The following is a 230686-nucleotide window of genomic DNA, read 5'->3' on the forward strand; positions in this document are numbered from 1 at the left end:
AAGGAAGAACAGTAGTGGGGAATATAGCTATAGAAGATCCAACCACCATACCTAAAATAAAATGATACATTTTCGAATAGTATCGTCCAAACAAATAGTTTGCAGCTTTTGCGAATAATAACACACATGCAAGTACTCCAATTGCTAAAGGAATAATAACACCAAAGTTAAAACTTGAAATTCCAGCAGCCATCTTGTCGTATAAGCCAAAATAGATTAAAAAATTACTAGGACTCATACCAGGCACGATAACGCCTAATCCAATTAAAGCTCCAGAAAATACCCATGCAAAAAAGCTTGGCGTAACTGCGGTTAAACTCGCACTACCCATTAGCATGATTAAGAAAATCCCCACTGCCGATAGGGTTAGTATTAACCAATCACCCTTATCTCGTCCTTCTTTACCAGCTGCATTAAATAGCGAAGGAAATGTACCGGCTACAAACCCTATAAAGAGACACGTAAATTGTGCTGCATACTTGCCAAAAGCTTGCTCTACAAATACAGAAAAGAGCACGACGCCTACAACCCCGCCAATACCTATTGGAATAAAATAAAGAACATTTTCTTTAAAATGACGCTTTAAATTTCCTAAAAATTTTAACATGGGATCATAAATATTGAAAATAACCGCTAATACACCTCCAGATAGTCCAGGTAGTATTGCTCCAATCCCAACTGCTAGTCCCTTCAACAGCCTTACCAACCACTTTTGTGGTGTATCTTTTTCTAGTACAACATTACTTTCTTTCATACTCCCTCACCTTTACAGCATATTTTACAAAGTCTTCTTATCTATTATATAGAAATATTTTTTTATAGAAAGGTAAGTTTTTCTTACTTTCCAATTTTTAAAACGTTTTTTTATATTCTTTGCATATTTATATGTAAGAACTGGCTATTTGAAAGGATAATGATAATGATTTCATTCTATTATTTTATGCTCGGCGCTTCTATCGCTTCTTTTTATTTTTTAGTTGCTTTCCGGCTCCCTCTTGGTCAGCCAATTGGTTTTTCTCGTTCTAAATGTGATAGTTGTCAAAAAACATTAGATGCTACTGAACTCATCCCTATTTTTTCTTTCTTATTTAATCATGGTCGCTGTCGTTACTGTCAGGTTAATCTTTCCTTAGCCTACCCTCTATTTGAACTGTGTGGTGCAACAATCACTTTATTTCTTTTCCACTCTTATTCAGGAAAGTCACTTCTTATAAATGGCCTCCTTTATTCTATTCTTTTTCTAATGGCAGCAATTGATTACCACCATTTGTTTATCCCGGATTCTCTGCAAATCGCTCTTTTTTTACTTCTTTTTGCCGACCCTTATAACCACCGATCTCTTTTAGGGGCTGTATTATTCTTGATCGTATCAATATTTAGTTCCTATCTCGTTAAGGATGGTTTAGGTGGAGGGGATGTGAAACTGCTTGTCATTTCGGGGTTTTATTTTGGTTACCTTACTACTACTAAACTTTTGCTTTTAGCAGCCAGTTTGGCACTTAGTTATTTCCTTGTTAAAAAGCAAGAAAAACTTATCCCTTTTGCACCCTATTTAACATTTGCTTTCTTTATTACAAAAGAATTTTTTGTTTCCCGGTAAACCTATTTTCCTTATAAATTTACACAAAAAAAGAGTGCGCCCGAATCCGTAGATTTGAGCGTACTCTTTTAGTAAAAATTATTCAGGTTTAGTTTCAGCTTGCTGTGGTGCTGTTGTGGAAATGCTATAAGCACTTGCTGTTCCCGCATTGACTGCTTTTGGAGTCATTTTACGGTAACGTGTCATACCAGTACCGGCAGGAATAATCTTACCGATAATAACATTTTCTTTCAGACCAAGCAGGTTATCCACTTTACCACGTAAGGCAGCATCTGTTAGGACACGTGTTGTTTCTTGGAAGGATGCAGCTGACAAGAAGCTGTTTGTTTCCAATGAAGCTTTCGTGATTCCTAAAAGAACTGGACGTGCAGTTGCTGGAACTTCACCAGCTTTAATGCTCGCTTCGTTACGGTCCGTAAAGTCTGCAATATCCATCAAGGTTCCTGGTAGAATTTCAGTTGAACCAGGATCCATAATACGAACTTTACGTAGCATTTGACGAACCATTACTTCGATATGTTTGTCTCCAATTTCTACCCCTTGCATACGGTAAGTTTTTTGAACTTCACGTAGTAAGTAAGTTTCAACAGATAAAACATCACGAACACGTAGTAAACTTTTCGGTTCAATAGAACCTTCCGTTAATGGAGCTCCACGGTGAATGAAGTTTCCTTCAGCAACCTTCATACGTGCTGTATAAGGAACTGTATAGGTACGTGTATCGGTAATTCCTTTGACGGTTACTTCTTTAGTCCGTTCTGCTGCATTTTCGTCAACAGAAACAACTTCACCTGTAACTTCGGTAATAACCGCCTGTCCTTTCGGATTACGCGCTTCAAAGATTTCTTGAATACGAGGTAACCCTTGTGTAATATCATCACCAGCAACCCCACCCGTATGGAATGTACGCATGGTCAATTGTGTACCTGGTTCACCGATGGATTGTGCTGCAATTGTACCAACCGCTTCGCCCACTTCAACTTCGTTACCGGTTGCGAGGTTCATACCATAACAATGCTTACATACACCATGACGGGTGTTGCAAGTGAATACCGAACGAATAGTAACTTGTTCAATACCAGCATCAATGATACGACGCGATAAATCTTCAGTAATAAGTTGATTATGTGGCACCAATACTTCGCCTGTTTCAGGATGAACGATTGATTTTTGAGCATAACGACCGATGAGACGTTCTTCTAGCGGTTCGATTACTTCGTTCCCTTCTAGAATCGCTGTAATATCCAATCCACCATCTGTTTGACAGTCATCTTCTCGGACAATAACATCTTGCGCAACATCAACTAAACGACGTGTCAAGTAACCAGAGTCAGCGGTTTTCAGAGCTGTATCCGTCATTCCTTTACGAGCCCCATGTGTTGACGCAAACATTTCTAAAACACTTAGTCCTTCACGGAAGTTTGAAATAACTGGCAATTCCATGATTTTACCAGATGGTGAAGCCATCAATCCACGCATACCCGCTAATTGGGTAAAGTTTGAGATGTTACCACGCGCACCCGAATCGGACATCATGAAAATTGGGTTTTCTTGCTTCAACGATTCCAATAAGAACCCTTGAATGGTATCTTTAGCAGCATTCCATGTATTAATGACACTATTATAACGCTCGTCATCAGAGATTAATCCACGACGGAATTGTTTGGTAATAGCATCTACTTGCGCATGTGCTTTGTCGATAATTTCAGGCTTGTTCTCCAATACTAAAATATCAGCAATCCCTACTGTAATACCAGAGCGTGTTGAGATTCGGTAACCTAAATCTTTCATTTTATCCAACATTTTTGAAGTTTCGGTTACTTCATATTTCTTAAAGACAGCCGCAATAATATTTCCTAGATTTTTCTTCTTGAATGGTCCAATAATATCTTGGCGTTCAATAAACGCTTTGATATCTGTTCCAGGATCTACAAAATATTTATCAGGTGTAGCGTCTTCTAAGTTGGTTTGGGTCGGTTCATTCAAGTATGGGAACTCATCCGGCATAATTTCATTGAACATCACTTTACCAACGGTTGTAATAAGTAACTTCCCTTTTTGGTCTTCAGTCCACGGTTTAGCAGGTAGAGAGTTGATGTTCATCGCGATACGTGTATGTAAATGAACATAACCATTTTGGTAAGCAATTTCAACTTCGTTCGCGTTGGAGAAGCTCATCCCTTCACCAATTTTACCTTTTTCTTCCATCGTTAAGTAGTAGTTACCTAAAACCATATCTTGAGACGGTGTTACAACTGGTTTACCATCTTTAGGGTTTAAGATATTTTGGGCAGCAAGCATTAACAAACGTGCTTCTGCTTGTGCTTCTTCACTTAGAGGAACGTGAACCGCCATTTGGTCACCGTCAAAGTCAGCGTTATAGGCCTCACATACTAATGGGTGAAGACGGATTGCTTTTCCTTCAACTAGAATCGGCTCAAAAGCTTGGATTCCCAATCTGTGTAAAGTAGGGGCACGGTTCAATAGAACAGGATGCTCGCGAATAACTTCTTCTAGTACATCCCAAACATCATCATCCATACGTTCAATTTTACGCTTGGCGCTCTTAATATTTCCAGCTAAATCACGTTGGACTAATTCTTTCATTAAGAAAGGCTTGAATAGTTCTAAAGCCATTTCTTTAGGAAGTCCACATTGATACATTTTTAGTGCTGGTCCTACGACAATAACGGAACGTCCTGAATAGTCAACACGTTTCCCTAACAGGTTTTGACGGAAACGCCCTTGTTTCCCTTTCAACATATGTGAAAGAGATTTAAGTGGACGGTTCCCAGGACCCGTTACAGGACGGCCACGACGACCATTATCAATCAAAGCGTCAACGGCTTCTTGTAGCATCCGTTTTTCGTTTTGAACAATAATATTCGGTGCATTTAAATCTAACAAACGTTTCAAACGGTTATTACGGTTAATAACACGACGATACAAGTCATTTAAATCACTTGTAGCAAAACGGCCACCATCCAATTGAACCATCGGACGGATATCCGGTGGAATAACTGGAACAACTTCCATAACCATCCATTCTGGTTTATTACCAGAAGTACGGAAAGCATCCAAGATATCTAAACGACGAATTGCACGCGTACGTTTTTGGCCGGTTGCTGTTTTTAACTGTTCTTTTAGTTCTTCACATTCTGCATCTAGATCAACACGTTGTAGCAGTTGCTTGATACCTTCTGCTCCCATTTCTGCTTGGAATCTATTTCCAAATTCAGCACGTTTTTCACGATATTCACGTTCTGTTAATAGTTGTTTAGCTTCTAAAGTTGCATCACCTGGATCGATGACTACATAACTTGCAAAGTAAATAATTTCTTCCAACGCACGCGGACTCATATCTAATACAAGACCCATACGACTTGGAATACCTTTGAAATACCAGACATGTGTAACAGGTGCTGCTAGCTCAATATGAGCCATTCGTTCGCGACGCACTTTTGAACGAGTTACTTCAACACCACAGCGGTCACAAACAATCCCTTTATAACGAATACCATTGTATTTACCACAAGAACATTTCCAATCTTTTTGAGGGCCAAAAATACGCTCGCAAAAGAGACCGTCCTTTTCAGGTTTTAAAGTTCTATAATTAATTGTCTCTGGTTTTTTGACTTCTCCGTAAGACCAGCTGCGGATTTTATCAGGTGAAGCCAGAGAAATTTGCATTTGTTCAAAATTATTAACATCTATCAAGGGGCTTCCCTCCCTTTTCTGTTGAGCTGCCCTATCTGCTCATCACAATTCTCACATGCACCGGAGTGCTAAGAAGGATAGTCCTTCTTAGTCTTCCGCTTCATCTTTTCTAACTTCTGTTTGTTTACTTAAACGTTCAAAGTTTACAACTTCATCTTCATCGTCCATATCACGTAGTTCAATCTCTTGTCTGTCTTCATCTAGAACTTTCATATCTAAACCAAGTGCTTGTAATTCTTTGACAAGAACACGGAATGACTCCGGAACGCCTGGTTTTGGTATTGGTTCACCTTTAACGATAGCTTCATAAGTCTTCACACGACCAACAACATCATCTGATTTGTAAGTCAAGATCTCTTGAAGGGTATATGCTGCTCCGTAAGCTTCCAATGCCCAAACTTCCATTTCCCCAAAACGTTGTCCACCAAATTGTGCTTTACCACCTAATGGTTGTTGTGTAACGAGTGAGTATGGTCCAGTTGAACGTGCATGTAATTTATCATCAACCATATGAGATAATTTCAAATAGTACATAATTCCAACAGAGACACGGTTATCAAATGGCTCACCTGTACGACCGTCATAAAGAATGGTTTTAGCATCTTTGGCCATACCGGCTTCTTCTACTGTACCCCAGACATCTTCTTCACTTGCCCCATCGAATACTGGCGAAGCAATATAAATACCTAGTTCACGTGCAGCCATTCCCATATGCAACTCTAACACTTGTCCAATATTCATACGTGAAGGAACACCAAGTGGGTTTAATAGAATATCAACCGGCGTACCATCTGGCATATAAGGCATGTCTTCTTCCGGCATAATGCGCGAAACAACCCCTTTATTACCATGACGTCCCGCCATCTTGTCACCTTCGTTGATCTTACGTTTTTGAACAATATAAACGCGAACCAATAGGTTAACTCCTGGTTTCAATTCGTCGCCTGCTTCACGAGTAAATACTTTAACATCGTGAACAATTCCGCCACCACCGTGAGGAACACGCAAGGATGTATCACGCACTTCACGTGCTTTTTCACCAAAGATTGCATGTAGCAAACGTTCTTCAGCCGATAATTCGGTTACTCCTTTAGGTGTTACTTTACCTACTAGAATATCGCCATCTCTTACTTCAGCACCGATACGAATAATCCCGCTCTCGTCCAAATCTTTCAGTGTATCTTCCCCAACGTTGGGAATTTCACGAGTGATTTCTTCAGGACCTAGTTTTGTATCACGTGCTTCAGATTCATATTCTTCAATATGGATAGATGTATAAACGTCATCTTTTACAAGACGTTCGTTCATAATAACCGCATCCTCGTAGTTATAACCATCCCATGTCATAAAGGCAACCAAAATATTTTGCCCAACTGCCATTTCACCATTCTCCATAGATGGGCCATCTGCTAAGATATCACCCTTTTCTACTTGTTCGCCTACGCGGACAATTGGACGTTGGTTGTAACATGATCCAGCGTTAGAACGTTGGAATTTCGTAACAGGATATTTATCTAATGCGCCATCTTCGCGACGAACACGAATTTGAGCTGCATCTAGATATTCAACAACTCCATCGTTTTCACATAGAAGGGCTGCACCAGAGTCATGAGCTGCAACATATTCCATACCAGTTCCAACAAGAGGTGCTTTTGGATTAATCAACGGTACTGCTTGACGCTGCATGTTCGCACCCATCAAGGCACGGTTTGAGTCATCGTTTTCCAAGAATGGAATACATGCTGTTGCGACTGCAACTACTTGTTTAGGGGAAACGTCCATGTAGTCAACACGTTCAATTGGCACTTCTAGGTTATCATCTACATAACGTGCCATAACAATGTCATTCACAAAAGTTCCATCTTCATTTAGAAGGGAGTTTGCTTGTGCTACTACATAGTTGTCTTCTTCGTCAGCTGTTAAGTAATCAATTTTGTCGGTTACCTTGTGGGTATCCCAGTCAACACGGCGATAAGGAGTCGTAATAAATCCATACTCATTAATTTTCGCGTAAGATGACAAACTATTAATAAGTCCAATGTTAGGACCTTCTGGAGTTTCAATCGGACACATACGGCCGTAGTGAGAATAGTGAACGTCACGAACCTCGTATCCTGCACGGTCCCGTGTTAAACCACCGGGTCCAAGCGCAGATAGACGGCGTTTGTGCGTTAACTCACTCAACGGGTTTTGTTGGTCCATGAATTGGGATAGTTGAGAAGAACCAAAGAATTCTTTAATGGATGCAACAACTGGACGAATATTAATCAATTGTTGTGGGGTTACGGTTGAAACGTCTTGAATAGACATTCTCTCACGAACCACACGTTCCATACGTGAAAGACCAATACGGAATTGATTTTGTAACAACTCACCTACAGAACGAATACGACGATTACCCAAGTGGTCAATATCATCAGTATGGCCAATTCCTTCATATAAATTAAAGAAGTAGTTAATGGATGCAAGGATATCTGCCGTTGTTAAGTTTCTAATTTCTGGGTCAACTTCACCGTTACCAATTAAGTTAATTTCTTTTTCAGGATCAACTTGTGAATAGACTTTAACAACTTGGATTCGAACCGGTTCCGCTACAACACCATCTTCAGAAGGTTGTAAGATCACTTCGTTCAAACCGTTATCAAAATAAGGCGTTAAACGGTCCAAGACTTCACGGTTTACTTCCGTTCCTTTTTCGGCCAAAATTTCGCCTGTTTCAGGATCTACTAGCGTTTCAGCTAATATTTGGTTAAATAGTCTCGTCTTAATATTAAGTTTTTTATTTAATTTATAGCGTCCTACTGGAGCTAAGTCATATCTTCTTGGATCGAAGAAACGTGCATAAAGTAAATTACGAGAACTCTCAGCTGTTTTTGGTTCACCTGGACGGAGTCGCTCATAAATATCTTTTAGCCCTTCTTCTTCACGTGAGTCAGAAGACACCTTGTGGACATCTTTTTCAATCGTTAGTTTCAAGCTGTCATTATCGCCAAAAATTTCCAATATTTGATCATCAGAACCAAATCCGAGCGCACGAACTAAAACAGATAACGGAATCTTTCTTGTTCGGTCGATTCGAACATATGAAATATCTTTTGCATCTGTTTCAAATTCCATCCAAGCACCACGGTTTGGAATCATTGTGTTTCCAAATGTTTCTTTACCATTTTTATCAATCTTATTATGGTAGTAAACACCTGGAGAACGTACTAATTGCGAAACAATAACACGTTCAGCACCGTTAATAATGAATGTTCCCATATCTGTCATCAGTGGGAAATCACCAAAGAATACTTCTTGGTCTTTGATTTCTCCTGTTTCTTTATTGATCAGACGCAGTTTGACATAAATTGGCGCAGAATAGTTCGCATCGTGTGAACGTGCTTCTACTACCGTGTACTTTGGAGTCTGAAACTCATAATCCAAAAATTCTAAGCCTAAGTTTCCTGTGTGATCTTCAATTGGCGAGATATCAGCAAACATTTCTTTTAGTCCTTTTTCTAAGAACCACTGATAGGAAGCCGTTTGAAGTTCAATCAGGTTTGGAAGCTCTAATACCTCACTGATTCGTGAATAACTTCTTCGGGTACGGTGTTTCCCGTATTTGACATTATGTCCTAACAACTTCTTCACCCCTCATAAATTTGACTCGAGTAATATGCAATGTTACATTCTTGTTACAAATGTTACATCTACCTAAAAACTGACTGTAAGACCCTGTTTTTTGGCAAAAAAAAACCAAAAGAGCGATGAAATTTCCTGGGAAATAGTTCTCTGTCTTTTGTTTTTGCCTAAAAGGTGATTGGACAATATTTCAACCACATTTTTTATTCATTTCTTACGTATCTACAGTATTAATCATTATATAATCAAAACCAACAAAAGTCAAGGTTTAATTTTTAACACTTTGGATGATCCAGTAGCCTTTATCACGTGCAATCACTTCTGCATTTCCAAAAACTTCCAACATCTTTTTTTGTGCGCTAGGAGCGCCTTGTTTTCTTTGAATAACAACAGTTAGGGTCCCTTGTTTTTCTAAATAATCATAGCTTTCACTTAGCATTTGATGAACAACTTGCTTACCCGCACGAATAGGTGGGTTGGTTACAACAGCCGAGAAATATTTATCTGGCGATACATTTTCATAAATAGAAGAAGCGTATATGTCGACGTTCTCAATACCATTATCTTGGGCATTTCGCCTTGAGAGCTCTAGGGCACGTTCATTAACGTCTACCATATTAACCACAACTTCTGGGTATTCTGATGCTAAAGATAAACCGATCGGTCCATAACCGCAACCTAAATCTAAAACAGGTCCCGTTAATCCTTGTGGATATTCAAAGCTATCAATTAATAAGCGTGAACCAAAATCAACGGTATTCTTAGAAAAAACACCCGTATCTGTTGTAAAACGAAATTCTTTTCCTTTTAATTGGAAGGGCCAGGTTACCTCTGCACTTTTACTAGTCGGCTTTTTTGTATAATAATGATCGGACAATCGGATCACTCCTTCATAAAAAGAAAGAGCCGGAACAGATTTCTGTCCCAGCATCTTCAATCATTTAATTTAGATTATTTAAGTTCTACTGAAGCGCCAACTTCTTCAAGTTTAGCTTTAAGCTCTTCTGCGTCTTCTTTTGACATTCCTTCTTTGATAATTCCAGGAGCGCCATCAACGAGTCCTTTAGCTTCTTTCAAACCAAGACCTGTTGCTTCACGTACTGCTTTGATAACTTTGATTTTTGCGTCGCCTGCAGAAACAAGTTCTACGTCGAATTCGCTTTGCTCTTCAACTTCTGCTGCGCCAGCGCCAGCTGCTGCAACAGGTGCTGCTGCTGTAACTCCAAATTCTTCTTCGATTGCTTTTACTAGGTCGTTTAATTCAAGAACTGTTGCTTCTTTTACGTCAGCAATAATTTGCTCAATATTCAATGCCATTTTAATTTCCTCCGTTTTTATGTATGTTTTTTTATTCATGTTTATATCATTAACTGGCGATTAAGCAGCATCTTTTTCGGATACAGCTTTGACAGCCAATGCAAGATTGCGTACAGGTGCTTGCAATACTGATAATAGCATTGATAGCATTCCTTCGCGGTTTGGAAGTTTAGCAAGAGCTTCGATTTCTTCTACAGAAGATACGTTCCCTTCAACTATTCCGCCTTTGATTTCAAGATTAGGTGCTGTTTTAGCAAATTCAGCAATAATTTTTGCTGGTGCTACAACATCATCTTTACTAAATGCAACGGCTGTTGGGCCTTTGAAAACATCATCCATACCTTCTAATCCTGCAGCAGTCACCGCACGAGAAATAATAGAGTTTTTCAAAACGTGCATTTCACAACCAGCATCACGTAATTGTTTTCTAAGTTCAGTTACTTCACCAACGGTAAGTCCTAAATAGTCAACTACAACTACAGATGAAGATTCTTTTACTTTTTCAGTTGCAAGTGTTACAAGTTCTTGTTTTTTAGCAATAGCAGTTTCACTCATCTTATCGTTCACCTCCTAAGTTTTTGAATAGAGTTTTTATAAAATAAAAAAACTCTATGCCACCTAGACATAGAGGATCCGTTCAATCTTAACTGGATTCTTCCTCGGTAGGATGATTAAGGCTCACGCCCCCTACTGTCTTCGGTAAGACATATATTAACCTTGATGATTATAACAATCATAATCATCAAGGTCAAGATGATTTATAAAATTATCTTTCTAAACTACTTGTATCAACTTTAACACCAGGTCCGAATGTAGAAGTTACACTCAAGTTTTTAATGTATTGACCTTTTGCAGTAGCTGGTTTAGCACGTTGAACAACGTCATGAATTGTTTTGAAGTTTTCAAACAATTTTTCGCTGTCAAAAGATACTTTACCGATTGGAACATGGATATTACCTTGTTTGTCAGCGCGGTAAGTTACTTTACCAGCCTTGATTTCTTCAACAGCTTTTGCGACATCCATTGTAACTGTTCCTGTTTTAGGGTTAGGCATTAAACCTTTAGGTCCCAATACGCGACCTAAACGTCCCACTTGTCCCATCATATCTGGTGTTGCAACGATAACGTCAAAGTCGAACCATCCGCCTTGGATTTTGTCCGCTAATTCGTTTTCGCCTACGTAATCTGCACCAGCTGCTTCAGCTTCTTTAGCTTTGTCACCTTTAGCAAATACTAAGACGCGTTGTGTTTTACCAGTACCGTGTGGCAATACAACTGCACCACGGATTTGTTGATCGTTTTTACGAGTGTCGATTCCTAAACGGTATGCTACTTCAATCGTTGCATCAAATTTAGCGAAATCAATTTCTTTTACTAATGCAAGTGCATCTTTAGCAGAATAGTGTGTTCCTTTTTCTACTTTTTCAGAAGCAGCAAGGAATTGTTTACTTTTTTTAGCCATGATATTTCCTCCTTGATGTGGTTTTAACGGTTCTACCTCCCACTGGTAACCTCTGCCTTCATGTTGGCATGTGGTTCCATGAGAAGCTGCTGTCTAGATTAGTCTTTTACAGTAATACCCATTGAGCGAGCAGTACCTTCGACCATACGCATAGCAGCTTCTACGTCTGCTGCATTCAAATCTGTCATTTTAAGTTCAGCTATTTCTTTAACTTGTTCTCTTGTTACAGAACCAACTTTTTTAGTATGTGGTTCGCCAGAACCTTTTTCCAATTCAGCAGCTTTCTTCAATAGAACAGGTGCTGGTGGTGTTTTTGTGATGAATGTAAATGAACGGTCTTCATATACTGTAATCACAACTGGAATAATCATACCTGCTTGATCTTGTGTACGAGCGTTAAATTCTTTTGTAAATCCCATAATGTTCACGCCAGCTTGTCCTAATGCAGGACCTACCGGTGGAGCTGGAGATGCTTTCCCTGCAGGAATTTGTAACTTAACGAGTTTCATAACTTTTTTAGCCACGATACATACCTCCTTGATTGTTCGTGATGTGGTTTAATGGGGTTTTAGATTTCCCCTCCCACACATTTCCATGCGTATTATAAACGCACTAGTGAATGTTAACAAGTTTTTAGATTTTTGTCAACTCTTTTTTTATTTATTGCACTTTGTCTACTTGATCATAATCTAGTTCTGCAATTGTTTCACGGCCGAACATCTCGATGAGCACTTTCAACTTCCCTTTTTCAGAGTCAACTTCTTCTACGAAACCAGAAAGACCATTAAATGCTCCTTCAACAATTGTAACATTTTCGCCTTTTTCAAATTCCATTTCGCGAATACGCGTACTTAATCCCATTCGTTTTAGAATCCAATCGATTTCTTCGTTTAATAAAGGCGCCGGTTTACTTCCTGCTCCGTGAGAGCCAACGAAACCTGTAACACCTGGTGTATTACGCACCACAAACCAAGACTCGTCAGACATAATCATTTCAACTAAGACATAGCCAGGGAACGTTTTTTTAACTTTTGTCTTTTCTTTCCCATCTTTAAGTTCTACTTCTTCCTCTTCTGGAACAACAACGCGGTAAATATAGTCCTCCATTTTCATACTTTGCGCACGTGATTCTAAGTTCATCTTTACTTTATTTTCATAACCTGAGTAGGTATGTAAAACATACCAGCTTTTTTCTTGTTCTACTGTTTCCACTTCATTCACTTCTTTCTTTTTTACTTTTTTAGTATTTTTTTGTATGATAGTTTGTCAAATTAAGTGCAACACCTCTTCCATAAAGACCTCGTGAGGCGTTCGGTAGCCAAGACATTTTCTTGGTCTATTATTAATCAGGTACAAAGCTTTTTGAAGTTCTTCCTGTTCCACATGATCAAAGTTGGTTCTCTTCGGAAAGAACTCCCTCAGGAGTCCATTACTGTTTTCATTGCTTCCTCGTTGCCAAGAAGAATAAGGATCTGCGAAATAAACAGGGATGCTTAAGTCTTCTTCAATGACAGGATAACAGCTGAATTCCTTTCCTCTGTCTGTCGTAAAACTTTGGAAGGCAGTTTCAGGAAAAAGCGTAGTCAGTTTTCGTATAGCCCCTTCCATTGAGGAAGCGGAACGGTTGGGTATTTTGATGGCGAGGTACCAGCGGCTTTTCCTCTCTAGGAAAGTAGCAACGCAACCTTTTGCCTGTCCGCGTCCTGATACGACGGTGTCCAGCTCCCAGTGACCGAAGGTCGTTCGCTTCTTGACGTCTTTTGGTCGTTTTGAAATAGAGGTTCCGATATTGAATCTTCCTCTGGTTTCTTTTGGTTTCTGTCGTTTGCCTTTTTGTCTCAGAACGGACAATGGAACTTGTAAGAGACCGTAATAGAGCCAGCGATAGATTGTTTTGAAAGAAATTTTCCCTTGAAATAGCCGGCCTACAATTTGTTCTGGAGACCAGGTAAGAGTTAGTTTTTCCTGAACCTTTTCTTTGATTTCAGAAGTCAACTTTGATTTTGCTCCACAGTTCGCTTTCTTTTGTTTATAGCGTTCCTGTGCCTGATCACACTGATAATATGGGTTCCTGTTCAGTTCCCGTGAAACAGAAGAAGGGGCACGACCAAGGATTCGAGCGATCCGGCGGATCGAAAAACCTAGATCACGAAGCGTTTCTATTTTTGAGCGTTCGGCTATGGTAAAATGAGTGTAGCTCATGGCGAGTCCTCCAGTCGAATGTTGTGTGGTAACTCCATTCTACACGAGGTCGTCATGGGTTTCTTTTATTTTACCTAGGTGTTGCACTTAATATTACAATTCATCGTATAAAAAAAACCTTTCATTTTTGGAAAGGTTCTCTCAGCGCTTTTAGTATAGCAAAAAGCTGCGTTATTCGCTAGTAAAAAATAAGTTAAATACTCATAATCAGGTCCATTATTTCAACAATACCAAAATCGACAACCGCAAAGAAAACTCCAAAGAGTAGGACGGTCACAATCACTGTACTGGTGTACTTGGATATTTCTTGTCCAGTCGGCCAAGTTACTTGCTTCATCTCATCTTTAACACTTTTTAAGAATTTCACAGGGCACCTCACTTCTTTTTTGGTTATTTCGTTTCTTTATGTAGTGTGTGTTTACCACAGTAACGGCAGAATTTTTTAACTTCTAATCGTTTTGTGCGAGTTGCTTCGGAAGGTGTAATGGTGTAATTTCTTGAACCACATATTGTGCAGGCTAAGGCTGCTCTTCTTTGTACCACTCTCGCTCACCTCTTCCTCCTATAATCTTGCATACCCCTTTTATAATAGGGTGTGCAGCCTTTCTTGTCAACTAAAAATAATCCCTACGATAAGTAAAATGATTTGTGAAACATGAATGACGACTAGGTTCATAAGTGTCAACGGAAAGGTTTCTTGCTTATCTTGTTTCGCCGTAAAAAGGCGGATATTCCTTTGGACTAGTGGCCATACTAACAAAACGCCCAACATCCATGGTGTCATTACTTTGACGAGAACCGCTACTATAATGGATATAAAGACACTATAGTAGAGAATAGCATAGAGTTTAATTGCAACGGGCTTACCAATATAATAAACCAAGGTATAACGATGATTGGTAATATCTGTCTCAAAATCACAGGTATTATTAGCTAACATGATATTCGCAATTGTTAAAACTAAAGGAAGCGAACTGAGAAAAACTACTAGTATAGCAGATAAATCCCCGTCTAAATTAAACCTCGGCCAAGTGAGCGTTAAAGACGCTAAAGCATCTTCTGGTACATTTATAAAAACGGCAATAAAAAAAATACCAAACCCCATTGTCAAACCGGATAAAACTTCCCCTAGTGGCATTCTGGATATCGGAAACGGGCCGAAGGTATACAAAATGCCGATCACGAAACAAATAACACCGATGATTAATAATAAAAGATTAGTACGATAAGTCAACAGCAAGCCTAATAAGCTTGCAAGGACAATCATACTGATAATAAGCATAGTCGTATTTCGAACGCTCAAACCTTCTCGACCTAGGACATTCTCTTTGTCTCGATAATCGCTATTTTTCGCTTTTACATAGTCAACTGTATTATTAATAGCTGTGGTAGCCATATCAAATATTAACATCGATATAAAGAATAGAAGCGTATTCCATCCATTAAAAGATTCAAAATAGTAAACAGCATACAGCGTTCCAATCACAAAAGGAAAAAGGCTGGCTAGCTTTGTACGGATTTCAACGAGCTCAAAAAATGTTAACAATGTCATCCCGTCTCTCCTTTATTTAATTTTTTAGATGATAGTTTTCGTCTTTTAGTTCAAAATTTGTTTTTAAACCTTCTGATAGATAGACGTCTTTATCTTTACTTACAAAAACCGCCTCTACATCATTACGACCATTTATATATTCCAGCCCCGATTCAATTCCTAAACCAAAGACTAAGGTTGACAATGCATCTCCGTCAACTGACTTATCAGAAATAATAGAAACACCTGCTATTTCATTTGTAAATGGGTAACCTGTTTGAGGATCCATCAGATGATGATAAATTTGACCATCTACTTCTAAATTACGTTCATAAATTCCTGAAGTAACAATAGAACGTTCTGTTTGCTGCGTGGAACCAATACTCTTACCCCGTTCACCAAAAGGGTCTTGAATACCTACATTCCATACTTGCTCATCCCTAGCAGGTGAGCCCCCCATTACGTAAACATTTCCTCCCAAATCAATTATGGCCGTCGTTACCCCGCGAGACTCAAATAGATCATGAACCTCATCAGTCATATAGCCTTTAGCGATGGCACCTAAATCAAGTTGCATCTCTTCATCTTCTAAAAAGACAGAGTGGTTTGCTTCGTCTAGAATCACTTTTTCAAAATCGATGTGTTCCAGGGCCGTATCTATTTCAGATTGTTCAGGTTTACGGGCATCATCAAAACCAATGCGCCATAAATTCGTAATCGGTCCAATAGCATAGTTGAATTGTCCATCGAGCGTGTCACTATACTGGTCCGCAATTTCAATTAACTCAAAAACATCCTCAGATACTTCTATCGGTCTTACACCCGCTGCCTTATTAATTTTGGTAATCTCTGATTCCATCGTTTCACCCGATACTTTGTCAGCAAGCTCTCTGACAAGTTTAAAGCCCTCTTCCAAAACTGCTTCCTTATCGCGGTCATAAATACTCAAACTAACATAAGTTCCCATTAAAAATTCCGTATCATTGTAGGCTGTTGCATTTACTTCCTCTTTCTCACCACAGCCAACGAGGATAAGTAGCAAGAGGAAGACATTTAGACTTGCATAGATTTTTTTCATAAAAGCACTCCTAAAATCTTTTTCGCTATTTTACCATAGGAAAAAGGTAGGAACGAGTAATCTGTTCCTACCTTTCTTCTTCGCTATTATTAGTTATCGATTTCGATTGTATCTGTATTTCCTGCTTCAGCTGCAGCAATTAATTCAGCTGCGTACTCTACGAATTTTTCGCTTGAGTGTGTCGCACCGGATACAACTTCAACTTCTGAAGCCGCTTGTTTTTCTACCAATTGTTCGTTTAATTCTGGTAGGTAATCTTGAGGGCCAACACCAGTCACTTCAGCCATATTTTTTTGATATTCATCGTCTTCAGATTTCAATTCGCCAGCTTCGTTCAAGTAGTCGTAGTTTGATTCAGTAATTTCTCCGTCTGTCACGACCATATCAAAAGTAGCTTTCCAGCCATTTTCATCCAAGTTTTTTTCAACTAGTTTGTATGAACCATCTTGTAGTTCAGCTGTTTCGCCAGTTGTTACCATAGAAGACATTTCTTCTGATTCTTCTACCATTGACATTGAAGATACTTCATCTGTTTCTTCTACTGTTGTGTCTTCTGCTGTGTCGCCACAAGCTGCAAGAAGAAGTGTTGAAGCTAACGTTAATGACCATGCAGTCATTTTTTTATTCAATTTCATATCTATATACCGCCTTTTTATTTTTTGTTTTATAAACCTGATAAAAAATTCACAAGCGTATTACATAGTAATATTACCACCCTGTAGAGTAAGATGCAAGAATTATCAAAGGAAAAATACATTTTATAATCAAAAATTAATCTATTAAAAATTACGATGGGTTATTTGTTCAGTAATTTTCAAAAGTAGTTTTTTTGCATCACGATTCGGTAACTTCGAAATTTGCTTTAACGCCTTACGCGTATATTTATCAGCCAAGTTTTTTGCCTCATTTAAACCGCCACTATCGATAACAAGGGCATAGAGCGCTTGTAACTCCTTATCGGTAATAGACTTCCCTTTTTCAAGAAAGGGTAGAATCTTTTTCGGCTCTTTCTTAAGCGTATAAAGAACGGGCGCGGTATAAATACCATTTTTGATATCTTGGAAAATGGGTTTACCGACTTTTGTATCATCTGCTGTAAAGTCAAGAATGTCATCCATAATTTGAAAAGCCATTCCAATATTGCTTCCAATTTGGAAAGCTTGACGAGAAAATCTTGAATCGGGATCGACTTCATAGGCTCCCGAATAGCAACTTAAACCGAACAAGTAAGCAGTTTTTCCTTGTATTTGACTGAGGTAATCGCGCATCCGCATATTCGTGTTATAGCGCCGATCCATTTGTTGCAATTCACCAATTAATATCTTCTCAATACCTTCTGAGTTATTTTCGATTAAATTTATATCACTAGCATATTCTTGTAAAAGGCGAAAAGCAACGGTAAACAAATAATCGCCTGTATAAATTGCCACGCGGTTCCCATAAGTAACATTGAGTGTATCGCGATTTCGACGTTTATCTGAACCGTCAATGACATCATCATGAACTAACGTTGCCATATGGAGGACTTCAATTGCAGCAGCAATAGCTCGCGCTTTTTCAGGATTGCGATTCTCAGAAAACAGAGAAAATAGCAAGCTATAAGCCGGTCGAAGCAGTTTCCCACCAGACGTTAACATTTCGTTTATTTTGTCTCTCACGTCTTCATTCCTGATGGTTATGGTGTCTTCAATCAGTGATAAAGTCGCTTGTAGTTCCTTTTGTATGGTCGGGTAATCATCCCATAATGGGTGTAGTTCCATTTAACTTTCACACTCCTGGTTTTAATTTCTTTTTCAGGAAATAACATCAATCTCATTTGGGGTTTCTAAAGGTTGATCCGATTGTACTTCTACGAGTAATTTATGTGGCAAGCATAAATTTGTCTCGCCTACCTTACGAATATCTCCCATTCGCACACACACTTGGTCTGAGCAATTGGCCTCGGTAATCGTAACTGAATCACCTGTGCGAACAATGATATTCTCGTGACCATCCTCATCGTGATAACGATACGTTTCAGTCTGCCCATCATCTACCAAATTAAAGATATACATGATTTCTCCATCTGCTTTAACAACGGCTTTTAAATCTGTTTGGTTCGCCATCGCCTGTTGGTAAGTAAAGAGTCCCAGTGGTAAGAAAGATCCAATTATAAGTAGAAGAACAATGAGAATATCGCCTTTTTTTATCATTTTTACATACTTCATCATCAGAGTTTGATCCCTTCAGTTTACTTTTCTTTCACTATAAACAAAAAAAGGAAGTAGAGGCAAGTTTCCCCACCTCAACCTCCAAGTTATTTATTAATCTTCTATGCCACGTTCGTATATAGACTTAATGTCCCCATACCACCATTTACCTAATTTCTTAGATAGCCATGGTATGACGTAATAATCAAGACCAAGCGCTCGACCTGCTCCATTCATCAAGCTAAAGGCTGCTGGGATAAACCACATATTAGCCCAGTAGAACATCCCTGATAAGCAGAAAGTGATAACTAAACCAATTGTCACTGCACTTGCTAACCATGTAAAGAGTCCAAAAATGAGCGCCAAACCAATGGCAATTTCAACCAATGTCATTGTTTTTTGCATGAATAGTGCCACTTGAACATTTGGCACCATGAATTCCATGATACTCTCAAACCAACCTGGCATTTTGTCTAGAACCATCATTGGTTCTTCGCCATACACATAACTTAAACTGAAAACGCCTTTTACCGCTTCAACTGCTTCTGTCGCACCGGATGTTGGGTCTTGTAGCCATGAGAACGGCAGAGCGACCTCATCACCAAACCAAGAAGCTGCGCCAAGTATACCAAACATCTTTTTCAATCCTTCAATGAGCCACATAGATCCAAAGAATAGTCGCATTGGGAAGCTCCATAGAACATTTCCATAGCGAGAGAGATGTTTGCGGAAAATATTACGGCCATCACGGTTATGGAAAAACTCGTGGTGAATATATTTTACCATATAGAATAGTGAGCCAATGGAGAATAAGTAGTACAAGTTAATTAAGTGCTTCACTGCCATTGCCATAAACCCACTCAAGTGAATTTTATCCATTAAGTAAGCTACACCATATTTTGAACCGATTGATATCATAAACCCTTGATAGTTTCCTTTATGGGCTACTTTTTCACTACCTTCATAGGAAGCAATAATATTAGCCGCTGCTGTATGCCCTGTTTGTTCGGCACTTTGAACAATTTGCGGAACAGGTTGATTGTTATTGTCTGGCTCTTCATAATAGACCACGTCTCCAGCTAAGTAAACATCTTTAGCACCTTGTGCTTCCATATATTTATTCGCTACTAAACGACCAGCTCTAGCTTGTTCAATACCAAAATCTTCTACATCAGAATTGGCCTTCACACCAGCAGTCCAGATTAGAGTGTGAGTAGGAATGACGGTGCCATCTGTCAGAGTAATTTTATCTGTTTCGACATTGGAAACGCCATTGCTTTTAATGATTTTAACTCCATTTTTCTTTAAGTAAGCTTCCGCTTTCTTTTGCTCTATTTCTGTTACAACGCCTAAAATAATAGGTGCTGCTTCAACAAGATAGAAGCTAAATTCATCAGGATCGAGTTTATTGTCTATCGCTAAACGATCTTTCCACTCCATCAAATCGCCAATCATTTCGACACCGGTAAAACCAGCCCCCGAAACAACCATTGTCAGCATCGCTTTACGTTTTTCAACGTCATGCTCATTAGCAGCATCTTCAACGGTATCTTTAATATGGCGACGTAAGGTGTTAGCATCTTCCCATGACCATAAAGTGAGTCCGTGTTCTGCTACTCCTGGTATATTAAATGTATTTGGCTCTCCACCCATCGCCAAAACAATGTAATCATACTTAAAAGTCGACTTAACAGTGGTGACTACTTTATTTTCTTTATCTAAATTTGTCACTTCGTCTGTTACAATATCCACATTTTTATTACGGTTAAACAGACGTTGTAAGTCAAATTGAATCGCATCTGGTTCCACACGCCCGGCTGCTACTTCGTGCAGTTCGGTCATATACGTTTGATATGAATGTCGATCAATCAACGTAATAAGGACATCTTTATTTTTCTTGAAATGTTTAGATAGTTTTTTGGTCGCTGAAACCCCTGCAAAACCAGCACCAATTACTACTATGTTCGTTTTAGCCATCATCTCTACTCCTCTTTTATTCTATATATGTAAATGACTTCACAATCAATTAGTTGCTTACTTTAAGTTACTTACTTTAGCATTATAAAATATTTGTGAAATAAAGTCCAAGGTTATTTTTAATTAAAGATATTTTTTTTAATGGCAATAAAAAAAGAATTAGATTCACTCTAATTCTTTGAACTCTTTTGTATATTGAGCGTCATACCATCTTTTAGTCAATCGGTCGTTCTTGGCTTCTTCTTTTTGGAAGGTTTTAATCGCTACCACGCGTTCCATTAAATAGTTGGCCGCAATTCCTACAGCAATCCCTGAGAAAATCCCTGTAAAAGCTAAAATAGGTAAGTAAAGCATGACGCTAAAAGACTGAGCAATAGCGCTGGCAACAATTAATTGGCCTACATTGTGTAAAATACCGCCCGTTGCACTCACTCCTATTAAACTGACACGTTCTGGTCCTAGACGCCTCACTGCCCTCATACCAAAATAACTTAGAAAAGCTCCTGCAAAACTATACAGAAAAGTTGAGAGTGTTCCACCTAACAAGGTAGAAACTAATAGTCGCATCCAAACCACTTTGAGACTGTCTTTGGGTGGTAGTGTAAAAATAGCTAGAATGGTAATAATATTAGCTAAGCCTAATTTGGCTCCTGGTGCAAACCCAAAAGGAAATGGAATCGATCGCTCTAATAAGGTAATAACCACTCCTTGGGATGCTAATAGAGAGATATATAATAATCGTTTATTTTTTTTCATATTTGATACCCTTACTGTTTCATAGTTTTTTACAGTTTAGCATATCAATCAAGGAACCGTACATTATTAGATTAAAATTATAAACTATGTCATCCAAAAATCACCTTAATCTAGCATTTTTCTTATTGTAAAAATTATCACAAGGAATATAATATGGTTAATAATTTAGGCGCACCTAAAAAAGATCCAAAAGCTTATGAAATAGGAGGCGCTGTCATTGCAATTCGCGATGAGGACGCAAATTATATCAGCGTTGACAAGGAGGCGGTATAAAATGGCAGACACATTTGTATTACAGAATGAAAAAAATGGGCAGGCACGTCATCTCATTAGCAGGCAACCCTAATGTTGGCAAAAGCACTGTTTTTAACCAATTGACCGGCCTAAAGCAACATACTGGCAATTGGCCCGGAAAGACTGTTGGTTTAGCGGAAGGAATAGCAGACTTTAAAGGAAAATCTTATTGTCTGGTTGATTTGCCAGGTACTTATTCACTTTCATCCAACTCAGAAGAAGAGGAGGTTGCGCAAGCTTTTATTGAATCCGATCGATCAGAAGCAACCGTTTGTGTTTGCGATGCCACCTCATTAGAGCGTAGTTTGAATCTCGTTTTACAAATTATGCAAGCAAGTGATAAAGTTGTTGTCTGTGTCAATTTAATCGATGAAGCACGTCGCAAAGGGATACATATTGATATTGAGAAATTACAGTATTTATTAGGGGTACCTGTTGTAGCAACCGCAGCACGGCAGAACGAAGGTTTAGATGATTTGATGGCTGCTCTTTCAAAAATTGATTCCGGAACACTAAAAATGAATCCCTACATGAAAGAGGCCTTAGTTAGTTTACAAGAAAATCCTGAAGAAAATAAATTAGCACTTTTAGACCGTGCTAGTGCAATTGCAAACGACGTTGTAGAAATCACGGATGAATATTACAATCGCCGTGATCGAAATTTAGACAAAATTTTAACCCAAAAATCAACTGGCATTCCTATTATGATTTTGTTATTAATTATGGTTTTCTGGCTAACGATTCAAGGAGCCAACGCACCGTCTGATGCCTTAGCGACCTTTTTTGCTATAATTGGCGATTACCTCAATCAGTTCGCTCGAATCATTCAGATGCCTGAGTGGCTACGTGGTGCTTTAATTGACGGGATTTATAATGTTCTCTCAACAGTTATTTCAGTCATGCTACCCCCAATGGCTATTTTCTTTCCTTTGTTTACACTTTTAGAGGACTTTGGTTATTTACCTCGTGTTGCTTTTAATTTGGATAAATACTTCGCAAGAGCAGGCGCTTGTGGTAAACAAGCCTTAACCATGTGTATGGGATTTGGCTGTAATGCTGCCGGCATAGTGGGAACACGCATTATAAATTCACCTAGAGAAAAATTAATTGCAATTGTAACGAATAATTTTGTGCCATGTAACGGGCGCTTCCCTATTTTAATTTCTATTATTACTATGTTTTTTGTAGGAAGTTCGGTTAGCTTAGGCGGTAGTTTCCTTTCGGCAATTTTACTAGCGGCTACGGTTATCCTAGGTGTCTTGACTACTTTTTGGATTTCACAACTGCTTTCTAAAACGATCTTAAAAGGGGTTCCTTCTTCATTTACTCTTGAACTCCCCCCTTACCGTAAACCACAAGTTGGATCCGTGATTGTGCGTTCCATTTTTGATCGCACACTCTTTGTACTCTGGCGTGCCATCCTCGTAGCGGCACCAGCAGGATTGGTTATCTGGATGCTAGCTAACATTACAATTGGTGATTACAGTCTTTTAACTCGTGTTACCGATGTCATTGATCCTTTCGCTCGTTTAATGGGATTAGATGGAACTATTTTAATGGCTTTTATTTTGGGATTACTTGCAAACGAAATTGTTATCCCGATAATGGTTATGGGTTATTTAAGTAAGTCCACTCTGTTTGAGTTTGAGTCTCTAGACCAATTTAAAAACCTTCTGTTAAATAATGGTTGGACTTGGTTAACTGCTGTCAATATGATTCTCTTTACAATCTATCACTGGCCTTGTTCAACAACACTGCTTACCATCTATAAAGAAACAAAAAGTAGTAAATGGACTTGGATATCTTTCCTTGTCCCTACCTTAATGGGAGTTAGTGTTTGTATGCTAACGACCTTCCTTGCTCATTCGTTTAATTTAGTTTAGATATGCAAAAGGGGCTGGGACAAAACCTAGCTAAAAAGCAGCCCGGAAGTTTTTCTTCCGGGCTGCTTTGTTATTGGTATAAAAAAAGAAAGCCACCTAGTATAATGTAAATAACGACAAATACATTCAGGAGGGGCTTTCTTATGTATAAAAAATATAACACAAACCAAACCACTTTACCATTGGAATTATCCGCTTTGCTTCCCCAAGACCATCTTGTTTTTGTTATCGATGAATTTATTGAATCGTTAGATTGGTCTGCCTATCCTTTATTCGAGGCTTCCGAAGGAAGGCCTGGTTATCACCCGCGTTTGCTTATCAAGGCTTTGTTATTCGCCTACTCGGAAGGTATCTTCTCGGGACGGAAAATGGAAAAGATGATGTTGGAGAACATCGCTATGATGTGGTTGGTAAGCCAAGAAACGATTTCCTACCGTACAATCAACCGGTTTCGGTCATCACTGTTTTGCCAAAATCTGTTACCGGAATTGTTTGCGGAATTTGCAGCGAAACTGAAGACAGAAAATATGGTCACGATGGAAACCCTCTTCGTTGATGGCACGAAAATTGAAGCAAATGCCAATAAGTTTTCTTTTGTCTGGAAAAAGGCCATTGAGAGATACAAAGCTTCCCTTAAAGAAAAGGCGATGCAGTACTTTAAGGAAGAAATTCAACCATTGGTTGACCAAGCCATGCAGATTGATGATTCTGATGAACTGTCCACCGCTGAGTTGGAAGAAATTGCCACTATCATTGAGCAAGAAATTCAAGACCTGTCTAGTGACATCGAGGCGAATCCAGTTAAAGGGAAAAACCCTAAAAAGCAAAGACGACGGACGCTAAAGAAACACTTGCGTAAATTGGTCAATGACTTTATTCCACGTAAGAAAAAATATGCGGCGTATGAAGAAGTTTTTGAGGATCGGAACAGCTTCTCAAAAACGGATACCGACGCTACGTTTATGCGAATGAAAGATGACTATATGCAAAATGGACAACTTAAGGCAGGATACAATATTCAAATTGGTACTGAAAACCAATTCGCTTTGGCCGTCGGGGTGTTTCCTAATCCTACGGATACGCGGACACTCATCCCTTTTGTAGATTCCTTGACCATTTTACCGAAGACCATTGTAGCTGATGCTGGATATGGCAGTGAGGAAAACCTGGATTACTTGGACCAAATTGATGTGGAACACCTTATCAAATATAATGCGTTTGATAAAGAACAAAAGCGTAGTTATAAATCATCAGATAAAAACAGAAAAAATTGGGAGTATGTGGCGGAAGAAAATTATTTTGTCCATCCGGATGGTACGAAATATTATTTCAGCCATATCAGCCGCAAGAAGAACACGAGTGGTTTCGTTCAGATAATCCATGTATATAAACCGACTAATCCGGAAGAAGCCCCCCAAAAATCATTTAACTATAATTGGCACTATGAGGAATTAAAAGAACAAGAAACGAGTAAGCTTTTATCGCCCGAAGGGTCTCGGATTTTTGCACAACGCAAAATCGATGTTGAGCCTGTTTTTGGCCAGATAAAGGCTAATTTGGGTTTCACTCGATTCCATTTACGTGGAAAAGAAAAGGTAAAAGTTGATATTGAATTGGCCTTGATGGCCAATAACTTGAGAAAATATAATCTAAGGAAGGCTAGTTAACAGAATTACGCGACTTTTTAATACAAAACCAAAAAGATGATTGAGTTTTTTGAACTCATTCATCTTTTTGGTTAGCTGAGATATTTTGTCCCAGCCTCTTTTTAATTTTTCATATTTACTACGCTTTCAAATTCTTTCACTGGCATCGGTCGGTAAAAATAATAGCCTTGGAATTGATAACACCCGAGCCTTAATAAAAAGTCGACTTGCTCTTTCGTTTCTACACCTTCAGCCAAAAAGTCTACCTTCAATTCAGTCATTAATAGCGCAACGGCCTTAATAATAGCTTCATCTTTGATGTTAATCCCAATCCCTTGAACAAAGGACATATCTATTTTAATCTTATCTATTGATAATTCTTTAAACCTACTTAAGGAAGAATACTCTTTACCGAAATCATCGATAGAAATGGTAATACCCATCGCTTTAAGCTCTTTTAAGACTTCTTCTATCTGCTTATTTGTATTAACCGTCGCACTTTCGGTAATTTCTAGCTCCAGATACTTACCTTCTAAACCAGTTTCTTCTAATACAGACTGGACCTGTTGTACAATATCAGGATGGTTTATTTGATAAACAGAGAGATTAACCGCCATTTTCATTTGAGAAAAGCCCTTTTCTTGCCAGTCTTTACATTGCTGACAAGCTGTTTTTAAGACCCAATAACCGATTGGCAGAATTTGCCGGGTTTTTTCAGCCAATGGGATAAAGTCAGCGGGTGATATGAAGCCGTACCCGGGTCGGTTCCAACGTAATAAGGCTTCTAAACCTAATATCTCGCCGGTTCTACCGTTTACTTTTGGCTGGTAATAGAGTAACATTTCCTCTTTTTCTAAGGCTTGATGGAGAGCGTTGGTTAATTCTATCGTTTCAAGGGCATGGTTTTTTAATGCTTTAGAGGCTTTTTGGTACTGATTTCCGCCCAATTCTTTAGCTTTTTCCTTCGCCATTTCAGCATGCTTAATAAGTGTTTCCACATCTTCGCCATCTTTAGGGTAACGAGAAATCCCTATACTAGCTGTCACGGGGTGGTTTTGGTCTCTTAAAACAAAGGGTTTTTGAAAGACTTCCATAACCTGAGTAGCAATGTATTCTAAATCTTCTTCCTTTTCATAGCCATTTACATAGAGCACAAATTCATCTCCACCGAGACGACAAACGGTGTCAGCTTTACTAGCGACTGTGAGCAAGCGACTAGCGACTTGTTTGAGTAAATGGTCTCCTTCATCATGCCCCAACGTATCGTTAATTCCTCTAAAGCTATCAATGTCAATAAATAACATTCCGATTGGATGCTCTTGGTGGTCATTTTTGTTAATTTTTTGTTCAACCCGTTCAGTTAACGCACACCGGTTAGGTAAACCAGTTAAGATGTCATGATAAGCCATAAAGTCAATCTTTCGATTGTAATCCAGTTTGATAATTCCATTTGCGGTAATTTCAGCCATGGTATCAAGTAATTCAACATTTTCTTGTGACCATTCTTTATTTGCGCCCACAGAAACAAGACCGATAAAGGCCACAATCTCACCCTCTACTCTCACAGGAACCGATATTAAAGAATGCGATCCTAATCGGCGTAACTCTCTTTGTTCAGCATGAGCTTCATCCGGCATCTGATTAACGTCTTCTACATAAACGAGGTTATTTTTTTCTAGTTGGTTGATCCACCAAGGGAAAATAGCTAGCGGTACTTTTGTTATAGGACCGATTTGGGATTCAATTCCTTCGGCACACCATTCATGTGAATAGGCCATGGTTTGGTTCTCTGGATCTACTTCGAACAGGTACGTACGGTCCATATGGAAAAAACTACCAATTCTTTCCAACAAATATTCCACTTTATCATCGGCATTCTCTTGATTGATTGTCATAAATTCAAATGCAATTTCTAAAACCATTTTATTAAAAGCAAGCTGATGATCACTTGCGGCTATTTTATCTTTTAGAGTTTTTCTTCGATACCACTCAATAAATAAAAGAAAAGAGATGATTATAATAAAAAGTAATGCAAATCCAGCTCCCATATATTGTCTCCCTAAGCTTATTTCTGACATTTATATTTCTGCTTATTATACTTTATTTTGAGCATAAGGGATAGCTATCCGAAGGCGACTTTATTCAAATTTTTACATATGATAGTTTGTCAAATTAAGTGCAACACCTCTTCCATAAAGACCTCGTGAGGCGTTCGGTAGCCAAGACATTTTCTTGGTCTATTATTAATCAGGTACAAAGCTTTTTGAAGTTCTTCCTGTTCCACATGATCAAAGTTGGTTCTCCTCGGAAAGAACTCCTTCAGGAGTCCATTACTGTTTTCATTGCTTCCTCGTTGCCAAGAAGAATAAGGATCTGCGAAATAAACAGGGATGCTTAAGTCTTCTTCAATGACAGGATAACAGCTGAATTCCTTTCCTCTGTCTGTCGTAAAACTTTGGAAGGCAGTTTCAGGAAAAAGCGTAGTCAGTTTTCGTATAGCCCCTTCCATTGAGGAAGCGGAACGGTTGGGTATTTTGATAACGAGGTACCAGCGGCTTTTCCTCTCTAGGAAAGTAGCAACGCAACCTTTTGCCTGTCCGCGTCCTGATACGACGGTGTCCAGCTCCCAGTGACCGAAGGTCGTTCGCTTCTTGACGTCTTTTGGTCGTTTTGAAATAGAGGTTCCGATATTGAATCTTCCTCTGGTTTCTTTTGGTTTCTGTCGTTTGCCTTTTTGTCTCAGAACGGACAATGGAACTTGTAAGAGACCGTAATAGAGCCAGCGATAGATTGTTTTGAAAGAAATTTTCCCTTGAAATAGCCGGCCTACAATTTGTTCTGGAGACCAGGTAAGAGTTAGTTTTTCCTGAACCTTTTCTTTGATTTCAGAAGTCAACTTTGATTTTGCTCCACGGATTCGAGCGATCCGGCGGATCGAAAAACCTAGATCACGAAGCGTTTCTATTTTTGAGCGTTCGGCTATGGTAAAATGAGTGTAGCTCATGGCGAGTCCTCCAGTCGAATGTTGTGTGGTAACTCCATTCTACACGAGGTCGTCATGGGTTTCTTTTATTTTACCTAGGTGTTGCACTTAATATTACAATTCATCATGATAGTTTGTCAAATTAAGTGCAACACCTCTTCCATAAAGACCTCGTGAGGCGTTCGGTAGCCAAGACATTTTCTTGGTCTATTATTAATCAGGTACAAAGCTTTTTGAAGTTCTTCCTGTTCCACATGATCAAAGTTGGTTCTCCTCGGAAAGAACTCCTTCAGGAGTCCATTACTGTTTTCATTGCTTCCTCGTTGCCAAGAAGAATAAGGATCTGCGAAATAAACAGGGATGCTTAAGTCTTCTTCAATGACAGGATAACAGCTGAATTCCTTTCCTCTGTCTGTCGTAAAACTTTGGAAGGCAGTTTCAGGAAAAAGCGTAGTCAGTTTTCGTATAGCCCCTTCCATTGAGGAAGCGGAACGGTTGGGTATTTTGATAACGAGGTACCAGCGGCTTTTCCTCTCTAGGAAAGTAGCAACGCAACCTTTTGCCTGTCCGCGTCCTGATACGACGGTGTCCAGCTCCCAGTGACCGAAGGTCGTTCGCTTCTTGACGTCTTTTGGTCGTTTTGAAATAGAGGTTCCGATATTGAATCTTCCTCTGGTTTCTTTTGGTTTCTGTCGTTTGCCTTTTTGTCTCAGAACGGACAATGGAACTTGTAAGAGACCGTAATAGAGCCAGCGATAGATTGTTTTGAAAGAAATTTTCCCTTGAAATAGCCGGCCTACAATTTGTTCTGGAGACCAGGTAAGAGTTAGTTTTTCCTGAACCTTTTCTTTGATTTCAGAAGTCAACTTTGATTTTGCTCCACGGATTCGAGCGATCCGGCGGATCGAAAAACCTAGATCACGAAGCGTTTCTATTTTTGAGCGTTCGGCTATGGTAAAATGAGTGTAGCTCATGGCGAGTCCTCCAGTCGAATGTTGTGTGGTAACTCCATTCTACACGAGGTCGTCATGGGTTTCTTTTATTTTACCTAGGTGTTGCACTTAATATTACAATTCATCATATAAAAACCCCAAGCATGTGCTTAGGGTTGGTTTGTGTCCGAGGTTGTCAGCTTTAAATGATTTGGAAATTTAAATAAGTTTAAACTTACGTCGACAACGCTCTAAAGCGTTCCGCACTCTTATAACATCGATATTTAATTCTAAGGCAATTGCGCGAGTTGAAAAGCCTTGCATATAAAAAGTATATACTTGCTTTTCGAAGTCGGAAAGTAAAGAAGGGTAGGTTTTATAAGCTTCATTGATCTGTAAGATGCTATCAGGTGTTTGGTAATCCGTAAAAGATAACTGTAACATAGGATTCGTTTCAATTAATTCATCTAAAGAAGTTGCATTTCGATCCCCGATCCGTTTTATAGCACCTTCTTTTCTAATAATACCATAAATGTGGTGTTGTAAAGTAAGTCGGTAATAACCTGCAAAGTGCATCCCTTTACTAGAATCATATTTTTTTACCGCATCAAACATGGCCAGCCGCGCCTCTTGTAACAGGTCCTCATATTCAAAATAGCGTAAGTAATATTGTTGCGCATATTTTTTAACGAGCGGATAAAACCTATTGAATAGAGGTTCAAAATAATCCATTTCTCCATCTTTAATTGCAATTACCATTTCTTCAATATCATTAGTTTTTTCATTTTTATCAAGCATGTTATCCCCCAAAGACAACCTTGACACATGTTTATTATGTCCTAATTCAACTCATCCCGCAATACCTTTAGCTGATTTAATTGCTCTTCAGATAGGGTGCCCCGTTTGCGTATGCTGGAATGGTGATGATTCTGATGGGAAACTTGGTCTTGATGATTTTTGGAACGCTTTATTTCGATAAAAAGGTCTTGTGCTGACATGCGGTTAGCTCCCTTGGCAAAAACGAGCTGTTGTTCGGCTAAATCGCTAGTCGCTACGGTGACTTCTGTCAGGACATTCTTTAGTTTATCAACGATTCCTTCAATGTAGGTATCAGCTGTTTCGCCCTGAGAGGTAAAGACCACCTTCACCTTATAGCGGGTATATTCTTGGGTAATCCCTGGAACAAACTGGGCATCAAAAACCACCCATACCGTTACCCCTTCATAGGTTTGGTAGTTGGATAAAATGGTTAAGAGTCGGTCGCGTGCGTCCTCAATGAGACCACGATCCTTGAGCTTAACGAGTTCCGGCCAAGCACCGATCATATTATAGCCATCCACTACTAAAACATCTTTTTTCATCGTGATCTCACCTCCTAATCAATTTTAAACGAAATTCCGCCTGCGATAAACTTCATACATCATCAGTCCAGCCGCTACGCCGGCATTTAAGCTCTGTACGTGGCCTTTCATAGGGATTGTCAGCAAACCATCTGCCTTATCCTTTAAAAGTCTTGAAACGCCTTTTCCTTCGTTTCCGATGATAACAGCTACGGGTAAATTTGCGTCCCATTTCTCAAAAGATTCACCCTTCATATCGGTAGCATAAATCCAGACACCACGTTCTTTTAACTCATCCACGGTACGTGCCAGGTTCGTAACACGAGCAACCGGAACATGTTCAATCGCTCCGGTAGACGTTTTAGCAACCGTTCCGGTTAGTCCTACTGCTCGGCGTTTAGGGATAATCAAGCCATGAACCCCGCTGGCATCGGCCGTTCGCATAATAGAACCTAAGTTATGCGGATCTTCAATGCCATCTAGAATAAGAAAGAAAGGATCTTCGCCTTTTTCCTTAGCCACATCAAATAAATCATCCACAGTGGCATACTGGAAAGCGGCCGTTGCGACCATAACGCCTTGGTGAACGCCATCATCTGATAATAAATCTAACTTTGTCTTAGGAACGATTTGAATTTGAATGTGACGCTCTTTCGCGAGTTCTAAAATCTCGCCAATTCGTTCCCCACCTGCGCCTTCTTGTAAGAAGAGCTTGTTAATATCACGATCGGATTGCAACGTTTCATAAACAGCATGTTTGCCAATTACAAAATCATCTCTTTGTTCAGGACGTTCGTTCGATTTCTTTTCTACGGAACGCTTAGGTGCACGTCCCTTGTGGGAATCGTCTCTTCTAGGTTTTCGATTATTTTTATTCATTTACTTGGTCCTCCACTTGTGCGATGCACCACCAAACCAGAGCCTCGAAGCGTTCGATCTGCTTAGTCAAATGTAAAAAACCAAACAAAGCTTCAAACCCTGTTGAAATTCGGTAAGTCGTGACATCGGCATTTTTAGCGATCGTATGACTTTTGGCATTGCGTCCACGTCTATAAATATCCATTTCTGTTTCAGTTAAGAAGCCTTCTTCAGCGATCATGGCGTGCATCAACTGCGCTTGTGCCTTAGCAGACACATAGTGCGTCGCACGCCGGTGTAAATCGTTGGGTTTAGTCCAACCTTTTCGCATGAGGTGCTCACGAATATACACTTCATAAGCAGCATCTCCAATATAGGCAAGAGCCAACCCATTTAATAATGACCAGTCTTTTTCACTCATGCGCGTCTCCATCTCGTTCCTTGATTTGTATCATCCAAAATAATGCCTTGTTCTTTTAGATAATCACGAATTTCATCACTACGGCTAAAGTTTTTATCTTGACGCGCTTGTATGCGTTCATCAATTAAGGCTTGGATATCGCCATCTAGAATGGTATCTGCTTGTAATTTAATACCAAAAATCATCATCAGCTGCTCTAGCAAGCTAAGGGCTTTTTCTAAGACGACTTGTGAAACTTGATCGCGTTCGCTATACATATTCAGTTCTTTTACGAATTGATAAATCACTGTCATGGCATTATCTGCTTGGAAATCATCATCCATTTCCTTAACAAAGCGCGCTTCTAGAGCTTCAAATACTGCTAGATCAGTTTGGTCACTGGAAAGATCAGAATCAGCTGCTTCTAGACGATATTGGGCATTGTTATAGGCTGAACGGATTTTTTCTAAATTGTTACGCGCTTCTTCAACGGTGCGGTCACTAAATTTAATAGGACGACGGTAATGTGCTGCTGCTAACAGAAAACGCAAGACCTGAGCATCCACTTTCTTCAAAATATCGTGAACTAGAACAAAGTTCCCTAATGATTTACTCATTTTTTCTTCTGATTCGCCCATGGTCACAAATCCATTATGCATCCAGTAATTAACAAAGGTATGTCCGGTTTTTGCTTCACTCTGAGCAATCTCATTTTCGTGGTGAGGGAAGGTTAAGTCGTGTCCACCCCCATGAATATCAATGGTTTCGCCTAAATACTTCGTTGCCATTACCGAACACTCAATATGCCAGCCTGGTCGGCCTTCGCCCCATGGTGACTCCCAAGAAATCTCTCCGGGTTTGGCTTGTTTCCATAACGCAAAATCAATGGGACTCTCTTTTTTGAGATTTTCCTCTTCCATTCGTTCACTGGCGCCCATTCGTAAATCCTTAATAGATTGGTCGCTCAATTGGCCGTAATCATCAAACTTCTCAGTACGGTAATAGACATCACCATCTGATTCATAGGCGTACCCTTTTTCAATTAACGCTGCTATAAAGGCAATGATTTCTGGAATATTATCCATGACACGGGGATGAACCGTTGCTTCTAGGACTTCCAGAGCCTGAGTGTCTTCTTTAAAGGCAGCAATAAATTTATCTGCTAATTCTACTGGAGTTAGGGCCATTTCTTTGGCAGTTCGAATGATTTTATCGTCTACGTCGGTAAAGTTTGAGACATAATTAACTTCGTAGCCACGGTATTCTAAATAACGGCGGATTGTGTCGAAAGCGACTGTACTTCGTGAATTACCGATATGGATATAATTATAAACAGTAGGTCCACAAACGTACATCTTTACCTTACCTGCTTCTAATGGTTTAAATTCTTCTTTTTCTCGAGTGAGGGTATTATAGATTTTCAACATCCGTCGCTCCTTTCATTTCCTATATAATAACAAGATGGACCCTTTCAAGAAAGAGTCCGCTTGTTAATGCTTATTTGATGTCTGATAAGGCCATTTCCAAATGAGAAAGACTCTTTTCACGGCCTAATACTTCAATTGTTTTACCAATTTCTGGTCCATGCATTTCCCCACTAATAGCCACACGAATCGGCATAAAGAGGTTTTTTCCTTTTACGCCTGTTTCTTTTTGAACTTCTTTAATGGCAGCTTTGATCTCTTTCTCTTCAAAAGGTTCAACCGCTACAAGTTTTTCTTTGAAAGCTTCTAAAACAGTTGGCACGGTTTCGCCAGCTAGAACTTCTTTTTCAGCTTCGTTAAAGGTTACCGTCTCATTGAAGAAAAGTTCAGAAAGCTCCACAATTTCTGCAGCGTAGCTCATTTGTTCATGGTAGAGAGAAACAAGTTTTTCTACCCAGTCCTTTGTTTCTTGATCTGGGTCTGAAGGAATTTTCCCGGCTTCGATTAAATGTTTGGTTGCCAATGGCACCAATTCACTTAAGTCAGCTTCTTTAATGTAATGATTATTTAACCATTCAAGCTTTTTAGCATCAAAGGCAGCTGGTGATTTACTTAAACGATCGGCATCAAACATTTCGATGAGTTCTTCTTGACTGAAGACTTCTTCTTCGCCAACTGGCGACCAGCCCAGTAAGGTAATAAAGTTAAACATGGCTTCTGGTAGATAGCCTAGTTCTTTGTATTGTTCGATAAATTGCAAAATAGATTCATCACGCTTACTTAATTTTTTCCCAGTTTCACTGTTGATAATGAGAGTCATGTGTCCAAACTTAGGGTGGGCCCAATCAAAGGCTTCATAAATCATCATTTGTTTTGGTGTGTTGGCAATGTGGTCGTCTCCACGTAGAACATGGGTAATGGCCATTAAATGATCATCGACTACAACTGCAAAGTTATAAGTAGGGAACCCATCACGTTTGCGAATAATAAAGTCTCCACCTACACTGCTTGCTTCAAAGTTGATTTCGCCTTTTACAATATCTTGGAAAGAATAACTGTTTTCCATAGGTACACGGAAACGGATGGTTGGCACAATGCCTTCTGCTTCTTTTGCGGCTTTTTGTGCAGGAGTTAAATGTGCACAACGGCCGCTATAATGTGGCATTTCACCACGGGCACGTTGTTTTTCGCGCTCTTCTTCTAATTCTTCAGATGTACAGTAGCAGTGATAAGCTTGATTGGATAAAAGCAGTTGGTCAATATACGAGTCATAAATATCTTTACGCTCTGATTGACGGTAAGGACCATATTTTCCTGGTTTGTCTGGACCTTCATCCCAATCAATTCCAAGCCACGTTAGGTTTTCTAGTTGACTTTCTTCGCCACGTTCAACGCTACGTTTTTGGTCGGTATCCTCAATACGGATAATAAATTCCCCATTGTTATGACGTGCAAATAAATAATTGAAAAGCGCTGTACGCGCATTTCCGATGTGTAAATGTCCAGTTGGACTAGGTGCGTAACGCACACGAATTTTTTTAGCCATGTTCATTCTCCTTTATAATAGCTTTATTTGTGATTGATTCCTTTTTGCGAATGGATGGGTTTCGCAAAGATCATTCGTCCCGCTGCGGTTTGCAAAGCGCTTGTGACTACTACATCCAGTGTTTTATTCATATAGTGTTGTCCGTCTTCTACAACTATCATAGTCCCATCATCTAAATAAGCAACCCCTTGATTGCGCTCAGTTCCCATTTTCATGACAGTAACTGTCATTTTTTCTCCCGGAATAACCACGGGTTTGACTGCATTAGCCAGTTCGTTGATATTCAATACCGGGACATTTTGAAATTCACTTACCTTATTCAGATTATAATCGTTGGTCACAACCACTCCATCAATGAGTTTCGCTAAGCGAATGAGCTTACTGTCTACTTCCGCAATTTCTTCAAATTCCCCATCATAGCTTTCAACAGTCATCACTTCTTCTTTTTGAAGGCTATTTAAAATGTCTAAGCCGCGACGGCCACGCACTCGTTTTAAACTATCCGATGAATCAGCAATATACTGGAGCTCGCGTAAAACAAAGTTAGGAATAACCAAAACACCTTCTAAAAAACCTGTTTGAGCAATATCGTAAATACGCCCATCAATGATAACGCTGGTGTCTAAAATTTTATATTTACGAAAAGTTGAATCGGCCTTGCGCTCCAATAATTGTCCTTCATCAGGACGTTTCTTAGGAGTAAAAAGCTTACGAAAATCTTCAATCCGTGTGGTTCCTACATAAAAGCCTGCATAAGCAAGTCCAATTGATAAAATAGTTGGTAGAACATTACTAAAGACAGGAAGATCCCAAGCAGTCAGAGGAATTCCAATTAACCAAGCTAAGACCAGTCCGATAATAATCCCCATGGCACCAAATAAGATAAAGGTTGCGGACTGTTTACTGAAGTAATTCTCTATTTTTTTTAATGTCCTGACAATAAAATTCGCTGATGCTAAAGACAGTAGGAAAAATATAAATGCACCAATACCAAAGTTGACAAAAACATTATTAAAAGATGAGTTCAATAAACCGACGAGTTCCCAAAGATGAGGCATCAACGTGATTCCAACACTTCCCCCGATAATGAGAAATATTACCGAGATAATTCGTTTCATTTTCATTATTTATCCTCCTTCCATAATGATTTATTTTATTTGCGGTTAGGAAATACCTTGCGTAAGGTTTGCGAAACGGTTGTCACACCGATTAGTTCGACTCCTTCAGGATGGTCCCAACCAGACATATTGTTTTTCGGTAAATAAATACGTTTGAAGCCTAATTTCATCGCTTCATTTACACGTTGTTCAACCCGATTGACTCTTCTAATCTCACCTGTTAAACCAATTTCTCCAATAAAACATTCCGTAGATGACGTTTCCGTATCCCAGTAACTAGAAGCGACGCTGACCGCTACTGCTAAATCAATCGCTGGTTCATCCAAGCGGACACCACCCGTTGATTTGAAATAGGCATCTTGGTTTTGAAGTAATAAGCCTGCTCGCTTTTCTAAAACTGCTAAAATCAAGGCGACACGGTTGGAATCAAGTCCACTTGTCGTCCGTCTCGCGTTCCCAAAAGCAGTAGGCGTAATCAAACACTGGATTTCCGCTAAGATAGGCCTTGTTCCTTCCATGGAAGCCACTACAGCAGAGCCAGATGCACCGGCTAACCGTTCTTCTAAAAACATCTCTGAAGGATTGGTCACTTCACGCAAACCACCTTGCGCCATTTCGAATACACCGATTTCGTTTGTAGAGCCAAAACGGTTTTTAACCGCGCGTAAAATACGGAAAGTATGGTGACGATCGCCTTCAAAATATAAAACAGTATCTACCATATGTTCGAGCATTCTAGGTCCTGCAATATTTCCTTCTTTGGTTACATGGCCGACAATAAAAATAGAGATATTATTGGTCTTCGCAATTCGCATCAAGGCTTGCGTGGACTCGCGCACTTGAGAAACGCTTCCTGCCATACTATCGTTATCAGCCTTTACCATGGTTTGAATCGAATCAATCACTACTAACTGTGGTTTTAACCGCTCAATAGTTTGTGAAATGGCATCCACATCTGTTTCTGGATAAATGTAAAAGTCCATCCCCTTAACCCCGAGACGTTCGGCACGTAATTTAATCTGGCTAGCACTTTCTTCACCAGAAACGTAGAGGACTGGAATTTTTTTGTTATTTATCTGTGCGGAAACTTGTAGTAAAAGAGTTGATTTCCCAATTCCGGGATCCCCGCCAATTAAAATAAGTGATCCAGGTACGATTCCACCACCTAAAACATGGTTTACCTCTTCCATATCTGTTGTAATGCGCGGTATATCTTCAACCTTAATATTTTGAATTGCCACTGCTTCCGCTGATTGTCCGGAGAAATTAACGTGAGGTTGATGTTTTTCAGAAACAGCTAATTCTTTTTCTTCTTCCATTTGGTTCCAAGCGCCGCAAGAGGGACATCTTCCTAACCACTTAGCAGACTCATAGCCACATGCTTGACAGACATATTTAATTGTTTTTTTCTTTGCCATCTACTAAACTCCTTTTTTGCCCAATCGACATGCTCCTATTTTAACATATAAGCAGAAGGCCGCGTATGCGATAGCCGTTAATTTTATATTAATCTTGGTCGGAAGAACCGAATCCACCAAGGCGATATCCCTCAATGACTGCTTCATCATCCACCTTTAGAAATTTCATGAATATTCCTTGACCAATTCGGTCGCCTTTTTTAATCACTTTGTCGCGTAATCCATAATTCAATAATTGAAAGAAAATCTCCCCTTCATTATCATCGTTATTGTAATAGTCGGCATCTACGACACCTACACCATTTGGCAGGATTAAAAAATGTTTGATAGGGTTACTCGATCGATTAGTCAGTTGCAAGTATTCGTCATCTTGCATATATGCTTTTATTCCTGTTGGTACGAGTACAGGGGTTAACCCCTTCTTTGGTGCATTTCGGTCATGTTTAAAGAGTGTGTTCCAAATAGATGGTAATATCACTTCCTCAGAAGCTTGAAAATCATAGCCAGCTGAATGTTTGGTGGCACGTTTTGGGAGCTCTAACCCTTTGTCTTGATACTTAGAAACAATTTCAAATCCTCGCGTTCTCATTTAATCTTCCTTTCAACTATTTTCATAGGATAATTTTAACATATAAATACGAGTTAAGCTTTGAAAGCTCTATAATTATCAAATTTTGAAAGGGCTTTCGTAATTATGCACAAAAATAATCCTTAAGATTCGGTCAGTTTGACTTAGCTTATTAATGCGTTTTCATTTATTCTTAAGTCAGCAAATAAAATAGTTTAAAAAGGCGGTTATTCATTATGGTAGGTATGGAATTAAATAGTATTTATAAAATGTATGATAATGCAGATAGTTATTCAGTAACAGACTTTAACTTACACGTGAAAGATCGTGAATTTGTTGTTTTTGTTGGTCCATCAGGTTGTGGTAAATCAACGACCTTGCGTATGATTGCTGGACTAGAAGATATTACCGAAGGTGAGTTGAAAATTGGAGACCGTGTTGTAAACGACGTTGCACCTAAGGATCGCGATATCGCAATGGTTTTCCAAAACTATGCCCTTTACCCACATATGACCGTATTTGATAATATGGCATTTGGCTTGAAGCTACGAAAATATAAAAAAGAAGATATTAAACAACGTGTAGAAAATGCTTCTGATATTTTAGGTTTAAATGATCTTCTTGACCGTAAACCAGCTGCTTTGTCTGGTGGACAACGTCAACGTGTAGCTCTTGGACGTGCAATTGTACGGGATGCTAAAGTTTTCTTAATGGATGAGCCTTTGTCAAACTTGGATGCCAAACTTCGTGGTGCGATGCGTGCTGAAATTGCTAAACTACACCGTCGCTTAGAAACAACTACCATTTATGTAACTCATGACCAAACAGAAGCGATGACAATGGCAGACCGAATTGTTATTATGAAAGACGGCTTTATTCAACAAATCGGTTCTCCTAAAGAAGTTTATGACAAACCAACGAATCTGTTTGTTGCGGGCTTTATGGGATCACCTGCTATGAACTTCTTTACAGTCACATTGAATGACGGGGTTATTTCTGACGGTAAAGGTCTAGAACTACGTCTTCCAGAAGGAAAACGTAAAGTATTAGAAGCAAAAGGTTATAATAATAAAGAACTTTACTTTGGTATTCGCCCAGAAGATATTCAGTCTGAACAACTTGCAATCGACGCTAGTCCAGAAACCGTGGTTCGAGCAACTGTAAACGTTGCTGAGCTTTTGGGAGCTGAAACGATGCTTCACACGCAAGTTGGTAATACAGAATTTATCTCTCGTGTGGATGCACGTGATTACCACCAGCCAGGTTCAGAAGTAGAATTAGTCTTTAATATGAATAAGATTCACTTCTTCGATAGAGAAACAGAAGAAGTCATCACTATTCCTTAAATTTATTTTTATTAAAAACAAGTAGCCTTTTAAAATTGGCTACTTGTTTTTTATTGTACATCATAAAAATGATATTCTTATAAATTAAAATAGTAGCTGGAAGTTTATTTGTTTACATAAAAATACTGGTATAACAGTATTATGGATATATTTTAAAAAGACATATTTTGAACATTTGTATCCTTATTTGCTATTTTGTGTTTAAATTGTGACAATAGTATTAATTATCTACAAAATTATCTGTTTTGAAAGGGAGATGAAAATATGATTGAATTTAAAAATGTTACCAAGCAGTTTCCTAACGGGAACGTTGCTGTAGAAAATCTTACCCTTCACTTTGAAGCGGGTGAATTCATAGTCTTCATCGGTACAAGTGGAAGTGGAAAAACAACTTCTATGCGAATGATTAATCGGATGATTGAACCCTCTTCTGGTGAAATCTTGATTGATGGAAAGAACACCGCTGATGTGAATCCAGTTGAGTTGCGTCGTAAAATTGGCTATGTCATCCAGCAAATTGGACTTATGCCGCATATGACGATTTATGACAACATCGTAATGGTACCAAAGCTTTTGAAATGGCCAGAAGATAAACAAAAACAAATCGCCGAAGAACTAATTAAAAAAGTAGATTTACCAGTTGAATTTTTGGACCGGTATCCTGCTGAACTTTCTGGTGGCCAACAACAACGGATCGGTGTTATCCGTGCCCTTGCAGCTGACCAAGATATTATTTTAATGGACGAGCCCTTTGGTGCTTTGGATCCTATTACGCGTGATGCCCTTCAAGAATTATTAAAACAATTACAGAGGGAAATGGGTAAGACGGTTGTTTTCGTAACCCACGATATGGACGAAGCATTAAAACTAGCAGACCGAATTGTGATTATGGCAGAAGGAAAGGTTGTTCAGTTCGATACTCCCGAAAACATTTTAATGAATCCAGCTAACGCATTTGTTGAAGATTTTATCGGTGAAGAGCGGCTGACTCAAGCACGGACTAACTTGCGGACGGTTGAGCAAATTATGATTCGCGAACCTGTAGTTATCTCTCCTGAAGAGACTGTTTCACAAGCTATTAAGGTGATGCGTAAACGCCGTGTTGATAATTTATTTGTTACCGATTCCAACAATATGTTGCTCGGAATGTTATCGGTTGAAGGCATTGAACGAAACCGTCGCCGTGACGTTACTATCCGTGATATTATGGAAGAAGTTGCTTATGTGCGTGAGGGAACTTTAGTTCGGGATGCCCTGCAACGGATTTTAATTCTTGGTTACAAACATATTCCCGTTACTGATACCGAAGGGCATTTACTAGGTTTGATTACACGCGCTTCTGTCGTTGACTTGGTGTATGATTCAATCTGGCATGACCTCGATGTGAAAGAAATGGAAGACGTGATGCAGACAACTGCAGCTACAAATAATGAAGGACTCATGCAAGAGGAGTTGACTGAATAATGGACTTTTTAAGAGAAAATGGAGCAGAACTTCTTTTTAAAACGGGAGAACATTTTTATATATCGAGTATTTCCCTTTTATTAGGAATTTTAGTAGCGGTTCCTTTAGGAATTCTACTCACGCGTTCTGAGAAAATATCTGGCTACATTATTAGCTTTGTTTCTATTTTACAAACTGTCCCTTCTTTAGCCTTACTGGCTCTAATGATTCCCTTCCTAGGTGTTGGGAAAGTACCGGCTATTGTCGCTTTATTTATCTACTCGTTACTCCCAATTTTAAGAAATACTTATATTGGTATCCAAGCTGTCTCAAGTAATGTGATTGATTCAGCTAAAGGAATGGGTATGACAGAAAGCCAGCTCATTCGTAAAGTTAAGTTGCCCTTAGCCGCACCGGTAATTATGTCTGGTATCCGTTTAGCGGGTGTTTACGTTATTGCTTGGGCTACACTAGCTTCTTATATTGGAGCTGGTGGATTAGGAGATTATATATTTAATGGCCTGAATGTTTACGACCAACCGATGATTATTTGGGGTACTATTCCAGTAACGCTCCTTGCACTTTTAGCGGACTTTTTGCTAGGTAAACTGGAAACTTACTTTTCTCCTCGCTTAACTTCTGATAAAGGAGGATTATAATGAAAAGACTCAAAAAATGGCTCCTATTACCTATTACCATGTTACTCTTGTCCGCTTGTTCCTTGCCTGGTTTAGGTGCAACTTATTCCGAAGATGGCATTATTATTACCGGTGGTACAACGACTGAAATGCAGTTAATGGCCTTTCTAGTAGAAGGAATGGTTCAGCACTATCTTCCTGATGCACCTGTTGGGATGGTTAATAATTTAGGTTCTTCTACTCTTAATCATCAAGCTCTTATGAATGGTAATGCGAATATATCTGGTGTTCGTTATACGGGAACCGATCTCACTGGTGCTTTAGATCGCGATCCAATCACAGATCCAGAATTAGCCTTACAAACAGTTGTTGAAGGGTTTGATAAAGAATTCGACCAAATCTGGTTTCCTTCCTACGGGTTTGCCAACTCTTACGCCTTTTTAGTAACGCAAGAATTTTCTGAAACAAATGGTGTCACTTCTATCAGTGATTTAGCTGATATAGCTTCTGATTTACGCGCTGGTGTTGATACTTCTTGGATGGAGCGAGAAGGCGATGGTTATGATGCGTTTAAAGAAATTTATGGATTCGACTTCAACCGCGTCTATCCGATGCAAATCGGTTTAGTATATGATGCCCTGCAAGCGAATGAGATGGATGTGGCATTAGGCTACTCTACTGATGGGCGAATTGCCAGCTATGATTTAGTAGTGTTAGAAGATGATTTGAATCTTTTCCCACCTTACGATGCAAGTCCCGTTGCAAGCAAAGACATTTTGGAGCGTTTTCCAGAATTAGAAACCATTCTTCTAAAATTAGAAGGTGTTTTAACAGATACACGGATGCAAGAATTAAACTATGAAGTCGACAATAATTTGGTTGAGCCACAAACCGTTGCCTACCAATTTCTTGAAGACCACAATTACTTTGAAGATAAAAACGTCACCCCACTGAAGGAGAGAGAATAATGGACTTAAGCCAAATGAATACCTTAGAACAGCTTTTCTATTATTACCGCGAGAATGGGTTCTATGTACTAGAACAATTCTCCCGCCACTTCCTCATTTCAATATACGGGGTCCTATTTGCAGCAATTTTAGCGATTCCGCTCGGTTTTTGGATTGCACGTCATAAAAAATTAGCAGAATGGGTTATTGGTGTATCAAATGTTTTACAAACGATTCCCGCTCTCGCTATGCTTTCCATTTTGATGTTAGGGCTAGGACTAGGAGCGCAAACCGTTATTATGAGTGTTTTTCTCTATTCCTTACTCCCGATTTTAAAAAATACTTATACAGGAGTACGTAATGTCGATGATGCTTTGTTGGATACTGGTAAGGGCATGGGGATGACTCGAAGCCAACTAACCTTTATGATTGAGTTGCCACTATCACTTTCTGTTATCATGGCTGGGATTAGAAATGCACTTGTTGTAGGAATCGGAATTACCTCTATTGGAACCTTTATTGGCGCAGGAGGTTTAGGTGATATTATTACACGTGGCGTCAACGCAACAGATGGAACGGCGATTATTTTAGCCGGTGCAATTCCCACTGCTTTGATGGCTATAATATCTGATTTAGTCCTCGTTTATTTAGAAGGTCGCTTAGACCCATCTAGAAAAGTTTCCATCAATAAATAACAATAAAGGCAGAATCTAATCTGGAGTTTGACTCTAGATTAGATTCTGCCTTTTAATTAGTTATTTTCTTGGTATGCCTCTTCGGGAGTAATTCCTTCTTGCACCCAAACAGAAACAGAACCACCATTTACTAAGAAAACAGCTTTTCCTTCTTCATCAATTACAATTTTATCATCTAAATGACCAGTATAATCAGTAAAGGTTTTTCCTGCATACTGTTTGCCAACATACATTTCTTTTTCCCCAGCTTCACTGTTGGAAATAATAGCAGCCAAACCGTAAGGGTGGTTTTCGTCTCCCTCTCTTGTCCAGCCAACACAGTTAGGATGGTCAAAATAATCATGTTGCTCTCCATAAGCATGACTGCGTCTCAAGTAGAGTAAATTATCTAACCATTCAGATTGGGCTTCAACACTATCCTCGCCGCCGATACCATAGTAATCGCCATAAAATAAACATGGAAAGCCTTCTTCACGTAAAAGAATGGATGCATATGCCAATGGCTTGAACCAACTTGCTACAAACGATTCCAAAGCTTGACCAGGTTGTGAATCATGGTTATCAATAAAAGTCACTGCATGGGTGGGGTTCTCTGAAGCGAGCGTTCCATCATATAACTGACTTAAGTCATAGCTACTTCCTGCTTCTCCTGCCTCCTTAAAGTTAAAGTGCAAAGGCACGTCAAACAAGTCTAAGCCATAATCGGTATCTTCTAGGAACTCATGGATAGCTGGTAAATCGTACTTCCAATATTCACCTACCACAAAAAAATCTGGACGATTATTGGCACGGATTTCTTTTAGAAGATCGTCGATAAAAGGTGAACTAATATGTTTCACTGCATCCAAACGGAAACCATCAACACCGGTTTCGTTAATATACCACTCCGCCCATTTTTTTGTTTCTTCAATAACTTCCTCGTTTTCATAATCAATATCTGCAAACATTAAATAATCATAATTACCAAACTCGTTATCAACGGTTTCGTTATCGTTCCATCCTTTTTCTAAACCTTTAATCATAAAAATAGCTTTTTTTCCATCCGCATCATTGTAATCTGTCCCACTAAAATGACGCCAATTCCATTTGAAATCAGAATAAGTATCATTTCTACCTTCAAAATTAAATTTTGTCCACCCTTCAATTTCATAGGGTTCGCTTATTTTTTCTTGACGATTTTCTGGATTTACTTCGTAGGCCATAAAACGTTCCGTTTCATCTGCTCCAGCCTTATGATTTAATACAACGTCAGCGTAAACGAAGATATCATGGTCATGGAGCGCCTTAATAGCGGCGATATACTCTTCTTTTGTTCCATATTTCGTGCGAACTGTTCCTTTTTGATCAAACTCTCCTAAATCATATAAATCATAAACACCATATCCCACATCCGATTGTTGCGTACCTTTATAAGCAGGTGGAAGTAAAACAGATGTCACACCCATTTCTTTCAAATGTTCGGCATCATCCTTGATATTATTCCATAACTGTCCGTCGTTAGGTAAATGCCATTCGAAATATTGCATCATCAATCCATTTCTAGTCATATCCACACACCTTTTCTCATTCATTAATCATTCACACAGTTTTGTGTTCATTTGATAATTATACCCTTCTTCTCTAAACTTGGCGACTTTGAAGTATTCTTAACAAATTACATTTTACTGAAATCAACCCTACCATGCTTTTACTTTAGAGGTTTTATAGCTTCTTATCTTCTTATTCATTAAAAAATATACTCTTTTTTGAAAATCGCTTTCATTCACGTGCAATATTATGTAGAATTAATCTAAGAATATTATGAAGTGAGGCAAAAAAATGAATTACAAACGTTTACTAGCTTTTGTTATACCATCAGTTATTACTCTATCAGCTTGTCAAAGTGTTCTGGCAACAGAACTATCTCCTAATAATACCTTAGCTTCCGCTGAAAATATTGAAAATTACCATCAATATATTAGTGTAGAAACAGAAACAAAACAGAATTCTAACATCATTGAAAATACTTATACAGTGACCGAAGCAACCGTCTTTCCCGAAGAATCACTTGCATACGGATCGCGTATTAACAAGGATAGCGGTTTTAATGCCTTTAAGACATCCATTTATGCTGCTTCAGATGGTGCATATCAAAAAAAGAATAATGAGGAATGGTCCCTTGCAGCAACACCCGACCCTTTATTTTCTACGATTGTTGTTTACCCTTATGAATCTTTTTTAAAGTTAACAGAGCTATTTAAATCGGAAGGTAGTGTTTTAGAAAATAAAGAGGACTATGTGATTTATTATAGTGGTTACGATGAAGAATTAAATCGTGAACTAGCTGAGGTGATGAAACAGTTTCCTATTGCTGGTACGAATTATGAAGCTGAGATTGTCCTAGATAAAGCAACTAAGCAAATTGAGACCATTCATCTCGTATCCGAAACAAAAGAAGATGACAGTAACCGCGTTGCTAAACAACAATTTACAGCATTATTTTCAAAATATAACTACAATACACCTCGTAGTCTAGAAGAACAATAAAAAAACTCAACTGCCCCTATCGAGCAGTTGAGTTTTTTTATTGGCAAGTGAGGCGATATAAAGCTTCCGCATATATGTCCATAGCTTGATATAGATCTTCAAGTGCCATCCGTTCATTTGGACCATGCAAAGTTGCCTCTGCATGTGGTAATTGTGCTCCAAATGCCACACAATTTTCCATAGTACGCGCAAATGTGGCGCCACCTGATACAATCGGAGGCTGCATATCCCCCGTTTTTTTTTGGTAAACAGCCATCAAATTTTCAACCAATGGCGTATCGAGTGGTACATATAAGGGTGCGATAAAGTCATATTCTTCATAAATGAGTCCTGCTTTTTCAGCAGCAGCCTTTAATTTATCTCCAATAAAAGACTTTTCAACTGTCACAGGGTAACGAATATCAATCCCTAAAATAGTTTCTTCTGGATTAATGGACAAGGTTGCGGCATTGCAAGTTAAAATACCAGAAGCTTCGTCTTCTACTTCCCCAAATATATTTAAACCACGTGCATCCTCTTTTACATAATCACGTAAAAATAATAAAGCTTTGTTGTCATCTTTAGTTGTTAAAACATTCGCCAACCGAACGATAGCGTTGATCCCTTGTGGTGAATTTTTACTGTGAACAGACTTTCCTTTTACTGTAATTGATTGTTCATGGCGTTCATAAGAATAGTCATTTTTTTTGAGTTCAGATTCTAAATCATCCACCCATTGTCCTTCATAAGTAGCGTCTTCAGGAACGACATTCATAGCATCCCCTGCTTCTAGGCGATAAGAAGAAGTTTCCTTACTATGTAATTTAATTTGCAAAAGTCCTTTTTCAGCGTATGTTACTGGAAATGTTGAATCAGGCGCAAAACCCATCGTTGCTTTTTCTTCTAGCTCATTATAACGGTTTAAACAGCGCCATAAGTTTTCTTCATCAACACCAAAGATAAAACGTACACGTTTGTTGAGGGTTTCGCCCCCATCCATTACTGCTTTTAGTGCATACATCGCTGCTATCGTCGGTCCTTTGTCGTCTTGACTCCCTCTTGCAATGATAAAGCCATCTTTAATAGTCGGTTCAAATGGTTTACTATCCCACAGTTTTAAATTACCTGGAGGTACTACATCTAGATGACACAGAACTGCAAATAGTTCTTCCCCTTCACCCATTTCCGCATACCCATAATATCCTTCAGGATCAATATAAGTCTTAAACCCTAATTTTTCAGAAATTTCGAGTGTTTTTTCTAGTACTGCTTGGATATCTTTCCCAAAAGGCGTCTCGTCATCTTCTTGTAAATAAGAAGGATACGCTAAAATAGTTTTTAAATCGTCTAAAGCAGCTTCTTGATGTTTTTCTTGGATAAATTTTTTCATAAAAAAACCTCCATTAGTTATTTATCTTATTCTCTAATTTTACACCAATCTATTCTAAAGACAAATAAATACAAATAAAAAAGAAGCTAGCGTCTGCTAACTTCATTCCGATTAATATCTTAATATCTTAATATCTTAATATCTTAATATCGCTGCTACATCTTTCAACTCTGGCATTTGTGAGCGGTCCAATACGTAAACTGTCCCATTCGTACGAACGACATTCAAAGCAAGTTGGTTAAAGAAGTTTTCGTCTCCTTCATATCCTAATTGACCGTTTTCATCAATTGTTCCGGTCACTTTTGAATCTTTTTCAACAAATAAGGTTTCAATACGCCCTTCAAGGCTTGCTGTTGCAAGGTCTTGGTATTGGTCACCCAATTTATATTGTGGTGTCGTCTCTTGGTAGCGTTCTATATTAAGACTATGACGCTTATAAGATACTTCGTCTATTAATTTTTTAACGTGTTGTTTTATTTCATTGTCTGATAAAGACGTTGGCGAACTTTCAATACGCTCATCTTGTAGGTAATTATTTTTAGAAAGTTCACGGAAATCTGCTTGGTTTTCAGATAAAGCAAATAAAATTAATTGCGTTTGCTCTGGCTGACTGAAATTGTCCATAACGTATTTATCAACCATTCGGAAATAGTTTGTCTGATCAATATCTTGTTCGACGCTTGTCTCAGTAACGCCGTGCAAGTTCCCCGGTGTATTTCCACCTGAAGCCAAGTTATCACCACGTGTTAATTCCGTTCCGAGCGCAATTTCAAGCGTCTTCGGTGCATTTTCTGGTAAGTCTATCGGGGTGATTTCTTCCATTTTACCACGGTAGAGTCTCATGTCCTCACTCGTTAAGCATAACAAATGGTAATTATTCATATACTGGAAGTCTTCAATTAAAGGCAAGATGTTAGGTCTTTCACCATATGAAACAAAATCTTTTAATTTCGAACTCACTTCATAATAATAAGTTTCTTCAGGTGTGAAAAAGAACGCAATACCGCGACGACCCTCTGCCCAAAACATTCTATCTGTTGGGACATCTTCAAGTCTTTGACGTAATTTTTCATTATCAACTTGATTTAGAGCTTTCTTTATCATATTTTTAAATTTGATTTGCTCTGCATCCATCGATAATGTTGAGGGATCTTCTGCTTGATACAGTGTTACGAAGGGCCCTTCTGCACCTAAAAGTGTCTGATCTGGAAACTTAGTAAGTTGTCTCATGTAAAATTCCTCCTTCTGCTAACTTTTAAAAAAATTTTAGACAATTTAAAAGCAAGCACTAGCTTATATCCTTATTGTACGTGTAAATAAAGCGCTTGTAAAATATTAGGCTTATTTTTGTAAGCATTTGCAATTTAAAAGAAAAAGTAATGTTTTTTATGAAATGTTTGATACAATACTACTATACAATTCAGAGTGAGGAGAAATGATATGTGGACTATAAAACGTTTTAATGAACTAACCGTTGATGAGCTACACGCCATATACAAATTACGCGTCAAGGTATTCGTTGTCGAACAAAACTGTGCTTATCCGGATGTTGATGATTTAGATAAAGATGCCATTCACGTATTTAATGAAGGCATAAAAGCATATGCACGGATCATACCTGGCAAAGATTTTATTCAGATTGGACGTATTGTTGTTGAACCTGACTTTAGAAGAGAAGGCTATGGACACGCTGTTTTATCACAGGCAATTGATTATTGTCAAAAAAATTATCCTAGTACTGATATTCGGGTACAAGCGCAAGCTTATTTAGAGGATTTTTATATCTCATTCGGTTTTAAATCACAATCTGATGTCTACTTAGAAGACAATATTCCTCATATCGATATGGTTAAAGTGACTGCCCAAGATGACTAAATACACATTAGCCATTTTAATAGCTTTATTTAGTCTTGGTATAAACCTATGGATTATTTATCATCAACGTAAAGGAATCCCAATTGATCCACAAAAAAAACAAAATTTAGAACGCTTATCCTATGCCATTATCGTTGTGGCTATATTAGTTCTTACTTTTGCATAACTACCTTTTATAAGGGTTGAAGCTCTAATTCGCTCCAACCTTTATTTTACTGCGTTTTTTATTGAAAGCAATAAGTTAGTATCTATTGGCTTGCATTTTATAGTATAATTGGATTTATTAAATTATTATGAGGAGGTCAACGTTGGAAAAAAGTAATAGGCATTATGGCCTCGGAACCGCAGTCTCAATGATTGTCGGAATTTGTGTCGGTTCTGGTATATTCTTTAAAGCAGATGATATTTTAGGCTATGCAGGCGGAAATGTTGGTCTCAGTGTTTTAGTATTCTCGATTGGCGCGTTTTGCGTGATCTTTGGTAACATTACCCTTTCCCAGTTAGCGGCTCGTACAGATCGCTCTGGTGGGGTTATTGCTTATTTTGAAGAGTTTATTTCAAAAAAAGCCGCCGCAGGATTTGGTTGGTTTCAAATCTTTGCTTATTATCCCTCTATCGCGGTTGTAGTCAGTTGGGTAGCTGGTATTTATACCACTATGCTTCTAGGTTTACCGAGTACCTTAGAATGGCAAGTTAGTATAGGTTTGTTTTATTTAAGTTTTTTCTTCCTTTTAAACTATTTCTCATTAAAGCTAGGCGGGCAATTTCAAAACATTTCAACCATTATGAAACTTATCCCACTGATTGGAATTGGATTGATTGGATTATTTTGGAAAGCCCCGGTACCAGTGCCAACAGAAAGTTTAGTTGTTCCGGTTAATCAAGTAGGATGGGGTTGGTTAGCTGCTCTTGCTCCTATGGCTTTTTCATTTGACGGGTGGGTAATTTCTACCAGCATCACCCATGAAGTAAGAAATGCTAAACGCACCATGCCAATCGCTTTAACAATTGGACCTCTTATCGTTCTAGGTGTCTACTTGGCTTATTTCTTAGGAATGATTGCCATTGTAGGACCAGAATATATTTTGGAACACCAAGATAATACGATTTATAATATTGGACAAATTTTATTTGGTGAACGGGGTGGAACCTTAATATTATCTTTTATTCTTATTGCGGTTTTAGGTGTCGTTAATGGATTAGTACTCGGCGCCATTCGCTTACCGCAATCTTTAGCTGAAAAGGGTATGTTGCCATATAGTAGTAAAATCAAAATAATTGATAAGAAAACGCAATTATCACCGCGTGCAACGTTTATTTCTATTATTATTGCCTTTTTATGGATGGCTCTTCACTACCTGACTCAAAAATTTCAAATTCTGTCTGGTGGAGATGTTAGTGAAATTGCAATTGTTTTTTCCTATATTACTTATGTTATTTTATATTTAAAGGTTTTCCAGCTCAATAAAAATAAAATGATACCTGTTTTAGCAATAATAGGATCCATCATTATTGTTGTGGGTGGAATTATATCTAATCCTACTTTTGCTCCCTTCTTCTTGTTTGCTTGTTCATTAATATTTTTAAGTGGTTATACGTATTTCAAAAAAACATAAAGCAACGCAATTGCGTTGCTTTATGTTTTTAATTTTTAAATGAATGAAGGGGAGCTGGTATTCTACCACCACGGTTAATCAAACTCTCTGAAGAAAATTCGCTAACTGCAAGTATAGGGGCGCGGCCTAATAACCCTCCAAATTCAACGGTATCGCCAACATCCATTCCAGGAACAGCAATAATCCGTACTGCTGTGGTTTTATGATTCATAATACCAATTGCTGCTTCGTCCGCAATTAAGGCTGAGAGTGTTGCTGCTGTCGTTTTACCAGGAACTGCAACCATATCAAGACCGACGGAACAGATTGCTGTCATTGCTTCTAATTTATCAATGGTGATCGAACCAACTTCGACTGCTTCAATCATTCCAATGTCTTCAGATACAGGAATAAATGAGCCAGATAAACCGCCAACATGTCCGCATGCCATTAATCCACCTTTCTTAACGGCATCATTTAATACAGCTAAAGCTGCGGTTGTTCCGTGGGTTCCTACACGTTCCAATCCCATTTCTTCCAAAATTCGTGCCACTGAGTCGCCAATAGCAGGGGTCGGAGCTAAAGACAAATCAACTATCCCGAAAGGAACGCCTAACCTATCTGCAGCCAAAGTACCAACTAGCTGTCCCATTCGCGTAATTTTAAAAGCTGCTATTTTAATCGTTTCCGCTACAATATCAAAAGGCTTGTCTTTTACTTTTTCTAATGCTCGTTTTACAACTCCTGGTCCACTAACTCCCACGTGAATAACAACATCTGCTTCTCCTACCCCATGAAAAGCACCAGCCATGAACGGATTATCGTCTACAGCGTTGGCAAAGACTACCAATTTCGCAGCACCTAGTCCGCCCATATCAGCTGTTAATTCTGCTGTTTGTTTCATAACCTGTCCCATTTGTGCAACGGCATCCATATTTATTCCTGCCTTAGTAGAACCAATATTCACAGAAGCACAAACCAATTCTGTTTCAGAAAGAGCGTGTGGAATTGATTCGATTAAAATTCGATCCCCTTTAGTATATCCTTTCTCTACCAACGCGCTAAAACCACCTATAAAGTCAACACCTACTTTTTTTGCTGCCGCATCTAAAGTCTTAGCAAAAGCGACATAATCTTTGTCAGAGCTCGCACCTGCAATCAAAGCAATTGGCGTAACTGAAATACGTTTGTTCACGATAGGAACACCAAGTTCTTGCTCGATTTCCCTCGCAACAGTCACTAAATCTTTAGCATAATGCGTGATTTTATTATAAATTTTTTCTCGAGCTTTCTCGCCATCCGAATCCGCACAGTCTAGTAAAGATATTCCCATGGTCACTGTCCGAATATCTAATTTATCTTCAGAAATCATTTGAATCGTTTCTAGTATATTTTCTTTTCGTTCCACGTTTTCCCCACCTTTATAGCGTATGCATTGCGTTAAAAATGTCCTCAGACTGAATTCGAATTACAAGCTGTTCTTTTTTCTCTACATCCCCTAACTTATCTTGTATTTCGATAATTGAGTAAGGAGAAGTTGAGAGATCAACTAACACTATCATTGTAAAGAAACTTTCCATTAAAGTTTGAGAAATATCTAAAATATTTACTTCTACTTCAGCAAGTTTGGTACTAACCGAAGCCACAATTCCTTTATGATCTTTTCCAGTCACAGTTACAATTGCTTTCATTTTTATACCCCACTTTAACTATTTTTTAATAGTTTACCATATTCTATGTCTATAAAAAGAAACATATCAATAAATTATTTAATAAAAAAAAGGTGAGCTATAAATAGCTCACCTTCTATCAATTATAAAATTAGTTTTTAACTACGTTTGTAGCTTGTAGGCCACGGTTTCCTTCTTCTACGTCAAAAGTCACTGATTGACCTTCGTCTAAAGATTTGAAACCTTCGTCTTGGATTGCTGAGAAGTGTACGAATACATCATCTTGTCCGTCACGTTCGATAAATCCAAAACCTTTTTCTGCGTTAAACCATTTTACTGTACCTTGTTCCATAATATAATATCCTCCTCGTGCTTATAAGCACAAATTTATTTAGTTATCTTTGTACGACACGAAGTGATATGTATTACGATCCCACTTATTTTAACGTTGTCCTAACCAAAAACACTATCGTAAGTATACACCATAGCAAGATTAATAGCAAATTTAATTACTTATGTCCGTTTAAATAAAAAGGCTCTAGAATATTAAGTGTTGATGGGCCTTTGGCCCTTTTGTGAAAAACACAAAGAGACAAATGAATTTTTCCGTTAAAATGAAGGTATCGAGTCTTTATTTTAGGAGGAAATTCATTTGTCTCATAATCATTTTATAGGAAAACTACTGGGAATAAAAGATAAAAATATCAAGGTGGATGAAGATAATTGGTTGAAGGAAGACGTACGGAACGGCTTGCGCTGTAAAATCATCTCCGCCACGCTCACCTACATACCGAAAGCGTGTAAATGCTGTGGCTGCGTGAACGCTGGTTCAATCGTAAAGAACGGGACGAAGCTGACCCACCCGCTGCTCCTGGATATGGCGGGATGTCCAACCTACTTAGAATTGAAGAAACAGCGGTTCCTGTGCAGGGAATGCGGACAAACCTTTATTGCGGAAACAACGATGGTCAAAAAACGGTGCCACATCTCGAATGATGTCAAACATTCCATCGCAGTCCAGGGGACGTGTAACATATCTGAAAAGGATATTGCTCGGGAGCACCGTGTATCAAACAACACCGTCAAACGGGTTTTCGGAGCCTTTTATAACACATTCCGTCAAACCTACACCTATCTGCCCGAGAACTTGGCCATCGACGAGTTTAAAAGCGTCAAAAGTGCTGATGGAGCCATGAGTCTAATTATTTGCGATTCCGATAGCCATCGGATTTTCGATGTCCTTGAAGACCGTCGAAACAAGTCAATCACTGATTACTTCCTGCGTTTTTCACAAGAACAACGCGCCAAGGTCAAGACCGTGGTTGTGGACCTGTATGGTCCTTATCAAAAGCTGTTCCAGGCGCTCTTTCCTCAGGCTGAATTGATTATTGACCGTTTCCATATCGTCACGCAGGTAAACCGGGCGCTCAATATGGCACGTATTGGCTTTATGAATACCTTGAAGAAAGCGAATGACTTGAAAGCAAAACGAGATTATAGAAAACTAAAAAAATATTGGAAATTGATTCTGAAAAAAGAAGAACTGTTGAATGGCACAGAATATCGTTATCATAGACTTTTCAAGGGCATGGTGACGGAACGGGGGATCATCGATTATATTCTTTCTTTGGACGAGGGTCTCCGCCTGAATTATAATGCCTACCAAACAATCGTCTTTACCGTTACGCACCGGAAACCGGATTTGTTTCGGTCCTTCATTCATGAGAAACAACGGGGGCTTTCTGCCAAGATGGACCAAGCTTTGAAGACATTCCGCCAATCCGAAAGAGCTATTGTAAACGCACTGAGCTATGACTATTCAAACGGATTAGTGGAAGGGATTAATAATAAAATCAAGGTCATCAAGCGGACAGCCTATGGCTATCGCAACTTTTCTAATTTCCGAAACCGCATCTTCATTGAATATAAATTACTAGAAATAAAAACAGTAGCTTAGGAACCTTTTGGTTCCCAGCTACTGCTTTATAGATTGTGAAATTTAACCTGCATGCAACTGGAAAAATACACTATCAACACTTCTTGACAAAGAGCCAATAAAAAAAGCCACCACATTGGTGACTTACATGTTATACCGGCGGCCGGGATCGAACCGGCACGCCCTCGCGGGCACAGGATTTTGAGTCCTGCGCGTCTGCCAGTTCCGCCACGCCGGCATGATATTTATCAATTTTCTAGTTATCTTCTAACTCTAACGAGAAAGGCGGTAACCGGATTTGAACCGGTGATGAAGGTGTTGCAGACCTATGCCTTACCACTTGGCTATACCGCCATTAAAACTGGGCTAGCTGGATTCGAACCAACGATGACGGAGTCAAAGTCCGTTGCCTTACCGCTTGGCTATAGCCCAAAAATGGGGCGACTGATGGGACTTGAACCCACGAATGCCGGATCCACAAACCGGTGCGTTAACCCCTTCGCCACAATCGCCATAAGATAATAATGGAGGGAGGCAGATTCGAACTGCCGAACCCGAAGGAGCGGATTTACAGTCCGCCGCGTTTAGCCACTTCGCTATCCCTCCAAAGGTGGCTTGGGACGGAATCGAACCGCCGACACCTTGAGCTTCAATCAAGTGCTCTACCAACTGAGCTACCAAGCCATAAATTAAAAACGGTCCCGACGGGATTTGAACCCGCGATCTCCTGCGTGACAGGCAGGCATGTTGACCCCTACACCACGGAACCAAATGGAGGTTGACGGGATCGAACCGCCGACATTCTGCTTGTAAGGCAGACGCTCTCCCAGCTGAGCTAAACCTCCATGCTGCTACAAAACTAATCTTATCTATATGACCCGTACGGGACTCGAACCCGTGTTACCGCCGTGAAAGGGCGGTGTCTTAACCGCTTGACCAACGGGCCTAGAATGGGCCTAAATGGACTCGAACCATCGACCTCACGCTTATCAGGCGTGCGCTCTAACCAGCTGAGCTATAGGCCCATAAAAAAAGAGCGGGTGAGGAGAATCGAACTCCCGACGTCAGCTTGGAAGGCTGGGGTTTTACCACTAAACTACACCCGCGTGGCGGTCCCGACGGGATTTGAACCCGCGATCTCCTGCGTGACAGGCAGGCATGTTAACCCCTACACCACGGAACCGTTACAACTTATTTAAAATATGCCTAAAGGCAATTGCGGGGACAGGACTCGAACCTGTGACCTCCGGGTTATGAGCCCGACGAGCTGCCAACTGCTCTACCCCGCGATAATAAAATAAATGATACTGACATATTGTCTATCAAACAATATAAGGAGGATAAGAGATTCGAACTCTTGCGTGCTTTTACACACCTGACGGTTTTCAAGACCGTTCCCTTCAGCCAGACTTGGGTAATCCTCCACAACAATTATATGACTTTAAGTATAATCAATAAGTTATACTATGACCCGTACGGGACTCGAACCCGTGTTACCGCCGTGAAAGGGCGGTGTCTTAACCGCTTGACCAACGGGCCAGATAAAAAAACAAATACGGAGAAGGAGGGATTTGAACCCTCGCGCCGCGTTAGCGACCTACACCCTTAGCAGGGGCGCCTCTTCAGCCACTTGAGTACTTCCCCATAACCTATATAAACAGCAATAACAAATGGACCTTGCAGGACTCGAACCTGCGACCGGACGGTTATGAGCCGTCTGCTCTAACCAACTGAGCTAAAGGTCCGGACTCTTGAAGTTTACCTGATTATAACTGGATCCATTTTGAAGAAATAGCGGCGAAGGGGATCGAACCCCCGACCTCCCGGGTATGAACCGGACGCTCTAGCCAGCTGAGCTACACCGCCATGTATCTAACCTTTACGGTTATTAGTACTAATCGGGAAGACAGGATTCGAACCTGCGACCCCTTGGTCCCAAACCAAGTGCTCTACCAAGCTGAGCTACTTCCCGTTTACAAAAAAATAAAAATGCAGCCAGTAGGAGTCGAACCTACAACCGCCTGATTCGTAGTCAGGTACTCTATCCAATTGAGCTATGGCTGCAAAAAAAAATGCCGAGAATCGGGATCGAACCGATACGGTGATCACTCACCGCAGGATTTTAAGTCCTGTGCGTCTGCCAATTCCGCCACCCCGGCATTACAATATAATATTAACATAAGTATAGACTATAAGCTACTTATGAAGCGGAAGACGGGGTTCGAACCCGCGACCCCCACCTTGGCAAGGTGGTGTTCTACCACTGAACTACTTCCGCAAAGTGCCGGCTAAAGGAGTTGAACCCTCGACCCTCTGATTACAAATCAGATGCTCTACCAACTGAGCTAAGCCGGCAAAAAGTGCGGGTGAAGGGACTTGAACCCCCACGCCTTGCGGCGCTAGATCCTAAATCTAGTGCGTCTGCCAATTCCGCCACACCCGCTTTATCTACTCTAAAAAATTACAATAGATATGAGTCATGCAGGATTCGAACCTGCGACCCTCTGATTAAAAGTCAGATGCTCTACCAACTGAGCTAATGACTCGAAAACTTAGTATGAGTATATTTTTAAGTTTTAAAAATATATCAATGGAGATTGACGGGATCGAACCGCCGACATTCTGCTTGTAAGGCAGACGCTCTCCCAGCTGAGCTAAATCTCCATATAAAACAACTTCTTAAATATCATATAATAATTATAGTAATACTGCAAGTATTAAATGACTTTTACCTTATAGTATTTATCATTAAATAGTATGCGCGGCAGCGTCCTACTCTCACAAAGGGAAACCCTTCACTACAATCGGCGCTAAGAAGCTTAACTTCTGTGTTCGGGATGGGAACAGGTGTGACCTTCTTGCCCTTGCCACCGCACATTTTCTATTTAATTGAAGAAACATTGCGTTCCCTCAAAACTGAATCCATAACACAATGAACAGCTGACCAAAGCCATTACAACCACCTTGTTTTATTCGTGGTTAAGTCCTCGACCGATTAGTACTAGTCCGCTCCATACATCGCTGTACTTCCACTCCTAGCCTATCTACCTGATCGTCTCTCAGGGGTCTTACTCATTCTAGATGATGGGAAATCTCATCTCGAGGGGGGCTTCACGCTTAGATGCTTTCAGCGTTTATCCCTTCCACACATAGCTACCCAGCGATGCTCTTGGCAGAACAACTGGTACACCAGAGGTGTGTCCATCCCGGTCCTCTCGTACTAAGGACAGCTCCTCTCAAATTTCCAACGCCCGCGACGGATAGGGACCGAACTGTCTCACGACGTTCTGAACCCAGCTCGCGTGCCGCTTTAATGGGCGAACAGCCCAACCCTTGGGACCGACTACAGCCCCAGGATGCGACGAGCCGACATCGAGGTGCCAAACCTCCCCGTCGATGTGAACTCTTGGGGGAGATAAGCCTGTTATCCCCAGGGTAGCTTTTATCCGTTGAGCGATGGCCCTTCCATGCGGTACCACCGGATCACTAAGCCCGACTTTCGTCCCTGCTCGACTTGTCTGTCTCGCAGTCAAGCTCCCTTCTGCCTTTGCACTCTACGAATGATTTCCAACCATTCTGAGGGAACCTTTGGGCGCCTCCGTTACTCTTTAGGAGGCGACCGCCCCAGTCAAACTGCCCAACTGACACTGTCTCCCCACCCGATTAGGGTGGCGGGTTAGACTGGTCCTGCTACAAGGGTAGTATCCCAATGATGCCTCCATCGAAACTAGCGTCCCGACTTCTACGGCTCCTACCTATCCTGTACGTGTAGCAGAAACAATCAATATCAACTTGCAGTAAAGCTCCATGGGGTCTTTCCGTCCTGTCGCGGGTAACCAGCATCTTCACTGGTACTATAATTTCACCGAGTCTCTCGTTGAGACAGTGCCCAAATCGTTACGCCTTTCGTGCGGGTCGGAACTTACCCGACAAGGAATTTCGCTACCTTAGGACCGTTATAGTTACGGCCGCCGTTTACTGGGGCTTCAATTCAAAGCGTCGCCTTGCGGCTAACCTCTCCTCTTAACCTTCCAGCACCGGGCAGGCGTCAGCCCCTATACGTCATCTTTCGATTTAGCAGAGACCTGTGTTTTTGATAAACAGTCGCTTGGGCCTATTCACTGCGGCTGACCATGTGGTCAGCACCCCTTCTCCCGAAGTTACGGGGTCATTTTGCCGAGTTCCTTAACGAGAGTTCGCTCGCTCACCTTAGGATGCTCTCCTCGACTACCTGTGTCGGTTTGCGGTACGGGCAGTTGATTTCTAACTAGAAGCTTTTCTTGGCAGTGTGACATTGGGAACTTCGGTACTAAATTTCCCTCCCCATCACAACTTGTCCTTCACAGCGGTAAGCATTTGACTCACCACTAGACGTGTTGCTTGGGCGTGCTCTTCCGATCGCACGCTTTCCTTAGCCTCCTGCGTCCCTCCATTGGTCAAACAAAATCAACTGGTACAGGAATATCAACCTGTTGTCCATCGCCTACGCCTATCGGCCTCGGCTTAGGTCCCGACTAACCCTGGGAGGACGAGCCTTCCCCAGGAAACCTTAGTCATACGGTGGACGGGATTCTCACCCGTCTTTCGCTACTCATACCGGCATTCTCACTTCTAAGCGCTCCACCAGTCCTCACGGTCCAGCTTCAACGCCCTTAGAACGCTCTCCTACCACAGAACCAATGGTTCTGTCCACAGCTTCGGTGATCTGTTTAGCCCCGGTAAATTTTCGGCGCAGGGTCACTCGACTAGTGAGCTATTACGCACTCTTTAAATGATGGCTGCTTCTGAGCCAACATCCTAGTTGTCTATGCAACCCCACATCCTTTTCCACTTAACAGATACTTTGGGACCTTAGCTGGTGGTCTGGGCTGTTTCCCTTTCGACTACGGATCTTATCACTCGCAGTCTGACTCCCGGACTTAAATCAATGGCATTCGGAGTTTATCTGAATTCGGTAACCCGAGAAGGGCCCCTAGTCCAAACAGTGCTCTACCTCCATGATTTATACGTCCGAGGCTAGCCCTAAAGCTATTTCGGAGAGAACCAGCTATCTCCAGGTTCGATTGGAATTTCTCCGCTACCCACACCTCATCCCCGCATTTTTCAACATACGTGGGTTCGGTCCTCCAGTGCGTATTACCGCACCTTCAACCTGGACATGGGTAGGTCACCTGGTTTCGGGTCTACGACCACATACTTTATCGCCCTATTCAGACTCGCTTTCGCTACGGCTCCGCCTTTTCAGCTTAACCTCGCATGGGATCGTAACTCGCCGGTCCATTCTACAAAAGGTACGCCATCACCCATAAACGGGCTCTGACTACTTGTAAGCACACGGTTTCAGGTACTCTTTCACTCCCCTTCCGGGGTGCTTTTCACCTTTCCCTCACGGTACTGGTTCACTATCGGTCACTAGGGAGTATTTAGCCTTGGGAGATGGTCCTCCCGGATTCCGACGGAATTTCGCGTGTTCCGCCGTACTCAGGATACTGGTAGGGTGACGGTCAATTTCGCATACGGGGCTTTTACCCTTTATCGCGCAACTTTCCAGTTGGCTTCTGCTATCTCACGTCATCCCATGTCCCAGTCCTACAACCCCAAAGAGCAAGCTCTTTGGTTTGGGCTTTTCCCGTTTCGCTCGCCGCTACTCAGGGAATCGATTTTTCTTTCTCTTCCTGCAGGTAATGAGATGTTTCAGTTCCCTGCGTCTACCTCGTACACGCTATGTATTCACGTCTACGTCATATCCTATAACAGATATGGGGTTCCCCCATTCGGAAATCTCCGGATCACAGCTTACTTACAGCTCCCCGGAGCATATCGGTGTTAGTCCCGTCCTTCATCGGCTCCTAGTGCCAAGGCATCCACCGTGCGCCCTTATTCACTTAACCTGAGTCAAGTTTCGGCCATTGCTGGCCATCATAGGGAGTAATCCTCTATGAACGCGGTATAAATGTTTTGGTCTTTCTTTGTTACTTTCATGTTATGGTATTCAGTTTTCAAGGAACAAGTATAAAATGAGAGTTGACCTCTCAAAACTGAACAAGAATGAACGAACCGGCAGGTTCCGATTTTTCCTTAGAAAGGAGGTGATCCAGCCGCACCTTCCGATACGGCTACCTTGTTACGACTTCACCCCAATCATCCGTCCCACCTTAGGCGGCTGGTTCCCCTAAGGGTTACCCCACCGACTTCGGGTGTTACAAACTCTCGTGGTGTGACGGGCGGTGTGTACAAGACCCGGGAACGTATTCACCGCGGCGTTCTGATCCGCGATTACTAGCGATTCCGGCTTCATGCAGGCGAGTTGCAGCCTGCAATCCGAACTGAGAATGGCTTTAAGAGATTCGCATGCCCTCGCGGGTTAGCGGCTCGTTGTACCATCCATTGTAGCACGTGTGTAGCCCAGGTCATAAGGGGCATGATGATTTGACGTCATCCCCACCTTCCTCCGGTTTATCACCGGCAGTCTCATTAGAGTGCCCAACTAAATGCTGGCAACTAACAATAAGGGTTGCGCTCGTTACGGGACTTAACCCAACATCTCACGACACGAGCTGACGACAACCATGCACCACCTGTCACCTTGTCCCCGAAGGGAACGGCCTATCTCTAGGCGTGTCAAGGGATGTCAAGACCTGGTAAGGTTCTTCGCGTTGCTTCGAATTAAACCACATGCTCCACCGCTTGTGCGGGTCCCCGTCAATTCCTTTGAGTTTCAGCCTTGCGGCCGTACTCCCCAGGCGGAGTGCTTAATGCGTTAACTGCAGCACTGAAGGGTGGAAGCCCTCCAACACTTAGCACTCATCGTTTACGGCGTGGACTACCAGGGTATCTAATCCTGTTTGCTCCCCACGCTTTCGAGCCTCAGCGTCAATAACAGACCAGAGAGTCGCCTTCGCCACTGGTGTTCCTCCATATATCTACGCATTTCACCGCTACACATGGAATTCCACTCTCCTCTTCTGCATTCAAGTTCCCCAGTTTCCAATGACCTTCCACGGTTGAGCCGTGGGCTTTCACATCAGACTTAAAGAACCGCCTGCGCTCGCTTTACGCCCAATAAATCCGGACAACGCTTGCCACCTACGTATTACCGCGGCTGCTGGCACGTAGTTAGCCGTGGCTTTCTGGTCGGGTACCGTCATGGTAAGCGCAGTTACTCGCTTACGTGTTCTTCTCCGACAACAGAGTTTTACGATCCGAAAACCTTCTTCACTCACGCGGCGTTGCTCCGTCAGACTTGCGTCCATTGCGGAAGATTCCCTACTGCTGCCTCCCGTAGGAGTTTGGGCCGTGTCTCAGTCCCAATGTGGCCGATCACCCTCTCAGGTCGGCTACGTATCATGGTCTTGGTAGGCCTTTACCCCACCAACTAACTAATACGCCGCGGGTCCATCCCTCAGCGACAGCACAAAGGCCGTCTTTCCTTCTCTTTCCATGTGGAAAAAGAACCTATGCGGTATTAGCACCCGTTTCCGGATGTTATCCCCCACTGAAGGGCAGGTTACCCACGTGTTACTCACCCGTCCGCCACTCACTTCCAAAGAGCAAGCTCTTCTTCCGTTCGTTCGACTTGCATGTATTAGGCACGCCGCCAGCGTTCGTCCTGAGCCAGGATCAAACTCTCATTAATAATGGATTCTTGTACAGAGATCCATAATGATACGTTTAATTGCTCATTTGTTGCTGACTTACTTGTGTTGCGACAGTTACCTGTCGACTAATTGTGCATCCCGAAGGATGCCCTGCACGTTTGGTTCGTTCATTCTTTGTTCAGTTTTCAAAGGTCAATAGATTATCACGTGTTACGTGTACTGCTCTTCGTGACAACTTCTAAATAATAACATGTGTTGTTCAATGTGTCAACACTTATTTGAAATTATTTTTTTATGTTGTTTGCTCATACACTTAGAACAGACAACTTAGATATATTACCATCGATTTAAAAAAAGGTCAACACTTCAATCTATTTTATTTTTTTTTTTATATAGTGATAATATAAAAAACTGTAACCTTCTATTATAGACAGAAGTTCACAGTTTTTAGGATGGGATATGCAGGGATCGAACCTGCGACCCACTGATTAAGAGTCAGTTGCTCTACCAACTGAGCTAATATCCCGTATTTTTGCCACATTTCAATAACAATTAATATTTTACTCCTTTAACTATTAATATACAAGAGTTTAATATAAAAAAGATTGTAAATTTAAACCTTGGTGCTGACCCCCAAAAGTTAGAGTTTAAAATTATGCAGCCAACTGGCTGGTTTGAGTTCGGTATTCCACTGGACTTAAACCTGCCAGTTTTTGTTTTGTGCGGACGGTATTATACCAATCGATATACTCTTCGATTTGTTTCTTGAGTTGATCATAGGTAACTAGAGGCTCTCCATGATACATTTCTTGTTTCATAATCCCAAAGAAATTCTCCATTGCGGCATTATCAGAACAGGTAGCTTTTCGAGACATACTTTGAAAAAAATTGTTCTTTTTTAAATGCTGTCTCCATTTTTTATGCTGATAATGCCATCCTTGATCTGAGTGAATCGTGGTGCGAACGGTACCGTTCTTTTTTACTATCTGAATGGCATCTTCTAAAGGACCTAATACTAGGTCTAATGTCGGACGTTTGCTAATACCAAACGAGATAATTTCACCATTATATAAATCATAAATCGGATTAAGATAAAGTTTCTGATCATTTAGACACTTGAACTCTGTTATATCGGTCACTAATTTTTGTAAGGCAAACGGAGTAGAAAACCGTCGGTTTATTAGATTTTTCGCGACTTTCCCAACTGTTCCTTTGTAAGAATTATACTTTCGAAGTTTACGAGTGAATTTAACGCACTTCAGCCCCAACTCTTTCATCAGACGATAAACCTTTTTATGATTAATTACTAGTCCATTAGGATTCAATTCATTAGTCATTCGTTTGTATCCGTAGCGTTCTTTAAATTGATAAAAGAGCTCTGAAATCTTATTTTTTAGATCTTTATCTTGGTCTTCTGAGTTCAATCGCTTTATATGGTAATGGTACGTAGCTTCTGGAATTCCTACAACGATGAAGATATCCTTTAATTTGTACCCTTCTTCTTTGAGCTCGAATGCCACCGCTGCTTGTGCTTTTCGAGGTAAGCATTCGGATTCTCCTCGTAAGCTTTTAACTTTTTTAAGTAAGCATTCTCCAGACGGAGAAGCTCATTTTCACGTTCAAGTGCTTGCTCTTTAGACATAGTCCCATTATCTTTTGGTTTCTTTTTCTTTGGTTGTTTAGACATAGAAGGTCGCCCCTTAGGTTTAGATTTCAGGCCTTCTATACCTTCTCTATTAAATGCACGATTCCAGTTCGCAATGATAGAGAGTTCTTTGATTCCGAAGGAATTAGCCGTTTCTTGATAAGAAGCACCTGTTCGTTTCATAAAGTGTCATACATCTAGTTTGAAATGAACAGAATAGACTGCTTTTGTTTTTTTTCGAATTAACCCTTCTTCCCCATAGTGAGCATATAGATTTACCCATTTTTTTATAGGTGAGGAACTTGGCATACCGTATTTTTTTGCCAATAAATTATATCCCAACGTTCCATTTTGATACTCTTTCACAACTTTCAATTTAAATTCAGCACTATATTTAGACATACAAAAAGACCCCCAAAAGTTAGATTATTTACTCTAACTTTTGGGGGTTGGCATCCTTCGTTTAAATTTACAATCTTTTTTAATTTGGCTCTGGAATGTATGACATAGATGAAAATTTGTTAAACTCTTTTTTGAATAATAGTTTAACAGTTCCCCTTGCACCACTTCTGTTTTTCTCAATAATGACTTCTACGATATTATTTTCAAACTCAGATTCTTCATTTTCTTCTGAGCCTTCCCGTTCATAATAATCATCACGGTAAAGAAAAGCTACGATATCTGCATCTTGCTCGATAGAACCCGATTCCCGAATATCACTAAGAACTGGCCGTTTATCTTGGCGTTGTTCTACCCCTCGAGATAATTGTGATAAAGCTAAAACAGGTACTTTTAATTCTTTTGCTAATTTTTTTAACTGACGTGAAATTTCAGAGACTTCTTGTTGGCGACTTTCACGACTGTTTCCTTCTATTAACTGTAGGTAATCAATGACAATTAAACCTATTTCTCCTTGTTCTTGCTTTAATCGTCTTGACTTTGCACGTATTTCTGCAATTCGGATACCTGGAGTATCATCGATAAAAATTCTAGATTGTCCTAAAGTTGCCATGGCCATAATCAAATTAGACCATTCTTCTTCTGACATTTGCCCAGTTCTCAAATGTCCAGCATCTATATTTCCTTCCGCACAGAGCATACGGTTAACAAGTGATTCTGCACCCATTTCTAAACTAAATATAGCTACGACCTGGTCGGACTTTGTGGCAACATTTTGAGCGATGTTTAAAGCAAAGGCAGTTTTCCCTACAGCTGGGCGTGCAGCTAGAATTATTAACTCTTCAGATTGTAGACCTGCTGTCATTTTATCTAATGCAATATATCCTGTTGGTATTCCTGTTACATCACCAGTTTGTTGAGAAAGTAATTCAATATTTTGTAGGGAAGTATTTACGACATCAGAAATACGGATAAAACCTGATCTATTTCTTCTTTCTGAAACTTTCAGAATAGTTTGTTCCGCACTATCTAATATAGTAGCAAGTTGATCAGATTCCTCGTACCCCTGTTTGACAATACTAGTAGCTGAACGGATTAAATTACGTAAGATCGACTTTTCTTCGACAATTTTTGCATAATACTCGACGTTTGCAGATGTCGGTACAAAGGTAGCAACTTCACCTAGGTAGTCTAACCCTCCTACATTTTCTAATTGATTTTTATTTTCTAGTTCATTTGTAACGGTTACAACATCGACCGCTTCGTTTCTATTGTATAGCGACAAAATGGCATCAAAGATGATTTGGTGACTTTTTCTGTAGAAATCTGTTGGCTCAAGGTACTCTAAAACATTTACTACTGTATCCGGATCAAGAAAAATGGATCCCAATACAGATTGCTCTGCCTCGATACTTTGTGGTGGTGTCCGGTCTTGGAATACTTCTTCCATAAATATCTTCATCCTTCTCTTAATTACTATTAGATAAGTAAAGCTTTTACGCTTAATTATTGTACTTTAATTTTAGCTGTGTGACAATTTTGGGTTTTAATAGCTCTTATCGATAAAAAAAGAGCTGTAAACAGCTCTTACTCTTCGACAACGTGTACCGTTAATGTTGCAGTAACATCTGTATGTAACCGCACGTCCATTTTAGTAAATCCAAGAGAACGAATTGGCTCTTTTAGATCAATCTTTCGTCTATCTATCTTAACGTTATATTGTTTTTTTAATTGCTCAGCTATCTGTTTACTTGTAATCGATCCAAATAAGCGACCGTCTTCACCTGATTTTGCAGTTAATTCGATAACAGTCTCTTCTTTTTCAAGAAAACCTTTTAATTCTTTTGCTTCTTCTAGAGCTTCTTGTTCTTTTTTATCTTGTGCTTTTTTCTGCGCATCGAGTGCAGAGATACTGGATTTAGTTGCTTCTTTAGCCAGCCCATTTTTAATTAAATAGTTCTGAGCGTAGCCTACTGCTACATCTTTTACCTCACCTTTTTTTCCTTTACCTTTTACATCTTGAAGAAATATGACTTTCATTTTATGTCTCCTTTCGATTTTTCATCATTGTTGATGACTTCAAATAGTTTTTCTTTTACTTCAGATACAGTACTATCTTCAACTTGTGTCGCAGCATTAGATAAATGCCCACCACCACCAAGTTCTTCCATGAAACGCTGGACATTTATTTGTCCTAAGCTTCGAGCACTGATTCCAACTCTGCCATCTCGACGCTTTGTAATAACAAAAGAAGCTTCGACTCCTTCCATAGAAAGCATTGTATCTGCTGTTTGGGCAGCTAGAACAGTGTCGTATACTCTATCATCTTCTCCGCTGGCTACAGCTAATCCGGCACTTACAAATTCCATCGTTTCTAACAAATGACTACGAAGTAAATACGTATCTAAGCTTTCTTTCAACGCTTTTTGAATAAGTAAAGTGTCTGCACCGTTTGACTGTAAATAGCTAGCAGCATCGAATGTTCGGGACCCCGTTCGCAGACTGAAGTTTCTTGTGTCTACTATTATACCTGCTAACATAGTTGTTGCTTCAATTTTATTTATAGAGTCAACATCATTAGATTGATACTCAAATAATTCGGTAATTAATTCTGAAGCAGATGAAGCATAGGGTTCAATGTAAACTAGAACTGGATTTTTAGGGAATTCTTGCCCACGACGGTGGTGGTCAATTATGACGACTTTATTCGATACTTCCATTAATTCTGGTGCCGGCACCATACTTGGACGATGGACATCTACCATCACAATTAATGAATTTTCTGTGACGCGATCGTTTGCCTGTTCTGAACTGATAATATGTTTAGAAATATTATAATCTTTATCAATCACTTCCATCATTTTAACTATATTCGTTGAAAGTTGATCAGATTCTAAAATAATCCAAGCTTCTTTATTATTCATTTGAGCAATTCGACGAATACCTAAACTTGAACCTAACGAATCCATATCGGGATAATTATGTCCCATTATAAAGACCTTATCAGCCTTAGCAATTAGCTCTTCCAGTGCTTGACTAATCATGCGCGCTCGAATACGCGTTCGTTTCTCTACCGGATTAGTTTTTCCACCATAAAATCTTGCATCTTCATCTTCAGCACGAACCACGACTTGGTCGCCTCCACGAGCTAAAGCAAGATCAACGTTCGTTTGTGCTAATTGTGTTACGTCTTTCCATTTAGACTGATTTGGCCCTTTCTGATAAGAACCCCCCATACTTAAGGTAAGCGGGAAATTTTGTTTAGAGGTTCTTTCCCTAATTTGATCAACAATTTCAAATTTACTCTCTTCAATATGTTCTAATGTTTGTTTCGTCATTAAAATAATAAAACGATCACTTTCAACTTTTTTCAAATAAATATTATTGATATTAGCCCAATTAGTCAATTGATTTGTTACATAATTATTTACATTAGATTTTTTACGGTCATTCATTGATTGAACTGCTTCATCGTAATTATCAATAATAATATTCCCAAAAACAATCCGTTCGTTCTGATACTTCTCTTCAATATTAGCATATTCAGTAATATCCATTAAGTATAAAACACCAATATTTTCTTGGATGACCATTTCGAAATGGCGGCTTCCCCATTTTATCTTCATCATCTTATTACTATCATAGCGTTTCATCCAATTTGCAAGTTCTTCATCTACTTCTTCTATTTTGCGTCCTAAAACATCAGTTTTATCAAAGTATCTTAATAGATATGGATTAGTCCATTGAATTTCGTTTTCTTCATTATAAAGTAAAATACCTATTGGCATTTGTATCAGAGCTTCCTGCTCGCCTTTTTTTATTCGATAGGATAGGTCAGAGACATATTTATTTGTTTCTTCTATTAAAAATTCAGTTGAATTATAAACAAAGAACGCTGTAACTGCTATCAGCAAGAATATGGCGATGCCAATTTTCCAATTAGCGATAAATGTCAAAATAATTAACAATAGCAATGATATAGCAATAGCAATAACTGGAATTTTCATTCGATCCGAACGCAAATATGCCGGAAGTTTGGCAATCTTTTCTCTAATGTTCATTGTTACTCCTTTCCTATCATTTAAATAGTTTTTGTCTCTCTATTTTAACATAAGCTTTATTTTATAGCCACAAACCGCTTATACACCGCATGCCCTAGTAATGAATTATTTGATTTTTCTGAATAAGTTTCGAATACACGTTCGTCTCTCTAAAAACCAGTCTAGGCTAAAATGTTTCACGTGAAACATTTTAGCTTAGACTGTTAATAACTATCTGTTCTTCATCCAAACTTATCCCCAAGTCATTTATTAACCTGTGGATAACTTATAAAAAACTCTCTGAAAAACATACATAACACGGATAGTATCATTTCTTGTTTTGTGGATACTAATCACTGATATTTTCAGAAATAGTGGGGATGAGTCCGACTGAACTGTGGATAACTAAAAAAGCTACCACATTATCATTAGCATGATAGTGCGGTAGCTTTATAAACTTTGAATTATTCTGCAACTGTGAAAGGCATCAAAGCGATAATACGAGAACGCTTGATAGCAACTGTTAGAGTTCTTTGATGTTTTGCACAAGTACCAGTTACACGACGAGGTAAGATTTTACCTTTTTCAGATACATAACGTTTCAATAGATCAGTGTCTTTATAATCAACATGATCAATATGGTTTGCACAAAAATGACATACTTTTTTCCGCTTGCGACCGCGACGGCCACCACGTTGTTGAGCCATATTATTTTCCTCCTTTTTTTAACCCATGATTATCAAATATTAAAACGGTAGATCATCATCTGATATATCTATCGATTTCCCACTTGATAGAAATGGATCTTCATTCGAATTATAGTCATTAAAGCTATTTTCTTGGTTGTTTGAGTTAGAGTAAGACGATTGATTATTACTGTTTGATTGGTTGTTAGTTTGATTGTAATTAGAAGCAGGACTTGGAGAGTTTGTTTCTCTTGGTCTTTGTTCTGTTACACTTCTTGATTCAAGTAGCGTAAAGTTATCTACTACAATTTCTGTAACATACACACGTTGGCCTTGTTGATTTTCGTAGTTACGCGTTTGAATTCGTCCTTCGATTCCAACTAAAGATCCTTTACGTGTAAAATTAGCAAAGTTCTCAGCAGCTTTTCTCCAAATAACACAATTAATAAAATCAGTTTCTCGTTCTCCTGATTGACTTTTAAATGGTCTGTCAACCGCAATACTAAACGAACCTACTGCTGTACCATTTGACGTATAGCGTAAATCGACATCTTTAGTTAATCTACCTGTTAATACAACATTATTAATCATCTTTTCTTACATCCTCCTTAAAATGTTTCACGTGAAACATTTTATGCTTCTTGCTTAATGATGATGTGACGAAGAATATCTTTACTGAATTTCGCAAGACGGTCAAATTCGTTAATCGCTGTTGCTTCTTCTGCATTGATTGTCACGATATGGTAAATACCTTCGCGGAAATCGTTGATTTCGTAAGCTAAACGACGTTTTGACCAGTCTTTTGATTCAATAATCTCAGCACCATTATCAGTTAAGATAGTATCGAAGCGTTTTACCAATTCTGCTTTTTCTGCCTCATCGATGTTTGGACGGATAATGTAGTTAATTTCATATTGAGTCATTGAACTGTTCACCTCCTTATGGACTTTGGCTTTCACTAATAGTAAAAGCAAGGAGAGTATTTTTAAATACTCACGTCTTAATAGTCTACCATACCAATTTAAACAATGCAATATTTTTTTGAAAACAAAAAAGGCTAGAAAAGTACTAGCCCTTTTTTCTTATTCTTCTTCTGATTCTTTGAATATTTCCTCGGCAAAATCTTGCATATTTGCTTTTAATTCTTCACCAGTTTGTTCGGTTTCTACCGCGATTTTTTCCGTATTGTCACTTTCGTTAACTGGTTCAACAACTGCCATCGTTGAAACCTTTGAGCCATCATCTAAACGAATCAAGCGGACACCTAATGTCGCACGCCCAGTTTGGGAAACATCTTTTGCATGGAAGCGAATCATGACACCCGCATCGGTTATGATCATAATGTCGTCTTCTTCATTTACAGTTCTTAAACCAACTAGGTTACCATTTTTCTCGGTAATATTCGCTGTTTTAATCCCTTTACCCCCACGACCTTTAACTGCATATTCAGAAATATTGGTACGTTTACCATAGCCATTTTCAGTAATAACTAAAACTTCAGTACCCTCTTCAAGAATATCCATTCCGACGACATAATCGTCCTTACGTAAACGGGCGCCTCGTACTCCTGTTGCTGTTCTACCCATTTGGCGAACGTCGTTTTCGTTAAAGCTAATCGAATATCCAAGATAAGTTCCAATAATAATATTTTTAGTTCCATCTGTTAAGAGGACTTTAATAACTTCATCATCTTCTCTAAGATTAATGGCACGTAAACCACTTTGGCGAATATTAGTAAAATCGACTGTGGAAGTCCGTTTGACAACACCTTGACGGGTCACAAAGAATAAATTTTCTCCTTCAACGGGTGTATGTGTACTTAGATTGATAATGGTTTGTATTTTTTCATCTGCTTCTAAATTGAGCAGATTAATAATTGGTAAACCTTTAGCTTGTCGGCCATATTCTGGTATTTCATACCCTTTTGTCCGGTACACTTTTCCTTTATTAGAGAAATAAAGGAGCGTATCGTGCGTAGATGCAGTAAGCAAGTTTTCTATAAAGTCATCATCATGAACACCCATTCCTTGAACCCCACGTCCACCACGTCTTTGGGCACGGTATTCACTACTTGCAACGCGTTTGATGTAACCATTGTAAGTTAGGCTTATCATAACCTCTTCTTCTTCAATGAGATCTTCATCTTCAAGTGAAAGGACTTCTCCAATCATTAACTCAGTACGTCTCTCATCTCCAAAACGTTCTTGAATTTCTAGTAGTTCATCGTAGATAATTTGTAAAACACGCGCTTCGCTATTTAAAATTTCTTCTAAGTCAGCAATAAGCACCATTAGATTATCATATTCACCTTCTATTTTATCGCGTTCGAGACCAGTTAATCGTACCATCCGCATATCTAAAATAGCTTGAGCTTGTTTATCAGATAATCCGTAATCATCAATAAATTTCTGCTTCGCAATATCACCGCTTGGTGAACTTCTTAAAATACTAACAATTTCGTCAATATGATCGAGCGCAATTCTTAAGCCTGCTAGGATATGCGCACGCGCTTCTGCTTTTCGTTTGTCGTATCTTGTACGGCGAATCAGAACTTCTTTTTGATGATCCAAGTAGTGAACTAAAATACTTTTTAGACCCAATGTTTCCGGTACACCATTTACAATGGCAAGCATATTAAAGCCGAAAGATGATTGTAATGGAGTCAGTTTGTACAAATTGTTTAAAACAACCGACGCACCCATATCTCGGCGGACATCTATAACGATGCGCATCCCATCACGGTCTGATTCATCGGCTAAATCTGTAATCCCTTCAATCCGTTTATCACGGGCTAATTCGGCAATACGAGAAACAAGTTTCGCTTTATTAACAACGTAAGGTAATTCGGAAATGATGATTCGCTCGCGACCATTTTTTCGTGTTTCAATTTCGACACGTCCGCGCACAATAATCGAACCACGCCCAGTTTCATAGGCTTTACGAATACCTGATTTACCAATAACAATACCGCCAGTAGGAAAGTCTGGTCCTGGTAAAGCTTCCATCAAATCAGCAGTCGTAGCATCAGGATTATCCATTAAAATATGTAAAGCTTTAATAACCTCTGTTAAGTTATGCGGAGGAATATTAGTCGCCATCCCAACGGCTATCCCAGAAGCTCCATTAACTAAAAGGTTCGGGAAACGTGCCGGTAGAACATCCGGTTCGCGCTCACTGCCATCATAGTTATCGTGAAAGTCTATTGTATCTTTATTAAGATCACGAAGCATCTCTAGAACTAATTTTGACATCCGCGCTTCTGTATAACGCATTGCCGCTGCACCGTCACCATCAATCGACCCAAAGTTACCATGGCCATCAATGAGCGGATAGCGATAACTAAAATCTTGCGCCATTCGAACCATTGACTCATAAATAGCACTGTCGCCATGAGGGTGATATTTACCCATTACATCTCCGACAATACGTGCTGATTTTTTATGCGATTTATCAGGTGTAATACCAAGCTCGCTCATTCCGTATAAAATTCGACGATGGACAGGTTTTAAGCCATCTCGAACGTCTGGAAGGGCACGTGAAACAATAACACTCATTGCATATTCCAAAAATGACTGTCGCATTTCTTTACTTAATTCACGAACTTCCATTTTTGAATCTAATCCTTTATCTTCTACGTCCATTTATGTGATAACCTTCCTTCCTATACATCTAAGTTTTCTACGTATTCAGCATTATCTTGAATGAAAATCCGTCTAGGCTCTACCTTTTCTCCCATTAACATGCTTAATACGTTATCCGCATCAATAGCGTCTTCGACTGTTACTTGCGCAAAACGTCGATGCTCTGGATTCATTGTGGTATCCCATAGCTGCTCAGCATCCATTTCACCTAACCCTTTATATCGTTGTATAGATGGTTTTGGTGTAGCAGGTATAGAAGCTAAATACTCATCGAGTTCTTCTTCTGATTGTAAATAAACTTCTTTTTTACCTTGTTTCACCTGGAAAAGAGGGGGCTGTGCAATATAAACATAACCAGCTTCTACAAGCGGGCGCATGTAACGGTAAAACAGAGTGAGAAGGAGCGTTCTGATGTGAGCGCCATCGACGTCCGCATCCGTCATAATGACTAATTTATGATAGCGTGCTTTAGAAACATCAAATTCTGCTCCAAAACCTGTCCCCATTGCTGTAAAGAGTGCTCTAATTTCTTCGTTTGCCAAAATACGATCTAAAGAAGCTTTTTCCACGTTTAAAATTTTCCCACGGACAGGTAAAATAGCTTGGAAGATACGCGAACGTCCTTGTTTAGCTGATCCACCCGCGGAATCACCTTCGACAATAAAGAGTTCAGATATAGAAGGATCTTTACTAGAGCAGTCTGCTAATTTACCAGGTAAGTTAGAAATTTCAAGACCACTCTTTTTACGTGTTACTTCACGGGCACGTTTAGCAGCTAAACGTGCTCGCGAAGCCAGAATACCTTTTTCAACAATTCTTCTGGCTGTTTGTGGGTTTTCCATTAAGAATTTCTCAAACATATTCGAGAAAACACGGTCTGTAATGGTACGTGCTTCAGAATTACCCAGTTTCGTTTTTGTTTGACCCTCAAACTGAGGATCGGGGTGTTTAATCGAAAGAACAAGGGTTAACCCTTCGCGAACGTCATCACCGGTAAGATTTTCTTCATTTTCTTTAATGATTTTTGTTCTTTTACCATAGTCATTAATGACACGAGTGAGAGCCGTTTTAGCACCTGACTCGTGTGTCCCACCTTCATAAGTATGGATATTATTGGCGAAACTAAAGAAACTCGTATGATAGCCATCTGTATATTGAAGTGCAACTTCAACTTGAATATCATCTTGTTCTCCTTCAACATAGACAACTTCATCAAATAATGGTTTCTTATTTTGGTTAAGGTATTCAACATAACTTTGAATACCACCTTCATAATAATATTCATTAATAATTTCTTTTTCAGGTCTTTTATCTGCAATTGAAATATTTAATCCTTTATTTAAGAATGCTAGTTCTCGAACACGAACCGCTAATTTGTCATAATCAAATACTGTCGTCTCTGTAAAGATTTCATCATCCGGCCAAAAATGGACAGTTGTTCCGCTCTTATCTGTCTCTCCAACTACCGTTAATTCTTGTTTGATATCACCACGTTCGAAACCTATTTCATGAATCTGACCATTTTTATAAACCTGCACAATTAACTTCTTAGATAGTGCGTTTACAACAGAAGCACCTACACCGTGTAATCCACCCGATACTTTATAACTACCGCCACCAAATTTACCACCAGCATGTAAAACTGTATAAACTGTTTCAACAGCTGGACGGCCTGTTTTGGATTGAATATCAATTGGAATACCACGGCCGTTATCAGAAACGGTCACACTATTATCTTTTTCAATAGTTATTTTGATTGTAGAAGCAAAACCTGCCAGAGCTTCATCGATTGCATTATCAACGATTTCCCAAACTAAATGATGTAGCCCGCTTGCACTCGTGGCACCAATATACATACCAGGACGTTTACGAACTGCTTCTAATCCTTCTAAAACTTGAATTTGACTTGCATCATATTCTTGAACGAATCCTTTTTCTATTTCTCCAAACTCTGCCATTATCTTCATACACCTTCCTTTTCTACTGATCCCTTGGAGATGTGATAGATAGTTGGTTCTTCTATCTGATTGCGTCTCACACCATCTAGACTTGTAGTTGTTAAAAAGGTCTGGACTTTCTTCTCAATTGTTTTTAATAGATGGGTTTGTCGCGTTTCATCTAGCTCTGATAAGACATCATCTAATAAAAGAATTGGATATTCGCCCAAAACCTCATTCATACATTCAATTTCTGCTAATTTCATACTTAAAACGGTCGTTCGCTGCTGCCCTTGCGATCCGAATTGATGAACATTTTTACCATTTACATAAAAAATAAGATCGTCTCGGTGAGGGCCAAAGAGGGTCATTCCCTGCTCCTTTTCACGATTACTCACACGCGACTGCTCAATTAATAATTTTTCATATAAGCTTTCTTTACCTTCGTCATCTTTGTAGTCAATGGCTGATTTATAACGGATAGCTAAATTTTCTTTATTATTGGAAATTTGATAGTGCAGCTGATCCGCCCATTTTTCTAGTTGTCTAATAAAGTTTAAACGTGCCTTAACAATACTAGCTGCTTGTGTAGCTAACTGCTCCGTTAGAACTTGTAAATAGACTAAATCACTTGAACGCTTCATCAATAATTGTTTTAAATATAAGTTTCTTTGTTTTAGTAACCGTTGATATTGAACAAGTTCATATAGGTAGACTTGGTTCATTTGCCCAAGCTCCATGTCTAAAAATTTACGGCGATTAGTTGGCGGTCCTTTTACTAAATCCAAATCTTCTGGCGCAAATAAAATAACATTTAATCTCCCGACATACTCAGAGAGTTTTTTTTGCTCCATATGATTCACTTTAGCTATTTTACCTTTTTTAGTAAACTGTAATTCGAGTGGATAATCCCCAGCTCTTCTTTCAACTTTTCCTGACAAATAAGCGCGCTCTTCTTGCCAACGAATCATTTCTTTCTCATTGGCAGTACGTGGACTTCTTGCCATGGAAAGAGCATAGATCGCTTCCATCAAATTCGTTTTACCTTGCGCATTTTCTCCAAGAAAAATATTAATTCCTGGAGAAAAGTTTAAGGTTAAGTCTTCATAATTACGAAAATTTCGTAACGTTATTTCTGATAAAATCATGACATTGGCACATCAGAATTCATTTCTTTTCGTTCGATAAAAAAAGTTCCCTCACCGGGAATTTCTATCGTCGTCCCCGGATATAGTTTTTTTCCTCGACGGTTCTCTTCTTCTTGATTTACGAACAAGACATGCTCTGATAAGTACCACTTAGCCATACCACCACTCGATATAACATCGACGTGTTTTAACAACTGTCCAAGTGTAATAAAATCTTTATCAATATACACTATATTTTTCAAGATTTTCACCCTATCTCATTAAAATAAGTGCGGATACTTAAACCCACACTCTCTACTTGTTATTATACACTTTTTTTAGTAAATATTCAAATAAACGCTAAAAAATAGCGGTTTTAGCGTTTTTAATCTTTAAACAACAAATCAGTACAATGTGTTTAATAATACGATATGTAGATAAATAAAGAGAAAGAAGCAGCTTTAGCTTCTTTCTCTTTATTTGTCTTAGTAAGTTCTAACGGGCGTGATTAATTGAATAAATGATTGTGCAATATCACTATTATCATCAGCAGGTACGACTGTGAACGGACGGATGGGTGCAGTAAAACCAATTACTACATTTTGATGGCCGAAGGTTCGAAGCGCGTCCTTTAAATAATCTGGGTTAAAAGAAATAACAAGTGGATCGCCGGTTGCTTCAATATAATTTAATGCTTCTTCGACTGTACCAATTTCTGGTGAATTCCCTGACAATTCAACATGATCATCGGTAAGCGTCAGTTTAATAACATTATTTTTACCCTCATGTGAAAGCAAAGAAGCACGATCCGTTGCTTGAAGTAAATCATTTGCATTTATAGTTAATTTTGTTGAGTCATTTGCGGGTATTAAGCGGTTTGTATCTGGGTAATAACCTTCTAACAAACGCGAATAGAAATAAAGATTTTCTGCTCTAAAAAGAACTTGGTTTTGAGTCACCATCATTTCTATTGTATCTTGGTTTTCGACAATTTTAGATAGCTCAATCAAACTTTTGCCAGGAATAATAATTTTATAACTATTTTCTTTTAATGATTCCGGTACTTCTATAGGAATGATTCGCTGACTTAAACGATGACTATCGGTTGCTACGGCTTTTAATTGGCCATTTTCGATTGTTATATTAACACCTGTCAAAATAGGGCGACTCTCTTGTGTGGAGGTAGCGATGACAGTATGTTGAATAACTTGTTTAAAGAGAGTAGTGGGTAATGTAATAACTTCATTTGAATCAATAACTGGAAAATTAGGGTAACTCTCTACATCAATACTATTGATATTAAAAGCAGCTTTTGCTGATGTAATCGACGTTTGTAGATTCTCACCAACTTCTATAGTGATTGTTTCATCCGACATTTTTCTAACAATTTCATTAAATATCTTTGCTGGAAGAACAATTCCGCCTTCTTCTATAACTTCTAATTGGTTACTTTCATCTGCTACGGGAATATAAATTTCAATAGAAATATCCGAATCACTCCCACTAAGCATTAATCCATCTTTATCGATCGTTATTTTTACCCCTGTTAAAACAGGAATTGTTGTACGTGATGAAATCGCTCTTTGTACATCTGTTAAATATTTTATGAATTTGGAACGATTAATTGTGAACTTCATATTTCTTCCCTCCGGTATATATTATATTAATAAAAGCTAGTAGTAGTAGTAGGGCATGTTGATAATGTGCAAAACAGATAAAAGCTTATAAAATAAAAGACTTTCCACATGTTGATAAGTTGTTGATAAGTAGAGTGACTCAAGTAAAGATATCCACATGTTTAGAAGTTATTTATTTGTCAAATTATTAGTAATCGTCTTTATTTCATGTTCGAGTGCGCTATCTTTCTTAATAATTGTTTTGATTTTATCGTAGGCGTGTAAAACAGTCGTGTGATCTTTCCCACCGAATTCCTGACCAATTTTCGGTAACGAACTATCGGTTAATTCACGACAAAGATACATAGCTATTTGTCGGGGAACAACAATGTTCTTAGTCCGTTTTTTACCTTTTAATTCTTCTAACGTTAATTGATAGAACTTACAGACAGCTTGTTGAATGGCGTAGATTGTGACGGCTTTGGGTTTATCTGTAGGTAAAATGCTCTTTAATGCATCAGCAGCTAGGCTTGTTGTAATATCGCGACCTTGAATAGCTGAGTAAGCTTGAACGCGAACCAATGCACCTTCTAATTCACGAATATTAGAATCAATTTGACCAGCAATATAACTCAGCGTGTCATCGGGAATTTCTAAATGCTCACTGTTTGCTTTATTTCTTAAGATAGCAATTCGCGTTTCCAAATCAGGTGGTGTGATGTCGACAGATAACCCCCATGCAAAACGCGAGACAAGTCGCTCTTGTAGTTTAGGGATTTCATTAGGCAGACGATCACTAGTTAAAACAATCTGTTTTCTTTCATCATATAAAGCATTAAACGTATGAAAAAACTCTTCTTGTGTCCCTTCTTTATCGGCAAAAAACTGAATGTCATCGACTAGCAGCAAGTCAACGCTTCTATATTCATTTCGGAATTGTTCTTGGGTCCGATTCTGAATAGAATTAATGAAATCATTAGCAAATGTTTCACTACTAACGTATTTTACTTTAGCATTTGGTCTTAATTGGATCATCTGCTGGCCAATAGCGTGCATTAAATGCGTTTTACCAAGCCCTACACCACCATAAAAGAATAGCGGATTGTAAATAGTCCCGGGTTCTTCAGCAACTACCAATGCAGCTGCATGAGCCATTTGGTTTCCTTTACCAATGACAAAAGTATCAAAAGTATATTTACCATTTAATTGGGCTTGTTTAAAGGGTTTCTTACCTTTTAAGTGTGTTCCTTCTTTATCGGGAGATTTTACTTCTTCGTTTTTTATCATAAAAATGGGTGATACTTCTCTATTGGTAAACTCATAGGTCCCTTCCACAACACGGGTAGCCAGATTGTTTTGCCAATAATCTTTATGCAAAGAAGATGGGACTTCAATAATAATATTTGTTTCGGTTAAACGAATAGGAACAGCACTGTCGATCCAAGTATCGTAGCTAACTTTTGATAAAGTTTCTTTGAATCTTTCTTGAAGGTAATGCCAAAGCGAATAAATATCTTCCATATAGGAGCTTCCTCCTTTTCTTTAAATTTTTGATAATAAATTGCAAATACCAAGTATACATTATTTTAGCATTATTACGCGCAGTTTTCCACAACTCTTTCAACTGTGTATAAATCTGTCCCAAAGCAGTTGAGAAGTTATCAACAGCCCTGACAAAGAATGTTGATAAATAAAAGGGAGAAAGTGATCAACACAGGACGTGTGGATAACTCTTTGAAAAATAGCCTTTACTATCAAGGTTTTAAAAGGTTATGCACAGCTTGTCTAAGTTATCCCCTAGCACCTACTCACATCATGTTGCTATGTGCATAACTTCTGAATAAGCGGAGTATAAGCGACTAGGCCTTCGTGACTTATGAAATAAGATGTGTATAAAAGTGAAGGCTGTGGATAAAGATATTTGTTAAGAAATCGAAAAAAAGGTTCGCAATTGCTGGGAAATATGCTATTATATTCAGGTGAGTTAAATTATTAACTTTTACTTGACAGATAAGCTCGTTTTCCTTATAGTATTAAGGACTGTCTATAAGGATTTACATAAGTCATCATAGATTGATAAGTATTATTCAGGAGGTGCACCACTATGAAAAGAACTTTCCAACCAAAAAAACGTAAACGTCAAAGAGTTCATGGTTTCCGTAAACGCATGAGTACTAAAAACGGCCGTAATGTATTAGCAAGTAGACGCCGCAAAGGCAGAAAAGTATTGTCTGCATAAGATCACTGACCGTCAGTGGTCTTTTTTTTTACAAAATTATAGAAAAGAGGGGTGCGCAGTGCGTAAATCTTTTCGAGTAAAAAAAGAAAAAGAATTCCAAAAGGTTTTTCACAATGGCGCTTCTAAGGCAAACCGTCAGTTTGTAGTTTATGTTCTACCAAAAGAAGGTCAATTGCATTTTCGAGTGGGCCTTTCTGTAGGAAAAAAAATTGGAAATGCCGTTGTTCGGAATTCTGTTAAAAGGAAAATAAGACAAGCATTGTTGGAGATAAAACCAATGATTAAGTCGGAAATTGACTTTATTATTATTGCGCGTCAACCGACAGCAAAATTATCTACAGAAGAAGTTAAAAAAAATCTCTTACATGTGTTAAAATTAGCACAGGTGGTATAGATTAAAGGAGGAAATACTGTTGTCAAAACGAAAGCGATTACTATTATCTTTAGGACTTGTTACACTCGTACTTTTTTTATCTGCTTGTGGTAATACGGAGTCTATAACTTCTGACAGTACAGGATTTTGGGATGGATTTGTAATTTATAATTTTTCCCGTTTTATCATTGCACTCTCAGAGCTATTTGGAAATAACTATGGTGTTGGTATTATAATCTTTACAATCATTATTCGAGTGATTTTAATTCCTTTGAACTACTTTCAAACAAAAAGCACTCAAAAAATGCAAAAGATTCAGCCTCAAGTAAAAGCTTTACAAGAAAAATATCCCTCAAAAGATACACAAACACGCGAGTTGTTACAAGCGGAAACGTCACGTTTGTATTCTGAAAACGGCGTAAACCCTTATGCCGGTTGTTTGCCAGCGCTTGTTCAAATGCCAGTAATGATTGCTCTTTATCAAGCGATTAGTCGAACAGAAATCTTAAGCTCAAGTAATTTCTTATGGATGAACTTAGGGGAACGCGATCCATATTTTGTTTTACCAATTTTAGCAGCTATATTGACTTACTTTACATCTAAGTTGACCATGATGTCCCAAGTAGATGGTGGCGGTCAAACGAAAGTTATGTTGTATATGATGCCGGCGCTAATTTTATTTATGGGTAGTACCTTACCAAGTGCTTTGTCTTTATACTGGGTCATTAGTAATGCTTTCTCAGTCGGTCAAACTTTAATTTTAAATAATCCTTATACCATTATCGCGGAACGCGAAGCAGAAGAAAGAGCAAATAGAGAACGAGAAAGAGCACTCGAAAGAGCGAAAAATCCTAAGAAAAAGAGAAGAAAAAAATAACGATATTCTTTGAAATGAAAGGATGGATTATGAATGGAAAATAAAAAAATTGTAGTTAGTGATGTAACAGTTGATAGAGCAATCAGCAAGGGGTTAGATCAGCTTAATTTAAGTAGCCATGAAGTAGACATCACCATTATTTCAGAAGGAAAAAAAGGGTTATTTGGCTTTGGGAAAAAGGAAGCAGAGGTTTCGCTATCACCTAAAACTTTAACGGATCCACAAGACGATCGACAACTGGATGCGAATGAGTTGGTAGAAGATGCGGTAGAACGTGCTGAAGAAGCTCATGATGAAATTTCAGATGAATCGGTACCAGAAAAAGAAGAATTAGATGAGGTAATAGAAGAAAATGCTGATTTTGAATCTTCTCGTGAAGCAGCTATTAATGGTGTTATTGACTATTTATCCGAGACAATAAAAACTTACGGTGCTAGTGCAGAAGTCAAAGCTGAAGTTAGCAGAAATGTAATAACTTTCCATATTGATACTGACAAGCCAGGTCTTATAATTGGAAAACACGGTAAAATTATTAATGCTTTGCAAACATTAGCGCAAACAATCTTTCAACAACATGAGCGTAATCGCGTTTCTGTAGTTGTTAATGTCGGGGATTACCGTGAACGTCGTGCAAAGGTTTTAGAAAATATGGCCGACCGCACGACTGAACGTGTCTTGCGTACCAAGCAGCCTGTGTTCTTAGAACCACTACCCGCATTTGAGCGAAAACAAATTCATGCCTATCTAAGTAAGACACCCGAGGTCTCAACGCATTCGGAAGGGAAAGAACCACACCGATATTTAGTTGTTGAACTTGCAAAATAATAAAAACCAGAAACAGTTTCTTAATCAAGAAATTGTTTCTGGTTTTTTTTGTTAAGCTTTAACGTTATTATTTATCGGGAATAATCTTAAATAACATAATGGTTAAAAAAATTAATAAACCAAATAAAAGGCCTTTAACCCATAAAAGAGGAGCTATGAGAATCGAAATTCCCATCAATATACAAATATTTAGAAATATGTGTCGTTTCTTTTTACGAGGGATGAATTTAGTTTCCACATAATCAGCAACATAAAATTGATAAAGTTTTGTTTGATGAAGCCAGGTAGTAAAGCGTTTAGATGATTTAGAGAAGCAATAGCCTGCTAGTAATAAAAAAGGAGTAGTCGGTAATACTGGTAAGATTGCTCCAATACTTCCGATGCCGAAGGAGATGATTCCGATGGTTAGAAACATTATACGTTTGACAGTCAATCACCCTTTTCATAAAAAGTCTGTCTTTATTATACCATTTAATTGATAAGTTAAAAACGAATACAATATTAAAAGAATCGATAGAATCTACTTAACTAATTAGTAAACTTACCGATAAAAGAAGTATCGTCTAAAAAATAGTAAAGACTAACTTTTGATGGCATTAAATGAGGAAAGGCTGAGGCGTTAAGATCTCAGCCTCTTATTTTAGAGAAGAGGAGTAATATGGAAAAATATATTAATTTTGTTTGTAATGACCAACACTTTGCACTTTCAATTAACCAAGTAGAAAAAATTTTGCTCTTTCAGCAACCCGCACGTATACCCGATACGCTAGATTATGTTGCTGGTTATTATTCGTATAACGAAGCACCTTTACCTTTAATTGATATGAAAAAAAGACTTTTTGAGGAAAAAACAGTTCCCGATGATCAAACGAAAATCATGGTCGTCCATTGGCAAGGCGATAAGTTGGGTTTGATTGTTGAGAAAATTACTCATGTGAAAGAATTTCAAAACGATAGTGAGAACAAAGATATTGAAGAAAACTCACAAATTAGTTACTTACTTGAAACCTTTCACGATCAGGATGGAATCATTCTCCACATTGATATTGATAAACTATTTTCTGAAGAAGGCGTAAAAGAACTTCATACTTTAATGAGGAAATGAGAGGACGAACAGTATGGAGGATAGCATAAGAGTTGGGATAGGTGAATATAAAAGTTCGCGCGATCCCCAGTCATTAATGACCATTGCATTAGGGTCTTGTGTAGGAATTGCTCTATATGAGCCGAATACAAAGGTAGGAGGGTTAAGTCATATCATGCTACCTGACAGTACTGTTTTTCACGGTGATAAAAAAATCGGAAAGTTTGCAGATTTGGCCATCCCTTCTCTAGTAACCGAGATGGAGGCTTTAGGTGCAAAAGGGCCTCTCACTGCAAAAATAGCAGGTGGTGCAAGTATGTTTAAAGGAAGAAAAATGGAGTCACATATGCAAATTGGACAACGAAATTTGGAAGCTGTTAGAGAAATATTAGCAGCAATGAATATTCCTATTGTGGCAGAGCATACTGGTGACCATATTGGGCGATCAATGAAATTTGATTTATATGAGTTTTCTGTTTGTATTCGCACTGCAACACGGGAATATATTAAATTATAGAAGGAGCTGGAATAATGGTCAAACGTATTTTGGTAGTAGACGACTCAGCATTTATGCGAAAAATAATATCTGAACAGATTAATCAAATTGATGGTTTTGAAGTTGTGGCAACTGCTATGAATGGAGAAGCAGCCATCCAAAAAATGGACCAATTTAATCCAGATGTAATTACGTTAGACGTTGAAATGCCTAGAATGTGCGGATTAGAAACGGTAAAGCGAATTAGAGAAAAGTCTCAAGTTCCCGTTTTTATGTTGAGTTCACTAAAGGGGCAAGACACCACCATTCAGGCACTCGAATCCGGTGCTACTGATTTTATTGAAAAACCTAGGAATATTCGTGAGCGCCCTGGAGAATTTCAAAATGAGCTTGCTTGTCGGATTAATGCTGTTTTTCAAGAACCTTTAAAAAACTATACTCATAATAAAAAGTTAATGAAAATTAATAACTTAAATGATAAAGAAATTAAAGCGATTGTCATTGGAGCGTCAACGGGGGGACCACGTGCGCTATTGGAAATTATTTGCCAGTTGCCAACTCATTTAGCCGTTCCAGTATTCATCGCTCAACATATGCCGGAAGGATTTACGACATCTTTTGCTAAACGATTAGATCAATGCGCATCTGTTCCTGTTAAAGAAGCGAAGCACGAGGAAATCATCAAACCAGGAACCGTTTATTTAGCACCAGGTAACTATCATATGGAGATAGTGGGTCACGAAATTAACTTAACACAAACTGCAAAAATCAACGGCGTTCGTCCAGCTGTAGACACTTTATTTCAAACGGCAGCCTGTGCATACGGGAAACACCTACTAGCCGTTATACTAACTGGGATGGGTAAAGATGGTACAGTGGGAATGACCCATGTTAAAGAAAGGAAAGGGCATACGCTTGCTCAAGATGAAGCATCTTGTGTGGTATATGGAATGCCCGGGAATGCCGTGAAAGCAGAAGTAGTTGATGCAATAGCAAATTTGGGAGAGATAGCTTCGATATTAAACGAAGTTTCAAAGGTGAAGAAATGACACAACAATTTGAAGTTTTTTATAATTGGTCCAAACGTGAACTAAATCTTCAGCTAGATGGCTACAAGCAAAAGCAATTACAACGACGGATTACAACCATTATGACTAAAAGTGGTGCATCAAACTTAGCGGATTATGCACAAAAAATAAAGCAAGACACTCAAATTAAACAAGATTTTTTAGATTATATTACAATTAATGTAACAGAGTTTTATCGAAATGAGTTGATGTTTTTAGAATTTACACAGTTACTCGTCGACAAAATCGCTCCTCAGTTTTCCCACTTAAAAATATGGAGTGCAGCTTGTTCGACGGGAGCCGAAGCCTATTCCGTTGCAATGGCCTTAAAAAAAAATCACTTTCACACTCGTAGCACTATTATTGGTACAGATCTTGATTTAACGGTATTAAAAAAAGCTCGTGAAGGAAAATACCGAGACGTGGAAGTAAAAAATGTGCCAACTGATGAATTAAAGAAATATTTCACTCATGATGATTATCATTATTATTTAAACCAGGAAATTAAAGATTTGGTATCTTTCAAAAAACACGACCTTATCTTAGATCGCTATGAAAAAGACTGTCATGCCATCATTTGTCGTAATGTCACCATTTATTTTAATGACGAAGTGAAAGAGGCGATTTACTCTTCAGTCAGTGATGCTTTAGTTCCGGGTGGTCTCTTTTTTATTGGTGCCACAGAGACGATTTATAATCCTCAAAAATACGGTTTTAAGAAAGTTGGTTCTTTTATTTATGAAAAAATTGAATAAAAGGGGGAATAATATTGGACGATAATAGCCAATATTTAGATATTTTTTTTGAAGAAACAGATGAAAATTTATTAAAGTTAAATGAATGGGTTCTTGAATTTGAAAAAGACCCTACTGATATCAAAATATTGAATGACATTTTCCGTGCTGCCCATACTTTAAAGGGAATGGCTGGAACTATGGGATTCGAAACGATGATTGAAGTCACCCATCATTTAGAAAACGTCTTTACGGTCTTAAAAGATGAGCGAATAACAGCAGATGAAGAAGTTATCTCACTCGTTTTTTCAAGTTTAGATGCCCTCTCTGAGATTGTTGCTGATTTAAGAAATGGTCAGGATATTAAACGTGACTATTCAACGATTATTCAGACATGTGAACGTATTTTTTTAGAAGCAAACCACAAAGATTATTCACTTACTCTTAAAAAAGACACTAAAAGTACTGTCATCACGGTTCTAGATGAAGCTGATTGGGAAATAGTTGAAAATACTAAGTTAAATAACTTTCACGCTTATTCCATTCATATTGAAATTGAATCAATAAGTATCATGGCAGGAGCACGTGCTTTTTTACTTTTGAATAAGTTAGAAGAATTCGGTCATGTTTTAAAAACGCAACCCACTATTGAAGTGTTAGAATCGGAAGATTTTGGTTATGAATTCCAAATCTTTTATATGACAGAATTAGAAAAAAATGTAATAGAAGAAATGATAATGGACCAAAATGAAGTAGAAGCTATTCATATTGAACGATTAGAGAAAGACACGGTAACTAAAGAAGTAGAAGAACCTACAATAGAAGAAAATAAACCGGCCACAAAAGTTAACCAACCACATAATCAGTTTGTACGGGTTGACCTAGAAAAATTGGATGCCTTTATGAACTTGGTTTCAGAGTTAGTCATTTACCGAACTCAACTAGAAGATATTAGTCAAAAAACAAATAATAAAAAGTTAGAAGAAACACTCACTTATGTCTCGCGAATCACGGATCAGTTACAAAGCTTGGTTCTCAATATTCGAATGCAACCACTCCATACAGTGACAAGTCGCTTTCCTAGAGTTGTCCGCGATTTAGCTAATGAATCTGGTAAATTAATGGAACTTATTGTTGAGGGGGATGACACTGAATTAGATCGAACCATTGTTTCAGAACTGAGTGAACCCTTGATTCATTTAATCCGCAATAGTGCAGATCATGGTATCGAGTCTCCTGACAGACGAATTGTATTAGGAAAGCCGGAAAAAGGAATCATTAAAATTAGTGCTTATCAGGAAGGAAACCGGGTATTTATTACTGTTTCTGACGATGGAGCGGGTCTGGATACAGAGGCGATTAAAAAAAGTGCGGAGCGTAAAGGTATACCCACAGATGATTTATCTAAACAGGAACTTCAAGAACTCATTTTTCATCCCGGATTTTCTACTGCCGAAAAGGTTACAAAAATTTCAGGTCGAGGAGTGGGCATGGATGTCGTTAAAACGAAAATTAAAAAGTTAGGTGGTTCGATCGATATAAAAAGTGAGCCTCATATGGGGACAGCATTCCGATTAAGTCTTCCTTTGACACTTTCAATTATACCGGCTCTATTAGTTCGCGTTGGCACACATACATTTGCAATTCCTCTCAGTATTATTGGAAAAGTTATTCATATCGAGAAAAGTGAGATTCGACAAACACATAATGGAGAAGTTTTGATTGATAAAGGAAAAACAATTCCGATTATTCACCTTGCTGAGCGCTTAGGTATCGGTCATGAAGAAAGTTCTTCCAGTCACATTGTCATGGTTACAATTGAAGGAAATGAATATGCTCTATGTGTTCATTCTATTATTGGACAACAAGAAATTGTTATTAAGGAACTTGGACAAGAATTTATGCATCAAAAATATTATCTGGGTGCAACGGTTATGGGAGATGGGCGTATTATATTAATTTTAAATGTAACAGCTATTTGTTTGGAAAGGAATGCAACTACTTATGTCCAATAATTTTTCAGAGTCAGAAATAGATCTTTTAAAAGAAATGATTAATGTTGGTGGGGGGAATGTAGCTACCAGTATCTCTGAAATATTTGGTAAACGGGTACATATGAATGTCCCTTTTATTAATCAATTTACTTATGAACAAGTTTTTCAAACAGTCATGCCGGCTGAAAAGTTTGTCAAAGCCGTTCAAATTCAAGTTGTTGGTGACTTAGAAGGACAATTCCTATTTATCCTTGATGAAAGTGGCATATCACGCTTAGATCAAGCCTATAAAGAAATTTTAAAAAAGGATAAAAAATTGGCAAATTCTGCTGTGACCGAACTGGCTAATATTTTAGTCAACCAGTTTTTAAACGCTATTATTCAACTTTTTGATTTGTCAGCTCAATCTTTGGTTCCTATTTTGGCCGAGGATATGTTTGGATCTTTGTTAAGCAGTGCCTATTTAGAAGAGTTTCAATATGATGATTTAGTTTGGATTTTTAAAAATGAGTTTTGGATAGAAGAACAAAAATGGGAGTCAGCATTGTACTTCGTACCACACAGTGGTAATCTAGAAAAATTGATAACAGAAATAAACTTTTAAAAGGGGAAATTAAAAAATGATAAAAAATATTTTAATTGTAGATGATGCTGCATTTATGCGAATGAAATTAAAAGATATTTTAGAAAAAAATGGTTATGAAGTTGTAGGCGAAGCAGCAAACGGTGCTGAAGCAGTTGCTTTATATGAAGAAGTAACTCCTGATTTGGTAACCATGGATATTACAATGCCAGAAATGGATGGCATTGAAGCTTTGAAAAAGATTAAGAGTGTAGATTCTTCCGCTAAAGTTATCATGTGCAGTGCAATGGGACAACAAGGTATGGTAATGGAAGCAATAAAAGCAGGCGCGATAGACTTTATTGTCAAACCATTTGATACAGCGCGCGTGATTAAATCATTGAGTAAAGTTACTAAGTAAAAGGAGGCAACCTCATGCAACTGGTCATTTTTTCTTTGCAAGATAAGTGCTATGGTATTCCTTCAGAAGTCGTAGAGGAAATAACCGGTGCTGTGGAGTGGACGAAAGTTCCACAGACACCAGACTGGATTATGGGACTTATTAATCTTCGTGGCAATGTTATCTCTTTGATTCATTTGGAAAACTTTTTGAACTTTGATAGAAAGGATATACGACAAGAAAATATATGCTACAATAATACTGTTATCATAAAAAATGGTAAAGAAAAGACAGCATTTGCAGTGGATAAAGTGCAAGAAGTCATTGATATAGATGAATCGTTGATTCAACTTGCCGGTGAGAGTAACTCTTTTATCCAAGGAATCTACTCACAAAAAGATACTGCTATTAGCCTTATAAGCTTGTCTATGTTATTTCAAAGAATGAGGGATCCACTTGAATCCAGTTTTATCGCAACAAGAAATTGATGCATTAATGGCCGGTATGCAAAACGGCGAAATTGATGTTGCTGTTTTAGAAGAACAAGAGCAAGTAAAAGTAAAAGATTATGATTTTAAGCGACCCGTACGTTTGTCTAAGGAATATATTTCTACTTTAAAATTAGTTTTTGAAGAATATGCTAAAATCATGGAAAATACGTTGACAACACAGTTACGTACAAATGTTTCCTTAGTTTTAAAATCAATTGAACAAATCAGCTTTGACGAGTTTTTACATTCTGTTTCTTTTTTTACTCTGATGGGAATCTTTCATGCGGATCCTCAGCCAGGGATTCAAATGATAGAGATAAATCCACAAGTATCTTTCAAATTAGTGGAAATTATGTGTGGAAGTGCCAACGATGTTACTTCCTCTCAAGAACCAGACCGCGATTATTTTACAGAAATCGAGCGTGCCATTTTAGAAGATGTTATGGCGCAATTTGGCGCTGTTTTCCAAACTGTTTGGCGAGATATCATTGAATTAGAAGTTCATATGGATTCAATAGAAACAAATTCGCAAATGGTACAGTCTATTTCACCTAACGAACCGGTGGCTTTAATAACTTTTGAAATAGAACTAATGGGTTGTACATCATTTGTGAATTTGTGTATCCCATATGTATTTTTTGAGACAATTCTTGATAAATTGAGTGTCCGTTATTGGTTTCATTTGGGAAAAGCAGTAGATGTTACAGATAAAGAACGTCTAAAGTCTAGTTTACAAGAAGTAGAACTTAACTTGGAAGTGATTTTAGGTGAGGCAGAAGTAAGTTTAGAGAACTTCCTTCAACTGGAATTAGGAGATATTATCCCACTTCGCAAACGAACTAACGATCCCTTGTCGTTATTAATTGAGAATCAACCTTATTATTTAGTTAAGCCCGGGATTGTTGATAATCAAATGGCTGTGGAAGTGTTACAAGATATTGGGGGGAATCCAGAAGAATGAGCAATGATAAATTGACACAAGAAGAGATTGACCGGTTGATGAACCCATCTTCCGAAACCATGTCTTACCATTCAACTGACGAACTGAGTCAAATGGAAAAAGACATCATTGGTGAGGTAGGTAATATTTCGATGTCACAAGCCGCTACTACCTTATCGGAGTTACTCGCCCGTCAAGTGCGGATTACCACACCACGGGTTAAATTGACTAGTATTGAAGCAATTATTCACGAATCAAAAAAACCTAAAGTGATTACTTCTATTGAGTTTAAAAAAGGTATCAAAGGAAATAATACCTTAATGTTAGATGTGAATGATTCTGGTAAAATTGCGAACCTTATGATGGGTGGAGACGGTCAAAATGCCATCGATACATTAACTGAATTAGAACTGAGTGCAGTTGGAGAAGCGATGAATCAAATGATTGGCTCTGCTTCAACAGCAATGGCGACCATGTTTAGTCGTGTCGTTGATATTTATCCTCCCGATGTACAATTGTTGGATGAAGAAACGCCTAAAGAATCAGAAGATGACATTTTTTCAAAACCTGTTTGTGAAATATCATTTGAATTAGAAGTAGAAAATGTTTTGAATAGCACTATTATGCAAATCTTTAGTTTGGATGCTGTTCGTGATATCGTAGAAATTATGTTAAATGATAAAGCAACGGTAATCAGTGATGAAGTGGCAACACCGCCCACACAAGAAAAACCATCTAAAAAAACAGAAAAAGTAACGGTGCAACAACCAACTTTCCAACCGCTTGAGGAAAAAGCTGTTAAGCAACCACCGAATAACTTGGATTTGATTATGGATGTCCCATTAGAATTTAGCGTTGTACTCGGCAGAAGTAAAAAAACGATAAAGGATATCCTCTCTTTAGGAGCCGGATCCGTTGTGGAATTGGATAAAATGACAGAAGAACCGTTAAGTATTTATGTAAATGGCAAAATGATCGCAGAAGGCGAAGTCGTTGTCATCAATGAAAACTTTGGAATTCGAATTACCAATATTTTAAGTAAAGAGAACCGCTTAAAAAATATATAATAGAGTGGCGTAAGATGGAGGTGCTAGCCTCCGTCTTATTTTTTTTACAAATAAAGCTTAATTTTTATTGAAACGTTCCGATATAATAAGAGAAAGCATGAATATATCGGGAATGATAGCCTAGAGGAGGCATTTAAGATGAAAATAACTAATGGACAGCAGCATTATCTAAATGCAATTAGACAAAATAAAAAAACAACAATAGAAATGACAAATAAAGCAGCAGAAGTAAAAAAGCAAAGTGAACAGACATCGGTAGAAATTTCGGATGAAGCTAAAAAGCTTGCACAAGCTAACCTGGCAGCTGCGCCAAGCGAAAAAGCCAAAGCAATTAAGCAGGCCATTCAAAACGGTACCTATCAAGTTTCTACGGAAAAAATTGCTCAAAGCATTGTCAATCACATAACTGAACAGAAAAAGGCGGCCGAATAATGAAACAGACTGAAACGGTTCGCGGACACTTAACTGCCTTTGTTCAACTACTAGAAAGTGAAAGAGAAGCGCTCTTAGAAAATCGAGGAGAGAGAGTTGCTACTATTGTTGAAGAAAAACAAACGTTTCTTCATACAATGGCTGCGGTGGATTTAAAAACGGTTGATTCGAGTATTCTTAAACCCTTGATTGAGACAATTCGTCAGTTACAAGAAACAAATCTTATTTTAACTAAACAAACACTTCACTATCATAAAGTAGTTCTGGATGCTTTAGGTGAAGGCAAAAAAACTGGAAAAACATATTCGAAGCAAGGAACGCCTACCAGCAGCAACCAAGCGAATTTATTGAACCAGTCATTTTAGGAGGAGTATTGTGTCAGGATTATTTGGATCATTAAATATAGGTGTCAGAGGTATGACCGCAGCACAAACTGCTTTGCAAACCACTAGTCATAACCTTTCTAGTATGAATACAACAGGATATTCTCGTCAACGTGTTAATTTAGAAGCAAATAATCCTTATACCTGCCACGGTGTCGGGCAACTTGGTACAGGTGTGCGCATTTCTGGTGTTGTTCGAATTGCTGACGACTATGTGACTAAGCAAATTCAAAAAGAAAATGCTTCGTTAACGCGTCATGCTACAAAATCAGAAGTTTTGGGACAATTAGAAACTATTTTTAATGAACCCTCTGACACAGGACTTAGCGCTGGATTTGGACGTTTTTATTCAGCTTGGAACTATCTAGGAGCGAATCCTGAACTGGCTACTGCTAAAACAATGGTGAGTCAAGAATCTCAAACTCTGACAGATACGGTTTCGCAAATGGCGAGTCAACTTGAAAGCTTACAAGGAGATACTATCCATTCAATTGAAAAAGATGTTTTAGATTTCAATGAAAAGGTGGATCAACTCGCAACACTTAACAAACAAATTTTCAATGTGGTCATTAAAGGGCAATCACCCAATGATCTTTTAGATCAACGTGATGTTTTAACAACGGAACTTGCTAGTATTGCGGATTTAGAAATTACTTACGACAAATTCCAAGGTGTCAGTTTGAAGCTTGATAAGGTGAGTATTTTAGAAGGGGATACAATCAATAAGCTAGCCGTTATTTCTGATAGAACGGTAGACGGTGAATTAGCTATATCAACGGGTAGTGGTAAACCAATCATACAAACAGGAGATTTCGCAATTGGACAAATTGTGATTGCAGACCAAAAAGGATCTTACCAACCCCTTACTCTTTCTAATGGTAGTATCAAGGGATCTCAAGAAGCACTTGAAATAGTGGAAGCTAAAAAAACAGAACTCAACCAACTTGTTGGTAATTTTGCTCAAGCAGTTAATACGATTCATAGTGACGGTAGTAAAGGACTTAATTTCTTTGAGTTTTCAAGTGATGAGCCAGCTAAGACTATTAAGGTTAATAAAGAACTAACAAGCTCACCAATAAAAATTAATGCAGGGAAAGATATTGCTCATCCTGTTTCCGGAGACGGTTCACGTGCAACTGCACTATCATCATTAGCAAATGCAAAGTTAAATTATTTTACACAGGACTTTAATGCGACCTACAAGTCAGACTCTATTGAGTTTGAGGCACAAGTTGGGGGCAGCTCAACTGGAGATGCTTATAAAGGTATTGTCACCAGTATGGGTATTATGAAGCAACAATCTGATAATGTAGTCGCTAGCCAATCGGTAGTTGTTGGTTTTCTCCAAGACCGACAAGCAGCCATTTCTGGTGTAAATATGAATGAAGAAGTAATTGATATGATGCGCTTCCAGAGTGCGTTTGAAGCCAATGCGCGTATTATTTCAGTCATTGATGGCATGCTTGATACCCTAATTAATCGAACAGGAGTGTAGGAATGCGAATAACTGACAATATGATGACCAAAAGCTATTTAAAAAATTTAGCACGGAACCAGCAAAATGTTCAAAAATATCACCACCAACTTTCTTCTATGAAAGAAGTATCCAAACCGTCAGATAATCCACTGTTAGTTTCTCAAATTATCGGTTTGAAAGAGAATGTGAATAGCAACCAACAGTATCAATCAACTATAAAAGACGCAATCGATTGGAGTAATATGCAAGATGCCTCACTCGGTAAAGCGACCGATTCATTAATGCGAATTAGTACGCTTGTTCAATCGGCTGCAACGGATACGATGAATGCTTCTGATCGATTAATTGTTAGAGCAGAAATTGAAACTGAAATTCAAACCTTTGTAGATGCCTTGAATACAAATTATGGAGGTCGTTATATTTTTGGCGGAACGGAAACGCTCAAGACACCCTTTGAAATGAGTCAAGATGCCGATGGTGCTCTAACAGGCATTATTTATAACGGCACATCGCAAAATATTTCCCGTGAGATATCCCCTGGTGTCACTGTTGATTTATTAACTAACGGAGCGGGTGTTTTAAATGATAGTGGCCAGAGCCTCGGAGCGCTTTTTAAAGAAGTTGTTTCTGCTTTAAAAAATGATGATACAAAAGCAGTGGCTGCTACAGTAGGAAAAGTTACAACTGCTATTGATCATGTCGTCAGTTTTCGAACTGAGGTTGGCGCAGTATCCAATCGCTTAGGTTCAGCCTTATCACGAAATGAAAGCCAAGACCTAAATTTGCGTGAGATGTTATCCTCTAAAGAAGACATTGATTTTGCCAAAAAATACATGCAATTTAGTAACGAACAAGTAGCCTACCAAGCGTCACTTCAAATGGGTACCAAAATTTTGAACACAACAATCCTTGACTACCTATAAAGGTAGTCTTTTTTTTTCATCAAAGTTGCAAAAAAAAGGCTCGCTTATGATGAAATATCAACAAAATTCATCACTAGAGGTGCCAATAGGTCAGCTAATGATGAAATATGGACAAATTTCATCATTAATTGATAATTTAAAGGTCTTAATGATGATAATTCGACTTAAATTTATATCTTCCTATTCCGATATAGTAAATAGATCGTTTATTAGTTTTATAGGAGGATACGGAATGAAGAAAAAGAAGCAAGGTATTTTATTTTTTAAAAGGAGTATTGCCAGGATGATACTTCCTTACATATTGGTAATAACTATATTACCCATGCTATTAGTATTTTGGGCCGAGTCTTTTTTTACCTGGAGTAGAGGAATGCTACTAATCAGTATTTTTGTTATAGGTATTGTGATTTCAATACTAACGTATTATGGAGTAGACAAAATTGTGAAGTCTATAACTAACATGCTTGTTGATAGTTTTACGCGTGTAGGTGAAGGAAATCTGACAACTCAAATCAGTTTACAAAATTACAAACAAACGATTGGAAAAGCGAACCCCCATCAACGTTACACGTATTCTAATGAGTTTGAAAACATGAACTCCGCTTTTTCTGATATGGTTTTACGGTTTAAAGAGTTGATTGGGAACATTCAAGATCAAGCGTGTCACACGTTTAATAGGTCCAACCAGTTAGTCAGCATGTCTACACAAACGACGCACGCCACAGAAGATGTTGCCGCAACCATTCTATCGGTGACGGAGGAAAATAACGCGCAGTTAACGGAAACGCAAAAAATGGTTCAAGATGCTACGGTTCTGGCAGAGTTGTTAAATAAAACAGAAGCAACCATCATGGAAATTGGAAACTATATGGATGAAACGAATATTGCAAACGGTGTCAACGAACGTAGTGTTCAAGGTGTGAGTGAAAACTGGCAACAGGTTAATGAGGAAATGACGTTATTGACGACAAGTATTTATGAAGTGAGTCGTGCTGTAAAAGAAGTCGAAGCGATGACTCAATCTATTACTACTATCGCCAGTCAAACCAATCTTCTTGCACTGAATGCTTCTATTGAGGCAGCACGAGCGGGAGAACAGGGTCGGGGCTTCGCAGTGGTAGCCGATGAGGTCCGCAAACTAGCTGAGCAAAGTACCCACGCCTCTAATGAAATTCAAACCATTATCCGTACAATTCAAGTGAAGTCAGATGAAATGCTTACCAATGTGCAAGGTACAAGCCAACAAGGAATTCAGCAAACAGAAATAGTTGAAAAAGCTCTCAATTCTAGTATCACCGTGTCAGATAAAATTCTTCAAGTTGCGGAGAAAATTACAGAACTATTTATGATGAGTAGCGAAATTGATGAAAAGAAAAATAGTTTAATTGCTAGCACCACTCAAATTCTAACAGGTGCAGAAACAAATGCTTCCAATATGGAAGAAGCATCAGCTAACACTGAAGAAATTCTAGCGACTATTCAGGAGATGTCAGCGAATATTCAACAGCTCATGCAAGCCTCTGATAGCTTAAAAGCCCAGTCAGATATCTTTTTAACTGATGTTGAAGAACCAATAGCTGAACTAGCATCCGAATTTTGATAAAATTAAAAATTATTTGTTATTTTCCCTTAAATAATTACCTCTACACCCGATAACTATTATAGAGGCAAGACCTCATTAAAAAAAATTAGGAGGCAACACAAATGAGAATTAATACAAATATTTCTGCAATGAACACATACTCCCGCCTAGGAGCTGCAAATGCTTCAAAATCTGGTTCTTTAGCAAAGTTATCTTCAGGTTTAAGAATTAACAAAGCAGGAGACGATGCAGCAGGATTGTCTATTTCTGAAAAAATGAAAAATCAAATTTCAGGATTAACTCAAGCAACTCGTAATGCACAAGACGGAATTTCACTGATTCAAACAGCTGAAGGTGGACTAAATGAAATCCACGGAATTTTGAATCGTATGCGTGATTTAACAGTTCAGGCATCAAATGACACAAATACTAACGATGATAAGAGCGCGATTCAACTAGAGATTACTGCATTAACGGAAGAGATAAATCGAATTGCAACTGATACAAAATTTAATAATAAAAACTTACTTGGGGTTGTAGAAAAAGATTTAAATATTCAAATTGGAGCAAACCAAGGTGATAATGCTTTAACAATAAAAACTGTGGATATGTCAACAGGCAAGTTATTTGCAACGGCCTTAGAGGCTGTGAATGGAGCCGATGATGATAGCGAAGTTATTGGAACAACTATCAAAAATAATCTAACTTCTCTTGATACTGCCATTAAGACTGTTTCTAATGCTCGAGCAACTTTTGGTGCTCAACAAAATCGTTTAGAGCATACCATAAATAATTTAACTACAACCAAAGAAAACTTATCTGAAGCAAATTCCCGTATCCGTGACGTTGATATGGCGCAAGAAATGATGGACTTTACGAAGTCAAACATCCTTTCTCAAGCAGCGACTTCAATGCTTGCACAAGCAAATCAAATGCCACAAGGTGTTTTACAATTGTTGCAATAATCAACCACATAAACACGCCCCAACGACTTCAATCGTTTGGGGCGTGTTTTATTATGATAAACAGCTATTAATTTATTTATGATTCATCCGATAAAGAAGATAGAAGCGTGTAGAGATCATTTATCGGGGGCTAGGATGATGGAAGGAATAACCAATATTAACCGTATTTTATTTGACGCCAAGCAACACTACTTTGAAAAAAATCCAACAGCAAAGGAATTCGCTACACCGGACAACGAATTTAGCGATGAATTAGACGAAGTAGCTGAGTTAAAGCGAATTGTCAGTGAAGCCAATCGTTACGTCGTAGGAGTCAACGCTGAATTTTCAATTGAAACACATGAAGGGACTAATCGTACCATTGTGCGGATGTTAGATATGGAAACGCATGCGGTTATTAAAGAATTCCCACCTAGTGAAATGTTAGATGTGATTGCCGGTATCTGGGAACAAGCCGGAATATTAGTAGATAGAAGGGAGTAAATCAATGGCCAGTTCAATGAATATAATGGGAACCTATTCGGGAATCACGATGGAAACAGTCGACCAATTAATCCAAGCAGAATCAGGTAAAGGCGTTAAATTTTCTAACGATCAAGAAAAACTCAGAACCGAACAAGCGGCATGGAAAGATATCCAAACGCGGTTAACGAATCTATCAGAGAAACTCAGTGGCTTGATGAAACCGGAAACTTTCAATTCCAAAAAGATGAGCCTTTCTCAAGAAGGTAAATTTAAGTTAACAGCTAGCCCAGAGGCATTGTCGAGTGATTATACTATTTCGGTAACCAATTTAGCAACCCGCACGCAGGTGACGGGAGAGTCCTTTACACAAAAGGGTTTAAAGCTAGGGGATGCATTAAATGAGTCGGGCGAGCTTGTTTTAACGATACCGAAAAAAATGGCAGATGGAACGATTGAAAATAAAACAACCGTTGTAGCCATAACGGCTACAGATAGCATTGAGAATATTGTCGACCGTATCAATGAAGGTTCCAAGGATAGTGGCGTTTCAGCAGCTATCATTGATAATCGGCTTGTTCTTCAAAGTCAAGAATTTGGAGAACGACAGCTTTCTGTTACCGGTGATTTAGCTGATAAATTAGGGTTAGCTCAGGCCACAACGCAATTAGGTCAAAATGCGGAATTAACAGTAAACGGCATTAAGATTGTTCGAGACAGCAACCATCTTACGGATATTACGAAAGGCGTAACCATTGACCTTATTGCTACTACTACTGATCCTGTTCGTGTATCTTTGACCCAGGATTTGGATTCGACAGCAAAAGCTGTCCAAGATTTCGTTGATCAATATAATTCAACTTTAGCTTTTATTGGCGAACAATTAGACGTTGGAGACCCTTCACTAGCAAATAATAAAACCGGATCTTTAACAGGAGATAGTAGTCTCGTGCGCCTTCAATCGCAACTGCGCACAGCTCTTACCCAATCTCTTCAAAATGGCCATAAAGAATTGAATTCAGCCAAGTCAATTGGGATTGAGATTGACCGTTATGGCGTTGCAACGCTTGATACAAGCAAATTAAAAGAGGCCTTACGTGAAGACAGTCAAGCAGTCGCACATATTTTCAAGTTTGATAAAGTTACTTCCACGACTCAAGAAGATGGAACGATTTTTAAAAAAAAGGAAGAAATTGGTTTAGCTCAAAAAGTAAACCACCTCTTAAATAGCTTTACCGACTCAAAGGCCGGTGTGATTGCAACTAAAAATGAAAGTTACGATAAGTTAATTAAGGATCTTGGGCAGCGAATTGAGAAATTTAATGAGCGAATCGAAGTAAAACGTCAACAATACATTGAAAAGTTTACTGCCTTAGACATCGCGATGATGGAAGCAGAGTCCCAGTTAAACTATCTAATGAGTCAAATAGGTGGTACAAAACCAAATCAAAACTAGAGGTGGCATAAAAGATGAGTAAACGAATAGAAATTCTAACGGGTATACAAGAAAAATTGCATACCTGGGATCAAACTGCTCAGTCGGCACACGTAATAATAGCGGATACTAAAGAATTTATTTTAGCTTTAAAAGAAATGCAGCCAGTAGCCTATTCAAAAGAAGAAATACTATTAATAGAAACCATTATCAATCAACAAGAAAGATTAATTACCTGTATAAAAGAAGAAAAAAGCAAACTTGCAACAGAAATACGGGCGATGAATAAAAAAGACACCCTCCTTGATAGTTACCTCTATCCTAAACGTCAACCGGTATTTTTGAATCAACAAGTGTAAGGAGAAAGAAACATGTATAATCAAAACGCTAAAAGTATGTATCAGACCAATCAAGTACTCACCGCTTCTCCAAAAAAACTGGTAACCCTTCTACTAGAAGGAAGTGTTAAAAATTTAAAACTTGCTAAAATTTATATTGAAAAAAAACACTATGAACAGTCAAACAAGGCATTAATTAAACACCAAGATATTATTCTTGAACTACAAAGAACCTTAGATTTTGAAGCAGGTGGTGAAGTTGCTCAAAATTTAGAACTTATGTATGATTATTTAATTGAACAGGCAATTAGAGCAAATGTTCACAAGGATGTCACAATTATTGATCACTCTATTGAAATCGTTCAGGGAATATTAGAATCTTGGATACAAATAGAAGTTTAATTTATAATAAAGAAAGCATTTTTACTGGTATATCCGGTCAAAATACTTTTTTTTTTTATTTTTAAAACGTGACAATATATTCATATATATATTTTAACATAATTAAGAAAAAACATGTAAAATGAGAAAGAATATAAATTTTTTAAAAAAATTAAACATAAGTTTAAAAAAATAAGAAATGCATAATATAAAAATTAGGTGGGCAGATAGCGACATGGAAATGAATAACCTGGCATTAATAAAAAAAACACTCCAAGCAACAAGTCTTCGGCAGGAAGTAATAGCTAGTAATATCACGAATGTTAACACTGATGAATATAAGAGAAATCAAGTCGATTTTGAAAGTTTATTGCACGATGCTAAACGCGGCGTGAGCTTAAATAAAACACAACCCAATCATTTTGGTGTAGGGAATATCAATGATTTAAAACCTAGTGTAACAAAAGTAACCGATACCATCGTTAAGGAAAATGGTAACAATGTTGATTTAGATATCGAAATGGTGAACCTTTCCCAAAATGCGCTTCATTATCAAGCATTAATTTCACAATTAAATAGTCAATATTCTCGAATGGCTACAGTCATTAGTAAATAAGAGGTGAAAAAATGAGTGTTTTTGATTCTTTAAATATAAGTGCAAGCGGATTAAGTTTAGAGCGCTTGAAGTTAGATACGATTTCTACTAACGTTGCTAACGCTAACACAGAGCAGACAGCAGCAGGAGGTCCTTACCAGAAAAAAACAATTGCTTTTGAAGAAGCTTTTCAAAAAAGCAACCAACTGCTTGCTTTAGGTGGTAAGAAAAGTTTTGGAGTGCGTGCAACTGAAATAATATCCGACGAAGCAGAAGTGCGGGCTTACGATCCCACACATCCATTGGCTGACCAAGAAGGTTATGTGCTGCAATCAAATGTCAATATGGCGGATGAAATGGTGGATATGATGACGACCATTCGTGCCTATGACGCGAATATTACAGCACTTGATGCCGGTAAAAATATGTTGAAGCAAGCATTAACAATTTCAAGTAGATAAAACGAGAGGGGGTTTGAATCATGAATATCGAAGCAAGTACACGTCTTTTATTGAATCAACTAAATCAAACATCCCCCATTAAAACAGCTACAGAGGGGGATAGCTTTACCAATATTTTCGGTAATGCCATCAATCAACTGACTGAAACGCAAATACATGCAGATCAGGCGACACAAGCATTAGCGATGGGTGAAGATATTCAATTACATGATGTCATGATTCAGTCGACAGAAGCACAACTGTCATTAGAATTGGCTGTTCAAGTACGTAATCGTTGCCTTGAAGTTTATAACGAAGTAAAAAATATGCAATTTTAATTGTTACTAAGGGGAGCTAAGGGGAATGATGGGGGTTTTTAAAAATTTAAAAGATACACTGAAATCAGGATGGGGTAACCTAACGCCACTAAAACGGGTCGGATTGATAAGTTTTCTTACAATAGCCATAAGTTTAGGTCTAATTGGCACGCTATTATCTCAAAGAATAAACTATTCCTTATTATTTTCAGAAATAGAAGAAGCTGATTCAGGAAAGATTGTAGCAGATTTGGAGACGCAAGGAATTGCTTATCGATTAGAAGATAGTGGAACTACGATTTACATTGATGAAAAGTATGTAGATAAGTATCGAATTGAATTAGCTGTTAATGATATGTTGCCACGTTCCTCAATGGGATTTGAAATTTTTGATGATACGAGTATGATGGCGACCGATGAAGACCGAGAAATTATGCAGCAACGTGCAATCCAAGGTGAGTTAGAGCGAGCAATCGGAGTCCTTGATGGTGTGTCTAGTGTCAAAGTTCTTCTATCTCTACCAGAAAAGAACGTCTTTACTCGCCCAGAAGATGTGAAAACAACGACGGCTTCTATTGTAGTCACAACGGACCGGAGTCGTGATTTGTCTTCTGCAGCTATACAAGGAATTGCTGCCTTAGTGAGTGGAGCCGTTGATCACTTACCTTTAGAAAATGTGTCCATTGTAGACCAGACGGGACGTCTGTTAAGCGGTTTTATTCAATCAGGAACGAATCTTCAGTCTGCTGATTTAGCTTCACAAAATCGCCAGATTGAAAATGAGTATGCGCAAGAATTAGAGCGAAAATTATTAGAAACATTAGCGCCTGTTTATGGTCCAGAGAATTTATCCGTTTCGGTTAATGTCAAAATGAATTTCGATGTGGCTGAAGAAGAGATTGTCAATTATGGCGTAGACCAAGCGGGAAAAAAGACGGAGCCGTATATGCGTAGTCAAGATATTACGGCGTCTGGCGGTGAAATTTCAAGTGGGGATAATGCTTTAAATGGCAATAATGTTGCTATTAATGAAGTGCTAGAAGGAGAAGGTGGTAATACTGCTTCTTATGATAGTACTACGAATTATGAATACGACACGACTAAAATAAAACGCATTGTTGAAACAGGCGAAGTCGAAAAGATATCCGCATCTATTCTTTATAATGCCGGCACAGCTGATGTTAAAGAATTAGATGTTATAGCTCGAAACATTTTGGGAGCAACCGAACGCGATAGTATCCAAATTACCGCAACTAAATTTTTAGTCGAGGATTTACCAGCTGAACCAGCACCAGAGCTTGATGGCGTCATTGGCACGGTTTGGAGAGGTTACAAAACCTGGATTTTTGCAGGGAGTGGGTTTTTGCTTTTAACAGCTCTTTTAATAGTGTTACTCCTTTCTAGAAAACGTCGTTCTGGTCTTGAAGATAATTTTGAAGAGGAAATACCCAACCAACAAACGCTTCATTCAGAAAAAGCTGATTTAGATTCCTTACAAGATTTGTTAAAAGATGAAAAACTAGAAAAAGAAAAAAATGCTTACCAACAAGCGAAAGAAAACCCCGATTTAGTGGCAGACATGATAAAAATGTGGCTAAAGGATGAGTAAAGATATGGAAGAAACAGCTGGAGTAACTGGAATGTCTGGAATTAAAAAAGCAGCTCTTCTCCTTATTTCACTGGGAGTAGAAACATCTGCGGAAATTCTCAGACTTTTACCGGACAGTATGATTCAAAAAGTCAGTTATGAAATTGCAAATATTGACTATGTAAACCCAAATGAACATGAAGCGATATTGGAGGAATTTATTGAATTATCGCAGGCGCGTCAATATGTTGTGGATGGCGGAGTTGAATACGCGCGTGAAGTCTTAAACCGTGCCCTAGGAGCCCAACGTGCTAAGGAAGTCATCGATATGCTGACGCAAATACAATTACGTGAACGGCCTTTTAATATTGCGCGTAAAGCAGATCCGATGCAATTGAAGAATTTGCTATTAAATGAACAGCCACAGACGGTTGCACTGATTTTATGCTACATGCAGCCGGATAAAGCGGCAGCAATTTTAGCACAGTTTCCAATTGAGTTGCAGACAGATATTTCCGAACGGATTGGAACAATTACACGGACGTCACCACTAGTTATTGAGAAAATTGAAAAAGTCATTGAAAGTAAATTTTCTAACTACATTGAGAATGAGACTGAAACAGTAGGTGGTGTTCATACCTTAGTAGAAATCCTCAACTCGGTTGGAAGAAGCACTGAGAAAAATATTTTAAGTGCACTAGACTTGAGTCAACCAGCACTTGCAGATGAGGTACGAGCAAATCTATTTACGTTTGAAGACATTATTACCTTACAAGAATCTGATGTTCAAAAAGTCTTGCGTCTCGTTGAAAACGATGATCTCATGTTAGCTCTTAAAGGTGTTTCGGATGAAATCCGTAATATTATTTTCCAAAATATGTCGCAACGTGCAGTGGATACACTGAAAGAAGATATGCAATTTATGGGACCGGCTCGCTTATCAGCAGTTGAAGAGGCGCAGCAAAAAATTGTGGCTGTTATTCGTAATTTAGATGAAAGCGGCGAGATTTACTTGAGAAGAGGGGAAGAAGATGCAATTGTTTCATAAAATCATTAAGGCTGAAGAGTCGGTTTCAGATAGCGTAAAAGCCTTGGTTCAAACTGATTTTCAAGTAGATTCTGTCAGCGTAGCGCCACCCGCTACGCTAGAGAAAGACGTATACTATGAGGAAAAACAAGCAGCAGCCCGTTACATGGAAGATGCTCAAGCAAGTAGCATGGTGCTTCTACAAAAAGCTCAATCTGAAGCAGATGAGATACGATTTTTAGCTCAAGAAGAGGGGTTTCAAGAAGGAGAAAAAAAAGGGCAAAAGGAAGGTTTTCAGGCAGGTTATCAAAGGGGTATAGAAAAAGCGCATCAAGAATCTCGAGAAATAAAAGAAAGTGTGCAACAGATGTTGAAGGACGCGAGTCGTGAAGTGCTTGCTTTTTATGAGGATAAACGACTCGAAATCATCAACTTAGCAGCCCAGATGGCAGAAAAAATTGTTCACGAAAAAATTGATAGCTCAGATGATAAGATTTTGACGCTACTTTACCCCGTTTTAAATCAAATGGAGCAAGAAAATAAGTTTGTTACCTTAACCGTAAAACCAGAGCTAGAGGAATTCATGAAAGAAAAAGTAAAGGAACTTGAAATAAAATTCCCTCTTTATCGCTTTGCAATTCTTCTAGATGCACACTTAGAAGAACATGGGTGTATCGTTGAGAGCTCGCACGTCATTATTGATCTACAAGTAAAGCAACAACTGGAAACGATGGTTAGAGAGCTAGAAGAAGTTCCGGTGATTGAATATGTTTAGTCTCCCATTCGAAACATATGAAAAAAAAATAAAACAGAAATCTTTTTACCATGTAAAAGGTAAAGTAAGCGAAGTTATTGGCTTGGTTATCAAAGTGGAAGGGCTAGAGGCTTTTATTGGCGAGGTATGTGAAATTACTATTAAGTCATCTGAGAAAAAGGTCTTATGTGAAGTCGTCGGTTTTGTAGAACGTACAGTTCTTTTGATGCCTTTGGATAATTTAGAAGGTATTGGACCTGGTTGCGTGGTTTATCCGACGGGGCACTCCTTACGTGTAGAAGTTTCCGATCAGTTGTTAGGAACAACGATAGATGGTTTAGGGAGACCCATGTCTCATCAAATAGATATAAAAGGTGATTTTAGAGAAGTAAATGGTGATGCACCAGATCCCTTCAAACGTAAAAGAATCGAAAAAATACTACCAACTGGTATAAAAGCGATTGATGCTACTCTTACAGTAGGAGAAGGACAGCGAATTGGCATATTTGCTGGATCAGGGGTTGGAAAAAGCACCTTACTCGGCATGATTGCTCGCTATTGCGAGGCAGATGTCATTGTCATTGGCTTAATAGGTGAGCGGGGTCGTGAAGTGATGGAATTTATCGAAAACGATCTAGGTGAAGAAGGATATAAAAAATCAGTTGTCGTTTGTGCGACCTCTGACTCACCGCCACTTGTCCGTTTGAAGGGTTCCTATACAGCGACTGCAATTGCCGAATACTTTCGTGATCAAGGTAAACGCGTGGTGTTGATGATGGATTCGGTTACCCGCGTTGCCATGGCACAGCGTGAGATTGGTCTTGCAACAGGTGAGCCACCAACAACCAAGGGCTACACGCCCTCAGTTTTTACTACGCTACCAAAGCTTTTGGAGCGTAGCGGTATGTCGGATAAAGGCTCGATTACAGCGTTTTATACCGTTTTAGTCGAAGGAGACGACATGAACGAGCCGATTGCCGATACAGTTCGTGGTATTTTAGATGGACATATTATCCTTTCACGCAAAATTGCTGCTGAGAATCAATACCCGGCTATTGATATTCAAAATAGTATCAGTCGATTAATGAAAGATATTGTAACCGATGAACAATTCAAACTGGCAGGTAAGTTAAAAGAAAATATGGCTGTTTATGCTGAATCAAAAGATTTAATTGATGTAGGGGCTTATCAGCGTGGTTCCAATTTGGCGATTGATCGTGCTATTCAGCTGCACCAACCCATCAAAAACTTTTTGAAACAGCAAGTCGAAGAACCATTTGCTTTTAGTGATAGCCAGGAACTATTAGAAAAGACATTAAATTATTAGTGATGAGGTGAATATAGGTGGCAGAACCTTTTTCAATGGCAAAAATACTGGATTGGCGAATAGATCTTGAAGAAACTGCTCGTTTAACTGTTACGCAGTTACAAGCACGGCTCCGTTTAGAAAATCAACAACTCCAATCTTTAATTACAGAAAATATAAAAGTAAAAAATGAGCATATACATTCTAAGCAAATCCACTCATTACGCTATAACGATTACTATAAAAACGTGATTACTGAACAAATCATTCAGCAAAAAAACCAAATCGATTCAACTCTGGCAGATATTCAATCTGCACAGAAAAATTTGGTTCAAACATATTCAGATCGCAAAATAATGGATAAGTTAAAAGAGAAAGAGCTAACTACCTACTATCAAAATGAACGACGCCGCGAACAAATGGAACTAGATGATATAGCAACGATGAACTATAAACGTAGAGTTTTTTAGTTTATCTGGTTTAGAAGAAAAGAGGTGAGAGAACTGGAGAATACGATTGAAACTTCACCACTCGTAAAGATAGCTGCCCAAAATAAAATACTACCAACTCCTATAGAAGACGCTTTTCTTTTTCGTCAGTTTTTAAATGATTTTCAGGCAGAAGAACCACAAGTTAAAAATGAGCAAGAGGATAATAAGCAAGAAAAACAATTAGAAGAATTGTCGAAAGAAAGTACTATAGAACCAGTCATTACTGAAGCAATTTATGCATTGATTCGTCCAAAAACACCAGTGATTACTCTTGATGTGTCTTGTGAAGAAAAAAGTAAAAGTATTCAAACGCCTAATCGAATACCTAGAGAAATGAAAGAAGTAGCTGAAACACAAAAAGACCAACCAGATTCTAAAAAAGAAAAATTAGTAGATCATTCATTTAAACCAACAATAAACGGTGAAGAAGTGCAGGACGAGTCTGAAATACCAAAAAATTCTATAGATGTTTTAACGCTTGGGGAGAGTGAAAGTGCTAATCAAGCAATCTCTACTAACAGGCCCTTACAAGAACTAAACCAACTTAACCGTGAAATCAGTGACCTTATGAGGATTCATATAGAAAAGACACCTGTTCAGGAAATACCTACGGTAATCCCTGTTAAAGATCAGGTGCAATCAAAATCTATTTCCTCTGATTTAGAAAAAAAATTATCAGAACCAGAGAATGCTGGACAAGTTATCGCAAAAGATTGGTCGGTCCAAACAGCTGTTCCAAAAAAATTGGATACTTTTGAAATTAAAGTACATGAACCAAATCAACTGAGTCGTGAAATCAGTGACCTTATTACGGTGACTGTAAAAAAAATGCCTCTAGAGAAAACTTCTACAGCTAGCGTTCATGTTAAATTATCACCAGAAAAATTAGGGGATTTAGAAATCGAGTTGACTTGGCGTGGGGACCAGGTGGAGGCAAAAATTATCGTCTCAAAACCTGAAATGAAACAACAACTCGTAGACCAGCTGGCAATTATTCATGAACAGCTACCAAAAAATCCAATCGTTCAAGTGATTATGATTGAGGTAAAACCGCCGATTGACTTAAGCCAACAATCATATCCGCGTAAGCAAACCCAATCACCTCCAAAAAACCGCCATACTTCAAATGGGAGAGGCGAGGAAGAAACAGAAATAAGTGACAATTTAGCCTTACTGGGCTTGAGCTTATATGTTTAAGGAAAGGATAAAAAAATGGATATATCACCAAATTTTACAATTGGATCTACAAACCAAGCAATTAATCAAAGTAAGAAATCTAATTCTGAAATGAATATGGAAGATTTTCTAAAAATTATGGCTGCTTCATTACGGATGCCTGCTCTATCATCCAGTGAGGGTGGTAAAGATAGTTCTTCAGATTATATGAATCAAATGATTCAATTCAGTACGATGGAACAACTCAAGAGTATGAGTGATTCCGTTACAACCACCATGTTAATGACACAACAGCAACAAGCGATTTCCATGATTGGTAAAGAAGTAACAGTTTTACAAGAAGGTCAGCAAGTAACAGGAACAGTAGAAAAAACACGCTTCTTTAACGGTTATGCAACTATTCAAATAGATGGTAAGGATTACTATATGAATAATATTTTGGAAATAGGGATAAAGAAGGCGTAATAAAGTGATTACTATACCTTATCTCATGTGAATACAACTACAGTTAGTGGAGGAATTAATATGTTAAAGTCATTATATTCAGGTGTTAGTGGTATGAAAAATTTACAAACTAAAATGGATGTTATCTCAAATAATATTGCAAATGTGAACACAACCAGTTTTAAGACAGGACGCGTTCGCTTTGAAGATATGATTAGCCAAACAATGGAACAATCGCAAGAAAATAAAAATAGTAAACAATCAGGACTAGGGATGCAAGTTAGTGCAGTTGATAAGGTTATGGCCGGCGGAACGTTACAAGCAACGGGACGTGCACTAGATTTTGGAATTGAAAATGGCGAAGATTCTTTCTTTACGGTTAGTAGTGATGGCACCAGTCAAGACGTCGCATATACACGCGATGGTGGTATGTATTTAAATGCAGATAACCAACTCATTACGGCTTCTGGTTACCATATTCTAGGTGTTATGTTGGACACACCAGTGGTCTACCAAGGAACAATTCCAGCTGGATTGACTTATGATGCAGCAACGAATCCTATGGAGGCAATTGCTATTCCAAAAGAAAATAATGGAACGAATTTAGATAGTTATTCCATTTCTGATACCGGTTTAATTCTTGGAGTTTATAATGATGAGATTATGGTTATGGGTCAAATTTCTTTAACTAAATTCAATAACGCAACAGGGTTAGATAAAATGGGTGGCAATATGTATAAAGAGACAATGAATTCAGGTCAGCCTAATGTAGGTGCAGCTGGGCAAGAAGGGTTTGGATCTGTTCGCTCTGGTTTTTTAGAGATGTCTAATGTGGATCTATCAAACGAATTTACAGAAATGATTGTAACGCAACGGGCTTACCAAGCGAACTCTCGTAGTATTTCAACTTCAGACCAAATGTTAGAAGAACTATTAGCCTTGAAACGCTAAGTTAGGGATTAAAAGACGATGATTAAGTTAAAAACAATAACGGGTAGAGATTTTTATCTCAATAACAATCTGATTTACCGCGTTGATGAAAAAATCGATACCATCATCACGCTTGTAGATGGAAAAACCATTAGAGTAAGAGAATCAGCGGAGGAAGTCAGACAAAAAATTATTGAATTCCAACAAGAAATAATGTATCCGATGAAAAGGAAGGAATTAGAGTGAAGAAAAGCTATACAACCGTTTTAGCTCTGGCATTTGGATTTATTTTAATATTTTGGGCCATTTCAATCGATGGTTCAGTAACATCTTTTATCAACGTTCCTTCTATTGCCATTACTGTCTTTGGGTCTTTTGCTGCTGTAGTCATCAGTTTTCCTTTTGACAAGATTAAAAATGCTCCAATCGTCCTTAAAAATTTGGTAACTAAAAATGATAACAATAAACAAGAACTGGTTGAAACAATCGTTAGCTTATCCCGACTTTCACGCAGCCAAGGTTTGTTAGCCTTAGATGCGGAAATAGAAGGAATTGAAAACACCTTTTTAGCGGAGAGTATGAAGATGGTTGTTGATGGTATGGACGCTGACAATATTCGAGAGATTCTGGAAACGAAAATTGATAATATGGAAGATCGGCATTATATAGGACAAGAAATATTTTTAAAATGGGGCGAACTGGCTCCAGGATTTGGGATGCTGGGAACCTTGATAGGCTTGATTAATTTATTAGGTTCTTTAACCGATCCTTCAACAATTGGGGGCGGGATGGCCGTTGCATTGCTAACGACTTTTTATGGGAGTTTGTTAGCTAATCTTATCTTTTTACCAATTGCCCAAAATCTAAAAACTCGTACCGAAGCAGAAGTGAATACGAATGAAATGATCATGGAAGGGGCACTAGCCATACAAGCGGGTAAAAACCCGCGTGTCATCGAACAAAAGCTAGAAAGCTATCTCGAAGGTGGGCGCTTGAAAGAGAAACCAGAAGCGACGGTGGCAAGCGAGGAAAGAGAATATGTCTAGAAAAAAGCGGGATAAAAAACAGAGCGACTCAGGTTCTGCCTCTTGGATGACGACCTTTTCAGACTTGATGTCATTACTATTAACTTTTTTTATTGTTTTATTTTCGATGTCAAGTATTAGTAATGAAAAATTTATGCAAGCTGCGCAATCGCTATCTCAATCTTTACTGAATGGAGGAGACGGTATCATGGAGGGAGTTCTCGTCCCATTTGAAGAGACCGTAGCACCTGACGTAACGACTCAACCAATTGAAACCATTGATTTAGCAGAACTAAACCCGCAGCTTGTCGAAATGTATGGCTACGTCATGCGGTTTATTCAAAATAATAAACTTGAAGACCAAGTTTCAATTACCGCAGATGCAAAAGGTATTTATGTCAATATAAACAATTCAGTTCTGTTTGGAAAAGAAAGTGCTTCTGTTTCTCGAGAGGGACGACAAGTGTTAAAGACGGTTGCAGAATTAATTAATCAACTAGGAAATGAAATTATTATTGAAGGACACACAGATAATATTCCGACTGCCTATGGACAATACCCGACTAACTGGGAATTATCAGTAAGCCGAGCTGTATCTGTCTTGCGCTATTTAACCGAAGAAGAAAAAGTAAGGGCAAATCGGTTATCAGCAGTAGGATACGGGGAGCAACGACCTTTAGTTGCTAACGATACACCAGAAAATCGTGCTCGCAACCGACGTGTGAATATTGTCGTAGTATACGGAGCGGAGGAATCCAATGAAGAATAAAGTAGAAAAAACAAATCTCCCCTCATTAAAAAAAAAAATAATAGCAGTAATAGTAGCTATTTTTATTATCGGAGGAAGCGCGATAAGTTTTTTCATTTTCTCTGATCAGGCAAAAGCTTTTTTTGAGTCAACACAAGAAGAAAAAAAAGAACAGATTATGGTGCCATACTCTGAATTTTTAATTAATTTAAAGCCTTCTTTAACTGCGGATAAACGTTTTTTAAGAATTGAACTATCTTTTGAAGTTTCTAGTATAGATAGTGAAGCGGTACTAGTAAGCCAAGAAGCCATGATTCGTGACACAATTATTTCCCTTTTACGCAAGCAAACTTCAGAAACTATTTTCAGTGAAGTAGACGGAAACTTGAGTATTAAACAAGAAATAAAGGATGAATTAAACCAAATACTTGGCGAGACAATTGTTGAACACGTGTATGTGACTGATATGGTGATGCAGTAATTTTAAAAAGGGGCTTTAATGAATAAATGGGAATTGAATATGTAATAAAAAGTATAGGTGCGCTCGCAGTAGTTATTCTAATGGCAAACATCCTCTTAAAAAAGATGAACGCAGTAACGACTAAAGGTGCAAAAAATATGAAAATTTTAGAGAAAATGCCTTTAAGTCGCACATCATCCTTATATATTATTGAAGTAACGGGGAAGCATTACTTGATGAGTGGGACAGAACAACATAATGAAATTTTAAAAGAGCTGGATGAAGTCCAAATGGCTAATTATCTAGACAATCAGACCCAGCAAAACGAAAAAACAAAAGTATTCTTAACAGAAACAATAGTGGGTAAGAAAAACAAATGGTTAGAAAAGAGGAAACAAGGGTGAAAAGAACTGTACAGATTAGCAGCAGCGGGCTGTTTTTTTCATTAATTTGGCAGCCCCAAATAAAGGCGGCTGAACTTGAAACCTTTTTTACGGAAATACCAGCTACACCCGATACCATTAAGCTCTACGTCTTATTAGGAATACTCAGTCTTATTCCAGCCTTTTTAATCTTAACCACAAGTTTTACAAGAATTATTATGGTCCTTTCATTTTTAAGAAGTTCTCTAGGGACACAGCAAAACCCACCTAATCCAGTTTTAATCGGCTTAGCAGTTTTTTTAACGATTTTTATTATGCAGCCTGTCTATTCTGTCGTCTACGATGAAGCGTTAGAACCTTTGATGCAAGATGAAATCAATCTAGAAGAAGCTTACACACGAGCAGAAATGCCTATCAAAGATTTTATGCTCAATCAGACTCGCGATAAGGATTTGCAGTTGTTTTTAGACTTATCAAAGACAGAAACAACCATCCAGGAAACAACAGATATTTCACTTGCTACGGTTATTCCCGCCTTTGCGATTAGTGAAATCCGAACAGCCTTTACAATCGGTTTTTTACTATTTATACCCTTTTTAATTATCGATATGGTAGTTTCGAGTATTCTGATGTCAATGGGGATGTTTATGCTCTCACCAGCAATGATTTCACTACCGTTTAAGTTATTATTATTTGTCCTAGTAGATGGTTGGTATTTAGTTGTTGAGTCTGTTGTTTTAGGATTCCAATAGGAGGTAAATGATGACCATACAAGCCAGTTTGGATATTTTACGTGAAGCTTTTTTGACCATTATAACAGTAGCAGGCCCGGTTTTACTCATTGCTTTAGTGATTGGATTGGTCGTGAGTATTATTCAAGCAGCGACACAAATTCAAGAACAAACTTTAAGTTTTGTACCAAAGGTTTTAGCTGTTGTGGGTTCATTGATTATATTAGGCAACTTCATGTTAAATAACTTGATTGCATTTACCGAAAAGATTTTCGAAATTATTTCAGGGTTGTAGGTGAGTAAGCAATGATGATTCAAATCCAGCTGTTTCTATTGCTACTCATGCGGGTAGGTTCCTTTATTATGATTTGCCCAGGGTTTTCTTTAAAAGGTATGCCCCAACTATTAAAAATTGCTTTGTCTTTTGAGTTGACTTTACCGTTATATCAAATGGTTTCAGGGTTAGAAGTGGAACTAAGCGTCAGCTTATTCGCTTGGATGGCTCTCAAAGAGGTATTTTTAGGGTTGGCAATTGGATATGTCTCTTTATTATTTTTTTCTGCTGTTGAGATGGCAGGTGCTTTTGCCGATGTTCAAGCAGGTTTTTCAATGGCACAAATTTTTGATCCCTCGATTGGCTTGCATGCCTCCTATTTAGGGAGAATTTATTACTGGGTGTCACTCACTATTTACTTTATTGGAGACTTTCACCACTTAATGTTGGCGTCACTTGCCTATTCTTTTGATGTATTACCAGTATTTTCGACATCTATCCAGCTTGATGTATCAGGAATTTTAACTGTTTTTACCTCGGTGTTTGAAATTGCTTTAAATTTAGCGGCACCTTTAATTATTGTAGCGTTATTAACTGAAATTCTGCTTGGAATACTTTCCCGAACTGTTCCACAGATAAACGTTTTGATTTTAAGCATGCCATTAAAGGTTCTGGTCGTTGTGTTCTTTCTATTAGCTTTTTTACCAACGCTTTTTAGAACGATTAGTATGGTGATGCCGGATATGATTCGTTATACGAATGAATTTATATATTCTTTAGGGGACTGATGAGAGGTGAGCGAAAGTGGCTGAACGTGATGGAAAAACTGAAAAACCGACTTCTAAAAAATTACGTGACGCCCGAAAAAAAGGTCAAATAGCCAAAAGTCAGGAATTAAGTTCTGGTTTAAGCTTTGCGTTTTTTTCTTTAGCAGGTGTGAGCCTCGTTAGTGTTACTTTGAAACAAATGGTGCCTTTTATAAAACGAATGCTAACAGTGAATATGAATGCGGATCACCTCGCCAATAACGTCAATCAACTAGGTATACAAGCAATTATTTATTTTTTCTTACTAGCGGGACCATTTTTAGCACTCGCTTTTTTAATTGGTATAGTTGCAAATATTATCCAAGTCGGATTCTTCTTATCGAGCGAACCGATGAAGCCACAACTTAAACGGTTAAATCCCATTTCGGGATTAAAAAATATTTTTAGTAAGAAATCCTTGTTTCAGTTATTAAAAAACTTAGCAAAATTAGGCCTTATTTTTTGGGTTGTTCAATCATCGTCTAATCAGGTTGGGTATTATGCTTTAAATGCTGGAACAGTCGGAACAGAGAAGATTTTCTTTGTCATCCTTGAAATTATCAAAGTCGTCAGTAAGCAATTAGCCATAACACTCATTATTTTAGGAGTTGCCGATTTCGCCTATCAAAAATACGATCACCAAAAGCAATTAAAAATGACAAAACAAGAAATTAAAGATGAGTTTAAGCAAATGGAAGGCGATCCTTATATAAAATCGCAACGAAAACAAAAACACCGCCAGTTAACGAGGCGAATGCTTCGGGATGTGGAAGAGGCGACAGTTGTCATTACGAACCCAACACATTTAGCGGTAGCACTACGCTACGATAAGGGTAAAGACGCTGTTCCAACTGTTGTAGCTAAAGGTGCAGACTATATGGCTGCTTTAATTCGTGAACGCGCAACAGAACACCAAGTCCCTATTATGGAGGACAAACCAGTTGCACGAAGCCTCTTTAAATCAGTTGAAGTGGGACAGTCAGTCCCATTAGATATGTATCAGGCCATTGCAGAAATTTTAGCCATCGTCTATCAGATGGAAGCAATGAAAAAAAATAAAGTCTAATCAGGTAAGACATGGAGGAAACAGCGTATGGCAACCATTTTTTCAAAAAATAAAGGAAGATCAGCAGCAATTATGGATTTAAGTGTATCCATTTTTGTGGTCATAATCATGATAATGATTGTCATACCCTTACCCGCGGTAATGTTAGATTTTTTATTGATTCTTAATTTGGCTCTTTCTTTTACGATTTTACTTTTAACGCTTTTTACCAAAAGTGTCTTAGAATTTTCCAGCTTTCCAACTGTACTTTTGATTACGACGATGTTTCGTTTAGGACTCAACATTTCTTCAACTCGGCTTATTTTGACAGTTGGTTCAGCGGGTGATGTCATTGCTACTTTTGCGAATCTGGTAACCGGTAATAACATAATAGTTGGGGCTGTTATTTTTTTGATTATTTTTATTATCCAAATGATTGTTGTGACGAGTGGTTCCAGTCGTGTTTCTGAAGTATCTGCACGCTTCTCTTTAGATGCGATGCCAGGAAAACAAATGTCCATTGATTCAGATTTAGCTTCCGGGCTAATAAGTGAAGAAGATGCTAAGAATCGTCGTAAGGATTTAGAACGCGAGACTCAGTTCTATGGGGCTATGGATGGTGCCAGTAAATTTGTCAAAGGAGACGCTACAGCGAGTATTATTATTACAATTATTAACCTTATAGGCGGTATATTAATTTTTACGGTTCAAAATGGCATGGGTGTAATGGAAGCATTGAATCAATTTGGGAAGTTAACTATTGGAGATGGACTCGTCAGTCAGATTCCCTCCTTACTTATTTCCATCGCATCCGGTATTTTAGTTACCCGTTCTGGTAATGCCAAGAGTTTCGGGAGCTCGCTTGTTCCCGAATTGTTTTCTACTGCTAAAGTATTGTTCATCTTAAGTGGTATTATGCTTGTTTTTTCTTTTGTACCTGGGTTTCCTTTTTTTCTGTTTTTTATGATTGCAACAGCAGCAGGAGCAGCGGGTTATCTAGTAAATGAGAGTAATCAAAAAGAAAATAATCGTCTTGCCCAAGAAGAACGCGCTACGATTGCAGCAAAACGGACAGAGCGCCACCGAAATCATGAAAATACCATTGTCCCTCATCAAATTGATGCGATTGCCATCGAAATCGGATATGGATTAATTGAAATCGCCGATGAAACTAAAGATGAAAATATTATGAATCAAGTCTTAGTCATTCGAAAACAATTTGCCCAAGAATTGGGTATTTTATTAGGACCCATCCGAATCCGTGATAACCTACAGCTTGGCTCCAATGAATACGTGATTAAAATAAAAGGAAATGAGCAGGCCAAAAATGAACTCTTTATGGATAAAGCATTGTTGTTGATGCCGGATGGCGAGTCGGTTCCAGTTAAGGGGATTACGGCTAAGGAACCAGCCTTTGGTTTAGATGCCCTGTGGATTGAAACAAGTGACCGTGAACTCGCTGATTTACATGGTTTAACGGTAGTAGATCCTTTAACAGTGATGGTAACGCATCTCAAAGAAACCATTCGCCAACATAGCCATGAGCTATTAGGACGCCAAGAAGTTCAAGCGTTACTAGAAGGATTAAAAGAAAAATATAACGTGGTCGTAGATGAATTAATACCAGATGTCTTGCGCCTTGGGGAAGTACAAAAAGTCTTACAAAACTTGTTAAAAGAGCAGATTCCTATTACAGATATGGTAACGATTCTTGAAACGTTAGCTGACTATGGGACGACGGTGAAAGATTCCGAGTTGCTAACTGAATATGTACGCCAAGCTTTGAAACAAACGATAGTTCAGCCTCACCTTGATGATACGCGCACGTTACACGTTGTAACCGTTCATCCTGACGCAGAAGAAATGATTAGTCAAAGTATCCAAAAATCATCTGCAGGGTCTATTCCAGTGTTACAAGGGGATGTCATTAATCATCTCTTCGATCAAGTCAAGAGTATCCATTCTCATTTAGAGAGACAGGGGATACCACATGTCTTATTAGTATCTCCGAAAAATCGTCCAGCCCTACGAAATTTGTTAGCATACAATTTTCCTGAGTTGGCCATCTTATCTTTAAACGAAGTACCAAATGAAATCGCCATTACTGCAGAAGGCATGGTAGATAAAGTTAATTAAGTTAATGATCGGGAGGTGACCTATGATTAATAAACAGACCCCTGAAGAAGAAATTCTCACTTATCTACCTTTAGTAGAGAAGGTAGCAAAGGGTATGACTATTAAAAGCCATCAGTATGAGTATGATGACCTTTATCAATTTGGAGTCATTGGGTTGCTAGATGCAATGGAAAAGTATGATGCTTCTAAGAATGTTGCGTTCGAAAGTTACGCTTACACGCGTATCCGTGGCGCAATTATTGATGAGGTAAGACGGACTTCGCCCGTAACACGTTCAGGTATGGATTTATTAAAAAATTATTACCAAACCAAAGAATTGCTAGAAAGAGAGTTAGAAAGAGAGCCAAAAGAGGCGGAAATTGCTGCCTACATGGATGTGACAGTCAAACAGCTTGATGGTATTTATACAACCATTCATCATTTGTCCGCGATTAGTTTAGAAAAAGTCATTTTTTCTAAAGAAAACTCACATACGACTATCGGTGATTACATTGCTGATAATAGGATTGAAGATTTTGATCAAGCTTTAATTTTAGAAGAGGAAAAAGAGACTTTACGGCAGGCCATTCAAACATTAGCGGGACGCGAACAAGAAATTTTACAGCTCATTTACGTTGAAAAATTGGCAATGAAAGAAATTGCTTACATTTATGATATTTCTATCCCTAGAGTTTCTCAAATTCACGGGAAAGTCATTAATAAGTTGCGTGATGAATTAAGGAGGAAGATTATTGATTAGAAGCATAGATACATTAAAACATCATTTTAATCTGCTACAAAAAAAACAAGAAATGGTTAGTACAAATATTTCTAATCTAAATACGCCAGATTTTGAATCTTTGCGGATGATCCAAAGCACAAGCGTAGAAGCACAGCTGGCAAATCGGATGGGTCAACCAAATCGAGGTAAACTAGTTACTATGGGCAATATACCCTTTAGCAAGCAAGTGTCTGAGGTCTATCGCCTTCCAGAGGTAAACCTCGTAGATGAAATGGCTGAAATGATTAAAATTTCACGTGATTTCGAAGCTAATCAGAAAGTTTTACATGCTAGCGATGAAACATTACGACGAGCAAGTAGTGAAATCGGCAAAGTATAAGGAGGAATATCAGGATGAATCAATCACTTAGTATTTCAAAAACAGGACTCCATGCTATTCAATATCAGATGGACACTATTGCTCATGATATCGCGAATGTTAATACAACAGCATATAAAGCTAAGGAAACCAGTTTTAACGAATTAATGACAAATACTTATGTCAATAATAATCGACTATTACTAGGAGATAATGTTGAGCTTTCTATTCAGGCGGGAACGCGCTCCCACGATTATACTACTAATTTTTCACAAGGGAGTTTAGTAGAAAGTCCAGGAGAGATGCAATTTGCTATCTCAGGAGAAGGGTATTTTCAAATAACTGGGAAAGATGGTCGTACCTATTACACCCGCGATGGAAACTTTCATCAAGACGAAGAAGGCATTGTTAAAAATGCGCACGATGAAGTCGTACTAATGAATAGAGATGTTCCAGCTGTGTTTAATTCTAGTGAAGGAACGCTAATGTTTGCTAAGGGTGAAAACCAGTATACTGCTCAAGGCCCTATGGAACCTTCAAGGAGCGAGATTTTAATAGGTTACTTAGAAGCATCCAATGTTAATCTAGCTGATGCCTTTAGCCAAATGATTATCGCCCAACGTGCTTATGGGATGAATTTGAAAGCTGCTCAAAGCACCGATGAAATAATGAGTCTTATTAACCAGTTTAAACAATAGAAAGAGTGTCGAGACAAATGGAGATTATTGTGTGTAATCAAACTCAGAAAACATATTTTAAAGGTATAAGAGGAATTGACAGTGTATCATTTTCCGTTCAAGAAGGAGAGTTCGTTTACCTAATGGGGGCAAGTGGTTCAGGGAAGTCCACGCTCTTGAAACTTTTATACGGTGCTGAGAAAGCAACAAGCGGGAACATAATGGTTTGTGGGTATGACTTAGCTAAAATGAAACGGAAAGATTTGTATAAGCTACGCCGTGAAATTGGTATTGTTTTTCAAGATTTGCAATTACTAAAAAGAAAAACAGTGTATGAAAATATTCAGTTTGCTCTAGAAATTGTTGGTGTACCTGAGGAAAATATGGATGCACGCATTCGTCAAACCCTAACACTGGTTGAATTAGCTGATAAAGCAGATTGTTTTCCCGAAGAATTATCGGGTGGGCAAATGCAGCGCGTCGCAATTGCCAGAGCCCTAGTGAATAACCCCCGAATTTTATTAGCAGATGAACCGACAGGAAATCTTGATCCGCAAACTTCTAGAGAAATTTTCCGTCTGTTTATGCGGATTAATCGCCGTGGAACGACGGTTATTTTAGCAACACACGATCAAACGATTTTTCAACGCTTCCAACACCGTGCGTTGACCATGTCGGATGGTTTCTTAGTTGCAGATGAATCAAGAAAAGAAGTAGGAAGTCTTCAATACGATTACCATATGAAAGATTTTTATATTGTATAAATAGGAGGAAATCGAATGAAATTCACGCCAGTCATTATGGGCGCTAATCGCGGTTCTTACGGGCTAGCACGTGCGTTTTATGAGGAATATGGTGTAAAATCAGCCTTAATCAGCCCTTACCGAACAGGATCAGTCAAGCATTCTAAGATTATTAATTACTACAAGCAACTGCAGATGACTGATATTGAAAGTATGCTCGAGACGATGGTGGCAATTGAAATCCAAGAACCAGAAACGAAAAAAATAATTTTTGGAAGCGATGATCGCTATGTATCTTTTTTAATTGAAAATCGAATGTTATTTGGACCGAACTGGATTGTTCCGTACCCTGATGAACAAACGTATGAAGCGGTGACGGATAAAACCCTTTTTTATGAGCTTTGTGAGCAGTTAGACGTTGCTTACCCACGTACAGTCGTTTTAGATCAAATGTCCACCTTTAATTTAACCTATCCCGTTATTATCAAAGCTGCTCAGACACCTGAGTATCAAAACCTAGATTTTGAGGGTAAGAAAAAAGTTTATTTATGTCAAACTCAAGAAGAAGCATGGCAGAATATTGAGTTAATCAGACAAGCAGGTTATACTGCTGCTCTAATAGTACAAGAGTATATTCCAGGCGATGATACTTCTTTAGGTATTGTAACAGCCTATGTTGCTAAAAAGGACGGCCAAATCAAACTCGTTTCTTACGCAAATGTTCTAGTAGATGATCCCACTCCTTCTGCAATTGGAAACAGTTTAGCGGGATTTGTTCGCGAAGAAGAAAGTATAAAAGAGCCAATTCAACGCATTGTAGAAGCTTCTGGGTTTTATGGATTTATGACTTTTGACGTCAAATATGATGCGCGTCGATGTGAATATATCTTTTTTGAGGTGAATGGGCGGTTAGGTTTAAGTAACTATTATGTAACAGCAGCTGGACATAATGTAGCCTGGTATTATATAGAAGATTTTCTTCTCGAAAATAATCTTTCTATGGCTACTTTTCAGAAAGAAATTGTCTACAGTAATTTAACCAATCATTTACTCTGTCATAACCTTCATATCCCACAAAGTGACAACAAACAACCAATGGTTCATCCTTTGGTTGCTCCGTATGAAAAGAGTTGGCGCAGGAAGTTGTATATACTCATGTCTTCTATAAACTATTATCGGAAATTATGGAAACATGCTTCCTTAGAAAACATCGTTATAAAGAAAGCAAATAGTTTACCAAAAACAAAACAAGTGGTAAATAATCAAACACTCCCATTGAAGTAGATTCTTTAAAAGAAATCTGCATTCAATAGGAGGTTTTTGTTTTTTACTCTGCTACACAGACGTACAATTACGAAAATCACACGTAAGGAGATGATCATTGACCATTCCAATAGCTTGCATAAAAGAATAGACAATAGTAGGGCCAATAAACTTAAACCCACGTTGTTTGAGGTCTTTACTGATTATACTTGATAAAGCGGTTTGGCTTGGAACTTCTGTTGGGCTTTGCCAATTATTTTTTATAGGGGGAGAAAAAGACCAGATATAAGTAGAAAAGCTTCCGAATTCCCTTTGTATGTTTTGGAAAGATTGAGCATTAGAACGAACAGAATAGAGTTTTAATTTATGTTTGACAACAGAATGATTGAGACGAATCTCCTCAATTTCTTGATTAGTCAACCTCGCACAAACAGCGACATCAAAGTGGTGGAAGGCATCGCGATAGGCTTGACGTTTATTTAAAATAATTTGCCAGGAAAGACCAGCCTGCGCGCCTTCTAAGGTCAGCATTTCAAAGAGATAGGTGTCATCGGTATGGACGATTCCCCATTCTTTATCGTGATATTCTTGCATCATAAGGCTTGTTTCAGCCCAAGGGCATCGACTACACATCTCTATATCTTCTCCTTTTTAACTTGAGTTTATTTTAGTATATCCTCATTATACAAAAATTTAAAAAAACTAACAGAAAACGCTTGCAATTTAATTAATAATAACATATGATATAGCCAGCAAGCAGCTTGTATAGACAAGTTGAAAAAGGAGGAATAAAAATGGCAGATTTTAAAAAAGACGCGTCCGATTTGTTGGAGTATATAGGCGGTTCGGATAATATATCAGCAGTCACGCACTGTGCGACACGGATGCGTTTTGTATTGAACGACCCAGCAGAAGCAGATGTCAAAAAAATTGAATCGATCCCCGCAGTCAAAGGTACTTTTACGCAAGCAGGACAATTTCAAGTTATTATAGGGAACGAAGTAGCAACGTTTTATAATGAATTTAGTAAGGTATCTGGAAAAGAAGGTGTCTCAAAAGATCAGGCAAAAACAGCAGCAAAACAAAATCAAAACCCAATTCAACGGGCTATGTCTGTATTGGCTGAGATTTTTACACCCCTGATTCCAGCAATTGTTGTAGGTGGACTTATTCTAGGTTTCCGTAATATTTTAGAAGGAATTGAATTTCAAAGTTTAGGACAGCTAATGGAAGATGGTGTTGCACAATTCACCAATTCCGGCGAGCCTATTTATAATCGTATTGTAAATGTCAGTCAATTCTGGGCAGGTGTGAATAGTTTCCTTTGGTTAATTGGTGAAGCGATTTTCCACTTCTTACCAGTTGGGATTACTTGGAGTGTCACTAAAAAGATGGGGACAACCCAAATTTTAGGGATTGTCTTAGGGATTACTCTTGTCTCACCACAATTGTTAAATGCTTATGGTGTAGCAGAAGCTACTGCAATTGGTGAAATTCCTTTTTGGGATTTTGGATTTTTCCAAATTGATATGATTGGTTATCAAGCCCAAGTTTTACCGGCGATGTTAGCTGGGTTTACCCTTTCTTATTTAGAAATTTGGTTGCGTAAATGGATTCCACAAGCTATATCGATGATTTTTGTTCCATTGTTCGCACTTGTTCCAACCGTTCTTATTGCTCATACCATATTAGGACCGATTGGTTGGCAAATTGGGAACTGGATTTCTGGTATTGTTTACGCAGGAATTACGAGCAGTTTCAGTTGGTTGTTTGGGCTTGTCTTTGGAGCGCTCTATTCGCCACTCGTTATCACCGGTCTCCACCATATGTCCAACGCTATTGACTTACAGCTAATTGCAGATTTTGACGGGACGCAACTATGGCCAATGATTGCTCTTTCAAATATCGCACAAGGATCAGCTGTTTTAGCAATCATCTGGATGCATCGTGGAAATAAGGATGAAGAGCAAGTTTCTATTCCAGCGATGATTTCTTGTTATTTAGGTGTAACAGAACCAGCTATGTTTGGTATTAATATCAAGTATATTTACCCGTTTGTTGCAGCAATGGTAGGATCTGGTCTAGCTGGACTCGTTTCTGTCCTATCTGGTGTCACAGCTGCTTCCATTGGTGTGGGTGGTATACCAGGATTCTTATCTATCAAGTTTGAATTCTGGCCAATGTTCTTTGTAAGTATGTTAATCGCCTTTGTTGTACCAATTCTATTGACAATTTTCTTCGAAAAAAGAGGAATATTTGTACCAAAAGGTGAAGTAGACGATGCACCAATAATAGAAACATCTAACTAATTAAAAAAATGAAGGGAGCAAAAGGGAGGTATCTTTTGCTCCTCTTTTAGATTAAGAGAGGGGATATTATGCAAGATTTTAAAGACAAAGTAATCTATCAGCTTTACCCGAAATCATTTAAAGATTCCGATGGAGATGGGATCGGTGATATTCAGGGAGTTATTGAAAAAATACCTTATCTAAAAGAACTAGGTATTGATATGATTTGGATGAATCCAATTTTTCTTTCCCCGCAAAAGGATAATGGCTATGATATTACCGATTACTGCGCAGTTGATCCTCTATTTGGAACGATGGAAGATTTGGAGCAATTGATTAAAGAAGCAAAAGAGAATGGGATTGACATCATGTTTGATATGGTCTTAAATCACACCTCGGTAACCCATGAATGGTTTCAAAAAGCTTTAGCGGGAGACAAGAAATATCAAGACTTTTATATTATTCGTCCTCCACAAGAAGATGGCAGTCTACCAACAAATTGGCAGTCTAAGTTTGGTGGGGACGCTTGGGAACCATTTGGTGATACGGGTAATTATTATTTAAGGCTCTATGACGTCTCTCAAGCTGATTTAAACTGGCGGAATCCAGAAGTCCGTCAAGAACTTTTTAAGGTTGTCAATTTTTGGATGGAAAAAGGGATTAAGGGCTTCCGTTTTGATGTTTTAAATGTGATTGGTAAAGAAGAAGAATTAGTTGACAGTGAAGGGGATAATGAAAAGAGCCTTTATACAGATACCCCAATTGTTCATGAATGGGTTCAAGAATTAAATCGTGAAACCTTCGGTAAAGCCGATAATATTATTACTGTAGGGGAAATGTCTTCCACAACGGTCGAAAATGGCATTTTATATTCAAACCCAGATCGTGATGAGCTTTCGATGATTTTTAGTTTCCATCATTTAAAAGTGGACTATCAAGATGGGGAGAAATGGACAGACGCGCCGTTTGACTTTATTGAACTCAAGCAGTTACTAGACGAATGGCAAGTAGGCATGTCGGATAAAAATGGATGGAATGCACTTTTTTGGAACAATCATGACCAACCGCGAGCTAACAGCCGCTTTGGTGACCCTGAGCATTATCCTTATGAAACAGCTACTATGTTAGCACAGACGGTTCATTTGTTGCGAGGGACGCCTTATATTTACCAGGGAGAAGAAATTGGGATGACGAATCCTGATTACACAAGCTTGGATGAATTTGTTGATATTGAAACCCATAATGCCTATGAAGCATTACGCATGCAAGGCATCAAACACAAAGAAGCAATGGCAATTATTCGTAAAAAATCACGTGATAATAGCCGTTCTCCTATGCAATGGGATGATTCCGCACACGCTGGCTTTACAAGCGGTGAGCCGTGGTTAAAAGTTGCAGATAATTATCCACAAATTAATGTTGAAAAAGAAAGAGATGAAGGAAAGATTTTCTCTTATTATCAAAAACTCATTGCATTACGTAAACAACAACCAATTATTTCAGAAGGCAGTTACAGAGGAATCCTTTTAGATGATCCTGAAGTTTATGCTTACGTAAGGGAAAAAGATAATCAAAAATTATTAGTTTTAAATCACTTCTATGGAACAGACTACCAGCTAAAAATACCTGAAGAATTTTTAAACGGTCAGGCTGAATGGATTATTGGCAATTATGCCACTAGACAGTTAGCGTCAGAGATGGTCTTAAGTCCTTATGAAACAGTTGCCTACTTAATTAAATAACCAATAGCCCTTTACTCAGAAACAAAAGGAGTAAAGGGCTATTTCATTATGATATAATAATAAAAAAGAAAGAATAGTAGGAGGGAATAAAGATGAAAAAAAACTACTTGTTCTTAGTTGGTTTCTTATCTCTGTTTCTAGCAAGTTGTACCACTACAAACCCAGATGTATCTTCATCTGTTGATATTGAAAGTGTCTCCAGTTCAGAAAGTATTTCTCTACCAGAGGAATCTTCAGCAGAGGTAGAGGCATTATCGGTGGAAGCATACTTCCCATTTGAGGCGGATGTTGCTTATTCTTATGCTGGGGATGGCAATGAGTATGTTTCTTACCAAAAATACCCGCAATATTATGAAAATAATCGGATTCAATACGTTACTAAAAATGCAGGTAGCCATTTTATCGAAGTACTGGAGCTAGAAGAAGGAGCAATCACGCAAGTATTTAGACGCGATGAAACATACTTTCGTGAAAATATGTTAGACCAAACTCGTGATGAATCAAGTACTATCCTTTTGAAGGAACCATTAGAAATAGGCAATAATTGGGATAATTCCCAAATTACAGCTCTTGATATTGAAATTGAGACAATGGTTGGAACGTTCCCATCTCTTGAAGTAACAACAACAGAAAAAGATACCATTACAAAACGTTATTATGCAGAAGGAATAGGTTTAGTAAAAGAAATTTATACGGATACCAACGGCTCCTATGAAATGACTGCTACCTTGGAATCTCGTGAAGAAGGAACTGCTGAAACCGTTGTATTACCTACTTATTACCCAGATAGAAATGTCATGGGACTCGAAGTCGCTGAAGTTAATATTTCCTTTTTTACTAATGATGTCACTCGAAAGGTCATAGCTGAGTTATTCACACATATTCCCGGTGTAGACTACGGACAAGTTATTCCTGAGGGCACTCAAATAAAGAGCCTTTACCTCAATGAAGATGGACGTGTTTACGTAGATTTTTCACAAGGATTAGTAAATGACTTAAATGCCGGTTCATCAGCTGAGAAATTGCTTTTACAAAGTGTTGTTAATACAATAGGATCCTATTATGGTGTTGAAGAAGTTGTTTTAACCGTTGAAAATGCACCCTATAAATCCGGACACATTGAGATGAATGAAGGAGAATCTTTTTATGTCGAAATGAATTCTGTTTTAGAATAAATAAAAGCGCCTCTTTCTGTAAACTGGACCCTATAAAGTAGACTCTTTAAAAAAGAGACCCTTTATAGGGTCTTTTTATGTCTTGTACGAGAATTAGTCTCCCTTTCCTGATAAACTGGAGGAAAGGAACGGGAACCGCGACCGCTCCCCCAAGAGAGCCTTACAAAAAATACATTTTTAAGAGGAGGAACCCATGTCAAAACGAACATTCACGGACGAGCAGGTTACAGACCTATCCCACAACCCCTATGTTCAGAACGTCTCCCCCAAAGCCATCACCTACTCGGACGAGTTCAAGGTCCACTTCCTTGCGGAGTGGAAAAAGGGAAAGACTGCCCGACAGATTTTCATGGAGGCGAGTCTCCCAGTGGAGGTCCTAGGCGAGCGGCGAATCCACACCGCTGCCAACCGCTGGAAGAAGGCCTATCAGGAGAGCGGGATCACGGGCGTACGAGATCAGCGCAAGGGCGCATCGGGGCGCCCCCGCCTCACGGAGCTTTCGACCGAAGAGCAGCTCCGCCGGGCCAAGCAGGAGAATGTCCTCCTCAGACAGGAGAATGAGCTGTTAAAAAAAATCGACTTCGCAGAAAGGAGGGGAAATGAGTTAAGCAAGCAGGAGCGGTTCGCCCTCATCCAACAGGTGACGAGTCGCCCCGGCTCGCTCTCCGTCAGGAGAGCTTGTCTGATTCTGGAAGTATCCAATTCCGGCTACTACGCGCATTTCTCCCCCGAGAACCAATGCAAAAGGCAGGAGAAGGAAGAGGAGGACCAGAGGTGGCGCGACCGTGTTCTGGAAGCAATGGCCTATAAACGGGTGGCGAAAGGTTCCCGTGCCATTGTCATGTACTTCCTCAACACGAAGAAAACTGTAGTGAACCGCAAGAAAGTCCAGCGGATCATGCGAAAGTATGGACTCCAGTGTCCTATCCGCCGTGCGAACCCGTACCGAAAAATCGCAAAAGCCACACAAGAACATCGCACCGTTCCGAACCGGCTCCAGCGGCAGTTTGATCAGTCAGCGCCGAAGAAGGTGCTCCTGACTGATATTACCTATCTCCGGGGAAAAGACGGCTTCCTAGGCTACCTCTCTACCATCTTGGATGGCGCCACAAAGGAGGTTTTAGCCTACGCCGTCGCCGACCGAATCACCTTGGACATAGCTCTCGATACGGTGAAAGATCTAGTGGCAAAACATGGAGAGGACCTCCCTGCGCAAGCCCTCCTCCATTCCGACCAAGGGTCGCACTACACTAGCCCCATCTTCCAGAAATTGGTGCAGAAGAATGGCCTAACCCAATCTATGTCCCGCCGTGGGAACTGCTGGGACAACGCCCCACAGGAGAGCTACTTCGGCCACCTAAAGGACGAAATTCCTTACGAGGAGTGTCATTCACTGAAGGAGTTACAGTCTGTCATTATCAACTATATGGACTACTACAACCACGAGCGCGGCCAATGGAAACTGAAAAAGCTGACCCCGGTTTCCTACCGGGATCAGCTCTTGAAACAAGTAGCCTAGATTCTCTCTTTTTTAAACTGTCCTTGACTTGGGATCCAGATTATCTGTTTAAAAAACAAAAAGAGACTTTTTTCAGGGAGCGGAGTGCTTGCGCCGTGCAAATTCAACAAACTCAAATCGGTCTAAACGGTGACGAGATTCAGTGTATTGAAATAAACGGGTGTCTTCTAAATAAACTTCACCTTTCACAACCACAACATGGGTATCATTCTTTAAGTCCATTAGCTGGCGATCTTCACGTGTAGCTGGTTCTACTACAAAAATCTTTTTAGCGTAAGATATATTCATATGTAGTTCACTTTCTAAATAAGCATAAAGAGAATCCTTAGCGGCTTGAGAGGGAATAGAACGAATTTTGTCATCTATTAGATAATCTTTGTCTAAGATGACAACCTCACCAGATATCTTGCGTAAACGCACGAGTGAAATAACTTGCTGACTAGGGGCTAAATCAAGCTGATTTGTTAGAAACTTAGGTGCTAGTTCCCGTTTGTTTTTGACCAGGATGGTTTCGCTCTGTATGTTTTGAGCTTCTTGGATTTCTTTAAAACTCGTTAAACCTGAAAAGGGGAAATTAAGCCGCTTAATATCTAATACAATAGAGCCTTTTCCTTGTTTTTTTTGAATATAGCCTTCTTCTAACAACATGGTGAGCGCTTTACGTATTGTTTCTCTAGAAACCTTGTAGACATCAGCTAAGGTTTTTTCACTGGGAAGGAGAGATCCTGTTTGATAGTGATACGTTTCAATTTTCATTTTTAAATCAAGGTAAATATCGTAAAACTTATTGATAGTAATCAACTCCTCGGACAAATAGACTGAAGTCTTTTAAATTATAAAACAGTTTATTTAGAAATATTATATTTCTATCTTATCATATTTTAAGCCTTATAAAAGATAGAGATCGGAGTTTTTTGGTTTAGAGGACCAGAGGATTAAAGAAATAAGAAATAATTTCTCTTATACTTGCAAAAAGTCAGTAGACCCTGTATAATTTTCAAGAATCAGGAAAACTAAAAACGTATATATGTGTGACGCAGTCAAAGTGCTTAACCATCCTAAAATATAAGGGGTGGAGTGGGCACTTTTTTCATGCGTAAAATTATTAGAAAGGTGTGCAACATAATATGAATATTACTGAATTTGATACCATTACTGCTATTTCAACGCCACCAGGAGAAGGTGCAATTGGTATTGTCCGATTAAGTGGAGAAGATGCGATTGCCATTGCAGATCGTTTATATCAATCCGGTTCGAAACGTCTTCACGATGTAGCAAGTCATACAATTAATTATGGTCATATTTATAATCCCAAAACGGGAGAAATGATAGACGAAGTAATGGTGAGTGTTATGCGCGCACCAAAAACCTTTACGAAAGAAGATATCATCGAGATTAACTGTCATGGCGGTGTCGTGAGCGTTAATCGAATCTTACAAACGGTCTTACAGAACGGGGCACGTATTGCGGAACCAGGAGAATTTACAAAACGAGCTTTTCTAAATGGACGTATAGACTTGTCTCAAGCAGAAGCCGTTATGGACCTAATTCGAGCTAAAACGGACCGCGCTATGGACGTAGCGCTTAGCCAATTAGATGGAGATCTCTCGAAGTTGATCCGGAACATTCGCCAAATTATTTTAAACACCCTAGCTGAGGTAGAAGTAAACATCGATTACCCTGAATATGATGACGTTGAGGAAGTAACAACTCAACTATTGAAAGAAAAGACCATTCAAGTGAAAAATAGTGTTGAAGCGTTGCTACGCACTGCACAGCAAGGGAAAATTCTTCGAGAAGGTTTAGAAACAGCGATTATTGGTCGTCCGAACGTTGGCAAATCAAGCTTATTGAATCGTTTATTACGGGAAGATAAAGCGATTGTTACCGACATAGCTGGAACGACACGCGATACAATCGAAGAATATGTCAACGTAAATGGTGTTCCTTTAAAGTTAATCGATACAGCGGGTATTCGCGAAACAGATGATATCGTTGAACAGTTAGGTGTGGAACGTAGTCGGAAAGCTTTATTATCCGCAGATTTAATCTTACTCCTCATTAACCAAAATGAAGCGTTGACGGAAGAAGACCAAGCTTTATTAGACGCTACACAGGAAATGAATCGAATTATTCTCTTAAACAAAAGCGATTTAAAATCACAAGTAACCGTTAAGGATTTAACAAAATGGAGTGAACCGGATAAAATCATTTCCACCTCTATGCTGGAACAAGTGGGTTTGGACTTACTTGAGAAACAAATTTCAGGGATGTTTTTTGCCGGAGAAACCGGGGAGCAAGATGCTACTTATATCTCAAATGTCCGACATATTGGCCTCTTAAACGATACGGTGGCATCCTTAGAGGATGTTTTATCTGGGATCGAAGCAGACATGCCAGTTGATTTAGTTCAGATAGACTTTACTCACGCATGGGAGCTACTCGGAGAAATTACTGGTGATACGGTGCAAGATGAATTGCTTACGCAATTATTCAGCCAATTTTGTTTAGGAAAATAAAAAAATCATCAATACGAAAGGAATAATCAAATGAATCATTATGAAGCTGGAAATTTTGATGTGATTGTCGTTGGAGCAGGACACGCAGGTTCTGAAGCAGCGTTAGCAGCTGCACGAATGGGACAATCCACACTATTAGTAACGATTGACTTAGATATGGTAGCATTTATGCCTTGTAACCCTTCTATTGGAGGGCCTGCTAAGGGAGTGGTTGTCCGCGAAATAGATGCTATGGGCGGTGAAATGGGCCGTAATATTGATAAAACTTATATTCAAATGCGCCTGTTAAATACAGGTAAGGGACCGGCAGTACAGGCTTTGAGAGCACAAGCTGACAAAAACGACTATGCGCATGAAATGAAAAAAACGCTTGAAAAACAGGATAACCTACTGTTACGTCAAGGGATTGTTGAAGAATTGATTGTTGAAGAGGGAGTTGTTCAAGGTGTTATAACCAATACTGGTGCCATATACCGGAGTAAAGCAGTTATTTTAACTGCTGGAACTTCCTCACGGGGACAAATTATTATCGGCGAACTTAAATATTCTTCTGGTCCAAATAATTCACAACCTTCTATCAAGTTATCGGAGAGTTTATTAGAGCTTGGTTTTGAATTAGCACGTTTTAAAACAGGAACGCCACCACGTATTTTAGCTTCTTCGATCGACTATTCCAAAACAGAAGAACAACCGGGCGATGAAGAACCCAACCATTTCAGTTTTGAAACGAAAGATGAAGATTATCTAAAAGATCAACTGTCATGTTGGCTCACTTATACCGGAGTGGAATCTCATCAGATTATTCGTGACAACCTACACCGAGCTCCTATGTTTACGGGAATTGTCGAAGGTGTAGGAGCGCGCTATTGTCCATCTATCGAAGATAAAATCGTTCGTTTTAGTGATAAACCGCGCCACCAATTATTCTTAGAGCCAGAAGGGCGTCATACAGAAGAAGTATACGTTCAAGGTCTTTCTTCTTCACTTCCTGAAGAAGTACAAGAAGCTGTCCTCCATTCCATACCGGGATTAGAAAACGCTAAAATGATGCGTACGGGTTACGCCATTGAGTATGATGTCGTTGAACCACACCAATTACGTCCATCCTTAGAAACAAAACTGGTGAAAGGTTTATTTACGGCAGGACAAATGAATGGGACATCCGGATACGAAGAAGCAGCCGGACAAGGTTTAATGGCAGGTATCAATGCAGCTTTAACTAATCAAGGCAAAGAGCCTTTGGTCTTGAAGCGAAGCGACGGCTATATCGGCGTTATGATTGATGATCTTGTGACCAAAGGAACGCTAGAACCTTATCGTTTACTGACTTCTCGAGCTGAATACCGATTAATTTTACGCCATGATAATGCAGACATGCGTCTATCAGAAATTGGGCATGAAATTGGGCTACTCTCAGAACAACGCTACCAATCCTTTATTGAAAAGCAAGAAGCTGTGAAAGAGGAAATGGCTCGTTTGAAAAAAATTCGCTTGAAACCAACTGAAGAACTACAAGCATTCTTAGCGGAACGAAATTCAACGCGCTTAAAAGATGGATTCTTATTTAGTGACTTATTAAAACGACCTGAATTAGATTACAATAGTTTGTATCCTTTTGCCCCACTTGCTAAGCCTCTCCCAAGTGATGTGGTGCGACAAGTTGAAATTCAAGTTAAATATGATGGTTATATTAATAAAGCATACAGTAAAGTCGAAAAATTAAAAAAATTAGAAGCCAAACGTATTCCTGAAGATATTGATTATGACGCGATAAATGGGATTGCAAATGAAGCACGCGAGAAATTAAAAGTAATTCAACCAGAAACAATTGCTCAAGCAAGTCGCATTAGTGGTGTAAACCCGGCCGATATTTCAGTATTAATGGTTTATATCCAAGGCGGCAGAATTGCCCGTGTAGCAATAAAAAATTAATAAAAAAGTAGTAAAAACTCTTGTAAAAGTTTTTACTACTTTTTTATTTTGGTTGTGCACCATCAAATATATATAATTTTTTTAAGTAGCCTATTAAATAATTAATAAAATGACCGATATATATATAACTAAAGGAAAAGGAGTAAACTATATTGAATAAAATTACTAAAGAAACAAATTTAACCGGTTTTTTCTTTACTCTATTTATGTATCTTATTATTTTAGTGGGCTATTTTATGGAAGTTATACGAGGTAACCGCACGGTTGGTATGTTAGTATTCCTAGGTGTGTGCTTACTACTAATTTATGGAACAAGTTTTTTTATCTATCGTAAGGAAAAGTCTTCCCCTAAAGTTAGTTATATAGTTATACTAGGTTTCTTAATTCCCTATGGCTATACCTTGTTAACTAGTACATCTGTACTTTCTTTTATATACATAGCGCCTCTATTTATTATTTCATTTATGTTTTTTGAAATGAAATTAATTTCTATATTGAGCGTTAGCGTACTATTATTAAATGTTTTTTTTGTTAGAAGGATGACCCTTCTAGGCATTTATAATAGCCAAGAAACCGAACTGCTTTCCACAATTGCTTTATTAGTAACCGTTGTAGTTGGGAGTCTACTTGTTGGATATTATAACAAAAATCTAATGGATAACATGAAGAAGCTATTAGAAGATGAGCAAAAGCGTATTAAGAATAAGGAGACGACTGCAAAAGAAGTCCATGAGTTTTCATCATTATTAGTCGAATCCGCCCAAGAATTAACAGCTAGCTCGGAAGAAGCAAGTAGTGTGGCGGAAGAAATGTCAAAAACAATTGAAGATATTGCGAATGGCGTAAGTGACCAGGCGCATGATGTCCAAAAGGGTCTTCAAGTTGTAGATGAGATGGGTGACTTATTAAATTCCGATCAAAAATTTATGTTTACTCTTAACCAGGATTTGGAACATATCGATAAGATGAAGCAAGAGGGAACAGAAGTTTTACAAGAATTAATTAGAGAAACCAACACACACAATAACGCTATTATCGATATATCCGAAAATATTAATTTAACTCAAATGAGTGTTGAAAATATTGGAAAGGTCGTTGAATTAATTACTAGCATTGCCGAGCAGACTAACCTTTTAGCACTTAATGCCGCTATAGAAGCGGCTCGAGCAGGTGAATCAGGAAAAGGCTTTGCAGTAGTAGCAGACGAAGTAAGAAAATTGGCAGAAGAATCAAAGCAATCTGCTAACCAAATAAAAGAAATCATCCAGACATTAACAAATAATACAACAACTGTTGTAGAGACCATGTTAGATGTTAAGAATATAAGCGAATCTCAAAGCGCAAGTGTCGACAAAACACATACGAGATTTATGAAAATTGATGATGCGGTTAAAAAAATTCAAAACTCAATGGAAAAATTAAGTCATTCAAGTAATGTTATCGTTGAAAAGAAAAATGAAATAATCGAATTAATGCGAAATTTATCCGAAGTATCCGAAAATAATGCTTCTGGAACTCAGGAAATTTCTGCATCCATTGAAGAACAAGCAGCTGGAATTGAACAAACAGCTATTACAAGTGAAAGTTTAACAAATTTAGCAGTTCAACTAGAGACCGCACTTAATAAGCTATAAAATTTACAAATAATTCGAAACGATACAACTAATAAACCCCTCTAGGTCAGATTAATCTAGCCTAGAGGGGTTTTGTGCATTATTACTTATTTACTTTATTTCAATTACGATTTTCCCTTTCGCATGGTGAGTTGCACTTAAATCATGTGCATCACGTAATCCTTGTGCAGTAAAAGGGAAGGTATGGCCAATATAAGTTTTTACTTCGCCTTTTTCCATTAACTCCCCAAGCTCAGCGAGTTGTTTACCATTAGGGTTTAACCAAAGAGATTCAACGGTAATATCTCTTTCTTTTGCTCTCTCCTCGTTAGGTTGGCCTGCGATAGAAACCAAACGGCCACCATTTTTTACAACATCTAAACTTTTTTCTAGAATGTCGCCCCCCATTGTATCAACTACAAGGTCGAGATTTTGTGCAACATTAGTAAAATCGGTAGTTTTGTAGTTGATAAATTCATCAACACCCAATTTTTTTAGAAAATCTTCATTCTTGCCACTTGCAGTTGATAAAACGTAAGCACCAAAACTTTTAGCGATCTGGATAGCAAATATTCCAACACCGCCTGAACCAGCATGGATAAGAACTTTATCGCCTGCTTTTATTTGTCCAAAGTCTACAAGACATTGCCATGCAGTTAACCCTGCCAGTGGTACAGACGCAGCTTCGTTAAAGCTAATAGTTTTAGGTTTAAGAGCTACCAGATTTTCATCTACGGCCACATATTCCGAGTAAGTACCATTTGCCATCGCTGGACGCGCAAAGACTTCATCTCCAACTTTAAATTGAGTTACATCCTTACCAACTTCTACAATCACACCGGCCGCGTCCCAGCCTAAAATAAGTGGAAATTCAAATGGCATCCCATCAGCCAAGTAACCCGCACGAATTTTCCAGTCAATCGGATTAATTGAAGTGGCATGCATTTCAATTAATACTTGATTAGTTTTAATTTCTGGTTTAGAGAGTTCTTTTTCTACCAACTCTTCAGATCCACCATATTGTTCAATAACAATTGCTTTCATCCTAACACGCTCCTTAAATTTTAACTATCCAACAACCATTTTAGCATAGCTCATGCTGAGAGTATAAAGTGTTGCTTGGGTGGAATATTTTATCTTTTCGTATAGTTTAGAATTGTTAAAGTTTTTTAGGGTATAAGTTTCCTCTATGGTCGCATAAATTTTTCCAATTTGAAACCTTATAAATTGAAGGGTAAAGTATATATTGTAAGCGTTACCAAAATTCTTTATGAATAAAGAGAGGTGTACATAGATGATAACCATAGCGGTTGCGAATGGCTCACGTTCGGAAATGTTGGAATTTGTTACCCGCGCACATGAGAAATATTCAAACGAGATAAAATTTATTGTTTTTGACACGAAGCAGAATATCGATAGCAATAATTTATGGACATACATTCAATGTGAAACAGAAAAAGAGATGATTCATGAAGCCGTTAAATCTGTTGCAAGTAACCAAGCACAAATTCTTGTAAAAGGAATTGTATCGACTCATGTGCTTTTAAAGGAAGTTTTAAGAGAAGAGCATGACTTGAAAAAACAAGGTGTCCTTTCCCATGCCGCTTTGATTAATTTACCACAATTGAATCGTCCACTTTTATTAGCTGATGCAGGTATGAACATAGAACCTTCTAAAGAGGTTTTAACCGGAATTATTGATAATACAGTAGAAGTTGCCTTTAAAATTGGGCTAGAAAACCCAAAAGTTGCCTTATTAAGTGCTGCTGAGAATTATAACCCTAAGATGCCTTCATCTGTCATGGCTAAAGAAGTAACGGATTATTATTCTAATAATAAAACTGCAATTATCCACGGACCAATATCTTTTGATTTAGCTCTATCGAAGGAAGCAGTTGCTCATAAAGGATTTAGCGGTCCAATAGAAGGTGACGCTGATGTAATAATCGTTCCCAATATCGATGTAGGCAATGCTTTATACAAAGCGCTTGTACTATTTGGAGGGGCAATTACAGGCGGAACCATCGTTGGAACTAAAGTACCTATTGTTTTAACTTCAAGAAGTGATGCAATCGAAAGTAAACTGTATTCACTAGAATTTGCTATTAAACAAATAAAAAAATAAATAAGCATGGAATGCGTAGGGAGGTAACCAATGGAAGATATAGTCATCGTGATTAATCCGGGGTCAACGTCAACGAAAGTCGCTTGTTTCTCAAATGGAGCGTTACTTGCCGATGAAACGATTAGACATACGACAGACGAAATTTCGAAATTTGAAGGAATCGCGGAACAATTAACATATAGGAAAGAAATGATTAATAGATTTATTGAAAAGCAAAATATTAAGCCTAAAGATGTACAAGCAGTAGTCGGTAGAGGTGGACTTTTGCGACCGATACCAGGTGGAACGTATTTAGTTGATGAAACCATGGTCGAAGATTTGAAATCTGCCAAGTATGGGTCGCATGCATCAAATCTAGGTGGCGTTTTAGCATATGAATTTAGTAAAAAATATGGCATACCTGCTTATATCGTTGATCCAGTTGTCGTAGACGAGTTCCATCCTCTTGCACGCCTATCAGGATTAAAAGGGATTGAAAGGCGGAGTGTTGGGCATGCTTTGAATCAAAAAGCAGTTGGCCGAAAAATATTAGCTGACAATGGTAAAGAATATGAAAAGAGTAACATCATTGTTGCCCATTTAGGTGGAGGTATTAGCATAGGTGCACATCAAAAAGGCGAAATGGTAGATGTTGTCAATGGTTTGGACGGAGAAGGTCCCTATTCACCGGAAAGAACTGGCTCTCTACCCTTAATTGATTTTGCAGCATACATTCAAACTGAAGATATGACTATAAAAGAAGTTAAGTCACTAATAGCAGGTAAGGGTGGTATTAAGTCCTATCTCAATGAAATTGATTTAAGAATTATCACTGAACAAATTGAAAATGGTGATAAAAAAGCACAATACTATATTGACGGTATGTGTTACCAAATATCAAAATCTATTGGTGAAATGGCAACTGTTTTAGCGGGAAAAGTAGATTACATCATTCTAACAGGTGGAGCTAGTTATTCGGAGTACATCGTTAATCAAATCAAAAAAAATACCGAATGGATAGCACCCGTTGAAGTGTATGCAGGAGAAATGGAAATGAGTGCGTTGTATCAAGGTGCTGTTCGGATTTTTGAAGGGAAAGAGAAAGCACGCGATTACAAAGAGGCCAAAATTAGGAAAGCTGAGGTAAATTAAGTATGGCAAGAGAAACAGATTTACTCATTTTAGGGGGAGGCACAGGAGGTTATGTAGCCGCCATTCGAGCTGCTCAAAAAGGTATGAAAGTGGTCATTGTAGAGAAAGATAAACTGGGAGGAACTTGCCTGCACAGAGGTTGTATCCCATCTAAAGCATTACTGCGTAGTGCCGAAGTACACGATACCATGAAGAAGTCTGCAGAATTTGGGATTGAAAATGAAGGCGGTTTCAAAGTTAATTTTTCAAAAATTCAAGAACGAAAACAAGCAATCGTCGATCAATTGCATCAAGGAGTTCAAGCACTCTGTAAAAAAAATAAAATCACTATTTTACATGGGACCGGCGCTGTTTTAGGACCATCTATCTTTTCACCAGTGTCAGGGGCTATAGCAGTTACGTTTGACGATCCTGAAGTAGAAGAAGAAATTATTGTTCCAAAAAAAGTAATTATCGCAACGGGATCAACGCCACACACCTTACCAGCACTTCCACTAGATGAAGAAATGATTCTTTCATCAAATGGTATGTTGGAATTAGAACAACTACCAGAATCTATTGCAATTGTAGGCGGTGGCGTAATTGGTGTTGAATGGGCATCTTTATTAAATAGCTTAGGTGTGTCCGTTACATTAATTGAATTTCTAGATCGGTTAGTCGTAAACGAAAGTAAGTCAATTTCAAAAGAGTTGAAAAAATCATTTGAAAAACGCGGCATCACCGTTAAATTGAATAGTGAAGTCGTTTCCGCAGAGAAATCAAAAAAACAAGTTCATTTAAAAATTAAAGATCAAGATGACGTAGTTGTTGAGAAAGTAATGGTCGCTATTGGCCGTAAGCCCAACGTTAATAAAATTGGTTTACAAAATACTTCCATCAAATACGACAACAAAGGCATTCAGGTGAATGAATTTTATCAAACAGCTGAAGGTCATATTTATGCGATAGGTGATTGTATTGATACCTTACAACTTGCCCATGTTGCTATGAAAGAGGGAGAAATTGCTGTTAGTCATATGCTAAATGAAGCAGTTGAACCGATAAATTATGTAAATGTACCAAGAGCTACCTATACAAATCCAGAAATTGCTAGTGTCGGTTACACAAAAGAAACATTGCCAGAAAACCGCAAAGTTAAGATGGGTACTTTTAACTTTAATGGTAACGGAAAAGCTTTAATTACAGGAGGAGACTTAGGGTTTGTAGAAGTCATTCGGGATGAAGAAACAGATGATTTATTGGGTGTATCAATTATTGGGCCTCATGCAACAGACCTTATCTCAGAAGCAAGTACATCTATATACCTAGATGCAACACCATTGGAACTGGGTGAAGCAATCCATCCGCATCCAACGCTATCAGAGGCTATTCAAGAAGCAGCGCTTGATACTTATAAAATGGCAATACATAAATAGAAAGAGGGAGAAAAATGGAAAAACTTAAAACAACAGGCTTATCAAAAGAGGAATTGGTCCAAGCATATAAAGATATCCTCATGGGACGCCGCTTAGATGAGCGTTTATGGCAATTAACTAGAATTGGAAAAACTTCTTTCAATATTTCAGGTCAAGGGGCAGAAGTTGCTCAAGTAGCAATGGCAATGGCATTTGAACCAGAAAAAGACTATTTCTTACCTTACTATCGTGATATGACAGCTACTTTGACATGGGGTATGACTCCGAAAGATATCATTATGGGATCTTTTGGTAAGGATGCTGATCCATCATCGCACGGTCGCCAAATGCCAAACCACTATGGATCAAAGGAACATAATATTGTATCCCATTCATCGACCGTAAGTACTCAGATACCTTTAGCAACAGGGATAGCCTACGGTGCAATATTAGAAAAATCTGATTTCGTTACACTTACAACAACTGGTGAAGGTTCTTCTAACCAAGGTGAAGTACATGAAGCAATGAACTTTGCTGGAGTAAAAAACTTACCTGTTATTTTTGGAATTGAAAACAACGAATACGCCATATCGGTAGGAACAAAAGAGCAATATGCCGCAAAGAAATTATCTGATCGTGCAATTGGATACGGATTTGATGGTTTTACAGTTGACGGTAATGATTTCGCAGCTACCTATTTAGCATTTAAAAAAGCTGTTAAAAAAGCTCGTGATAAAAAAGGACCAACATTGATTGAGATGATGGTATCACGTTTGACTTCACATTCTGCAGACGATGACCATACTATCTACCGTTCTAAAGAAGAGTTAGATAGTTTGAAAGAAAAAGACCCTTTATTAGCCTTTGAAAAACAATTAATTGATGAAGGCTATATGACTAAAGAAGAAATGCTTGAGCTAGATAAAGACATTAAAGCACAGGTGAACAAAGCGACAGATGATGCTGAAGACATGCCAGACCCAACACCTGAATCATTATATGAACAAGTATATGCAGAATAATCTAAAAATAGAAGGGATGAATAAATGATATGGTTCAAATGACTTATTTAGAAGCTATTAATAAAGGTATTGAAGAAGAAATGACGCGAGATAAGAAAGTTGTTATCTTTGGAGAAGATGTCGGTGGTGTCAAAGGTGGCGTGTTTGGTGCTACACAAGGCTTGGCTGCAAAGTTTGGGGATGAACGTTGTTTTAATACACCGTTAACAGAAGGTGAGATTGCCGGAATTGCAAATGGACTAGGTCTGATTGGATATCGCGCAATAGGGGAATTTCAATTTGCCGACTATATGCTTCCAGCGGTAAACCAGATTTTATCAGAAACTGCAAAAATGAGATATAGAACTAAAGGAGATTGGACGACTCCGATTGTCTTTAGAGCGCCTTACGGTGGTGGTGTACGTGGTGGTTTTTATCATTCACAATCAACAGAAAAAGTATTCTTCGGACAACCAGGATTGAGAATCGTAACTCCATCAAATCCTTATGACGCTAAAGGAATGATTAAAGCGGCGATACGTTCAGACGATCCAGTTATATTTTATGAGCATAAACGTTTATATCGCTTGTTAAAAGCCGATGTACCGGAAGAAGATTATGTTGTATCAATTGATAAAGCACAAGTAGTACGCGAAGGAAGCGATATTACAGTTATTGGCTATGGAATGGTTTTACAGCATGCGTTAAAAGCGGCAGAAGAGCTTGCTAAAGATGGTATCGATGCAGAAGTCGTTGACGTACGTTCAATTTATCCTTTAGACAAAGAAACGCTTGTCGAAGCGGCTAAAAAAACCGGTAAAGTATTACTAATTACAGAAGATAATAAAGAAGGTAGTATCATGAGTGAAATTGCAGCTATTATATCAGAAGAAGCATTGTTTGACTTAGATGCACCAATCCAACGATTAGCAGGTCCAGATGTTCCAAGTATGGGATATGCGCTTTCGCTTGAAAGAGAGTTCTTAGTGAACGAAGAACAAGTATTAGAAGCAATGCGAGAATTAGCTGAATATTAGTAGGAGGGCACAATAATGAGTATTGAATATGTTAAAATGCCAGGTTTAGGCGAAAGTGTTACAGAAGCCTCGGTAGTAATGTGGCTCGTAAAACCCGGTGATAAAGTAGAAAAATATGATCCACTAGCAGAAGTTATCTCTGATAAAGTTTCCACAGAGATTCCTTCAAACCTTGAAGGAACGGTTAAAGAACTATTAATTGAATTAGATGAAGATGTTGAAATTGGTACCAAGATTATGTCAATCGAAGTTGAGGGAGATGGAACCTCAACCGAGCCAGCAGGTACAGCTAAAACAGAAACAGACAAAGAAGAAAAAGTTACCGAAGAAAAATCAGCACCTGAAGAAAAGAAAGAAAAACCAAAAGAAAAAGGCGGTCCACGTTTTTCTCCAGCAGTGATGAGATTAGCACAAGAAAATAATATTGATTTAGCTGATGTAGTTGGTACTGGTAAAGATGGAAGAATTACACGTAAGGACGTTCAAAATTACGAACCATCCAAAAAAGCAGAAAAAGAGTATCCACAAGAAGAGCCAAAAGAGAAACCAGTTGAAATAGAGTCAGAAGGAATCATTGCAAGCTCGGGTCAACAAGAGGAAATAACAACTACCCAACCTCAAGACAAAGCAGCACAAAATCGCCCTTACAGTAGCACCGATACAAGAGATGAGGTTGTTCCAGCAAGTGGCGTTCGTAAAGCAATAGCTAAGAAAATGGTACAAAGTGTTACCGAAATACCACATGCATGGGTCATGGTTGAAGCGGATGTAACAAATATCGTGAAACTACGTAACCAAACAAAAGAAGCGTTTTATTCACAAGAAGGTATCAAACTTTCTTACTTCCCATTCTTTGTAAAAGCAGTTGTTCAAGCACTGAAGAAAAATCCTAAGATGAATACTTCATGGGATAATGGTAACATCATCTACCATAAAGATATTAACGTATCGATTGCTGTTACTACAGAAGACAATCTATACGTACCTGTTATCCATAACGCTGATAAGTACTCATTAGCAGGTATTGCGAGTGAGATTAATCGCTTAGCTTCCGATGTTCGAAGTAATAAATTGAAATCTGAAGACATGCAAGGTGGTACCTTTACTGTAAATAATACTGGTACGCTCGGATCTGTACAGTCAATGGGAATTATTAACCACCCACAAGCAGCAATTTTGCAAGTTGAATCTATCAATAAACGCTTAGTTCCTACAGAAGATGGTGGCTTTAAAACAGCAGATATGATTAACCTCAGTTTATCAATTGACCACCGTATCCTTGATGGCTTAGCGGCTGGTAAATTCTTGAAAGATGTAAAACAAAACTTAGAGCGTTATTCAAATGAATCTGATCTTTATTAATTTGCTTTAAAGTAGTCATTGCAAAATTTGGACGTAGGAAATTTTGCAATGACTTTTTAATATTAAAAAATTTAAAAATGAACCATGATACACAAAAACGTTCAGTTTAAATGACAAGGAGTGTTTAATATTGGCTACAGTAGAAAAAGAGAGACTTTCAGTAAAAGTTTTTATAAATAAAGTCTTAGCGGGTACAGCATTAGGTACTATTATTGCATTAATTCCAAACGCTATTTTAACTGCCATTTTAAGTTACGTATCAGATAATCCAGTAGCTGCTATCATTATTCAAGCAGCAGTCACATTCCAACTTGCTACCCCTTTAATTATCGGAGGTTTAATTGCTCTCCAATTTGGCCTTAAGCCAGCAGAGATGATGGTCACAGCTGGCGCTGCTTTTGTAGGGTCTGGCGTTATAAAATTAGGAGACTTGAACACTTATGTTGGGGCAGGTACCGGTGATATCATTAATATTATGATTACAGCCTCCGTTGCGGTTTTGCTAATTCGAGCAATTGGCGACAAATTTGGATCCGTTGCCATTATTGCCTTACCCATTTTTGTAGGGATAGGAGCAGGAGTAATAGGCATGCTAACCCTCCCTTATGTAACACAAGTTACAGTCGGCATTGGCGCAACTATTAACAGGTTTACGGAATTACAGCCAATCTTAATGAGTGTGTTAATTGCTTGTTCATTTGGCGCTCTAATTATATCACCTATTACAACGGTCGGTATTTCCTTAGCAATTCAAATAAGTGGGGTTTCAGCAGGAGCAGCAGCCATGGGTATAGCTGCTACAACCATTGTTTTGGTTATTAATTCTTGGAAGGTAAATGAATCAGGTGTCACACTCGCTATAGCGCTTGGTGGTATGAAAACAATGATGCCTAATTTATTTAGAACTCCTATTATTTTATTACCATGCTTGTTTACAGCAGCAATTTCTTCAATTCCCGTTACAATATTTGGCGTATCTGGAGTGCCTTCTTCTGCGGGATTCGGTTTAGTAGGTCTCGTAGGTCCGTTAGCTTCTTTAGATGCTGGTCTGGGTGTTGTACCTTTAATTATTAGTTGGTTTATTGTACCCACTCTTGCAGCGTTTTTAGCGCAGTTTTTATTTGAAAAAGTTTTCAAATTGTATGATCGTGAAAATGTTTTTAAATTTTTAGGGTAAGCATTAGTTGTTTTTAATTAAAGAAATCAACTCATTTATTTCTTTAGAGCAGACGTAATCTTTTCTTAAACCAATTCCTATCGGATAATAATTAAACTTATCCTTTAAAGGAATCCATTTTAGCCCTGTAACTGAGAAGGTTGACTTATATTCGATTGGTAATAAACAAATAGCACAGGATTGTTTTAAACTGCGGATTAAGATTTGAACATCATTATTGTAAATAGCAATATTGGGTTGATACCCGTGTGCATGTGCTTGCTCAATTAACATTTTACCAATTTTAAAATCTTCCGTTAAGGAGGCAAAGGACTGATCTTTTAAGTCATAGAAAGTTAGCTCCTCTTTTTGACTTAAAGGATTATCTTCAGGTACAACGACATGAACATTATATCCTTTAGTTGTTGTTTCTAAAGGTTCAATATCAATGTCTTTTTCTTCTGTATTTGGAAATGATACTAAAGCAATATCAATAAGATTGTTAGCGAGTAAATGTTGTAGTTTATTAGATCCTTCGTGGCGAATATTTAATTCTACATCTGGGTGCGTAGCGATAAATTGCGAAATTTGTTCCATAAACTGCAAAGAAAATAGTGTAGTAAGACCTAGTCTAATTGATTGCTTTGGTGAATGTTGTTGCATGGTGCGCATTTCATCCATTAAGTCATCAAAAGAATGAACAATTTTTTTACCTTTCTCATAGAGCATTTTACCAGGTAGAGTTAATTGAAACGGCTCGTGTTCATGTACGAATAATGGCATATTTAACTCTTGCTCCATTTTTTTTAAGGACAGCGATAGAGTAGGTTGGGTTACAAACAAGTTTCTTGCAGCTTGGGATATGTTTTTAGCGTCTGCTATTTCTATAAAATACTTTAACTTCTGGATATCCATGACAAACTCCTAACTGACTTTTTTATTATACTCACTGTCCATTATATCGCTTACATTTTGAAAAGCAATGTGCGAAAAAGTTAGAACGTAGCGGTTTGAGGTCCATTTCATTAGCAACAGGAAGCACTTCTTTTGATTGCTAGATGTTTAAGTGATACGATGAAGATAACAAATCAATAGGAGGAAGATATAATGGAAAACAAAGATGTCAACAATGTTTTGAACAAAATCGTTGCAAGTCACGGTGTATTCTATGTTCGTCTTCACCAATTTCACTGGTTTATTAAAGGATCACACTTTTTCACACTGCACGAAAAGTTTGAAGAACTGTATGATGATGTAACAGCTAATATGGATTTAGTTGCAGAGCGTTTACTAGCTTTAGGTGGTCAACCTTACGCAACATTAAACGAGTTTTTAGAACATTCTGTTCTTGAAGAAAGAGTAGAAGATCGAGACCTTTCTCAAGATAAAATGGTCCAAGCAGTTATTACAGATTTAAGATCAATGGGTAACTTACTAGACGAAGGAATTACTCTAACAGATGAAGCGAAAGATTTTCCATCTAATGATATGCTGATTGCTATGAAGGAAGAGGCTGAAAAACAAATTTGGATGCTTAATGCTTACTTAGGTAATGTAATATAGCGACTAAATAATTCAAAACTTAAAAAGCAACTAGCTCGTCCTCTTAAGGATTAGCTAGTTGCTTTTTTTAGTACTTACGAGCAGGAAGTTTCCAGTCGTAAACAAAGGAACAAATTCGTAAAGTAGAAAAGACAATAAACAAAAGGTACTGATATGGGAATGCTTGTTCACCTAAAACCCCCATAATCATCCCAATTAAAAATATCCATAGGCCATAAATATTCTTCCCTAAAAGAATAGGTTCTCTTTGCGATAGTAAGTCGCGGATAATCCCACCCCCCGTAGCGGTTATAACGGCTGAAACAACCACTGCGCTAGCTGGAAGGTTAAGGATGATTGCATTAATAGAACCTTGTATTGCAAAGGCAATGACACCAAACGCATCTAAAATGTTGGTCCAAAAAAGCTCTCTTTTAATAACTAATTTAGGAAAAAGAATAACAAACGTAATAGAAATCATTGCAACAAGAAAAAGCCTTTCTTGATTCCATAACTGATAATCTGAACCTCCAATTAGAACGTGTTGCAAAGCGCCACCGCCAAAAGAAGTCAAAAGACCAAATAAATAAACCGCAAATAAATCATATTTTTTCTCCATGGCAATTAATCCACCTTGGAGCGCAAAAGAAACAGTACCAATTATTGCAAAAATATCCCATGTATCCATTCCATATCTCCAATCTTACTATCTTTTAAGTTAAAAAAGAATCTCAAAAATAGTTGCTTTCTCGTCACTAACAAGTGAAATTTTACCACCATGTAATCTTACTATTTCTTGAGCTATTTCTAAACCTAAACCACTTCCTGAAGGATTTCTTGTCGAAAAGGGTTGAAAGATATCAGGATAATCTGCTAACGAAACAATTTGACCATCATTTTTAAAACGGATACAAATATGCGGTTCATCTTTAAAGAGTTCGATTGCTATATAGTCATCTGAATAATTGAGTTGATTTTGGATAAGATTTTCAAATAATATAGTTAAAAGAGCAGGGTACCCTTCAAAGTAAATAGAATCCCTAGCTTCAAACTGAATCTTTTTGTTACTCATAGGTCTAAATATATCGATTGTTCGTTTAATTGTATCTGTCAAGTTAACCGTTTCAGGCTTTTCCTCTTTATTCCTCTCTAATATGTATTCTGAAAAGCGTAATAATTCAGTTGTTTTATCTTCTATTCTCTTTACTTGTTCATTAATAACCACTAAAGAATCTTCTAAAGTACCTTTGGGGTATAAACCATCCATAGCAGCATTTGTATAACCCTTGATAATCATAGTCGGTGTTTTGAGTTCATGTGAAACAAAACCAATCATAGCTTGGTTCCGCTCGTCTTTTTCGATTAAACGTTTCTTCATAAAATTAAAAGAGGCAATTAAAGACTGAATATCACTGTCTTTTGTTGTAATTTTAATTTCTTCTGATGTGGCCTTATCTGTAGAAATCATTTCAGCCTGTTGCTTGACTAAGGAAATGTTTCTGTAGAGTAGATTACTGAGTTGTTTGAAGAGCAAGAATGCTAACAAGAAAATGACAATTAAAAATACAAAAAAAATTAACCCGATTCGTGGCAGAATTTCCATGTACAAATCCCGTATAATAGAGTATTCATAAATTTGCTCGCCGTTTTTTGTATCTAATTCAATCATAACTAATAATTGTTTATCATCAATATTTTCTCGGTAGATTTGTTTATTTTCATTTTGCCTCTTTTTTAAGTCTTCAACGATTTTTTTGACTTTCTCTCCATGAATCGCCTCTACAACGTCGATATTGTCCGTTGTAACGCCTACAATCCACTCATTGTTTACTCCGATGTCTTGCTTTTTTTGATAGGTATACTCATTAATGACACGGTCTTCAAAGATCGTCCCAAAATAATAATAAGACCACCCATATAAGATACCTAACCCAACGATAAAGGTTAAGGTAAAAAGAGAAATAAGAATAACTAACGACTTATTTATTAACCAAGATCCTTTTTTCATCCGTTCATCCGATACCCATAACCATAAAGCGTATCAATTGCTAAGCGTGGCATTTTTTTTCGTAAATTTTTTATTTGGTTATCGATGATTCGGTCATTTACAAAAGAATCATTTTCCCAAATTTTAGCGATAATTTGTTCGCGTGACAGGGCAATCCCTTTATTCTTTATAAAATAAAGTAAGGTATCTAATTCTTTTGTACTCAAGGGTATTTTTTCATCGTTATGGTCATATACACTTCTTTGGACCTGATTAATCGTGTAATCTTGGATTTTTACGACTTCAGCACTTGTTTTCAAATGGGTCAGTTTTGAAATACGGTATATTAATTCTTCCGGTAAGAAAGGTTTTGTAATATAATCATCGGTTCCAACTTCAAATCCTTTGACGCGGTCTAGACTAGAGGTCTTAGCAGAAATGATGATACTAGCCATGTTTGGATACTGTTTTTTTATTTCAGCTAACAGATCTAAACCGTCTCCATCGGGAAGCATTAAGTCCAATACACAAATTGATATGGAAGAATCCAATTTTTTAATCGCTTCTTGGTACGTTTCGCAACTGGTTACTCTCCAGCCATGACGCGTGAGATAAAAATAAAGAAGATTGGTTATTTCTTTATCGTCTTCTACTAATAAAATATGCATACTATTCCTCCTTGATATATTTCCATACATTTGACTCAATTCTATACAATTGTATCATTTTTATGATACATAGTTACTTTATACTATAAATGTAAGCGCAATCAAACTACGCTTTACGCACTATCTACTTAAGGAGGACATTCAGTGGAAAAAAAGAAAAAAATATCCCTATCATCATTTAGTATTCTATTTATTATTTTACTTTTACTTGCTTTAATTTCAATTGTTTTAGCAGGTCAACCATTTGATCCCGCACTTTTAACGGCAACGGACACAGTTGCAAAAGTTATCCCAGCAAGCCTTTCAACAATTGTTATGGCACCTTTCAACGGTTTTAAAGATGCGATTGAAATCTGTATTTTTATCTTAATGCTAGGGGGTTACCTAAGTATTGTGAATAAGACTGGTGCACTAGAAGCAGGTATTCAGTCTGTCGTTAAAAAATTAAAAGGGAATGAATTGATTATTATTCCTATTTTAATGATTTTGTTTTCTATAGGTGGTTCTACTTTTGGAATGGCGGAAGAAACACTTCCGTTTTATGCCTTATTGACTTCTGTAATGGTTGTGGCGGGTTTTGATACGATTGTATCAGTTGGGACTGTGTTATTAGGTTCCGGAGCGGGTGTATTAGGTTCAACTGTTAATCCATTTGCGACAGGTGTGGCTATGGATGCACTGACAGCCATTAATATTGAAACCAATGCTGGCATTGTTATCGGAATTGGGATTGCGTTATGGTTAGTGACGTTGTTACCTTTTTTATATTTTGTTATGAGCTACGCGAAAAGAGTAAAGGCAGATAAAGGGTCTACTATTCTCTCACTACAAGAGCAAGAAGATATGAATCTAGAATTTAGAAAAAAATCTTCACAAGAATTTTCTTTTACAAAAAAACATAAAATCGTCTTAATATTGTTCGGTCTTTCATTCTTAATTATGATTGTCTCTTTAATACCTTGGCAAAACTTTGGAATAACTATTTTTAATGGTTGGACAGCTGTTTTAACAGGTAATAGTTTTGGAGAATGGTATTTTGGAGATTTATCCATGCTCTTTTTAATTATGGGACTTGTAATTGCTTTTGTCTATAGATTGAAAGAAAGACAAACCATTTCAGCATTCGTTGCTGGGGCAAGCGATATGTTATCCGTTGTTTTAATTATCGTAGTAGCAAGAGGAACTTCGGTACTAATGGCATCTACTCATTTAGATTTACTTATTCTAGATCGAGCTACGATGCTGCTAGGCGGTTTATCACCTATTTTATTTATTATAGGCAGTTTCATTGTTTATTTCTTTTTAGCATTTTTAATTCCCTCTTCTTCTGGGCTTGCATATGTGACAATGCCGATTATGGGTGGGTTAGCTTATGAAATGGGAATCGCACCAGAAATTATGATTATGATCTTTGCTTCTACGCATGGGGTCATCAATTTGGTCAGCCCCACCTCAGGTATATTAATGGGTGGTTTAGAAATGAATAAAATTGAATATGCAACGTGGATCCGTTTTATGAGAATGCCAATTTTTACTATTTTAATAACAAATTTAGCTGTCTTAATTTTGTCTCTTTATATTTTATAAAAAATAATGATGTGGAGGAATTTAATAATGAAAAATATTACGGTAATAGGTGCTGGTAACGGTGGTATGACGGCTGCTTATCATTTTTCAAAAGAAGGCCACTCTGTTTGTATCTACGATCATGCTGATTTTGCTACGCAAATAGACGCTATCAACGCTAATGGCGGTATTACCGCTCTAGCTGAGCATCACGGCGAAAGTATGATGTTTTCAGGAACTGAAAAAATTACAAAAGCCACAACTAACATAAAAGAAGCCCTAGAATTTTCTACCATCTTAGTGATGATATGCCCTTCATTTGCACAAGAAATTCTATTTAAAGATATGCTGCCATATTTGACTTCAGAACATAAGTTAATAATTATGCCTGGGAATTATGGGGGGATGGTCTTACAAAAAATGGTAAGCGATAGTGATAAACCAAATCTTAATATGGTTTTTATAGATGCTATCAGTATTCCATGGGCTTGTAGAATTGTATCTCCCGGTGTCATATCTATTATGGGTATTAAAACATTTTTACCGATGAGTATTTTCCCTCAAGAATTAAGTACGCCTGACTTACAAGCGGACATACAAAACGTTTTTCCTATTCCAGTAGAGTTTTTAGATGATCCGATTCATGCTGGTTTGGAAAATATAAATTTCGGTGGGCACCCTTTACTTACAACTTTAAATATGGGGATTCTAGAAAACTTCGATGGAAAATTCAACTATTATCGTGACTGCTGTAGCACCGCTACAGCGAACGCCGCAGCCAAGATGGACAAGGAACGTTTAGCGGTAGGTGCAAGTTGGGGCTATGATTTGCGTACCGAACTAGAAGCCATGAATGCCCTTTATGACAGTAACTATGATACCGTTTATGAGTTTAACCGTGCATCTACTACTCATGTTAAAATTGATAGTGCGCCAGCTTCTTCTAAAAACCGCTATATTACAGAAGATGTCCCTTATTTATTAGTTCCATGCTATGAACTAGCAAAAGCAAAAGGGATAAAAGTACCTATTGTCGAATCGTGTATTCATATCGCTTCTGCTTATAACGATGAAAATTACTTTGAAACAGGTAGAACATTAGAAAAAATGGGGTTAATATCTCAAAAATCGAATATGTAAAAAATAGAGGCTCTCTCGTTTTCAAGTGAGAGAGCCTCTATTTTTTTGTATTATTCAAATAATTTAAAGAATTGATTCAGGGTAAATTTCTCGGATCGATAATTGATCATTGATTAAAGCACTTTCTGAGGTTAATCCTGATTTCAATAATCGAACATGTCGGAAGAATAGCAGTAAGATTCCTAAGGCAAGAGCTGCACTGACGTAGTAGGAAATAGTCATTGGTAAATTAAATCCAATGGGCTCTGTTAGAAGATATAAAATAACTAAATACAGCATAAATGTTCCTGGAATGAGCGTAAAGAAGTAATTGCGACTCTTTAAAAAGAGATAGGCAGTGCTAACAAAGAGCGCAATAACGGCAGTTACTTGATTTGCCCAGGTAAAGTAACGCCATAGAATATTAAAGTCAATAAACATAAGAGCGATACTGATTGCAAAAATAGGAATCGTAATCATAAAACGGTTTGATAATTTTGCTTGGGTTAATTTAATATAATCGGCAATAACCATTCGTAAACTTCTAAAAGCAGTATCTCCAGAAGTAATCGGGAGAACGATGACGCCTAAAATTCCGATTGTACCACCAATAGTTCCTAATAAAGTAAAGGTAATTTCACTGACTGCAGCAGAAGCGGTTCCTTCCGAAATGATTTGGCTCAATGTTTGGCCATCAAACAAAGCAATGGCAGCAGCAGCCCAAAGCATAGCAATGATACCCTCAGTAATCATCGCTCCGTAAAAGACCCAACGTCCTTCAGACTCATTTTTAAGTGTCCGTGAAATAATCGGTGATTGGGTGGCATGGAAACCAGATAAGGCACCACAAGAAATAGTAAAGAATAAACCGGGAATAATCGGCACATCATTAGGATGCATATTTTGAAGGGTTAATTCGGGAATATTGGTAATATTTCCAGTCGCAAACAGTGTGATTCCGACCCCCAAACTTGTCAAAATAAGTAATGCTCCGAAGTAAGGATAGATTTTACCAATTAAAGTATCAATCGGTAAAATAGTAGATAAGAAATAATAAATAAAAATAAGAAGGACCCAAAATCGACGATCCATGAAGCCAGGGGTTAATCCAGCCAATAAAGATGCAGGAGAAGTTACGAATACGGTACCAACTAATAATAATAAAAGTGCAGTAAACAAGTTAACGATGTGTTTCATTATTCGACCGAGATACTTACTTGCTAATTCAGGTAAATGTGCGCCATTATTACGCAAAGAAATCATACCTAAGTAATAGTCATGGACAGCACCAGCGAAAATACTACCAAGCACAATCCATAGAAAAGCAACCGGGCCATATAAAGCACCCATAATTGGCCCAAATATAGGCCCGGTTCCAGCAATATTTAATAATTGTATCAGCCAATTACGCTGCTTCTCCATTGGAACGAAATCTGTCCCATCTTCTAAAACAGTTGCTGGTGTTTCCCGATTTGGTTCTACTCCAAAATTTTTATAAATAATTTTGGAATAAAATACATACCCTAATACTAATAAAATAATACCTAATATAAATGTGTACATTTTGTCACCCTTTCCTTAATTTGTAAACGCTTTCCTTTATGCACATTAAGAACTATATCAGATTTTTCAGAAGGATTCAATATAGTAAGAGTGATAATGTGAATGTTTTCATAATTATATTAAAAAGGACTGAAGCGATTGCTCCAGTCCCTTTTTAAGAGTAAACAAAGATTAAATATCAAACCACATACCGATAATAAACGGAATTAAAATGGCAACAGGAATAACAAATGAATTGATAACGGAAGCGAGCATACCAGTATCTTTATCATGTTTTATTATCACTTTTCGAATGTTCTTTTGGATAATCGGAACAGCAAGAAAGAAGAAGATAACAAGTTTCGGGAAGGTTCCAATTAATATAGAAACTATAACTGAAGCATATACGGAGTAATAGAAGAACCGGTAAACAGTGAGAGCTTTTTCAACACCGATATAATAGGGAAGCGTGAAACGATTATCTTCAATATCTTCTTCTAGATCACCAATATTATTAGCAAGCATAATGGCCATCACGGTAATAGCCGTTGGAACCGAAGCGATTACAAGTTGGACCAAGGTTACGAAATCAAATTGGATAACTTCATAAGCATTTACGTAAACTGTTGAGAAGAAAATACCAAATCCCATAGATAAACCAACAAAAAATTCTCCAAATGGTGTACTTGCAATGGGACGTGGACCAGCCGTATATAAAATCCCAATTGAAAAGTTAATAATTACCGCATATAGTAAGATAAGACTCGTTTGAGTAACAAGATAAATACCGATAATTGTAGAGATTATTCCAAAAGTGAGGTAAACATTACTGATATCTTTTAATCTAATTTTTTCTTCGCCTAGAATAATATTGTCAGCTGAATGTTCTCCTTTTTTAATAGCAATTTCATACTCAAGATAGTTATCACGTATATTAATAGCCATATGGAAGAGAACAATAACTATAACAGCTAATATAGAAAGAACAGGATTGAAGGTTCGATAGTTGTACCAAGCATAAGCAATTCCTATAAAAGCAGGAAAAAAACTAGTGGTTGTAGATTCCATTTGAGAGAGTTTTAAAATATTTTTGATAGTCATAATAGGCTCCTTTTCTATTTCAAAAATTTCGGTTTAGTAGTGTTTGGGTTAGCTGATAGAGGATTTCTTTTTCTGGACAGTCCGGAAGTTGTGAAATGATTTCTAAGGCTTTTTTTGTGTAGTAGGCAGCAATTTCATGTGCTTTTTTGAGACCTTGGTAATGCTCAATTAAAGAAACAACCTGATCTATATCAGCCGGAGTCATTTCTGTTTTTTTCGATAAAAGCGGAATAAAAGCCTGTTTGTTTTCTTGAAGAGCTAGGATAAGTGGGAGTGAGTAGACCCCCTGTTTGACATCCTCTAATACGGGTTTGGCAAGAATATTGCTGGATTGAGAATAATCAAGGATATCATCTAACATTTGAAAGGCAATTCCGATATGATGACCAATCTGACTGCTTTTTTTGATGACCTCTGCGCTTGTTTTCCCCCAATAAGCACCTTCAAAGCAACTTAATTCAAATAGTTGTGCTGTTTTTCCTTTGACACTTCGTAAGTACTGTCGGAAGGTAATATCAATATTATAAGTGTTTGCCTTCTGTTCGAGTTCCCCTAATAGCAGTCTTTTCATAGAGAGCGCATTCAATTTAATGGCTTCGGTTGATTCTGTTGCATCTGCTAGTAAGTCGAAATAAACGGAAAGTAATAAATCTCCCGCATAGACGGCTACATCTTTGCCATACTGTGACTGTACAGTTTCGAAACCTCTTCTAGTGACAGAATCATCGATAATATCATCATGGATGAGGGTCGCTAAGTGTAAGACTTCCGTTGAAGCAGCGGCAGCAATCAATTGCTGATGATTTTGTTTTTTAATATCACCTAATTTTGAAAAAAGGAGAAAATAGGCTGGACGCAAGAGTTTACCACCACTATCTAGAAGTTGAAAGATGGTATCTTGGATTGCTTTATTCTCTATGGTTGTCTTTTCTTTAATAAGCAGAATACACTCGGATAATTGCTTATTTATATCGGGAAGTTCGTCCCACATCGGATGTATATGCATCGTTTTATTCTCCTTCTTAAAAGATAACTATAGGTTGTGGTGAATCAAGTGACCACCATTCTACCAGAAAAATTCTAAAATAATAAATAAATTGTATAAAAAATACGGCTGGACAATTGTCCTAGCCGTATTTTCCGTAAAGGAAGTTATTATTCTTTGAATAAAAGTGATTTACTGTTTGGGTAAGTTGGAATTTTGTCCATTGGAACTGTCCAATCTTGTTCAGGAATAGTAAAGTTATATTTATTTACTAATTGGTTTGAGAAGACACGCATGCTATGGAGGGTAATCCACTCACCAGCACAACGGTGCATTTCTCTAAATTTCCCGCCACCTTGAGCAATCATTTCATACTCCTCTTCATATGAAAGATCTTTTGCTCGGCCGACATAGCGTTTCAAATCAAATTTTTCTGGATGATCTACGGTACGTGCATCATGATTCGTTCCATAAAGGTCTAAGACAACCCAGCTATCTTTAGGAATATGATAGCCATCTACCTCTACATCATCGACAGCAATTGCTGGTAGCATCGGGAAGAATGGGTAGTAACGACGCATCTCTTGAATGAACGGATCTTGTAAGGTGTCAAAATCAGCCTTCAATTCATCGTAAACACCATTTTCAGAGAAAAGAGCATGACCCATTAAAGCCATCCAAACTGTTAAGGCAACAGTTGGCCGAATAATATTTAATAACTCTACAGCAGCAACTTCTAATGGTAATAACTCACCTTCAAGATCAGTCGCATTTGCAAAAGTGTATAAAGCCAAATGTTCTTTTCCAGGCACAGGATTTTTACGTGCTTCTTTAATTAGTTCTTGTGCCCATTCTTCCGATTCATTACGGTCTTTTACTCCTTTTAAGTGATCAGTTGGAGAAGTGATAGCGCCACTTATCATAGAGATTTGATTTTCAGCAAGGCTTGATACTTTTTCAGAATCATAGTGCTCTAAATTAATACCAGACCATTCGCAAATAGCGTTAAATAAAACATGATTAGCTAAATCAAACAATTCAATTTCACCATGCTGTCTATCTAATTCTTCTGATAAATGACGGTCCAATATCTCACGGTAGTCTTCCATACGCTCAGGGGTCATTAAATCCATAAAGTAGTTCTTACGGTGATGGTGTTCTTTACCATCGAGTGTTTGAACGCCATCTTCGCCAAATAAAGTTCTTAAGATAGGTTTTGGCATTGCACCCCCACGTTTGAAATTTGTTGGATCATAAAATTTTCGTGCTGCTGCTTCTCCATAAATTGCAATAATTTCTTGCGTTAAGAACTTGGCTTTTACAACTGGAGCATCGACATCCTCACGAAGCTCACCTAAAAGATTGTATCCTTTGCTGAGCAGTTCCTTCACATCGGTCAATTTGATCTTTGTTTCCGGTACTTTTTCCATTTTACATTCTCCTATTTGTTATTATTTCTACAATATAATCATACTAATTAATCAACACGGTGTCAAAAAGAACGCTTTTAAAATTATAATAAAGTTAATTTAGTGTATAATTTAATAAACACTAAGAAATGAGGCGGATCATATGTTAACAGTCTTAGAAAATGATTATTTAAAAGTAGCCATTGCCAAAAAAGGGGCAGAGTTGCGAAATATTATCCACAAACAAGAAGGCTTTGATTACCTGTGGCAAGGAGCTGAAGGCTATTGGTCAAAGCAAGCGCCTAACCTTTTCCCAATTGTAGGTAGATTAAACGAGAATAAGTACCTAAAGGCAGGGAAAGTTTATGAAATGAATCAACACGGTTTTGCACGGGACTTAGATTTTGAAGTAGTCGATGTCTCTAACCAAACGGTCACATTTTCTTTACAAGAGAATACAGAAACGTTAGAGCGTTATCCTTACAAGTTTCAATTAAAAATTACCTATCAATTAGAGGGAAATCAGTTAATGGTCTCCTACCAAGTAGAAAACAATTCGGATGAAGAAATGCCTTATTCATTAGGGGGGCATCCCGCTTTTCATTTGCCGATTAATGGGGAAGGAGTGTTTGAAGATTATCAGCTTCAGCTCTCACCCGTTCCAGAAAAACTAGATTATTTTGAAATGGATCCCCCTCCCTACCTAAGTGGACGTAAATTACCACTTGATGTCTTAAATGAGGGGGCCATTCCAATCAATCGTGATTTATTTGGGGCAGGTCTTGTGATGGATACACAGGGGTTCGTTAAACAAGCAACATTAACCTCAACTAAGTCAAAGCATAGTATCAGTCTTGAGATGGGAGACTTCCCTTATTTGTGTTTATGGACAGAAGAAGGAGTAGAAGCACCTTTTGTCTGTGTAGAGCCTTTCCATGGTGTAGCAGACGAGTATGGTCCTGTGGGCGCACTTAGTGATAAAAGAGGAATAAACAGTCTAGCTGTTAGCGAAAGTCGCACTCACCAATTTGCGATGAAATTTACTTAAAAAAGAGGCTGGGACAAAATATCTCAGCTAACCAAAAAGATGAATGAGTTCAAAAACTCAATCATCTTTTTGGTTTTGTATTAAAAAGTCGCGTAATTCTGTTAACTAGCCTTCCTTAGATTATATTTTCTCAAGTTATTGGCCATCAAGGCCAATTCAATATCAACTTTTACCTTTTCTTTTCCACGTAAATGGAATCGAGTGAAACCCAAATTAGCCTTTATCTGGCCAAAAACAGGCTCAACATCGATTTTGCGTTGTGCAAAAATCCGAGACCTTTCGGGCGATAAAAGCTTACTCGTTTCTTGTTCTTTTAATTCCTCATAGTGCCAATTATAGTTAAATGATTTTTGGGGGGCTTCTTCCGGATTAGTCGGTTTATATACATGGATTATCTGAACGAAACCACTCGTGTTCTTCTTGCGGCTGATATGGCTGAAATAATATTTCGTACCATCCGGATGGACAAAATAATTTTCTTCCACCACATACTCCCAATTTTTTCTGTTTTTATCTGATGATTTATAACTACGCTTTTGTTCTTTATCAAACGCATTATATTTGATAAGGTGTTCCACATCAATTTGGTCCAAGTAATCCAGGTTTTCCTCACTGCCATATCCAGCATCAGCTACAATGGTCTTCGGTAAAATGGTCAAGGAATCTACAAAAGGGATGAGTGTCCGCGTATCCGTAGGATTAGGAAACACCCCGACGGCCAAAGCGAATTGGTTTTCAGTACCAATTTGAATATTGTATCCTGCCTTAAGTTGTCCATTTTGCATATAGTCATCTTTCATTCGCATAAACGTAGCGTCGGTATCCGTTTTTGAGAAGCTGTTCCGATCCTCAAAAACTTCTTCATACGCCGCATATTTTTTCTTACGTGGAATAAAGTCATTGACCAATTTACGCAAGTGTTTCTTTAGCGTCCGTCGTCTTTGCTTTTTAGGGTTTTTCCCTTTAACTGGATTCGCCTCGATGTCACTAGACAGGTCTTGAATTTCTTGCTCAATGATAGTGGCAATTTCTTCCAACTCAGCGGTGGACAGTTCATCAGAATCATCAATCTGCATGGCTTGGTCAACCAATGGTTGAATTTCTTCCTTAAAGTACTGCATCGCCTTTTCTTTAAGGGAAGCTTTGTATCTCTCAATGGCCTTTTTCCAGACAAAAGAAAACTTATTGGCATTTGCTTCAATTTTCGTGCCATCAACGAAGAGGGTTTCCATCGTGACCATATTTTCTGTCTTCAGTTTCGCTGCAAATTCCGCAAACAATTCCGGTAACAGATTTTGGCAAAACAGTGATGACCGAAACCGGTTGATTGTACGGTAGGAAATCGTTTCTTGGCTTACCAACCACATCATAGCGATGTTCTCCAACATCATCTTTTCCATTTTCCGTCCCGAGAAGATACCTTCCGAGTAGGCGAATAACAAAGCCTTGATAAGCAAACGCGGATGATAACCAGGCCTTCCTTCGGAAGCCTCGAATAAAGGATAGGCAGACCAATCTAACGATTCAATAAATTCATCGATAACAAAAACAAGATGGTCTTGGGGAAGCAAAGCGGATAATTCCAATGGTAAAGTGGTTTGGTTTGTGTTATATTTTTTATACATAAGAAAGCCCCTCCTGAATGTATTTGTCGTTATTTACATTATACTAGGTGGCTTTCTTTTTTTATACCAATAACAAAGCAGCCCGGAAGAAAAACTTCCGGGCTGCTTTTTAGCTAGGTTTTGTCCCAGCCTCTTTTTTAAATTAATGTTCGTTTGGATCGTCCTTGGCATCCTGATGAGTAGGGTGAACGGTTCCTTTTAAATGATCTGGACCTGCATAAATAGTATATAATTTCAGTGGCTTGTCACCTGTATTAGTAATATTATGCCACATATCCGCTGGTACAAAAACCGCATCATCATCTCCCACTTGACGTTCAAAGTCTAAATTGTCTTCAGTAGGACCCATTTGACAGAAGCCCTTTCCTTCCTCAATCCGAATAAATTGGTCAATGCCATGATGGACCTCTAGACCAATATCATCATTTGGTTGGATGCTCATGACAGTTACTTGGAGTTTTTCACCCGTCCAAATAGTTGTTCGGTAATGATTGTTATCCTTAGTTAAATCTTCAATGTTTACTACATGAGGTTTTTTACCATAATCTTTTTCATCAATTGCCATCTTATACTCCTCCTTAAATTTTTGTTTATAATCATTACAATCTATTCATAGTATAACACAAATGAAAGCGGGTACAAGTATAAGGAATGTATCTTAATGAAGCTTATGGTAAAATAGAGTAGAAATCTTCAATAATTTAAGGAGTGATGAAGTGAGTAAATTAAAAACATTGTCAAATGGACAGTTAATTCCTGTCCTAGGGTACGGAACGTGGCAAAATACCGATCCACAAGAATGTATTGATGGTGTAAAAACGGCTTTAGAGACCGGTTATCGTCACATCGATACAGCGCAGATGTACGGAAATGAGGAACTAGTAGGAGAAGGGATACGTTTAAGTCATGTCCCTCGCAAAGATATTTTCTTAACCAGTAAGCTGGATAATCCTAATCATGGGTATGAAAGAGCTAAAAAAGCTATTGATGACTCGTTAGAGCGTCTTGGAACCGACTACATGGATCTATTTTTAATTCATTGGCCAGAAGTGGAAGGACACATGGAAGACTGGCAAGAGAGCAATATTGAAACGTGGCGTGCACTTGAAGAGGCATATGAGGCTGGTAAAATCAAAGCGATTGGTCTCAGCAACTTCAAAACAAAACATTTGAAAAATTTACTGGCAAATTGCCGCATCAAGCCAATGGTGAACCAACTTCGTTTACATCCAGGCATTGCTCAAAAAGAAACAGTAGCAATGAGTCGGGAAGCGGGTATGGTCATCCAAGCATGGTCACCGTTATCACCCCTGTCACAAATGCTAGATGATGAAGCAGTTGTTTCAATGACTGAAAAATACCAAAAATCTCTAGCGCAACTTTTATTACGTTATAGCTTACAAAAGGACTTCATACCATTGACTAAATCGGTTCATAAAGACCGTATTAAAGAAAATGCTGCTATTTTTGATTTTAAAATCGATGAAGAAGATATGGCCTATTTCGATCAATGGGAATGGGAAGGCGAACTTTTTAACTAAATGGATGGTTGGCGATTGGAGAAATTTCTCCAATCGTTTTTTTTTTTCGTAAAAAATAAGAATTCGCTTTACAAAAGGGAACGTATGTTCTTATAATAGAGATGAGGTGATTCAGATGTATGAGACAGAGTTGATTTTTGATTATAACCGAGAACCAAGTCGTGATGTTCTCTGTATTGATTGTAAATCTTTTTATGCCAGTGTGGAATGTGTGGAGAGGGGGTTAGATCCTTTAGAAGCCAAACTCGTCGTCATGTCTTATCCTTCTCAAGACACCAGTCAAAGAGGGAGTGGTTTAATATTAGCTTCTTCCCCTCAAGCAAAAAAGGCCTACCATATTTCGAATGTGAGTCGTGCGCGCGATTTACCCTTTCCGTATCCGGAAGATTTGGTAATTGTACCCCCACAAATGCAGCTTTATATGCAGAAAAATAAAGAAATTAATGCCATTTACCAAACCTATGCGGACAAAGACAACCACCATGTTTACTCGGTTGATGAAAGTTTTTTGGATGTGACAGGTTCTTTACGTCTATTTGGACATGATACTGCGTGGGAGATGGCCCGTACGATTCAAGATGATGTTTATAAGCAAACAGGCATTTATACCGTTATTGGCATTGGTGATAATCCTCTTTTAGCTAAATTAGCCTTGGATAATGCTGCAAAAAAAACGCCTCAACGAATTGCCCAATGGCGTTACCAAGATGTTCCTGAAACCGTTTGGAAAATACCAGAAATGACTGATTTTTGGGGGATTGGTAGGCGTACTGCTAAAAGACTCAATAATATAGGGATTTTTTCTATTTCAGACTTAGCACAAGCTAATTTTTATGAATTAAAGGAACATCTAGGTATTTTAGGGGCTCAACTTCTGGCACATAGCTGGGGGATTGACCGCAGTTTTTTAGGAGATACGATTAAGCCTAGCTCTAAATCAATCGGTAACAGTCAGGTGTTAGACCGTGACTATAGTGACCGATCGGAATTAGAAATTGTCATTCGAGAAATGGCTGATCAAATAGCGACACGTTTACGAAAAGCAGGTGCAAAAGCACAAGTGCTTAGTTTAGGACTGGGTTATAGCAAAGGGTACATCGATGAAAAAGGAAAAACGAATAGTCATCAGCAACTAAAAGTACCGCCCACGCACTCTTCTAAGGAAATTAGTCACCATCTCTTAACCATTTTCGAAGAAAAATATACGAATCAGATAATTCGTACAATTAGTGTCAATAGTGGGAATCTTATCTACAGTCGTGCAACCCAGTTAGATTTATTTGCAGATCCCAATCAAGATGAAAAAGATACCAAGCTTGATCAGATTGTGGATCTTGTACGTAAAAAATATGGATTTAAAGCACTCGTTCGAGCTAATAGTTTACTAGAAGGCGGCCGAGCAATCGCGAGAACATCGCTTGTAGGTGGACACGCAGGCGGAATGGGTGGATTGGAAGAAGGTGAGGAAAATGCGGAGAAGAACCGGTAAAATTTTTTCTGATTACAATGACTACCATGATCGTGGCATGATGAAATGGATGACTGCTTACGCAATGGATGAATTAGTAGTGGGAATTGAAGAAAATAAAGCGGAAGCTGTAAAAGACCTGAAGCAATTACCTCAAATGAATCCTGAAGAAATAAATCAAGCTCTCATAACCGCATATCATACTAAATACCCCCTCATCGTCCAACTGAACCAAAAAGATGAGTGGGGGAGACAAACAGATACTGTAAGAGGTTTGTTTCTTGGTTATTTACCAGATGGAAAAATTAAATTGACCAATTGCTGGATTAATATAGCCGATATCCGTTCTATTCAGGTAGATTGGCAAGGAAAATGGTCTCAAGTTGAAAATGTAGATAATCATATAAGTCGTACCGAAAAGTTAATGGAGGCAGATAATGAATTTATTCAAGATGATTGTTGGATAGAATAAAGGAGCTAGACTGTTTTGTCCGGCTCCTTTATTAAATGTTTTAGAATATCAGTGTTGTTTTTGCTGGAAATGATAAACAGCTCCAAGCATACCTGCTGAATTACCAAGTTCTGCACATTTTATTTCTTCTGGCAACATGCGGGTTGAAACTAATCCCTTTTTCAACTTTGAAGCAATCTTTTCTTCTAAATATTCTTTTTGTACAGCCACACCACCACCGATAATAATGGTATCCGGTGAAATAAGATAGGTTACTGCTAATAGCCCTTGGTTTAAAGCGGTCAGCATGTTATCAATTGCTTTAATTGCTTTTTCTTCTCCAGCTTTCGCATGTTCAAAAATTATTTTACCATTCAAATCTTCACGTGGAATTCCGCTTAAATCACTGTAAGCAGCCACTAATGCAGTAGCAGAAGCTTCGTCTTGTAATGCTTTGCCATTTGAGATAGGAAGATAGCCAATTTCACCTGCTGAAAAGGCCGACCCGTGCCATAACGCGCCGTTTAGAATAACTGCGCCACCTACACCAGTACCAATCGTGACACAAACAAGCGACTCGCTTCCTTGTCCTGCTCCTTGCCACCATTCTCCTAAAGCCGCACAGTTAACATCATTTTCGACTTCACAAGGGATATGAAAGGTCTCTTCAATAGTTTGTTTGATGGCCGTATTTGTATAGTTAGGAATTGTTGGACCTGCAAAGACAATGTGTCCAGTTTGAGGGTCAACAACGCCAGCAGTAGAAACAGCAATCCCTTGGATATCATGTGTTTCTTTTACTTCTTTAACAATTTTAATAACGGTCTCCATAATATAGTTGGTCGTTTCTGACCGAGGTGTTTCTTTCTCTAAAACATTTCCAATCTTAGTAGTTGTAGAATCAAAGACACCATACTTGATAGCCGTTCCACCAATATCTAAAGCTAAAATTTTCATTATACCTGCTCCTTTCCTTGAAACATTACTTATTCTTCTCTTTGGATTGCCTTAAAGGTGTCCTGCCAAATTTCTTGTCGATACTCGCGATTTGTTTCCATAAAAAAAGCATAAATAATATCAACCATAATTAAAATAGGGAATTGCGGAGAAATAATATTCCCAGTGCTGAGGTTGTCCTTTATTGCAAAAAGTAGAACTTCGTCACAATGAACAGCTTCTTGGTCCGTTTGATTGGCTGTTAATAGAATGGTTTTAGCGCCTCTTTTTTTTGCCATTTTTAATCCAGTTAAAACTTCAGATGTTTGTCCACTAATGGATATACCAATGACCAGACAATCTTCGTCAAGAATAACTTGATTCATCTGCATGACATGGTTATCTGTAATTGCTTCACAAACAAGTCCAATCCGCATAAACCGAAATTTCATTTCCTCAGCAACTAAACCTGAGCTTCCTTTACCATAAATATAAACCCTTTTTTGCGATAAAAACAAGTCGATAATGCGAGATATTTTATTTTGATCAATAATGGAATAACTTTTATTTAATAATTCTTGGTAACTCTCAAAAACATTTACCATTAGATTAGAAGACAAGGGTTTTGTCTCTGTCAATGCCTGCTCATATTTATAGATAAACTCGCGGTATCCTGAAAAACCACATTTTTTAGCAAAGCGCGTCAAAGAAGCTTCCGAAACATAGAGGCGTTTTGAAACGGCTTTAGATGATAAATCTTCAGACATTTTAGGTTTTTCGATAAAATATTGGGCAATTTTTTTTTCTAGAGGTGTAAAGTGCGTAACCATTGATTCAATATAAGGAATAATACTGATTTTATACTCCGACATGGTAATTCCCTCGTTTATAGATTTTTTTAGTCTATCATATTGTCAAGCTTTTAGTGGATGTATAAGAATAGAGACAAAGCCAGGCTTCGTCTCCATTCTCGAAAATGTATAGGGTACTAGAGTTTTAGTTTAAAGACGCCTTTTTTGACCGTTACAGGTTGCTCGGTTTTTACGCCTGTCTTATGAGTATCTTCAGGGTAAAAAACTAAGAGTTGGTTAGGTGACAAATCAATTGTATTTTCCTTTACGCCATCTATTTCAAGGTAATCGTCTTCTTTATGGTAATCACCGGTAGTCATATTTTCAATAAAACTATGGTAAATACGTTCAACTCCACTTGCAACAACATGAATATCTAAATAGTCTTTATGTGCTTCCCAGATACGGTTTTCTGGATCTGTTGTTTCGTATTCAATAACGTTCACATAGAAATTATCACCATCGATGGGATGGGAGCCTTTTTCCATAGAAGCTAAGTCATGATCTTTCAAATAATCGATAACTTTTTGTTGGGCAAGTGTTGTATATTTAGAATTTTGAGAAGTTAAACTGATTAATTCCATTTTCATTCTCCTTTTAATTATCTAATTGGATTGGTTGGATCTTCTTTAATTTCTTTAATATCTGAAACGGTTGTAAATTTTGGTGCTTCTGTTTTGATTGGTGATAATAGTGAAACAGGATAACCAACAAGTAGCGATACAGAAATAGAAATTAATGAGTAAGACCAAATGCTAACAGCTTCGGAAGGTAAGCCATATTTAATAAAGACCATTACAAGTGCCGAAGCGATTAAAGCTGCATAAGCACCATGTTTGTTTCCTTTTTTGGTAAAGATACCTAAAGCGAATGTTCCACCTAGAACACCAAGGATTAATCCCATAAAGCCGTTGAAGAATTCATAAGCAGATTTAATATCAGAATGCGCCATAATAATTGAGATCACGATAGCGAAGATACCAACACCTAAAGAAATAGCACGAGCTAAAGCAGTTTTTGCTTTATCATCCATATCTTTTGTAATAACTTCTTGAATATCTAAAGTCCACGAAGTTGCGACAGAATTCAATCCGGTTGACAAAGTAGATTGAGAAGCGGCGTAAATAGCGGCTAGTAATACCCCTGTCATACCTACTGGAAGGCGATAAGCAATGAAGTATGCATAAATTTGGTCTTGTGCAATGGAAGAACCAGGGTCATTAGGGTTTTGTACTTTATAGTAAACATAAAGACCAGTACCTATTAAGTAAAAAGCGGTTGCAATAAAAATGGAAAGCAAACCATTGGTAATCATCATTTTATTTAATTTTTTTGTATCTGTTGTTGTTGTAAAACGTTGAACAATATCTTGTGAAGAGATGTAAGAAGATAAGGTATTAAACCCTGCTCCCACAATCATCATAAAGACAGATGTTTTTAAAATGTTAGGGTCGAAAATTGCTTCGTCTCCAGCTAAAAACTTATTGTCTCCTAATGCACTGAAAATTTCACCAAATCCACCGTTGATGTCTCTTGCTAAAAAGAATAAAGAAATTGTTACACCGATTAAAAGTACCACACCTTGGATAAAGTCTGTCCATAATACGGATTTAATCCCGCCGGTATAAGAGTAGATAATCGCAATAACACCCATAACGATGATTAAAATGTTAACACTGATACCAGTAAGTGTTGCAAGCGCAACGGATGGAAGATACATAATAATGGACATTCTACCTAATTGGAAAATGATAAACATCAAAGATCCAATAACACGAAGACCTTTTGAATCGAAGCGACGCTCTAGGTAATCATATGCGGTATCAATATCTAATTTAGCATAGATTGGCAAGAAGAACTTCATAGTAATCGGAATCGCTACAATCATCCCAAGTTGTGCAAACCACAACATCCAGCTTCCCGCAAAAGAGTTACCTGCGAGTGTTAAAAATGAAATAGGACTCAGGAGTGTGGCAAATATTGAAACAGAAGTAACGTACCAAGGGATAGAACCGTCCCCTTTGAAAAATTCTTTTCCTTCCATATCTTTCTTAGAAAAGAAAAGGCCAGCAAACAAAACTAAAAGCAAATAAACAACTAAAATGGCAAAGTCAATGGTAGTAAATCCAGAAGTACTCATTAGTAAAATTCCTCCTTGTTATAGTAAAAATGAGAGTTAATATATTTGATAATTTCTAAATACCTTTTGAATAACGAACAAACTAAATTAGTTGCTAACAATCCCCTCCTTAGTAGAATAATTTTTTATTTTGTTGCAGCGACGAATCGTTCTGTAATAAGTTGAGGGCGGGTAATAGCGGAACCAACCACCACACTGTACACACCAATTTCTAAAACACGTTTTACTTTTTCTGGTGTATTGATATTACCTTCTGCAATAACCGGATTTTGAAGCGTTTTAACTGCTTTTTGTAAAAGGGCAAAGTCATCTGCTTCAATTTTATTTTCTTTGCTTTGTTTGGTATAGCCAACTAAAGTGGTTCCAATGAAGTCGAAACCAAGCGTATCCGCTTTCACCATTTCTTCAAAGGTAGAGCAGTCTGCCATTAATAGAATATCTGGGTACTTCCTACGGATCGCATAGTAAAACTCTTCAAGCGTTTCACCAGTTGGTCGAAGGGAAGCGGTTGCATCCAAAGCAATAATTTCTGGTTTAGCTTCCATCAACTCATCAATTTCCTTCATAGTAGCGGTAATAAAAACGTCACTACCATCATAATCTCTTTTGATAATACCAATTACTGGTAAATCGACCATTTTTTTAATTTCAATAATATCTGCAACTGAATTTGCACGAATACCAGCTGCTCCACCTTGTTTAGCAGCAAGTGCCATTCTTCCCATAATAAATGAAGAATGTAGTGGTTCATCTTCCAGTGCCTGACAAGAAACAACAAGGTTTCCTTTCAGCTGTTCACATGGATTCATCTTACAACCAACTCCTTTTCTTGTAGCGCTTACACAGAGTATAACCGATGATGAAACTAATTTCTACAAAAATAATAAAATAGAAAGTATTTTTAAAAAAAGACAAAAATAAAGAGAGAAGTACCATTTAATGAAAGTAATTTCTTTTATTTCATTATATATAAAGTACTTTCTCTATTGATAAGAAGTGATAGTATGTTAACGATTTATGAGGCCCGCATAATAACGAATGGCTTTAATTGCACTATGCCAACCATGTAACTTGAGGCGACGTTCTTCAGAGCTGAAATTTGGCTCAAACTGTTCATTTTCAGAGACCAGCGCCGTTAACTCATTCAAATTAGTCCAATAGCCAACTGCTAGACCTGCAAGATAGGCAGCTCCTAATCCAGTCGTTTCTAATCGCTCAACACGTTTGACTGTTTTCCCAAGAATATCGGCTTGATACTGTATTAAAAGGTTATTTTGAGCAGCGCCACCGTCAACATGCAGAATATCAACGGTAATATTAGTATCAGACTCCATTAGCGTGATAACATCACTTACTTGGTAAGCGAGTGATTCTAATGTTGCTCGGATCAATTCGCTACGACTAGTCGTTTCATCGATACCTAGAACAGCACCTCGTACATTTGAATCCCAATAAGGGGCTCCGATACCTCGAAAAGCAGGAACGACGTAAACGTCAGAGCTCTTGGTTGCACGAAGAGCGAGAGACTCGGATTCTTCCATTGATTCAAATAAATTTAACCCGTCTTTTAGCCATTCAATGGCACTCCCAGAGATAAGTGCAGATCCCTCAAGCGCATAAGTAATGTTATCGCCAATGGAATATCCAATCGTAGTAAGTAATTTATGTTTGGAAAACTTTGGTTCAAAACCGGTGTTCATGACTATAAAGGTTCCTTGACCATAGGTGCTCTTTACTTGACCAGATTGAAATGCTAATTGACCGAACAAGGTCGCTTGTTGATTACCAGCAACACCAGCAATGGGAATACGAGCACCGTTAAAAAGATCTGCGCTTGTTAAAGCGTATAGATGAGAACTAGGATAAACGTCTGGCAATATTTCCTTAGGGATATTAAAAGTGTTAAGCAAGTAATCATCCCATTTCAAGGTATGAATATTAAATAGCATGGTTCGGGAAGCATTTGTATGGTCTGTAGCATGTTGTTGTCCATTGGTTAACTTCCAAATTAACCAACTATCAACGGTACCAAATGCCAATTCACCACGTTCAGCCCGTTTTTGAAAATCAGGATGATAGTCAAGAATCCACCGTATTTTGCTAGCAGAAAAATAAGGACTTAAGACTAATCCAGTGTTTTCGTGGATATAATTTTCTAAATCTTCTTTTTTTAGTTCATTAATGATTGCGAGTGATTGATTCGAGCTCCAAACGATTGCATTATAAATAGGTTCCCCTGTTTTTCGATCCCAGATAATTGTGGTTTCTCGTTGGTTGGTGATTCCTAGCGCTTTAATTTGATGGTAAGAAAGTCCAGAGCGGGTAATGACTTTCAAAATGACAGCGCGAACGGATTGCCAAATAGCATTAGGATCTTGTTCAATCCATCCTGCTTGGGGGGTTTTTTGTTCAAAACTCTGGGACGCTGTACTAATATAATTTCCTTGGCGATCAATGATAAATGCTCGTGTTACCGTTGTTCCTTGATCGATTGATAAAATATATTCGGCCATAAGCCAACACTCCTCATCTTTTCATTAAAAATGACTACTATTATGGATAACTTGGGTTAATAATTTATGATAGGCATCACTAGGCGGGAGACACCCACCTAGAACCCATTCATGAAGTAATTGGGAGAGACCATAAGCATAAAAATTAATGGTTATCTCCGTCATTTCTACTTGTTCAATAATTTGGTTATTTTGTTCAAAATATTCATCTGCGAGATGCTGAACTCCTTGTTTTAGCGTGTAAGTAAAATAGTCTTTAAAAGAATCTAATTTTACATTTAAAAATAATTTTTTATAGTATTTTTTGTTTTTTTCTAAATAGTTTAATAAAAGAAATAGCACTTGTTCCCAATTTTCCCAATGAAAACTCGAGCGCGTTAATTCGGTTATTTCGTATAAAAAAATCCAAGTAACAAGGTCGTATTTATCATCAAAATAGTCATAAAAAGTTTGACGCCGAAAATTTGCTTGGTTCATTATATCTGTTATCGATATTTTATCAATCGGCTTGTTACAAACGAGATATTTAAAAGAAGAGGCGATTAATTCTTTTGTTTCATTTTGTCGGTCCATAGTAATTTGGCTCCTTCGACCATATATTCCTATCCATTCTCTTTCGCCCTTTAAGTATACGGGATAGAAAAATTAAAATGAAGCGGACATTTATGGTCTTTTGTCTGTTGAATTGATAACGCTTACCAATTAAGCTTGGTTTAGATTCAAGAAAGCGTTTTATTTATAAAAGGAGGAATAAAGAATGAGAAGAGCATTTATTAGTCCAACAAAGTATGTGCAAGGTGAGAATGAACTATTAAACTTAGGTTTTTACATAAAAACGTTTGGTGACTCTGCGTTAGTTATTGGAAATCCAGATGATATCAAACGTGTCCAAGATAAATTAGATGAAACAGCAGAACGTTTTGGGGTAACGTTACATTTAGCAGATTTTGGCGGAGAAGCAACACGCAATGAAGTGGAGCGTCTTAAAAAACTAGCTAAAGAAAAAGGAACTGACACAATTGTTGGTCTTGGTGGTGGTAAAGCGATTGATACATCAAAAACAGTCGCAAACGGACACCATTTGATTGTATGCCCAACAATTGCCGCTACGGATGCACCAACTAGCCATTCTGCAGTTCTTTACACCGAAGATCACCAATTTGATGATTATGCCTATTTTATTCAAAATCCAAGCGTAGTCTTAATGGATACCACTGTTATTGCGCAAGCACCGTCGCGCTTCTTAGTTGCCGGTATGGGTGATGCACTTGCTACTTATTATGAAGCACGTGCGACACGTCGCTCTAATTCAAATGTAAACGCCGGATTACCAAATGGCTTCCATACTGGAGAAACTGCACCAGCTAAAGGAAGTATTGCTGCGATTACACTGGCTAAAGCTTGTTACGACACCGTCATGGAGAGTGGGTATAGCGCTAAACTGGCTTGTGACAATAATGTGGTGTCACCTGCTTTAGAAGATATTGTTGAAGCAAATACTCTATTATCTGGTCTCGGTTTTGAATCGGGTGGTTTAGCAGCTTCGCATGCTATTTATAATGGATTGACTGTTTTAGATGGTCCGCACAACTATTACCATGGTGAACAAGTAGCTTTTACAACCTTTGTACAGCTTGTTCTTGAAAATGCACCGATGGATGAGATTGAAGCACTATTAGATTTCAGTTTATCTGTTGGGTTACCAGTATCCCTAGAAGACTTGGACGTTAAAGAAGTAAAATATGAGGACATTCTCAAAGTAGCAACGAAAGCATGTATACCAGAAGAGTCCATTCATGCCATGCCATTTGAAGTAACGCCTGATAGTGTTGCACAAGCTATTATTGCTGCGGATGCATTTGGACGTGATTATAGAAAACGTAAATCAATGAAATAAAAAATTTCAATCAAAGGATGGAAATTAATGAAAAAAATTGTAAATGATCCAACAAACATTGTCGATGAGATGCTAAAAGGGATGATTGTCTCTCATTCTGAATTAATCCAAAGAGTTCCAGAAACGGGTGTTATTCAGCGTAAAGCAGAAAAAACCGGAAAAGTAGCCGTTATTTCTGGTGGTGGGAGTGGACATGAACCTGCTCATGCCGGATTTGTTGGTGAAGGAATGTTATCTGCAGCCGTCTGTGGGGAAGTATTTACTTCTCCAACTCCAGATCAAATTTTAGAAGCAATTAAAGTGGCTGAGGAAGGCGCAGGAGTTTTCTTAGTTATTAAAAATTATTCTGGAGATATTATGAATTTTGAAATGGCTCAAGAATTAGCTGAAATGGAAGGAATAGAAGTAGCCAGTGTTGTTGTTGATGATGATGTAGCTGTTGAAGACAGTTTATACACGCAAGGCAAAAGAGGTGTAGCAGGAACGCTATTTGTCCATAAAATATTAGGGTACGCTGCGCAACAAGGACAGTCCATTGCAGAGATAAAAGAGTTGGCAGATAAACTCGTTCCTAATATTAAATCAATTGGATTAGCTCTAACAGGCGTTACGACACCAGGAAGTAAACAACCTAGCTTTATTCTAGGTGATGATGAAATTGAGTACGGAGTTGGTATTCACGGTGAACCCGGATATCGCAGAGAAAAACTTCAAAGTTCACGCGATCTTGCAGAAGAATTGCTGACAAAATTAACGGATGAATTTGGTGAAAAAGAAGAAAAAAACTTTGCCATAATGGTTAATGGACTTGGGGGAACACCATTAATGGAACAATACGTATTCACCAATGATGTTTATACCTTAATGAAAGAACAAAATTTAACTATCGACTATTATAAAATAGGTAATTTAATGACCTCGCTTGAAATGCAAGGCTTATCTCTGACTATGCTCTATTTAGAAGACGACTTTTATATAGAAGCATTACAAGCACCAGTTACGACAATTAGTTGGTAAGAACGGAAGGAGCTTTATTCTAATATGAATGTAGAAACAGGAATTCGTTGGATGGAATTATTTAATGAAAAAGTTCAAGCAGAGAAAGATTATCTCACCCAATTGGATACACCAATTGGTGACAGTGACCATGGAAACAATATGTCACGAGGAATGACGCACGTAATCGAAGCAATTGAAACACAAAAACCCGATTCACTAGAGGAACTTTTAAAACTTATAACAACCAATCTATTGAGTAAAGTTGGGGGTGCATCTGGTCCGTTATACGGCTCTGCTTTTATGGGTATGTTAAAGGCACAAAAAGAAGATAATATTCCTTGGAGCGCCGTGATTAAAAGCGGGTTAGAGAGCATTCAAAAACGTGGAAAAGCTGAAGCTTTCGATAAGACAATGATTGATGTTTGGATACCAGTAGTTGAAGCGTTAGAAAATAACCAACTGACGGATGCAGTGATTGATCAGGCGGTGGAATCAACTAAACCACTCAAGGCTAAAAAAGGCCGTGCTTCATATGTGGGTGAGCGCTCCATTGGGCACATTGATCCAGGCGCATACTCATCAGGATTACTATTTCATGCAATGCTAGAAGCGGAGGCAGAATAATGGCAGATACGGGCATTATTATCATTTCACATGTTTACGAAATTGCAGAAGGAATCAACAGACTCATTCAAGAAGTTGCAGGTGATGTCAGTATCAAAGTAGTAGGTGGACTGTCTAAATCTGAGATTGGGACAAGTTTTGATTCTATTTTAGAAGCAATAAATGAGAACCAAGCTGATAATTTATTAGCTTTCTATGATTTAGGGAGTGCTAAGATGAACTTAGAAATGGCAAAAGAAATGAGTGACAAATCCATTACCATCTATGACGTTCCCCTTGTTGAAGGTTCGTATATAGCTGCAGCGCTCTTACAAGCAGGCGTTTCTAAAGACGACATTGAACAACAACTAAAAGAAATACAGATTGCTAAATAGAAAAATAAAGATGTTAAAAAGTGATGAGCTTTCGAGCGCCATCACTTTTTTTAAAAAAGAAAATTTTAACAAACTGTACTATAACATAAGAAACAGAACGTTGACTGTAACTATAACAGTTAAACCCTTATGCAAAAACATTCTGATATCTCTTCCCCTCTATAAATTTGTGTGTTATAATCAATTTATAGTACTGTATGATGTCAATTGTGAATATAATAACAAGCCAACTCATCTAGGAGGAAATAATTTATGGAAAAAGCATGGCGTGGATTTAAAGGTTCTAAATGGCAAGAAGGTATTGATATTCAAGACTTTATCAAGCACAACTACACAGAGTATGTTGGAGGGGATGATTTCTTAGAAGGACCTACTGAAGCAACAACTGAGCTATGGGAAACAATTGTTGAACTTAAGAAAAAAGAGATTGAAAATGGTGGTGTTTTAGACGCTGACACATCTGTAGTAAGTACAATCACTTCTCATCCTGCAGGTTACATTGATAAAGACTTAGAAAAAATTGTTGGGTTGCAAACTGAAAAACCATTAAAACGCGGATTAAATGTTTATGGTGGAATTCGTATGGCAGAAACTGCACTCAAATCTTACGGCTATGAAATTGATCCGGAACTAGATGAGTTCTATACAGAACACCGAAAAACACATAACCAAGGTGTATTCGATGCTTATGATGATGATATCCGTATGGCGAGACGTGCTAAAATTGTAACTGGACTACCGGATGCTTATGGTCGTGGACGTATCATTCCTGACTTTAGACGGATTGCCTTATACGGTGTCGACTACTTAATGAAAGAAAAATTAAATGACTGGAAATCACTACAAGCAAAATCTTATACAGAAGATGACATCCGCTTACGTGAAGAAGTCTCGACACAATACCGTGCATTAGGTAAATTAATTGAGTTAGGTAAGATTTATGGATTTGATATTAGTAGACCAGCTGAAACCGCTCAAGAAGCAGTCCAATGGGTATACCTAGGTTTCTTGGCTATGGTTAAAGAAGATAACGGTGCTGCTCAAGGTCTAGGACGTATTGCTGAATTTTTAGATATTTATATTGAGCGTGATCTTCAAGAAGGTACGTTAACTGAAAAAGAAGCACAAGAATTAATTGACCATATGGTTATGAAAGCACGTATTGTTCGTCAATTAAGAACACCAGATTATGAAGCATTGTTTGCAGGAGATCCAACATGGGCAACTTTAACCTTTGCTGGTATGTTAGATGATGAGCATTCCCTCATTACTAAAAATACATTTAGATTCTTACAAACCCTTTATAATATGGGCAACGCTCCAGAACCAAACATGACTCTCATGTGGAGTGAAAAATTACCAAAAGGATTTAAAGATTTCTGTGCGAAAGTAAGTATTGATACAAGTGCAATCCAATATGAAAATGATGATGTTATGCGCGATTACTATGGAAGTAATGATGTTTCGATCGCTTGCTGTGTAAGTCCGACAGCTGGGGATACAGGTTCTTCAATCCAATATTTCGGCGCGAGAGCTTCACTTCCTAAAATCCTAACTTACGCTGTTACTGGTGGGTATGATGAAAAGACAAGAACTAAAGTAATTGACGGTTTAGAGCCAATCACTGATGAGTACTTAGACTATGATACATTGATGGAAAAAATCGATGTCGTAATGGATTGGGTATCAGAAACTTACGTAAGAGCATTAAATATTATTCATTATATGCATGATAAATATGCTTATGAAGCAGTTCAATTCGGTCTATTAGATACGAAACTACATAGAATGATGGCAACTGGTATTGCTGGAATTGGGCTTGCAACTGACTCAGTGAGTGCCGTAAAATACTCTAAAGTCCGCGTTGTACGCGACGAAGAAGGTTTCCCAATTGATTATGTGGTTGAAGGGGAACAATTCCCAACTTTCGGTAACAATGAAAAAGCAGCAGATGAAATTGCTGACATGCTAATTAAGAAATTTGTTGGTAAACTAAAAGCGCAACCGACATACCGTAATTCAGAAATTACAACTTCTATTCTAACCATTACATCTAACATTGTTTACGGAAAAGCAACTGGTCCTTTATTTAGTGGACAAGATCCTAAATATAAGGGTTATCGTGAAGAATTTACACCGCTATCACCAGGAGCAAACCCAAGTTACAGTAGCCCGCACAAAGGTGCACTTGCAGCATTGAAATCAGTGGGAACGATTGATTTTGAAGATGTTAAAGATGGCGCATCTTATACATGGGCTGTTCATCCAAAAGCTTTGGGTAAAGAAGTAAGCACTCAAATTGAAAACTTAACCATGCTGCTTGATGGTTACTTTGCAAACGGTGGGGGACACCACTTAAATGTAAACGTCTTTTCTAAAGAAGGTTTAGAAGAAATGTTGCGTAATCCAGAAAATTACCCACAAGCAACCATTCGTGTATCAGGTTACGCTTTGGAATTAGCAAAAGCGACAAAAGAACAAATTGCCGATTTACTAGAGCGTGTGGTTCACGGTTCATTCTAATCGAATATCCCCAACTAGAGATGCTTGCATCTCTAGTTTTTTTTAGAGCGTATGTAGCGCATAACGATATAGAAGAAGGTAGAAAATTAAGGGAAATCGTTATTTTTTAATTAGTTTTCAGAAAAAGTTGAATTATTTCTACTATAACGGTATGATAACGTTAATAAAACAAGAGATAAGGGGTTTATTAGATGAAAGAGCTTGAAAATGTAATAGAGTACATAACGCCTAAAGATGCAGCAGAACAACTTGGAGTAGCGACACAAACGCTCCGTAAGTATGCGAATCTGTTCGATAAGGTATCTGAAACAGATTACTTCCACCGTGATAGTCAAAATGCACGTATTTATAGTAACAATGATATAACGGCAATAAAGCGGATGTTAGAAGTAAGTAAAATGGCTAATGAAACCCTTGAGAATGCTGTTTCTACAGTAATAGAGGAACTAGACCATCCAACCCAAGCAACCCAAACGGAATCATCTGAAACAACGCCGGTTGTGCAAGAAGAAAAAGGTGACGAGACAACAGATATAACCGTCCTACAACAAGCGATTGTGTTGCAAAACAATATGTTAGGCCAATATGGCGAACTGATGCAAGAAGTCATCGAAAGTAATGAACAACTTAAAGTTGATATCCAAGCTTTGATTTCAGACCAAAAGAGTGTTCTTGAAGATTTGGAGAAAAAAAGCGCTGAAAGAGATAAAAAGTACCAGGAAGAGTTAGAAAGCTTTAAAAAGGAATCGGAAAAAAAGGGTTTCTTTGCGAGATTATTTAGAAAATAATAATCAAATAACATACCAAAAAGTTTAAACACGAATGAGTTTTTCGAGCCGATTCGAATACTACAGTCTGTTTAGGCTTTTTTATCTACTTTTTTATTAAAAAATCGAGAACTCCATAAAGTCTACACAATGTCCGACTATACTTAAGTTAGAAATGAAGAAAAAGGAGTGCTTGTAATGAGAAGAAAAATGAAAGCAATTGTAAACATTGTTTTAATTGGCCTTGTCCTTCTATTTGCAACTGGTTATCGTTTTAACAGTCAATATGCAAACAGTGGCATGAGAGGGCACATGTCTGGTCCGAATGTATCTAATTTGGGAGACATCATCGTGATGAGTCTCATATGGGTCGAAACGGCTCCAGCAGAAATGATAATAATTTTGATTCATTTTCTGGGCGAAGTCGCATGCATCACACAGACATACCGAGGTTTGAAGAAATAAAAGGTGAAAGCAATAAATTAAAACTACCGGAAATATTAGAGCCCGATTTTGAAAGAGAAAATGAAGTGTCTTATACTTTGAAAACACAAAGAGGTGAAACTCAGCTTAAAGAAGGTAGAAAAACTGCTACAATGGGCTATAATGGCTCTTATTTAGGTCCGATTCTTAAAATGCGAAAAGGACAAACCGTCCATATTAAAACGGAAAATAATCTTTCAGAAGAGACAACGTTTCATTGGCACGGATTAAAAATTCCTTCAGATGTAGATGGTGGTCCACATTCACCAGTAGAACCAAACCAAACAGCCCAAATTGACTTTGAGGTCAACCAAGAGGCCGCAACACTCTGGTTTCATCCACATGCACTTGGTACTACAGCAGAGCAAGTTTATTACGGCCTAGCTGGTTTGATTTATGTTGAAGATGAGCAAACGGATCGACTGGATTTACCAAAAGAATATGGTGTAAATGATTTTCCACTTATTTTGCAAGATCGCAACTTAGACGAAAACAATCAATTAGATTATGAGCGTTCTTACAATCCGGATGGCGTATATGGGAATACCTTACTCGTAAATGGTACACTTAATCCTTATGTTGAAGTTAAAAATGAGAAGGTACGTTTACGTCTTGTGAATGGATCAAATGCACGTAATTATCAATTGGCATTGAACAATCAAGCTCGCTTCTACCAAATTGCGAGTGATGGCGGGTTTTTAGAAGAACCTGTTGAAATGACTTCACTTGTTTTAGCTCCAGGCGAACGAGCTGAAATCATTATAGACTTAGAAGATTATCCAGAAGGTGAAACAATCCAGTTGATGGATGGCGAAACGACTGTACTAGATATAGGAGTTAAAGGAACGACTGACGTAAAAAAAGAACTACCAAGAAAACTAAACACTATTCCAGTTCGTGAAACCAGCGATTCCCTACCTGTAAAAAAAATGACCTTAGCAGGTATGGGCTATATGGTATCGATAGACGGTAAACAGTTCGATATGAACCGGATTGATATGGAAGAAACACAAGGAGAAACGGCCATTTGGGAAATTTATAATGCACCTGATATGATGGGAGGAATGGCTCACCCTTTCCACGTACATGGCTTGCAATTTAAAATTATCTCGCGCGACGGTAAAACACCGCCTTTAAATGAGCAAGGCTGGAAAGATACGGTTTTGATTGAGGCTGGTGAAACGGTTCAATTAGAACTTGAATTTCCTGAAAAAGGCATTTTTATGTATCACTGTCATATTTTAGAGCATGAAGACGTCGGGATGATGGGTCAAGTAGAAGTCAAATAAATAAAAGCATCGCTCCCATCTTTCATTAGTTGAAAGATGGGAGCGATGCTTTTTTATTATTTTAAAAGTCTTTTCTTTCTTTCAAATTCTTCTTCAGTAATATTACCTTTGGCGAACTCTTTCTTTAACAATTCTAGAGCAGTATCTTTATTGGAAGTAGGATTCGTTTTTTGACTATTAGAAAAAAGTTTCCAAATAACTAGTACAAATAGGATAAGAAGTAGAATCCAAAAGATTCCCATGAAGCCCATTCCATAACCATGCATGCCATACCCACCAAATCCTTGATAAAATCGACTAAACATATGATTGCCTCCTTTTTATATGATAAGGATACCTGTTATTTGTGTAGAAAATATGAAGGTGCACGACCATTTCAATCATTGGGTTAGAGGGAGACTAATTAAGAAAGAGGTTCCTTTCCCATATTCACTTTTAACGGCTATTTGGCCTTGATGTGCCTGGATAATCCCTTTAACAATAGATAAACCAATTCCTTGGCCGCTTATGTTTTTATTGCGAGAAGGTTCCGCCATATAAAACCTTTCAAAAATCTGATTGACTTCCTCAGGAGGAATTCCTTGCCCGGTGTCCTTTATTTCAAAAAAAGCTTTCTGCTTTTCTTTATAAGTATGGATTTCAATTTTCCCAGCTGGGGGTGTAAACTTGAGAGCATTCGCTAAAAGATTGGTGGCTACTTGATTTATTTTATCACAATCGGCCACAATATAAAGTGCGTCTCCTGTTATTGTATAGTGAATATCCTTTTCTCGAAAGAGCGGTTGAAAGGCATTCACGACTTGCTGTAATAACTCCATCAGATCGAAACGTGTTTTTTCAAGTACTGTTTCATGACTTTCAAGCTCGTTAATTTGATCGATTTGTCCGATTAAACGTGCAATGCGATTAACTTCATTGTGACAGAGCAAGAGGCGTTCCTCAGTTACTTCCCACACACCATCAATCATCGCTTCAATGTTGCCTTTTAGAGTCGTTAAAGGGGTTCTGATTTCATGGGCAATATCAGAAGAGAGGCGGTTTCTAATTTCTTGTTGCCGCTGTAATTGATTAGAAAAATCTTTAACAGAAGTCATCAGGCTATCAATTTCTTGGATGCCAGTTTGTTTCAAAGCAAGCTCGGGATATCGTCCTTTAGAAATTTCTTTGGTAAAGTTTTGAATCGCAACGATGGGAGAACTAACCTTCTTAGCTACTAATAAAGCAAAGAAAAATGCAATAAGTAATGAAATGAGAGCAACAATAACTAAACTCTTACGCATATCTGAAATAAACAAAGCATCGTGGATGGTATAGGTGAGTGCCCCCATCGACTGAATTTCTACTCGTCCCACTTCTTCTCCATCATGAAGGAGGGGAACTTGTGTTTGTACGACGTTATTCTCTACCGAAGGCATCATTCTTCTCATATGTTGCATTTGATTGGAATGATCCATCATCATATGCGTGTTTTTTGTTTCATATGGGGAAGGTTCCCAGAGCAGCATATCATTCTCATCGTATACGCGCAGAATAATGGAGTTTTGAAGCGCGTTTTGTCCGATTATTCCGATTTCTTGAGAATGATTTTCCCAACTCTTGTCTTTACTGAACAAACTTTCTAAATTACTTGTATAGCGAGCGAGTTCAGAATCATAGCGCTCTTCTATATAATCGGCGAAATGAGTCTCCATCAGAGTCAGAGTAATCCAGCTAAATGCCCCTAGGATAATGACCGATAGGCCAATAAAAGAAATAAGTAATTGGGTTTTAATGGTTCGTTTCATTGGTCACCTCCAAAGCGGTAACCTGTACCATAAGCAGTTAATATAAATTGAGGATTCCTTGTATCTGTTTCTATTTTTTGACGTAAATTCTTAATATGGGTGTCTATAATTCGGTCCACACCATCAAAGCTAAATCCTTTTATAGCGTCTAGGAGTTGCTCACGTGAAAACAGCTGTTTAGGATGAGAAGCAAGTATGAATAGCAGTTCGTATTCCGTAGGGGTTAGGTCAACTTCTTTTCCAAATTTAAATACTTGTTTTCGAGCAGGAATTATTTCTAAACTGCCATTTTCAAAAGAATATTTTTCCTCTACGGGTTCTCTTTTAAAGCGCCTCAAAACAGTATGAATACGAGCGACTAACTCTTTGGGGCTAAAAGGTTTACGGATATAGTCATCTGCGCCTAAGTTCAAACCAGTTAAAACATCTTTTTCAGAAGTTTTTGCTGTTAGCATGATAATCGGCACGAGTGAAGATTCCCTTATTTTTTTACAGACATCAAGTCCAGATAAATCGGGAAGCATAAGGTCCAAAACGATTAAATCGGGTTGAATGGTTTCAGCTTTTTGTAACGCTTCTTTTCCAGTAACTGTGCGAAAAACTTGGAAATTTTGAGCAGCTAAATAAGCGTCAACAATATCTAATATATTCTTTTCATCATCAACGATTAAAATCTTCATGTTTATTTCCTCCCAGAGTTTATTATTACTAAGTGTACCATTTAAATGTGTGGTATTTATGAAGAAAGCAGCGAACCAAGGAACCATTCGTTGTAAAGAAAACGATTATAGGTAAAATATAGAGAAGGTCAGTTATCTTTATTTTTTAAAATAGGAGGAGAAACAAGTCATGACTATCCAACTATATAAACGAAAGATTATCATTGATACCGATCCTGGTATTGATGATGCAATCGCAATTGCGTTAGCTCTTTTTAGCGAAGAGATTGAGGTGAAATTGATTTCAACTGTAGCTGGTAATGTTGGGATTAACTATGTGACAGAAAATGCTTTGAAATTGGTATCTTTTTTTAAAAAAGAAGTAGCTGTTGCTAGAGGCGCTACGGGGCCACTGGTTAGACAGTCTAAAGATGCAAGCAGTATTCATGGGAAAACGGGACTTGAAGGCTATGCGTTTGAAGAATGGAACGAAAGGCTCTTAGTGGATCAGCATGCCGTTAATGCCATCTATCAAGCGATTATTGCAAGCGAAGAAAAAACTACTTTATTAGCAATTGGACCGCTCACTAATATTGCTTTGCTTCTAAAACTCTACCCACAAATTGAAAATCAAATTGAAGAAATTATTATTATGGGGGGTTCGATTGATAGGGGAAATTATAATGTTTATGCTGAGTTTAACATTGGTTATGATCCTGAAGCAGCAAAAATTGTTTTTGATTCAGCTATCAAAAAAACAATGGTAGGATTAAACATTGGACTTAAAGCATTAATAAAACCAGAAGCCAGTGAAGAAATAAAAACAATGAATAAAGTAGGCGATATGTTCTATTCCTTATTTAAGAAATATCGTGGCGGTAGCTTTGAAGAAGGGCTGACGATGTTCGACAGCACAGCAGTTGCTTATTTACTGCGCCCAGATTTATTCACAGTAGTCGATACCTATGTTGATATTGAATTAACTGGTCAGCATACAACTGGAGCGACGCTCGTAGATTTTAACGGGCACATTTCAAACGAAGCGAACACTACAGTATGCATAGATATTGACGAAGCAGGTTTTAATAAATGGTTCCTTGAAAATATCCGGCATATGGATATTTAATGGATGAAGTAAAAGAAAAAGAGGCGTTTTAATGAATATTCAATTGTCAGATCACTTTACCTATTGCAAACTGCTACGTTTCACGATACCATCCATCGCTATGATGATTATAACATCGATTTATGGTGTCGTTGACGGGCTATTCGTCTCCAATGTTGTCGGCGCAGAAGCTTTTGCAGCTGTAAATTTAATCATGCCTTTCGCTATGATTTTTGCATCAATCAGCTTTATGTTAAGTACTGGTGGGAGCGCTCTGGTAGGAAAAATTATTGGGGAAGGTAATGTTGAAAAAGGAAATCAAATTTTTTCAATGTTAGTTTATTTAATTATCGGTATTGGAATTATTTTTGGGATTTTTGGGATTGTTTTTCTAGAACCAATCGCTATCATGATTGGAGCGACCGAAGAGCTCTTACAATACTCCATTCCTTATGGGACTATTTTATTTATTTCGCTCCCTTTTTTCATGCTTCAAACAACGTTTCAAGTGTTTTTTGTTGTAGCAGAAAAACCGCATATGGGCTTAATTATTTCAATTGCCGCAGGTTTGACCAACGTTTTTTTAGATTTCCTATTTATTTATTTCTTTCGCTGGGGCGTTACAGGTGCAGCAGCCGCTACAGCCATGAGTGAAATCGTTGGAGGAATGATTCCTTTTATCTATTTTCTGAGAAAAAATACGAGCACGCTCCGACTTGTTAGACCTAAATGGAACGGTAAAGCGGTCATTAAAAGTGCTACAAACGGAGCATCGGAGATGTTAACAAACCTTTCAATGTCATTAGTTAGTGTTCTTTATAATTTTCAACTAATTAAAATTGCTGGTGCTGATGGTGTGGCGGCCTATGGGGTGATTATGTATGTAACCTTTATATTTTCAGGGATATTTATCGGTTATTCTATTGGCAGTGCACCCTTAATTAGTTTTAATTATGGAGCCCGTAATAGTCAAGAGTTAAAGAACCTATTTAAAAAGAGTTTGATACTTATTGGTCTTGCATCCCTCGTACTTGTTTTGATTGCTGAGTTTCTTGCGACGCCTCTGGCTCGGATATTTGTTGGCTATGATTTAGAGCTGTTAATTATTACGAGTCGAGCGCTAAAATTATTCTCTCTGTCATTTCTCTTCAGTGGGATAAATATGTTCGCATCTTCATTTTTTACAGCTTTGAGTAATGGGTTTGTTTCTGCTCTAATCTCCATTTTGAGAACACTCGTATTCCAGGTTATCATGATTTTTTTATTGCCTCTATTATTCGGACTTGATGGTATTTGGCTTGCAGTTGTCATAGCTGAACTACTAACCTTGTTTTTCACGGTATTTGCCTTTCTAGTGACAAAACGCTATTATCGGTTTATGTAAGAGCTATATTCGGTTGGTTTTCTAAACTAAAATTATTTTTTAAAGGAGTGTAAAAATATGGAATATCAAGAAGTATTAGACTTTTGGTTTAAGGAAGTAGATCCTGAGAAACATTTTATAAAAGATGAAAACCTTGATGAGGAAATTAAACAGCGATTTTCTGAAGTGCATCGCCAAGCAGCTGCAGGAGAACTATGGCAGTGGAGAGAAACGATTCAAGGGCGACTGGCAGAAATTATTGTACTTGATCAATTTTCACGTAATATGTACAGAGGGCAAGCAAAAGCATTTTCTACCGACGGAATGGCACTTATCTTAGCACAAGAAGCCATTCGTACGAAAGAAGCCCAAAAGCTTCCAACGAATCAGCGTTCCTTTTTATACATGCCTTTTATGCATTCAGAGTCCATGGCTATTCATGATATTGCTATGGAACTCTTTTCTGAAGTAGGTATGGAAGAGACACTCCAATATGAAATAGGACACCGTGAAATTATTGCACAATTCGGGAGATACCCTCATCGAAATGAAGCGTTGAGTCGTGTCTCTACTTCAGAAGAGGTAGCGTATATGAAGGAAAACGAAGGGTTTTAAAAAAAGCAGAGGGATTTCCAGCAACTAGTGCTGAGAAATCCTTCTGCTTTTTAATTTTATTTACTTTCCACGGAACCAATGACTTCGTTAGCAAGAGAGTCACCAGTGTTGATTTCAAGGTCTTCAACGAGGTCACCATTTGTGAAAATGACAATCATGTCGTTAGAGCGATTGGCTTCTTCTAAAGCTTGTAAATCAACAGTAGCAATCAATTGACCGCGTGCGATTTGCTGTCCTTCTTCTATATAAACAGTAAAAGGTTCACCGTTTAAGCTAACGGTGTCAATACCCATATGCAACAATACTTCAATACTAGAAGCTGTTTGGATACCGACTGCATGTTTAGTAGGAAAAACACTTAATACTTTACCAGCGATTGGTGCAAAGATATCCCCATTTGTTGGGATAACAGCAAAACCATCGCCCATCATTTTATTGGAGAAAACATCATCATTTACTTCCTCAATAAGAATGACCGTTCCATTTGCAACTGAATAAATTTCTTGTTTTTTAGCTATTTCTACCGCTTCAGGTTGTGATGGGTTATATGCACCTGTTGTTTTTACAGGTTGTCCATGAAGCTGAGCCAAAGCATCCGCTACGAATTGAACTTCGGTTCCAACAATGACCTGATAGTTTGTCGCATCAATTAATTTTTGACCAGGAACGCCGGTTTTCTTAATCATATCTTGATCAACTAAACTGGTATCTTTTACTTGCAAACGTAAGCGAGTCGTGCAATTATCGATGGAAGTTATGTTATCGATACCGCCAAGAGCTTCATACAATCGTCCTGCCATTACTGCAAATTTATCATCACCAGCAGCGATTGTTTCTTCATTTTCAAAATCCTCAGGAGAAGACTCTTCACGTCCTGGTGTCATTAAATTAAATTTCTTGATTACAAACATAAAGGTGAAATAGTATACAACTGCCATAACGAGTCCCAATACAAGGAGCATTAATGGCTGATTTGCGATAGGAACTCGTAAACTTAAAACGAAGTCCACTAAACCAGCACTGAAGTTAAATCCTGCTGTCCATTGGAAGGTAGCAGCAATGAACAAGGAAATCCCTGTCAGGAAAGCGTGAACGACAAACAAAGGCCAAGCAACAAACATAAAGGAGAATTCTAATGGTTCTGTTACACCCGTAAAGAAAGAAGCAAAGGCGGCAGCAATCATCAATGATGCCACTTCTTTTTTCTTTTCAGGACGAGCAGATCGATAAATAGCGAAAGCACCTGCAGGCAATCCGAACATCATAACTGGGAAGAAACCAGCTTGATACATTCCGGTAACCCCTTTAATGCCTTCACTTGCCCAGAACTTACCAATATCATCAATTCCGGCTAAGTTGAACCAAAAGACGTTATTCAATGCGTGGTGTAGACCTGTCGGGATCAGTAGTCGGTTAAAGAAACCATAAAGGCCAGCACCTACTGCACCCAAACCTGAAATCATTCCGCCAAAGGAAACTAAGGCGTTATAAACAGGTGGCCATACAAAAATGAGTAGCGCTGAAACGACTGCCATTACGCCGGCGGTTACAATCGGCACGGATCTTTTCCCGCTGAAAAAAGCTAAAGCCATTGGTAATTTTACTTGAGAAAAGCGGTTATACATGGCAGCTGCGATTAAACCAGCTAGTATCCCAATAAACACATTTTTATTATTAATTGCTTCAAAAGCTACGTTAACAGTTTCTTGGCCGGTAAACAAAGCTACCGAACTAGAACTGACAAGGGTAATAGGAGTTAAGAAGGCAACCAAACCTGCTAAAGCAGAAGAACCATCTTTGTCTTTCGACATCCCAATTGCTAAACCAACTGCAAATAGAATACCTAAATTATCTAAAATTGTTCCTCCTGTTTTAATCAAGAAGGCTGCTAGGATGTTATTTGCACCCCAGGCTGTTGGGTCAATCCAGTAACCGATCCCCATAAATAAGGCTGCAATAGGTAAAGTTGCTACTGGGAGCATTAAGGAGCGTCCCATTCGTTGCATATATGCTTTCATAATTTTTCCTGCCTTTTCTTTTATTGTTTGTGGTTGGCTAATCGAAGTCTTTCGATGTGAATAGCCAAATAGCCTAATTCTTCTGTTGTAGTGGATAATTGATAATTTTTAATAAGTAACACACGCACTTTTTTTGCAATATGATAGCTTTCTTGGTATTTAAGTTTAACTAGTTGGATAATTTCATTATCCAACGTCGCATACTGTTGATTGTGATAGCGTTGGAGTAATAAACGCAAATGGTTAACTAAACGCGAGTAGTTTAAAGCCATTTCTTCTGCATGTAAATTAATAACTAATTCTTTTTCAATCAATTGAATAATGTCTGAAACAATCGTTACTTCACGGATGATACGATGGTTATCTTGTTCACCACTTCGAGCGCTGTGAATGTGTATGGCAATATAACCTGCTTGGTCATAAGTGTAAGGAATACCAATTGTCTCTGTTAAGTAATCAACGGACTATTGTGCAATGGTAAATTCTTCGCGATATAATACCTCGATTTCTGGTAATAGTTTATTCCGTAAAAAAATCCCATCTTTTATATTTTGTGCGGCAAAGGCGATGTGATCCGTTAAAACAATTAATAAATGTTCGTTTAATTTTTCCATCAAGACCGTTTCAGCATGATTTATAATTTTTTCAGCAGCAAACAAATATTTTTCGTCAATTTGACTCAATAAGGTCTGCAATTTCATTTGTCCTTCTGGTTCCAAAATAAATAAACGTTCTATATCATGAGAAAATAGCAAATCATTACGTTTTTTATCAAAACCAATTCCTTTACCAATAGCTACTTTTTCTTCTCCTTGATCATCCACTAGAACAGCATTTTGATTCAAGATTTTTTTTATTTTCATCTTATTTATCCTTTTCTGCAGAAATGGTCGTTTCATAGAGTGGAAATTCCCATGGGGCTACTTCTTATGGCCAATAAGAAATAAAAAAAGCATGAAAAGACTTTCAAAGAAGAGACTTCCCCCTTGAAAGATCTTTTCATGCCTAGTCGATCCTAGTCACATGAAACGCATGTGTTAACGTAAGCAATTCTAACAGACTTTCTAAAATTGTCAATAGTGCAAATCAAAATAGCTTTTTATCCAAAAGTTTCTTCTACTTTTGGAGTGGCCATTTTAATACCGAATCCAGTCAAGGCACTCAAGATAGAAAAAATAGGAGATAGTAGACTGAAAAATACAAAAGGTAAATAGGTGAGGGTTGGCACTCCGAATGTACCGGCCACAAAACTACCGGCAATTCCCCAAGGAATTAAGTAGTTAATGACGGTTCCGCCATCTTCTAAAGTACGACTTAATACAGACAAATCAAGATTTTTTTCTTTGTAAATTTCTTTGAAAGCATTTCCTGGTAAAATTACCGACAGAAATTGTTCGCCGATAAAAATATTAACACCAATGGAAGTAAGCAAAGTCGCAATCACAACACCTGATACCGTGTGAATTTTTTTAGACAAAGAAGTCATCACCGTGCCAATCAGCTCTGTCTCCATTAATAAACCACCTAAAGACAGGGTAAGAATGATAAGAGAAACCGTCGGCATCATACTTTCGATTCCTCCACGCGAAAGTAGGGCATCAATCTGTTGGTTGCCAGTTATCGAAACAAAGCCAGATTCAATTGAAGAAGCAATTTCGGTAATTTTTACCGAAGGATTTTGGAAAAAGATAAAAAGAATGGCTACTCCAATGTTAATTAGAATCGTTAAGATGGCTGGGATTTTTCTCCAAGCACAGGCGAACATCAATAAAATGGGAATGAATGCCCAATTCGTAATGGTGTAGTTACTTTCTAAAACCTGAATCACTTCTTGAATCTCCAAAAGTGGTGCAGATTGATTGGTTATTCCAAAAATAGAAAAAAGGATCAAAGAAACAGTAAAAGCCGGAATTGTAGACCAAGACATGTGCTTAATATGTTTAAATAAATCAACTTCTGCAATGGCAGCAGCCAAGTTTGTCGATTCAGATAAGGGCGACATTTTGTCTCCAAAGATAGCACCCGATGCAATTGCACCAACAATAAGAGGGGGGTGAATTCCGAGTGTCGTACCAATTCCAAAAAAAGCAATCCCAATAGTCGACATGACAGTGAAGGCACTCCCTACTGCACTCCCTACAATGGCGCAGACGATAAAGACGGAAGGAACAAACCATTTGATACTAATCACTTGAAACCCTTTTACCATCAGGGTTGGAATAATACCGGCTTGAATCCAGACTGCTATGAGGGCTCCTACTAAAATAAAGATAAAAATAGGAATAATACCTGGTTTAATGCCATTGACGATTCCTTCATGCAACTGATCAAACGATATTTTCTTGATGCCTGCGTAAACCATGACTAGTGCAATTGAAAATAAAATCGCGATATTTGGTGAAACTTTTAATCCAATCACCCCAAAAGCTATACTCATAATAACGATTCCTAATACAATACTTGCTTCTACAATACTTGGTTTATTTTTTTTATTCATTTTTATCTCTCCTTTTGCTGGTTTAATTTCTACGAGTCAAAAGAGCGACGATAACGAATAATCCCCCCACAATTCATCATTTGACTACCTCCTTTTATATAAAAAAAACGCCCTTAGCTATAAATAGCTAAGGACGAATTTCTCCGTGGTACCACCTTAATTTAAAAACAATCACTTGTTTTCCTTATGAGTTTATATGTAAATGTGAGCTTGAACGTGTAATTCTGTTTATAAACTGTGATCGATTTTCAGCTGCCATCGACTTTCTTTACAGGGAGTTTAAAACATACTGGCGAACAAGACATAGCTTTAGCTCTTGCTATGTAAAGAGAAATGATAATCCTAACTATAGCAAAATTGTAATGAAAAAGCTAGCTCTTTAACAATAATTAACAGCTGTATATTTGATGAAGCAAAATAATTAGCCAATTAGAGATACAGGGCAATTTCCTTGTTTAACATAAAGGGTCTGTAGTAACCTAAAGTACTTGCAAGCGGTAGGACTTCATCTGATAAATGAATATTTAATTCTTGTTCTAGAAATTCACGACGATTCAAAATTCGAGTCCATAAATCTGGATAATTCGTTTTTATTTCTTCCCGTAGCGTCTGATCTGCCAATGCAATTGTTGATTCAGCCGAAACACCATGGTGAGGAGATTGAGAAGGAATAAAATCTACTTGGAATATCATGCCGTTTTTAACGGTAGCTGTGGATCCTTTGTAAAAGGGTGAACTCAACCATTCATCATCCGCAGTTAAATGACCGGGACATAGTTCCCAACCGTATTTTTCTTGTGGATAGTAGTCATTAAAATCATCATAAAATTTACCTGCATCCATTCCTATTTGAATGTTACTTAACCAGTAAATGTAAGCTTGATAGTAAGGGACGACAACTTCTTGGAAATAACCCGGGTCAATTTCTTCTAATTCTGTTAGGGAGGTTACAGCGTATCCTGTTCGACTTGATAACCCACCTCGGTAAGAAGCGGTTAAAGCCACTTTATTTCCTACACTCAAAGTTTTTTCAGTTGGGTATAGATTAGCATTAGCAAATCTTTCTCCAAATGAAGCAATGGTGACAACGTTATTGTATTGACCGTGCTTCGTTAGTTTTTCTCCGGCTTCTAACTCACTAATGCCAACTTCTAAACTATTCATCGCATCTAGTACGGCATCGGACGCCAAAGATGCTCCGTATTCGTAATGTGCAATTTCATTAGCGTTATTTTCTATTCGAACGCCGTATTCGGGACTTATTAACAATGAGGTTGCATTAGTTAACTTTTCGTTATGAACGTTATTTTTTACTGCATTTACAATAAATTCTGGTAAATCGTACTGATTCAGCATATTTGGTATTAATTTCCAACCAACCATACCCACTTTTTTTGACTGATCGATTTGAATGGAAGAAAGAATGTTATCTAGTTCTCCTGCGTCTCCCATTGGTTGGTTTGGTAATGAAAACAATGAACACTTAATACCTGTTGCTTTAATTCTTGAATATTTAACTTTATTATAGTTTTCATTTCCTAATATTAAATAGTTGGAACCATCGGCGTTTACGATTAAAAGTCCCTCTTCAAATCTTGGGACAAAACCCACTAGATACTCAAAACTTCCACCATGTTCTTTATCGCCATAAATAATTAAGGAAGAAATATCTTTTTCTTGCATGGTCGTTAATAAGTTGTGATATCTTTTATTAATGGTCGCGTCTGTCAAAGGAATTGGTACCCCCGAGTTATCAGCTAGGGGTAATTTGTTTTTTTTAAATTTGACGTTCATTTGAATCACCTATACTTTCTAATTTTTTATAATTAACTAATCGAGCATCTTAATAACAGTTTAAGCTATTAAAGCATCGTTAGTGGTTCATAATTTGAACCATTTACTCTCTCATTCGCTCTATCAATGATATTCAAAAATATACGATTGTGAAATTAAATCAAATAAATAAGTGATGCCATACTTTCCTAAAAGGCCAATCTCGTCTTCTTCAATATCGTTGTTACTCATATAGACAACTTGATCATAAGAACGACTCAAGTATTCATTCCTATTTGCCGTTATAAGGATTTTATTTCCTTTCATTGCTTTTACCGTTTCTTCTACTGCAGATGAGAAAACACCAGAAATTGAAACCACAACTATCAACGTGTTTGCATTTGAATTTTTTTGGGTACTATTTAAATCGAAGTTTGCAGTTATTAAGCGAATTATTTTTTTTACATAAAAAAGTTCCTGTTGAAATTTAATTAAATTACTACTGGTGTTGTTTGAACTTAGGAAAACAATGTCCTCATGAATCTGAAGTGATTTTACTAAATCAGCTATTGTTTCATCAGTGACTGCTGTGTTAATATCGGCAATCATTTCAGTTAAACCACTCGTTAGGTTGTTTCGATTTTTTTTTATAGAGGTGAATTCCCTCAAATGAATATTAGAAGGAAAAATGATGGCAGTTAAAGAACTTTGTAATTCACTAAAGTTTCCATAACCTAATTTTCTACAAAACCTTCTAATGGAAGACCGCGAGACGAAGGAACTATCAATCAGTTCGTTGACGGTAATAGCTTGTAAACGATCAATATTACTTAAAATATATTTAGCTATGGCAAAATCAGCATTTGCACTCCCTTCATTAACAATTAGTCCAAGTATATTAAGTAGACCTAAATTATTAATATTCATATGTCACTCCTTTTTTCATATCATACAGGAAACCAAGTTTTTTTCAATTTTTACACTAACAAGTGGGGTTCAGTAACGATCCATATCTGTTTTTATCGCTTAAATTGACAAATTGAGAGTATATAATTAAAATCAATATAAGCAGTAAGAACCACCAAGTTTTTTGTACAAGTTATTTCTAATTACGAATCGTATATGGGGGGATTTTATGGTTGGATATTTGAATCGCATAAATGTAAGCGGATACAAAAAAGGCCGTATTTAACCTGTTTTATAGATGATAGGCTAAAAAGGGCAGTAGGGAGGAATAAAATGGGTAAAATTAAAAAACATATAAAGGAGTTTAAATCACAAGCAACCCTCCAAATGATGATTATCCCAGGAATTATATTTATGTTTGTTTTTTCATATGTGCCTATTTATGGTTTGTTGATTGCCTTTAAACGATACACAGCGCTGGATTCATTTTCATCAGCTGAGTGGGTAGGTTTGGATAACTTTAGAATTATCTTAAATGACCCAATCTTTTGGACTTCTGTCAAAAACACACTGGGGATCAGTTTTTTAAAATTAGCTATTGGATTTGTTATACCAATCATTCTCGCCGTAATGATTTATGAAGTTTCCAACTCCAGATTGAAAAAAACGGTACAGACCATTACTTATCTACCACATTTTCTATCTTGGATTATATTAGGCGGCATGTTAATTAGCTGGTTATCCACCAATGGTTTACTTAATCAAATCTTATCGGTTTTGAATATCAGTTATAAAAGCCCTAACTGGCTTTTAGATCCTGATAAGTACTGGATGATAGCCGTTTTGTCAGACATATGGAAAAGTTCTGGATGGGGAACAATTTTATATTTGGCTTCAATGGCGAGAATAGACCCGACACTATATGAGGCAGCTCGAATTGATGGGGCAACTAAAATCAGGCAAATATGGCACATAACCTTGCCAGGTATCAGTCGAATCATAAGTTTGAATTTTATCTTAACAATTAGTGGACTCTTAGGGTCGAACTTAGACCAAACATTAGTTTTGATAAATTCTCAAAACCGCTCTAAAGCAGAAGTTATAAACTCTTACGTTTATAAGATGGGGGTCGTTCAAGGTGATTTCTCCTATGCTACTGCAGTCGGTTTAGGAACATCAATCGTATCGTTGTTGTTACTTTTTATCGGGAATTATATTACGAAAAGGTTAAATGATAACGAGTCTGTATTATAAGGAGGGTTAGTATGAGAAAAAAAGTAAGGGTTGATGATAATTTCATTTTTTCGGTGGTCAATGTGTCTTTATTAATATTATTTACAATTATTATTGCCATACCAATTTGGAACGTTTTTATATCATCTTTTGCCTCAAGTCAGGCTCTGTCTAAAGGTGATTATATATTTTTCCCGCAGGAACTAACGTTAAATAATTACCGAACGGTTTTTAGGGATGATAGTATTTTACAAGCTTTCTTTATATCGATTTTAAAAACAGTTGTTGGGATATTCGCCCATGTTTTTTTTACCGCTTTTTTCGCATATCCACTTAGTAAAAAATACCTAAAAGGAAGAAAAGTTTATACAGCGATTGGAATTGGAACCATGTTCTTTTCCGGTGGACTTGTTCCAACCTATCTTTTAATTAAGAGTTTAGGCTTGCTCGATTCATTTTGGGTATACATTATCCCTACAATGTTTACCTATTATGCTGCGATTATACTAATGAATTTCTTTAGAGACATACCAGAATCCTTTGAAGAATCAGCTATGTTAGATGGTGCGAGTCATTGGCAAATTTTCACTAAAATCTATATACCGTTGACAAAACCAGCATTAGCTACGATTGCAATGTGGCACGCGGTCTATCAATGGAACGATTTCTTCTCAGCTAAATTATATATTTCTAATAAAGCCTTATATCCTTTGCAGATGAAGCTTTATCAGATTCTTGTCGAATCACAAAATATTAAAGACTATAGCCCTGATGCAGTGATGACGACAACCAAAGGGGTTCAACTGGCAACAATTGTTGTAACAGCCTTACCTATTATTATTATCTATCCTTTATTCCAACGCTACTTTATATCTGGAGCCATGATGGGAGGAGTTAAAGAATAGAAAGGGTTAAATTTATAAAAAAATTGAGGAGGAAATACCATGAATAAAATTAAAAGCTTAGGAATTCTATCTCTATCTGCTCTTCTAATGACAGCTTGTGGCGGATCAAATGATTCACAAGATACAGCGGCATCTGAACTACCAGATTTAGGAGATCGATATGAATTAGATGAAAATACACCAGCTTGGAAATTAGACACGAAGGAAGAAACGACAAAGTTAACCTGGTTTATTGAAAATGATGGCTTTAACGATAATCCGTGGGGAGAAGACATTGTCACTAAAAAAATTGGCGAGGATTTAAATATAGAGATAGAAATCATACCTGGGGACGAGCAAGCATTAAATACCTATGTTGCGAGCGGGCAAATGCCTGACATTGTGTCACTCTACGATGGTGGAAAATCAAATATATCTCAAAAGGCTGCTGAATGGGCCTTACCTTTAAATGTATTAGCGGACAAATATGATCCTTATTTCTATGAAGTCACTTCTGACGACACCTTAAATTGGTATAAACTTGAGGATGGGAATACATATGGGTATGCTAGCTTCTCAAATACCGAAGAAGATTTAAAGAGTGGTGCTATACCGTCTCATAATGCTTTTGTTGTGAGAGATGATGTATTAGCCGCATTACCTAATTTAGATTTTACAACCCCAGAAGGGTTTAAGGATGCTATGGATCAAATTCATGAAAAATTCCCAGAGTTAACGCCGCTTGGTTTCGGTGAAATGAAGGACCATTTAGGAGCTTTAGGTGGTACCTTGCAAGATTTCATTGGTGTGCCATGGGTAGATGAAAATAATGAATACTATGATCGTAATATGGATGAGGAATACCTAACGTGGATCAATGTATTGAGAGAAGTACATAGTAAAGGGTACATTAGTGATGATACTTTTGCAGATGACTATGATACAGTGTTAGATAAGATTAAAAATGGTGAATATGCTGCTATGCTAGTAGCAGGAACCCATGCTTATCAACCTTCCTTCCAAGGTTTGATGGATAGCAAACCGGAAGCAGCCTACTCACCAGTCGATGCGTTTCAAAGTGATAAATATGATGGCCCTGCCATGTCACAAGGTGGATTATCTGGTTACACAACTACTTATATTTCAAAAGATAACACCGATCCAATCAAATCTATTCAATTTTTCACCTATATGATTAGTGAAGATGGACAAATTGCAGTTAATTTTGGAACTGAAGGTGAATCTTACTACGAAGGTGAGGATGGTTATTACCACCTGACAGAAGAATATCAAGATTGGAAAGATAGCGATATAGCTGCATTCAAAGAAGAAACGCGAATCAGTGAAATTCCTTTCTTTGGCCATGATAATGGGAATGCACAAGATTATATAGATCCAGATGATATTGGTTGGGCGCCAGCTGTACTGCGTTTCCAAGAATGGGGTAAAGGGAAGCTTGTTCCTAAGTTTGAAGTAGACGGGATTGACCCCGAATATGGTACCCAAGAAGCGCGAAGTCTGGTTTCGATTAACGATGAATTTACAACTGCCATTATAAGTGGCGTACGTTCAGATAGTGAAGAAGAATTTGATACAATCATTTCTGACTTTAAAACCTTTAGAGAAAATCAAGGCTGGGATAATATTGTTGAGGTTTTCAATGAGAATATTCAAGAAAATATTAATAAATTAAAAGATTAAAATAGTTTAAGTGAGTGCGCACTAAAAAGGAGAAGGCAAAGTTATGAGAGATTTACATAGGTATAGAGGTCCCATTTATAGGAGCTTAATGCTCGTTTACAATATGATGGTTCTTAATTTAATATTTATTGTGTCCTCTATACCTATCATAACTTTGGGAGCTTCTTTGAGTTCTTTATATGCCACTGCGCAAACGTTATCGACAGATGAATTTACAGGAGTCGTTCACGAGTTTATCCGTAACTTTAAAAATACATTTTATAGAGGATCAAGGATTTTTCTCATACTTTCTCTTTCCTTGTTTACTATAGTAGTTTTAACTCATTTTACGATTCTATTCAAAGTAAGGTTTTTAACCTTCTTTATGTCATTTATATTCTCCAATTTCTTACTGATTACATTTGTTATCTTTCCTATCGGTGCCTTATATGATGGCGATTATAAATTAGTGTTAAATAATGCTGCCGTGTTCTTAAAATCAGATCTAATAGTGAGTATGTTTATCTTTTTTATTTCTATCATTTTTTATATTATGATTCCACTATTTTTTCCAAAGTTAATTATCTTTCATTTATTATTAGGGTTTTCAGGTATGGCTTTTTTTCAAATAAAAGTGATCAAGAAGAGATTGGTTTAGGAAGATAGCGGGTATTTAATTTGGAATTAAAAAAGTTTTGTTGAATAAATTTACGAGGAGTGCAATCAAATGGTTGAGGTAAAAGATTTCAAAGCACTGAAAGAAAATAACCGAGATCAAAATGAAATAATCATTTCCGAAAACATTTCTCTGGTAGAGCCTTTGATATTACAGCCGGGTGTGACCTTAAAAGGAAAAAATAGTTCGATTCGAATATCAGGAGAAAATCAATTGATTGGATTAACGAAGAACAATTCAATTGAAGATATAACCTTAACGACCAATAAAGATAAGGATGCGATTTTTTTTAATCCAACTGATATAGAAGGTATATTTACTTTAAAAAATATTATCAGCCATGGAGCTATAACTCTCATTAGCAAAAATGCAAAAAATGATATTGAAGTAAATATTGAAAATATCAATATCGTAGAAGCGGATGTTACTCATAAAAAAGAGGGACCTCAAGGGTATGGCGTAACCGTTATACAAGGGGCACTGACCCTATGGAATCAAACGCCAGGTATTCGATTTGACACAGAAATAAAAGATATTTCAATTGGTCAAGAAGGGAATCCTGTCAATGGTAGTGGTGTTTTCGTATCAGGAACAGAAGATGCCAATATATACTCTCATTTAATAATGACAAATAATATTTATACGAATGGTCTACTAACCGAAGGGACATTTGATCGTATCTCTGGAGGAGTCTTTACCGTAACGAATACTTACGTTGACCGTGTTGAAAACAAAGGAGTCACAAAAACTTACGGATTCAATGATATGGTTTAGATAATTGGGGAAGCGTTAAAGAATGGGTCGTTCGCGGCGAAGTTCTATCTGAAGGGACGAGTGCAATTGGCTTTGTAAACTTTGGAAATATTGAAAAACTGGATATACAAGCTCCAATTAAAACCAAAGGGACAGGTGCCAGAGGTATTAATAATTATGATGGAACGATTGAACAATTAGACATCAACGTTATTGAAACAAAAGGAGACGGCACAATCGGTATTCAAATAAGTCAACCCGTCGGAAATGTTATGGTCCATACAGATATTATAACGTATGGTGGTACTGGAGAATCGCTAGTCAAAGGGGAAATTAAACAACTATCGGCAATAGGTATTAGTATCCTAGATGGTGCAGAAGTAAAAAGTCTAGAAGTTAAAGGAAATGTTTATACTTACGGGAAAGATATTGAACCCATTCAAAACGAAGGGCACGTTCACAATGGTATTAGAGTGCTAGGAGAAGCGTTAAATAAAGCTTAAATTAAAAGCAACCAAAGGTATTTATATCTTTGGTTGCTTTTTGTGTAAGGTTATACTGTGGCTTACTATTTTTCTGTCAGTATGTGTGGCCTTTTAAGAATAATCACTAGCATACTAGGTTCGTGAATATTGAAATCATAGCCACGTTCGTTAATCCAAGAAAGTTACTAGTAAAGCTGACGAGTATAAAAGTGATAAAAAAATAAAAGAAAAATAAGTAAGGAAATAATAGGGGGAATAAAGGCGTGTAGTATTTTATTTAATATGTGATCTTCCTTTAAGGTTAGGCCGAAATTTAACGCTTGGATTTTTATGTCTGAATCTTGTTTAGAAACTAAAAAATTATCTAATAGGAAGATTTATTAGTTTTTTTGAGTAACTAAATTAAAGTAATGCCTATAATTGTAAGGTCAACTTTACAATTTGTTTAGTTTTCTATACAATAATGGTACATGAAGGAGGATGGATGATGGCAATAGAGAATAATATAAAAATGTATCGTGCAAAATATAACTTAACTCAAAGTGAATTAGCCAAAAAAGTACAGGTTACACGTCAGACTATAATATCCTTAGAAAAAGGCAGCTATGTTCCATCTTTAGAATTAGCAATGAATCTATCAGAAACGTTTAACGTTTCTGTAGAAACTATTTTTTATAAACAGGAGGAAAAAGAATGATAAATAATATTCGCGAAACTACTTTTAAGGTAGTCTATATATGGCTAACAACATCAGTTGCTTTATTAGTGAAACATAATTTTCATTTGATTAACTTAAATCAAATGCATAGAAAGGATTTAAACTTATCATTTGGCTATATCATGCTTTTTATAGCGGTATCTTTTATATATTCTTTCCATCTTTATAAAAATACAAATCACAAAAAAAATTTAGTGCTGCATCTTTTGAAAAAGATGAACGAGAAATTCTAGTAGAATATAAATCTAGAAAAACGGCTCATTCTTTTTATGTGAATGTCCTTATTCTTACAATAATATGTTTGGTATTTTGGATGAGACCTGTTATATCGATTAATTATGTTATTTTTTATCTCGCTACTGTAACAACTATTGCAGAAATAATAAAATCAATAGTTTGGATAAATGAATATAAAAATTAGCTGAATTTCAGAAATCTGGATTGTCCAACCAAGTGTAGCCTATCCATATAGTTTTTTATATTTTAAGTATATGTAAAAGAGAATGATAATTTTTTTATTAACAAATATTATAATTTTTAAGTAATTACAATTCATCTATAAAAAAAGAACCCTGCTTATTAGGGTTCAGAATACACGATTCTATCCAATTCCATGTGTTATAATTGGAAGATGGAATTATCACAACAACAATTTTACTGGCGAGTATTAAAAAACGAATATTTTAAATAAAGAGTTCCTTTTTTTTAAGATATCGCTTACACTAGGTTTAAAAATCAGTTGGAAGAGTGAGTATAATGAAAAAGATGGAAGACGTTCAATCCATTATTGAAATCGCAAAACTTTACTATGAAAAGAATATGAGTCAGAAAAAAATTTCTGAAAAATTAAATATATCACGGGCGACTGTTTCACGTAAGCTTGATGAAGCAATTGAAAAAAACATTGTGACAATTACTGTCAATGATCGGTTCAGTGAAACAGTACAACTAGAAGAAAAATTAAAAGAACTATTTGATTTAAACTCTGTAACTGTTATAAATGCTCTAGATCAACAATATAGCTCGATTCTTAGCGGACTCGGTGAAGGAGCAGCTGAGCTTTTGGCTGAGACTGTGAAAGATAACGATATACTTGGTATCAGTTGGGGAACGACGATGTATCACGTGGCGAAGAATTTAAAACGCGATGAGTTTAAGAGTGTTCGTGTCGTGCAGTTAAAGGGTGGGGTGAGTCAATCGCTTCGAAAGACCTATTCATTTGAAACGATGATAGGTTTTTCGAATGCATATCAGACGGAGCCTATTCTATTAAATCTTCCAGTTATTTTTGAAAATGAAATGGTCAAAGATGCGGTTACAAGTGAAAAACATACTAAAGAGGTCATCGAACTAGGTAAGAAAGCGAACATAGCTATTTTTACTGTGGGGACAGTTCGAGATGAAGCTCTCCTTTTTCAACTCAATTACATGACTAATGACGAGATCAATCAATTAAAGAAAACTGCTGTCGGTGATATTTGTTCTCGTTTTTTTGACGAAAATGGAGAAGTGGCTAACGAGAAGTTAAACAATCGAACAATAGGAATACAGCTCAATGAATTATATGATAAAGAACGATCGATTCTTATCGCTGGTGGGGCACACAAGTTAAAAGCAATTGAAACGGCTATTAAAGCAAAGTTTTGCAATGAAATAGTTGTTGATCAGTATACAGCGCAACGTTTGCTCGAATTAAATAAAGAATAAACTTCTAAACTATAAATGTTGAATAGTTAATAATATCTATAAAATACTTCTCAGTCTTAAATAAAGGTCTGAGGAGTATTTTATTTTTCTGAATAACTATAGTTAATCATTGTTTAAGACAAATGCTATCTATAATTTGATTGAGAAAGCTAGTCCTAAAGTAAATTCAAATTTCAATGAAAATTAAAGAATAAATCTTTGTAATTAATTACAAAAAAAAAGAAATTAATTACAAAAGCGTTTACAAAATAATCTTGATATGGTAAATTAACAACAGAAATAGATGAGGAGAGATAACATGGATAAATTAAATCGCTATATTGACCACACATTACTTAAGGCAGGCTCTACTGAATGGGATATCAATGCATTGATTGATGAGGCAATAGAAAACCAATTCTATTCAGTTTGTATCAACCCCGAATGGGTAAAACATGCGCGGGAGAAAATTGGTTCTCAAGATGTTAAGGTTTGTACAGTCATTGGTTTCCCTCTCGGTGCAACAACTTCTCAAGTAAAAGCTTTTGAAACAAAAAATGCTGTCGAAAACGGGGCAGATGAAGTTGATATGGTCATCAACATTGATCAACTAAAAACAGGCAACACTGATGTTGTTTTTGAAGATATCAAAGCTGTTGTTGAAGCTTCAGGAGACGCACTTGTTAAAGTTATCATTGAAACGTGTTTACTTACAGATGATGAGAAAAAAATGGCTTGTCAATTATCAAAAAAAGCTGGAGCAGATTACGTTAAGACATCAACGGGTTTCTCTACAGATGGAGCAACACCAGAAGATGTAAAACTAATGCGCGAAGCAGTCGGAAAGGAAATGGGCGTAAAAGCTTCAGGAGGTATCCACGACGCTGAAGAAGCTCGAGAAATGATTAAAAATGGAGCAACCCGTCTCGGTACAAGCCGCAGTGTTGAAATATGTTCAAACTAACTAATTACTATTAGAAAGAAGGATCTAAATGGACAGAATCATTCCACTAGTAGGTATCGTCTTTTTCCTACTCGTTGCATTCCTAGTTAGCAAAGATCGCAATAAAATCCGTCTGCGACCAATAGTTGTGATGCTAGCAATTCAAATTACTCTTGGATTTATCTTATTAAGATCAAATATTGGCCTCTCGTTATTGAGTGGTCTGGCTTCAATCTTTGAAATTCTTTTAAGCTATGCTCATGAAGGAACTCGATTTGTATTTGGAGATTTAGTCGACAACAATAGCATTTTCTTCGTGACTTCATTGATGCCAATTGTTTTTATATCAGCACTACTTGGTATTTTAAATTATTTAAAGATCTTACCATTCATTATTAAATGGGTAGGTCTTGGTTTGAGTAAGATATCAGGGCTTGGTAAGTTAGAATCTTATGTTGGAGTAGCAGCTATGGTACTTGGTCAAACTGAAATATTTCTATCAATTAAAGATTTTATGGATGATCTCCCGCCGAATCGCTTGTATGCAATGTGTGCTCCGGCCATGTCGAGTGTATCGATGGGGATTGTCGGAGCATACATGCTCTACTTGGATCCAAAATATGTTCTCGCTGCAATCCCTCTAAATTTATTCGGGGTATTTGTTATAGAGTCAATTATCTATCCATATGAATTAAAGGAAGAGGATGATCAGCTAATTGTCAAAGATTTAAGTCAAAAATCATTTTTTGGTGTAGTTGCTGAGTACATCAAAGATGGGTTTGACACTGCAGTCGGAGTTGCAGCTCAATTAATTGGATTTACAGCGCTCATCTTCTTAATTAATGGTATTTTCAATGGATTGATCGGTATCTCCTTCCAAGAAATCGCAGGATATATCTTCTCGCCAATTGCCTTTTTAATGGGCGTTCCTTGGGCAGAGGCTGTTCAAGGAGGTTCAGTAATCGCTACAAAAATAGTAACTAATGAATTCGTAGCCATGCTTGAGCTTAATAATTTGGATTTTTCTAATGAACGCACGCTAGCAATTATGTCAACTTTCTTAATCTCTTTTGCGAATTTTTCTTCAATTGGAATTATCACAGGAGCAGTCTCAACGATTAACAAAAAGCAAGGTGATGTTGTAGCTTCTTTTGGATTAAAATTACTTCTAGGGTCAACACTTGTCAGCTGTCTCACAGCTTCAACAATTGCTCTTGTATTCTAGAGATTAAGAAATAAATAGCGGTTAAATTTACCAGTTAAATGAAATTAAAACATGGTTTTACAAAAACCAAAAAGTGGATAAGGATGGTGTGACCTATGAGAATGGTCGATTTAATAGAAAAAAAACGTAATGGTAAAACATTAACAGAACAAGAGATTCGTTGGATAATAAAAGGTTATACAGAAAATACTATAGAAGATTACCAAATGTCGGCGCTTCTTATGGCAATCTACTTCCAAGGTATGAATCAAGTGGAAGCTTCGACACTAACAACGGCGATGGTTGAGTCGGGAGACCAGGTAGATTTAAGTGAAATCAACGGTGTAAAAGTAGATAAGCACTCAACTGGAGGTGTTGGAGACACTACTACCATTATCCTTGCACCACTAGTAGCATCAGTTGGTGTACCAGTCGCAAAAATGTCAGGACGAGGACTTGGACATACCGGTGGAACGCTAGATAAACTTGAAGCGATTCCCGGATTCCATATTGAATTTACTAATGAGGAGTTTATCAATAATGTAAACGAACATAAAATTGCGGTTATTGGACAGTCAGGTAACTTGACACCAGCGGATAAGAAAATCTATGCGCTTCGTGATGTTACAGCAACGGTTAACTCAATTCCGTTGATTGCAAGCTCAATTATGTCGAAAAAAATTGCTGCTGGTAGTGACGCAATTGTTCTCGATGTTAAAGTCGGATCAGGTGCTTTTATGAAAGATAACGAACAGGCAACTGAACTCGCTAAAACAATGGTGGATATTGGTTCACAAGTGAATCGTCAAACCATGGCAGTTGTTTCAGACATGTCTCAACCTCTCGGACGAGCAATTGGTAATGCTTTAGAAATCAAAGAAGCAATTAATGTTCTCCGTGGTGAAGGTCCAGAAGATTTAACGGAACTTGTTTTAACTTTAGGCTCACAGATGGTGGTTCTTGGTCAACAAGCAAATGATTTAGATGAAGCACGACAAATGCTTGAACAAGCTATTCAGTCTGGCAAAGCACTTGATAAACTCAAAGAGTTTATTGTAATCCAAGGTGGGGATGAGAGTATTGTGGACAATCCTGATAAATTACCACAAGCAAAATTTGAAATCCAACTTCCTGCTAAAGAGTCAGGTTTCGTTTCAGAAATGACGGCTGATCAAATCGGAGTTGCTTCTATGAAACTGGGTGCTGGTCGCGAAACGAAAGACCAAGAGATTAATATGGCTGTTGGTATCATTCTTAACAAGAAAATCGGTGATGCTGTCAAAGAGGGTGAAAGCTTACTGACGATTTATTCAGATACAAAAGATATTGAAGAAACCAAAGAAATCCTATATAACTCAATTATAATCAGTGACAAATCCACAAAACCAACATTAATTCATTCAATCATCACAGGGTGAGAGGGATGCGAGCTAATCAACATTGGTGATTTAAAATAATCAATGTGTAAAAATAGAGACCAACTCGTATTTGATATATTCCCCTAAAGTAGACTCCGTAAAAGCTAAAACTACTTTAGAGGGATTTTTTATACGCTCAAAAAGCAGACAATCCACAGTTTGAGAAATATTCATTTGAAACTTTAATTTTGATAGATATTGAATCTACAAATTAATATAGTAGACGTTCTTTTTAGACCGAAACTTTATTTAGGTCTTTTTATGTTCATAACTCAAGAGTATTGATTATGATTTATCTCCCAGGGTAATTGATGGTCGTAACTTATCATCAAAAGTGTTAAAAATGTAAGATATAAATCTATACGAGAGTCTATTATTACGTGCATATTAAATTATTCCCAATATAAAAAATACAACCTTAACAATAAAGAAAAATAATTTACTACACACAAAAACCCAAGCAAAAAAGTTCAAAGAACTCTTTTGCTTGGGTTTATTTTAAATATACCTCATTATTTTGCTCTCAATAATCTCAGTCCATTAAGGATAACGACCAATGTACTACCTTCATGGATAATGACGCTGATTGCCATATTGGTTAAGCCTAAAAAGCTAACAACTACTAAGAAAGCGACAACAGCCATTGAAAAAATGATATTTTCCCAAATAACCCGATTCATTTTTAAAGCAATGGTATGGGCTTTTACTAATTTGGATAAATCATTTTTCATTAAAACAAGATCGGATACATCTACTGCTACGTCTGTACCGTCTCCCATCGCAATACCAATATCAGCATTTACTAGGGCGGGTGCGTCATTGACGCCATCTCCAACCATTGCGGTTGGCCCGTATGCTGTCTTTTGTTGGGCGATAAGTTCTGACTTATCTTCGGGCATCACGTTGGCAATAACTTGGTCGATTCCCAATTGTTTTCCTACCGCATGGCCGGTCATTTCAGAATCGCCTGTAATAAGCGTTGTATGGATGCCTGACTGTTTAAAGTAATTGATCGTTTCTTTGGCATGCTCACTAGGAACGTCCATTAAAGCAATGATTCCAATGACGTGATCATCTTCAGACAGGTAAACAACTGTTTTACCTTCTTCAGCCCATTCCTTTTCTAGTTGCTTGTAGTGATTCGAAATATGTTCGAAAGAATCAGGTTTTCCAATCCGGTATTCTTTACTTTGATAGCTACCCAGTAACCCCACACCAATTTGGTTTTCAACAGCGATTGTTAGTGCAGTAGTAGGCTCAAACTTATTCAAGATCGCATTAGCTAAAGGATGATTTGATTCCTTCTCAAGTGCAACAATGATATCAATCAAATTATTTTGGTCGCGTGTCTCGTCCAAATAATAGTTAGTGACTTCAGGTTTTCCTTTTGTCAGTGTCCCTGTTTTATCAAAAGCGATTGCTTTTATATTGGCTAATTGTGATAAATAGGCGCTACCTTTGGAGAGAACGCCACGTTTAGCAAGATTTGATGTTGTAGATAGCGTAACTGACACAGTCGCTGCGGCTAGAGCGCATGGCGAAGCGGCAACGAGGATAACGAGGCCTCTATAAAAACTTTGCGACCAGGTCCAATTGAATAGGGAAGGTGCAAGTAATATCAATAAAACAATTGCGATTAAGACAAAAGTAACATATTTGGGTTCGAATTTTTGGATGATGCTAGAAGCTTTCGTTTGGTTTTCTTGGTTTTGGCCAACTAACTCCAATATTTTCGAAAAAACTGTATCATTTTTTTCTTTGGTAACTTGCATGGTAAAACTTCCAGTCCCGTTGATAGTACTTCCAAATACACTGTCGCCAGCTTTCTTTTCTTTTGGAATACTTTCGCCATTGATTGAAGATTCGTCAATGGAGGTAGAGCCAGTTAAAATAACCCCATCAGTTGGGACTTGATCCCCGTTTAGTACTTGTAGCTGGTCACCGATGTTTAAAGAGCTAACATCCACAATTTGAGTGTTACCGTCTGGCATGATTAGTCGAGCCGTAGTAGGATTTAATTCAAGTAACTTTGTAATCTCTCTTTGACTTCTGCCTTCAGCGTATTCCTCAAGGAAGTGAGCACCAGAAAAAATAAGAATAAGTAAGGTTCCTTCCCAGAAGTTTCCAATGATGGAAGCTCCGAGCGCGGCTAGTCCCATTAGGATGTGGGAGTTAGGTGTGAAGGCATGATTTGTTTTAGAATTTTCAATGGTTTCACCAATACCTTCAAGGATAATCACATGGTAGCCAGCACTTATGGATGCGATAGCAAACAAACTATTTGCTAAAAAACGATTTTCTCCACTGATTACTAACGCAACCATGGCTAAACCTAAGCCGACAAAATATAAAATAATCGGTCTTTTTCCATGGTCGTGCTCATGATGATGAGCATGATGTTCATCTTTTACTTGACTCATAGTAGTCACCTTTTCTCTAGAATATTTATCATATACACTTGAATAGGTGTTCATATGTATACATCTATTCTACTCCTTTTCTTTTATTTGTCAAAAAAAACAAGTACTTTTCTAAGGAAATATACATAAAATCACAGCAACTAAAGTATAAGCAAAAAGTATGTTAGAATAGGATTATAAATAAATTTAAATGATTTAATAAACACAAAGGGGGGCTTCATATGTCAAAAGAAATAACGTTCCAGTCACTTCGCAAATTCAATGGCGTCATGGGTGTCTTACATTTAATCCAAGGTCTCTTAATGTTAGGATTTGCTCTATTCATTGATAAAATTGCCTCTTTTGAAATTCCAATTCGTTCTTATTTTCTAACTTTTGATCCTGAACAAATGCGTTTAGTAACAGATATGAAGGAACAGTTTAACTTGCCATTTGGGATTATGGTATCGCTATTCCTTTTTATCTCAGCTTTTGCACATTTTATTATTGTGACACCCTGGGGAAATGCCATCTATAACCGCGATTTAAAAAGAGGTATTAATCGCTTTAGATGGTATGAATATGCACTAAGTTCTTCTTTGATGATTGTGTTGATTGCTTTACTGTTTGGGGTTTATGATATTGGTTCATTGATTTTAATATTTATAGTCAATGCGGCGATGAATTTGTTTGGATTGGATATGGAAGAAATTAACATCGGAAAAGAAAAAGTAAATTGGAAGCCCTTTATATTTGGAACAATTGCGGGAATAGCACCTTGGATTGTGATTATTCTTTATGCATTTGGTAATACCAACCCAGCGGACGTTCCTTGGTTTGTCTATGCCTTAGCAGGATCTTACTTCTTATTCTTTAACTTATTTCCTATTAATATGGTTCTTCAATATAAAAGAGTAGGAAAATGGGAAAATTACTTGTACGGAGAGAGAGGCTATATTATTTTAAGTTTAGTAGCTAAATCCGTATTAGCGTGGATTGCTTTTGCTGGGGTCATGCAACCAGCCTAGGTGACGGAGTATTCTAGGACTAACAGTATGAATAATAGCCATTCATAACGACACCTATATATCTAAGCTGAAACGCGAGTGGGTAGGTTATGAGTGGCTTATTTTATTTTTTATTAGTATATTTAAAGCTTCCAGAGAGGTGGTATTGTATGAATAAATTTATTGAATTGAGAAAACAAACTGTTAATAACAAAAACCTTAATCAGTTTCCACTTTCTTTTTTAAAAGAGTACAAGCAAGTATCCAATACGAATGACGAAAATGAAAAAGATCTTCTAAATCTATTAACGACTCTTTTAAACTTGAACGAAAAGTCACGTCTTGATATGAATGAAATGATTGCTTTGTTTTTTTATTTAGGAAAGAATGCGGTCTCAGATCGGTATATAGCCAACTTATATATGAAGAACCAACAAATGTTTTTTAATGAAGAGTTCCAGAAAAAAATAATTGATTTTATCGTAGATGATAAAACACTTGATTCAAGTATTTATCTTTTAATTGATAGTTGTATTGAAAGCAATGCAAACGTTATGAGTGATAAAATTTTAATACAGTTACTCAACAAAAAAGCGCACAATTTCGATCTTTTTTCCTTACTGATAGACTATCTCTACCAATTTAAAATAACCGGTTTTGAAAGCTCCATTTATCAGTGGTTAAAAGAAGGTTATCCTCTTAATATTAAAATTCAACTTATCGACCTACTCGTTGCGCTTCACTCCGTAACCATTCTTGACCAAATTGATTTTACAACGATTCCTGAATTTCAAACCAATAAGAAATTATTTAATGACTATATGGAAATCCTGTACGAAAAGTCATCCCTTAAACAACAAGCCTTAACGGTTGTTCAGTCTATGTTTTATGGTGATTTTGAAAATAGTGGAAAGGGGAATAATGGGGGGATTGCTGTCTTCCTAAAAACACTTGGTAATGAACTTTCCAAGTTAAGAGATGATGTTACCGTAGTAACTTTAACGATTACAAATCGATGGGCAGCTAATCAATCCCTTCTAAATTATTATTCACCGCATCATTTATTTTTAAGAATTCCAATGTATATCGATAAAAAAGATAGAAATGCTTTTTTAAAAAAAGAAAGACTCATCAAAAGAACAATAGAGCGTTATTTAAATAAATTAGGAATTAAACCAGATGTTTTTCATGTGCGCTATTTGGATAATGCTTCTAAGGCAATTGCTCTATTAAGTAAGAAATTAGAAAAAAAATTAGTTATGACCCTAACGCCAGATCCGCATCGAAATATGACTCTGGAAGATGGTAGCTTAGAAGTCTTTCCCTTGAATGAGTTTATTGAAAAATTAAATAAAATAGTAGTTGGAGACGAATTAATTGATCAAAGTGATCGAATTGTGGGTATTGGTAACCAAACCGTCCAAAAAGACTTAGAACTTTACTTTCCTCAGTTATTAGTAGGTAACAAAATAGATACAGTAAAAATGATTAGCGAAGGAATAGAGACAGATGAAACCAGTCTTTCTAAAGAAGCTGAAACATTGAATTTGCCGCCTAATCTTTTTGAAAAACCGATTATTTTAAATGTTGGAAGACTAGAAAAAATCAAAGCCCAAGACCAACTTTTGAAAGCCTGGGGTAATTCATCAATTTCAGATGACTATAATTTAGTGGTGATTGGGGGAGACCTAGAAAATCCAAGTAGTGATGAAAAGACGATGATGAATACCTTTGAAAATTATCTCAGCGAAAATGAACATTTGAGAGCGAATTTCTGCCATATTGGGGCCTTATCCAACGACAAGGTTCGAATCATTGAAAAGAATATGATTGAAAAACAGACAGAGCTTCCTCAAATTTATCTTTGTTCAAGTAAAAAAGAAGAATTTGGGATTGCCATTCTAGAAGCCTTATCGCAAGGGTTCTTAGTACTAGGACCAAAAAAAGGTGGCGTAAAAAGTTACTTACATAGCGACGAAAATGGGTTTTTAATTGACACTAGAAATTGGCAAACAATTGCCAAAGAAACAGAAATGATTATTCAAGGAATTAAGAATCAAGAAATAGCTTTTAAGAAGATACAAGCAGCAGGCCAGAAAACAGTTCGTGATTATTTCTCAATGAAAGTTATTTCTAAAGAATTTTTATCACTCTATACATCTTTAAAAGGGAGCGAAGCAAATGACCGTTAACCATATTTTTTTAATTAGCCCACCATTTTATTCTCACTTCACACCGCTCTTGAGTCTCGCGATGGGATTTAAGAGAGCTGGAAAGGAAGTAACTCTAGGCTGTAGCAAGGAATTTAAAGGCCAAGTAGAAAAAGAAGGCATCCAGTTCTATGAAATTGACATTAGCAAAAATAAAAATGTTGGAAAAGCAGAAGAAACCGATCAGCCAGATTCAGAAAGAGCCCGTTTAGAGGAATTTTTTGAATCAACCAAAAAAGGTGCTGTTGAAACGCTGATTACCCAGTCGCAACATCGGAAAAAAGATATGCTGCATAAACCAGAAGAGTTAATTGAAAAAATAAAAAAAATAGGTGAAACTGTGGATGTCGATTTATATGTGGTGGATATTTTATCCTATGGTGTGACCTTGGGACTTTATTCTTTGGATTTACCCTTTGTGACTTTTTGTCCACCACACCCAAATACCATTCCCGCACCAGGTGATTATTATGGCATACCAAAAAAATGGCCAAGCGCCATTCCAGTTGACACCGCTAAGTTAGAAAAATTAAAAGAGGTTTCAAGAAATACACAAACTGAGTTTACTTCTATTTTTAACGAGTTAATTGAAGAAAGTAGTTCGAGTAGAAAACCGATTGATAATGCTTTTAATTTAGTATCTCCACATGCAGTCATTTATAATTATTTTAACTTTGATTCTGTCTCTACAACCGATGATCCCCCCAACAAAATTTTTATGGGTCATTGTTTTGAGGAAGAAACATTATCAAACGATTGGTTGGAAAAAGTCAGTGGTACGCAGGAAAAAATCTTGATTACCTTGGGAACCTTTTTGTCTAACCGAGTTGATATTTTAAAAAAACTAATTGTAGCATGTCAGAAATACAATCCTGATACTTTGCTGATTGTTTCTGCAGGAAGTAACGCTGAAAAACTAAAAAAATATCAATCTGACTCGGTTATGATTGAAAGTTTCATTCCTCAAAAAGCATTAATGCCTTATGTTGACACTGTTATTTTCCATGGTGGTTGTAATACCTTTACAGAGGCCATGTTTTACGCTAAGCCAATGGTTATTTTACCTTTTTCAAGTGATCAATTTAATATTGCTTATGATGCAGAAAGAAAAAACCTTGCGCAAATATTAGATCCCAATACTTTTGAAGAAAGCAATTTAGTGAAGGCTTTGGAAACGATAAAGAAACAATCTAATGAGGAACTTTTATATTGGAGTAATATCTCTAAGCAAAGAGGACCCGATTATGCAGTTCAACATGTTTTAGATCAATTAAAGTAAGGGGTTGACCGAATGGCTTTCTTTTATAAACAACCAACTAATACAAGTAAGTACGATGTAGACGGTGTTCCGCCACTAAAAGAAGCCGTTCCATTAGGGCTTCAACATGTCTTTGCCATGTTTTTGGGCAATATTGCTGTGCCCATTATTGTAGCAAAGGTAGTGGGGATAACAGGGGATGATTTAACTGTTTTAGTACAGAGCGCCATGGTAATGTCTGGGGTCGCAACATTCATCCAATGTTATCCGATTTGGAAAGTAGGAGCTAAACTTCCAATTGTAATGGGAAGTAGTTTTGGTTTTTTGCCGACTAATATTTCTATAGCAAGTACCTATGGTATCTCTGGCTTATTGGGTGCAGCTTTTGTTGGGGGCTTATTTTCTTCTTTTTTAAGTTTCTTTATTAAACCCTTAAGACGATTCTTCCCAAAGGTAGTAACGGGGACGGTTGTATTAACAATTGGTTTATCTCTGCTCCCAACGGGCATTACAGCTATGGCTGGAGGAAATGGCGCGGAAGATTTTGGATCAGCCAAAAACTGGCTTATAGCACTCTTTGTGATGACCATCGTTCTTCTCTTAAATCAATTTGGTAGAGGAATGGCTAAAACCTCTTCTATTTTAATAGCTATTATCATTGGATATGCCGTTGCAGTGCCACTTGGAATGGTAGCGTTTGATTCAGTTAGGGAAGCAACTTGGTTTTCACTCCCAAGGCCGTTTTATTTTCCGCTTGTTTTTAAATGGGGAGCAATTGCACCTATGCTCATTATGTTTGTCGTAACAGCTGTTGAAACAGTAGGGGATGTTACGGCTATGACGATGGGTGGGGCAAATAGAGAACCAAGTGACCGGGAATTGTCGGGAGCTATTTTAGCAAATGGGATGACTTCTTCTTTAGCAGCCTTATTCAATTCTTTACCAAACACCTCCTTTAGCCAAAATATTGGTATGATTACTTTTACTAAAATGATGAGTCGCTTTATCGTTGCAGTAGGAGCAATCTTTTTAATTATTGCAGGTCTCATTCCAAAATTTGGAGCGATTATGGCAACCTTACCGCAGTCTGTTATTGGGGGTGCCTCGATTATTATTTTTTCACAAATAACTTTGACAGGAATTGGTATTTTAACATCTGAGCCTTTAACGGATCGCTCTAAATTAATTGTTGGACTTTCTCTATCTTTCGGACTAGGGTTAACGCAAGTACCAGAAGCTATGGCAGCTTTACCAGATTCAGTCGCGTCCTTATTTGGAGGATCCAGTATCGTTATTTCATGTTTAGTAGCCTTAGCACTCAACATAATTTTGCCATCAAGTAAACTAAAACAATAAAAAAATGCCACTACTTGACTCTTTTTAATAAAAGTATCAAGTAGAGTCCTTTTTAAACCATATGAGCTAATCAACACTATCTTTCATATTAAAACAACCGTATAATCATGGAAACGCATGCGATTACTTATAAAGATTAGGAGAGATGATTTGGTAGCTGTTATGTGGTTTAGAAGAGATTTACGAATAGAAGATAATACTGCCCTTAAGCACGCTTTTGAAGAGTCTAAAAATTTAATTTTATTGTTTCATGTTAATCCAGAACAATTTTTAAATCCTGCCTCTAAAAACGAAGCTGCTTTTTTCAAAAGTGTTGAAGTGTTTCAAAAAGAGTTACAAAAGCAAGGTGCCACACTTCAATTAGTTTATGGAAGTTTAGAGTCTTGCTTTGTAAAATTAAAAAAAGAAATACCTGATTGGACCGATTTATACGTCAACCGAGATGAGCAAGGGTATGGCTTGGAACGCGATCGTGTAGCAGGCAAACTATTAAAGGAATTGGGTGTGAAGGCTCATGCTTACCATGACCATTATTTACATTCTGCTCAAGAGATAAAAACCAATTCACAAACTCATTATAAGGTTTTTACGCCTTACTATTTGAAATGGATTGAGAGACCAAAACCAAGTGTTGTACAGGTTGCTTTTGATAGAGAAAAGTTAATGAATCCTGCTTTGTTTTTAGAAGACAATAAAAAGTTCGAGGATCATTTACATAAAAATATCTCGATTACTAATCATCCAGTAGGTAGTGCAGCAGCCAAGCAAACTCTAAATAGTTTTATTGAAAATAAACTATTTAAATATGAAGAAGCAAGAGATTTTCCACTGGAAGATGCGACAAGTCATTTATCGCACCACATCCGTACGGGAGAAATTTCGATTCGAACAATTTTTGAACGTGTTAATCAAGCACCCCCTTCAAAAGGCAAAGACACCTTTATAAAAGAATTAGCTTGGCGTGATTTCTATAATATGGTTTATGTAACCCATCCCAACCAAAAGAAAGAACCCGTCAACCCTACTTTTCGCTTTGTGAACTGGGAAAATAACGAACAAGCTTTTAACAGTTGGAAAGAAGGGAAAACTGGGTTTCCTATAGTTGATGCGGCAATGCGTCAATTAAAAGAATTAGGGTGGATGCATAATCGACTGCGGATGATTACCGCCTCATTCTTGACAAAAGATTTATTAATCGATTGGCGATGGGGGGAACGCTATTTTCAGGAACAGCTTATTGATTATGACGCTGCTAGTAATATTGGCGGTTGGCAGTGGGCAGCTTCAACGGGAACAGATGGCGTCCCTTATTTTAGAATTTTTAACCCCACAACCCAATCAGAAAGATTCGACAAAGAAGGTCTTTTTATCAAAAAGTATGTTCCCGAGTTACGCGGAATCGAAAATAAAAAAATACACGATCCATCTCAGTTAACTGCTGTGGAACAGGATAAATTTGGTGTCATAATCGGTAAAGACTATCCCAAACCGATTGTTGATCACAAAATGAGACGGAAAGCCGCTATTGAAGCTTATGAAGAGAGTAAAGCAATTTATCAGCAAGAGGAAAAATAGGACACATTTTTACAAGTGCCAACATAAAAGACGACCCGTTGAGATAGTATCTGGTGGGGTCGTTTTTTATTATAAGTAAAGTCACCTTATAAGATGAAAAAAATTACTATTATGATAGGATTAATAAGGCAAATTTCAAATCGAAGGGGGTGGTTAGCTGTATGTACAGAAAAGAACAAAAGTTTTTAGTAGATGAGGATACGCTGCAGATAATGGATCAAAAACTGTCATCACTCTTATCTTATGACAAGCATCAAGAAGGGTCATCTTATCGTATTCGTAGTATGTATTTTGACACCTATACACGTAAATCTTACCGCGAAAATGATGTTGGTGTAGAAGAAAGAAAAAAATATCGAATCCGCGTTTACGATAATCCCAAGGAATATATCCGCTTAGAAATTAAATATAAATTGAAAGATAGAAACTATAAAGAGAACTGTACTTTAAGCCTTCAACAGTACGAAGCGATTATGACCGGAATCTTACGGTACCAACCTAGCTTTCCTAAAGCACTGGCTATGCTCTATTTAGACATGCAAACAGCTTTCCTAAGACCAAGTGTGATTGTGGAGTATGAACGGACCGCGTTTGTTTATAAAACTTCTAATGTAAGAATAACCTTCGATCGAAACATTTCCTATTCTTACGAATTTGATAATTTCCTCGAAAAAAATATCTTTAAAATCCCATTACTACCCCAAAATAAACATGTTTTTGAAGTAAAGTATGATGTGATGTTGCCGGAATACCTGGCACAGTTAATAGAAACCGGACAATTAGAGCGCACAACATTTTCTAAGTTTTATTATAGTCATCTGAAAACAGAAGGAGAAGGATTTGAATGGTAAGCGAGGCAATTGATTTATTAACTAGAACGGCGGGCATGTCTTATAGACGGATGATTTTTGCACTTATATTTTCCACATTACTAAGTTTATATATCTATGTGGTCTATCGGACAATTTCTAAAGACTCTTTTTATTCTAAAAGTTTTAATATTACTTTATCCGTTATTACGATTTTGACAACGGCTATTGTAGTAGCAATGCAAGCCAACTTAGTTGTTTCACTGGGAATGGTCGGAGCTTTGTCGATTGTTCGCTTTAGAACGGCTTTAAAAGATCCAATGGATTTAGCGTTTGTTTTTTGGGCCATTACAACAGGGATTGTAACAGGAACGGAAATTTACGGTTTAGCAATCTTAACTGCTATTATCGTAACGATTGCTATCTTTGCTTTGGACCGTGTCAATCTAAAAGAAGCGCCAAGATTGTTAGTTGTTAATGGCGAAAGTGTTGAATATGAAAATGAGCTCAATACTCTTTTAGAAAAACATAAAATTTATTACAAAGTAAAATCTAGGAATATTAATCGGAATCGTTTAGATCTTATTTACGAAATACAAACCGATGAAGGAATGGCATTAATTAAAGAAATTAGTGCTTTAAATGCAGTTATGAGTGCGAACATATTGGACCATGATGGTTCCTTGAGATATTAATGTTTAGAAATAGAGGTGAAAAAAATGCGTAAAAAATATACGAAGTTTAATCTAATAAGTTTGCTCGTAATTTTGTTCTCTCTATTTTTTTTAGTATTGTTCTTTAATGACTCTACAACAGTCGTTAACTTTTCAGATCCTGGTTTAGAAGCAGCTGTGCGTGAGACAATTGAGAAAGAAGAAGGAACTCTTCACACCAAAGATGTTGATACGGTACAAGTTCTTGATGCTGCTAACCATAAAATTGAAAAGCTAGATGGCATTGAATACTTAACACAATTAAGAGAATTAAATTTAGAGGATAATTTTATAGAAAGCGTCTCGCCTTTAAAAAACCTAACAAAATTAGAGACCTTAAACTTAAGAAATAATGAAATAACGAATTTAGAAGATATTCATTTCCAAGATATTATCTATTTGAATATTAGAGACTTAAGTCTACGTCATAATGTTAAACGAGATCAAGAGGGTCATGACACTCGTCTAGCCGACATTTCACTTGTGGGCAAGATGGCTTCGCTACGGAAATTAAGTCTACGTGATAATGATATCGAGGACTTAGCTCCTATTTCAGCTTTAAGAAAACTAACCGAACTTGATATTCGAGAAAATAAATTTGATACGCTTGAACCACTGGAAACACTCAATAAATTAAAAAAATTAAATATACGCGATAATCAAATCACCTCTTTAGAACCGATTCGATATTTATCACGTTTGACGTATCTGAATATCCATTCTGATACAGAAATAGAATCATTAGAACCAATAAAGGAATTAATCAATCTTGAAACGTTAATCATGAGAAACATTCTGATTCAAGATGCTTCATTCCTAAAACCGCTAGTCAATCTTCAAAATTTTAATGGGATTGATACAGGGATTGAAAAAGGAAATTCAGAATTAATTGAAGGATTATTAGCTAAGGGAGCTTTGCAAGGGGATGTCAGACCTGAACGCATGCTTCATACTCTGAGCCCGCCCGTTTTATCTCAAGAATCTGGATTTTATAATCAAGATTTGGCAATTGAAATTGAAAATAAGTCAAATGTTGCACCTGTTTATTATACCTTGGATGGTTCAGAGCCCACCGTAAATTCTGAAATTTATAAAGAGCCCATTGTTATAGACAATAAATCTAATCAGATAGCGACGGTTTTACGAGCCAGAACCCTATCAGAAACAAATGCAATGAGTGAAACCGTAACGAAAACTTATTTTGTTGAGGAGAATATTGAAGAGAGATTCGACTTACCTATTTTTTCTTTAGTTACCGATCCTGTTCATTTATTTGATGAAGAAACGGGTATTTATACCGATGAAAATGCCTATAATCGTGGCAGCGATTGGGAGAGACCACTCCACATAGAATTTTTTGAACCAAATGGAGCATTGGCCCTTTCTCAAAATGGTGGTGTTCGGATAAATGGGGGAGCAACGAGAGCATACGCACAGAAGTCATTACGACTGTACGCAGGTTCTGAATATGATGAAGAAGAATATTTCAACTATCCCTTTTTTGGAGATTTAAAACAAAAAAATAGCCCACAAACTATTGATAGCTTTAAGCGATTGATCCTAAGGAATTCAGGAAACGATTGGTCGCAAACGATGTTTAATGATGCGCTGATGCAATCACTTGTGAAACCTCTGGGTACAGTTGCCACGCAAGCCTATCAACCGGCTGTTATTTTTGTGAATGGCGAATATTATGGGATTCAAAACATTCGTGAACGATACGATGAGTATTATTTTGAAAGTCATTATGGTATTGCGCCAGATGATTTAGTAGTACTAGAAAATAATGCTGAGCTATATGAGGGTAGTAATAAAGATGTTTATCACTACAAAAATATGCTGAAATACATTGAGGAACACGATATTAAAGAAAAAGAACATTTAGACTATGTCGAAACACTGATGGATTTTGAAAATTTTATTGATTATTTTGCTTCAGAGATTTATTTTGGCAATCTCGATTGGCCTCAAAATAATATTCGGTATTGGCGAAAAACAATCGATTTTTATCGTCCAGAAGCGCCTTATGGGCACGACGGCCGTTGGCGTTGGATGATGAATGATACAGATTTCGGTTTTTATTTCCGAACTAATGCGTCTTTTGGGTACAATGAAGAGCCAATTAATCATGAAACAAACTCTATTAAATGGGTAATGGGAGAAAAAGATGGTCGTCTAGGGGAACGTATTTGGCCAAACTTTTTATTTAGACAGCTCATGCAAAATGACACGTTTAAAAATCAGTTTATCAATCGTTTTAATGATTTGGTCAATAGTTACCTAAGTGAGAGCGTTGCTGATAAGCAAATTGAGGCATTAAAAAATGGAATTGACCAAGAGATTTCCTATCAAATTGATAGATGGGGAGCGATTGAATCCAAAGAGAAGTGGGAAGAAAATATTAATCGCAAATATTTATTTGCAAAAGAACGGCCCGAATATATCCGGAACTATATGATGGAAGAGTTTGATATTGACGACACCGTTACTGTGACGGTTAATAATGAAACTGAGGCTGGGTATGTACGTGTTAATACACTTGCTATTCAATCGGATCTTCCGGGAAATGCTAGAAGTGATAGGTGGTCAGGTATTTATTTCAAAGGGATTCCCATTACCATTGAAGCCGTTGCAAAAGACGGTTATGAATTTTCTCATTGGGAGGATCATAAAGAAGATGTAAATGAATTGACTATTACGCCTGAAGAAAATATAAATTTTGAAGCTGTTTTTAAGAAAAAATAAAAAAGATAGTTGCCGATAATTAAAAAGTTATCGGTAACTATCTTTTTTTATTCTACAAAAGTCTCTATTCTAGTGTTGATAATTCTGATTCAGTTAACCATTTATGATTTTTAACTTTTTCTTCGCCAGTGGTTGGTTCATAATCCACCATATAGACAGTAGTTTCTTCTGCAGAGTCTATAATAGCAGTTGCACCTTCCATATCAGGCATATGTTTTGCGTTTATAACGGCTTCTTTTCCAGGTTCTAAAGGATCCATATCTGTATTGGTTAGTTCTTCTTGAATCACCCATTTGTGATTTTCTACTCTTTCGTCACCATTTGTTGGGTTATAAGAAACTTCATAAGCAATTGTATCAAAAGCTCCTACGATAGTAGCTTCTGCGCCATCCATACCTGCCATATGATCGGTCATAAGCGTTACCTTATCACCAACCTTATAAGTAGGATTTTCTGCTTCTTTTAATCCGGTTGGGATTTCACCAGAATCATCATGCACCATATCTTCCATACCACTCATACTCTCACTTGTCATACTGTCCATTCCCATCGAAGTACTCGCTGATTCTATTAATTCAGGGTTATCTGTGGTTTCGGTAGAGCAAGCTGCTAATAAGAGGGTTGCGGACATAGTTAGCATTCCTACAACTGCTTTATTCTTTCTCATTTCTAGGTAGCTCCTTTTATCTAATGTTATTTCAGTTCTTCTATTAGTTCTTTCATTTCATCAATTTCTTTTTTTTGTGCTTCAATAATATCATCGGCTAATTTTCTAACACGAGGATCTTCAATATCAGCACGTTCACTTGTCAAAATAGCAATTGAATGGTGAGGAATCATGGCTTGCATGTAGTCCACTTCATCAATAGTTGTTTGGTTACGCATTAAAAAGAAAGAAACAGCAAAAACCAACACGCTCCCTGCGATAATACCGATGTTCATTTTTTTATTTTTAAGCATATGGAGCATAAATAAAAGCATGACGACTGCCATTACTGCAGTAGATAATATAGTCATGTACAGTCGCATTTCACTAAAGAAGACATGGTCCAATTGATAAGTATTGAGGTACATCACCCCATACATTAGAATCGCGGAAGTCAAAATCATCCCAAAAAATCTTTTGTAGCCCTTATCCATTTTTATTCTCCTTTCTCAAAACGATTCGTTTATTTTGGAAGCAAGAAAGCTTCCTATTACAATAATCTTACCCCTAATCATTTACAATGTAAAATGATTTGAGCCACAAAAAACAGAGAGGGATTTCCTCTCTGTCTAAAGTATTAAATCGAGTTTACAAGGTATTTTCACTATGGTTTTCGGCGCGTTCCCAAACAATATAGGAAGATGTCGCTTTTGATGTAATTGTAATGGTGTTTCCATCCATAACAATGATACGATCTTGCACTTGGCCTAACCGATTAGGAATCATACTCACTTCCATATGGTGATATAAAGTTTGGTTCTCTTCATCAACTTCGTATTGACCCGAGTAAGCATGGTAACCACGAGCGGCCTCAGCCATTTCCTCCGTTGTACCTTTATGTAATTCGCCAAGCGTATAAGCAGAGCGCCCTTGAGCCATTAATTGAGCAGACATATAGCCATCGTCTGTGTACATTAAAAAACCAGTCGCATCTTCACCAAGTGGATAGTAGCGTTCGCCATTTTTATCTTCCCGCGTATACTTAAGTAACTTCCACGTTCCAATCACTTGTTCTCGAAAAGTTTTCTCCATCCTTACAGCTCCTTTAAATAAAGTGGTAGTCAGTCTAATTCCTTTACTTCAATTGGAATAAGTTCATCTAGCAATCTATCTCTGTTCTCTTCATATTGAGCGGGTAGCTTCAATTCTTGTCCCATGGTTTCATAGGATTCATCATGAGCAAAACCGGGTGTATCTGTCGCAATTTCAAATAAAATCCCACCATATTCTCTAAAGTAAAGGCATTAAAGTAATTGCGATCCTTTACCTCTGTTACACCATATCCTTTTCCTTGAACATACTCTTGCCATTCTAGATGATCTTGATCATCTTCTGCCCGCCATGCGATATGATGAACGGTTCCAACCCCCATACGGCCGTATGGAAGAGAACTCTTTTTAACGTCAATTATATTGTCAATTTCGCCATAAGATTTAAGGCGGATGAGATCATTCTCTTCAGCTATTTTTTCTAAGCCCATGGTTTCCTGTAATGTTTTCATTGTAGATTCTGGATTAGTGGAATAAAGAATAGAGCCCCCGAATCCTTTTATTGCGACATCAGTTGTTACCTCTCCAAAGGTCCAATTATTAAGCTGACCACTTGCTCGTTCCACTAATTCCAGTTGTAAACCATGGTAGTCCTCAAACTGGAGGTAGGTTTCGCCAAAACGTGTTGTTTTTTCAAAAACAATAGAAAATTTTGATAACCTTTCTTCCCAGTAAGAGAGAGCACCAACTGGAATTGCATAAGTTGTCACACCAACTTGACCCCCACCAATTTTCCCTTGTGAAGCGTCAGGCCACGGGAAAAAAGTAATAATAGTACCTGGTTCTCCGCCCTCATTACCAAAGTATAAATGATAAGTACTTGGATCATCGAAATTAACGGTTTTTTTAATGAGACGCAAACCTAGTATGCCAGCATAAAAATCGACATTTTTTTGAGGATGGCCAACAATGGCTGTAATATGGTGAATTCCTGCAGTTTTTTTCATATATATCGCTCCTTTTTAGTTGCCTTGAATACTTCTAAAAAAAATATCTCTAATTAGAAATAATTATAATGGCTAACACACAGTCTGTCAAGAAATAGGACTATAACGAAAAACACCATTAATCCCAGTTAATGGTGAAATTTGACTAGCTTTCTTTGTTAGTAATAATTTCAATCGTTTCAGAAGCAAGTTCAATTGACTCGCTTTCTTCTTTAAAGCGTTGAAGAATATCTGAAAAAAGTTTGTCTTTTACACCACGTCGTTGGCGGTAATCAACGACATAACGCAAGTTTATTTCTACCCAGTTATCATTAAAAGTAAGAAAAACTTGATTATCTAAAGAAGCATTTTCTAATTTGTAACGTCGTTTCATATTAAGCCAAGCATTTTGTGCTTCGGTGCGATATTCTGTAGTATGTTTGTGACCAACTTCTAATAGAATTGTTTTAGCTAAGTTCATATTACTGTTAAATCTTAGAGGAACCATAATCTCATCCCAAAGAAATTTAAAATCGGCAGCGTAATTGTAAACCGGCGAACTAAAAATATAACTGTTTGAAACGCGAACAATTCGGCCCGTGTATTGATCTCCACCCACCCATTCGCCAACTTCCATCAAGGTGGTTCGTAAAACCCCAATATCAACGACATCTCCAGTTATCCCACCAAGTAAGACACGATCTCCAGTTTCAAAAAAATCGCCAAATAAAATCGCTACCCAACCGGCAATACTAACAATCACTTCCCGTAAGGCGTAAGTAACGCCAGCGCCAGCTAATCCAAGCGTTGTGGACAGTCCGGTTAGGTTTCTTCCAAAGATAAACATAAAAGCAATAAATAAAATAAGATTATTTAACCAACTAGCAATTTTTTGAGTAACATACCAATGTTCAGACTGCTTTAAACGCTTATAGAGACGATTTAAAATAAAACGACGTAAAATATAGAGAACTGTAAAGAATAAAAGAAACCAGATAATATTAATAAGTAACGGATAAGATTCAATAAAATTTCGAATGGAAGCCATCTAATAAAACCCCTTTTCTTAAACGCAGATAACGCAAATTAGATTCTTGTCTTCATTATACGTTATAAAAACGAACAAGTACTAATAGAGTTAATAGGAAAAAGGGATGGAAATAAAAGGCTTGTAATAAGTAAAGAGAGCTTTTTACTCTTTTCGAGCTGCTACTTCCTTTCTAAAATCAATCATTTCAGTATCTAGACTTGCACGAAGCTCTCCTAAGTTAGCTTGCGTAAGGGTTTTATTCGCAACTACTTGCTCGCCATTAATAAAGACATCTTGAACATTGCCCACATGAGCGGAGTAGACAAGTACTGCATAGGGATCAAAAATCGGAAACATATTAACTGACTCGGTTTCAATTAAAATAAGGTCAGCTTTCTTTCCAAATTCAATCGAACCAATTTGATCGGACATTCCAAGCGCTTCAGCACCTCCCATTGTTGCTAAACGAACGATGTCACGAGCCGGAAAAGCAGCGCGATTTTTCAAGTGTGTCTTATGGAAATTTGCAAGCATTCGCATCTGCGTGAATAAATCTAGAGTGTTACCACTACTTGGGCCATCTGTTCCTAAACCGACTCGAATACCAGCATCTAACATAGCTTGTATAGGAGCAATCCCTTTTGCAGATTTGGTATTAGCACCGATACAGTGAGCCACTGCTACGTCCTTTTTTTTGAGAATTTGTATATCTGTTGGAGTAGCAAAGATACAGTGTGCTGCTAAAACACGAGAATTTAAAATACCAAGATCAGCTAGGTAAGCAATAGGTGTTTTTCCATATTCATTCTGATATTTATCCATTTCAAATGTCATTTCACTAAGATGAATGGAAAGGGGGATATTGTACCTTGAAGACAGTGCTGCTACTTGACTGAGTGACTCCTCAGTATTAGTGTAAGGCGCGTGTGGTGCAATAGCAGGGGTAATGAGTGAGTGATTTAAGTACTTGGGAATAAAACCTTCCACAATTTTTAAACCACCATAAGGATAGTCCGTGTCCGGACTTGTTTCTAAAACTGTTTCAGCCAGAATCGCCCGTGACCCCATTTCATCAGTCGCTTGCGCCAGTGCCTCTTCGAAATAATACATGTCACAAAAAGTTGTAATACCAGCTAATTGCATTTCAGCAATCGCATATTTACCGCTCTGGTAGGCTAACTGCTCCGTCATACATGCGTTTTCTAAGGGAAATAAAAAGCGCGTTAACCGATCTGGTGTATCATCGCCAAGAGAGCGAAAAGGAATCATACCGATATGTGTATGCACATTGATCATACCAGGTAAAGCGATAGCGCCCTTGCCGTCAATAATATGGTCGTAGTGATCCGCTCCTAAATCAGTCATGGCCCCAATATCTATAAAGGTATCATCCTTTATAACCAGATAACCCAATTCATAACAAGTAAAAGACGCATCCATCGTAAGAATTCTAACGTTTTTAATGAGTGTTTTCATATTATTCTCTCCACTAAAGGGATATGCGCATGTGTATGAACGTCCATCATCCCAAAGTCAGTTATTTTTATTTTCGGAGAAACAGGTAGTGACAAAGTCGAAAAAGACATGATTTCATTCGTGTTTTTATAACCCAAGTCTTGCATAGCTTCGCGAACACGTAAAAGCTGTTCTCCTACTTGATTAGCTGGTAAATCACTTAAAATGCCACCAATTGGTAGTGGGCAGGAAGCTTTAATAATCTGGTCTTGACTAACAAGGTATCCACCCTGTGTCGCCAATAGAGCGTTCTGCGCTATGACCATATCGGCTGCGGAAGTTCCCATAACCATCAAATTATGATGATCGTGTGCCCAAGTTGTTGCAATAGCACCTTTTTTACTCAGAGCATTCTCAACGAGACCATAGCCAATTTGGCCATTTTTACCATAACGCTCCATAACCATAATAAGTGCTAGTCCACTATTTTCCCAATCTAAATAGCCATTTTTCATTTTAATGATACGTTGTATGTGCTTAGTAAAAGTTCCAACCTCTTCAACCTTGATAACGTTACAGATGGCATCACCATTTATTTCGAACTTTAAATCTTCAAGAGTCAATGGCTGACAAGTAACCGAATGATAAAATCGCGGAGGAAAAGTGAAGGATGGAGGATTAGGGCTGACTAAGCAGCCATTTTTATAGACAGAGTGGATGACTACTTCTTCTAAGTCATCCAGTAAGATAAAATCAGCCTGATACCCAGGCATAATCGCACCACGGTCCTGAAAACCAATCCGACGTGCAGGTGTGTAGGTAGCAGTGTAAATGGCTTCTTCAACTGGAAGACCAGCTGATATGGCTGCATTAACGTTAGCGTTCAAATGGCCAAGTAGAAAATCATCAGCCATTATATCATCGGTAATAATGGCCATATGCTCATAGAGTTTATATTTATTAATAACGGACATGTTTTCGGGTGTAATAGATTTTTTCTGAAATTCTAGAAAAATCCCTTGGCTAATCTTTTCTAAAATAGATTCAGGTGACTGATGCGTATGATCAGCTGTCAGCCCTACAAATAAAAATTTAGCTAAATCTTCTCCCGAAACACGCGGAATGTGCCCTTCAAGTGGAAGCATCGGTTTTTGTTTTTGGGTTTCAAGAAGAATCTTCCGAATAAGGGATTCAGGCTCAGATGTAATTCCTTTAAAATTCATTGCTTCTCCTAACGCTACAACACGTGGATGATTTAACAATTGCTTTACTTCTTCAAGACCGATAATTCCACCCGTTGTTTCCTGATTGGGAGTCGTAGAGGGAACGGATGAGGGAATCGCATAGTAGATGTCCAATTCAGTTTCTTGCTCCATAAAAGCTAAGATACCTTCCATTCCAAATACATTAGCAATCTCGTGAGAATCAGCGACTATTGTAGTAACGCCATGAGAAAGAGCAAGAGGTGAGAAGCTGGCAGGAGGAAGCATCGAGCTTTCAATATGCATATGAATATCAATAAATCCTGGAATCAGATGTTTTCCATTAGCATCCAGAACTTTTTTAGGATTTAAGTAGGTTAAATCTTCTGATGAAATATAATAAAATTTACCTTCTTTAATGGTAATGTTTTTTTCTTCAAAAACTTTTAGAAAGCTGTTGAAAACACGCGCGTTGGTAATAAGTAAATCAACCATTCTATCTGCTCCTTTAACTTTGATAATTCTTCTTATAAAAAAGAGGGCAGGAAAATAACCTGCCACTCTCAAAATGCTTATTGATTTAATGTTTCATTCCAAGTATTAATCCAAGACTCTAAGTTTTCATTTACAAATGTAAAGTCAATTGCTTTAGCACGTTGGGCAATATCCCCATAAGTTTTGTTAGCAGCTGTTTCATCATCCAAAACGACTTGAGAATTTGTGGGTGCTTCGTTTAAAGAAACTGCAGTTGTTTCTTGAAGTTCTTGGCTTAACTTCCAATCGATAAAGGCATAAGCGGCTTCTTTGTTATCTGAAGACGCAACAACGTTTAAGGTATTAAAATTGGCATAAGTACCAGATTCAGGGACTAGGAAAGTAACATCTGGGTTTGCCTCTGAAATAATTGGGTAAGCAAAATCTCCAACGACCGCGGCAACAATTTCACCCGATTGGAAAAGATTAGCTAAATCAGATGATTTTGAATAAGTTTTGATGATGTTGGGTTTCAGTTCTGCTAAGGCTTCAAATCCAGCTGCGCCATTGTCAGTTTTAATATCTACATCTTTATAATCACTTGCTAAATGAAGCATAGCCGGTCCAAAAGTTGTAGTGATATCTGGAATTGAAATTTTACCTTCTAGAGCAGGATCCCATAAGTCAGACCATTCATCAATAACCATACCAGCTGCATCTTCATTATATATAATGCCAAGACTATTCATAGTATAAGGAGCGCCTGAAGTTCCAACAGCCTCTTTAGCGCTATCAACAAGTAGGGCTAAGTTTGGAACTTTCTCTTCATCCAATTCTTCAAATAGTCCTTCTGAGACGCCACTGGCTGCGTTTGCCTGTGATAATTCAATAACATCGATTGTTGAGTTGGGGTTATTTTGAAGTTTCGTAAAGCGTTCGCTCGAATTACCTACTTCATAAGTAATTCCAGTACCGGTTTCAGCAGTAAAGGGTTTAAAGATGTCGTTGTTAATAATATCTTCACTGATAGCAAAGGTAGAGATAACAAGTTCGCTATCACCTGTTGCTGTTGAAGATTCAGTAGTTTCTGAACCCGTATTCCCACATGCTGCTAGTAAAAATGTTGTTGCCAAAGATAGACTGATTGCTTTCCAATTTTTCATTAATATTCTCCTTTTTCTATACCAGAATTATTTTGGTTGGATCTAAATATAACTGCACCTGTTCACCGCTATGGTAAAGGGTTAAACTCTCATCGTTGACAATTAGGTTACCAACGGCTGTAGCCATCTCGTATTGGTAACTTTTTCCTAAAAATGTTCGCACAAGAATCTCGCCACTTAAAATATTATCTGAAGCCGGAAAGTTTTTCTTAATTGAAATGTTATCCGGTCGGATTGTTCCTTTAAGTTTTTCGCCAGCATCAAGACGGTTTGTCTGAAAACGAGTTCCGTTAGAGGCTACATAAAGGTTATCTTTTTCATGTTTTAATCCGATGAAGTTTTCGAAACCAATAAAGCGGGCAACAAATTCAGTTTTGGGATTGTTGTAGATTTCCTCAGGTGTATCAAATTGCTCAATCACGCCTTTATTCATAACTGCAACCTTATCTGAAATAGAGAAGCATTCCTCTTGGTCATGGGTTACAAAAATAGTAGTAATACCTAAGGAACGTTGAATGCGTTTGATTTCCATGCGCATCGTAATCCTTAGTTTTGCATCCAAGTTACTGAGAGGTTCATCTAACAACAAGAGTTTTGGTTCAATAATTAAAGCGCGCGCTAAAGCAACCCGTTGACGTTGGCCACCTGAGAGTTGTTTGGGATAACGATCAGCAAAGTCTTCCAAACCAGTCACTTCTAGCATGTCCCTTACTTTTTTCTCTATAGTTACTTTGTTTTCTTTGCGCAGTTTTAAGCCAAATCCTACATTTTCTTTTATTGTTAAGTGTGGGAAGAGGGCATAGGATTGAAAAACCATTCCAAAGTTTCGTTTATGGACGGGGACTTGTGTCAGGTCATTCTCATCGACAACAAAGCGACCTTCATTGGCTTGGATTAAGCCAGCTATTACGCGCAAAGTAGTCGTCTTTCCACATCCAGAGGGGCCTAAGAGCGAAACCAACTCTCCTTTTTCAATAGAGAGGCGTAAATTTTTTAATACATCCGTTTTTCCATCGTAACTGACGCGGATATCTTTTAAGTTAACAAAAGCCATTTGATGGCATCCTCCTTATTTAAGAAATTGAAGCTAAACCGAGCGTTTTCTCAATCAAAATCATCAAAATGATTGTTCCAATCATTAACATCACCGATAGTGCCGAAACAATAGGGTCATAATTATATTCAATATAACTCATTAAATTTGTCGGTAGGGTAGTCACTCCGGGACCAGATAAAAATTGGGAAACAGGAATGTTATTAAAGGAGTTTATAAACGCTAACATAAAGGAAGCGAAAATACCGGATGAAATATTAGGCAAAACAACTTTGAAAAAAGCAGCTATTCGCGTGCTACCCAGTGTCCAAGCGGCTTCTTCAATTGAGAAGTCTAACTGTTCCATACTAGAGCCGACGACACGAATAATATAGGGTAAGCTTATTAGGAAATGCCCGAGTAATAACCCTTGAAAAATAGGAAATTGTAAACGGATGACAATAAATTGGAATAAGGAGAAACCTACTACGACACCTGGAATAATGGTTGGTGACAGAAAGAAGTTTTTTAAAAAATTACGGCCCGGGAAATTGTAACGAGACAAGCCGTATGCAGCCGGTATCCCAATGGTAAGTGCCGAGCTAGTTGCGAGCAGTGAAATTCGCAAACTCAACCAGAAACTTTCGATAAATCCGCTAATTTGAAAGACGTTTGCATACCAATTAAAAGTGAAACCTTCAATTGGAAATTGAATAGTTGGATTAGATCCAAATGAGGTTACCACTATGATAAAGAGTGGAAAAAACAGAAATAGAAAAATGATAAAAGCAAATAATGTTAGCCCTTTTTGTTTACGCATCAAGTTGTCCTCCTCTTCTATCAATACGTGCTGCTACAAGGTTAAATCCTTTCATAACGATAAGGGTTGTTAAAATCATAATAAAAGCAATAACCCCAGCGTTCTTCCAGTTTCCAAGTGCCATAGCATTTTGATAGAGGAAGGTAGACATCATCATATTTTGGTTACCTCCCAGTAGTTGAGGGGTGGTATAGGCTGTTAGAGTTCCTGTAAAAACAAGGATGCTACCGATAATAACTCCTGGTGTACTTAAAGGCCAAACAACTTGAATAAAGGCACGTAATGGACTTGCTCCTAATGTTTCAGCTGCTTCCATTATTTCTGTATCAATATTTTCTAGCACACCGACTAAAGTTGTAATCATAAGTGGTAAAAAAAGATAGAGCGATCCGATAATGATGGCAAATTCTGTATAGAGAAGCTGAATAGGTTCTTGAATCAAGTTAAGTGCGAGTAAACTACGATTAATAATGCCATTCGCTCCTAAAATATTAATCCAAGCAAAACTCCGAACAATTGAGTTTGTTAAAAGAGGAAAGAGAACTAATCCCATTAAAAGACTCCGCCATTTCCGGTCACTTTGTGCAATAAAATAGGCAGTTGGTAAACCTAAAATAACACTAAATAAAGTAACAATCAGCGAGACTTTTACTGTGCGCCAGAGAATCGAACGGTTATAAGTATTTGCTAAAAAACTGGTATAAGCATCAAATGACAGCCCGCCGTCATAAAGCGTTGGCCAAATAATTGATAGGAGTGGTAAGACTAAAAAGACAATCAATAGAATCAGGCCTGGAGCAATAATGAAGTAAGGGGTAGCTTTAGGTGACACGAACAAAATTCCTCCTCTTTTTGTTTAAAATAACTTTATGTGGTGATTATACGTTGTTCTTATAAAATTTTCAATATAAAAACGAATAAATATGGAATTTTTATAATAAATGTTCGTATTTTACGAAAAACGACTGTTTTAAGGGAGGTATATTTTTTTAGAATGGATGATGTATAATAAGAACGGATACGAAGAAAGAATGAAATGAGAAAAACTTAAACTCAAATAATAATATAATTAGAAATGGAGATACATATGAATCCTGAAGAATTTAGAAAAGCGTTAGCGAATGAAGGGTTGCATTTAACGGACATCCAAATGCAACAATTTAACCGCTACTATGAACTCCTGGTTGAATGGAATCAAAAAATAAACTTAACAGCGATTACCGAACGTCATGATGTTTATTTGAAACATTTTTATGACTCAATTACCTTAGGGTTGCAGACGCAATTATTAGAAGGTGAGCCTACTCTATGCGATGTAGGTGCAGGAGCGGGTTTTCCGAGTATTCCGCTAAAAATTGCCTATCCTCAAATAAAAGTAACTATTGTTGATTCCTTGAATAAACGTATTCAATTTTTAGAACGATTGTTTGAAGAGTTAGAGTTGGAAGGGGTGCAGTGTTATCATGATCGCGCGGAAACCTTCGGACAAAACTCTCTACAACGCGAAACTTACGATTTAGTTACGGCACGTGCTGTCGCTCGAATGTCTGTTTTGAGCGAATTATGTATACCGCTTGTTAAGCAAGGGGGGTACTTTGTAGCGATGAAGGCGGCGAGCTCTGAAGAAGAGCTTCAAGATGCTAAAGTAGCAATTGCTACTTTAGGTGCAAAAATAGAAAAAGATGTTTCCTTTGAACTACCAAACAATGAAGGAGAACGGCATCTTATTTTAATTCACAAAACAAAAAAAACACCAAAAAAATATCCACGTAAACCAGGAACGCCTAATAAAAGCCCACTATAATGAAGAAGGGTATTCTTTTTCTGTCTTATTTGGTACAATAGATGAGAAAATGGCGTTTTTTCTGTAGATAAAGGACCGTATATATGAGCGATAAATGATACAGTCATTTTGAAAAATGCAAAAGGGGGAAATGTTCGTTCTGTTTTCCTCTTTTTTGTATCATTTTAAGAAGAACTGGAGGAGAGCAAATGACACGGATCATCGCAGTTGCAAACCAAAAAGGTGGTGTCGGTAAAACCACAACAACAGTCAATGTGGCCGCAGCCTTGGCATACCTAGGTAAAAAAGTACTCTTGATTGATAGCGATGCACAAGGAAATGCAACGAGCGGATTAGGCATCTCTAAAGCTGACGTTGATAAAGACATCTATGATGTACTAGTCAATCAGATTCCGATTGAACAGACCATCCAGACGTCCTCAAGAGAGAACCTATGGGTTGTTCCAGCAACTATTCAACTCGCAGGAGCAGAAATAGAGCTAACTAACCAACCGCATCGAGAAGCACGACTAAAGCATGCTCTAGATAAAATTGAAACCGATTTTGACTTTATTTTTATTGATTGCCCCCCCTCACTTGGTCACTTGACTATAAATGCGTTTACAGCAAGTGATGCAGTTTTGATACCGGTGCAATGTGAGTATTATGCTTTGGAAGGTTTAAGTCAGCTCCTGAATACCTTTCGGTTAGTCCAGAAGCATTTTAACCAAGATCTTAAAATTGAAGGGGTCTTATTGACCATGTTAGATGCGCGAACCAACCTTGGTTTTGAAGTTGTTGAAGAGGTAAAAAAGTATTTTAAAGAAAAAGTTTACGATACAATCATCCCCCGTAATGTTCGCTTGTCAGAAGCACCAAGTTACGGCCAGTCTATTATTGACTATGACCTTCGTTCGAAAGGTGCTCAAGTCTACTTAGATCTTGCAAAGGAAGTGTTGACAGATGGCAAGTAAAAATAGCAAAGGGTTGGGCCGAGGCATCGATGCATTGTTTACAAACTATGAAGCAATGGAAGAAGATAGCAAAAAGAATGAGCAGGTTGAAGAAATTGAGTTAGACGCTATTCGACCGAATCCCTATCAACCGCGGAAACATTTTGAAGAGCGGGCTTTAAAAGAATTGGCCGACTCAATTAAACAAAATGGTGTTTTCCAACCAATTATTTTACGTAAATCATCTGTTAAAGGCTATGAAATTATTGCAGGTGAAAGGCGTGTCCGTGCCTCTCGCTTAGCAGGCAAAAAAACCATACCTGCTATTATACGCGAATTTGATGAGCAAGCGATGATAGAAATAGCGATCCTTGAAAATCTCCAACGGGAAGATTTATCGCCTATGGAAGAAGCAGAAGCCTATCAAATGTTAATGGATGAGTTAAATTTCACACAGTTACAAGTATCTGAGCGCCTTGGTAAAAGCCGTTCTTATGTTGCTAACTATTTGAGGCTCTTGTCACTACCTGAAGATGTCAAAGCGTTGGTACGAGAAGGAAAGTTAACGATGGGTCAAGCACGGACGTTATTAGGATTAAAAAATATGCGTCAAGTGAGTGAATTAGCAGCGCGTGTGGTCACTGAAGGCATAACGGTTCGTCAGCTAGAGGGTATCGTCCAAGAGCTAACGAAACAACCTGAACCAAAGCACCATTCAAAAATAATAAAAGCAAACAAACCTTCCTATATAATTGACAGTGAAGTACGCTTGATGAGTAAGTTTGGCACGGCTGTTCAAATTGTGCCAAAAGGACAACGTGGTAAAATAGAAATTGAATATTTATCGGATGAAGATTTGAATCGCATCTTAGAGATCATAAATATAGAATCTGAAAACTAGGAGGGCTGTCATTGGTGAATCAAAAGGAATACGATTTACATGATGTTGTCGAAATGAAAAAACCCCATCCTTGCCAAAGTAATTCTTGGGAGATCATTCGGATGGGGATGGATATTCGCATTAAATGTCAAAAATGCGGGCAAATGGTTTTGATGCCACGTCGTGAGTTTGAGAAAAAAATGAAAAAAGTATTGGTGAAGGCAGAGACCTCAAAATAAACACCAACTAGAAAGAGTGGGAATACATGTCATTAACAGCAGGAATTGTGGGATTACCAAATGTGGGTAAATCAACACTATTTAACGCAATCACAAAAGCAGGAGTTGAAGCAGCGAATTACCCTTTTGCAACAATTGATCCCAATGTCGGGGTTGTCGAGGTGCCAGATGTTCGCTTACAAAAACTAACTGAATTAGTAAAACCTAAAAAAACAGTTCCAACAACCTTTGAATTTACAGATATTGCGGGAATTGTAAAAGGAGCAAGCCAAGGTGAAGGGCTAGGGAATAAATTTCTAGCAAACATCCGTCAGGTAGACGCCATTTGTCACGTTGTGCGTTGCTTTGAAGATGAAAATATTACCCATGTTAGTGGAAAGGTAAAACCTTTAGATGATATTGAAGTTATCAACTTAGAGCTTATCTTAGCAGACTTAGAATCCGTTGATAAACGCTACACGCGAGTTAGCAAAATTGCTCGTACGAAAGATAAAGATGCCCTAGAAGAACTAGCTGTTTTAGAGCGTATAAAAGAAACCCTAGAAGATGGGAAGTCAGCGCGAAGTCTTGAGTTTACACCAGAAGAAGAGCCAATTGTGAAAAATTTATTTCTTTTGACAATCAAGCCCGTCCTATATGTCGCCAACGTGGCGGAAGACGAAGTTGGAGACGCCGAAAACGAGATGGTTCAGCAAGTTCGAGAATTTGCAGCTTCAGAAGGTTCAGAAGTAGTGACCGTTAGTGCCCGAATTGAAGAAGAAGTAGCGGAATTAGATGAGGAAGAAAAAACAGAGTTTCTAAACGAACTAGGAATCGAAGAATCTGGATTAGATCAGCTAATTCAAAAAGCCTATAGCTTACTTGGTCTCGGGACTTATTTTACAGCGGGTGAACAAGAAGTGCGTGCGTGGACTTTCCGCTTAGGTATGAAAGCGCCGCAAGCAGCGGGCATTATCCATACAGACTTCGAGAAAGGGTTTATTCGAGCAGAGACCGTTTCATACGATGAACTATTAAAAGCCGGAAGCATGGTAGCTGCTAAAGAAGCAGGTAGAGTACGCCTTGAAGGAAAAGATTACATTGTTCAAGACGGAGATGTCATGTTATTCCGCTTTAATGTATAATAGTTAAGGTAGGAAATACTAGGGGGACTAAAGCGTGGCAGAAAATGTAGAAAAAACACTTGAAGAAACAAAAGAAGAGAATAAAGCATTATGGGGACAATTGACCAAACGTAATGAGCAATATATGATTAGTCTTGATCGTACATTGACAAATGCAGGCTATGATGAAGACAATAAACATACTTTATATAACCAAATGATGACTAAACTTGTTTCAAGTCAAAAAACCGGTATAACAGCGCGCCGCTTGTACGGAACTGTTACAGAATGTGCAGAAAACATCTTGCAAGAGCACGAAGAAGCAATTCTTTCTGAACGTTCGCCTAACTGGATGATCGCACTTGATGGCGGATTGTTATTAGGATCTATCTTTTCCTTGATATCAGGTGTGACACTGTTCACTTCAGGCAGCAGTCAACCGGGTATGGGGATTATCAGTTTGATTTTAAACTTTATTGCGGGTGGTTTAGCGATGTTAGTAATCTCTAAATATCAACCAGATCAAACGGCTCCAAAAGGGAAAAAAGGATTTGGAAAATATATAGCTGCTACAACAGGAGCTATGCTATTGTGGATGGTAGCAATGACAGTAACCATGGTCATTGTACCGGAATCAATTAACGTCAGTATGCCACCGGCTGTCTATTTAGCTATAGGTGCACTCGGATTGACATTAAAATTCTATTTTAAGAAAAAACTCCATATTACGGGTGGCTTGTTCTAAACAAGAAAAAACGAAGAGGGGACAATCGTTTACAAACGACTGCCCTTTTTTTCTTCCTCTATAAGATGGTTGTAAAAGTTATACTGAATATTTTTCCGGAAAGGGGTGTCGCATGAATAAAGGTGAATCTTCAAGAATGGGGACTGAGAAAGTTCCTCGGTTAATGTTACAATTAGCAGCTCCCAGTGTGCTGGCACAACTGATAAATATTCTATATAACATTGTTGATAGGATGTACATTGGCCATATCCCTAATGTAGGCGCTATGGCGCTAACGGGATTAGGAATAAGTGCACCGCTCGTTTTAATTATTGCAGCGTTTAGCTTATTCGTAGGTGGGGGTGGCGCTCCATTAGCAGCGATAGCTCTAGGGAGAAATGATAAAGCAGAAGCTGAAAAAATTTTAAGCAATGGAGCAACCCTATTGACCTTAATGGCAATCATTCTGACAGTCGTTTTTTTGATTATAAAAGAGCCTTTGTTGTATTTGTTTGGAGCAAGTGAAATAACCTTCCCATATGCCAATGAATATAGTTCGATTTATATTATGGGAACATTATTCGTCCAATATGCTTTAGGCCTAAACCTTTTCATCACAAGTCAAGGCAAGACCAGACGCGCTATGCTCGCTGTGTTAATTGGTGCGCTGTCAAATATTGTATTGGATCCTATTTTTATCTTCGGTTTTGGAATGGGTGTATCTGGTGCGGCTATTGCGACGGTCATTTCTCAAGCTTTAAGTGCTCTTTACGTGGTTCGCTTCTTAACGTCAGATCGTTCGACCATTCGAATCCGGAAGAAGTATCTTAAGCCTGATTGGGCTTTAATCAAGCGGATTATTTCATTAGGTGTTTCACCTTTTGTTATGCAAGCAACAGAGAGTGCAATCGTTGTGGTATTTAATAATGGGTTATTGAAGTTTGGTGGCGATCTTTATGTAGGGTCTATGGCTATTATGCAGAGTGTGATGCAATTATTGACGGTTCCGGTCAGTGGATTTACACAAGGGGTACAGCCCATTATTAGTTACAATTTCGGTGCGGAGAAATACGACCGGGTTAGAGAAACCGTGCGTTATGCGCTAATTATCACAGTCGCAACGACAGCGAGTTATTTTTTACTCGTTTTACTTGGTCCGGGAATTTTTGCAAAAGTATTTACTTCGGATAAAGAACTATTAAACTTAGTGAGTGGTTTACTGCCGATTTACATGGGTGGCATGTGGTTATTCGGAGTACAAATGAGTGCTCAAATGTATTTTGTAGGTACAGGTCAGGCAAAAAAATCCCTTTTTATTGCCTTGCTTCGTAAAGTAATCATCCTGATTCCCTTAGCTCTTTTCCTCCCGCGCTTTTTTGGTGTTATGGGTATTTATTATGCAGAACCGATTGCAGATATGACATCGGCAACAACTGCAGGATTTTTGCTGTATTTCACAATTAAAAATTTACCTAAGGATATTAGTAATAAACCAATAAGTTAAAAGGCGTTACATTTTTATGTGAATCTGTTATTCTTAACCAAAATAAATAGAGTGATTGAGGTGTATTTTGATGACAAGCTTTAAAATCGTTACTGATTCTACTGTAGAACTTTCTTCTCAAGAAATTGAGAAGTATGGCATTACTATCGTGCCACTTTCATCAATCATTGACGATGTGGTTTACTATGATGGCGTTACAATCAGTAAACCTGAATTTCTTGAAAAAATGAAGAACAATCCAGAACTACCTAAATCATCTCAACCAGCAGTAGGAGCCTTTCTAGACGTTTTTACGCAGTTAACGGCTGACGGGGCGGATGTTTTATCTATAAATGTCACCAATACGTTAAGCGGAACCGTGAACTCTGCGCGCCAAGCAGCAGATATTTCAGGCGATAAAGTAACCGTTATTGACTCTGAATTTTGTGCACGCGCTATGGGTTTTCAAGTCCTTGAAGCGGCTAAGTGTGCAGAAGCGGGGATGACAGTAACAGAAACATTGACTTATTTAGAAGAAACGAAAAAACGAACGCTTCTTTATATTGCCATTGTCAATTTAGAAAACATGGTCAAGGGCGGCCGAATAGGAAAAACAATGGGTTTGGTAACAAGCTTTTTAAATGTGAAAATAAATCTCCAAATGATAAAAGGCGCTTTGGTTTCTGATAAAAAAGGGCGTGGAACCAAAGCAATTGTGAATCGTTACGAGGCAATTATTGCAGAAGTAAAAGAAAAGTACTCAGAAGTTGAATCTATTGGCGTAACCCATGATGGTTTGACTAGCTACTCAAATAAAATTGTTCAAATGCTAAAGGATGCTTTTCCTGATGTTGAACTCTATATTTCATATGCCAGTGCTAGTGTCATGACCCATGCAGGGCCGGATGCGGTTTGTGTGCAATTTTTGAAAAAATAAGGAAATTAAATACAGGAAGCGCGCCTATTAACCAATAAGTGCGCTTCCTGTATTTCTATTCAAGATAAAAGTAGAGTGAGTGCAACAAATAAGTTTCTTGGTATTTTGTCGCTAATTTCAATAAATGTCTTTTGACAGTCGCCAAGGTACCACTCCCATTTCGATAGTTCTCTAACGTTTTTACGAAACGCTTTTCTTCTTGTGAAGTAGCTTTTCCTTTGAAGTAGCCCCAAATATGAAGCGCGGCATTTTCCG

214 protein-coding genes, 27 tRNA genes, 3 rRNA genes, 5 pseudogenes and 1 other annotated feature (2 of these 250 running past the window's edge) are annotated in these 230686 nt (G+C 37.7%); of the genes and pseudogenes, 125 read left to right on the forward strand and 124 right to left on the reverse strand.

All coding sequences use genetic code 11. The annotated features are described in order from the left end of the window. Window positions 1-754, reverse strand: the 5' portion of a protein-coding gene (locus BW727_RS08710) for a DUF368 domain-containing protein (RefSeq protein WP_062472011.1). It extends 131 nt beyond the left edge of the window; the window shows 754 of its 885 coding nt (coding positions 1-754); its start codon is at window positions 752-754; its stop codon lies off the left edge, out of view. Between the two features lie 165 nt (window positions 755-919). On the opposite strand from BW727_RS08710, the gene BW727_RS08715 reads away from it, so the two are divergent. Next, complete coding sequence (locus tag BW727_RS08715; protein WP_062472013.1) at window positions 920-1600, forward strand: prepilin peptidase; 681 nt, start codon at window positions 920-922, stop codon at window positions 1598-1600. A gap of 78 nt (window positions 1601-1678) precedes the next feature. Here BW727_RS08715 and rpoC read toward each other — a convergent pair whose 3' ends face one another. The 18 genes and pseudogenes from rpoC to BW727_RS08805 form a co-directional block, all read right to left on the reverse strand. Continuing rightward, the gene (rpoC, locus tag BW727_RS08720; protein ID WP_062472015.1) at window positions 1679-5317 is read right to left on the reverse strand and encodes a DNA-directed RNA polymerase subunit beta'; all 3639 of its coding nucleotides are present in this window, start codon (window positions 5315-5317) and stop codon (window positions 1679-1681) included. 114 nt (window positions 5318-5431) lie between these two features. Beyond that, window positions 5432-8950, reverse strand: a pseudogene (gene rpoB, locus BW727_RS08725) (DNA-directed RNA polymerase subunit beta); the annotation flags it as partial. Window positions 8951-9209: 259 nt separating this feature from the next. Then, a complete protein-coding gene (locus tag BW727_RS08730) occupies window positions 9210-9818 on the reverse strand; it encodes a class I SAM-dependent methyltransferase (protein ID WP_062472019.1) in 609 nt (202 codons plus the stop codon). A 74-nt stretch (window positions 9819-9892) separates the two neighbouring features. Beyond that, a complete protein-coding gene (gene rplL, locus BW727_RS08735; protein WP_062472022.1) occupies window positions 9893-10258 on the reverse strand; it encodes a 50S ribosomal protein L7/L12 in 366 nt (121 codons plus the stop codon). Window positions 10259-10318: 60 nt separating this feature from the next. Next, a complete protein-coding gene (rplJ, locus tag BW727_RS08740) occupies window positions 10319-10813 on the reverse strand; it encodes a 50S ribosomal protein L10 (RefSeq protein ID WP_062472025.1) in 495 nt (164 codons plus the stop codon). Window positions 10814-10849: 36 nt separating this feature from the next. After that, window positions 10850-10976, reverse strand: a sequence feature (ribosomal protein L10 leader region). 48 nt (window positions 10977-11024) lie between these two features. Further along, window positions 11025-11720, reverse strand: coding sequence for a 50S ribosomal protein L1 (gene rplA / locus BW727_RS08745; protein WP_062472028.1), 696 nt, complete (start codon window positions 11718-11720; stop codon window positions 11025-11027). A 98-nt stretch (window positions 11721-11818) separates the two neighbouring features. After that, window positions 11819-12244: a 50S ribosomal protein L11 gene (gene rplK / locus BW727_RS08750; protein ID WP_062472031.1), complete on the reverse strand. Its 426-nt coding sequence runs from the start codon at window positions 12242-12244 to the stop codon at window positions 11819-11821. Window positions 12245-12380: 136 nt separating this feature from the next. Continuing rightward, complete coding sequence (nusG, locus tag BW727_RS08755) at window positions 12381-12932, reverse strand: transcription termination/antitermination protein NusG (protein WP_062472035.1); 552 nt, start codon at window positions 12930-12932, stop codon at window positions 12381-12383. A gap of 54 nt (window positions 12933-12986) precedes the next feature. Further along, window positions 12987-13922, reverse strand: coding sequence for an IS30 family transposase (locus tag BW727_RS08760; protein ID WP_077795672.1), 936 nt, complete (start codon window positions 13920-13922; stop codon window positions 12987-12989). Between the two features lie 193 nt (window positions 13923-14115). Continuing rightward, a complete protein-coding gene (gene secE, locus BW727_RS08765; protein ID WP_216596704.1) occupies window positions 14116-14289 on the reverse strand; it encodes a preprotein translocase subunit SecE in 174 nt (57 codons plus the stop codon). 23 nt (window positions 14290-14312) lie between these two features. Continuing rightward, window positions 14313-14465: a 50S ribosomal protein L33 gene (gene rpmG, locus BW727_RS08770; RefSeq protein WP_077795836.1), complete on the reverse strand. Its 153-nt coding sequence runs from the start codon at window positions 14463-14465 to the stop codon at window positions 14313-14315. A gap of 67 nt (window positions 14466-14532) precedes the next feature. Continuing rightward, the gene (gene menA, locus BW727_RS08775; RefSeq protein WP_062472215.1) at window positions 14533-15474 is read right to left on the reverse strand and encodes a 1,4-dihydroxy-2-naphthoate polyprenyltransferase; all 942 of its coding nucleotides are present in this window, start codon (window positions 15472-15474) and stop codon (window positions 14533-14535) included. A gap of 16 nt (window positions 15475-15490) precedes the next feature. Beyond that, window positions 15491-16531, reverse strand: coding sequence for an FAD:protein FMN transferase (locus tag BW727_RS08780; protein ID WP_062472213.1), 1041 nt, complete (start codon window positions 16529-16531; stop codon window positions 15491-15493). 89 nt (window positions 16532-16620) lie between these two features. Then, a complete protein-coding gene (locus tag BW727_RS08785) occupies window positions 16621-17166 on the reverse strand; it encodes an FMN-binding protein (protein WP_062472210.1) in 546 nt (181 codons plus the stop codon). Between the two features lie 144 nt (window positions 17167-17310). After that, on the reverse strand, window positions 17311-18291 hold the full coding sequence (locus BW727_RS08790) for a polyprenyl synthetase family protein (RefSeq protein ID WP_062472207.1): 981 nt from the start codon (window positions 18289-18291) through the stop codon (window positions 17311-17313). 33 nt (window positions 18292-18324) lie between these two features. Beyond that, window positions 18325-18741 carry a NusG domain II-containing protein gene (locus tag BW727_RS08795; RefSeq protein ID WP_062472205.1) on the reverse strand — a complete coding sequence of 139 codons (417 nt, stop codon included), beginning with the start codon at window positions 18739-18741 and terminating at the stop codon, window positions 18325-18327. A gap of 93 nt (window positions 18742-18834) precedes the next feature. Beyond that, window positions 18835-20697 carry an FAD-dependent oxidoreductase gene (locus BW727_RS08800; protein ID WP_062472202.1) on the reverse strand — a complete coding sequence of 621 codons (1863 nt, stop codon included), beginning with the start codon at window positions 20695-20697 and terminating at the stop codon, window positions 18835-18837. Window positions 20698-20862: 165 nt separating this feature from the next. Beyond that, window positions 20863-21453 carry a Gx transporter family protein gene (locus BW727_RS08805; RefSeq protein ID WP_062472199.1) on the reverse strand — a complete coding sequence of 197 codons (591 nt, stop codon included), beginning with the start codon at window positions 21451-21453 and terminating at the stop codon, window positions 20863-20865. A gap of 153 nt (window positions 21454-21606) precedes the next feature. On the opposite strand from BW727_RS08805, the gene BW727_RS10760 reads away from it, so the two are divergent. The 3 genes from BW727_RS10760 to BW727_RS08815 all read left to right on the forward strand — a co-directional run bounded on the left by BW727_RS10760 (window position 21607) and on the right by BW727_RS08815 (window position 25297). After that, window positions 21607-21726 (forward strand): ferrous iron transport protein A, encoded by a 120-nt coding sequence (locus tag BW727_RS10760; protein WP_149025745.1) that lies wholly within the window; start codon window positions 21607-21609, stop codon window positions 21724-21726. 14 nt (window positions 21727-21740) lie between these two features. Next, window positions 21741-23630 carry a ferrous iron transporter B gene (feoB, locus tag BW727_RS08810; RefSeq protein WP_217994426.1) on the forward strand — a complete coding sequence of 630 codons (1890 nt, stop codon included), beginning with the start codon at window positions 21741-21743 and terminating at the stop codon, window positions 23628-23630. Window positions 23631-23773: 143 nt separating this feature from the next. After that, window positions 23774-25297, forward strand: a complete 1524-nt coding sequence (locus tag BW727_RS08815) for an IS1182 family transposase (RefSeq protein WP_077795838.1) — start codon at window positions 23774-23776, stop codon at window positions 25295-25297. Between the two features lie 101 nt (window positions 25298-25398). On the opposite strand, the gene BW727_RS08820 is transcribed toward BW727_RS08815, so the two are convergent. The 12 genes from BW727_RS08820 to BW727_RS08875 form a co-directional block, all read right to left on the reverse strand. Next, a complete protein-coding gene (locus BW727_RS08820) occupies window positions 25399-27354 on the reverse strand; it encodes a putative bifunctional diguanylate cyclase/phosphodiesterase (RefSeq protein ID WP_077795839.1) in 1956 nt (651 codons plus the stop codon). An 89-nt stretch (window positions 27355-27443) separates the two neighbouring features. Beyond that, the gene (locus BW727_RS08825; RefSeq protein ID WP_077795840.1) at window positions 27444-28280 is read right to left on the reverse strand and encodes an IS30 family transposase; all 837 of its coding nucleotides are present in this window, start codon (window positions 28278-28280) and stop codon (window positions 27444-27446) included. A gap of 116 nt (window positions 28281-28396) precedes the next feature. Further along, window positions 28397-29233, reverse strand: a complete 837-nt coding sequence (locus BW727_RS08830) for an IS30 family transposase (RefSeq protein ID WP_077795840.1) — start codon at window positions 29231-29233, stop codon at window positions 28397-28399. Window positions 29234-29410: 177 nt separating this feature from the next. Beyond that, on the reverse strand, window positions 29411-29989 hold the full coding sequence (locus BW727_RS08835; protein WP_062470055.1) for a sigma-70 family RNA polymerase sigma factor: 579 nt from the start codon (window positions 29987-29989) through the stop codon (window positions 29411-29413). 41 nt (window positions 29990-30030) lie between these two features. Further along, window positions 30031-30552, reverse strand: a complete 522-nt coding sequence (locus BW727_RS08840) for an NYN domain-containing protein (protein ID WP_062470052.1) — start codon at window positions 30550-30552, stop codon at window positions 30031-30033. A 24-nt stretch (window positions 30553-30576) separates the two neighbouring features. After that, window positions 30577-31410: a 23S rRNA (guanosine(2251)-2'-O)-methyltransferase RlmB gene (gene rlmB, locus BW727_RS08845; RefSeq protein ID WP_077795841.1), complete on the reverse strand. Its 834-nt coding sequence runs from the start codon at window positions 31408-31410 to the stop codon at window positions 30577-30579. Further along, a complete protein-coding gene (locus BW727_RS08850) occupies window positions 31403-31822 on the reverse strand; it encodes a Mini-ribonuclease 3 (RefSeq protein WP_227807179.1) in 420 nt (139 codons plus the stop codon). The genes rlmB and BW727_RS08850 overlap by 8 nt, the downstream gene beginning before the upstream one ends. Beyond that, window positions 31807-33216 (reverse strand): cysteine--tRNA ligase, encoded by a 1410-nt coding sequence (gene cysS / locus BW727_RS08855; RefSeq protein ID WP_062470046.1) that lies wholly within the window; start codon window positions 33214-33216, stop codon window positions 31807-31809. The genes BW727_RS08850 and cysS overlap by 16 nt, the downstream gene beginning before the upstream one ends. Before the next feature lie 70 nt (window positions 33217-33286). Beyond that, entirely contained in the window at window positions 33287-34759 is a 1473-nt protein-coding gene (gltX, locus tag BW727_RS08860) for a glutamate--tRNA ligase (protein WP_062470043.1), read from the reverse strand. A 23-nt stretch (window positions 34760-34782) separates the two neighbouring features. After that, entirely contained in the window at window positions 34783-35877 is a 1095-nt protein-coding gene (locus BW727_RS08865; RefSeq protein WP_062470064.1) for a PIN/TRAM domain-containing protein, read from the reverse strand. 35 nt (window positions 35878-35912) lie between these two features. After that, window positions 35913-37295: a DNA repair protein RadA gene (gene radA / locus BW727_RS08870; RefSeq protein ID WP_062470040.1), complete on the reverse strand. Its 1383-nt coding sequence runs from the start codon at window positions 37293-37295 to the stop codon at window positions 35913-35915. Between the two features lie 88 nt (window positions 37296-37383). Further along, entirely contained in the window at window positions 37384-37884 is a 501-nt protein-coding gene (locus tag BW727_RS08875; RefSeq protein ID WP_062470037.1) for a dCTP deaminase/dUTPase family protein, read from the reverse strand. A gap of 215 nt (window positions 37885-38099) precedes the next feature. Between BW727_RS08875 and BW727_RS08880 the strand changes: the two genes are divergently transcribed. From BW727_RS08880 to BW727_RS08900, 5 genes are all read left to right on the forward strand, one after another. After that, window positions 38100-39209 carry an ABC transporter ATP-binding protein gene (locus BW727_RS08880; protein WP_062470034.1) on the forward strand — a complete coding sequence of 370 codons (1110 nt, stop codon included), beginning with the start codon at window positions 38100-38102 and terminating at the stop codon, window positions 39207-39209. A 264-nt stretch (window positions 39210-39473) separates the two neighbouring features. Continuing rightward, window positions 39474-40673, forward strand: a complete 1200-nt coding sequence (locus BW727_RS08885) for a betaine/proline/choline family ABC transporter ATP-binding protein (protein WP_062470031.1) — start codon at window positions 39474-39476, stop codon at window positions 40671-40673. Then, the gene (locus BW727_RS08890; RefSeq protein ID WP_062470028.1) at window positions 40670-41311 is read left to right on the forward strand and encodes an ABC transporter permease; all 642 of its coding nucleotides are present in this window, start codon (window positions 40670-40672) and stop codon (window positions 41309-41311) included. The genes BW727_RS08885 and BW727_RS08890 overlap by 4 nt, the downstream gene beginning before the upstream one ends. Continuing rightward, a complete protein-coding gene (locus BW727_RS08895; RefSeq protein ID WP_062470024.1) occupies window positions 41311-42258 on the forward strand; it encodes an osmoprotectant ABC transporter substrate-binding protein in 948 nt (315 codons plus the stop codon). The genes BW727_RS08890 and BW727_RS08895 overlap by 1 nt, the downstream gene beginning before the upstream one ends. Then, window positions 42258-42932, forward strand: a complete 675-nt coding sequence (locus BW727_RS08900; RefSeq protein WP_062470021.1) for an ABC transporter permease — start codon at window positions 42258-42260, stop codon at window positions 42930-42932. The genes BW727_RS08895 and BW727_RS08900 overlap by 1 nt, the downstream gene beginning before the upstream one ends. 56 nt (window positions 42933-42988) lie before the next feature. Here BW727_RS08900 and BW727_RS08905 read toward each other — a convergent pair whose 3' ends face one another. Further along, the gene (locus BW727_RS08905) at window positions 42989-44479 is read right to left on the reverse strand and encodes an alpha-amylase (protein WP_062470061.1); all 1491 of its coding nucleotides are present in this window, start codon (window positions 44477-44479) and stop codon (window positions 42989-42991) included. A gap of 271 nt (window positions 44480-44750) precedes the next feature. Here BW727_RS08905 and BW727_RS08910 point away from each other — a divergent pair, with 271 nt between their 5' ends. Further along, a complete protein-coding gene (locus BW727_RS08910; protein WP_062470019.1) occupies window positions 44751-45458 on the forward strand; it encodes a hypothetical protein in 708 nt (235 codons plus the stop codon). Between the two features lie 37 nt (window positions 45459-45495). On the opposite strand, the gene BW727_RS08915 is transcribed toward BW727_RS08910, so the two are convergent. Continuing rightward, complete coding sequence (locus BW727_RS08915; protein ID WP_062470016.1) at window positions 45496-46827, reverse strand: M20 family metallopeptidase; 1332 nt, start codon at window positions 46825-46827, stop codon at window positions 45496-45498. 135 nt (window positions 46828-46962) lie between these two features. Beyond that, window positions 46963-48057, reverse strand: a complete 1095-nt coding sequence (locus tag BW727_RS08920; RefSeq protein WP_062470013.1) for a baeRF6 domain-containing protein — start codon at window positions 48055-48057, stop codon at window positions 46963-46965. Between the two features lie 210 nt (window positions 48058-48267). On the opposite strand from BW727_RS08920, the gene BW727_RS08925 reads away from it, so the two are divergent. The 3 genes from BW727_RS08925 (at window position 48268) to BW727_RS08930 (ending at window position 50318) form a co-directional block, all read left to right on the forward strand. Further along, complete coding sequence (locus tag BW727_RS08925; RefSeq protein ID WP_062470011.1) at window positions 48268-48702, forward strand: GNAT family N-acetyltransferase; 435 nt, start codon at window positions 48268-48270, stop codon at window positions 48700-48702. Beyond that, a complete protein-coding gene (locus BW727_RS10630) occupies window positions 48695-48868 on the forward strand; it encodes a hypothetical protein (RefSeq protein ID WP_156179554.1) in 174 nt (57 codons plus the stop codon). The genes BW727_RS08925 and BW727_RS10630 overlap by 8 nt, the downstream gene beginning before the upstream one ends. A 142-nt stretch (window positions 48869-49010) precedes the next feature. Further along, window positions 49011-50318, forward strand: coding sequence for an APC family permease (locus BW727_RS08930; protein WP_159443136.1), 1308 nt, complete (start codon window positions 49011-49013; stop codon window positions 50316-50318). A gap of 28 nt (window positions 50319-50346) precedes the next feature. Here BW727_RS08930 and BW727_RS08935 read toward each other — a convergent pair whose 3' ends face one another. The 3 genes from BW727_RS08935 to BW727_RS08945 form a co-directional block, all read right to left on the reverse strand. Further along, entirely contained in the window at window positions 50347-51705 is a 1359-nt protein-coding gene (locus BW727_RS08935) for a PFL family protein (protein ID WP_077795842.1), read from the reverse strand. Between the two features lie 13 nt (window positions 51706-51718). After that, entirely contained in the window at window positions 51719-51988 is a 270-nt protein-coding gene (locus tag BW727_RS08940; protein ID WP_062470005.1) for an ACT domain-containing protein, read from the reverse strand. Window positions 51989-52118: 130 nt separating this feature from the next. Continuing rightward, window positions 52119-52319: a cold-shock protein gene (locus BW727_RS08945; RefSeq protein WP_062467937.1), complete on the reverse strand. Its 201-nt coding sequence runs from the start codon at window positions 52317-52319 to the stop codon at window positions 52119-52121. A gap of 300 nt (window positions 52320-52619) precedes the next feature. Here BW727_RS08945 and BW727_RS08950 point away from each other — a divergent pair, with 300 nt between their 5' ends. Then, the gene (locus BW727_RS08950; RefSeq protein ID WP_077795843.1) at window positions 52620-53924 is read left to right on the forward strand and encodes an ISL3 family transposase; all 1305 of its coding nucleotides are present in this window, start codon (window positions 52620-52622) and stop codon (window positions 53922-53924) included. A gap of 133 nt (window positions 53925-54057) precedes the next feature. On the opposite strand, the gene BW727_RS08955 is transcribed toward BW727_RS08950, so the two are convergent. The 45 genes and pseudogenes from BW727_RS08955 to dnaA all read right to left on the reverse strand — a co-directional run bounded on the left by BW727_RS08955 (window position 54058) and on the right by dnaA (window position 78113). After that, window positions 54058-54141: transfer RNA gene (locus BW727_RS08955), tRNA-Leu, on the reverse strand. A gap of 45 nt (window positions 54142-54186) precedes the next feature. Continuing rightward, window positions 54187-54257, reverse strand: a tRNA-Cys gene (locus BW727_RS08960). 7 nt (window positions 54258-54264) lie between these two features. Beyond that, window positions 54265-54335, reverse strand: a tRNA-Gln gene (locus tag BW727_RS08965). Between the two features lie 4 nt (window positions 54336-54339). Then, window positions 54340-54415, reverse strand: a tRNA-His gene (locus tag BW727_RS08970). A 13-nt stretch (window positions 54416-54428) separates the two neighbouring features. Continuing rightward, window positions 54429-54509 (reverse strand) — tRNA-Tyr (locus BW727_RS08975). 5 nt (window positions 54510-54514) lie between these two features. Next, a tRNA-Phe gene (locus tag BW727_RS08980) sits at window positions 54515-54587 on the reverse strand. Window positions 54588-54599: 12 nt separating this feature from the next. Then, window positions 54600-54672, reverse strand: a tRNA-Asp gene (locus tag BW727_RS08985). Window positions 54673-54675: 3 nt separating this feature from the next. Further along, a tRNA-Val gene (locus BW727_RS08990) sits at window positions 54676-54748 on the reverse strand. Between the two features lie 29 nt (window positions 54749-54777). Continuing rightward, a tRNA-Glu gene (locus tag BW727_RS08995) sits at window positions 54778-54849 on the reverse strand. A gap of 5 nt (window positions 54850-54854) precedes the next feature. Then, window positions 54855-54928 (reverse strand) — tRNA-Ile (locus tag BW727_RS09000). A gap of 10 nt (window positions 54929-54938) precedes the next feature. Then, window positions 54939-55009 (reverse strand) — tRNA-Gly (locus BW727_RS09005). A gap of 1 nt (window position 55010) precedes the next feature. Continuing rightward, window positions 55011-55086, reverse strand: a tRNA-Asp gene (locus tag BW727_RS09010). A 33-nt stretch (window positions 55087-55119) separates the two neighbouring features. After that, window positions 55120-55192 (reverse strand) — tRNA-Met (locus BW727_RS09015). A gap of 45 nt (window positions 55193-55237) precedes the next feature. Further along, window positions 55238-55327 (reverse strand) — tRNA-Ser (locus BW727_RS09020). Between the two features lie 43 nt (window positions 55328-55370). After that, window positions 55371-55442, reverse strand: a tRNA-Glu gene (locus BW727_RS09025). Window positions 55443-55459: 17 nt separating this feature from the next. Further along, window positions 55460-55547, reverse strand: a tRNA-Ser gene (locus tag BW727_RS09030). A gap of 27 nt (window positions 55548-55574) precedes the next feature. After that, window positions 55575-55648 (reverse strand) — tRNA-Ile (locus BW727_RS09035). A 47-nt stretch (window positions 55649-55695) separates the two neighbouring features. Continuing rightward, window positions 55696-55769: transfer RNA gene (locus BW727_RS09040), tRNA-Met, on the reverse strand. Window positions 55770-55801: 32 nt separating this feature from the next. Continuing rightward, a tRNA-Pro gene (locus BW727_RS09045) sits at window positions 55802-55875 on the reverse strand. An 18-nt stretch (window positions 55876-55893) separates the two neighbouring features. Further along, window positions 55894-55967 (reverse strand) — tRNA-Arg (locus BW727_RS09050). Between the two features lie 9 nt (window positions 55968-55976). Continuing rightward, window positions 55977-56062: transfer RNA gene (locus BW727_RS09055), tRNA-Leu, on the reverse strand. Between the two features lie 47 nt (window positions 56063-56109). Further along, window positions 56110-56181 (reverse strand) — tRNA-Gly (locus tag BW727_RS09060). Window positions 56182-56185: 4 nt separating this feature from the next. After that, window positions 56186-56258 (reverse strand) — tRNA-Thr (locus BW727_RS09065). 6 nt (window positions 56259-56264) lie between these two features. Next, window positions 56265-56346 (reverse strand) — tRNA-Leu (locus BW727_RS09070). A 30-nt stretch (window positions 56347-56376) separates the two neighbouring features. Continuing rightward, a tRNA-Lys gene (locus BW727_RS09075) sits at window positions 56377-56449 on the reverse strand. Window positions 56450-56494: 45 nt separating this feature from the next. After that, window positions 56495-56567: transfer RNA gene (locus BW727_RS09080), tRNA-Val, on the reverse strand. Between the two features lie 95 nt (window positions 56568-56662). Continuing rightward, a 5S ribosomal RNA gene (gene rrf, locus BW727_RS09085) occupies window positions 56663-56778 on the reverse strand. A 100-nt stretch (window positions 56779-56878) separates the two neighbouring features. Next, window positions 56879-59794, reverse strand: a 23S ribosomal RNA gene (locus BW727_RS09090). Between the two features lie 191 nt (window positions 59795-59985). Continuing rightward, window positions 59986-61539, reverse strand: a 16S ribosomal RNA gene (locus BW727_RS09095). The 16S, 23S and 5S rRNA genes sit together here with 27 tRNA genes alongside, the layout of an rRNA operon. A gap of 415 nt (window positions 61540-61954) precedes the next feature. After that, a tRNA-Lys gene (locus BW727_RS09100) sits at window positions 61955-62027 on the reverse strand. Window positions 62028-62154: 127 nt separating this feature from the next. After that, window positions 62155-63024: pseudogene (locus BW727_RS09105) on the reverse strand (IS3 family transposase); the annotation flags it as partial. After that, window positions 62985-63329 carry a helix-turn-helix domain-containing protein gene (locus BW727_RS10670; RefSeq protein WP_062467838.1) on the reverse strand — a complete coding sequence of 115 codons (345 nt, stop codon included), beginning with the start codon at window positions 63327-63329 and terminating at the stop codon, window positions 62985-62987. The pseudogene BW727_RS09105 and the gene BW727_RS10670, both read right to left, overlap by 40 nt. Window positions 63330-63335: 6 nt before the next feature. Beyond that, window positions 63336-63548, reverse strand: coding sequence for a helix-turn-helix domain-containing protein (locus tag BW727_RS10555; RefSeq protein WP_062467837.1), 213 nt, complete (start codon window positions 63546-63548; stop codon window positions 63336-63338). 79 nt (window positions 63549-63627) lie between these two features. Continuing rightward, entirely contained in the window at window positions 63628-64995 is a 1368-nt protein-coding gene (gene dnaB, locus BW727_RS09115) for a replicative DNA helicase (RefSeq protein WP_062467836.1), read from the reverse strand. 137 nt (window positions 64996-65132) lie between these two features. Then, on the reverse strand, window positions 65133-65585 hold the full coding sequence (gene rplI / locus BW727_RS09120) for a 50S ribosomal protein L9 (protein WP_062467835.1): 453 nt from the start codon (window positions 65583-65585) through the stop codon (window positions 65133-65135). Further along, window positions 65582-67606 carry a DHH family phosphoesterase gene (locus tag BW727_RS09125; RefSeq protein WP_062467834.1) on the reverse strand — a complete coding sequence of 675 codons (2025 nt, stop codon included), beginning with the start codon at window positions 67604-67606 and terminating at the stop codon, window positions 65582-65584. The genes rplI and BW727_RS09125 overlap by 4 nt, the downstream gene beginning before the upstream one ends. A gap of 443 nt (window positions 67607-68049) precedes the next feature. Continuing rightward, on the reverse strand, window positions 68050-68292 hold the full coding sequence (rpsR, locus tag BW727_RS09130) for a 30S ribosomal protein S18 (RefSeq protein WP_062467833.1): 243 nt from the start codon (window positions 68290-68292) through the stop codon (window positions 68050-68052). Between the two features lie 39 nt (window positions 68293-68331). Then, window positions 68332-68862, reverse strand: coding sequence for a single-stranded DNA-binding protein (gene ssb / locus BW727_RS09135; RefSeq protein ID WP_062467832.1), 531 nt, complete (start codon window positions 68860-68862; stop codon window positions 68332-68334). A gap of 41 nt (window positions 68863-68903) precedes the next feature. After that, on the reverse strand, window positions 68904-69194 hold the full coding sequence (gene rpsF, locus BW727_RS09140) for a 30S ribosomal protein S6 (protein WP_062467831.1): 291 nt from the start codon (window positions 69192-69194) through the stop codon (window positions 68904-68906). Between the two features lie 159 nt (window positions 69195-69353). Further along, on the reverse strand, window positions 69354-71912 hold the full coding sequence (gene gyrA, locus BW727_RS09145; RefSeq protein ID WP_062467830.1) for a DNA gyrase subunit A: 2559 nt from the start codon (window positions 71910-71912) through the stop codon (window positions 69354-69356). A 20-nt stretch (window positions 71913-71932) separates the two neighbouring features. Further along, complete coding sequence (gene gyrB / locus BW727_RS09150) at window positions 71933-73870, reverse strand: DNA topoisomerase (ATP-hydrolyzing) subunit B (protein WP_062467845.1); 1938 nt, start codon at window positions 73868-73870, stop codon at window positions 71933-71935. 5 nt (window positions 73871-73875) lie between these two features. Then, entirely contained in the window at window positions 73876-74997 is a 1122-nt protein-coding gene (recF, locus tag BW727_RS09155; RefSeq protein WP_062467829.1) for a DNA replication/repair protein RecF, read from the reverse strand. After that, window positions 74994-75239 (reverse strand): S4 domain-containing protein YaaA, encoded by a 246-nt coding sequence (gene yaaA, locus BW727_RS09160; protein ID WP_062467828.1) that lies wholly within the window; start codon window positions 75237-75239, stop codon window positions 74994-74996. The genes recF and yaaA overlap by 4 nt, the downstream gene beginning before the upstream one ends. A gap of 222 nt (window positions 75240-75461) precedes the next feature. Continuing rightward, window positions 75462-76613, reverse strand: coding sequence for a DNA polymerase III subunit beta (dnaN, locus tag BW727_RS09165; protein ID WP_062467827.1), 1152 nt, complete (start codon window positions 76611-76613; stop codon window positions 75462-75464). A gap of 168 nt (window positions 76614-76781) precedes the next feature. After that, on the reverse strand, window positions 76782-78113 hold the full coding sequence (gene dnaA, locus BW727_RS09170; RefSeq protein WP_062467826.1) for a chromosomal replication initiator protein DnaA: 1332 nt from the start codon (window positions 78111-78113) through the stop codon (window positions 76782-76784). A gap of 583 nt (window positions 78114-78696) precedes the next feature. Here dnaA and rpmH point away from each other — a divergent pair. Genes rpmH through jag form a run of 4 tightly spaced genes read left to right on the forward strand, consistent with a single transcriptional unit; the run spans window position 78697 to window position 80906 of the window. Continuing rightward, window positions 78697-78831, forward strand: coding sequence for a 50S ribosomal protein L34 (rpmH, locus tag BW727_RS09175; RefSeq protein WP_062467825.1), 135 nt, complete (start codon window positions 78697-78699; stop codon window positions 78829-78831). Window positions 78832-78889: 58 nt separating this feature from the next. Then, a complete protein-coding gene (gene rnpA / locus BW727_RS09180) occupies window positions 78890-79225 on the forward strand; it encodes a ribonuclease P protein component (RefSeq protein WP_062467824.1) in 336 nt (111 codons plus the stop codon). A gap of 19 nt (window positions 79226-79244) precedes the next feature. Then, entirely contained in the window at window positions 79245-80081 is an 837-nt protein-coding gene (gene yidC, locus BW727_RS09185; protein WP_062467823.1) for a membrane protein insertase YidC, read from the forward strand. Between the two features lie 33 nt (window positions 80082-80114). Next, entirely contained in the window at window positions 80115-80906 is a 792-nt protein-coding gene (jag, locus tag BW727_RS09190; protein WP_062467822.1) for an RNA-binding cell elongation regulator Jag/EloR, read from the forward strand. Between the two features lie 67 nt (window positions 80907-80973). Here jag and BW727_RS09195 read toward each other — a convergent pair whose 3' ends face one another. Further along, window positions 80974-81321, reverse strand: a complete 348-nt coding sequence (locus BW727_RS09195) for a YbaN family protein (RefSeq protein WP_062467821.1) — start codon at window positions 81319-81321, stop codon at window positions 80974-80976. Between the two features lie 243 nt (window positions 81322-81564). On the opposite strand from BW727_RS09195, the gene BW727_RS09200 reads away from it, so the two are divergent. The 46 genes from BW727_RS09200 to BW727_RS09425 all read left to right on the forward strand — a co-directional run bounded on the left by BW727_RS09200 (window position 81565) and on the right by BW727_RS09425 (window position 118578). Then, window positions 81565-82011: a chemotaxis protein CheW gene (locus BW727_RS09200; protein WP_062467820.1), complete on the forward strand. Its 447-nt coding sequence runs from the start codon at window positions 81565-81567 to the stop codon at window positions 82009-82011. A 13-nt stretch (window positions 82012-82024) separates the two neighbouring features. Further along, window positions 82025-82507, forward strand: coding sequence for a chemotaxis protein CheD (locus BW727_RS09205; protein WP_062467819.1), 483 nt, complete (start codon window positions 82025-82027; stop codon window positions 82505-82507). 14 nt (window positions 82508-82521) lie between these two features. Then, window positions 82522-83535, forward strand: a complete 1014-nt coding sequence (locus tag BW727_RS09210) for a protein-glutamate methylesterase/protein-glutamine glutaminase (protein ID WP_062467818.1) — start codon at window positions 82522-82524, stop codon at window positions 83533-83535. After that, complete coding sequence (locus tag BW727_RS09215) at window positions 83532-84308, forward strand: CheR family methyltransferase (protein WP_062467817.1); 777 nt, start codon at window positions 83532-83534, stop codon at window positions 84306-84308. The genes BW727_RS09210 and BW727_RS09215 overlap by 4 nt, the downstream gene beginning before the upstream one ends. A 14-nt stretch (window positions 84309-84322) precedes the next feature. Continuing rightward, window positions 84323-86302, forward strand: coding sequence for a chemotaxis protein CheA (locus BW727_RS09220; RefSeq protein ID WP_062467816.1), 1980 nt, complete (start codon window positions 84323-84325; stop codon window positions 86300-86302). Further along, on the forward strand, window positions 86292-86885 hold the full coding sequence (locus BW727_RS09225; protein ID WP_062467815.1) for a chemotaxis protein CheC: 594 nt from the start codon (window positions 86292-86294) through the stop codon (window positions 86883-86885). Before BW727_RS09220 ends, BW727_RS09225 begins: the two co-directional genes overlap by 11 nt. A 16-nt stretch (window positions 86886-86901) precedes the next feature. Further along, the gene (locus BW727_RS09230) at window positions 86902-87264 is read left to right on the forward strand and encodes a response regulator (RefSeq protein ID WP_062467814.1); all 363 of its coding nucleotides are present in this window, start codon (window positions 86902-86904) and stop codon (window positions 87262-87264) included. A gap of 14 nt (window positions 87265-87278) precedes the next feature. Next, window positions 87279-87731 carry a chemotaxis protein CheW gene (locus tag BW727_RS09235; RefSeq protein ID WP_062467813.1) on the forward strand — a complete coding sequence of 151 codons (453 nt, stop codon included), beginning with the start codon at window positions 87279-87281 and terminating at the stop codon, window positions 87729-87731. Then, complete coding sequence (fliM, locus tag BW727_RS09240; RefSeq protein WP_062467812.1) at window positions 87700-88695, forward strand: flagellar motor switch protein FliM; 996 nt, start codon at window positions 87700-87702, stop codon at window positions 88693-88695. Before BW727_RS09235 ends, fliM begins: the two co-directional genes overlap by 32 nt. After that, on the forward strand, window positions 88692-89741 hold the full coding sequence (gene fliY, locus BW727_RS09245; RefSeq protein ID WP_062467811.1) for a flagellar motor switch phosphatase FliY: 1050 nt from the start codon (window positions 88692-88694) through the stop codon (window positions 89739-89741). Before fliM ends, fliY begins: the two co-directional genes overlap by 4 nt. Window positions 89742-89879: 138 nt before the next feature. After that, window positions 89880-90173, forward strand: a complete 294-nt coding sequence (gene flgM, locus BW727_RS09250) for a flagellar biosynthesis anti-sigma factor FlgM (RefSeq protein ID WP_062467810.1) — start codon at window positions 89880-89882, stop codon at window positions 90171-90173. Next, a complete protein-coding gene (locus BW727_RS09255) occupies window positions 90173-90538 on the forward strand; it encodes a flagellar protein FlgN (protein WP_062467809.1) in 366 nt (121 codons plus the stop codon). The genes flgM and BW727_RS09255 overlap by 1 nt, the downstream gene beginning before the upstream one ends. A gap of 10 nt (window positions 90539-90548) precedes the next feature. Continuing rightward, entirely contained in the window at window positions 90549-92051 is a 1503-nt protein-coding gene (gene flgK / locus BW727_RS09260; protein ID WP_062467808.1) for a flagellar hook-associated protein FlgK, read from the forward strand. 2 nt (window positions 92052-92053) lie between these two features. Next, a complete protein-coding gene (flgL, locus tag BW727_RS09265; RefSeq protein WP_062467807.1) occupies window positions 92054-92956 on the forward strand; it encodes a flagellar hook-associated protein FlgL in 903 nt (300 codons plus the stop codon). Window positions 92957-93326: 370 nt separating this feature from the next. Then, entirely contained in the window at window positions 93327-94556 is a 1230-nt protein-coding gene (locus BW727_RS09270) for a methyl-accepting chemotaxis protein (RefSeq protein ID WP_159443137.1), read from the forward strand. A gap of 104 nt (window positions 94557-94660) precedes the next feature. Continuing rightward, window positions 94661-95503, forward strand: a complete 843-nt coding sequence (locus BW727_RS09275) for a flagellin N-terminal helical domain-containing protein (RefSeq protein ID WP_062467805.1) — start codon at window positions 94661-94663, stop codon at window positions 95501-95503. Window positions 95504-95638: 135 nt separating this feature from the next. After that, window positions 95639-95986, forward strand: coding sequence for a flagellar protein FlaG (locus tag BW727_RS09280; protein WP_159443138.1), 348 nt, complete (start codon window positions 95639-95641; stop codon window positions 95984-95986). Window positions 95987-95990: 4 nt separating this feature from the next. Next, complete coding sequence (gene fliD, locus BW727_RS09285) at window positions 95991-97421, forward strand: flagellar filament capping protein FliD (protein WP_062467803.1); 1431 nt, start codon at window positions 95991-95993, stop codon at window positions 97419-97421. A gap of 14 nt (window positions 97422-97435) precedes the next feature. Beyond that, complete coding sequence (locus tag BW727_RS09290; RefSeq protein WP_062467802.1) at window positions 97436-97759, forward strand: hypothetical protein; 324 nt, start codon at window positions 97436-97438, stop codon at window positions 97757-97759. Between the two features lie 12 nt (window positions 97760-97771). Beyond that, window positions 97772-98140 carry a flagellar export chaperone FliS gene (gene fliS / locus BW727_RS09295; RefSeq protein ID WP_062467801.1) on the forward strand — a complete coding sequence of 123 codons (369 nt, stop codon included), beginning with the start codon at window positions 97772-97774 and terminating at the stop codon, window positions 98138-98140. A 214-nt stretch (window positions 98141-98354) separates the two neighbouring features. After that, the gene (gene flgB, locus BW727_RS09300; RefSeq protein WP_227807182.1) at window positions 98355-98735 is read left to right on the forward strand and encodes a flagellar basal body rod protein FlgB; all 381 of its coding nucleotides are present in this window, start codon (window positions 98355-98357) and stop codon (window positions 98733-98735) included. Between the two features lie 11 nt (window positions 98736-98746). Beyond that, a complete protein-coding gene (gene flgC, locus BW727_RS09305) occupies window positions 98747-99175 on the forward strand; it encodes a flagellar basal body rod protein FlgC (RefSeq protein WP_062467800.1) in 429 nt (142 codons plus the stop codon). A 20-nt stretch (window positions 99176-99195) separates the two neighbouring features. After that, window positions 99196-99492, forward strand: coding sequence for a flagellar hook-basal body complex protein FliE (fliE, locus tag BW727_RS09310; protein WP_062467799.1), 297 nt, complete (start codon window positions 99196-99198; stop codon window positions 99490-99492). A 25-nt stretch (window positions 99493-99517) separates the two neighbouring features. Next, window positions 99518-101080 carry a flagellar basal-body MS-ring/collar protein FliF gene (gene fliF, locus BW727_RS09315; protein WP_062467798.1) on the forward strand — a complete coding sequence of 521 codons (1563 nt, stop codon included), beginning with the start codon at window positions 99518-99520 and terminating at the stop codon, window positions 101078-101080. After that, window positions 101073-102107, forward strand: a complete 1035-nt coding sequence (gene fliG / locus BW727_RS09320) for a flagellar motor switch protein FliG (RefSeq protein ID WP_227807184.1) — start codon at window positions 101073-101075, stop codon at window positions 102105-102107. Before fliF ends, fliG begins: the two co-directional genes overlap by 8 nt. Further along, complete coding sequence (locus BW727_RS09325; protein WP_062467797.1) at window positions 102091-102861, forward strand: FliH/SctL family protein; 771 nt, start codon at window positions 102091-102093, stop codon at window positions 102859-102861. The genes fliG and BW727_RS09325 overlap by 17 nt, the downstream gene beginning before the upstream one ends. Beyond that, a complete protein-coding gene (gene fliI, locus BW727_RS09330) occupies window positions 102854-104167 on the forward strand; it encodes a flagellar protein export ATPase FliI (protein WP_062467842.1) in 1314 nt (437 codons plus the stop codon). The genes BW727_RS09325 and fliI overlap by 8 nt, the downstream gene beginning before the upstream one ends. Window positions 104168-104184: 17 nt before the next feature. Next, window positions 104185-104616, forward strand: coding sequence for a flagellar export protein FliJ (fliJ, locus tag BW727_RS09335; RefSeq protein ID WP_062467796.1), 432 nt, complete (start codon window positions 104185-104187; stop codon window positions 104614-104616). A 24-nt stretch (window positions 104617-104640) separates the two neighbouring features. Beyond that, complete coding sequence (locus BW727_RS09340; protein WP_062467795.1) at window positions 104641-105834, forward strand: flagellar hook-length control protein FliK; 1194 nt, start codon at window positions 104641-104643, stop codon at window positions 105832-105834. A 15-nt stretch (window positions 105835-105849) separates the two neighbouring features. Next, window positions 105850-106278, forward strand: coding sequence for a hypothetical protein (locus BW727_RS09345; protein ID WP_062467794.1), 429 nt, complete (start codon window positions 105850-105852; stop codon window positions 106276-106278). Between the two features lie 60 nt (window positions 106279-106338). Then, window positions 106339-107208 carry a flagellar hook-basal body complex protein gene (locus tag BW727_RS09350; RefSeq protein WP_062467793.1) on the forward strand — a complete coding sequence of 290 codons (870 nt, stop codon included), beginning with the start codon at window positions 106339-106341 and terminating at the stop codon, window positions 107206-107208. A gap of 18 nt (window positions 107209-107226) precedes the next feature. Next, complete coding sequence (locus tag BW727_RS09355; protein WP_062467792.1) at window positions 107227-107433, forward strand: flagellar FlbD family protein; 207 nt, start codon at window positions 107227-107229, stop codon at window positions 107431-107433. Continuing rightward, complete coding sequence (locus BW727_RS09360; RefSeq protein WP_062467791.1) at window positions 107430-108233, forward strand: motility protein A; 804 nt, start codon at window positions 107430-107432, stop codon at window positions 108231-108233. The genes BW727_RS09355 and BW727_RS09360 overlap by 4 nt, the downstream gene beginning before the upstream one ends. After that, on the forward strand, window positions 108226-108981 hold the full coding sequence (locus BW727_RS09365) for an OmpA/MotB family protein (RefSeq protein WP_062467790.1): 756 nt from the start codon (window positions 108226-108228) through the stop codon (window positions 108979-108981). The genes BW727_RS09360 and BW727_RS09365 overlap by 8 nt, the downstream gene beginning before the upstream one ends. After that, window positions 108971-109441, forward strand: coding sequence for a flagellar basal body-associated FliL family protein (locus tag BW727_RS09370; protein WP_062467789.1), 471 nt, complete (start codon window positions 108971-108973; stop codon window positions 109439-109441). Before BW727_RS09365 ends, BW727_RS09370 begins: the two co-directional genes overlap by 11 nt. 26 nt (window positions 109442-109467) lie before the next feature. Further along, window positions 109468-109824 carry a flagellar biosynthetic protein FliO gene (locus BW727_RS09375; protein ID WP_062467788.1) on the forward strand — a complete coding sequence of 119 codons (357 nt, stop codon included), beginning with the start codon at window positions 109468-109470 and terminating at the stop codon, window positions 109822-109824. After that, window positions 109797-110555 carry a flagellar type III secretion system pore protein FliP gene (gene fliP, locus BW727_RS09380; protein WP_062467787.1) on the forward strand — a complete coding sequence of 253 codons (759 nt, stop codon included), beginning with the start codon at window positions 109797-109799 and terminating at the stop codon, window positions 110553-110555. Before BW727_RS09375 ends, fliP begins: the two co-directional genes overlap by 28 nt. A gap of 10 nt (window positions 110556-110565) precedes the next feature. Then, window positions 110566-110829, forward strand: a complete 264-nt coding sequence (gene fliQ / locus BW727_RS09385) for a flagellar biosynthesis protein FliQ (RefSeq protein WP_062467786.1) — start codon at window positions 110566-110568, stop codon at window positions 110827-110829. Between the two features lie 11 nt (window positions 110830-110840). Further along, window positions 110841-111596 carry a flagellar biosynthetic protein FliR gene (locus BW727_RS09390; RefSeq protein WP_062467785.1) on the forward strand — a complete coding sequence of 252 codons (756 nt, stop codon included), beginning with the start codon at window positions 110841-110843 and terminating at the stop codon, window positions 111594-111596. Window positions 111597-111612: 16 nt separating this feature from the next. Beyond that, window positions 111613-112680, forward strand: a complete 1068-nt coding sequence (gene flhB, locus BW727_RS09395) for a flagellar biosynthesis protein FlhB (protein ID WP_062467784.1) — start codon at window positions 111613-111615, stop codon at window positions 112678-112680. A gap of 27 nt (window positions 112681-112707) precedes the next feature. Continuing rightward, on the forward strand, window positions 112708-114795 hold the full coding sequence (gene flhA / locus BW727_RS09400) for a flagellar biosynthesis protein FlhA (protein ID WP_062467783.1): 2088 nt from the start codon (window positions 112708-112710) through the stop codon (window positions 114793-114795). A gap of 22 nt (window positions 114796-114817) precedes the next feature. Continuing rightward, the gene (locus BW727_RS09405; protein ID WP_174446763.1) at window positions 114818-115534 is read left to right on the forward strand and encodes a sigma-70 family RNA polymerase sigma factor; all 717 of its coding nucleotides are present in this window, start codon (window positions 114818-114820) and stop codon (window positions 115532-115534) included. Then, entirely contained in the window at window positions 115527-115895 is a 369-nt protein-coding gene (locus BW727_RS09410) for a flagellar basal body rod C-terminal domain-containing protein (protein WP_062467782.1), read from the forward strand. The genes BW727_RS09405 and BW727_RS09410 overlap by 8 nt, the downstream gene beginning before the upstream one ends. A gap of 14 nt (window positions 115896-115909) precedes the next feature. Then, complete coding sequence (locus BW727_RS09415) at window positions 115910-116572, forward strand: flagellar hook-basal body protein (RefSeq protein WP_062467781.1); 663 nt, start codon at window positions 115910-115912, stop codon at window positions 116570-116572. A gap of 29 nt (window positions 116573-116601) precedes the next feature. Beyond that, the gene (gene ftsE, locus BW727_RS09420) at window positions 116602-117315 is read left to right on the forward strand and encodes a cell division ATP-binding protein FtsE (RefSeq protein WP_236953705.1); all 714 of its coding nucleotides are present in this window, start codon (window positions 116602-116604) and stop codon (window positions 117313-117315) included. 15 nt (window positions 117316-117330) lie between these two features. Beyond that, the gene (locus BW727_RS09425; protein ID WP_062467780.1) at window positions 117331-118578 is read left to right on the forward strand and encodes a carboxylate--amine ligase; all 1248 of its coding nucleotides are present in this window, start codon (window positions 117331-117333) and stop codon (window positions 118576-118578) included. A gap of 51 nt (window positions 118579-118629) precedes the next feature. Here BW727_RS09425 and BW727_RS09430 read toward each other — a convergent pair whose 3' ends face one another. Continuing rightward, window positions 118630-119190, reverse strand: a complete 561-nt coding sequence (locus BW727_RS09430; RefSeq protein ID WP_062467779.1) for a DNA-3-methyladenine glycosylase I — start codon at window positions 119188-119190, stop codon at window positions 118630-118632. Window positions 119191-119351: 161 nt separating this feature from the next. On the opposite strand from BW727_RS09430, the gene treP reads away from it, so the two are divergent. The 4 genes from treP (at window position 119352) to BW727_RS09450 (ending at window position 125281) form a co-directional block, all read left to right on the forward strand. Next, a complete protein-coding gene (treP, locus tag BW727_RS09435; RefSeq protein ID WP_062467778.1) occupies window positions 119352-120866 on the forward strand; it encodes a PTS system trehalose-specific EIIBC component in 1515 nt (504 codons plus the stop codon). 68 nt (window positions 120867-120934) lie between these two features. Further along, window positions 120935-122587 (forward strand): alpha,alpha-phosphotrehalase, encoded by a 1653-nt coding sequence (gene treC / locus BW727_RS09440; RefSeq protein ID WP_062467777.1) that lies wholly within the window; start codon window positions 120935-120937, stop codon window positions 122585-122587. Window positions 122588-122679: 92 nt separating this feature from the next. Further along, on the forward strand, window positions 122680-123762 hold the full coding sequence (locus BW727_RS09445; RefSeq protein ID WP_062467776.1) for a GerMN domain-containing protein: 1083 nt from the start codon (window positions 122680-122682) through the stop codon (window positions 123760-123762). Between the two features lie 193 nt (window positions 123763-123955). Further along, the gene (locus BW727_RS09450; protein ID WP_062532880.1) at window positions 123956-125281 is read left to right on the forward strand and encodes an IS3 family transposase; all 1326 of its coding nucleotides are present in this window, start codon (window positions 123956-123958) and stop codon (window positions 125279-125281) included. A gap of 72 nt (window positions 125282-125353) precedes the next feature. Here the strand turns inward: BW727_RS09450 and treR are convergent, their stop codons facing one another. Continuing rightward, window positions 125354-126073, reverse strand: coding sequence for a trehalose operon repressor (treR, locus tag BW727_RS09455; RefSeq protein WP_062467775.1), 720 nt, complete (start codon window positions 126071-126073; stop codon window positions 125354-125356). 335 nt (window positions 126074-126408) lie between these two features. Here treR and mnmE point away from each other — a divergent pair, with 335 nt between their 5' ends. From mnmE to BW727_RS09470, 3 genes are all read left to right on the forward strand, one after another. After that, on the forward strand, window positions 126409-127800 hold the full coding sequence (mnmE, locus tag BW727_RS09460) for a tRNA uridine-5-carboxymethylaminomethyl(34) synthesis GTPase MnmE (RefSeq protein ID WP_062467774.1): 1392 nt from the start codon (window positions 126409-126411) through the stop codon (window positions 127798-127800). Window positions 127801-127830: 30 nt separating this feature from the next. After that, window positions 127831-129732 carry a tRNA uridine-5-carboxymethylaminomethyl(34) synthesis enzyme MnmG gene (mnmG, locus tag BW727_RS09465; protein WP_062467773.1) on the forward strand — a complete coding sequence of 634 codons (1902 nt, stop codon included), beginning with the start codon at window positions 127831-127833 and terminating at the stop codon, window positions 129730-129732. Between the two features lie 152 nt (window positions 129733-129884). Then, window positions 129885-131366 (forward strand): methyl-accepting chemotaxis protein, encoded by a 1482-nt coding sequence (locus BW727_RS09470; RefSeq protein WP_062467772.1) that lies wholly within the window; start codon window positions 129885-129887, stop codon window positions 131364-131366. Between the two features lie 90 nt (window positions 131367-131456). Here BW727_RS09470 and BW727_RS09475 read toward each other — a convergent pair whose 3' ends face one another. After that, window positions 131457-132389 carry an NADP-dependent oxidoreductase gene (locus BW727_RS09475; protein ID WP_062467771.1) on the reverse strand — a complete coding sequence of 311 codons (933 nt, stop codon included), beginning with the start codon at window positions 132387-132389 and terminating at the stop codon, window positions 131457-131459. Between the two features lie 250 nt (window positions 132390-132639). Between BW727_RS09475 and BW727_RS09480 the strand changes: the two genes are divergently transcribed. The 8 genes and pseudogenes from BW727_RS09480 (at window position 132640) to BW727_RS09510 (ending at window position 140572) form a co-directional block, all read left to right on the forward strand. After that, on the forward strand, window positions 132640-133470 hold the full coding sequence (locus tag BW727_RS09480) for a phosphate acyltransferase (protein ID WP_062467770.1): 831 nt from the start codon (window positions 132640-132642) through the stop codon (window positions 133468-133470). A 30-nt stretch (window positions 133471-133500) separates the two neighbouring features. Then, complete coding sequence (gene buk / locus BW727_RS09485) at window positions 133501-134601, forward strand: butyrate kinase (RefSeq protein WP_062467769.1); 1101 nt, start codon at window positions 133501-133503, stop codon at window positions 134599-134601. Window positions 134602-134603: 2 nt separating this feature from the next. After that, complete coding sequence (gene lpdA, locus BW727_RS09490) at window positions 134604-136016, forward strand: dihydrolipoyl dehydrogenase (protein ID WP_062467768.1); 1413 nt, start codon at window positions 134604-134606, stop codon at window positions 136014-136016. Window positions 136017-136030: 14 nt separating this feature from the next. Continuing rightward, window positions 136031-137017, forward strand: a complete 987-nt coding sequence (locus BW727_RS09495; protein ID WP_062467767.1) for a thiamine pyrophosphate-dependent dehydrogenase E1 component subunit alpha — start codon at window positions 136031-136033, stop codon at window positions 137015-137017. A gap of 29 nt (window positions 137018-137046) precedes the next feature. Further along, window positions 137047-138033: an alpha-ketoacid dehydrogenase subunit beta gene (locus tag BW727_RS09500; protein ID WP_062467766.1), complete on the forward strand. Its 987-nt coding sequence runs from the start codon at window positions 137047-137049 to the stop codon at window positions 138031-138033. A 15-nt stretch (window positions 138034-138048) separates the two neighbouring features. Beyond that, window positions 138049-138544, forward strand: a pseudogene (locus BW727_RS10950) (biotin/lipoyl-containing protein); the annotation flags it as partial. Between the two features lie 167 nt (window positions 138545-138711). Then, window positions 138712-139395: pseudogene (locus BW727_RS10955) on the forward strand (dihydrolipoamide acetyltransferase family protein); the annotation flags it as partial. Between the two features lie 130 nt (window positions 139396-139525). Then, window positions 139526-140572 (forward strand): PTS sugar transporter subunit IIC, encoded by a 1047-nt coding sequence (locus BW727_RS09510; protein ID WP_062467764.1) that lies wholly within the window; start codon window positions 139526-139528, stop codon window positions 140570-140572. Between the two features lie 3 nt (window positions 140573-140575). Here BW727_RS09510 and BW727_RS09515 read toward each other — a convergent pair whose 3' ends face one another. Continuing rightward, window positions 140576-141466 carry a LysR family transcriptional regulator gene (locus tag BW727_RS09515; protein WP_062467763.1) on the reverse strand — a complete coding sequence of 297 codons (891 nt, stop codon included), beginning with the start codon at window positions 141464-141466 and terminating at the stop codon, window positions 140576-140578. Window positions 141467-141658: 192 nt separating this feature from the next. Here BW727_RS09515 and BW727_RS09520 point away from each other — a divergent pair, with 192 nt between their 5' ends. After that, the gene (locus BW727_RS09520; protein ID WP_062467762.1) at window positions 141659-142114 is read left to right on the forward strand and encodes a Dps family protein; all 456 of its coding nucleotides are present in this window, start codon (window positions 141659-141661) and stop codon (window positions 142112-142114) included. Between the two features lie 67 nt (window positions 142115-142181). Here BW727_RS09520 and BW727_RS09525 read toward each other — a convergent pair whose 3' ends face one another. Genes BW727_RS09525 through BW727_RS09535 form a run of 3 tightly spaced genes read right to left on the reverse strand, consistent with a single transcriptional unit; the run spans window position 142182 to window position 144748 of the window. Next, on the reverse strand, window positions 142182-142781 hold the full coding sequence (locus tag BW727_RS09525; RefSeq protein ID WP_062467761.1) for a trimeric intracellular cation channel family protein: 600 nt from the start codon (window positions 142779-142781) through the stop codon (window positions 142182-142184). 30 nt (window positions 142782-142811) lie between these two features. Further along, the gene (locus BW727_RS09530) at window positions 142812-144101 is read right to left on the reverse strand and encodes a sensor histidine kinase (protein ID WP_062467760.1); all 1290 of its coding nucleotides are present in this window, start codon (window positions 144099-144101) and stop codon (window positions 142812-142814) included. Next, complete coding sequence (locus BW727_RS09535) at window positions 144098-144748, reverse strand: response regulator transcription factor (protein WP_062467759.1); 651 nt, start codon at window positions 144746-144748, stop codon at window positions 144098-144100. The genes BW727_RS09530 and BW727_RS09535 overlap by 4 nt, the downstream gene beginning before the upstream one ends. A 144-nt stretch (window positions 144749-144892) precedes the next feature. Here BW727_RS09535 and BW727_RS09540 point away from each other — a divergent pair, with 144 nt between their 5' ends. Further along, window positions 144893-146335: a YfcC family protein gene (locus tag BW727_RS09540; protein ID WP_062467758.1), complete on the forward strand. Its 1443-nt coding sequence runs from the start codon at window positions 144893-144895 to the stop codon at window positions 146333-146335. A gap of 27 nt (window positions 146336-146362) precedes the next feature. Then, window positions 146363-147454, forward strand: coding sequence for an NAD/NADP octopine/nopaline dehydrogenase family protein (locus BW727_RS09545; protein WP_062467757.1), 1092 nt, complete (start codon window positions 146363-146365; stop codon window positions 147452-147454). A gap of 63 nt (window positions 147455-147517) precedes the next feature. Here the strand turns inward: BW727_RS09545 and BW727_RS09550 are convergent, their stop codons facing one another. The 4 genes from BW727_RS09550 to BW727_RS09565 form a co-directional block, all read right to left on the reverse strand. Continuing rightward, window positions 147518-148996 carry a carbon starvation CstA family protein gene (locus BW727_RS09550; RefSeq protein ID WP_062467756.1) on the reverse strand — a complete coding sequence of 493 codons (1479 nt, stop codon included), beginning with the start codon at window positions 148994-148996 and terminating at the stop codon, window positions 147518-147520. A 171-nt stretch (window positions 148997-149167) separates the two neighbouring features. Beyond that, the gene (locus tag BW727_RS09555; RefSeq protein ID WP_062467755.1) at window positions 149168-150076 is read right to left on the reverse strand and encodes a prenyltransferase; all 909 of its coding nucleotides are present in this window, start codon (window positions 150074-150076) and stop codon (window positions 149168-149170) included. Window positions 150077-150095: 19 nt separating this feature from the next. Then, the gene (locus tag BW727_RS09560) at window positions 150096-151076 is read right to left on the reverse strand and encodes a polyprenyl synthetase family protein (RefSeq protein WP_418268865.1); all 981 of its coding nucleotides are present in this window, start codon (window positions 151074-151076) and stop codon (window positions 150096-150098) included. A 155-nt stretch (window positions 151077-151231) separates the two neighbouring features. Further along, window positions 151232-152491 (reverse strand): cytochrome P450, encoded by a 1260-nt coding sequence (locus tag BW727_RS09565; protein WP_062467753.1) that lies wholly within the window; start codon window positions 152489-152491, stop codon window positions 151232-151234. Window positions 152492-152633: 142 nt separating this feature from the next. Here BW727_RS09565 and BW727_RS09570 point away from each other — a divergent pair, with 142 nt between their 5' ends. Further along, window positions 152634-153518 carry an aldose 1-epimerase family protein gene (locus BW727_RS09570; RefSeq protein ID WP_062467752.1) on the forward strand — a complete coding sequence of 295 codons (885 nt, stop codon included), beginning with the start codon at window positions 152634-152636 and terminating at the stop codon, window positions 153516-153518. A gap of 101 nt (window positions 153519-153619) precedes the next feature. On the opposite strand, the gene BW727_RS09575 is transcribed toward BW727_RS09570, so the two are convergent. Together BW727_RS09575 and BW727_RS09580 are read right to left on the reverse strand one after the other, a co-directional pair. After that, window positions 153620-155143, reverse strand: a complete 1524-nt coding sequence (locus tag BW727_RS09575; protein WP_077795849.1) for an IS1182 family transposase — start codon at window positions 155141-155143, stop codon at window positions 153620-153622. A 142-nt stretch (window positions 155144-155285) separates the two neighbouring features. Continuing rightward, window positions 155286-155708 (reverse strand): cupin domain-containing protein, encoded by a 423-nt coding sequence (locus BW727_RS09580; RefSeq protein ID WP_062469771.1) that lies wholly within the window; start codon window positions 155706-155708, stop codon window positions 155286-155288. Window positions 155709-155859: 151 nt separating this feature from the next. On the opposite strand from BW727_RS09580, the gene BW727_RS09585 reads away from it, so the two are divergent. The 3 genes from BW727_RS09585 (at window position 155860) to BW727_RS09595 (ending at window position 158624) form a co-directional block, all read left to right on the forward strand. Beyond that, entirely contained in the window at window positions 155860-156684 is an 825-nt protein-coding gene (locus BW727_RS09585) for an aldo/keto reductase (RefSeq protein WP_062469769.1), read from the forward strand. A gap of 115 nt (window positions 156685-156799) precedes the next feature. Continuing rightward, complete coding sequence (locus BW727_RS09590; RefSeq protein ID WP_062469767.1) at window positions 156800-158173, forward strand: Y-family DNA polymerase; 1374 nt, start codon at window positions 156800-156802, stop codon at window positions 158171-158173. After that, window positions 158154-158624 carry a hypothetical protein gene (locus BW727_RS09595; protein WP_062469764.1) on the forward strand — a complete coding sequence of 157 codons (471 nt, stop codon included), beginning with the start codon at window positions 158154-158156 and terminating at the stop codon, window positions 158622-158624. Before BW727_RS09590 ends, BW727_RS09595 begins: the two co-directional genes overlap by 20 nt. Window positions 158625-158672: 48 nt before the next feature. Here the strand turns inward: BW727_RS09595 and BW727_RS09600 are convergent, their stop codons facing one another. The 7 genes from BW727_RS09600 to dhaS form a co-directional block, all read right to left on the reverse strand. Next, window positions 158673-159560 (reverse strand): ROK family protein, encoded by an 888-nt coding sequence (locus BW727_RS09600; RefSeq protein WP_062469761.1) that lies wholly within the window; start codon window positions 159558-159560, stop codon window positions 158673-158675. Between the two features lie 29 nt (window positions 159561-159589). Beyond that, complete coding sequence (locus tag BW727_RS09605) at window positions 159590-160411, reverse strand: MurR/RpiR family transcriptional regulator (protein ID WP_062469758.1); 822 nt, start codon at window positions 160409-160411, stop codon at window positions 159590-159592. Window positions 160412-160527: 116 nt separating this feature from the next. After that, window positions 160528-160974, reverse strand: a complete 447-nt coding sequence (locus BW727_RS09610; protein WP_062469755.1) for a NanQ anomerase/TabA/YiaL family protein — start codon at window positions 160972-160974, stop codon at window positions 160528-160530. A 17-nt stretch (window positions 160975-160991) separates the two neighbouring features. Next, window positions 160992-162530: a sodium:solute symporter family protein gene (locus tag BW727_RS09615; RefSeq protein WP_062469752.1), complete on the reverse strand. Its 1539-nt coding sequence runs from the start codon at window positions 162528-162530 to the stop codon at window positions 160992-160994. A 125-nt stretch (window positions 162531-162655) separates the two neighbouring features. Next, window positions 162656-163339 (reverse strand): N-acetylmannosamine-6-phosphate 2-epimerase, encoded by a 684-nt coding sequence (locus BW727_RS09620; RefSeq protein ID WP_062469750.1) that lies wholly within the window; start codon window positions 163337-163339, stop codon window positions 162656-162658. A 198-nt stretch (window positions 163340-163537) separates the two neighbouring features. Then, window positions 163538-165043, reverse strand: coding sequence for a glycerol kinase GlpK (glpK, locus tag BW727_RS09625; RefSeq protein ID WP_062469747.1), 1506 nt, complete (start codon window positions 165041-165043; stop codon window positions 163538-163540). A gap of 24 nt (window positions 165044-165067) precedes the next feature. Then, window positions 165068-165616, reverse strand: coding sequence for a dihydroxyacetone kinase transcriptional activator DhaS (dhaS, locus tag BW727_RS09630; RefSeq protein WP_062469745.1), 549 nt, complete (start codon window positions 165614-165616; stop codon window positions 165068-165070). Between the two features lie 184 nt (window positions 165617-165800). Between dhaS and BW727_RS09635 the strand changes: the two genes are divergently transcribed. From BW727_RS09635 to BW727_RS09670, 8 genes are all read left to right on the forward strand, one after another. Next, the gene (locus BW727_RS09635; RefSeq protein WP_062469742.1) at window positions 165801-166940 is read left to right on the forward strand and encodes a glycerol dehydrogenase; all 1140 of its coding nucleotides are present in this window, start codon (window positions 165801-165803) and stop codon (window positions 166938-166940) included. 27 nt (window positions 166941-166967) lie between these two features. Beyond that, a complete protein-coding gene (dhaK, locus tag BW727_RS09640; RefSeq protein WP_062469739.1) occupies window positions 166968-167957 on the forward strand; it encodes a dihydroxyacetone kinase subunit DhaK in 990 nt (329 codons plus the stop codon). Between the two features lie 24 nt (window positions 167958-167981). Continuing rightward, on the forward strand, window positions 167982-168563 hold the full coding sequence (gene dhaL / locus BW727_RS09645) for a dihydroxyacetone kinase subunit DhaL (protein ID WP_062469736.1): 582 nt from the start codon (window positions 167982-167984) through the stop codon (window positions 168561-168563). Then, window positions 168563-168937 (forward strand): dihydroxyacetone kinase phosphoryl donor subunit DhaM, encoded by a 375-nt coding sequence (dhaM, locus tag BW727_RS09650; RefSeq protein ID WP_062469733.1) that lies wholly within the window; start codon window positions 168563-168565, stop codon window positions 168935-168937. The genes dhaL and dhaM overlap by 1 nt, the downstream gene beginning before the upstream one ends. 252 nt (window positions 168938-169189) lie before the next feature. After that, on the forward strand, window positions 169190-171460 hold the full coding sequence (pflB, locus tag BW727_RS09655; protein ID WP_062469730.1) for a formate C-acetyltransferase: 2271 nt from the start codon (window positions 169190-169192) through the stop codon (window positions 171458-171460). A 191-nt stretch (window positions 171461-171651) separates the two neighbouring features. Beyond that, window positions 171652-172248: a MerR family transcriptional regulator gene (locus BW727_RS09660; RefSeq protein ID WP_062469726.1), complete on the forward strand. Its 597-nt coding sequence runs from the start codon at window positions 171652-171654 to the stop codon at window positions 172246-172248. A gap of 177 nt (window positions 172249-172425) precedes the next feature. Continuing rightward, window positions 172426-172692, forward strand: coding sequence for a hypothetical protein (locus tag BW727_RS09665; protein ID WP_062469723.1), 267 nt, complete (start codon window positions 172426-172428; stop codon window positions 172690-172692). Continuing rightward, window positions 172656-173999 carry a multicopper oxidase family protein gene (locus BW727_RS09670; protein ID WP_062469720.1) on the forward strand — a complete coding sequence of 448 codons (1344 nt, stop codon included), beginning with the start codon at window positions 172656-172658 and terminating at the stop codon, window positions 173997-173999. Before BW727_RS09665 ends, BW727_RS09670 begins: the two co-directional genes overlap by 37 nt. Before the next feature lie 56 nt (window positions 174000-174055). On the opposite strand, the gene BW727_RS09675 is transcribed toward BW727_RS09670, so the two are convergent. The 3 genes from BW727_RS09675 to BW727_RS09685 all read right to left on the reverse strand — a co-directional run bounded on the left by BW727_RS09675 (window position 174056) and on the right by BW727_RS09685 (window position 176463). Continuing rightward, complete coding sequence (locus BW727_RS09675; protein ID WP_062469718.1) at window positions 174056-174304, reverse strand: SHOCT domain-containing protein; 249 nt, start codon at window positions 174302-174304, stop codon at window positions 174056-174058. A 75-nt stretch (window positions 174305-174379) separates the two neighbouring features. After that, window positions 174380-175783 carry a sensor histidine kinase gene (locus BW727_RS09680; protein WP_062469715.1) on the reverse strand — a complete coding sequence of 468 codons (1404 nt, stop codon included), beginning with the start codon at window positions 175781-175783 and terminating at the stop codon, window positions 174380-174382. After that, the gene (locus BW727_RS09685; RefSeq protein ID WP_062469712.1) at window positions 175780-176463 is read right to left on the reverse strand and encodes a response regulator transcription factor; all 684 of its coding nucleotides are present in this window, start codon (window positions 176461-176463) and stop codon (window positions 175780-175782) included. The genes BW727_RS09680 and BW727_RS09685 overlap by 4 nt, the downstream gene beginning before the upstream one ends. A 169-nt stretch (window positions 176464-176632) precedes the next feature. Between BW727_RS09685 and rihC the strand changes: the two genes are divergently transcribed. The 3 genes from rihC to BW727_RS09700 are packed head-to-tail and all read left to right on the forward strand — an operon-like array spanning window position 176633 to window position 179525. After that, window positions 176633-177568, forward strand: a complete 936-nt coding sequence (rihC, locus tag BW727_RS09690) for a ribonucleoside hydrolase RihC (RefSeq protein ID WP_062469711.1) — start codon at window positions 176633-176635, stop codon at window positions 177566-177568. Window positions 177569-177599: 31 nt separating this feature from the next. Further along, the gene (locus BW727_RS09695) at window positions 177600-178931 is read left to right on the forward strand and encodes an MATE family efflux transporter (protein WP_062469710.1); all 1332 of its coding nucleotides are present in this window, start codon (window positions 177600-177602) and stop codon (window positions 178929-178931) included. 57 nt (window positions 178932-178988) lie between these two features. After that, the gene (locus tag BW727_RS09700; protein ID WP_062469709.1) at window positions 178989-179525 is read left to right on the forward strand and encodes a DUF924 family protein; all 537 of its coding nucleotides are present in this window, start codon (window positions 178989-178991) and stop codon (window positions 179523-179525) included. Between the two features lie 56 nt (window positions 179526-179581). Here the strand turns inward: BW727_RS09700 and nagE are convergent, their stop codons facing one another. The 5 genes and pseudogenes from nagE to BW727_RS09725 form a co-directional block, all read right to left on the reverse strand. Next, on the reverse strand, window positions 179582-181543 hold the full coding sequence (gene nagE / locus BW727_RS09705; RefSeq protein WP_062469708.1) for an N-acetylglucosamine-specific PTS transporter subunit IIBC: 1962 nt from the start codon (window positions 181541-181543) through the stop codon (window positions 179582-179584). Window positions 181544-181563: 20 nt separating this feature from the next. Beyond that, a pseudogene (locus BW727_RS09710) lies at window positions 181564-182406 on the reverse strand (PRD domain-containing protein). 236 nt (window positions 182407-182642) lie between these two features. Continuing rightward, on the reverse strand, window positions 182643-184040 hold the full coding sequence (gene nhaC / locus BW727_RS09715; protein ID WP_062469701.1) for a Na+/H+ antiporter NhaC: 1398 nt from the start codon (window positions 184038-184040) through the stop codon (window positions 182643-182645). A 429-nt stretch (window positions 184041-184469) separates the two neighbouring features. Beyond that, window positions 184470-185834 carry a M24 family metallopeptidase gene (locus BW727_RS09720; protein ID WP_062469700.1) on the reverse strand — a complete coding sequence of 455 codons (1365 nt, stop codon included), beginning with the start codon at window positions 185832-185834 and terminating at the stop codon, window positions 184470-184472. 123 nt (window positions 185835-185957) lie between these two features. Beyond that, complete coding sequence (locus tag BW727_RS09725; RefSeq protein ID WP_062469699.1) at window positions 185958-186740, reverse strand: MurR/RpiR family transcriptional regulator; 783 nt, start codon at window positions 186738-186740, stop codon at window positions 185958-185960. 312 nt (window positions 186741-187052) lie between these two features. On the opposite strand from BW727_RS09725, the gene BW727_RS09730 reads away from it, so the two are divergent. The 12 genes from BW727_RS09730 (at window position 187053) to BW727_RS09785 (ending at window position 198399) form a co-directional block, all read left to right on the forward strand. After that, on the forward strand, window positions 187053-187973 hold the full coding sequence (locus BW727_RS09730) for an ABC transporter permease (protein ID WP_062469698.1): 921 nt from the start codon (window positions 187053-187055) through the stop codon (window positions 187971-187973). A gap of 11 nt (window positions 187974-187984) precedes the next feature. Next, window positions 187985-188857: a carbohydrate ABC transporter permease gene (locus tag BW727_RS09735; protein ID WP_062469697.1), complete on the forward strand. Its 873-nt coding sequence runs from the start codon at window positions 187985-187987 to the stop codon at window positions 188855-188857. A 39-nt stretch (window positions 188858-188896) separates the two neighbouring features. Further along, the gene (locus BW727_RS09740; RefSeq protein ID WP_062469696.1) at window positions 188897-190537 is read left to right on the forward strand and encodes a type 2 periplasmic-binding domain-containing protein; all 1641 of its coding nucleotides are present in this window, start codon (window positions 188897-188899) and stop codon (window positions 190535-190537) included. A 106-nt stretch (window positions 190538-190643) separates the two neighbouring features. Then, window positions 190644-191174: a DUF624 domain-containing protein gene (locus BW727_RS10960; protein ID WP_227807269.1), complete on the forward strand. Its 531-nt coding sequence runs from the start codon at window positions 190644-190646 to the stop codon at window positions 191172-191174. Window positions 191175-191243: 69 nt separating this feature from the next. Continuing rightward, window positions 191244-191966, forward strand: coding sequence for a hypothetical protein (locus tag BW727_RS09750; RefSeq protein ID WP_062469693.1), 723 nt, complete (start codon window positions 191244-191246; stop codon window positions 191964-191966). A gap of 251 nt (window positions 191967-192217) precedes the next feature. Then, window positions 192218-192448: a hypothetical protein gene (locus BW727_RS09755; protein ID WP_062469690.1), complete on the forward strand. Its 231-nt coding sequence runs from the start codon at window positions 192218-192220 to the stop codon at window positions 192446-192448. 469 nt (window positions 192449-192917) lie between these two features. Beyond that, entirely contained in the window at window positions 192918-193127 is a 210-nt protein-coding gene (locus BW727_RS09760) for a helix-turn-helix transcriptional regulator (protein WP_062469688.1), read from the forward strand. Beyond that, entirely contained in the window at window positions 193124-193381 is a 258-nt protein-coding gene (locus BW727_RS09765; protein ID WP_062469686.1) for a hypothetical protein, read from the forward strand. Before BW727_RS09760 ends, BW727_RS09765 begins: the two co-directional genes overlap by 4 nt. 523 nt (window positions 193382-193904) lie before the next feature. After that, entirely contained in the window at window positions 193905-194855 is a 951-nt protein-coding gene (locus BW727_RS09770; protein WP_062469683.1) for a sugar-binding transcriptional regulator, read from the forward strand. A 298-nt stretch (window positions 194856-195153) separates the two neighbouring features. After that, on the forward strand, window positions 195154-195798 hold the full coding sequence (deoC, locus tag BW727_RS09775) for a deoxyribose-phosphate aldolase (RefSeq protein ID WP_062469680.1): 645 nt from the start codon (window positions 195154-195156) through the stop codon (window positions 195796-195798). A 28-nt stretch (window positions 195799-195826) separates the two neighbouring features. Continuing rightward, entirely contained in the window at window positions 195827-197002 is a 1176-nt protein-coding gene (locus BW727_RS09780; protein WP_062469677.1) for a NupC/NupG family nucleoside CNT transporter, read from the forward strand. 95 nt (window positions 197003-197097) lie between these two features. Then, window positions 197098-198399 carry a pyrimidine-nucleoside phosphorylase gene (locus BW727_RS09785; RefSeq protein WP_062469674.1) on the forward strand — a complete coding sequence of 434 codons (1302 nt, stop codon included), beginning with the start codon at window positions 197098-197100 and terminating at the stop codon, window positions 198397-198399. 512 nt (window positions 198400-198911) lie between these two features. Here the strand turns inward: BW727_RS09785 and BW727_RS09790 are convergent. Continuing rightward, the gene (locus BW727_RS09790) at window positions 198912-200819 is read right to left on the reverse strand and encodes a heavy metal translocating P-type ATPase (protein ID WP_062469671.1); all 1908 of its coding nucleotides are present in this window, start codon (window positions 200817-200819) and stop codon (window positions 198912-198914) included. A 221-nt stretch (window positions 200820-201040) separates the two neighbouring features. On the opposite strand from BW727_RS09790, the gene heR reads away from it, so the two are divergent. The 8 genes from heR (at window position 201041) to BW727_RS09830 (ending at window position 212471) form a co-directional block, all read left to right on the forward strand. Continuing rightward, entirely contained in the window at window positions 201041-201826 is a 786-nt protein-coding gene (gene heR, locus BW727_RS09795) for a heliorhodopsin HeR (RefSeq protein ID WP_062469668.1), read from the forward strand. A gap of 149 nt (window positions 201827-201975) precedes the next feature. Further along, entirely contained in the window at window positions 201976-203997 is a 2022-nt protein-coding gene (locus BW727_RS09800) for a glycosyltransferase family 4 protein (protein WP_062469665.1), read from the forward strand. After that, window positions 203987-205294: a glycosyltransferase gene (locus BW727_RS09805; protein ID WP_062469662.1), complete on the forward strand. Its 1308-nt coding sequence runs from the start codon at window positions 203987-203989 to the stop codon at window positions 205292-205294. The genes BW727_RS09800 and BW727_RS09805 overlap by 11 nt, the downstream gene beginning before the upstream one ends. A gap of 12 nt (window positions 205295-205306) precedes the next feature. Continuing rightward, on the forward strand, window positions 205307-206629 hold the full coding sequence (locus BW727_RS09810; RefSeq protein WP_062469659.1) for a uracil-xanthine permease family protein: 1323 nt from the start codon (window positions 205307-205309) through the stop codon (window positions 206627-206629). Window positions 206630-206779: 150 nt separating this feature from the next. Then, window positions 206780-208204, forward strand: coding sequence for a cryptochrome/photolyase family protein (locus BW727_RS09815; protein ID WP_062469656.1), 1425 nt, complete (start codon window positions 206780-206782; stop codon window positions 208202-208204). A gap of 161 nt (window positions 208205-208365) precedes the next feature. Continuing rightward, window positions 208366-209055, forward strand: coding sequence for a polyphosphate polymerase domain-containing protein (locus BW727_RS09820; RefSeq protein WP_062469653.1), 690 nt, complete (start codon window positions 208366-208368; stop codon window positions 209053-209055). Continuing rightward, on the forward strand, window positions 209049-209708 hold the full coding sequence (locus tag BW727_RS09825; RefSeq protein WP_062469650.1) for a DUF4956 domain-containing protein: 660 nt from the start codon (window positions 209049-209051) through the stop codon (window positions 209706-209708). Before BW727_RS09820 ends, BW727_RS09825 begins: the two co-directional genes overlap by 7 nt. A 24-nt stretch (window positions 209709-209732) precedes the next feature. After that, window positions 209733-212471, forward strand: coding sequence for a CotH kinase family protein (locus BW727_RS09830; RefSeq protein WP_062469647.1), 2739 nt, complete (start codon window positions 209733-209735; stop codon window positions 212469-212471). 64 nt (window positions 212472-212535) lie between these two features. On the opposite strand, the gene BW727_RS09835 is transcribed toward BW727_RS09830, so the two are convergent. The 11 genes from BW727_RS09835 to BW727_RS09885 all read right to left on the reverse strand — a co-directional run bounded on the left by BW727_RS09835 (window position 212536) and on the right by BW727_RS09885 (window position 223161). Next, window positions 212536-213138, reverse strand: a complete 603-nt coding sequence (locus BW727_RS09835; RefSeq protein WP_062469644.1) for a YdhK family protein — start codon at window positions 213136-213138, stop codon at window positions 212536-212538. Between the two features lie 26 nt (window positions 213139-213164). Then, complete coding sequence (locus tag BW727_RS09840; RefSeq protein WP_062469642.1) at window positions 213165-213611, reverse strand: DUF305 domain-containing protein; 447 nt, start codon at window positions 213609-213611, stop codon at window positions 213165-213167. Window positions 213612-213765: 154 nt separating this feature from the next. Further along, window positions 213766-214209, reverse strand: coding sequence for a lipocalin-like domain-containing protein (locus BW727_RS09845; protein WP_062469638.1), 444 nt, complete (start codon window positions 214207-214209; stop codon window positions 213766-213768). 109 nt (window positions 214210-214318) lie between these two features. Continuing rightward, window positions 214319-215173 carry a ring-cleaving dioxygenase gene (locus BW727_RS09850; RefSeq protein ID WP_227807187.1) on the reverse strand — a complete coding sequence of 285 codons (855 nt, stop codon included), beginning with the start codon at window positions 215171-215173 and terminating at the stop codon, window positions 214319-214321. Window positions 215174-215318: 145 nt separating this feature from the next. Further along, window positions 215319-216200, reverse strand: a complete 882-nt coding sequence (locus BW727_RS09855; protein WP_062469636.1) for a mechanosensitive ion channel family protein — start codon at window positions 216198-216200, stop codon at window positions 215319-215321. A gap of 144 nt (window positions 216201-216344) precedes the next feature. Continuing rightward, window positions 216345-217658, reverse strand: a complete 1314-nt coding sequence (locus tag BW727_RS09860) for an amidohydrolase (protein ID WP_062469634.1) — start codon at window positions 217656-217658, stop codon at window positions 216345-216347. Then, window positions 217655-219334 carry an adenine deaminase C-terminal domain-containing protein gene (locus tag BW727_RS09865; RefSeq protein ID WP_062469632.1) on the reverse strand — a complete coding sequence of 560 codons (1680 nt, stop codon included), beginning with the start codon at window positions 219332-219334 and terminating at the stop codon, window positions 217655-217657. Before BW727_RS09865 ends, BW727_RS09860 begins: the two co-directional genes overlap by 4 nt. A gap of 77 nt (window positions 219335-219411) precedes the next feature. Beyond that, window positions 219412-220476, reverse strand: coding sequence for an ABC transporter substrate-binding protein (locus tag BW727_RS09870; protein WP_062469629.1), 1065 nt, complete (start codon window positions 220474-220476; stop codon window positions 219412-219414). A 16-nt stretch (window positions 220477-220492) separates the two neighbouring features. Continuing rightward, entirely contained in the window at window positions 220493-221530 is a 1038-nt protein-coding gene (locus BW727_RS09875; RefSeq protein ID WP_062469626.1) for an ABC transporter ATP-binding protein, read from the reverse strand. A 19-nt stretch (window positions 221531-221549) separates the two neighbouring features. Continuing rightward, the gene (locus BW727_RS09880; protein WP_062469622.1) at window positions 221550-222329 is read right to left on the reverse strand and encodes an ABC transporter permease; all 780 of its coding nucleotides are present in this window, start codon (window positions 222327-222329) and stop codon (window positions 221550-221552) included. After that, window positions 222322-223161: an ABC transporter permease gene (locus tag BW727_RS09885; RefSeq protein ID WP_062469618.1), complete on the reverse strand. Its 840-nt coding sequence runs from the start codon at window positions 223159-223161 to the stop codon at window positions 222322-222324. The genes BW727_RS09880 and BW727_RS09885 overlap by 8 nt, the downstream gene beginning before the upstream one ends. 255 nt (window positions 223162-223416) lie before the next feature. Here BW727_RS09885 and rsmG point away from each other — a divergent pair, with 255 nt between their 5' ends. From rsmG to BW727_RS09925, 8 genes are all read left to right on the forward strand, one after another. Then, window positions 223417-224133 (forward strand): 16S rRNA (guanine(527)-N(7))-methyltransferase RsmG, encoded by a 717-nt coding sequence (gene rsmG / locus BW727_RS09890; RefSeq protein WP_062469615.1) that lies wholly within the window; start codon window positions 223417-223419, stop codon window positions 224131-224133. 188 nt (window positions 224134-224321) lie between these two features. Beyond that, on the forward strand, window positions 224322-225086 hold the full coding sequence (locus BW727_RS09895) for a ParA family protein (protein WP_062469613.1): 765 nt from the start codon (window positions 224322-224324) through the stop codon (window positions 225084-225086). Beyond that, window positions 225076-225966, forward strand: a complete 891-nt coding sequence (locus BW727_RS09900) for a ParB/RepB/Spo0J family partition protein (RefSeq protein WP_062469610.1) — start codon at window positions 225076-225078, stop codon at window positions 225964-225966. Before BW727_RS09895 ends, BW727_RS09900 begins: the two co-directional genes overlap by 11 nt. Before the next feature lie 11 nt (window positions 225967-225977). Then, window positions 225978-226184: a DUF951 domain-containing protein gene (locus tag BW727_RS09905; protein WP_062469607.1), complete on the forward strand. Its 207-nt coding sequence runs from the start codon at window positions 225978-225980 to the stop codon at window positions 226182-226184. Window positions 226185-226210: 26 nt separating this feature from the next. After that, window positions 226211-227308 (forward strand): redox-regulated ATPase YchF, encoded by a 1098-nt coding sequence (ychF, locus tag BW727_RS09910; protein WP_062469604.1) that lies wholly within the window; start codon window positions 226211-226213, stop codon window positions 227306-227308. Between the two features lie 34 nt (window positions 227309-227342). Then, entirely contained in the window at window positions 227343-228032 is a 690-nt protein-coding gene (locus BW727_RS09915) for a DUF1129 domain-containing protein (protein ID WP_062469603.1), read from the forward strand. A gap of 112 nt (window positions 228033-228144) precedes the next feature. After that, window positions 228145-229515, forward strand: coding sequence for an MATE family efflux transporter (locus tag BW727_RS09920; RefSeq protein ID WP_062469599.1), 1371 nt, complete (start codon window positions 228145-228147; stop codon window positions 229513-229515). Between the two features lie 70 nt (window positions 229516-229585). Further along, a complete protein-coding gene (locus BW727_RS09925) occupies window positions 229586-230431 on the forward strand; it encodes a DegV family protein (RefSeq protein WP_062469595.1) in 846 nt (281 codons plus the stop codon). 55 nt (window positions 230432-230486) lie between these two features. On the opposite strand, the gene uvsE is transcribed toward BW727_RS09925, so the two are convergent. Next, window positions 230487-230686: the 3' end of a UV DNA damage repair endonuclease UvsE gene (gene uvsE / locus BW727_RS09930; RefSeq protein WP_062469592.1), read on the reverse strand. Its footprint extends 1060 nt past the window's final position; the window shows 200 of its 1260 coding nt (coding positions 1061-1260); its start codon lies beyond the right edge, outside the window — the gene reads right to left on this strand; it ends in the stop codon at window positions 230487-230489.

The organism is Jeotgalibaca dankookensis, assembly GCF_002005405.1.
GTDB lineage: Bacteria > Bacillota > Bacilli > Lactobacillales > Aerococcaceae > Jeotgalibaca > Jeotgalibaca dankookensis.

Bases quoted from the DNA above. Each gene is read 5' to 3' on its own strand.
- BW727_RS08715 (WP_062472013.1), top strand. From the start codon at position 920: ATGATTTCATTCTATTATTTTATGCTCGGCGCTTCTATCGCTTCTTTT.
- rplL (WP_062472022.1), bottom strand. From the start codon at position 10,258: ATGGCATTGAATATTGAGCAAATTATTGCTGACGTAAAAGAAGCAACA.
- rplJ (WP_062472025.1), bottom strand. From the start codon at position 10,813: ATGAGTGAAACTGCTATTGCTAAAAAACAAGAACTTGTAACACTTGCA.
- rplA (WP_062472028.1), bottom strand. From the start codon at position 11,720: ATGGCTAAAAAAAGTAAACAATTCCTTGCTGCTTCTGAAAAAGTAGAA.
- BW727_RS08760 (WP_077795672.1), bottom strand. From the start codon at position 13,922: ATGAGCTACACTCATTTTACCATAGCCGAACGCTCAAAAATAGAAACG.
- menA (WP_062472215.1), bottom strand. From the start codon at position 15,474: ATGACATTGTTAACATTTTTTGAGCTCGTTGAAATCCGTACAAAGCTA.
- BW727_RS08780 (WP_062472213.1), bottom strand. From the start codon at position 16,531: ATGAAAAAAATCTATGCAAGTCTAAATGTCTTCCTCTTGCTACTTATC.
- BW727_RS08785 (WP_062472210.1), bottom strand. From the start codon at position 17,166: ATGAAATTGAATAAAAAAATGACTGCATGGTCATTAACGTTAGCTTCA.
- BW727_RS08790 (WP_062472207.1), bottom strand. From the start codon at position 18,291: ATGGAACTACACCCATTATGGGATGATTACCCGACCATACAAAAGGAA.
- BW727_RS08795 (WP_062472205.1), bottom strand. From the start codon at position 18,741: ATGATGAAGTATGTAAAAATGATAAAAAAAGGCGATATTCTCATTGTT.
- BW727_RS08800 (WP_062472202.1), bottom strand. From the start codon at position 20,697: ATGGCTAAAACGAACATAGTAGTAATTGGTGCTGGTTTTGCAGGGGTT.
- BW727_RS08805 (WP_062472199.1), bottom strand. From the start codon at position 21,453: ATGAAAAAAAATAAACGATTATTATATATCTCTCTATTAGCATCCCAA.
- BW727_RS10760 (WP_149025745.1), top strand. From the start codon at position 21,607: ATGGTTAATAATTTAGGCGCACCTAAAAAAGATCCAAAAGCTTATGAA.
- BW727_RS08815 (WP_077795838.1), top strand. From the start codon at position 23,774: ATGTATAAAAAATATAACACAAACCAAACCACTTTACCATTGGAATTA.
- BW727_RS08820 (WP_077795839.1), bottom strand. From the start codon at position 27,354: ATGTCAGAAATAAGCTTAGGGAGACAATATATGGGAGCTGGATTTGCA.
- BW727_RS08825 (WP_077795840.1), bottom strand. From the start codon at position 28,280: ATGAGCTACACTCATTTTACCATAGCCGAACGCTCAAAAATAGAAACG.
- BW727_RS08830 (WP_077795840.1), bottom strand. From the start codon at position 29,233: ATGAGCTACACTCATTTTACCATAGCCGAACGCTCAAAAATAGAAACG.
- BW727_RS08835 (WP_062470055.1), bottom strand. From the start codon at position 29,989: ATGCTTGATAAAAATGAAAAAACTAATGATATTGAAGAAATGGTAATT.
- BW727_RS08840 (WP_062470052.1), bottom strand. From the start codon at position 30,552: ATGAAAAAAGATGTTTTAGTAGTGGATGGCTATAATATGATCGGTGCT.
- rlmB (WP_077795841.1), bottom strand. From the start codon at position 31,410: ATGAATAAAAATAATCGAAAACCTAGAAGAGACGATTCCCACAAGGGA.
- BW727_RS08850 (WP_227807179.1), bottom strand. From the start codon at position 31,822: ATGGAGACGCGCATGAGTGAAAAAGACTGGTCATTATTAAATGGGTTG.
- cysS (WP_062470046.1), bottom strand. From the start codon at position 33,216: ATGTTGAAAATCTATAATACCCTCACTCGAGAAAAAGAAGAATTTAAA.
- gltX (WP_062470043.1), bottom strand. From the start codon at position 34,759: ATGGCTAAAAAAATTCGTGTGCGTTACGCACCTAGTCCAACTGGACAT.
- BW727_RS08865 (WP_062470064.1), bottom strand. From the start codon at position 35,877: ATGAAACGAATTATCTCGGTAATATTTCTCATTATCGGGGGAAGTGTT.
- radA (WP_062470040.1), bottom strand. From the start codon at position 37,295: ATGGCAAAGAAAAAAACAATTAAATATGTCTGTCAAGCATGTGGCTAT.
- BW727_RS08875 (WP_062470037.1), bottom strand. From the start codon at position 37,884: ATGAGAACGCGAGGATTTGAAATTGTTTCTAAGTATCAAGACAAAGGG.
- BW727_RS08880 (WP_062470034.1), top strand. From the start codon at position 38,100: ATGGTAGGTATGGAATTAAATAGTATTTATAAAATGTATGATAATGCA.
- BW727_RS08885 (WP_062470031.1), top strand. From the start codon at position 39,474: ATGATTGAATTTAAAAATGTTACCAAGCAGTTTCCTAACGGGAACGTT.
- BW727_RS08895 (WP_062470024.1), top strand. From the start codon at position 41,311: ATGAAAAGACTCAAAAAATGGCTCCTATTACCTATTACCATGTTACTC.
- BW727_RS08900 (WP_062470021.1), top strand. From the start codon at position 42,258: ATGGACTTAAGCCAAATGAATACCTTAGAACAGCTTTTCTATTATTAC.
- BW727_RS08905 (WP_062470061.1), bottom strand. From the start codon at position 44,479: ATGACTAGAAATGGATTGATGATGCAATATTTCGAATGGCATTTACCT.
- BW727_RS08910 (WP_062470019.1), top strand. From the start codon at position 44,751: ATGAATTACAAACGTTTACTAGCTTTTGTTATACCATCAGTTATTACT.
- BW727_RS08915 (WP_062470016.1), bottom strand. From the start codon at position 46,827: ATGAAAAAATTTATCCAAGAAAAACATCAAGAAGCTGCTTTAGACGAT.
- BW727_RS08920 (WP_062470013.1), bottom strand. From the start codon at position 48,057: ATGAGACAACTTACTAAGTTTCCAGATCAGACACTTTTAGGTGCAGAA.
- BW727_RS08925 (WP_062470011.1), top strand. From the start codon at position 48,268: ATGTGGACTATAAAACGTTTTAATGAACTAACCGTTGATGAGCTACAC.
- BW727_RS10630 (WP_156179554.1), top strand. From the start codon at position 48,695: ATGACTAAATACACATTAGCCATTTTAATAGCTTTATTTAGTCTTGGT.
- BW727_RS08940 (WP_062470005.1), bottom strand. From the start codon at position 51,988: ATGAAAGCAATTGTAACTGTGACTGGAAAAGATCATAAAGGAATTGTG.
- BW727_RS08945 (WP_062467937.1), bottom strand. From the start codon at position 52,319: ATGGAACAAGGTACAGTAAAATGGTTTAACGCAGAAAAAGGTTTTGGA.
- BW727_RS10670 (WP_062467838.1), bottom strand. From the start codon at position 63,329: ATGAAACGAACAGGTGCTTCTTATCAAGAAACGGCTAATTCCTTCGGA.
- BW727_RS10555 (WP_062467837.1), bottom strand. From the start codon at position 63,548: ATGTCTAAATATAGTGCTGAATTTAAATTGAAAGTTGTGAAAGAGTAT.
- dnaB (WP_062467836.1), bottom strand. From the start codon at position 64,995: ATGGAAGAAGTATTCCAAGACCGGACACCACCACAAAGTATCGAGGCA.
- rplI (WP_062467835.1), bottom strand. From the start codon at position 65,585: ATGAAAGTCATATTTCTTCAAGATGTAAAAGGTAAAGGAAAAAAAGGT.
- BW727_RS09125 (WP_062467834.1), bottom strand. From the start codon at position 67,606: ATGAACATTAGAGAAAAGATTGCCAAACTTCCGGCATATTTGCGTTCG.
- rpsR (WP_062467833.1), bottom strand. From the start codon at position 68,292: ATGGCTCAACAACGTGGTGGCCGTCGCGGTCGCAAGCGGAAAAAAGTA.
- ssb (WP_062467832.1), bottom strand. From the start codon at position 68,862: ATGATTAATAATGTTGTATTAACAGGTAGATTAACTAAAGATGTCGAT.
- rpsF (WP_062467831.1), bottom strand. From the start codon at position 69,194: ATGACTCAATATGAAATTAACTACATTATCCGTCCAAACATCGATGAG.
- gyrA (WP_062467830.1), bottom strand. From the start codon at position 71,912: ATGGACGTAGAAGATAAAGGATTAGATTCAAAAATGGAAGTTCGTGAA.
- gyrB (WP_062467845.1), bottom strand. From the start codon at position 73,870: ATGGCAGAGTTTGGAGAAATAGAAAAAGGATTCGTTCAAGAATATGAT.
- recF (WP_062467829.1), bottom strand. From the start codon at position 74,997: ATGATTTTATCAGAAATAACGTTACGAAATTTTCGTAATTATGAAGAC.
- dnaN (WP_062467827.1), bottom strand. From the start codon at position 76,613: ATGAAGTTCACAATTAATCGTTCCAAATTCATAAAATATTTAACAGAT.
- dnaA (WP_062467826.1), bottom strand. From the start codon at position 78,113: ATGGAAGATATTTATTCGCTTTGGCATTACCTTCAAGAAAGATTCAAA.
- rpmH (WP_062467825.1), top strand. From the start codon at position 78,697: ATGAAAAGAACTTTCCAACCAAAAAAACGTAAACGTCAAAGAGTTCAT.
- jag (WP_062467822.1), top strand. From the start codon at position 80,115: ATGGAAAATAAAAAAATTGTAGTTAGTGATGTAACAGTTGATAGAGCA.
- BW727_RS09195 (WP_062467821.1), bottom strand. From the start codon at position 81,321: ATGTTTCTAACCATCGGAATCATCTCCTTCGGCATCGGAAGTATTGGA.
- BW727_RS09200 (WP_062467820.1), top strand. From the start codon at position 81,565: ATGGAAAAATATATTAATTTTGTTTGTAATGACCAACACTTTGCACTT.
- BW727_RS09205 (WP_062467819.1), top strand. From the start codon at position 82,025: ATGGAGGATAGCATAAGAGTTGGGATAGGTGAATATAAAAGTTCGCGC.
- BW727_RS09210 (WP_062467818.1), top strand. From the start codon at position 82,522: ATGGTCAAACGTATTTTGGTAGTAGACGACTCAGCATTTATGCGAAAA.
- BW727_RS09215 (WP_062467817.1), top strand. From the start codon at position 83,532: ATGACACAACAATTTGAAGTTTTTTATAATTGGTCCAAACGTGAACTA.
- BW727_RS09225 (WP_062467815.1), top strand. From the start codon at position 86,292: ATGTCCAATAATTTTTCAGAGTCAGAAATAGATCTTTTAAAAGAAATG.
- BW727_RS09230 (WP_062467814.1), top strand. From the start codon at position 86,902: ATGATAAAAAATATTTTAATTGTAGATGATGCTGCATTTATGCGAATG.
- BW727_RS09235 (WP_062467813.1), top strand. From the start codon at position 87,279: ATGCAACTGGTCATTTTTTCTTTGCAAGATAAGTGCTATGGTATTCCT.
- fliY (WP_062467811.1), top strand. From the start codon at position 88,692: ATGAGCAATGATAAATTGACACAAGAAGAGATTGACCGGTTGATGAAC.
- flgM (WP_062467810.1), top strand. From the start codon at position 89,880: ATGAAAATAACTAATGGACAGCAGCATTATCTAAATGCAATTAGACAA.
- BW727_RS09255 (WP_062467809.1), top strand. From the start codon at position 90,173: ATGAAACAGACTGAAACGGTTCGCGGACACTTAACTGCCTTTGTTCAA.
- flgL (WP_062467807.1), top strand. From the start codon at position 92,054: ATGCGAATAACTGACAATATGATGACCAAAAGCTATTTAAAAAATTTA.
- BW727_RS09270 (WP_159443137.1), top strand. From the start codon at position 93,327: ATGCTACTAATCAGTATTTTTGTTATAGGTATTGTGATTTCAATACTA.
- BW727_RS09275 (WP_062467805.1), top strand. From the start codon at position 94,661: ATGAGAATTAATACAAATATTTCTGCAATGAACACATACTCCCGCCTA.
- BW727_RS09280 (WP_159443138.1), top strand. From the start codon at position 95,639: ATGATGGAAGGAATAACCAATATTAACCGTATTTTATTTGACGCCAAG.
- fliD (WP_062467803.1), top strand. From the start codon at position 95,991: ATGGCCAGTTCAATGAATATAATGGGAACCTATTCGGGAATCACGATG.
- BW727_RS09290 (WP_062467802.1), top strand. From the start codon at position 97,436: ATGAGTAAACGAATAGAAATTCTAACGGGTATACAAGAAAAATTGCAT.
- fliS (WP_062467801.1), top strand. From the start codon at position 97,772: ATGTATAATCAAAACGCTAAAAGTATGTATCAGACCAATCAAGTACTC.
- flgB (WP_227807182.1), top strand. From the start codon at position 98,355: ATGGAAATGAATAACCTGGCATTAATAAAAAAAACACTCCAAGCAACA.
- flgC (WP_062467800.1), top strand. From the start codon at position 98,747: ATGAGTGTTTTTGATTCTTTAAATATAAGTGCAAGCGGATTAAGTTTA.
- fliE (WP_062467799.1), top strand. From the start codon at position 99,196: ATGAATATCGAAGCAAGTACACGTCTTTTATTGAATCAACTAAATCAA.
- fliF (WP_062467798.1), top strand. From the start codon at position 99,518: ATGATGGGGGTTTTTAAAAATTTAAAAGATACACTGAAATCAGGATGG.
- fliG (WP_227807184.1), top strand. From the start codon at position 101,073: ATGAGTAAAGATATGGAAGAAACAGCTGGAGTAACTGGAATGTCTGGA.
- BW727_RS09325 (WP_062467797.1), top strand. From the start codon at position 102,091: ATGCAATTGTTTCATAAAATCATTAAGGCTGAAGAGTCGGTTTCAGAT.
- fliI (WP_062467842.1), top strand. From the start codon at position 102,854: ATGTTTAGTCTCCCATTCGAAACATATGAAAAAAAAATAAAACAGAAA.
- BW727_RS09345 (WP_062467794.1), top strand. From the start codon at position 105,850: ATGGATATATCACCAAATTTTACAATTGGATCTACAAACCAAGCAATT.
- BW727_RS09350 (WP_062467793.1), top strand. From the start codon at position 106,339: ATGTTAAAGTCATTATATTCAGGTGTTAGTGGTATGAAAAATTTACAA.
- BW727_RS09355 (WP_062467792.1), top strand. From the start codon at position 107,227: ATGATTAAGTTAAAAACAATAACGGGTAGAGATTTTTATCTCAATAAC.
- BW727_RS09365 (WP_062467790.1), top strand. From the start codon at position 108,226: ATGTCTAGAAAAAAGCGGGATAAAAAACAGAGCGACTCAGGTTCTGCC.
- BW727_RS09370 (WP_062467789.1), top strand. From the start codon at position 108,971: ATGAAGAATAAAGTAGAAAAAACAAATCTCCCCTCATTAAAAAAAAAA.
- BW727_RS09375 (WP_062467788.1), top strand. From the start codon at position 109,468: ATGGGAATTGAATATGTAATAAAAAGTATAGGTGCGCTCGCAGTAGTT.
- fliP (WP_062467787.1), top strand. From the start codon at position 109,797: ATGGTTAGAAAAGAGGAAACAAGGGTGAAAAGAACTGTACAGATTAGC.
- fliQ (WP_062467786.1), top strand. From the start codon at position 110,566: ATGACCATACAAGCCAGTTTGGATATTTTACGTGAAGCTTTTTTGACC.
- BW727_RS09390 (WP_062467785.1), top strand. From the start codon at position 110,841: ATGATGATTCAAATCCAGCTGTTTCTATTGCTACTCATGCGGGTAGGT.
- flhA (WP_062467783.1), top strand. From the start codon at position 112,708: ATGGCAACCATTTTTTCAAAAAATAAAGGAAGATCAGCAGCAATTATG.
- BW727_RS09405 (WP_174446763.1), top strand. From the start codon at position 114,818: ATGATTAATAAACAGACCCCTGAAGAAGAAATTCTCACTTATCTACCT.
- BW727_RS09415 (WP_062467781.1), top strand. From the start codon at position 115,910: ATGAATCAATCACTTAGTATTTCAAAAACAGGACTCCATGCTATTCAA.
- BW727_RS09425 (WP_062467780.1), top strand. From the start codon at position 117,331: ATGAAATTCACGCCAGTCATTATGGGCGCTAATCGCGGTTCTTACGGG.
- BW727_RS09430 (WP_062467779.1), bottom strand. From the start codon at position 119,190: ATGTGTAGTCGATGCCCTTGGGCTGAAACAAGCCTTATGATGCAAGAA.
- treP (WP_062467778.1), top strand. From the start codon at position 119,352: ATGGCAGATTTTAAAAAAGACGCGTCCGATTTGTTGGAGTATATAGGC.
- treC (WP_062467777.1), top strand. From the start codon at position 120,935: ATGCAAGATTTTAAAGACAAAGTAATCTATCAGCTTTACCCGAAATCA.
- BW727_RS09445 (WP_062467776.1), top strand. From the start codon at position 122,680: ATGAAAAAAAACTACTTGTTCTTAGTTGGTTTCTTATCTCTGTTTCTA.
- BW727_RS09450 (WP_062532880.1), top strand. From the start codon at position 123,956: ATGTCAAAACGAACATTCACGGACGAGCAGGTTACAGACCTATCCCAC.
- mnmE (WP_062467774.1), top strand. From the start codon at position 126,409: ATGAATATTACTGAATTTGATACCATTACTGCTATTTCAACGCCACCA.
- mnmG (WP_062467773.1), top strand. From the start codon at position 127,831: ATGAATCATTATGAAGCTGGAAATTTTGATGTGATTGTCGTTGGAGCA.
- BW727_RS09475 (WP_062467771.1), bottom strand. From the start codon at position 132,389: ATGAAAGCAATTGTTATTGAACAATATGGTGGATCTGAAGAGTTGGTA.
- BW727_RS09480 (WP_062467770.1), top strand. From the start codon at position 132,640: ATGATAACCATAGCGGTTGCGAATGGCTCACGTTCGGAAATGTTGGAA.
- buk (WP_062467769.1), top strand. From the start codon at position 133,501: ATGGAAGATATAGTCATCGTGATTAATCCGGGGTCAACGTCAACGAAA.
- lpdA (WP_062467768.1), top strand. From the start codon at position 134,604: ATGGCAAGAGAAACAGATTTACTCATTTTAGGGGGAGGCACAGGAGGT.
- BW727_RS09495 (WP_062467767.1), top strand. From the start codon at position 136,031: ATGGAAAAACTTAAAACAACAGGCTTATCAAAAGAGGAATTGGTCCAA.
- BW727_RS09500 (WP_062467766.1), top strand. From the start codon at position 137,047: ATGGTTCAAATGACTTATTTAGAAGCTATTAATAAAGGTATTGAAGAA.
- BW727_RS09515 (WP_062467763.1), bottom strand. From the start codon at position 141,466: ATGGATATCCAGAAGTTAAAGTATTTTATAGAAATAGCAGACGCTAAA.
- BW727_RS09520 (WP_062467762.1), top strand. From the start codon at position 141,659: ATGGAAAACAAAGATGTCAACAATGTTTTGAACAAAATCGTTGCAAGT.
- BW727_RS09525 (WP_062467761.1), bottom strand. From the start codon at position 142,781: ATGGATACATGGGATATTTTTGCAATAATTGGTACTGTTTCTTTTGCG.
- BW727_RS09530 (WP_062467760.1), bottom strand. From the start codon at position 144,101: ATGAAAAAAGGATCTTGGTTAATAAATAAGTCGTTAGTTATTCTTATT.
- BW727_RS09535 (WP_062467759.1), bottom strand. From the start codon at position 144,748: ATGCATATTTTATTAGTAGAAGACGATAAAGAAATAACCAATCTTCTT.
- BW727_RS09545 (WP_062467757.1), top strand. From the start codon at position 146,363: ATGAAAAATATTACGGTAATAGGTGCTGGTAACGGTGGTATGACGGCT.
- BW727_RS09550 (WP_062467756.1), bottom strand. From the start codon at position 148,996: ATGTACACATTTATATTAGGTATTATTTTATTAGTATTAGGGTATGTA.
- BW727_RS09555 (WP_062467755.1), bottom strand. From the start codon at position 150,076: ATGACTATCAAAAATATTTTAAAACTCTCTCAAATGGAATCTACAACC.
- BW727_RS09565 (WP_062467753.1), bottom strand. From the start codon at position 152,491: ATGGAAAAAGTACCGGAAACAAAGATCAAATTGACCGATGTGAAGGAA.
- BW727_RS09570 (WP_062467752.1), top strand. From the start codon at position 152,634: ATGTTAACAGTCTTAGAAAATGATTATTTAAAAGTAGCCATTGCCAAA.
- BW727_RS09575 (WP_077795849.1), bottom strand. From the start codon at position 155,143: ATGTATAAAAAATATAACACAAACCAAACCACTTTACCATTGGAATTA.
- BW727_RS09580 (WP_062469771.1), bottom strand. From the start codon at position 155,708: ATGGCAATTGATGAAAAAGATTATGGTAAAAAACCTCATGTAGTAAAC.
- BW727_RS09590 (WP_062469767.1), top strand. From the start codon at position 156,800: ATGTATGAGACAGAGTTGATTTTTGATTATAACCGAGAACCAAGTCGT.
- BW727_RS09595 (WP_062469764.1), top strand. From the start codon at position 158,154: ATGCGGAGAAGAACCGGTAAAATTTTTTCTGATTACAATGACTACCAT.
- BW727_RS09600 (WP_062469761.1), bottom strand. From the start codon at position 159,560: ATGAAAATTTTAGCTTTAGATATTGGTGGAACGGCTATCAAGTATGGT.
- BW727_RS09605 (WP_062469758.1), bottom strand. From the start codon at position 160,411: ATGTCGGAGTATAAAATCAGTATTATTCCTTATATTGAATCAATGGTT.
- BW727_RS09610 (WP_062469755.1), bottom strand. From the start codon at position 160,974: ATGGAATTAATCAGTTTAACTTCTCAAAATTCTAAATATACAACACTT.
- BW727_RS09615 (WP_062469752.1), bottom strand. From the start codon at position 162,530: ATGAGTACTTCTGGATTTACTACCATTGACTTTGCCATTTTAGTTGTT.
- BW727_RS09620 (WP_062469750.1), bottom strand. From the start codon at position 163,339: ATGAATCCATGTGAACAGCTGAAAGGAAACCTTGTTGTTTCTTGTCAG.
- glpK (WP_062469747.1), bottom strand. From the start codon at position 165,043: ATGGCCGAATATATTTTATCAATCGATCAAGGAACAACGGTAACACGA.
- dhaS (WP_062469745.1), bottom strand. From the start codon at position 165,616: ATGGACCGACAAAATGAAACAAAAGAATTAATCGCCTCTTCTTTTAAA.
- BW727_RS09635 (WP_062469742.1), top strand. From the start codon at position 165,801: ATGAGAAGAGCATTTATTAGTCCAACAAAGTATGTGCAAGGTGAGAAT.
- dhaK (WP_062469739.1), top strand. From the start codon at position 166,968: ATGAAAAAAATTGTAAATGATCCAACAAACATTGTCGATGAGATGCTA.
- dhaL (WP_062469736.1), top strand. From the start codon at position 167,982: ATGAATGTAGAAACAGGAATTCGTTGGATGGAATTATTTAATGAAAAA.
- dhaM (WP_062469733.1), top strand. From the start codon at position 168,563: ATGGCAGATACGGGCATTATTATCATTTCACATGTTTACGAAATTGCA.
- pflB (WP_062469730.1), top strand. From the start codon at position 169,190: ATGGAAAAAGCATGGCGTGGATTTAAAGGTTCTAAATGGCAAGAAGGT.
- BW727_RS09660 (WP_062469726.1), top strand. From the start codon at position 171,652: ATGAAAGAGCTTGAAAATGTAATAGAGTACATAACGCCTAAAGATGCA.
- BW727_RS09665 (WP_062469723.1), top strand. From the start codon at position 172,426: ATGAGAAGAAAAATGAAAGCAATTGTAAACATTGTTTTAATTGGCCTT.
- BW727_RS09670 (WP_062469720.1), top strand. From the start codon at position 172,656: ATGCATCACACAGACATACCGAGGTTTGAAGAAATAAAAGGTGAAAGC.
- BW727_RS09675 (WP_062469718.1), bottom strand. From the start codon at position 174,304: ATGTTTAGTCGATTTTATCAAGGATTTGGTGGGTATGGCATGCATGGT.
- BW727_RS09680 (WP_062469715.1), bottom strand. From the start codon at position 175,783: ATGAAACGAACCATTAAAACCCAATTACTTATTTCTTTTATTGGCCTA.
- BW727_RS09685 (WP_062469712.1), bottom strand. From the start codon at position 176,463: ATGAAGATTTTAATCGTTGATGATGAAAAGAATATATTAGATATTGTT.
- rihC (WP_062469711.1), top strand. From the start codon at position 176,633: ATGACTATCCAACTATATAAACGAAAGATTATCATTGATACCGATCCT.
- BW727_RS09695 (WP_062469710.1), top strand. From the start codon at position 177,600: ATGAATATTCAATTGTCAGATCACTTTACCTATTGCAAACTGCTACGT.
- BW727_RS09700 (WP_062469709.1), top strand. From the start codon at position 178,989: ATGGAATATCAAGAAGTATTAGACTTTTGGTTTAAGGAAGTAGATCCT.
- nagE (WP_062469708.1), bottom strand. From the start codon at position 181,543: ATGAAAGCATATATGCAACGAATGGGACGCTCCTTAATGCTCCCAGTA.
- nhaC (WP_062469701.1), bottom strand. From the start codon at position 184,040: ATGAATAAAAAAAATAAACCAAGTATTGTAGAAGCAAGTATTGTATTA.
- BW727_RS09720 (WP_062469700.1), bottom strand. From the start codon at position 185,834: ATGAACGTCAAATTTAAAAAAAACAAATTACCCCTAGCTGATAACTCG.
- BW727_RS09725 (WP_062469699.1), bottom strand. From the start codon at position 186,740: ATGAATATTAATAATTTAGGTCTACTTAATATACTTGGACTAATTGTT.
- BW727_RS09730 (WP_062469698.1), top strand. From the start codon at position 187,053: ATGGGTAAAATTAAAAAACATATAAAGGAGTTTAAATCACAAGCAACC.
- BW727_RS09735 (WP_062469697.1), top strand. From the start codon at position 187,985: ATGAGAAAAAAAGTAAGGGTTGATGATAATTTCATTTTTTCGGTGGTC.
- BW727_RS09740 (WP_062469696.1), top strand. From the start codon at position 188,897: ATGAATAAAATTAAAAGCTTAGGAATTCTATCTCTATCTGCTCTTCTA.
- BW727_RS10960 (WP_227807269.1), top strand. From the start codon at position 190,644: ATGGTTCTTAATTTAATATTTATTGTGTCCTCTATACCTATCATAACT.
- BW727_RS09750 (WP_062469693.1), top strand. From the start codon at position 191,244: ATGGTTGAGGTAAAAGATTTCAAAGCACTGAAAGAAAATAACCGAGAT.
- BW727_RS09755 (WP_062469690.1), top strand. From the start codon at position 192,218: ATGGTCCATACAGATATTATAACGTATGGTGGTACTGGAGAATCGCTA.
- BW727_RS09760 (WP_062469688.1), top strand. From the start codon at position 192,918: ATGGCAATAGAGAATAATATAAAAATGTATCGTGCAAAATATAACTTA.
- BW727_RS09765 (WP_062469686.1), top strand. From the start codon at position 193,124: ATGATAAATAATATTCGCGAAACTACTTTTAAGGTAGTCTATATATGG.
- BW727_RS09770 (WP_062469683.1), top strand. From the start codon at position 193,905: ATGAAAAAGATGGAAGACGTTCAATCCATTATTGAAATCGCAAAACTT.
- deoC (WP_062469680.1), top strand. From the start codon at position 195,154: ATGGATAAATTAAATCGCTATATTGACCACACATTACTTAAGGCAGGC.
- BW727_RS09780 (WP_062469677.1), top strand. From the start codon at position 195,827: ATGGACAGAATCATTCCACTAGTAGGTATCGTCTTTTTCCTACTCGTT.
- BW727_RS09785 (WP_062469674.1), top strand. From the start codon at position 197,098: ATGAGAATGGTCGATTTAATAGAAAAAAAACGTAATGGTAAAACATTA.
- BW727_RS09790 (WP_062469671.1), bottom strand. From the start codon at position 200,819: ATGAGTCAAGTAAAAGATGAACATCATGCTCATCATCATGAGCACGAC.
- heR (WP_062469668.1), top strand. From the start codon at position 201,041: ATGTCAAAAGAAATAACGTTCCAGTCACTTCGCAAATTCAATGGCGTC.
- BW727_RS09800 (WP_062469665.1), top strand. From the start codon at position 201,976: ATGAATAAATTTATTGAATTGAGAAAACAAACTGTTAATAACAAAAAC.
- BW727_RS09805 (WP_062469662.1), top strand. From the start codon at position 203,987: ATGACCGTTAACCATATTTTTTTAATTAGCCCACCATTTTATTCTCAC.
- BW727_RS09810 (WP_062469659.1), top strand. From the start codon at position 205,307: ATGGCTTTCTTTTATAAACAACCAACTAATACAAGTAAGTACGATGTA.
- BW727_RS09820 (WP_062469653.1), top strand. From the start codon at position 208,366: ATGTACAGAAAAGAACAAAAGTTTTTAGTAGATGAGGATACGCTGCAG.
- BW727_RS09825 (WP_062469650.1), top strand. From the start codon at position 209,049: ATGGTAAGCGAGGCAATTGATTTATTAACTAGAACGGCGGGCATGTCT.
- BW727_RS09830 (WP_062469647.1), top strand. From the start codon at position 209,733: ATGCGTAAAAAATATACGAAGTTTAATCTAATAAGTTTGCTCGTAATT.
- BW727_RS09835 (WP_062469644.1), bottom strand. From the start codon at position 213,138: ATGAGAAAGAATAAAGCAGTTGTAGGAATGCTAACTATGTCCGCAACC.
- BW727_RS09840 (WP_062469642.1), bottom strand. From the start codon at position 213,611: ATGGATAAGGGCTACAAAAGATTTTTTGGGATGATTTTGACTTCCGCG.
- BW727_RS09845 (WP_062469638.1), bottom strand. From the start codon at position 214,209: ATGGAGAAAACTTTTCGAGAACAAGTGATTGGAACGTGGAAGTTACTT.
- BW727_RS09850 (WP_227807187.1), bottom strand. From the start codon at position 215,173: ATGAAAAAAACTGCAGGAATTCACCATATTACAGCCATTGTTGGCCAT.
- BW727_RS09855 (WP_062469636.1), bottom strand. From the start codon at position 216,200: ATGGCTTCCATTCGAAATTTTATTGAATCTTATCCGTTACTTATTAAT.
- BW727_RS09860 (WP_062469634.1), bottom strand. From the start codon at position 217,658: ATGAAAACACTCATTAAAAACGTTAGAATTCTTACGATGGATGCGTCT.
- BW727_RS09865 (WP_062469632.1), bottom strand. From the start codon at position 219,334: ATGGTTGATTTACTTATTACCAACGCGCGTGTTTTCAACAGCTTTCTA.
- BW727_RS09870 (WP_062469629.1), bottom strand. From the start codon at position 220,476: ATGAAAAATTGGAAAGCAATCAGTCTATCTTTGGCAACAACATTTTTA.
- BW727_RS09875 (WP_062469626.1), bottom strand. From the start codon at position 221,530: ATGGCTTTTGTTAACTTAAAAGATATCCGCGTCAGTTACGATGGAAAA.
- BW727_RS09880 (WP_062469622.1), bottom strand. From the start codon at position 222,329: ATGCGTAAACAAAAAGGGCTAACATTATTTGCTTTTATCATTTTTCTA.
- rsmG (WP_062469615.1), top strand. From the start codon at position 223,417: ATGAATCCTGAAGAATTTAGAAAAGCGTTAGCGAATGAAGGGTTGCAT.
- BW727_RS09895 (WP_062469613.1), top strand. From the start codon at position 224,322: ATGACACGGATCATCGCAGTTGCAAACCAAAAAGGTGGTGTCGGTAAA.
- BW727_RS09900 (WP_062469610.1), top strand. From the start codon at position 225,076: ATGGCAAGTAAAAATAGCAAAGGGTTGGGCCGAGGCATCGATGCATTG.
- ychF (WP_062469604.1), top strand. From the start codon at position 226,211: ATGTCATTAACAGCAGGAATTGTGGGATTACCAAATGTGGGTAAATCA.
- BW727_RS09920 (WP_062469599.1), top strand. From the start codon at position 228,145: ATGAATAAAGGTGAATCTTCAAGAATGGGGACTGAGAAAGTTCCTCGG.
- BW727_RS09925 (WP_062469595.1), top strand. From the start codon at position 229,586: ATGACAAGCTTTAAAATCGTTACTGATTCTACTGTAGAACTTTCTTCT.